Origin of the sequence: Micromonospora ferruginea (assembly GCF_013694245.2) — a bacterium.
GTDB classification, from domain to species: Bacteria; Actinomycetota; Actinomycetes; order Mycobacteriales; family Micromonosporaceae; genus Micromonospora; species Micromonospora robiginosa.
This window is the reverse complement of the sequence record NZ_CP059322.2, coordinates 1,835,694-2,062,587: the sequence shown is the minus strand read 5'-3', so window position 1 is coordinate 2,062,587 and position 226,894 is coordinate 1,835,694. Positions and strand designations below refer to the sequence as shown.

At 74.8% G+C, this 226,894-nt stretch carries 213 protein-coding genes, 5 pseudogenes and 2 riboswitches (2 of these 220 only partly in view); of the genes and pseudogenes, 93 read left to right on the top strand and 125 right to left on the bottom strand.

Translation table 11 applies throughout. The annotated features are described in order from the left end of the window. Window positions 1-179, top strand: the 3' end of a protein-coding gene (locus tag H1D33_RS09090; protein WP_181568486.1) for a nucleotidyl transferase AbiEii/AbiGii toxin family protein. Its footprint begins 472 nt before the window's first position; the window shows 179 of its 651 coding nt (coding positions 473-651); the start codon falls outside the window, past its left edge; the stop codon is at window positions 177-179. Window positions 180-293: 114 nt separating this feature from the next. After that, entirely contained in the window at window positions 294-2,084 is a 1,791-nt protein-coding gene (locus tag H1D33_RS09085; RefSeq protein WP_181568487.1) for a bifunctional metallophosphatase/5'-nucleotidase, read from the top strand. A 45-nt stretch (window positions 2,085-2,129) separates the two neighbouring features. On the opposite strand, the gene H1D33_RS09080 is transcribed toward H1D33_RS09085, so the two are convergent. Beyond that, complete coding sequence (locus tag H1D33_RS09080) at window positions 2,130-2,315, bottom strand: hypothetical protein (RefSeq protein ID WP_181568488.1); 186 nt, start codon at window positions 2,313-2,315, stop codon at window positions 2,130-2,132. 96 nt (window positions 2,316-2,411) lie between these two features. Between H1D33_RS09080 and H1D33_RS09075 the strand changes: the two genes are divergently transcribed. Further along, window positions 2,412-3,446 (top strand): NAD(P)-dependent alcohol dehydrogenase, encoded by a 1,035-nt coding sequence (locus tag H1D33_RS09075; protein ID WP_181568489.1) that lies wholly within the window; start codon window positions 2,412-2,414, stop codon window positions 3,444-3,446. On the opposite strand, the gene H1D33_RS09070 is transcribed toward H1D33_RS09075, so the two are convergent. Beyond that, window positions 3,433-4,569 carry a geranylgeranyl reductase family protein gene (locus H1D33_RS09070; RefSeq protein WP_181568490.1) on the bottom strand — a complete coding sequence of 379 codons (1,137 nt, stop codon included), beginning with the start codon at window positions 4,567-4,569 and terminating at the stop codon, window positions 3,433-3,435. The genes H1D33_RS09075 and H1D33_RS09070 overlap by 14 nt on opposite strands. A gap of 135 nt (window positions 4,570-4,704) precedes the next feature. Here H1D33_RS09070 and H1D33_RS09065 point away from each other — a divergent pair, with 135 nt between their 5' ends. Both H1D33_RS09065 and H1D33_RS09060 read left to right on the top strand, forming a co-directional pair. After that, window positions 4,705-4,941 carry a hypothetical protein gene (locus H1D33_RS09065; protein ID WP_181568491.1) on the top strand — a complete coding sequence of 79 codons (237 nt, stop codon included), beginning with the start codon at window positions 4,705-4,707 and terminating at the stop codon, window positions 4,939-4,941. 71 nt (window positions 4,942-5,012) lie between these two features. After that, window positions 5,013-6,497, top strand: coding sequence for an MFS transporter (locus H1D33_RS09060; RefSeq protein ID WP_414685493.1), 1,485 nt, complete (start codon window positions 5,013-5,015; stop codon window positions 6,495-6,497). Between the two features lie 53 nt (window positions 6,498-6,550). Here the strand turns inward: H1D33_RS09060 and H1D33_RS09055 are convergent, their stop codons facing one another. The 4 genes and pseudogenes from H1D33_RS09055 to rho all read right to left on the bottom strand — a co-directional run. Beyond that, window positions 6,551-7,099, bottom strand: a complete 549-nt coding sequence (locus H1D33_RS09055) for a hypothetical protein (RefSeq protein ID WP_181568493.1) — start codon at window positions 7,097-7,099, stop codon at window positions 6,551-6,553. Between the two features lie 524 nt (window positions 7,100-7,623). Next, window positions 7,624-8,349 carry a hypothetical protein gene (locus tag H1D33_RS09050; RefSeq protein ID WP_181568494.1) on the bottom strand — a complete coding sequence of 242 codons (726 nt, stop codon included), beginning with the start codon at window positions 8,347-8,349 and terminating at the stop codon, window positions 7,624-7,626. A gap of 188 nt (window positions 8,350-8,537) precedes the next feature. Next, window positions 8,538-9,635 (bottom strand): DUF3626 domain-containing protein, encoded by a 1,098-nt coding sequence (locus H1D33_RS09045; protein ID WP_181568495.1) that lies wholly within the window; start codon window positions 9,633-9,635, stop codon window positions 8,538-8,540. Window positions 9,636-9,674: 39 nt separating this feature from the next. Next, a pseudogene (rho, locus tag H1D33_RS09040) lies at window positions 9,675-10,778 on the bottom strand (transcription termination factor Rho); the annotation flags it as partial. A gap of 288 nt (window positions 10,779-11,066) precedes the next feature. On the opposite strand from rho, the gene H1D33_RS09035 reads away from it, so the two are divergent. Next, window positions 11,067-11,927 (top strand): MEDS domain-containing protein, encoded by an 861-nt coding sequence (locus tag H1D33_RS09035; RefSeq protein WP_181568497.1) that lies wholly within the window; start codon window positions 11,067-11,069, stop codon window positions 11,925-11,927. Window positions 11,928-12,049: 122 nt separating this feature from the next. Here H1D33_RS09035 and H1D33_RS09030 read toward each other — a convergent pair whose 3' ends face one another. The 7 genes and pseudogenes from H1D33_RS09030 to H1D33_RS09000 all read right to left on the bottom strand — a co-directional run bounded on the left by H1D33_RS09030 (window position 12,050) and on the right by H1D33_RS09000 (window position 19,474). Then, the gene (locus tag H1D33_RS09030; protein ID WP_181568498.1) at window positions 12,050-12,679 is read right to left on the bottom strand and encodes an MBL fold metallo-hydrolase; all 630 of its coding nucleotides are present in this window, start codon (window positions 12,677-12,679) and stop codon (window positions 12,050-12,052) included. Then, window positions 12,676-13,764 carry an S-(hydroxymethyl)mycothiol dehydrogenase gene (locus tag H1D33_RS09025; protein ID WP_181568499.1) on the bottom strand — a complete coding sequence of 363 codons (1,089 nt, stop codon included), beginning with the start codon at window positions 13,762-13,764 and terminating at the stop codon, window positions 12,676-12,678. Before H1D33_RS09025 ends, H1D33_RS09030 begins: the two co-directional genes overlap by 4 nt. Before the next feature lie 75 nt (window positions 13,765-13,839). Then, window positions 13,840-15,120: an MFS transporter gene (locus tag H1D33_RS09020; protein WP_181568500.1), complete on the bottom strand. Its 1,281-nt coding sequence runs from the start codon at window positions 15,118-15,120 to the stop codon at window positions 13,840-13,842. Beyond that, complete coding sequence (locus H1D33_RS09015; protein WP_181568501.1) at window positions 15,117-15,773, bottom strand: GntR family transcriptional regulator; 657 nt, start codon at window positions 15,771-15,773, stop codon at window positions 15,117-15,119. Before H1D33_RS09015 ends, H1D33_RS09020 begins: the two co-directional genes overlap by 4 nt. A gap of 146 nt (window positions 15,774-15,919) precedes the next feature. Beyond that, window positions 15,920-16,861 (bottom strand): alpha/beta fold hydrolase, encoded by a 942-nt coding sequence (locus H1D33_RS09010; protein WP_307755378.1) that lies wholly within the window; start codon window positions 16,859-16,861, stop codon window positions 15,920-15,922. Window positions 16,862-17,076: 215 nt separating this feature from the next. After that, window positions 17,077-17,982, bottom strand: a pseudogene (locus tag H1D33_RS09005) (SDR family NAD(P)-dependent oxidoreductase); the annotation flags it as partial. Next, a complete protein-coding gene (locus H1D33_RS09000; protein ID WP_181568503.1) occupies window positions 17,975-19,474 on the bottom strand; it encodes a flavin-containing monooxygenase in 1,500 nt (499 codons plus the stop codon). The pseudogene H1D33_RS09005 and the gene H1D33_RS09000, both read right to left, overlap by 8 nt. Before the next feature lie 116 nt (window positions 19,475-19,590). On the opposite strand from H1D33_RS09000, the gene H1D33_RS08995 reads away from it, so the two are divergent. Next, complete coding sequence (locus tag H1D33_RS08995; protein ID WP_181568504.1) at window positions 19,591-20,262, top strand: TetR/AcrR family transcriptional regulator; 672 nt, start codon at window positions 19,591-19,593, stop codon at window positions 20,260-20,262. Here H1D33_RS08995 and H1D33_RS08990 read toward each other — a convergent pair. Together H1D33_RS08990 and H1D33_RS08985 are read right to left on the bottom strand one after the other, a co-directional pair. Further along, complete coding sequence (locus H1D33_RS08990; protein WP_181568505.1) at window positions 20,246-20,701, bottom strand: hypothetical protein; 456 nt, start codon at window positions 20,699-20,701, stop codon at window positions 20,246-20,248. The two genes, H1D33_RS08995 and H1D33_RS08990, sit on opposite strands and share 17 nt — an antisense overlap. Continuing rightward, window positions 20,701-21,180 (bottom strand): hypothetical protein, encoded by a 480-nt coding sequence (locus H1D33_RS08985; RefSeq protein ID WP_181568506.1) that lies wholly within the window; start codon window positions 21,178-21,180, stop codon window positions 20,701-20,703. Before H1D33_RS08985 ends, H1D33_RS08990 begins: the two co-directional genes overlap by 1 nt. A gap of 44 nt (window positions 21,181-21,224) precedes the next feature. On the opposite strand from H1D33_RS08985, the gene H1D33_RS08980 reads away from it, so the two are divergent. Then, window positions 21,225-22,208: a helix-turn-helix transcriptional regulator gene (locus H1D33_RS08980; protein WP_181568507.1), complete on the top strand. Its 984-nt coding sequence runs from the start codon at window positions 21,225-21,227 to the stop codon at window positions 22,206-22,208. Window positions 22,209-22,222: 14 nt separating this feature from the next. Here the strand turns inward: H1D33_RS08980 and H1D33_RS08975 are convergent, their stop codons facing one another. The 6 genes from H1D33_RS08975 to H1D33_RS08950 all read right to left on the bottom strand — a co-directional run bounded on the left by H1D33_RS08975 (window position 22,223) and on the right by H1D33_RS08950 (window position 28,669). Beyond that, entirely contained in the window at window positions 22,223-22,483 is a 261-nt protein-coding gene (locus H1D33_RS08975; protein ID WP_246411515.1) for a hypothetical protein, read from the bottom strand. 173 nt (window positions 22,484-22,656) lie between these two features. Continuing rightward, window positions 22,657-23,715 (bottom strand): ABC transporter ATP-binding protein, encoded by a 1,059-nt coding sequence (locus tag H1D33_RS08970; RefSeq protein WP_181568508.1) that lies wholly within the window; start codon window positions 23,713-23,715, stop codon window positions 22,657-22,659. Continuing rightward, window positions 23,712-24,764, bottom strand: coding sequence for an ABC transporter ATP-binding protein (locus H1D33_RS08965; RefSeq protein WP_181568509.1), 1,053 nt, complete (start codon window positions 24,762-24,764; stop codon window positions 23,712-23,714). The genes H1D33_RS08970 and H1D33_RS08965 overlap by 4 nt, the downstream gene beginning before the upstream one ends. Before the next feature lie 15 nt (window positions 24,765-24,779). Further along, window positions 24,780-25,769 carry an ABC transporter permease gene (locus H1D33_RS08960; RefSeq protein WP_181568510.1) on the bottom strand — a complete coding sequence of 330 codons (990 nt, stop codon included), beginning with the start codon at window positions 25,767-25,769 and terminating at the stop codon, window positions 24,780-24,782. 61 nt (window positions 25,770-25,830) lie between these two features. Next, on the bottom strand, window positions 25,831-27,576 hold the full coding sequence (locus H1D33_RS08955) for an ABC transporter substrate-binding protein (RefSeq protein WP_181568511.1): 1,746 nt from the start codon (window positions 27,574-27,576) through the stop codon (window positions 25,831-25,833). Window positions 27,577-27,637: 61 nt separating this feature from the next. After that, a complete protein-coding gene (locus tag H1D33_RS08950; RefSeq protein ID WP_181568512.1) occupies window positions 27,638-28,669 on the bottom strand; it encodes an ABC transporter permease in 1,032 nt (343 codons plus the stop codon). 408 nt (window positions 28,670-29,077) lie between these two features. Here H1D33_RS08950 and H1D33_RS08945 point away from each other — a divergent pair, with 408 nt between their 5' ends. From H1D33_RS08945 to H1D33_RS08930, 4 genes are all read left to right on the top strand, one after another. Next, the gene (locus H1D33_RS08945) at window positions 29,078-29,488 is read left to right on the top strand and encodes an SSI family serine proteinase inhibitor (RefSeq protein WP_181568513.1); all 411 of its coding nucleotides are present in this window, start codon (window positions 29,078-29,080) and stop codon (window positions 29,486-29,488) included. 132 nt (window positions 29,489-29,620) lie between these two features. After that, complete coding sequence (locus tag H1D33_RS08940) at window positions 29,621-30,445, top strand: pentapeptide repeat-containing protein (protein ID WP_307755424.1); 825 nt, start codon at window positions 29,621-29,623, stop codon at window positions 30,443-30,445. A gap of 141 nt (window positions 30,446-30,586) precedes the next feature. Then, on the top strand, window positions 30,587-30,823 hold the full coding sequence (locus H1D33_RS08935) for a preprotein translocase YidC (protein ID WP_181568515.1): 237 nt from the start codon (window positions 30,587-30,589) through the stop codon (window positions 30,821-30,823). A gap of 36 nt (window positions 30,824-30,859) precedes the next feature. Next, window positions 30,860-31,120 (top strand): hypothetical protein, encoded by a 261-nt coding sequence (locus H1D33_RS08930; protein WP_091056529.1) that lies wholly within the window; start codon window positions 30,860-30,862, stop codon window positions 31,118-31,120. On the opposite strand, the gene rnhA is transcribed toward H1D33_RS08930, so the two are convergent. Continuing rightward, window positions 31,039-31,611: a ribonuclease HI gene (gene rnhA, locus H1D33_RS08925; protein ID WP_181568516.1), complete on the bottom strand. Its 573-nt coding sequence runs from the start codon at window positions 31,609-31,611 to the stop codon at window positions 31,039-31,041. The genes H1D33_RS08930 and rnhA overlap by 82 nt on opposite strands. Before the next feature lie 276 nt (window positions 31,612-31,887). Between rnhA and H1D33_RS08920 the strand changes: the two genes are divergently transcribed. Next, window positions 31,888-32,661, top strand: a complete 774-nt coding sequence (locus H1D33_RS08920; protein WP_181568517.1) for a tyrosine-protein phosphatase — start codon at window positions 31,888-31,890, stop codon at window positions 32,659-32,661. Between the two features lie 2 nt (window positions 32,662-32,663). Beyond that, a complete protein-coding gene (locus H1D33_RS08915; protein WP_246411517.1) occupies window positions 32,664-33,788 on the top strand; it encodes a serine hydrolase domain-containing protein in 1,125 nt (374 codons plus the stop codon). On the opposite strand, the gene H1D33_RS08910 is transcribed toward H1D33_RS08915, so the two are convergent. Further along, on the bottom strand, window positions 33,765-34,949 hold the full coding sequence (locus tag H1D33_RS08910) for a lycopene cyclase family protein (protein WP_181568518.1): 1,185 nt from the start codon (window positions 34,947-34,949) through the stop codon (window positions 33,765-33,767). The two genes, H1D33_RS08915 and H1D33_RS08910, sit on opposite strands and share 24 nt — an antisense overlap. A gap of 81 nt (window positions 34,950-35,030) precedes the next feature. Here H1D33_RS08910 and H1D33_RS08905 point away from each other — a divergent pair, with 81 nt between their 5' ends. Further along, the gene (locus H1D33_RS08905) at window positions 35,031-36,095 is read left to right on the top strand and encodes a Gfo/Idh/MocA family oxidoreductase (protein WP_181568519.1); all 1,065 of its coding nucleotides are present in this window, start codon (window positions 35,031-35,033) and stop codon (window positions 36,093-36,095) included. Between the two features lie 69 nt (window positions 36,096-36,164). On the opposite strand, the gene H1D33_RS08900 is transcribed toward H1D33_RS08905, so the two are convergent. From H1D33_RS08900 to H1D33_RS08880, 5 genes are all read right to left on the bottom strand, one after another. Beyond that, window positions 36,165-37,418: an MFS transporter gene (locus H1D33_RS08900; protein ID WP_181568520.1), complete on the bottom strand. Its 1,254-nt coding sequence runs from the start codon at window positions 37,416-37,418 to the stop codon at window positions 36,165-36,167. Between the two features lie 118 nt (window positions 37,419-37,536). Then, the gene (locus H1D33_RS08895) at window positions 37,537-38,082 is read right to left on the bottom strand and encodes a hypothetical protein (RefSeq protein ID WP_181568521.1); all 546 of its coding nucleotides are present in this window, start codon (window positions 38,080-38,082) and stop codon (window positions 37,537-37,539) included. A 66-nt stretch (window positions 38,083-38,148) separates the two neighbouring features. Beyond that, entirely contained in the window at window positions 38,149-39,285 is a 1,137-nt protein-coding gene (locus H1D33_RS08890; RefSeq protein WP_181568522.1) for an RNA polymerase sigma factor, read from the bottom strand. Window positions 39,286-39,294: 9 nt separating this feature from the next. Next, on the bottom strand, window positions 39,295-39,705 hold the full coding sequence (locus H1D33_RS08885) for a YciI family protein (RefSeq protein WP_181568523.1): 411 nt from the start codon (window positions 39,703-39,705) through the stop codon (window positions 39,295-39,297). Between the two features lie 514 nt (window positions 39,706-40,219). Then, complete coding sequence (locus H1D33_RS08880; RefSeq protein ID WP_246411519.1) at window positions 40,220-40,627, bottom strand: DUF6069 family protein; 408 nt, start codon at window positions 40,625-40,627, stop codon at window positions 40,220-40,222. 186 nt (window positions 40,628-40,813) lie between these two features. Here H1D33_RS08880 and H1D33_RS08875 point away from each other — a divergent pair, with 186 nt between their 5' ends. The 5 genes from H1D33_RS08875 (at window position 40,814) to H1D33_RS08855 (ending at window position 45,229) form a co-directional block, all read left to right on the top strand. Next, window positions 40,814-41,920: a sensor histidine kinase gene (locus H1D33_RS08875; RefSeq protein ID WP_181568525.1), complete on the top strand. Its 1,107-nt coding sequence runs from the start codon at window positions 40,814-40,816 to the stop codon at window positions 41,918-41,920. Between the two features lie 41 nt (window positions 41,921-41,961). Further along, on the top strand, window positions 41,962-42,633 hold the full coding sequence (locus H1D33_RS08870; RefSeq protein WP_181568526.1) for a response regulator: 672 nt from the start codon (window positions 41,962-41,964) through the stop codon (window positions 42,631-42,633). A gap of 212 nt (window positions 42,634-42,845) precedes the next feature. Beyond that, a complete protein-coding gene (locus tag H1D33_RS08865; protein WP_181568527.1) occupies window positions 42,846-43,331 on the top strand; it encodes a hypothetical protein in 486 nt (161 codons plus the stop codon). Window positions 43,332-43,408: 77 nt separating this feature from the next. Further along, on the top strand, window positions 43,409-44,059 hold the full coding sequence (locus H1D33_RS08860; protein WP_181568528.1) for a class F sortase: 651 nt from the start codon (window positions 43,409-43,411) through the stop codon (window positions 44,057-44,059). A 75-nt stretch (window positions 44,060-44,134) separates the two neighbouring features. After that, window positions 44,135-45,229, top strand: a complete 1,095-nt coding sequence (locus tag H1D33_RS08855) for a magnesium and cobalt transport protein CorA (protein ID WP_181568529.1) — start codon at window positions 44,135-44,137, stop codon at window positions 45,227-45,229. Here H1D33_RS08855 and H1D33_RS08850 read toward each other — a convergent pair. Further along, a complete protein-coding gene (locus tag H1D33_RS08850) occupies window positions 45,171-46,232 on the bottom strand; it encodes a phosphotransferase family protein (RefSeq protein ID WP_181568530.1) in 1,062 nt (353 codons plus the stop codon). The genes H1D33_RS08855 and H1D33_RS08850 overlap by 59 nt on opposite strands. Window positions 46,233-46,388: 156 nt before the next feature. Here H1D33_RS08850 and H1D33_RS08845 point away from each other — a divergent pair, with 156 nt between their 5' ends. Continuing rightward, window positions 46,389-46,778 carry a YchJ family protein gene (locus tag H1D33_RS08845; protein WP_181568531.1) on the top strand — a complete coding sequence of 130 codons (390 nt, stop codon included), beginning with the start codon at window positions 46,389-46,391 and terminating at the stop codon, window positions 46,776-46,778. A 45-nt stretch (window positions 46,779-46,823) separates the two neighbouring features. Here the strand turns inward: H1D33_RS08845 and H1D33_RS08840 are convergent, their stop codons facing one another. The 3 genes from H1D33_RS08840 to H1D33_RS08830 form a co-directional block, all read right to left on the bottom strand. After that, window positions 46,824-47,210 carry a DUF2267 domain-containing protein gene (locus H1D33_RS08840; protein WP_181568532.1) on the bottom strand — a complete coding sequence of 129 codons (387 nt, stop codon included), beginning with the start codon at window positions 47,208-47,210 and terminating at the stop codon, window positions 46,824-46,826. 61 nt (window positions 47,211-47,271) lie between these two features. Continuing rightward, a complete protein-coding gene (locus H1D33_RS08835; RefSeq protein ID WP_181568533.1) occupies window positions 47,272-49,134 on the bottom strand; it encodes a transketolase in 1,863 nt (620 codons plus the stop codon). 5 nt (window positions 49,135-49,139) lie between these two features. Beyond that, window positions 49,140-50,390, bottom strand: a complete 1,251-nt coding sequence (locus H1D33_RS08830) for an MFS transporter (RefSeq protein ID WP_181568534.1) — start codon at window positions 50,388-50,390, stop codon at window positions 49,140-49,142. A gap of 187 nt (window positions 50,391-50,577) precedes the next feature. On the opposite strand from H1D33_RS08830, the gene H1D33_RS08825 reads away from it, so the two are divergent. The 3 genes from H1D33_RS08825 to H1D33_RS08815 are packed head-to-tail and all read left to right on the top strand — an operon-like array spanning window position 50,578 to window position 53,139. Then, on the top strand, window positions 50,578-51,654 hold the full coding sequence (locus H1D33_RS08825; RefSeq protein ID WP_181568535.1) for a LacI family DNA-binding transcriptional regulator: 1,077 nt from the start codon (window positions 50,578-50,580) through the stop codon (window positions 51,652-51,654). Beyond that, window positions 51,651-52,574 carry an arylamine N-acetyltransferase family protein gene (locus H1D33_RS08820; protein ID WP_181568536.1) on the top strand — a complete coding sequence of 308 codons (924 nt, stop codon included), beginning with the start codon at window positions 51,651-51,653 and terminating at the stop codon, window positions 52,572-52,574. The genes H1D33_RS08825 and H1D33_RS08820 overlap by 4 nt, the downstream gene beginning before the upstream one ends. Further along, window positions 52,567-53,139, top strand: coding sequence for an NADPH-dependent FMN reductase (locus H1D33_RS08815; RefSeq protein ID WP_181568537.1), 573 nt, complete (start codon window positions 52,567-52,569; stop codon window positions 53,137-53,139). Before H1D33_RS08820 ends, H1D33_RS08815 begins: the two co-directional genes overlap by 8 nt. Window positions 53,140-53,192: 53 nt before the next feature. Here the strand turns inward: H1D33_RS08815 and H1D33_RS08810 are convergent, their stop codons facing one another. From H1D33_RS08810 to H1D33_RS08775, 8 genes are all read right to left on the bottom strand, one after another. Next, a complete protein-coding gene (locus tag H1D33_RS08810) occupies window positions 53,193-54,221 on the bottom strand; it encodes a mechanosensitive ion channel family protein (protein WP_181568538.1) in 1,029 nt (342 codons plus the stop codon). 70 nt (window positions 54,222-54,291) lie between these two features. Continuing rightward, window positions 54,292-55,158 carry a hypothetical protein gene (locus tag H1D33_RS08805; RefSeq protein ID WP_181568539.1) on the bottom strand — a complete coding sequence of 289 codons (867 nt, stop codon included), beginning with the start codon at window positions 55,156-55,158 and terminating at the stop codon, window positions 54,292-54,294. Between the two features lie 53 nt (window positions 55,159-55,211). Continuing rightward, window positions 55,212-55,427 carry a hypothetical protein gene (locus H1D33_RS08800; protein ID WP_307755377.1) on the bottom strand — a complete coding sequence of 72 codons (216 nt, stop codon included), beginning with the start codon at window positions 55,425-55,427 and terminating at the stop codon, window positions 55,212-55,214. Window positions 55,428-55,429: 2 nt separating this feature from the next. After that, entirely contained in the window at window positions 55,430-56,854 is a 1,425-nt protein-coding gene (locus tag H1D33_RS08795; protein ID WP_307755376.1) for a serine/threonine-protein kinase, read from the bottom strand. A 208-nt stretch (window positions 56,855-57,062) separates the two neighbouring features. Next, entirely contained in the window at window positions 57,063-58,148 is a 1,086-nt protein-coding gene (locus tag H1D33_RS08790; RefSeq protein ID WP_307755375.1) for a hypothetical protein, read from the bottom strand. Beyond that, complete coding sequence (locus H1D33_RS08785; RefSeq protein WP_181568541.1) at window positions 58,145-58,492, bottom strand: PadR family transcriptional regulator; 348 nt, start codon at window positions 58,490-58,492, stop codon at window positions 58,145-58,147. The genes H1D33_RS08790 and H1D33_RS08785 overlap by 4 nt, the downstream gene beginning before the upstream one ends. 81 nt (window positions 58,493-58,573) lie before the next feature. Further along, complete coding sequence (locus tag H1D33_RS08780; protein ID WP_181568542.1) at window positions 58,574-59,062, bottom strand: NUDIX hydrolase; 489 nt, start codon at window positions 59,060-59,062, stop codon at window positions 58,574-58,576. 32 nt (window positions 59,063-59,094) lie between these two features. After that, window positions 59,095-60,849, bottom strand: a complete 1,755-nt coding sequence (locus H1D33_RS08775; RefSeq protein ID WP_246411525.1) for a CehA/McbA family metallohydrolase domain-containing protein — start codon at window positions 60,847-60,849, stop codon at window positions 59,095-59,097. Window positions 60,850-61,314: 465 nt separating this feature from the next. Here H1D33_RS08775 and H1D33_RS08770 point away from each other — a divergent pair, with 465 nt between their 5' ends. From H1D33_RS08770 to H1D33_RS08740, 7 genes are all read left to right on the top strand, one after another. Beyond that, window positions 61,315-62,448, top strand: coding sequence for a peptidoglycan recognition protein family protein (locus tag H1D33_RS08770; protein ID WP_181568544.1), 1,134 nt, complete (start codon window positions 61,315-61,317; stop codon window positions 62,446-62,448). Between the two features lie 268 nt (window positions 62,449-62,716). Next, on the top strand, window positions 62,717-65,902 hold the full coding sequence (locus H1D33_RS08765; protein WP_181568545.1) for a penicillin acylase family protein: 3,186 nt from the start codon (window positions 62,717-62,719) through the stop codon (window positions 65,900-65,902). Window positions 65,903-65,995: 93 nt separating this feature from the next. Next, window positions 65,996-67,183, top strand: coding sequence for a DNA polymerase IV (gene dinB, locus H1D33_RS08760; RefSeq protein WP_181568546.1), 1,188 nt, complete (start codon window positions 65,996-65,998; stop codon window positions 67,181-67,183). A 101-nt stretch (window positions 67,184-67,284) separates the two neighbouring features. Then, window positions 67,285-68,217, top strand: coding sequence for a hypothetical protein (locus tag H1D33_RS08755; protein WP_181568547.1), 933 nt, complete (start codon window positions 67,285-67,287; stop codon window positions 68,215-68,217). After that, complete coding sequence (locus H1D33_RS08750; RefSeq protein WP_181568548.1) at window positions 68,214-68,693, top strand: ABA4-like family protein; 480 nt, start codon at window positions 68,214-68,216, stop codon at window positions 68,691-68,693. The genes H1D33_RS08755 and H1D33_RS08750 overlap by 4 nt, the downstream gene beginning before the upstream one ends. A gap of 10 nt (window positions 68,694-68,703) precedes the next feature. Next, window positions 68,704-69,930, top strand: coding sequence for a sensor histidine kinase (locus H1D33_RS08745; RefSeq protein ID WP_181568549.1), 1,227 nt, complete (start codon window positions 68,704-68,706; stop codon window positions 69,928-69,930). Further along, a complete protein-coding gene (locus tag H1D33_RS08740; protein ID WP_181568550.1) occupies window positions 69,927-70,553 on the top strand; it encodes a response regulator in 627 nt (208 codons plus the stop codon). Before H1D33_RS08745 ends, H1D33_RS08740 begins: the two co-directional genes overlap by 4 nt. Before the next feature lie 3 nt (window positions 70,554-70,556). Here the strand turns inward: H1D33_RS08740 and H1D33_RS08735 are convergent, their stop codons facing one another. The 3 genes from H1D33_RS08735 to H1D33_RS08725 all read right to left on the bottom strand — a co-directional run bounded on the left by H1D33_RS08735 (window position 70,557) and on the right by H1D33_RS08725 (window position 72,781). Then, window positions 70,557-71,270, bottom strand: coding sequence for an RraA family protein (locus H1D33_RS08735; RefSeq protein ID WP_181568551.1), 714 nt, complete (start codon window positions 71,268-71,270; stop codon window positions 70,557-70,559). A gap of 100 nt (window positions 71,271-71,370) precedes the next feature. Then, window positions 71,371-71,997 (bottom strand): maleylpyruvate isomerase family mycothiol-dependent enzyme, encoded by a 627-nt coding sequence (locus H1D33_RS08730; protein ID WP_220138678.1) that lies wholly within the window; start codon window positions 71,995-71,997, stop codon window positions 71,371-71,373. Window positions 71,998-72,028: 31 nt separating this feature from the next. Further along, window positions 72,029-72,781, bottom strand: coding sequence for a dienelactone hydrolase family protein (locus H1D33_RS08725; RefSeq protein ID WP_181568552.1), 753 nt, complete (start codon window positions 72,779-72,781; stop codon window positions 72,029-72,031). Between the two features lie 177 nt (window positions 72,782-72,958). Between H1D33_RS08725 and H1D33_RS08720 the strand changes: the two genes are divergently transcribed. Together H1D33_RS08720 and H1D33_RS08715 are read left to right on the top strand one after the other, a co-directional pair. Beyond that, a complete protein-coding gene (locus tag H1D33_RS08720; protein WP_181568553.1) occupies window positions 72,959-73,357 on the top strand; it encodes a DUF2267 domain-containing protein in 399 nt (132 codons plus the stop codon). Between the two features lie 10 nt (window positions 73,358-73,367). After that, window positions 73,368-73,628 carry a hypothetical protein gene (locus H1D33_RS08715; protein ID WP_181568554.1) on the top strand — a complete coding sequence of 87 codons (261 nt, stop codon included), beginning with the start codon at window positions 73,368-73,370 and terminating at the stop codon, window positions 73,626-73,628. Between the two features lie 4 nt (window positions 73,629-73,632). Here the strand turns inward: H1D33_RS08715 and H1D33_RS08710 are convergent, their stop codons facing one another. Beyond that, on the bottom strand, window positions 73,633-74,562 hold the full coding sequence (locus H1D33_RS08710; protein WP_181568555.1) for a diacylglycerol/lipid kinase family protein: 930 nt from the start codon (window positions 74,560-74,562) through the stop codon (window positions 73,633-73,635). A 95-nt stretch (window positions 74,563-74,657) separates the two neighbouring features. Further along, window positions 74,658-75,242 (bottom strand): TetR/AcrR family transcriptional regulator, encoded by a 585-nt coding sequence (locus H1D33_RS08705; RefSeq protein ID WP_181568556.1) that lies wholly within the window; start codon window positions 75,240-75,242, stop codon window positions 74,658-74,660. A 73-nt stretch (window positions 75,243-75,315) separates the two neighbouring features. On the opposite strand from H1D33_RS08705, the gene H1D33_RS08700 reads away from it, so the two are divergent. After that, complete coding sequence (locus H1D33_RS08700; protein WP_181568557.1) at window positions 75,316-75,861, top strand: hypothetical protein; 546 nt, start codon at window positions 75,316-75,318, stop codon at window positions 75,859-75,861. 3 nt (window positions 75,862-75,864) lie between these two features. Here the strand turns inward: H1D33_RS08700 and H1D33_RS08695 are convergent, their stop codons facing one another. From H1D33_RS08695 to H1D33_RS08670, 6 genes are all read right to left on the bottom strand, one after another. Further along, window positions 75,865-76,782: a carbohydrate ABC transporter permease gene (locus H1D33_RS08695; RefSeq protein WP_246411527.1), complete on the bottom strand. Its 918-nt coding sequence runs from the start codon at window positions 76,780-76,782 to the stop codon at window positions 75,865-75,867. Then, window positions 76,779-77,729 (bottom strand): carbohydrate ABC transporter permease, encoded by a 951-nt coding sequence (locus tag H1D33_RS08690; protein WP_181568558.1) that lies wholly within the window; start codon window positions 77,727-77,729, stop codon window positions 76,779-76,781. The genes H1D33_RS08695 and H1D33_RS08690 overlap by 4 nt, the downstream gene beginning before the upstream one ends. Before the next feature lie 7 nt (window positions 77,730-77,736). Next, a complete protein-coding gene (locus H1D33_RS08685; protein ID WP_181568559.1) occupies window positions 77,737-79,086 on the bottom strand; it encodes an extracellular solute-binding protein in 1,350 nt (449 codons plus the stop codon). Window positions 79,087-79,191: 105 nt separating this feature from the next. Further along, window positions 79,192-80,373: a low temperature requirement protein A gene (locus H1D33_RS08680; protein ID WP_281370374.1), complete on the bottom strand. Its 1,182-nt coding sequence runs from the start codon at window positions 80,371-80,373 to the stop codon at window positions 79,192-79,194. Window positions 80,374-80,468: 95 nt separating this feature from the next. Continuing rightward, complete coding sequence (locus H1D33_RS08675; RefSeq protein WP_181568560.1) at window positions 80,469-80,756, bottom strand: DUF1905 domain-containing protein; 288 nt, start codon at window positions 80,754-80,756, stop codon at window positions 80,469-80,471. Window positions 80,757-80,760: 4 nt separating this feature from the next. Beyond that, complete coding sequence (locus tag H1D33_RS08670; protein ID WP_181568561.1) at window positions 80,761-81,159, bottom strand: hypothetical protein; 399 nt, start codon at window positions 81,157-81,159, stop codon at window positions 80,761-80,763. A gap of 140 nt (window positions 81,160-81,299) precedes the next feature. On the opposite strand from H1D33_RS08670, the gene H1D33_RS08665 reads away from it, so the two are divergent. From H1D33_RS08665 to H1D33_RS08655, 3 genes are read left to right on the top strand one after another with little or no spacing between them, the layout of a single operon-like run. Continuing rightward, a complete protein-coding gene (locus H1D33_RS08665; RefSeq protein ID WP_181568562.1) occupies window positions 81,300-82,583 on the top strand; it encodes a sensor histidine kinase in 1,284 nt (427 codons plus the stop codon). Further along, entirely contained in the window at window positions 82,571-83,230 is a 660-nt protein-coding gene (locus H1D33_RS08660) for a response regulator transcription factor (protein ID WP_181568563.1), read from the top strand. The genes H1D33_RS08665 and H1D33_RS08660 overlap by 13 nt, the downstream gene beginning before the upstream one ends. Before the next feature lie 32 nt (window positions 83,231-83,262). After that, entirely contained in the window at window positions 83,263-84,090 is an 828-nt protein-coding gene (locus tag H1D33_RS08655) for a methyltransferase domain-containing protein (RefSeq protein WP_181568564.1), read from the top strand. A 40-nt stretch (window positions 84,091-84,130) separates the two neighbouring features. Here H1D33_RS08655 and H1D33_RS08650 read toward each other — a convergent pair whose 3' ends face one another. The 3 genes from H1D33_RS08650 to H1D33_RS08640 all read right to left on the bottom strand — a co-directional run bounded on the left by H1D33_RS08650 (window position 84,131) and on the right by H1D33_RS08640 (window position 86,727). Then, the gene (locus tag H1D33_RS08650) at window positions 84,131-84,553 is read right to left on the bottom strand and encodes an acyl-CoA thioesterase (protein WP_181568565.1); all 423 of its coding nucleotides are present in this window, start codon (window positions 84,551-84,553) and stop codon (window positions 84,131-84,133) included. 9 nt (window positions 84,554-84,562) lie between these two features. After that, window positions 84,563-86,203 (bottom strand): ABC-F family ATP-binding cassette domain-containing protein, encoded by a 1,641-nt coding sequence (locus H1D33_RS08645; RefSeq protein WP_181568566.1) that lies wholly within the window; start codon window positions 86,201-86,203, stop codon window positions 84,563-84,565. Window positions 86,204-86,421: 218 nt separating this feature from the next. Continuing rightward, complete coding sequence (locus H1D33_RS08640; RefSeq protein WP_181568567.1) at window positions 86,422-86,727, bottom strand: DUF1330 domain-containing protein; 306 nt, start codon at window positions 86,725-86,727, stop codon at window positions 86,422-86,424. Between the two features lie 22 nt (window positions 86,728-86,749). Here H1D33_RS08640 and H1D33_RS08635 point away from each other — a divergent pair, with 22 nt between their 5' ends. Continuing rightward, window positions 86,750-87,082: a putative quinol monooxygenase gene (locus H1D33_RS08635; RefSeq protein ID WP_181568568.1), complete on the top strand. Its 333-nt coding sequence runs from the start codon at window positions 86,750-86,752 to the stop codon at window positions 87,080-87,082. A 6-nt stretch (window positions 87,083-87,088) separates the two neighbouring features. On the opposite strand, the gene H1D33_RS08630 is transcribed toward H1D33_RS08635, so the two are convergent. Then, complete coding sequence (locus H1D33_RS08630; RefSeq protein ID WP_181568569.1) at window positions 87,089-87,928, bottom strand: S1 family peptidase; 840 nt, start codon at window positions 87,926-87,928, stop codon at window positions 87,089-87,091. A 346-nt stretch (window positions 87,929-88,274) separates the two neighbouring features. On the opposite strand from H1D33_RS08630, the gene H1D33_RS08625 reads away from it, so the two are divergent. After that, entirely contained in the window at window positions 88,275-89,717 is a 1,443-nt protein-coding gene (locus tag H1D33_RS08625; RefSeq protein WP_181568570.1) for a glycoside hydrolase family 10 protein, read from the top strand. 49 nt (window positions 89,718-89,766) lie between these two features. Here H1D33_RS08625 and H1D33_RS08620 read toward each other — a convergent pair whose 3' ends face one another. Continuing rightward, entirely contained in the window at window positions 89,767-91,341 is a 1,575-nt protein-coding gene (locus H1D33_RS08620; protein WP_181568571.1) for a Na+/H+ antiporter, read from the bottom strand. Between the two features lie 76 nt (window positions 91,342-91,417). Next, window positions 91,418-92,038 (bottom strand): L-threonylcarbamoyladenylate synthase, encoded by a 621-nt coding sequence (locus H1D33_RS08615; protein ID WP_181568572.1) that lies wholly within the window; start codon window positions 92,036-92,038, stop codon window positions 91,418-91,420. A 1,345-nt stretch (window positions 92,039-93,383) separates the two neighbouring features. On the opposite strand from H1D33_RS08615, the gene H1D33_RS08610 reads away from it, so the two are divergent. Further along, complete coding sequence (locus tag H1D33_RS08610; protein ID WP_307755374.1) at window positions 93,384-96,818, top strand: glycosyl hydrolase; 3,435 nt, start codon at window positions 93,384-93,386, stop codon at window positions 96,816-96,818. 74 nt (window positions 96,819-96,892) lie between these two features. On the opposite strand, the gene H1D33_RS08605 is transcribed toward H1D33_RS08610, so the two are convergent. From H1D33_RS08605 to H1D33_RS08585, 5 genes are read right to left on the bottom strand one after another with little or no spacing between them, the layout of a single operon-like run. Then, the gene (locus H1D33_RS08605) at window positions 96,893-97,273 is read right to left on the bottom strand and encodes a VOC family protein (protein WP_181568573.1); all 381 of its coding nucleotides are present in this window, start codon (window positions 97,271-97,273) and stop codon (window positions 96,893-96,895) included. A gap of 9 nt (window positions 97,274-97,282) precedes the next feature. Next, window positions 97,283-97,741: a glutaredoxin domain-containing protein gene (locus H1D33_RS08600; RefSeq protein WP_181568574.1), complete on the bottom strand. Its 459-nt coding sequence runs from the start codon at window positions 97,739-97,741 to the stop codon at window positions 97,283-97,285. Continuing rightward, complete coding sequence (locus tag H1D33_RS08595; protein ID WP_181568575.1) at window positions 97,738-100,530, bottom strand: FAD-binding and (Fe-S)-binding domain-containing protein; 2,793 nt, start codon at window positions 100,528-100,530, stop codon at window positions 97,738-97,740. The genes H1D33_RS08600 and H1D33_RS08595 overlap by 4 nt, the downstream gene beginning before the upstream one ends. Before the next feature lie 56 nt (window positions 100,531-100,586). Continuing rightward, window positions 100,587-101,030, bottom strand: a complete 444-nt coding sequence (locus H1D33_RS08590) for an ABC-2 family transporter protein (protein WP_181568576.1) — start codon at window positions 101,028-101,030, stop codon at window positions 100,587-100,589. 14 nt (window positions 101,031-101,044) lie between these two features. Further along, the gene (locus H1D33_RS08585; protein WP_181568577.1) at window positions 101,045-101,815 is read right to left on the bottom strand and encodes a nucleotidyltransferase domain-containing protein; all 771 of its coding nucleotides are present in this window, start codon (window positions 101,813-101,815) and stop codon (window positions 101,045-101,047) included. Between the two features lie 131 nt (window positions 101,816-101,946). On the opposite strand from H1D33_RS08585, the gene H1D33_RS08580 reads away from it, so the two are divergent. Next, window positions 101,947-104,250: a transglycosylase domain-containing protein gene (locus tag H1D33_RS08580; RefSeq protein ID WP_181568578.1), complete on the top strand. Its 2,304-nt coding sequence runs from the start codon at window positions 101,947-101,949 to the stop codon at window positions 104,248-104,250. Between the two features lie 359 nt (window positions 104,251-104,609). Further along, on the top strand, window positions 104,610-106,670 hold the full coding sequence (locus tag H1D33_RS08575; protein ID WP_181568579.1) for a M4 family metallopeptidase: 2,061 nt from the start codon (window positions 104,610-104,612) through the stop codon (window positions 106,668-106,670). Window positions 106,671-107,074: 404 nt separating this feature from the next. Here the strand turns inward: H1D33_RS08575 and H1D33_RS08570 are convergent, their stop codons facing one another. Together H1D33_RS08570 and H1D33_RS08565 are read right to left on the bottom strand one after the other, a co-directional pair. Beyond that, window positions 107,075-107,524: a YbaB/EbfC family nucleoid-associated protein gene (locus H1D33_RS08570; protein ID WP_181568580.1), complete on the bottom strand. Its 450-nt coding sequence runs from the start codon at window positions 107,522-107,524 to the stop codon at window positions 107,075-107,077. A gap of 298 nt (window positions 107,525-107,822) precedes the next feature. After that, window positions 107,823-108,443 carry a LysM peptidoglycan-binding domain-containing protein gene (locus H1D33_RS08565; RefSeq protein ID WP_181568581.1) on the bottom strand — a complete coding sequence of 207 codons (621 nt, stop codon included), beginning with the start codon at window positions 108,441-108,443 and terminating at the stop codon, window positions 107,823-107,825. After that, window positions 108,442-108,586: riboswitch (cyclic di-AMP (ydaO/yuaA leader) on the bottom strand. Its footprint overlaps the gene before it by 2 nt. 209 nt (window positions 108,587-108,795) lie before the next feature. On the opposite strand from H1D33_RS08565, the gene H1D33_RS08560 reads away from it, so the two are divergent. Next, window positions 108,796-110,358 carry an LLM class flavin-dependent oxidoreductase gene (locus H1D33_RS08560; RefSeq protein WP_181568582.1) on the top strand — a complete coding sequence of 521 codons (1,563 nt, stop codon included), beginning with the start codon at window positions 108,796-108,798 and terminating at the stop codon, window positions 110,356-110,358. Window positions 110,359-110,416: 58 nt separating this feature from the next. On the opposite strand, the gene htpG is transcribed toward H1D33_RS08560, so the two are convergent. Continuing rightward, on the bottom strand, window positions 110,417-112,309 hold the full coding sequence (htpG, locus tag H1D33_RS08555) for a molecular chaperone HtpG (protein WP_181568583.1): 1,893 nt from the start codon (window positions 112,307-112,309) through the stop codon (window positions 110,417-110,419). A 135-nt stretch (window positions 112,310-112,444) separates the two neighbouring features. Here htpG and H1D33_RS08550 point away from each other — a divergent pair, with 135 nt between their 5' ends. From H1D33_RS08550 to H1D33_RS08510, 9 genes are all read left to right on the top strand, one after another. After that, window positions 112,445-113,173 (top strand): FadR/GntR family transcriptional regulator, encoded by a 729-nt coding sequence (locus H1D33_RS08550; RefSeq protein ID WP_307755373.1) that lies wholly within the window; start codon window positions 112,445-112,447, stop codon window positions 113,171-113,173. Then, window positions 113,170-113,997, top strand: coding sequence for a sterol desaturase family protein (locus tag H1D33_RS08545; RefSeq protein ID WP_181568584.1), 828 nt, complete (start codon window positions 113,170-113,172; stop codon window positions 113,995-113,997). Before H1D33_RS08550 ends, H1D33_RS08545 begins: the two co-directional genes overlap by 4 nt. Continuing rightward, complete coding sequence (locus tag H1D33_RS08540) at window positions 113,994-114,629, top strand: lysoplasmalogenase (protein WP_181572824.1); 636 nt, start codon at window positions 113,994-113,996, stop codon at window positions 114,627-114,629. Before H1D33_RS08545 ends, H1D33_RS08540 begins: the two co-directional genes overlap by 4 nt. 179 nt (window positions 114,630-114,808) lie before the next feature. After that, a complete protein-coding gene (locus H1D33_RS08535; RefSeq protein WP_181568585.1) occupies window positions 114,809-115,366 on the top strand; it encodes a hypothetical protein in 558 nt (185 codons plus the stop codon). A gap of 61 nt (window positions 115,367-115,427) precedes the next feature. Next, window positions 115,428-115,919, top strand: coding sequence for an SsrA-binding protein SmpB (gene smpB, locus H1D33_RS08530; protein ID WP_181568586.1), 492 nt, complete (start codon window positions 115,428-115,430; stop codon window positions 115,917-115,919). Between the two features lie 77 nt (window positions 115,920-115,996). Further along, window positions 115,997-116,434 (top strand): VOC family protein, encoded by a 438-nt coding sequence (locus tag H1D33_RS08525; protein WP_181568587.1) that lies wholly within the window; start codon window positions 115,997-115,999, stop codon window positions 116,432-116,434. A 56-nt stretch (window positions 116,435-116,490) separates the two neighbouring features. Further along, entirely contained in the window at window positions 116,491-117,066 is a 576-nt protein-coding gene (locus tag H1D33_RS08520) for an ArsR/SmtB family transcription factor (RefSeq protein WP_181568588.1), read from the top strand. After that, on the top strand, window positions 117,063-118,325 hold the full coding sequence (locus H1D33_RS08515) for an MFS transporter (protein ID WP_181568589.1): 1,263 nt from the start codon (window positions 117,063-117,065) through the stop codon (window positions 118,323-118,325). The genes H1D33_RS08520 and H1D33_RS08515 overlap by 4 nt, the downstream gene beginning before the upstream one ends. Window positions 118,326-118,438: 113 nt before the next feature. Continuing rightward, window positions 118,439-119,674: a glycoside hydrolase family 16 protein gene (locus H1D33_RS08510; protein WP_181568590.1), complete on the top strand. Its 1,236-nt coding sequence runs from the start codon at window positions 118,439-118,441 to the stop codon at window positions 119,672-119,674. A gap of 128 nt (window positions 119,675-119,802) precedes the next feature. Here H1D33_RS08510 and H1D33_RS08505 read toward each other — a convergent pair whose 3' ends face one another. Continuing rightward, a complete protein-coding gene (locus H1D33_RS08505) occupies window positions 119,803-120,150 on the bottom strand; it encodes a hypothetical protein (protein ID WP_246411531.1) in 348 nt (115 codons plus the stop codon). A 120-nt stretch (window positions 120,151-120,270) separates the two neighbouring features. On the opposite strand from H1D33_RS08505, the gene H1D33_RS08500 reads away from it, so the two are divergent. The 3 genes from H1D33_RS08500 to H1D33_RS08490 are packed head-to-tail and all read left to right on the top strand — an operon-like array spanning window position 120,271 to window position 121,822. Next, window positions 120,271-121,038, top strand: a complete 768-nt coding sequence (locus tag H1D33_RS08500) for a Scr1 family TA system antitoxin-like transcriptional regulator (RefSeq protein WP_181572826.1) — start codon at window positions 120,271-120,273, stop codon at window positions 121,036-121,038. Beyond that, entirely contained in the window at window positions 121,029-121,220 is a 192-nt protein-coding gene (locus H1D33_RS08495; RefSeq protein WP_181568591.1) for a DUF397 domain-containing protein, read from the top strand. Before H1D33_RS08500 ends, H1D33_RS08495 begins: the two co-directional genes overlap by 10 nt. Window positions 121,221-121,225: 5 nt before the next feature. Beyond that, the gene (locus H1D33_RS08490) at window positions 121,226-121,822 is read left to right on the top strand and encodes a GNAT family N-acetyltransferase (protein ID WP_181572827.1); all 597 of its coding nucleotides are present in this window, start codon (window positions 121,226-121,228) and stop codon (window positions 121,820-121,822) included. Window positions 121,823-121,944: 122 nt separating this feature from the next. Here H1D33_RS08490 and H1D33_RS08485 read toward each other — a convergent pair whose 3' ends face one another. After that, window positions 121,945-127,725 carry a WD40 domain-containing protein gene (locus H1D33_RS08485; RefSeq protein ID WP_307755372.1) on the bottom strand — a complete coding sequence of 1,927 codons (5,781 nt, stop codon included), beginning with the start codon at window positions 127,723-127,725 and terminating at the stop codon, window positions 121,945-121,947. A gap of 109 nt (window positions 127,726-127,834) precedes the next feature. Here H1D33_RS08485 and H1D33_RS08480 point away from each other — a divergent pair, with 109 nt between their 5' ends. Beyond that, window positions 127,835-129,064, top strand: a complete 1,230-nt coding sequence (locus H1D33_RS08480) for an ArsB/NhaD family transporter (protein WP_181568592.1) — start codon at window positions 127,835-127,837, stop codon at window positions 129,062-129,064. A 10-nt stretch (window positions 129,065-129,074) separates the two neighbouring features. Here the strand turns inward: H1D33_RS08480 and H1D33_RS08475 are convergent, their stop codons facing one another. Both H1D33_RS08475 and H1D33_RS08470 read right to left on the bottom strand, forming a co-directional pair. Then, on the bottom strand, window positions 129,075-129,503 hold the full coding sequence (locus H1D33_RS08475) for a hypothetical protein (RefSeq protein ID WP_181568593.1): 429 nt from the start codon (window positions 129,501-129,503) through the stop codon (window positions 129,075-129,077). Further along, on the bottom strand, window positions 129,496-130,815 hold the full coding sequence (locus H1D33_RS08470) for a molybdopterin-dependent oxidoreductase (RefSeq protein ID WP_181568594.1): 1,320 nt from the start codon (window positions 130,813-130,815) through the stop codon (window positions 129,496-129,498). The genes H1D33_RS08475 and H1D33_RS08470 overlap by 8 nt, the downstream gene beginning before the upstream one ends. Before the next feature lie 144 nt (window positions 130,816-130,959). Here H1D33_RS08470 and H1D33_RS08465 point away from each other — a divergent pair. After that, window positions 130,960-132,113, top strand: a pseudogene (locus H1D33_RS08465) (NAD-dependent epimerase/dehydratase family protein). Window positions 132,114-132,456: 343 nt separating this feature from the next. Here H1D33_RS08465 and H1D33_RS08460 read toward each other — a convergent pair. Then, on the bottom strand, window positions 132,457-133,875 hold the full coding sequence (locus H1D33_RS08460; RefSeq protein WP_181568596.1) for a hypothetical protein: 1,419 nt from the start codon (window positions 133,873-133,875) through the stop codon (window positions 132,457-132,459). Window positions 133,876-134,020: 145 nt separating this feature from the next. On the opposite strand from H1D33_RS08460, the gene H1D33_RS08455 reads away from it, so the two are divergent. The 4 genes from H1D33_RS08455 (at window position 134,021) to H1D33_RS08440 (ending at window position 137,091) form a co-directional block, all read left to right on the top strand. Further along, window positions 134,021-134,695: a glycosyltransferase family 2 protein gene (locus H1D33_RS08455; RefSeq protein WP_181568597.1), complete on the top strand. Its 675-nt coding sequence runs from the start codon at window positions 134,021-134,023 to the stop codon at window positions 134,693-134,695. After that, entirely contained in the window at window positions 134,692-135,372 is a 681-nt protein-coding gene (locus tag H1D33_RS08450; protein ID WP_181568598.1) for a TIGR04282 family arsenosugar biosynthesis glycosyltransferase, read from the top strand. The genes H1D33_RS08455 and H1D33_RS08450 overlap by 4 nt, the downstream gene beginning before the upstream one ends. A gap of 80 nt (window positions 135,373-135,452) precedes the next feature. After that, on the top strand, window positions 135,453-136,136 hold the full coding sequence (locus H1D33_RS08445) for a methyltransferase domain-containing protein (RefSeq protein WP_246411533.1): 684 nt from the start codon (window positions 135,453-135,455) through the stop codon (window positions 136,134-136,136). A 58-nt stretch (window positions 136,137-136,194) separates the two neighbouring features. Continuing rightward, a complete protein-coding gene (locus H1D33_RS08440) occupies window positions 136,195-137,091 on the top strand; it encodes a GNAT family N-acetyltransferase (RefSeq protein WP_181568599.1) in 897 nt (298 codons plus the stop codon). A gap of 13 nt (window positions 137,092-137,104) precedes the next feature. On the opposite strand, the gene sigJ is transcribed toward H1D33_RS08440, so the two are convergent. Continuing rightward, window positions 137,105-137,983 (bottom strand): RNA polymerase sigma factor SigJ, encoded by an 879-nt coding sequence (sigJ, locus tag H1D33_RS08435; protein ID WP_181568600.1) that lies wholly within the window; start codon window positions 137,981-137,983, stop codon window positions 137,105-137,107. A gap of 134 nt (window positions 137,984-138,117) precedes the next feature. Between sigJ and H1D33_RS08430 the strand changes: the two genes are divergently transcribed. Continuing rightward, window positions 138,118-138,921, top strand: coding sequence for an SDR family oxidoreductase (locus H1D33_RS08430; RefSeq protein ID WP_181568601.1), 804 nt, complete (start codon window positions 138,118-138,120; stop codon window positions 138,919-138,921). On the opposite strand, the gene H1D33_RS08425 is transcribed toward H1D33_RS08430, so the two are convergent. From H1D33_RS08425 to H1D33_RS08400, 6 genes are all read right to left on the bottom strand, one after another. Beyond that, complete coding sequence (locus H1D33_RS08425; protein WP_181568602.1) at window positions 138,896-139,798, bottom strand: inositol monophosphatase family protein; 903 nt, start codon at window positions 139,796-139,798, stop codon at window positions 138,896-138,898. The two genes, H1D33_RS08430 and H1D33_RS08425, sit on opposite strands and share 26 nt — an antisense overlap. A 15-nt stretch (window positions 139,799-139,813) precedes the next feature. Next, complete coding sequence (locus H1D33_RS08420; RefSeq protein WP_181568603.1) at window positions 139,814-140,467, bottom strand: hypothetical protein; 654 nt, start codon at window positions 140,465-140,467, stop codon at window positions 139,814-139,816. Then, complete coding sequence (locus H1D33_RS08415; RefSeq protein WP_181568604.1) at window positions 140,464-141,474, bottom strand: hypothetical protein; 1,011 nt, start codon at window positions 141,472-141,474, stop codon at window positions 140,464-140,466. Before H1D33_RS08415 ends, H1D33_RS08420 begins: the two co-directional genes overlap by 4 nt. A gap of 55 nt (window positions 141,475-141,529) precedes the next feature. Beyond that, a complete protein-coding gene (locus H1D33_RS08410) occupies window positions 141,530-142,306 on the bottom strand; it encodes a class I SAM-dependent methyltransferase (RefSeq protein ID WP_181568605.1) in 777 nt (258 codons plus the stop codon). A 143-nt stretch (window positions 142,307-142,449) separates the two neighbouring features. Next, window positions 142,450-143,376 carry a TolB family protein gene (locus H1D33_RS08405; protein ID WP_181568606.1) on the bottom strand — a complete coding sequence of 309 codons (927 nt, stop codon included), beginning with the start codon at window positions 143,374-143,376 and terminating at the stop codon, window positions 142,450-142,452. Beyond that, window positions 143,373-144,347: a TolB family protein gene (locus H1D33_RS08400; protein WP_181568607.1), complete on the bottom strand. Its 975-nt coding sequence runs from the start codon at window positions 144,345-144,347 to the stop codon at window positions 143,373-143,375. The genes H1D33_RS08405 and H1D33_RS08400 overlap by 4 nt, the downstream gene beginning before the upstream one ends. Window positions 144,348-144,486: 139 nt before the next feature. On the opposite strand from H1D33_RS08400, the gene H1D33_RS08395 reads away from it, so the two are divergent. From H1D33_RS08395 to H1D33_RS08360, 8 genes are all read left to right on the top strand, one after another. Then, entirely contained in the window at window positions 144,487-145,080 is a 594-nt protein-coding gene (locus H1D33_RS08395; RefSeq protein ID WP_181568608.1) for an HD domain-containing protein, read from the top strand. Between the two features lie 111 nt (window positions 145,081-145,191). Continuing rightward, complete coding sequence (locus H1D33_RS08390; protein WP_181568609.1) at window positions 145,192-145,746, top strand: AMIN-like domain-containing (lipo)protein; 555 nt, start codon at window positions 145,192-145,194, stop codon at window positions 145,744-145,746. A gap of 95 nt (window positions 145,747-145,841) precedes the next feature. After that, on the top strand, window positions 145,842-146,522 hold the full coding sequence (locus tag H1D33_RS08385; protein ID WP_181568610.1) for a response regulator transcription factor: 681 nt from the start codon (window positions 145,842-145,844) through the stop codon (window positions 146,520-146,522). A 7-nt stretch (window positions 146,523-146,529) separates the two neighbouring features. After that, a complete protein-coding gene (locus tag H1D33_RS08380; protein WP_181568611.1) occupies window positions 146,530-147,918 on the top strand; it encodes a sensor histidine kinase in 1,389 nt (462 codons plus the stop codon). Beyond that, a complete protein-coding gene (locus H1D33_RS08375) occupies window positions 147,906-148,814 on the top strand; it encodes a Gmad2 immunoglobulin-like domain-containing protein (protein ID WP_181568612.1) in 909 nt (302 codons plus the stop codon). Before H1D33_RS08380 ends, H1D33_RS08375 begins: the two co-directional genes overlap by 13 nt. Window positions 148,815-148,881: 67 nt before the next feature. Further along, complete coding sequence (locus tag H1D33_RS08370) at window positions 148,882-149,340, top strand: DUF2975 domain-containing protein (RefSeq protein WP_246411535.1); 459 nt, start codon at window positions 148,882-148,884, stop codon at window positions 149,338-149,340. Further along, complete coding sequence (locus tag H1D33_RS08365) at window positions 149,340-149,564, top strand: helix-turn-helix domain-containing protein (RefSeq protein ID WP_181568613.1); 225 nt, start codon at window positions 149,340-149,342, stop codon at window positions 149,562-149,564. The genes H1D33_RS08370 and H1D33_RS08365 overlap by 1 nt, the downstream gene beginning before the upstream one ends. Then, window positions 149,561-149,725 (top strand): hypothetical protein, encoded by a 165-nt coding sequence (locus H1D33_RS08360; RefSeq protein ID WP_181568614.1) that lies wholly within the window; start codon window positions 149,561-149,563, stop codon window positions 149,723-149,725. The genes H1D33_RS08365 and H1D33_RS08360 overlap by 4 nt, the downstream gene beginning before the upstream one ends. A 30-nt stretch (window positions 149,726-149,755) precedes the next feature. Here the strand turns inward: H1D33_RS08360 and H1D33_RS08355 are convergent, their stop codons facing one another. Both H1D33_RS08355 and H1D33_RS08350 read right to left on the bottom strand, forming a co-directional pair. Beyond that, the gene (locus H1D33_RS08355) at window positions 149,756-150,955 is read right to left on the bottom strand and encodes an RtcB family protein (RefSeq protein WP_181568615.1); all 1,200 of its coding nucleotides are present in this window, start codon (window positions 150,953-150,955) and stop codon (window positions 149,756-149,758) included. Between the two features lie 806 nt (window positions 150,956-151,761). Beyond that, window positions 151,762-152,154 carry a hypothetical protein gene (locus H1D33_RS08350; protein WP_181568616.1) on the bottom strand — a complete coding sequence of 131 codons (393 nt, stop codon included), beginning with the start codon at window positions 152,152-152,154 and terminating at the stop codon, window positions 151,762-151,764. 153 nt (window positions 152,155-152,307) lie between these two features. Here H1D33_RS08350 and H1D33_RS08345 point away from each other — a divergent pair, with 153 nt between their 5' ends. Beyond that, window positions 152,308-153,078, top strand: a complete 771-nt coding sequence (locus tag H1D33_RS08345) for an alpha/beta hydrolase (protein WP_181568617.1) — start codon at window positions 152,308-152,310, stop codon at window positions 153,076-153,078. 55 nt (window positions 153,079-153,133) lie between these two features. Here H1D33_RS08345 and H1D33_RS08340 read toward each other — a convergent pair whose 3' ends face one another. From H1D33_RS08340 to H1D33_RS08325, 4 genes are all read right to left on the bottom strand, one after another. Beyond that, window positions 153,134-154,171, bottom strand: a complete 1,038-nt coding sequence (locus H1D33_RS08340; RefSeq protein ID WP_181568618.1) for a zinc-dependent alcohol dehydrogenase family protein — start codon at window positions 154,169-154,171, stop codon at window positions 153,134-153,136. Window positions 154,172-154,325: 154 nt separating this feature from the next. Then, on the bottom strand, window positions 154,326-154,832 hold the full coding sequence (locus tag H1D33_RS08335; protein WP_181568619.1) for a DinB family protein: 507 nt from the start codon (window positions 154,830-154,832) through the stop codon (window positions 154,326-154,328). Between the two features lie 69 nt (window positions 154,833-154,901). Then, window positions 154,902-155,702, bottom strand: a complete 801-nt coding sequence (locus tag H1D33_RS08330; RefSeq protein WP_181568620.1) for a M15 family metallopeptidase — start codon at window positions 155,700-155,702, stop codon at window positions 154,902-154,904. Window positions 155,703-155,772: 70 nt separating this feature from the next. Then, window positions 155,773-156,735, bottom strand: a complete 963-nt coding sequence (locus H1D33_RS08325; RefSeq protein ID WP_181568621.1) for an acetylxylan esterase — start codon at window positions 156,733-156,735, stop codon at window positions 155,773-155,775. Window positions 156,736-156,936: 201 nt separating this feature from the next. On the opposite strand from H1D33_RS08325, the gene H1D33_RS08320 reads away from it, so the two are divergent. Next, a complete protein-coding gene (locus H1D33_RS08320) occupies window positions 156,937-157,962 on the top strand; it encodes a LacI family DNA-binding transcriptional regulator (protein ID WP_181568622.1) in 1,026 nt (341 codons plus the stop codon). A 71-nt stretch (window positions 157,963-158,033) separates the two neighbouring features. On the opposite strand, the pseudogene H1D33_RS08315 reads toward H1D33_RS08320, so the two are convergent. The 8 genes and pseudogenes from H1D33_RS08315 to H1D33_RS08280 form a co-directional block, all read right to left on the bottom strand. Further along, a pseudogene (locus tag H1D33_RS08315) lies at window positions 158,034-159,275 on the bottom strand (D-alanyl-D-alanine carboxypeptidase family protein); the annotation flags it as partial. A gap of 120 nt (window positions 159,276-159,395) precedes the next feature. Then, window positions 159,396-160,118, bottom strand: a complete 723-nt coding sequence (locus H1D33_RS08310; protein WP_181568623.1) for a polysaccharide deacetylase family protein — start codon at window positions 160,116-160,118, stop codon at window positions 159,396-159,398. A gap of 121 nt (window positions 160,119-160,239) precedes the next feature. Continuing rightward, window positions 160,240-161,409 carry an MGDG synthase family glycosyltransferase gene (locus H1D33_RS08305; protein ID WP_181568624.1) on the bottom strand — a complete coding sequence of 390 codons (1,170 nt, stop codon included), beginning with the start codon at window positions 161,407-161,409 and terminating at the stop codon, window positions 160,240-160,242. Window positions 161,410-161,549: 140 nt separating this feature from the next. Continuing rightward, a pseudogene (locus H1D33_RS08300) lies at window positions 161,550-162,826 on the bottom strand (D-alanyl-D-alanine carboxypeptidase family protein). A gap of 86 nt (window positions 162,827-162,912) precedes the next feature. Next, complete coding sequence (locus tag H1D33_RS08295; protein ID WP_181568626.1) at window positions 162,913-163,332, bottom strand: protein-tyrosine phosphatase family protein; 420 nt, start codon at window positions 163,330-163,332, stop codon at window positions 162,913-162,915. Window positions 163,333-163,429: 97 nt separating this feature from the next. Continuing rightward, window positions 163,430-164,062 carry a hypothetical protein gene (locus H1D33_RS08290; RefSeq protein WP_181568627.1) on the bottom strand — a complete coding sequence of 211 codons (633 nt, stop codon included), beginning with the start codon at window positions 164,060-164,062 and terminating at the stop codon, window positions 163,430-163,432. 13 nt (window positions 164,063-164,075) lie between these two features. Next, the gene (locus H1D33_RS08285) at window positions 164,076-165,788 is read right to left on the bottom strand and encodes a DUF4012 domain-containing protein (RefSeq protein ID WP_246411537.1); all 1,713 of its coding nucleotides are present in this window, start codon (window positions 165,786-165,788) and stop codon (window positions 164,076-164,078) included. A gap of 170 nt (window positions 165,789-165,958) precedes the next feature. Further along, window positions 165,959-167,188 (bottom strand): glycosyltransferase family 4 protein, encoded by a 1,230-nt coding sequence (locus H1D33_RS08280; protein WP_181568629.1) that lies wholly within the window; start codon window positions 167,186-167,188, stop codon window positions 165,959-165,961. Between the two features lie 144 nt (window positions 167,189-167,332). Between H1D33_RS08280 and H1D33_RS08275 the strand changes: the two genes are divergently transcribed. Then, a complete protein-coding gene (locus tag H1D33_RS08275; protein WP_181568630.1) occupies window positions 167,333-167,878 on the top strand; it encodes an arsenate reductase/protein-tyrosine-phosphatase family protein in 546 nt (181 codons plus the stop codon). On the opposite strand, the gene H1D33_RS08270 is transcribed toward H1D33_RS08275, so the two are convergent. Next, a complete protein-coding gene (locus H1D33_RS08270; RefSeq protein WP_181568631.1) occupies window positions 167,859-169,313 on the bottom strand; it encodes a tyrosine-protein kinase domain-containing protein in 1,455 nt (484 codons plus the stop codon). The genes H1D33_RS08275 and H1D33_RS08270 overlap by 20 nt on opposite strands. Window positions 169,314-169,500: 187 nt before the next feature. Between H1D33_RS08270 and H1D33_RS08265 the strand changes: the two genes are divergently transcribed. Together H1D33_RS08265 and nhaA are read left to right on the top strand one after the other, a co-directional pair. After that, window positions 169,501-171,357, top strand: a complete 1,857-nt coding sequence (locus tag H1D33_RS08265) for a polysaccharide biosynthesis protein (RefSeq protein ID WP_181568632.1) — start codon at window positions 169,501-169,503, stop codon at window positions 171,355-171,357. A 150-nt stretch (window positions 171,358-171,507) separates the two neighbouring features. Then, a complete protein-coding gene (nhaA, locus tag H1D33_RS08260; RefSeq protein ID WP_181568633.1) occupies window positions 171,508-172,809 on the top strand; it encodes a Na+/H+ antiporter NhaA in 1,302 nt (433 codons plus the stop codon). A 59-nt stretch (window positions 172,810-172,868) separates the two neighbouring features. Here nhaA and H1D33_RS08255 read toward each other — a convergent pair whose 3' ends face one another. The 8 genes from H1D33_RS08255 to H1D33_RS08220 all read right to left on the bottom strand — a co-directional run bounded on the left by H1D33_RS08255 (window position 172,869) and on the right by H1D33_RS08220 (window position 179,875). Next, window positions 172,869-173,060: a hypothetical protein gene (locus H1D33_RS08255; RefSeq protein WP_181568634.1), complete on the bottom strand. Its 192-nt coding sequence runs from the start codon at window positions 173,058-173,060 to the stop codon at window positions 172,869-172,871. A gap of 97 nt (window positions 173,061-173,157) precedes the next feature. Next, window positions 173,158-173,745, bottom strand: coding sequence for a TMEM165/GDT1 family protein (locus tag H1D33_RS08250; RefSeq protein WP_181568635.1), 588 nt, complete (start codon window positions 173,743-173,745; stop codon window positions 173,158-173,160). Window positions 173,746-173,971: 226 nt separating this feature from the next. Further along, on the bottom strand, window positions 173,972-174,943 hold the full coding sequence (gene egtD / locus H1D33_RS08245; RefSeq protein WP_181568636.1) for an L-histidine N(alpha)-methyltransferase: 972 nt from the start codon (window positions 174,941-174,943) through the stop codon (window positions 173,972-173,974). Window positions 174,944-174,980: 37 nt separating this feature from the next. Continuing rightward, the gene (egtC, locus tag H1D33_RS08240) at window positions 174,981-175,727 is read right to left on the bottom strand and encodes an ergothioneine biosynthesis protein EgtC (protein ID WP_181568637.1); all 747 of its coding nucleotides are present in this window, start codon (window positions 175,725-175,727) and stop codon (window positions 174,981-174,983) included. A gap of 9 nt (window positions 175,728-175,736) precedes the next feature. Continuing rightward, window positions 175,737-177,059: an ergothioneine biosynthesis protein EgtB gene (egtB, locus tag H1D33_RS08235; RefSeq protein WP_181568638.1), complete on the bottom strand. Its 1,323-nt coding sequence runs from the start codon at window positions 177,057-177,059 to the stop codon at window positions 175,737-175,739. Continuing rightward, window positions 177,056-178,291, bottom strand: a complete 1,236-nt coding sequence (egtA, locus tag H1D33_RS08230) for an ergothioneine biosynthesis glutamate--cysteine ligase EgtA (RefSeq protein WP_181568639.1) — start codon at window positions 178,289-178,291, stop codon at window positions 177,056-177,058. Before egtA ends, egtB begins: the two co-directional genes overlap by 4 nt. Window positions 178,292-178,449: 158 nt before the next feature. Next, window positions 178,450-179,190: a hypothetical protein gene (locus tag H1D33_RS08225; protein WP_246411539.1), complete on the bottom strand. Its 741-nt coding sequence runs from the start codon at window positions 179,188-179,190 to the stop codon at window positions 178,450-178,452. A gap of 16 nt (window positions 179,191-179,206) precedes the next feature. Then, complete coding sequence (locus tag H1D33_RS08220) at window positions 179,207-179,875, bottom strand: RNA polymerase sigma factor (RefSeq protein ID WP_181568640.1); 669 nt, start codon at window positions 179,873-179,875, stop codon at window positions 179,207-179,209. A gap of 526 nt (window positions 179,876-180,401) precedes the next feature. On the opposite strand from H1D33_RS08220, the gene H1D33_RS08215 reads away from it, so the two are divergent. Further along, a complete protein-coding gene (locus H1D33_RS08215; RefSeq protein WP_181568641.1) occupies window positions 180,402-181,799 on the top strand; it encodes a serine/threonine-protein kinase in 1,398 nt (465 codons plus the stop codon). A gap of 48 nt (window positions 181,800-181,847) precedes the next feature. Here H1D33_RS08215 and H1D33_RS08210 read toward each other — a convergent pair whose 3' ends face one another. The 5 genes from H1D33_RS08210 to H1D33_RS08190 all read right to left on the bottom strand — a co-directional run bounded on the left by H1D33_RS08210 (window position 181,848) and on the right by H1D33_RS08190 (window position 187,883). After that, complete coding sequence (locus H1D33_RS08210) at window positions 181,848-184,328, bottom strand: ABC transporter permease (protein WP_181568642.1); 2,481 nt, start codon at window positions 184,326-184,328, stop codon at window positions 181,848-181,850. 5 nt (window positions 184,329-184,333) lie between these two features. Further along, a complete protein-coding gene (locus H1D33_RS08205; RefSeq protein ID WP_181568643.1) occupies window positions 184,334-185,098 on the bottom strand; it encodes an ABC transporter ATP-binding protein in 765 nt (254 codons plus the stop codon). A 148-nt stretch (window positions 185,099-185,246) separates the two neighbouring features. After that, a complete protein-coding gene (locus H1D33_RS08200; protein ID WP_181568644.1) occupies window positions 185,247-185,912 on the bottom strand; it encodes a response regulator in 666 nt (221 codons plus the stop codon). After that, a complete protein-coding gene (locus H1D33_RS08195) occupies window positions 185,909-187,132 on the bottom strand; it encodes a sensor histidine kinase (RefSeq protein WP_181568645.1) in 1,224 nt (407 codons plus the stop codon). Before H1D33_RS08195 ends, H1D33_RS08200 begins: the two co-directional genes overlap by 4 nt. 37 nt (window positions 187,133-187,169) lie before the next feature. Further along, entirely contained in the window at window positions 187,170-187,883 is a 714-nt protein-coding gene (locus H1D33_RS08190; RefSeq protein ID WP_181568646.1) for a DUF305 domain-containing protein, read from the bottom strand. 153 nt (window positions 187,884-188,036) lie between these two features. Here H1D33_RS08190 and H1D33_RS08185 point away from each other — a divergent pair, with 153 nt between their 5' ends. Both H1D33_RS08185 and H1D33_RS08180 read left to right on the top strand, forming a co-directional pair. After that, the gene (locus H1D33_RS08185; protein ID WP_414685533.1) at window positions 188,037-189,473 is read left to right on the top strand and encodes an LVIVD repeat-containing protein; all 1,437 of its coding nucleotides are present in this window, start codon (window positions 188,037-188,039) and stop codon (window positions 189,471-189,473) included. 74 nt (window positions 189,474-189,547) lie between these two features. Then, window positions 189,548-190,138, top strand: a complete 591-nt coding sequence (locus H1D33_RS08180) for an HD domain-containing protein (RefSeq protein WP_181568648.1) — start codon at window positions 189,548-189,550, stop codon at window positions 190,136-190,138. Here the strand turns inward: H1D33_RS08180 and H1D33_RS08175 are convergent. The 5 genes from H1D33_RS08175 to H1D33_RS08155 all read right to left on the bottom strand — a co-directional run bounded on the left by H1D33_RS08175 (window position 190,135) and on the right by H1D33_RS08155 (window position 195,765). Continuing rightward, a complete protein-coding gene (locus H1D33_RS08175) occupies window positions 190,135-191,127 on the bottom strand; it encodes a linear amide C-N hydrolase (RefSeq protein WP_181568649.1) in 993 nt (330 codons plus the stop codon). The genes H1D33_RS08180 and H1D33_RS08175 overlap by 4 nt on opposite strands. 49 nt (window positions 191,128-191,176) lie before the next feature. Then, window positions 191,177-191,650 (bottom strand): DUF1203 domain-containing protein, encoded by a 474-nt coding sequence (locus tag H1D33_RS08170; protein ID WP_181568650.1) that lies wholly within the window; start codon window positions 191,648-191,650, stop codon window positions 191,177-191,179. Between the two features lie 80 nt (window positions 191,651-191,730). Next, a complete protein-coding gene (locus H1D33_RS08165) occupies window positions 191,731-192,687 on the bottom strand; it encodes a DUF5715 family protein (protein WP_181568651.1) in 957 nt (318 codons plus the stop codon). A 102-nt stretch (window positions 192,688-192,789) separates the two neighbouring features. Continuing rightward, window positions 192,790-193,587, bottom strand: coding sequence for an isocitrate lyase/PEP mutase family protein (locus H1D33_RS08160; protein WP_246411541.1), 798 nt, complete (start codon window positions 193,585-193,587; stop codon window positions 192,790-192,792). 1,437 nt (window positions 193,588-195,024) lie between these two features. Further along, on the bottom strand, window positions 195,025-195,765 hold the full coding sequence (locus H1D33_RS08155; RefSeq protein WP_181568652.1) for an ArsR/SmtB family transcription factor: 741 nt from the start codon (window positions 195,763-195,765) through the stop codon (window positions 195,025-195,027). 154 nt (window positions 195,766-195,919) lie between these two features. Between H1D33_RS08155 and H1D33_RS08150 the strand changes: the two genes are divergently transcribed. Continuing rightward, window positions 195,920-198,091 (top strand): glycoside hydrolase family 43 protein, encoded by a 2,172-nt coding sequence (locus H1D33_RS08150; protein ID WP_246411543.1) that lies wholly within the window; start codon window positions 195,920-195,922, stop codon window positions 198,089-198,091. A 37-nt stretch (window positions 198,092-198,128) separates the two neighbouring features. On the opposite strand, the gene H1D33_RS08145 is transcribed toward H1D33_RS08150, so the two are convergent. The 3 genes from H1D33_RS08145 to H1D33_RS08135 are packed head-to-tail and all read right to left on the bottom strand — an operon-like array spanning window position 198,129 to window position 200,453. Continuing rightward, on the bottom strand, window positions 198,129-198,662 hold the full coding sequence (locus tag H1D33_RS08145; protein WP_181568654.1) for a 2'-5' RNA ligase family protein: 534 nt from the start codon (window positions 198,660-198,662) through the stop codon (window positions 198,129-198,131). Between the two features lie 46 nt (window positions 198,663-198,708). Then, window positions 198,709-199,314, bottom strand: coding sequence for a response regulator transcription factor (locus H1D33_RS08140; RefSeq protein WP_181568655.1), 606 nt, complete (start codon window positions 199,312-199,314; stop codon window positions 198,709-198,711). Beyond that, entirely contained in the window at window positions 199,311-200,453 is a 1,143-nt protein-coding gene (locus H1D33_RS08135) for a sensor histidine kinase (protein ID WP_181568656.1), read from the bottom strand. The genes H1D33_RS08140 and H1D33_RS08135 overlap by 4 nt, the downstream gene beginning before the upstream one ends. 155 nt (window positions 200,454-200,608) lie before the next feature. On the opposite strand from H1D33_RS08135, the gene H1D33_RS08130 reads away from it, so the two are divergent. Both H1D33_RS08130 and H1D33_RS08125 read left to right on the top strand, forming a co-directional pair. After that, window positions 200,609-201,433, top strand: a complete 825-nt coding sequence (locus H1D33_RS08130) for a hypothetical protein (protein WP_181568657.1) — start codon at window positions 200,609-200,611, stop codon at window positions 201,431-201,433. Between the two features lie 116 nt (window positions 201,434-201,549). After that, complete coding sequence (locus tag H1D33_RS08125) at window positions 201,550-203,304, top strand: DEAD/DEAH box helicase (protein WP_181568658.1); 1,755 nt, start codon at window positions 201,550-201,552, stop codon at window positions 203,302-203,304. Window positions 203,305-203,370: 66 nt separating this feature from the next. On the opposite strand, the gene H1D33_RS08120 is transcribed toward H1D33_RS08125, so the two are convergent. After that, on the bottom strand, window positions 203,371-203,871 hold the full coding sequence (locus tag H1D33_RS08120) for a hypothetical protein (protein WP_220138679.1): 501 nt from the start codon (window positions 203,869-203,871) through the stop codon (window positions 203,371-203,373). Between the two features lie 230 nt (window positions 203,872-204,101). Then, window positions 204,102-206,438: an endopeptidase La gene (lon, locus tag H1D33_RS08115; RefSeq protein WP_181568659.1), complete on the bottom strand. Its 2,337-nt coding sequence runs from the start codon at window positions 206,436-206,438 to the stop codon at window positions 204,102-204,104. A gap of 242 nt (window positions 206,439-206,680) precedes the next feature. On the opposite strand from lon, the gene H1D33_RS08110 reads away from it, so the two are divergent. After that, window positions 206,681-207,028: a histone-like nucleoid-structuring protein Lsr2 gene (locus tag H1D33_RS08110; protein ID WP_181572831.1), complete on the top strand. Its 348-nt coding sequence runs from the start codon at window positions 206,681-206,683 to the stop codon at window positions 207,026-207,028. 182 nt (window positions 207,029-207,210) lie between these two features. Here the strand turns inward: H1D33_RS08110 and H1D33_RS08105 are convergent, their stop codons facing one another. Together H1D33_RS08105 and H1D33_RS08100 are read right to left on the bottom strand one after the other, a co-directional pair. Next, the gene (locus H1D33_RS08105) at window positions 207,211-208,533 is read right to left on the bottom strand and encodes a hypothetical protein (protein ID WP_181568660.1); all 1,323 of its coding nucleotides are present in this window, start codon (window positions 208,531-208,533) and stop codon (window positions 207,211-207,213) included. Between the two features lie 249 nt (window positions 208,534-208,782). Next, window positions 208,783-209,649 carry a DUF2726 domain-containing protein gene (locus H1D33_RS08100; protein WP_181568661.1) on the bottom strand — a complete coding sequence of 289 codons (867 nt, stop codon included), beginning with the start codon at window positions 209,647-209,649 and terminating at the stop codon, window positions 208,783-208,785. A gap of 136 nt (window positions 209,650-209,785) precedes the next feature. On the opposite strand from H1D33_RS08100, the gene H1D33_RS08095 reads away from it, so the two are divergent. Together H1D33_RS08095 and H1D33_RS08090 are read left to right on the top strand one after the other, a co-directional pair. Further along, on the top strand, window positions 209,786-210,874 hold the full coding sequence (locus tag H1D33_RS08095; RefSeq protein WP_181568662.1) for a DICT sensory domain-containing protein: 1,089 nt from the start codon (window positions 209,786-209,788) through the stop codon (window positions 210,872-210,874). 80 nt (window positions 210,875-210,954) lie between these two features. Then, window positions 210,955-211,671 carry a helical backbone metal receptor gene (locus tag H1D33_RS08090; RefSeq protein ID WP_181568663.1) on the top strand — a complete coding sequence of 239 codons (717 nt, stop codon included), beginning with the start codon at window positions 210,955-210,957 and terminating at the stop codon, window positions 211,669-211,671. 28 nt (window positions 211,672-211,699) lie between these two features. Here H1D33_RS08090 and H1D33_RS08085 read toward each other — a convergent pair whose 3' ends face one another. Further along, window positions 211,700-212,398, bottom strand: coding sequence for a CBS domain-containing protein (locus H1D33_RS08085; protein WP_181568664.1), 699 nt, complete (start codon window positions 212,396-212,398; stop codon window positions 211,700-211,702). Window positions 212,399-212,614: 216 nt separating this feature from the next. Between H1D33_RS08085 and H1D33_RS08080 the strand changes: the two genes are divergently transcribed. Both H1D33_RS08080 and H1D33_RS08075 read left to right on the top strand, forming a co-directional pair. Next, window positions 212,615-213,172, top strand: coding sequence for a DoxX family membrane protein (locus H1D33_RS08080; RefSeq protein WP_181568665.1), 558 nt, complete (start codon window positions 212,615-212,617; stop codon window positions 213,170-213,172). A gap of 144 nt (window positions 213,173-213,316) precedes the next feature. Further along, on the top strand, window positions 213,317-213,685 hold the full coding sequence (locus H1D33_RS08075; RefSeq protein WP_107160247.1) for an FKBP-type peptidyl-prolyl cis-trans isomerase: 369 nt from the start codon (window positions 213,317-213,319) through the stop codon (window positions 213,683-213,685). Window positions 213,686-213,737: 52 nt separating this feature from the next. Here H1D33_RS08075 and H1D33_RS08070 read toward each other — a convergent pair whose 3' ends face one another. Next, a complete protein-coding gene (locus H1D33_RS08070) occupies window positions 213,738-214,097 on the bottom strand; it encodes an anti-sigma factor antagonist (RefSeq protein WP_181568666.1) in 360 nt (119 codons plus the stop codon). A 227-nt stretch (window positions 214,098-214,324) separates the two neighbouring features. Between H1D33_RS08070 and H1D33_RS08065 the strand changes: the two genes are divergently transcribed. After that, the gene (locus tag H1D33_RS08065) at window positions 214,325-215,344 is read left to right on the top strand and encodes an SMP-30/gluconolactonase/LRE family protein (RefSeq protein ID WP_181568667.1); all 1,020 of its coding nucleotides are present in this window, start codon (window positions 214,325-214,327) and stop codon (window positions 215,342-215,344) included. A 60-nt stretch (window positions 215,345-215,404) separates the two neighbouring features. Here the strand turns inward: H1D33_RS08065 and H1D33_RS08060 are convergent, their stop codons facing one another. The 4 genes from H1D33_RS08060 to pdhA form a co-directional block, all read right to left on the bottom strand. Continuing rightward, on the bottom strand, window positions 215,405-216,676 hold the full coding sequence (locus H1D33_RS08060; RefSeq protein ID WP_181568668.1) for a L,D-transpeptidase: 1,272 nt from the start codon (window positions 216,674-216,676) through the stop codon (window positions 215,405-215,407). A 165-nt stretch (window positions 216,677-216,841) separates the two neighbouring features. Further along, window positions 216,842-218,230, bottom strand: coding sequence for a dihydrolipoamide acetyltransferase family protein (locus tag H1D33_RS08055; protein ID WP_181572832.1), 1,389 nt, complete (start codon window positions 218,228-218,230; stop codon window positions 216,842-216,844). A 53-nt stretch (window positions 218,231-218,283) separates the two neighbouring features. Beyond that, window positions 218,284-219,288, bottom strand: coding sequence for an alpha-ketoacid dehydrogenase subunit beta (locus H1D33_RS08050; protein ID WP_181568669.1), 1,005 nt, complete (start codon window positions 219,286-219,288; stop codon window positions 218,284-218,286). Further along, window positions 219,288-220,493 (bottom strand): pyruvate dehydrogenase (acetyl-transferring) E1 component subunit alpha, encoded by a 1,206-nt coding sequence (gene pdhA / locus H1D33_RS08045; protein ID WP_181572833.1) that lies wholly within the window; start codon window positions 220,491-220,493, stop codon window positions 219,288-219,290. The genes H1D33_RS08050 and pdhA overlap by 1 nt, the downstream gene beginning before the upstream one ends. A gap of 72 nt (window positions 220,494-220,565) precedes the next feature. On the opposite strand from pdhA, the gene H1D33_RS08040 reads away from it, so the two are divergent. Beyond that, complete coding sequence (locus H1D33_RS08040) at window positions 220,566-221,072, top strand: Lrp/AsnC family transcriptional regulator (RefSeq protein ID WP_181568670.1); 507 nt, start codon at window positions 220,566-220,568, stop codon at window positions 221,070-221,072. Between the two features lie 4 nt (window positions 221,073-221,076). On the opposite strand, the gene H1D33_RS08035 is transcribed toward H1D33_RS08040, so the two are convergent. Next, entirely contained in the window at window positions 221,077-222,060 is a 984-nt protein-coding gene (locus H1D33_RS08035) for a DNA polymerase domain-containing protein (protein ID WP_181568671.1), read from the bottom strand. 35 nt (window positions 222,061-222,095) lie between these two features. Further along, a complete protein-coding gene (locus H1D33_RS08030) occupies window positions 222,096-222,425 on the bottom strand; it encodes a hypothetical protein (protein WP_181568672.1) in 330 nt (109 codons plus the stop codon). A gap of 188 nt (window positions 222,426-222,613) precedes the next feature. Here H1D33_RS08030 and H1D33_RS08025 point away from each other — a divergent pair, with 188 nt between their 5' ends. From H1D33_RS08025 to H1D33_RS08005, 5 genes are all read left to right on the top strand, one after another. Further along, window positions 222,614-223,345 carry a histidine phosphatase family protein gene (locus H1D33_RS08025; protein WP_181568673.1) on the top strand — a complete coding sequence of 244 codons (732 nt, stop codon included), beginning with the start codon at window positions 222,614-222,616 and terminating at the stop codon, window positions 223,343-223,345. After that, the gene (locus H1D33_RS08020; protein ID WP_181568674.1) at window positions 223,329-224,192 is read left to right on the top strand and encodes an NAD(P)H-hydrate dehydratase; all 864 of its coding nucleotides are present in this window, start codon (window positions 223,329-223,331) and stop codon (window positions 224,190-224,192) included. The genes H1D33_RS08025 and H1D33_RS08020 overlap by 17 nt, the downstream gene beginning before the upstream one ends. A 112-nt stretch (window positions 224,193-224,304) precedes the next feature. Further along, window positions 224,305-225,780, top strand: a complete 1,476-nt coding sequence (locus tag H1D33_RS08015; protein WP_181568675.1) for a S8 family peptidase — start codon at window positions 224,305-224,307, stop codon at window positions 225,778-225,780. A 110-nt stretch (window positions 225,781-225,890) separates the two neighbouring features. Then, window positions 225,891-226,391, top strand: coding sequence for a hemerythrin domain-containing protein (locus H1D33_RS08010; protein ID WP_181568676.1), 501 nt, complete (start codon window positions 225,891-225,893; stop codon window positions 226,389-226,391). A gap of 138 nt (window positions 226,392-226,529) precedes the next feature. Continuing rightward, window positions 226,530-226,619: riboswitch (ZMP/ZTP riboswitch) on the top strand. 18 nt (window positions 226,620-226,637) lie between these two features. Next, a protein-coding gene (locus tag H1D33_RS08005; protein WP_181568677.1) for a glycine hydroxymethyltransferase crosses the window boundary here: on the top strand, window positions 226,638-226,894 show its 5' portion. 1,180 nt of this gene lie beyond the right edge of the window; the window shows 257 of its 1,437 coding nt (coding positions 1-257); its start codon is at window positions 226,638-226,640; its stop codon lies beyond the right edge, outside the window.

Here is a 226,894-nt window from a genome sequence, read left to right as displayed (position 1 = left end):
ACGCGGTGCCCGAGCTGCTGGAGCTGGCCCGCCAGGTGGACCCGGCGTTGGACGACGAGGACGTGCGCGCGGCCGGGCGCTACCTCGATGGGCTGCCCGACCGCCGGTTCACCCGCTACGGCCTGGACACGGCGCGGATCGCCGAGGTGCGCCGCCGGATGGCCGTCTGGCCCCGCTGACCGGGCGGGAACGCGCGGGGAAACATCTCGGGGTGATGTGGCGCCTGCGACACCTGGTGGTTATGGTGCGCAACGGCGCCCACGAGGCGCGTACCCCCTCCGAAAGGCACCGCATTGACCTCCTCCTCCGGCGCCTCGCGGCGCCAGGTGCTGGCCGTCGCCGCCGCCGCGGCGACCGCTCCCCTGCTCGCCGGCGCGCCCGCCGAGGCGAAGCCGAAGCAGCCGAAGACCTGGGACCTCACCGTCCTCGGCACCTCGGACACCCACGGCAACGTCTACAACTGGGACTACTACAAGGACGCCGAGTTCGACGACAGCAAGCACAACGACGTCGGCGTCGCGAAGCTGGCCACCCTGGTCAACCAGATCCGGGCCGAGCGCACGGGCAAGGCGACGCTGGTCCTCGACGCCGGCGACACCATCCAGGGCACGCCGCTGGCCACCTACTACGCCAAGCAGGAGCCGATCACCAGCACCGGTGAGACGCACCCGATGGCCAACGCGATGAACGTGCTGCGCTACGACGCCGTCACGCTGGGCAACCACGAGTTCAACTACGGCCTGCCGCTGCTGGCCACCTGGATCAAGCAGCTCGGCTTCCCGGCGCTCGCCGCGAACGCGATCAATGAGAAGACCGGCAAGCCGGCCTTCCTGCCGTACGTGATCAAGGAGGTCCGGCTCGGCGGGCACGGCGCGCCGAAGCTGCGCGTCGGCATCCTCGGCCTGACCAACCCCGGCGTGGCCATCTGGGACAAGGCCAACGTCGAGGGCCGCCTGGTCTTCGCCGACATGGTCGCCACCGCCGCGAAGTGGGTGCCGGTGATGCGCCGGCGCGGCGCCGACGTGGTCATCATCTCCGCGCACGGCGGCGACAGCGGCACCTCCAGCTACGGCCCGGAGCTGCCGAACGAGAACCCGACCGCGCTGATCGCCGAGCAGGTGCCCGGCATCGACGCGATCCTCTTCGGCCACGCCCACAACGAGGTGCCGGAGAAGTTCGTCACCAACCTGAAGACCGGCAAGGCGGTGCTCACCTCCGAGCCGTCGAAGTGGGGCCAGCGACTGACCCGGATGGACTTCACGCTGGCCCGGGAGAAGGGCTGCTGGAAGGTCGTCGACTCGTCGGCCACCACGCTGAACACCAACACCGTGGTCGAGGACCCGGCGGTCCTCGCGGCGGTCCGCGGCCAGCACGCCAAGACCGTCGACTACGTCAACAAGGTCGTCGCGCAGTCGAGCGTGGAGCTGTCCGCCGCCGAGTCGCGCTACAAGGACACCCCGATCCTGGACTTCATCAACCACGTCCAGACCGAGGTGGTCACCGCGGCGCTGGCCGGCGGCGCGTACGCGGGCCTGCCGGTGCTGTCGATCGCCGCGCCGTTCAGCCGCACCGCCGTCTTCCCGCAGGGTGACGTGCGGATCCGCGACGTGGCCGGCCTCTACGTGTACGACAACACCCTGGAGGCGGTCGTGCTGACCGGCGCCGAGGTGAAGGCGTACCTGGAGTACTCGGCGAAGTACTTCGTCACGGTGCCGGTGGGCGCGCCGGTGAACCCGGAGACGATCAGCGACCCGGCCGTGCCGGACTACAACTACGACGTGTTCTCCGGCGTCGACTACGAAATCGACATCTCCAAGCCGGTCGGCCAGCGGATCACCCGCCTGGTGCTGGCCGGCACCGACACCCCGCTCCCCGCGGACGCGCAGTTCGTGGTGGCGGTGAACAACTACCGGCGCAGCGGCGGCGGCAACTTCCCCGGCATCGTGAAGACCCAGGTCTACAACGCGCAGCAGGAGATCCGCCAGTTGCTGATCGACTGGGCGCAGGCCAAGGGCGTCATCGACCCGGCCGACTTCTTCGTGCCGAACTGGAAGCTGGTCCGCGAGGGCGTGCCGGTCTTCTGATCACCCCGACGAGGGCTCCGGCGTCGCGCCGGGGCCCTCGTCGTGTCAGCCGCCGGCTCTCAGGTGCCGTTCCGACTCGCCACCCAGCGGGTCCGGCCGGTCCGGGCGGGTGTCGGTCTCGGTGGACTCCGCCCGCTCCTCGGGGCTCACCCGGGTCGGCAGCTCGCCGAAGCGGACATGCCGCAGGAACGCGTACTCCTCGTCGGTGAACGACTCGACCGGTTCGCTCATGCTCGCATTGTGCACCCGCCACACCCCCGCCGGTATCAACCGGGACGGCACGGGTATGCCGCCGCGACGACCGGTGGCGACGAGGTGGAGGGTGACATGCGCGCGGTACGGATGACCGCTCCCGGGACGCTGGAGCTGACCGATGTGCCGACGCCGCAGCCCGGCCCCGGCGAGGTGCTGCTGCGCGTCGGCGCGGTCGGCGCCTGCCACTCGGACCTGCACATCCTCGACGCGGCGGCGGGGATGTTCCCCACCCCGATGACGCTCGGCCACGAGATCGCCGGCACCGTGGAGAGCGCCGGCGCGGGCGTGGACGGCTGGTCGCCCGGGGACCGGGCGGCGGTCTACGGGATCATCGGCTGCGGCCGGTGCCGGGCCTGCCTGCGCGGCGAGGAGAACCGCTGCCGGGTGAACCCGCTGGGCGGCATCGGGCTCAGCCGGGACGGCGGGCTGGCCGAGTACGTGGCGGTGCCGGCGTCCCGGCTGCTGCACGTCGGCGACATGGACCTCACCCAGGCCGCCCCGCTGACCGACGCCGGGCTGACCCCGTACCACGCGGTGGAGCTGGCCCGGGACCGGCTGCGGCCCGGCACCACCTGCGTGGTGATCGGCATCGGCGGGTTGGGGCACATGGCGTTGCAGATCCTGGTGGCCACCACGGCGGTGCGGATCGTCGCGGTGGACACCAGCGTCGCGGCGCTGGACCTGGCCGGCCGCCTGGGCGCGCACCACGTGGTGCCGGCCGGGCCGGACGCCGCGGCCACGATCCGCGAGCTGGTCGGCCCGCCGCCGGGCGGCGCGGACGTGGTGCTCGACTTCGTCGGCGCGCAACCCACCCTGGACACCGCCCGGCAGGTCGTCGCCACCGGCGGTCACCTGCTGCTGGTCGGCCTGGCCGGCGGCACGCTGCCGGTCCGACCGGTCGCCGACGAACCACCCCCGGTGCCGCTGGAGACGAGCGTGGTGGTGCCGTTCTGGGGCACCCGGGCCGAACTCCAAGAGGTGATCGCGCTGGGCCGCGACGGCCGGCTGCACGCCGACGTGCAGACGTTCCCGCTGGCCGAGGCGCCCGAGGCGTACGAGGCGTTGCGCCGGGGCGACATCCACGGGCGGGCGGTCATCGTCCCCTGACCGTGGGCAACCGGTCGAGCAGGGCGAGCCCGGCCCGCACCGGCCGCCGGTCCAGCACCTCGGCGAAGTCCACCCGGCCCTGGCAGAACCGGACGAACATCCGCCAGCCCGGCGGGCTGGCCAGCAACGCGTGGAACACGTCGGGCCGCCGCTCGAACACGTCCAGCAGCCGGTGCCCGGCGCGCATCTCCGGCGCCAGCCGCCGCCCGACCTCCCGGGGGTACGCGTCCAGGTCACCGTCGGCGACCGCCTCGCCGGCCAGGCGGCCGGAGCGCAGCGCGTAGCTGATGCCCTCCCGGCTCCACGGCTCCAACAGCCCGGCCGCGTCGCCGGCGACCAGCACCCGGCCGTGGCGCAGCGGCGCGTCGTCGGCGCGGCAGCGGGTCAGGTGGCCCGAGTCGTGCTCCGGGTCGATCCCGGCCAGCCCCAGCCGGGTCACGAAGTCCCGCAGGTAGGCCCGGGTCCGCTCGCCGTCGCCCCGGGCGGAGATGACGCCGACGGTGAGCCGGTCGCCCTTCGGGAAGACCCAGGCGTACGAGCCGGGTATCGGCCCCCAGTCGAGCAGCACCCGCCCGCGCCACCGCTCCCGCTCGGCGGCGGGCACCGGCAACTCCAGTTCCAGCCCCAGGTCGACCTGGCGGAAGCGCACCCCGACGTGGCGGGCGGTCACGCCGGAGGAGCCGTCCGCGCCGACCACGGTCCGGGCGCGCACCACCTCGCCGTCGGCCAGCCGCAGGCGTACCCCGTCGGGGTCCTGCTCGACGGCGCGCACCGCGACGCCCTCGCGGACCTCGGCGCCGGCGGCGACCGCGGCGGCGCGCAGCCGGTCGTCGAACTCCTCACGGCGGATCATGGTGACCAGCGGCGCGCCGTAGCGGCGGGTGAACGCGCGCCGCCCGTCCCGGGTGAAGGTGACCCGGTCGACGTGGTGGTGCGCGGGCACCTCCACCCGGCCGTCGACCTCGGCCAGGGAGGTGCCGATCAGGCCGCCGCCGCACGTCTTGTACCGGGGATGGGTGGCCCGCTCGACCACCAGCGTCCGCACGCCGGCCCGGGCCGCCGCGTGCGCGGCGGAGAGTCCGGCGGGCCCGCCACCGACCACGACGAGGTCCCAGATGATCACGGGTGCAGCCTAGGGCACCGGCGGAGCGGACCGCCCGGTACGACCCTCGAACGGGTGGGCATCATCGCCTGCCGGCGGGGTAACCGCCGGTCGCCGGCTGTCCGCGGGGCGGGCGGCCCACGCCGAGGAGGAACGATGCCTCAGGTCCAGTTGTCCGAGGTCGAGGAACGGGTCTACCAGGCGGTGACCGCGCTGGAGGTGCGCGGGCACGTGCCCTACCCGGATCTGATCGCCGAGGAGACCCAGATGACCGAGGAGGAGGTGCACGAGCCGCTGCACTCGCTCACCGAGCGGGGGCTGCTGCACCGGGAGGACTCGCCGATGTCGGGCCTGGACTTCGGGCCCCGCTGGTGCGCGCGCCAGACGACCTGACCGCGTCGTTTGCCCCACCGGGGTCCGGGTAGCGATCGGGGATGCGTGATCGACGGTCTGTGGGGGGCACGATGAGCGAGGACCGGTCGGCGTCGCCGGTGGCGGACACCGGGATCGACGACCGGCGTCGCTGGCGGGCGCTCGGCGTCGGCCTGGTCGCGGCGTTCATGACGCTGCTGGACGTCAGCATCGTCAACGTCGCCGTCCCGTCGATCGACCGGGCGCTGCACGCCGGTCCGAGCGACCTGCAGTGGGTGCTGTCCGGGTACGCGCTGACGTTCGGCCTGGTGCTGGTGCCGGCCGGGCGGTTCGGTGACGCGCGCGGGCGGCGTACCGCGTTCGTGGTCGGGGTGGGACTGTTCACGCTGACCAGCGCGCTGGCCGGGCTGGCCACCTCGGCGACCTGGCTGATCGTCGCCCGGCTCGTCCAGGGCGCCGCGGCCGGCGTGGTCAACCCGCAGGTCAGCGGCATGATCCAGCAACTGTTCCGGGGCGCCGACCGGGGTCGGGCGTTCGGGCTGCTCGGTGCCACCATCGGCATCTCCACCGCGGTCGGGCCGCTGCTCGGCGGCCTGCTCATCCAGCTCGGCGGCGCCGAGCACGGCTGGCGGTGGGTGTTCTTCGTGAACATCCCGGTCGGCATCGTGGCGATGGTCCTCGGCTGGCGGCTGATGCCGGCCCGGCCCGGTGGCCAACCGGACCGGCACCGACTCGACCCGGTGGGCGTGCTGCTGCTCGGCGCCGGCGTCACCGTGATCCTGCTGCCGCTGGTGCAACGCGAGCAGTGGCAGGGCCCGGCCAAGTGGCTGCTGATCCCGCTCGGCCTGGTGCTGCTGGCCGGCTTCGCGCTCTGGGAGCGTCGGTTCGCCCGGCACGCCACACCCCTGTTCGACCTGCGGTTGTTCGGGCTGCGCTCGTACACCCTCGGCTCGCTGATCGGGCTGGCCTACTTCGCCGGCTTCACCGCGATCTTCTTCATCTTCACGCTCTACCTCCAGATCGGGCTGGGCTACAGCGCGCTGGTGGCCGGCCTGGCGATCACCCCGTTCGCGCTCGGCTCGGCGCTCGCCTCCGCGCTCGGCGGCCGGGTGGTCACCCGGTACGGCCGGCCGCTGGTCGCGATCGGACTGCTCGCCGTGGTGGTCGGCCTGGTCGCGACCGACCTGGTGCTGACCGGCGGGCCGCACGACAACGTGCCGTGGCGGACCGCGTTGCCGCTGCTCGTCGCCGGGCTGGGCAGCGGTCTGGTGATCGCGCCCAACCAGACGCTCACGCTCTCCGAGGTGCCGGTGCCGATGGCCGGCAGCGGGGCGGGCATGCTCCAGACCGGTCAGCGGATCGGCTCGGCCGCCGGCATCGCGGCGGTGGGCGCGTTGTTCTTCTCGACGCTCGCCGACCACCGGGGCGACTGGTCGGTGGCGTTCCGGCACTCGCTGCTGCTGGCCGCCGGCATCATCGTGCTGGCGCTGGCCGCCGCCGTGGTCGACATCCTCGCCGGCCGGCGTAAGGAGGGGCCCCCCGTTAACGCCTCCGGTAGAGGAAGGGGCCCCGCTTAACACGCCGAAGCCCGGCACCCCATGCTTCGGGGGCCGGGCTTCGGCGTGTGTGCTTACTTGGTCCAGTGCTGGGCGACGAGGTCGGTAGCCTGCTTCTCCCACTGCGCGTACGCGTCCGGGTAGGCGGACACCTGCACGGTCTGCGCGGCCTCGGTCAGGGGCATGTCCTGCCAGCCGTCGACCTGCTTGAGGCCCTTCAGGAACGCGAGGGTGGAGTGCTCGGGGTCGGTGATCTCCTCCGGGGTGCCCCAACCACTGGAGGGGCGCTGCTGGAACAGACCCAGCGAGTCATGGTCGTTGCGGTCGCCGAGGTGGCCCAGGTTCTCCAGCTTCGACTCCTGCAGGCTGGTGGCGATCGAGATGACCGCGGCCCGCTCGGGCAGGCCGGCCTTCTTCGTCGCGGCGATGATCGCCTTCACGTTGGCCGTCTGCTCACCGTTGAGCGCGATGGTGGACTGCTCACCCTGCACGGTGGCCGTCACCGGCTTGCTCGCGGCGTGCGCGGGGGTGTCGGCGTGGGCGGCGATCGGGCCGGCGAACACGCCACCGGTGAAGGCCAGACCAGCGATACCCAGGATGCTCTTACGCAGGATCGTGTTCATCAGGGGGCTCCATTCGGGGGTCGACACACCCCAGGGGCGGGGGTGCGGGCACCGTCAGGCGCTCGAAGATCAGGGGTTCCGGCGTGGGCGCGGAGCGCGGGGCTCGTCGCGGGGCCGGGAGTGTGTGTAACGACCGGCCGGCCACCGTCATTCCCCGAGGGGGCGGGGGTGCGGGGCTTGCCTTCCTCGGTCGTTCACCGGGTTACAACGCCCCGCACCCCGCCCCGATTCCGCCGCCAGAGTGCCACCCACCACCGCCGAACCGGACACCCCGCTCACGAGGCCAATCCGGTCGGATGCCACCACGGCGCCTCGCGCCCGCTCTCGCAGAGGTCCAGGGCCCGCACCGACGGCGGGACGCTCTCGCCTCCCCGCCGATCTTGCAGTTTCTGCCCGTGCATACCGGGCTAATGGGACATTACAAGGGCCACAACTGCAAGATCGGCGGGGGCGGGGCGGGGCGGGGCGGGCGGGGAGAGCGGAACGGCCGGCCCCGTGGGGCCGGCCGTTCTTTGGGGTACGCGTTACCAGAGCTGCTGGACGATGTCCGCGGCCTGCTCCTCCCACTGCGCGTACGCGTACGGGTAGGCGGACACCTGGACCGTCTGCGCCGCGCTGGTCAGCGGCAGGTCCCGCCAGCCGCCGACGTTCTTCAGGGCGCCGAAGAACGCCTTGCTGGCGTACTCCGGGTCGGTGATCTGCTCGGACGAGCCCCAACCGGACGACGGGCGCTGCTGGAACAGGCCCTCCGAGTCGTGGTCGTTGTACGTGCCGAGGTGGCCCAGGTTGTAGAGCTTCGACTCCTGGAGGGAGGTGGCGACGCCGATCACCGCGCCCCGCTCCCCCACACCGGTCTCCTTGGCCGCCTCGACGATGGCCTTGGCGTTGTCGACCTGCGCGTCGTCGAGCGGGATACGCGACTGCGCGCCCTCGACGCCGTGCGGCATGAGCTTGTCCCGCGCCGGCCGGTCGGCCTTGGCCGGCACCTTGTCGCCGCCGGTGGTCAGGCCGGACTTGGCCGCCTCGGTGGCGGTCTTCTTGCCGGTGGCGAGGTCGATGGCGGCCACGGCGCCGGCGTGCGGTCCGCTGGTCACCGGGGCGGCGACGGCGGTGGGGGCGAAGGCCAGTCCGCCCAGGGCGGCCACGCCGGCGACGGTCAGCGCGGCGCGGCGGTTCTGGGCGACGGTGGTGGTCTTCGCGTAGGCGGTCTTCGCGACGGCGGGGAGCCACCGGGTGACGTGCTGCTTCACGATGGTTGCCCTTTCGATCGTTACGACGCGCTCCGGGGTGAGCGCCCCTCGGGGGTCGGCCGGCGACCCGGGTTTGGGTGCCGGCGGTACGGGGGACACAACCAGCTCGGCCTGTCGGTCATTCCGGATATGTCAGGCGCGGCGCGAGCTGCGGTCCGGGTCACGCCGGGTACCGGGTGACGGGTCGCTCAGCGGGAGGAACGGGACGGTTCGCCGAACCACACCAGGACGTGCCAGAGCTGCTTGAGGTGCTGCCGGGTGACCTCCGCCGGGCCGCGGTCGGCCCAGCGCTGCGGCTCGCGTACCAGGGAGGCGGCGGCGCGGCCGATCAGCTCGGCGTGCAGCGGCTCCCCCGCTCGCGCGAACTCGGCGTGCACACGGGCGGCCAGCGGTGGGATGTCCGGGCCGCGGAAGTCGGCGTCGACGGCGTCCACGGGCAGCTCGAAGCCGGCGTGCCAGTCCAGCGCGAAGCCGTGCCGGTCGGCCGTCGCCGCGAGGCGTCGTCCCACCTCGGTGTCGCGGAACGACGGGTCGGCCACCACCGCCTCGACGTCGCGGTCGAGGCGCACCTCGCCGTGCACCTGCGCCTCGATGTAGTCGTCCAGCGCCCGGCCGGCCCGCGCGGACGCCCGTTCCCGGCGGGACAGCAGCGTCCGCAGCAGGGCGTCGGTGTCCATTCCCGAGACGCCCAGGCTGGTGCCGGTGCCGACGGTGGCGTCCAGCAGCGCGGCGAGGACCGGTTCGAAGGCGGCGACGGTGCCGACGTCGCTCGGGCCGACGCTGCTGTCGCCGAACGTGAACGTGGCCCGGGTCAGCACCTGCGGGCGCAACCGCAGGTGGCACGCGCCGAAGCGGGGGCACGCGCCGTCGGGATGGTCGAGCAGGTTGAGGCCGCCGTACGTCGGGCGCTCCGCGGGACGAACGCCCGCACGGTGGTACGCGCCGCCGAAGAGCGACCGCTCCCAGACGTCCCGGTCGCCGCCGGGGAAGGCGGTCAGCCCGCCGTTGCCGATGCCGGTGCAGAACTGGCTGCGGTAGACGCCCTCGGCGTCGAGCGCCTCGATCACCGTGCGGCCGTCGCGCAGCAGCCGGTCGGGGTGGAAGTTGAGAGTCAACCGGCCGTGGCCGGTCACCGCCGCGATCAGGTCCGCGTACCCGATGTCGGTGCCGGACCCGGCGAGGTGGGCGGCGATGACGGCGAGCGCCGCCGGTCGGCCCCGCAGGGCGACGTCGCGCACGTGCCGCAGCGCGGCGGACTGGGCGGCGGTCAGGGTCGGTCCGGGCACCGGACGAGTATCGCCGGGCCGCGGGCGAGGGGCGAGCGGTTACCGGTGGCCGGCCGCGCCGAGGCGGGCCAGCAGGTGCGCGTTGCCGCCGGTCGCGGTGAGGTGGCGCAGCAACTGGTCCAGCGCGGCCTGCCGGTCGAGGGTGGACAGCGCGGAACGCAACGCCCGCAGGCGTTGCCGCTCGGTGTCCGACAGCAGCGCCTCCTCCCGGCGGGTGCCGGAGGCCCGCAGGTCCACCGCCGGGAAGGTACGCCGGTCGGCGAGCGCGCGGTCCAGTCTCAGCTCCGCGTTGCCGGTGCTCTTGAACTCCTCGAAGATGAGGGTGTCGGCGGCGGACCCGGTCTCCACCAGGGCCGAGGCCAGGATGGTCAGGGAACCGGCCTCCTCGGTGGCGCGGGCCGCCGCGAGCAACTGCTTCGGCGGGGTCAACGCGGCCACGTCCACGCCGCCGGAGAGGGTACGCCTGGCGGGGCGGACGGTGAGGTTGTAGGCGCGGCCGAGCCGGGTCAGCGAGTCGAGCAGCACGACCACGTCATGCCCCAGCTCGACCAGGCGCTTGGCCCGCTCGATCGCCAGCTCGGCGATCGTGGTGTGGTCCTGCGGCGGACGGTCGAACGTGGCCGCGACGACCTCGCCCTTCACCGACCGCGACATGTCGGTGACCTCCTCCGGCCGCTCGTCCACCAGCAGCACCATCAGGTGGCACTCCGGGTTGTTGCGGGTGACCGCGTTCGCGATCGCCTGCAGCACCATGGTCTTGCCGGCCTTCGGCGGCGACACGACCAGCGCACGCTGGCCCTTGCCGATCGGCATCACCAGGTCGATGACCCGGGTGGCCAGCACGTGCGGCTCGGTCTCCAGCCGCAGCCGCTGCCGGGGATACACCGGGGTGAGCTGGTAGAAGTCGGGGCGGTGCCGGGCCTGCTCCGGGGTGCGGCCGTTGACGGTGTCGAGCCAGGCCAACGACACCGGTCGACCCGGCCGGGAGTCCCCGGCGACCTCGCCGGTGACCAGGTCGCCGCGGCGCAGGCCGTACCGGCGGACCTGCCCGGCGGTGAGGTGTACGTCCGCGGTGGACGGCAGGTATCCGTCCACCCGGAGTGGGAAGTGCCCGCCGGCGGTGTCGAGGACACCGCTGACCGGGCGGGATGCGTGGGTCATGGGTTGCCTTTCTCAGGCGTCGTCGGTGGACACCACCGACGGCGGAAGGGAATGCGGCCGGGACCGCCCGACGGGCGGTCGCTGCGGCGGGGACGACGGTCGAGGACCGATCGTGTGGGAGAGAACGGAATCCGGGCGGCGCCTGGCGCCGGCATCCGGTTCCACAGGCAGGCTAACCCCTCCCCGACGGCGCCGGCAAGCGATCACGGCACGGCGTCGGTCCGGTCCTTCGCTACAGTGAGCACCTGACGCACCGGGAAGGCCCGTACCGTGACTGCTACGACCGTGGTCGACCAGGTCGATCTGGGCGACCACGTCTGTTGGATCCACGACGACGACAACGCCGCGCTCGACGCCGTCGGCCGCTTCGCCGCCGCCGGTCTGCGCCGCGGCCACAAGGTGGTCTGCTTCACCGAGACGTCCACGCCGCAGGCGGTCCGCCTCCGGGTCGACGCCGTCGGGGTTCCCACCGAGGCGGCGGTGGCGGCGGGCCAGCTACGGATCCTGCCGGCCGTGGACGCCTTCCTGGCCGACGGCCGGCCCACCCCGGCCACGCTGGCCGACGCAATCCACCACGAGATCGACCAGGCCAGGCGCGAGGGCTACCCGGGGATACGCCTCAGCGGCGACATGACGTGGATGTTGGGCACCGGCGTCACCCTGGACGAGCTGCGACGCTACGAGCTGGCGCTCAACCCGCTCTTCCCGGACGGCCGGGTCGCCGGCCTGTGCGTGTACGACCGCCGGCGCTTCCCCGCCGACCAGCTCCGGATCCTCGGCGCGACCCACCCCGGCACCGCCGGCCCGGAGGCGACCCGCTCGTGGTCGCCGCTGCTGCGGGCGTACCGGACCACCGATCCGCCGGGCCTGCGGCTGGTGGGCCAGGTGGACCGGAGCAACCGGGACGCGCTCGTGGCGATGCTGGGTGACCTGACGGACGGGCGGCAGCCGGGCCGCGTACCCCCGGCGCTGGACCTGACCGACCTCAGCTTCGCCGACGCGGGCGCCGCCACCGAGCTGGCGCACGCCATCCGCGGCGGTCGCGCCCACGTGCGGCTAGTGGGTTGCCGGCCGGCGTTGCGCCGGTTGCTGCACGTGCTGGGCGGCGTGACCGCGGGCGCCCCGGCGTGAGCGAACGCACCGAGCGGAGCGAGGGCCGTGAGGCCATGCTGGACACGCTGTCCGAGGTCCGGCGGTTCGTCGCCGGGCCGCGGTCGCCGCCGGGCTGGACCCGACCGGAGCGCTCACCCGCCTCAGTGGCCCCGGGCGATCCACTCGTCGAGGTGCGGGGCCTCCGCGCCGATGCTGGTGTCGTCGCCGTGCCCGGTGTGCGCCACCGTCTCCGTCGGCAGGGTGAGCAGCCGGGTGCGGATCGACTCCACGATGGTGCCGAAGTCGCTGTAGGAACGACCGGTCGCGCCGGGACCTCCGGCGAAGAGGGTGTCGCCGGTGAAGACCGCGTCCAACTCCGGCGCGTACAGGCTGCACGCTCCCGGGCTGTGCCCGGGCGTGTGCAGGACCCGCAGCGTGGTGCCGCCGACGGTGACGGTCTGCCCGTCGGTGAGGTCGCCGTCCGGCGGGGTGTCCGGGTGGACCTGGTCCCACAGCACCCGGTCGGCCGGGTGCAGCAGCACCGGGGCGCCGGTGGCCCGGGCCAGTTCGGGGGCGACCCGGACGTGGTCGTCGTGGGCGTGGGTGGCCAGGATGGCGAGCACGCGGCGGTCGCCGACGACCGCCCGGATGGCGGCCACGTCGTGCGGCGCGTCGACCACCACGCACTCGGTGTCGTCGCCGATCACCCAGACGTTGTTGTCGACGTCGAACGTCTGCCCGTCCAGCGAGAAGGTGCCGGACGTGACGGCGCGGTCCACCCGGGCGGTCACGGGAAGACCACCACCGAGCGCAGCACGTCGCCGTGGTGCATCCGGGTGAACGCCTCCTCGACCTGGTCCAGGGCGATCTCCTCGGTGACGAAGGCGTCCAGGTCGAGGCGGCCCTGCCGGTAGAGCTCGGTGAGCATCGGGAAGTCCCGGCTGGGCAGGCAGTCGCCGTACCAGCTCGACTTGAGCGCGCCACCGCGACCGAACACGTCGAGCAGCGGCAGGTCGACGGTCATCTCCGGGGTGGGCACGCCGACCAGCACGACCGTGCCGGCGAGGTCGCGCGCGTAGAACGCCTGCTTCCAGGTCTCCGGGCGGCCCACCGCGTCGATCACCACGTCGGCGCCGAAACCACCGGTGGCGGCGCGGATCGCCTCGACCGGGTCGGCCTCGGAGGCGTTCACCGTGTGGGTGGCGCCGAACTTCCGCGCCCAGTCGAGCTTGCGGGAGTCGGTGTCCACCGCGACGATCGTGGTCGCGCCGGCGAGGGCCGCGCCGGCCACCGCCGCGTCGCCGACCCCGCCGCAGCCGATCACCGCGACGGAGTCGCCGCGGGTCACGTTGCCGGTGTTCATGGCCGCGCCGAGACCGGCCATCACGCCGCAGCCGAGCAGGCCGACGGCGGCGGGCCGGGCCGACGGGTCGACCTTGGTGCACTGTCCGGCGTGCACGAGCGTCTTCTCGGCGAACGCGCCGATGCCGAGCGCCGGCGTCAGCTCAGTACCGTCGGTGAGCGTCATCTTCCGCACCGCGTTGTGGGTGGCGAAGCAGTACCAGGGCCGGCCGCGCCGGCAGGCCCGGCACTGCCCGCAGACGGCCCGCCAGTTGAGCACCACGAAGTCGCCCGGCGCCACGTCGGTGACGCCGTCACCCACCTGCTCGACGATCCCGGCGGCCTCGTGGCCGAGCAGGAACGGGTAGTCGTCGTTGATGCCGCCCTCGCGGTAGTGCAGGTCGGTGTGGCACACGCCGCAGGACTGGATGCGGACCACCGCCTCGCCCGGCCCCGGGTCGGGCACCACGATCGTGGTGACCTCCACCGGCGCGCCCTTGCGCCGCGACACGACTCCCCGGACTTCCTGGCTCAAGGCTCTCTCCTTCGCTCGGTCCCCCGCCGAACCTACCGCCGATCATCGCCGTCGGCCCAGCGTCGCGTACTCCCGTCAGGCCGGCACCGGCACCGCGGCGGCCCGGTCGTCGGCCCACCGGCGGCGCGCGGCGTTGCGGTAGCGCAGCACCTGCACCGCGCCGAGCGCCCAGAGCAGGTACTGCACGGCGAACGCCCAGCGGAACGCGGACAGCGGCGGGGCGTCCCGCCCGGCCGGGGTGGCCAGGTCCAGCACCACGCCGACAGCGAGGACGAGCACGATCGAGGCGACGAAGCCGCCGACGTTGACGATGCCGGTGGCGCTGCCGATGCGGTGCACCGGGTTGAACGTGCGGGCGTAGTCGAAGCCGATCACCGAGCCGGGGCCGTTGACCGCGAGCACCACCACCAGCGCCACCAGCAGCCAGTGCGGGGCACGGCCGGGCCAGGCCAGCACCACCGCCCAGACCGCCGCGGTGGCGGCGGTGATGGCGAAGACCACCACCGAGCGGTGGAACGGGTGCCGGGCGCACAGGTGCGCGACCACCGGGCCGCAGACCAGCGTCACCACGGTCATCAGGGTGAGCAGCCCGGCCGCGGCGGTGGGCGCGAAGCCCTGCCCCTGCACCAGGAAGGGGTAGCCCCAGAGCAACGCGAACACCGCGCCGGAGAACTGGGTGACGAAGTGCGTCCACAAACCCAGCCGGGTGCCGGGCTGCCCCCAGGCGTCGGCGAGCTGCCGGCGTACCGTCGCCAGGGTCGGGGTGGGCGCGCCGGCCTGCGCGGCGCGCGGGGTGTCCCGGACCGCGGCGAGGACCAAAAGCAGCACGGTGGCGCCGAGCGCCGCCGCGGTCAGGAACGCCGGGGTCCAGCCCGCGCGGTGCAGCAGCGCCACCAGGGGTACGGCGCCGAGCACCGCGCCGAGCTGCCCGACGGTGCCGGTGAGCTGCACCAGCAGCGGGTTGCGCCGGCCGGGGAACCAGTACGCCACGATCCGCAGCACGCTGATGAACGTCATCGCGTCGCCGAGGCCGACCAGCACCCGGGCGGCGACCGCGAGGCGGACGTCGACGGCGACCGCGAAGACGAGCTGCCCGGCCACCATGAGCGCGCCGCCGGCCAGCAGCAGCCGGCGCGAGCCGTAGCGGTCGAGGAGCACCCCGACCGGGATCTGCATGGCGGCGTAGACGGCGAGCTGGGCCACCGAGAAGGTGGCCAGGGCGGTGGCGTCGATGCCGAAGCGGTCCGCCGCGTCCACCCCGGTCACGCCGAGGGAGCTGCGGTGGAACACCGCGGCCACGTACGCGGTGACGGCCACCGCGTAGACCAGGGCGGCGGGCCGGCGGCCGGCGCTCACCGCAACGTCCCGAGCATGGTGGCGGCGGTGTCGATGTGCCCGGCCACCGCGTCGCGCCACACCTGCGGGTCGTCGCCGTCGAGCGCGGCGAGCTGGCCGGCGTGCTCGGCGAGGGCGACCTCCGCCCAGCCGGGTGAGAGCCGGAAGCTGGCCTCGCCCATGCGGAGCTGCCGGTCGCGCAGCCGGTGGTACAGCTCGGCGAGGATCTCGTTGCCGGCCGCCTCCACCACGGCGGCGTGGAACGCCCGGTCGGCGGCCATCAGCGCGGTGAGGTCGCCTTCGGCGTGCGCCCGGCGCATCTCGTCGAGCCGGGCGGCCAGCTCGGCGCGGAGCGCGGCCCGCCGGGGCCAGACCCGCTCGGCGGCGTGCAGCTCCACCAGGCGGCGGGCCTCGACGACGTCGGCGATCTCCCGGGCGGACACCGGCCGGATCAGCGCGCCCCGCTTCGGGTAGAGCCGCACCAGCCCCTCGGCCTCCAGCCGGAGCAGCGCCTCCCGGACCGGGGTACGCGACACGCCCGTCGCCGCCGCGATCTCCCCCTCGCTGACGAGCTGGCCACCGGGATAGACCTGTTCCAGGACGGCCTGCTTGAGGTGCCGGTAGGCGCGCTCGGCGGCCGAGGGCACAACGCCGGCCAAACTGGGATGCGTCATGTATCTATCCTGCGCCCGTACCGGAAGGCACCTGCCCGCCCCACCCCCGATCGTGGCGCACCCCACGCCCGCCTCCCCCACCCACCGGCCCGCCCGAGCGCGTGTTCACGTCACCCCAAAGATCACCTCCGACACCAACCCCTTGATCAATCACCGATCGAGAGGAGGGGTTGATCATGAAGTTGGCGGCGTTTCGGGTCCGAATTGTCGCCGCTAACCTCATGATCGACGCGTTGGGGGTGGGGGTGGGTCGGCCAGAGGGCGCGGAGCAGGGTCTCCACCTCGGGGGTGCGCTCGATCTGCGGCATGTGGCCGGTGTCGCGGAACAGGTGGGCGCGGGCGTGCGGCAGCCGGGTCCGCGCGTACGCCAGGTGCGTGGCGGGCAGGATCAGGTCGCGGTCGCCCCAGACCAGCAGCGTGGGCAGCTCCAGCGCGGCCACCGCGTCGAGCAGCTCGGCGCGCCACCGGGGGCGCACCCCGCGCCAGGTGCCCAGGTCGCGCACCAGTTCCCGCATCACCCGGGCGGCGTGCGGCTGCCGCGCCACCGCCAGCGCGGTGGCGATCCGCTCGTCGGTGACGTGGGCGGGGTCGACGAAGATGGCCCGCTCGGTGCGGCGGGCGATCGCCGGGTGCGGGCGCAGCAGCAGCCGGGCCAGCGGGGGCACCGCGAGCAGCCGCAGCGCCACGGTCACCTCCCGGCCGAAGCCGGCGCTGTTGAGCAGCGCCAGGTCGGCCACCCGGTGCGGCGCGTCGGCGGCGAGGCGCATGGCCACCGCCCCGCCGAGGGAGTTGCCGACCAGGTGGGCCGGGCCGGTCACCCCGGCGGCGTCGAGGAACCCGGCGACCGCGCCGGCCAGCGCGGGCAGCGTGTGCGGCCCGTCCAGCGGCGCGGAGCCGCCGTGGCCGGGCAGGTCCACCGCGAGCACCCGGTGGTCCCGGTCCAGCGCCGCGTGCAGCGCGGTGAAGTCGTCGAGGGTACGGCCGATGCCGTGCAGCAGCACCACGGGTGGCCCGTCGCCGCTGATCCGGCAGCGCATCCGCCGCCCGGCCACGGTGCACTCGTCGGCCGGCGGCAGCGCGACGGTCACGCCGGGCGGCCGGGGTCCGGGGCGACCGCCTCGCCACCCGGCCGCACGCCCGCCCCGGGCTCCGGCTCGCCGGGCACGCCCACGGCCGGGCCGGCGCCGACCCGCGCGGCGGACCCGGCACCCGGGCCCGTCTCGGCGGACGCGGCACGCGCAACCGGCGCGACGGCCGCCGCACCCGGGTTTGTCTCGGCGGACGCCGCACGCGCGGCGGACGCCGCACCCGGGCCCGGCGTGGCGGACGCCCCACCGGGAGCCGGCTCGGCGGACGCCGCACGGGGGGCCGGTACGCGGGCCGGGCGGGAGCGCATGCCCAGCGCCAGCACCCGGCCGTAGCCGGCGGGGGCGATCCGGGCGAGCAGGTCGGGCAGCTTCGCCGACCAGCCGATCAGCACCCGGCCGCGACGCCGCCGCGCGCCGTTCAGGATCGCCTCGGCGGCGGTCGCCGGGTCGATGGTGAGCAGCTTCTCGAACTGCCGGCGGCCGGCCTCGTACTCGGCGACCGGCACGCCGCTGCCGACCCGGGCGCTGGCCGCGATGCGGGTCCGGATGCCGCCGGGGTGCACCGACGTCACGCCGATCCCGTCGTCGACCAGCTCGTGCCGCAACGCCTCGGTGAACCCGCGCACGGCGAACTTGCTGGCCGAGTAGGCGGCCTGCCCGGCGGGGGCGATCAGGCCGAACAGGCTGGACACGTTGACCAGGTGGGCGCCGGGCTCGGCCTTGAGCGCGGGCAGCAGCGCGTGGGTCAGCCGCACCACCGCCCGGAAGTTGATCTCGATGACCCAGAGGAACTCGTCCAGGGTGACCTGGTCGAACCGGCCGCCGAGCGCGACACCGGCGTTGTTGACCAGCAGCCGGATCCGGGGGTGGGCGCGGTGGATCTCGGCGGCGACCCGGTCGGTGGCCTCGGCGTCGGCGAGGTCCACCACGTGGGTGTCGATCTCGCGCGGCAGGTGCCGGGCGCGGATCGACTCGACCACCGCGGCCAGTCCCTCGGCGTCGCGGTCGATCAGGACCAGGTCGCAGCCGCGCCGGGCCAGGCCGTCGGCCAACGCCGCGCCGATGCCGCTGGCGGCGCCGGTGAGCACCGCGACGCCGCCGGGGAACTCGAGGTCACGCATCGGAACCTCCGGAGGTGGCCGCCGCCGCGGTGGCGGGCGCGCCGGCCCGGGCGAACCGTACGCCGTCGGTGAGCGGCCCGTGCCGCATCAGGCGTACGTCCCGGGGATAGTTCTGGTGCAGCCGCCACGGCGCGTGCGGCCCCTGCTTGGGCAACTGGTCGACGGCGCGCAGCACGTAGCCGGACTTCAGGTCGATGATCGGCACCAGGTCGTCGGTGTGCGGGGCGACCGGGGTGACGATCTGCTGCCCGGTGTCGTCGAGGTGGCGCAGCAACCGGCAGACGTACGTGGCGACCAGGTCGGCCTTCAACGTCCAGGAGGCGTTGGTGTAGCCGATCGTCATGGCGAAGTTCGGCACGCCGGAGAGCATCATGCCCTTGTAGGCGATGGTGGCGGCCAGGTCGACGTCCGCGCCGTCGACGCTCAGTGTCATGCCGCCGAGCGCGAGCAGGTTGAGGCCGGTGGCGGTGACCACCACGTCGGCCGGCAGCTCGTCGCCGGAGGCGAGGCGGATGCCGTGCGCGGTGAACGTGTCGATGGTGTCGGTCACCACCGAGGCGCGTCCCTCGGCCAGCGCGGTGAACAGGTCGCCGTCCGGCACCACGCACAGCCGCTGGTCCCAGGGGTCGTAGCGGGGCGAGAAGTGCCTGTCGACGTCGTACCCGATGGGGAGCCGGCCCTTCGCGGCCCGCCGCAGGAACCGCTTCACCAGGCCGGGCGCGCGCCGGCTGAGCTGGAAGTTGGCCACGCCGAGCGCGACGTTCTTCCACCGGGCCACCGCGTAGGCGGCCTTCGGGGGCAGCCAGCGCCGAGCGGCGTCGGCGAAGGCGTCACGTGAGGGCAGCGAGATCACGTACGTCGGTGAGCGCTGGAGCATGGTGACGTGGGCGGCGGTGTGGGCCATGGCCGGGACCAGGGTGACCGCGGTGGCGCCGCTGCCGATCACCACCACCCGCCGGCCGGTGACGTCGAGCCCCTCCGGCCAGTGCTGCGGGTGCACCAGCGTGCCGGCATAGCGCTCGACGCCGGGCAGCCGGGGCGTGTAGCCCTCGTCGTAGCGGTAGTAGCCGGAGTTGGTGAACAGGAACGCGCAGGTCAGCGTCGTGTCCTCGCCGGTGTCGTCGCGGTGTGCGTGCACCGTCCAGCGGGCGGTCGCGCTGTCCCACTCGGCGCGCGTCACCCGGTGGTGGAAGCGGATGTGCTCCTGCACGCCGTATTCCCGGGCGGTCTCGCGCACGTAGCGGCGGATCGACTCGCCGTCGGCGATGGCCTTCGGGTCGGTCCACGGCTTGAACGAGTAGCCGAGCGTGTACATGTCCGAGTCGGAGCGGACGCCCGGGTAGCGGAACAGGTCCCAGGTGCCGCCGATCGCGCCCCGCGCCTCCAGCACCGCGTAGGTCTTGCCGGGACACTCGCGTCCCAGGTGGACGGCGGCGCCGACGCCGGACAGGCCGGCGCCGACGATGAGGACGTCGACGTGGTCGGAGGCCATGGCTTCTCCCGTTCTCCCCCGGCGGTGGACCGGACACTATCCACCGCCCTCGACCACAGTCAACACCCTGTCGAGTCCGATCGACAGGGTGTTGAGCGGGTGTAGCATCGGCCGACATGAGCCCCGCCCGTACGCCGACCGGCGCCGCGCCGACGCGCGGACGGCGGGCCGGCCGCTCCACCGGCGACGACCGGGAGGGGGCGATCCTGGCCACCGCCGAACGGCTGCTGCGCGAGCGCGCCTTCGGCGACATCTCCATCGACGACCTGGCCCGGGGCGCGGGCATCTCCCGGCCCACCTTCTACTTCTACTTCCCGTCCAAGGACGCGGTGCTGCTCACCCTGCTCGACCGGGTGACCGAGGAGGCCGACGCCGCCGCCGGCGACGTGCTGGACCGGCTCGCCGAGGACCCGCGCGCCCGGTGGCGGGAGCTGATCGCCCGGTTCCACGCCACCTTCGGCGGCCACCGGGACGTGGTGCTGGCCTGCGCCCAGGTGCGCGGCACCAACGCCGAGGTCCGCCGGCTCTGGGCCGAGGTGCTCGAACGCTGGGTCCGCGCGGTCCAGGCCGCGATCGAGCTGGAACGCGCCCGCGGCGCGGCCCCGGACGGGCTGCCCGCCCGGGACCTCGCCATCGCGCTGAACTCGATGAACGAGCGCGTCTGGTACGCGACGTTCGCCGGCGACGGGCCGGCGGTGGCCGAGCGGGACGTGGTCGACGTGCTGCTCGACGTCTGGCTGACCGCGATCTACCGCACCGCCACGCCCCCGGTCACGCCGCCCGGGTGAACTCCATGATCCAATTGGTCTCCCAGGTGCGCTCGCCGTCGGTGGAGAACGCCTGCTCCCAGCGGCAGGAGGTCGCGGTGATCGCCGACCAGACGAACCGGCAGCGCACCGGCCGCCCCTCGTCGGAGTCGTCGGCGTGGAACGTGCCCACGCCGTCGGCGAAGCCGCCCACCACCGGCGGCACCTCCAGCACCCCACGGCGGCTGTTCATCCAGTAGATCGACCACAGCCCGGTCGCCGGGTCGCGCAGGCGCACGGTGGAGCCGGCGAAGCCCCGGGTCGGGAAGCGGATCTCGTCGAAGCTGCCGGCGCCGTCGAAGAACGACCGGGCCTCGCTGACGCCGGGGAACTCGTCCCAGTCGTCGCTGCCCACGTGGCGCTCGCGCAGCCGCCGGTTGGTCACGTCCCAGGTGCCGACGAAGAAGTCGAAGTCGCCCATCAGCGGCCCACCGGCCCCTCGGCGCGGGTGTCGGCCAGGTAGCCTGCCAGGTCGGGCCGGTCCGGCGCGAGCAGATGCCGGACCCAGGCGGCGCGCTCGTGCTCCAGCACGCCCAGCTCCCACACGCAGCCCACGCCGGGCCGGGTCAGGTCGACGAAGTGCGCCGGGTCGTCGTCCGGGCAGTCCAGCGCCGGCTGCCCGGCGATCGCGATCCGGCACTCGACCACGTTGTCGAAGAACCAGCTGTACGCCAGCAGGTACGCCCCGGTGTCCGCGCCCCGGTGCAGCACCACCCAGCTCGCCGGCGGGGTACCGCCGCCGTCCGGGCCGGGCAGCAGCGCCGGCAGGTACGCGTACGCGGCGTCGACCACCTCCGGTTCGAGGCGGCGTTCCGGCTGGTCGATGTGGTAGCGCTTGACGTGTCGGCCGGCGACCTCGACGGTTCCCGGCACGGTCAGCTCCTTGTCGTGAAAGGCCATGCCGGGACGCTAGGACCCCTTCCCTGACAGCTAGTGTCAGCAGAATGCGGGCCAGTCGACTCCTGTCCATCCTGCTGCTCCTGCAGGCCCACGGCCGGCTCACCGCCGCCGACCTGGCCACCCGCCTCGAGGTGTCGACCCGCACCGTCTACCGGGACGTCGAGGCGCTGCACGCCGCCGGCATCCCGCTCTACGGGGAGGCCGGACACGCCGGCGGCTACCGGCTGGTCGAGGGGTGGCGTACCCGGTTGACCGGGCTCACCGGCGAGGAGGCCGACCGGCTGCTCTTCGCCGGGCTCCCCGGGCCGGCCGCCGAACTGGGCTACCAGTCGGTCGTGGCGGCCGTGCAGCTCAAGCTGCGTGCCGCGCTACCGGCCCCGCTCGCCGACCGGGCGGCCCGGCTGGAGCAGCGGTTCCACCTGGACACGCCGGGCTGGTATTCGGACGGTGACCCGTCACCGCACCTGGCCGCGGCGGCCGAGGCGGTGTGGCGGGAGCATCGGGTACGGGTCCGCTACCGCAGTTGGCGCGGCGAGGTGACCCGGATGCTGGAGCCGTACGGGCTGGTGCTCAAAGGTGGCCGCTGGTATGTGGTCGCGGCCCGCCCGGACCGGGCCGAGCCGGCCACCTACCGGGTCAACCAGATCCTCGACCTCACCGCGCTGGACGAGCCGTTCGACCGGCCGGAGTTCGACCTGCCGGCGTGGTGGCGGGCGCACGTGACGGCGTTCCGGGCCGGGCTGCACCGCGACGAGGCCACCATCCGGCTCTCCCCGCACGGGCGGGAACGGCTCCGCGAGATCGGCAGCGACGTGGTGGTCGCCGCCGTCGACGCGACCGCAGGTCCGCCCGACGCGGCCGGCTGGGTGCGGGCGGTCCTGCCGATCGAGTCGCTCACCCACGCGCACGGCGACCTGCTGCGGCTCGGCGCCGACGTGGAGGTCCTCTCCCCCGCCGCGCTCCGCGACAGGCTGGCCGGGACCGCCGCCGCGCTCGCCGCGCTCTACCACCGGCCGCCGGCCGCCTGATCGGCGGCGCGGGGTCAGGCGCGCGGCGCGGACCCGGGGCGCTCGGGCTCCTCGGCGGTCGCCTCGCGCGGCCCGGTGGCGTCGCGCGGCTCGTCGTGCAGGTCACGCAGGGCGTCGGCGAGCTGCGCGTCGGCGGCGTCGCCGGCGCCCCACCACCGCCGGGCCAGCTCGACGGTGCGGCCGAGGCTGTCCTCGCCCGGCCGCTCGACCCGCAGCTCGGCGCGCATGATGCGCAGGAAGGCCACGGTCACGGCGTCGGACTCATCGGCGATCATGCCCGTACCCTAACCACCGGGTACGACGACGCCGCGGCCCGGTGGGGCACCGGCCGGTGGGCGGCGAAATGCTGCTGACGGGCCCGCGATGCCTTCCGACGCGTGGGGCGCCGTTCAGATGCACGCGCCGCGCCACCATGTCCTCCCTGCCGCCATCAGCCGCCACCGTCGCATCATCGTGACCTGGTCCGCGTGTCGTCGTCGGATTTTCCGCCACCCGCCTGCGCGGGTTCGCCGGTCGGGAGTCCGACCGGTCCGTTCTCGGGGTGGTGACAGGCGGTGAGTTGGGTGCCGCCGTCGCGGGTGGTGAGTGCGGGTGTCTCGGTGGCGCAGTGGTCGGTGGCTTTCCAGCAGCGGGTGCGGAAGCGGCAGCCTGAGGGTGGGTCGAGGGGGGTGGGGACGTCGCCGGTGAGGCGGATGCGGCCGGCGGGTCCGAGGGTGGTGACGTCCGGGATGGCCGACAGCAGGGCTCGGGTGTAGGGGTGTTGTGGTCGGGTGTAGATGGCGTCGCGGTCACCGATCTCGACGATGGTGCCGAGGTACATGACGGCGACGCGGTGGGAGAAGTGGCGGATGACGGCGAGGTCGTGGGCGATGAACACGAAGGCCAGGTCCAGGTCGCGTTGCAGGTCGCGTAGCAGGTTGATGACCTGGGCCTGGATGGAGACGTCGAGGGCGGAGACGGGTTCGTCGGCGACGATGAGTTTGGGTTTCAACGCGAGGGCGCGGGCGATGCCGATGCGTTGGCGTTGTCCGCCGGAGAACTCGTGCGGGTAGCGGTTGTAGTGCTCGGGGTTGAGCCCGACCAGTTCCAGCAGTTCCTGCACGCGGTGTTTCACGCCGCCGGGTGGGGTGATGTTGTTGACCTGCAACGGCATGGCCACGATCCGCCCGACGGTGTGGCGGGGGTTCAGCGACGCGTAGGGGTCCTGGAAGATGATCTGCAGGTCCTGCCGCAGTGACCGCAGGTCACGGCGGCCGGCGTGGGTGATGTCGCGGCCGGCGAAGGTGATCGTCCCGCTCGTGGGTTCCAGCAGCCGCACCAGCATCCGCCCGGTGGTGGTCTTGCCGCACCCGGACTCCCCCACCAGCCCGAGGGTTTCGCCGGGGCGCACGTCGAAGTCCAGCCCGTCGACCGCCCGCACCACCGCCCTGCCCCGGAAGCCTTGGCGGACCGGGAAGTGTTTGGTCAGCCCCCGCACCGACAGCAGCGGCTCGGTCTCGACACTCATCGGGCCACTCCCGTCTGCGCGACGTCCTGCTGGTAGATCAGCTCCCGCTTGGCGACCGGCAGGTGGCAGGCCACCCGGTGCCCCGACTGCCCCGCGTCGCGCAGCTCGGGCACCTGCGTGCGGGAGCGGTCGCCGTTGACGTCGGCGTAGCGGCAACGCGGGTGAAACGCACACCCCGACGGCAGATTGATCAACGACGGCGGATTACCCGGGATCGGCACCAGGTCCGCGTCCGCGTCACCGTGCAACGACGGCACGCTCGACAACAACCCCCAGGTGTACGGATGCTGCGGCGCCCGCAACACCTGCCCGACGCTGCCCTGCTCCACCGCCCGCCCCCCGTACATGACCAGCACGTCGTCGGCCACCTGCGCCACCACACCCAGATCGTGGGTGATCAGGATGATCGCCGAGCGGAACTCCTCCTGCAGATCCGCCAACAGATCCAGGATCTGCGCCTGCACCGTCACGTCCAGAGCGGTGGTCGGCTCGTCGGCGATCAGCAGATCGGGGTCGTTGACCAGGGCCATCGCGATCATCGCCCGCTGCCGCATCCCACCGGAGAACTCGTGCGGATACTGCTCGAACCGCTTCGCCGGCTGCGGGATGCCCACCCGCTGCAGCATGTCCACCGCCCGGGTCCGGGCCTCCCGCTTCCCGGCCTTCGGATGATGCACCCGGTACGCCTCGGCGATCTGCCGCCCCACCGAGTAGTACGGATGCAACGCCGACAACGGATCCTGGAAGATCATCGCCATGTCCCGACCCCGCAACCGCCGCACCTCCTCCTCGGGCAGCCCGACGAGCTGACGACCCCCGACGCTGATCTCCCCCGACACGTCCGCCCGCCTGGAGTTGTGCAACCCGAGGATCGCCAGCGACGTCACGCTCTTGCCCGAACCGGACTCCCCCACGATCCCGAGCGTGCGGCCCCGCTCCACCGCGAACGACACCCCGTCCACGGCCCGCACCACACCGTCCTCGGTGTCGAACCGCACCCGCAGGTCGCTGACCCGCAGGTACGGATCCCGCGACGACGACTCCACCATGTCCACTCCTCCCTCTCAGCTCAGCCGGACCCGTGGGTCGATCACCGCGTACAGCACGTCGACGACGATGTTGGCGACCACGATGAACACCGCCGCCAGCAGCACGGTCGCCATCACCACCGGCAGGTTGAGGAACTGCACCGCCTCCACGGTGGCCTTGCCGAGACCCTGGAGACCGAAGATGGTCTCGGTGATGAACGTGCCGCCGAGGCTGGACCCGATGTCCAGCCCGGCGATGGTGACGATCGGGGTGATCGCCGCGCGCAACGCGTGCCGGGTGTGCACCTGCCGGGCGGAGAGGCCCTTGGCCCGGGCGGTGCGGACGAAGTCCTCCGACAGCGTCTCCAACATCTGGGCCCGGGACAGCCGGGCGTAGAGCGCCGAGTTGAGGAACCCCAACGTCATCCAGGGCAGCACCAGACCCTCCGCCCAGCGGACCGGGTCGTCGGTCAGCGGGGTGTAGCTGGGGAACGGCAGCAGCCCGGTGGAGTAGACCAGCAGGTAGAGCAGGATCAGACCGAAGAAGTAGACCTGCATGGACGCCCCGGCGAGCGTGACGCCGATGGCGGCGCGGTCGAACGCCGTACCCCGGCGCAGCGCCGACACCATGCCCAACGAGACGCCCAGGGCCAGCCAGAGCACGGCCCCGCCGAGGACGATGCTGAACGTCACCGGGGCGCGCTGCACGATGATCTCGGTGACCGGCTGGTTGTTGCGGAACGAGTAGCCCAGGCAGGGCGCCGGGCAGTCCTGGCGGAAGTCGCCGTCGCCGTAGCTGCGTCCGACGAACACCCCCTGGACGAAGTCGGCGTACTGGCGCGGCAGCGGCCGGTCGATGCCGAGCCGGCGCTCGACCTGGGCGATGTCGGCGGCGGTGCAGTTCTTGCCGCACATCACCTTCGCCGGACTGCTCGGCACCGCGAAGAACAGACCGAAGGTGACCAGGCTGATCACCACCAGGGTCAGGACGGCGACGAGCAGCCGCCGGACGACGAATCGGAGCACGGGACACACCTCCCCCGGACGGGGCGGGGGCGGCCGCTGCGACCGCCCCCGCCGGTGACGGTCACTTCTTCACGTAGATGCCGTTGAGCGAGATGATGCCGAACGCGTCGCTGAGGACCGCGTTGCCGACCTTCGAGCCGTACAGCTCGTAGGTGGCGTCGTAGTAGCAGGGCACCACCGGGGCGTACTCCTGCATGATGGTGCGGTCGAGCGCCATCCAGCCGGCGTCCTGCTCGGCGGCCGGCAGCGCGCGGACCCGGTCGATCTCCGCGCCGACCGACGGCTGGTTGAGGTACGACAGGTTCTGGTTGCCCTCGGCCACGATCTCCCGGCCGTCGTAGACCGGCGGGATGACGGTGGAGCCGGTGGGCCAGTCCGAGCCCCAGCCGCTGAGGTAGATGTCGTACGGGTTGTCCTTGCGGCCGATCTCGTCGTAGTAGCTGCTGTTGTCGATCGGCTTCATCACGATGTCGAAGCCCATGTCGGTGAGGTTCTTGCGCAGCGCCTCGGCCTGCTGGGTACGCAGCTCCAGGTTGGAGTGGGCGAGCACCAGCTTCGGGCGCTTGCCGGCGAGCAGCTCGGCGACCTTGGCCTTGTCCCCGGTGACTGGGGCGTTGAACAGGTCGTATGTGGCGAAGCCGGCGGTGGTGGGTGACATCAGCGTGGTGGCCGGCGAGCCGGCGGCCTGCCCACCGAGCACCTTGAGCAGCGCGTCCTTGTCCACGGCGTAGTTCAGCGCCCGCCGTACGGACAGGTCGGTGACCCGCTGGGTGTTGATGCTCAGCACCCAGTTGTACTGGGTGGGGCCCTTGGCGACGCGGTCGGCCACGCCGGCGCCGGTGGTGCGGGGCAGCACCGACGGCGGCACGTCGGACCAGCTCAGCGACGCCTGGTCGGCGGGACCGTCGGCGACCAGCCGTTCGGCGATCTGGGCCTGCTCCAGGCCGAAGGTCATCCGGATCGCGTCCGGGTAGGCGTTGCGGATCGGGTCGGTCGCCGGGTCCCAGTTCGGGTTGCGTTCCAGCTCCAGCGCCACGTCGCGCTGGTAGGACTTCACCTGGTACGGGCCGGACGAGAACGGCCGCAGGTCGTAGTTGGCCCGGGTGTCCTTGGCGGCCGGGACCGGCGCGCTGGTGGCCAGCGCGGCGGCGTACGGCAGGTCGCAGTGCGGTTGCGGGAACGTGAACCGGACGGTCCTGTCGTCGGGTGTGGTGACGCCGTCGGGCACCGGCTTGCCGCCGTCGTACGGCCCCTGGTAGCTCGCGTTGTACGCCCCGCCCGGGTAGAGCCACTGCTGGATGTAGTGCGGGCCCTCGTTGAGCGCCGGCGCGAACGACCGGGCGATCCCGTGGGCGACGTCCTTGCTGGTGACCGGCGAGCCGTCCTCGTACTTCACGCCGTCGCGGAGGGTGAACTCCCAGACCTTGCAGTCGCCGTCGACGTCCTTGCCGGGGTTGGTCGCCAGGTCGCCGACGAGCATCAGCTTGCCGGTGCCGTCCTCCCGGTAGCCGTTGAGCGCGCGGTAGAGCAGCCCGCCGGCCACCTGCTGGGTGTTGACGTAGTTGCGGGCCGGGTCGAGGTGCTCGAAGTCGGCCGGCTGCATGACGGTCAGCGTGCCGCCCCGGGCCGCGCCGTCGACCGGCTTCGCCGGGCCCTGGTTGTCGGCCGCGTCGTAGGAGATCGAGCCGCTCTGGGTCTTGGTCTTCTGGTCGTCGTCGCCGCCGCCGTCGGTGGTGGGGCTGCAACCGGCGGCGACCAGCGCCGCCGCGGCGAGGACACCGGTCAGTGTCCGGGTTCGGGTACGCACGGGGGTGCTCCTTCCTGCCCGGCGGCCCCCGCCGGCCGGGCACGTGATGGCCGGGTGGGGACTACCGGGCGGAGCGGGGATCCAGCGAGTCGCGCAGCGCGTCACCGAGCAGGTTGAACGCCAGGACCAGCAGGAAGATCGTCAGCCCGGGGAACAGGGTGTACCAGGGGTCGCTCGCGACGTAGCCGATGCTGTTGAAGATCATGCGGCCGAGGTCGGGCGTGGGTTCGGTGACGCCGATGTTGACGAAGGCCAGCGCCGCCTCGATGGCGATGAACTGGGGCACCATCAGCGAGACGGTGACCAGGATCGGCGCCCAGATGTTCGGCAGGAGCTGCCGCAGCAGGATGTGCCCGGTGCCGGCGCCGGCGGCGCGGGCCGCCTCGACGAACTCCCGTTCCCGCAGCGAGATCACCTGCCCGCGGACCAACCGGGCGGTGTAGGTCCAACTGAACAGGCCGAAGGTGGCGACGATCAGGGCCACCCGGAAGGCCGGGGACGGGGACTCCCGGTCGGAGTAGAAGCGGTCCTGCAGGATCGGGATCACCGCGAGCGCGAAGATGAGGAACGGAAACGCCAGAGTCAGGTCGATCAGCCAGTTGACGACGCTGTCCAGCCAGCCCCTGGCCCAGCCTGCGAGGACCCCCACCGCGACGCCGATGGACGACGCCAGCAACGCCGAGGCGAACGCGATGAACAACGAGGTACGCAGGCCGTAGACGAGTTGGAGCAGGATGTCGCGCCCACTTCCGGGCTCCAGCCCGAGCCAATGGTCGGCGTTGATTCCTCCGGCATATCCGATCGGCATTCCGAAATCGTTGAGCCGGTCGACGAACTTGTCGGTCGGGTCGATTCCGGTGACCCGGCCGAGCAGCGGCGCACCGAGCGCGACCAGGGCGGCGACGGCGAGCGTGACGGCGCTGGCCCGCGCCGTGCGGTCGCGCTTGAGCCGCAGCCAGGCGAGTTGGTTGGGGGACCGACCGACGATTTCCCGGCGCGCCGCGGCGGTGCCCGGCGGGGTGGTGACGATCGGGTCGCCGGCGGCCGGATCGCCGGGGGCGGTCAATGACGGTGGGTGGGAAAGGTCGCTCATGTCACGTCCTCGAGACGGGGACCGGAAACGCCTGCCATCCGACGGTAAAGCGAATCGGAACACCCGAATGAATCGTTACGGTAACGGCCGTTCCGGTTGTCGTCGGCGGGCAACGATATGGCCTACGCGCGGCATCGGCGCAATAACGGAACGATTCGGTTGTCAACCGTTCGGCCATTCGTTCCGCTGATGCGGAATGCGTTTTCCCGGGGCGCGAGCCCGGTTGTCAGCCGTTCGGGCATTCTCCGGTGCCGATGTCACACCTGTCGTCCGCACCGGCGCCGAGGTGTAACACTTCGTGACTCTTCGCGTTCACACGTTCCACCTAGGGTTCTCGGCGGCCCGGTTCGCACGACGTCCCGGGCCGTCCACCGGCCCCCACCCGGGGCCTCGACGGAAGGACCACCCATGCCCTTCACCCGACGTACCGCCGCCCTGGCCCTGGCCGCCGCGCTCGGCGGCCTCGCCGCGGTGGCCGCCCCCGGCGTCGCCGGCGCGGCGCCCCGCCCCGGCCCGGAGACGCCCTCGGTGCTGCTGCTCACCGTCGACGGCGGCGGCGCCGACGTGCGCGCCACGGTGCTGGTGTGCGGCCCCGCCGGCGGCCTGCACCCCGACCCGGTCGCGGCCTGCCGGCTCGTCGCCCGGGTCGACGGCGACCTCGACGCGCTCGACGTGGACGCCGACCCCTGCACCACGATCCACGCCCCGGTCGTCGCGCGCGCCGTCGGCGTCTGGCAGGACCGCCCGGTCCGTTACACCCACACGTTCGACAACCGCTGCCTGCTGACCCGCGCCACCGCCACCCTCTTCACCTTCTGACCCCACCCCGCCCGCACCCCACCCACCGGGTCGATCATGAAGTTGGCGTCTCTCCGGCCGGCGTGTCGCGACGGCAACTTCATGATCGCCGGGGTGGGTGGGGTGCGGGGCGGGGTGGGCGGAGAATGGGGGATGGTGCGGGTGGGGGACGGCGGGTGGGAGCTGCGGGCGGACTGCGGGCGTTGCGCCGGGGTCTGCTGCGTCGCGCCGGCGTTCGCCGCCTCGGCCGACTTCGCCATCGACAAGCCGGCCGGGCGGCCCTGCCCGAACCTGCGCGCCGACGCCCGCTGCGGCATCCACTCCGAGCTGCGGCAGCGCGGCTTCCCCGGCTGCACCGTGTTCGACTGCTTCGGCGCCGGCCAGCACCTCACCCAGGGCACCTTCGCCGGCCGTGACTGGCGTACCGATCCCGACGATGCGCGGCGGATGTTCGACACGTTCGCCGTGCTGCGGCCGCTGCACGAGCTGCTCTGGTATCTGACCGAGGCGGTGCGGATCACCCCGCCCGGCCCGCTGCGCGACGACCTGACCGCGATGCTGGACGAGACCGGCCGGCTCACCGACGGCACCCCGGAGGAACTGCTCACGGTGGACGTCGACGCCCACCGTGGCCGGGTCAACCGGCTGCTGTCGCACGCCGGCGAGCAGGCCCGCGCCGGCCGCGCCGGCCCCGACCGCCGGGGCGCGACCCTGATCGGGGTCGACCTGCGCCGCGCGACGCTGGCCGGGGCGAACCTGCGCGGCGCGATCCTGATCGGGGCGGACCTGCGCGGGGTACGCCTCGGCGCCGCCGACCTGACCGGCGCCGACCTGCGCGGGGCCGACGTGCGCGGCGCCGACCTCGGCGAGTGCCTGTTCCTGCACCAGTCCCAGCTCGACGCCGCCCGCGGCGACCACCGCACCGTCCTGCCGCCCGCCCGGCACCGCCCCACCCACTGGTCCCCGTCCCTCCCCTGACCCCCATCCCCCACCGCCCCAACCGCCCTCGCCGCCCCCACCGCTCACGTTGATCAAGGAGGGCGGCGGGGGTGGGTTTTGGTGGGGGTGGGGTGGGTAGGCGTCGGCACGGGTGGTCGAGGCGGACGAGGGGGCGAACCGATGGGATATCGGGCACGCGACGGCGAGGAACCGGTGGACCCGGCGCACGCCGAGGACGCCGCAGGTCAGGCGAAGCTGGTGCAGGTGCCGGCGGACACCGACGTGCCGGCGCCCGCGCCGGACGCGCCGCGACCGGACGAGGTGACCGAGGACGACGGGTCCGGGATGGCCGGCGGGGCCTCCGGCAGCAGTTCGGGCGGCTCGTCGATGCCGACGCATCCGGACGCGGCCCGGTGAACGTTTGCCGCCACCGGATGCGGGCAGGAGTGCGACATGACCAGTGAAGAGTCCTTCGGCCGCGCCCCCGGCGACGAGCCCGACGGCGCCACCGCGTACGAGGCGTCGCTGCGCCCGCCGGGTGAATCCCTGCACACCACGGACGACACCGGCGACGACTTCGCCGACCTGCCGGCCGAGGACCGGCGCTCGGCCCGGGAGACGAGCCGGGCGGGTTACGACGTGGACGCCGTCTCCGGCACCGCCGACCCGGCCGACGGGCCGGAGGAGATCGAGGAGGGCCGCCCGCTGCGCTGACCCGACGCCGCGCGCGGGGTGGCCGGTGCCCCGGCGCCCCGCGCCTCGGTCATCCCCCGGTTGGCCAGCGCGTCGGCGCGTTCGTTCTCCGGGTGCCCGCTGTGGCCCTTGACCCACAGCCAGGTCACGTCGTGGCGGGCGCACGCCGCCTCCAGCCGCTGCCACAGGTCGGCGTTCTTCACCGGCTGCTTCGCGGAGGTCAGCCAGCCGTTGCGCTTCCACCCGGTCAACCAGCCGGTGATGCCGTTGCGCACGTAGGTGCTGTCGGTGTGCAGCCGCACGGTGACCGGACGGGTCAGGCTCTCCAACGCCCGGATCGCGGCGGTCAACTCCATCCGGTTGTTGGTGGTGGCGGCCGCCTCGCCGCCGCACAGCTCCCGCTCACGATCGCCCCAGCGCAGCACCGTGCCCCAGCCGCCGGGACCGGGATTGCCGCTGCACGCGCCGTCGGTCCAGATCTCCACGACCCGGCCGCTCTCCGCCTCCACCATGCCGGGCAACCTACCCGGTACGCCGCCCGCGGCTACCCGCCGACCCGCCGGGCCGGCCGGCGCACGGGCCACCTCGGGACCACCGACACCGGCGCAGGAGGCTCGTCCCCCGGTCCCGGCCGGCGTCGACCGTCCGTCGGGCGTTCACCCCGGTCTGCGCCGCGACGGCGCGCGGCCCGACGTGCCGGGCGCCGACCGGCGGCCCGCCCGTCCACCACCTCCACCCCCGCCCCGGCGGGACCGCGGGCCGCGCGCCGTCCGGCTACGGTGCGGACCATGACCGCACCCCCGCAGTTCAGCACCCTGTGCAACTTCCGGGACCTGGGCGGCTGGCGCACGGCCGACGGCCGCACCGTCGCCCGGGGCCGGCTCTACCGCTCCGACTCGCTGGCCAAGCTGGCCGGCGACGACCTGGCCCGGTTCGCCGCGCTCGGCATCCGCACCGTGATCGACCTGCGCTACCCGTGGGAGATCGCCGACCGCGGCCGGGCACCGGAGAGCCTCGGCGTGACCTGGCACAACCTGAGCATCGAGCACCGCCCCTACGTGCAGGCCGACATCGACCCGGACGTGGACCCGTGGCGCTACCTGGCCGACCGGTACGCCGAGGTGGCCGAGGACGGCGTGGTGGAGCTGCGCCGGGCGTTGGAGGTGATCGCCGACGGGGAACACCCGCTGGTGTTCCACTGTGCCTCCGGCAAGGACCGCACCGGGCTGCTCGCCGCGCTGGTGCTGGCCCTGCTCGGGGTGGACGAGGACCGGATCGCGACGGACTTCGCGCTGACCGAGCGGGCCACCGGCCGGCTGGTCGACGAGTGGCGCGAGCGCAACGGCGGCGCGACACCGGGCTGGCCCGCGTACGGGCGGGCGCCGGCCGAGCTGATCCGGCTGGTGCTGGCCGAGCTGGTCGCGGCGCACGGCTCGGTGCGCGGCTACGTCACCGGGCGCCTCGGCGTCGGCGAGGACACGATCGCCGCGCTGCGCGACCGGCTGCTCACCGACGACGAAAAACCGCACGACGACGACGCCTCCCTCTGGCAGGCTCCCTGATCGTGGACAGCCGGTGGGACGGCCTGCGGGCCGAGGTGCGCGACGCGATCGACGACCTGGTCTCCGCCGGCCGGGAGGCCGGCGTGCAGGTGGCCGCCTACCTCGACGGCGCGCCGATCGTGCAGGAGCAGGCCGGCCTCGCCGACACCGGCGCCGGACGGCCGATGACCGCCGACACCCCGGTGCACGCGGTCTCCACCGGCAAGGGCCTCACCGCGACCGTGGTGCACGTGCTCGCCGAGCAGGGCCGCCTCGACGTCGACCTGCCGCTGGCCGAGGTGTGGCCGGAGTTCGCCCGGCACGGCAAGGACCGCATCACGCTGCGGCACGTGCTCACCCACACCGCCGGCCTGCCCGCCCTGCCCGCCGACCTCACCCGCGCCGACCTCGCGGACTGGGCGCGGATGTGCCGGCTGCTCGCCGACGCGGAACCGCTGTGGGCGCCCGGGGAACGGCTGGCGTACCACGCCTGGACGTGGGGGTGGCTGGTCGGCGAGGTGGTCCGCCGGGTCACCGGCCGGTCCGTGTCCCGGGTGCTCGCCGAGGACGTCGCCGGGCCGCTCGGCGTCGAGCGGGAGCTGTTCCTCGCCGTGCCGGAGGAGGAGCTGCCCCGGCTGGCCCGGCTGGAGGACGCCGGCCTGTCCGCGCTGATGACCTGGGCCGGGGCCAACCTGCCGCACTTCGACGTGGTGGCCCCGCCCGGGGTCCGCCCGGACGCGACGACCGGCGCCGACCCCGACGTGCTGCGCGCCGAGGTGCCGTCGGTCGGCACGATGAGCGCCCGCGCGGTGGCCCGGATGTACGCGGCGCTGCTCGGCCCGGTCGACGGGGTACGGCTCGTCTCCGCCGAACGGCTGCGGGCGATCTGCGCGCCGGCGGTCCGCGCCCAGGAGTGGGTGTTCGGGCAGGAGAGCACGTTCGGGCTCGGCTACGCGGTCGACGACGACGGGTCGTTCGGCACCGCCGGCAGCGGCGGCAGCCTCGCGTTCGCGTACCCGGAACTGGGGTTGACCGTGGCGGCGGTGCGCAACCGGCTCGGCGCGGGCGACGGCGACCCGATGGAACGGCTGCGCGTGCTGGTGCGCGACCGGGTCGCCGAGGCGCTAGCCGGGCAGCCGGGCGCGTAGCCGGCCGGCGGCGTCGCCGAGCACCGCACCGGTCATCGGCAGCAGCGGGCTGGACCGCATCACCGCCAGGTCCTCGGCCGGCGTGGTCACCCCGTCGAGGAAACGCAGCACCCGCTCCGGCGGGTTGCGGTCGAACAGCCGCTCGAAGAACCCCACCCCGTCCACGTGCCCCCGGTCCAGGGCGCGCAACGCCACCGCGTCCATCCACCGGTGCCGGCCCGGATAGGCGGGCGCGGGCACCGGCGGCCGGCCCGCCGCGACCGCCCGGGCCACCTGGTCGGCCTGGCGGAGCATGGCGGAGAAGGTGAACCCGGTGGACGGCCGGGTCGCCCCGCCGGCGGTGCCCAGCCGCACCACCCGGGGGCTCGGGCGGGCCACGAACGGGCCGTCGGTCATCGGGATCACCCCGTTCTCCACCTCCCGCACCCGCAACGCGGCCAGGTCCAACCCCAGCAGGTCGGCGTAGCCGCGCAACGCCGCGTCGTAGCCGGCGTCGTCCAGCAGCGTCGGGCCGAACTCGGTGTACTCCACCAGCGCGAAGCGGTCGTCGACCGGCAGCACGTACCCGAACGACACCCCGCGCGCCGGCTGCGGGGTGCGGAAGTCCATCAGCACCGCCCGGTCGGGGTCGAACGTCGGCTCGTCGGCCGCCAGCCACCACCCCCGGAAGTGCTGCAACCAACTGGTCCGCCCGGGCCGCGCCGGCTCGCGGGGACGTGAGTCGAGCACCCAGCCGGCCCGCACCAACGCCCGGCCCTCCGGATCGCACACGGTCACCCGGTCACCGTCGTCGCGCAACTCCCCCGCCGGCGCGCCGATCCGCACCGCGTCCAACCGCCGCTCGGCCTCGGCAGCCCGGTCGTAGACCGGGGCGGAGCGCACCATGGCGTACCGCAGCGGGTCCAGCGGCAGGACGCGGCGGCCCGCCGCCGTCACCACCTCGACCCGCGACCAGCTCGCGCTCAACAGCGGCTCCAGGTCGCCGCCGGGCGTGCCCCAGAACGCCCAGGTGCGGTCCTGGCCGCGCTTGTGCACCGGATCCACCACGGCCACCCGCACGCCGGTCACCCGGTGCCGGTCCAGGGCGGCCAGGACCAGCGAGGCGGCGCCGCCGCCACCGACCAGCGCGAGGTCGACGTCGACCGGGGAGGAGTCGGGCATCCGGCCACGCTGTCACACCGGCGGGGCGCGCCGCCGGGGACCCCACCGCCCCGCGCCGGTGCGCCCCGTAGATTCGGCGGCATGACGGGCGAGCCGCTGCGGGTGGGACTGCTGGGGTACGGGACGGCCGGGCGGTTCTTCCACGCCCCGCTGATCGCCGCCACCGACGGGCTGCGGCTGGACGCCGTGGTGACCCGTGACGCCGGGCGCCGCGCGCAGGCCACCGCCGCGCACCCCGACGCCCGGGTGGTCGACGACGCCGCGCGGCTCTGGGCCGACGCCGACGCGCTCGACCTGGTGGTGGTGGCCGCGCCCAACCGGCAGCACGTGCCGCTGGCCCGCGCGGCGGTCGCCGCCGGGCTGCCGGTGGTGGTGGACAAGCCGGTCGCGCCGGACGCCGCGCAGGGCCGGGCGCTGGTCGCCGAGGCAGCCGCCGCCGGGGTGCCGCTGACCGTGTTCCAGAACCGGCGCTGGGACGGCGACTACCGCACCGTGCGGCGGCTCGTCGAGGCCGGTGACCTGGGCCGGGTCACCCGGTTCGAGTCACGGTTCGAGCGGTGGCGCCCGGCGGTCAAACCCGGTTGGCGGGAGAGCGCCGCCCCCGGCGAGGCCGGCGGCGCGCTGTTCGACCTCGGCGCCCACCTGGTCGACCAGGCGGTGCACCTGTTCGGGCCGGTGGAACACGTCTACGCCGAGGTGGACCGGCGACGCCCCGGCGCGGAGGTGGACGACGACGCGTTCGTCGCGCTCACCCACACCTGCGGCGTGCGCTCGCACCTGTGGATGGGCGCGGTCACCGCGCAGCTCGGCCCGCGCTTCCGGGTGCTCGGCGACCGGGCCGCGTACACCAGTTGGGGCCTCGACCCGCAGGAGGCGGCGCTGCGCGCCGGCCGCCGGCCCGGCGAACCCGGCTGGGGCGAGGTCGGCCCGGACCGGTACGGGCGACTCGGCGCCGACGACGACCTGCGCGCCGTGCCCACCGAGGCGGGCTGCTACCCGGACTTCTACGCCCGGGTGGCGGCGGCGCTGCGCGACGGCACGCCGATGCCCGTCGACCCGGCCGAGGCGGTCGCCGTGGTGGAGCTGATCGAGCTGGCCCACTCATCGGCCGCGCAGGGCGTCACCCTCCCGGTGCCCCCGGTGTAAGGCGGGGCCCCCGCTTAACGCCTCCGGTATAGGAGGGGCCCCCGCCTAACACCGCCGAGCGGGAGCGGTTCAGCCGGTCACCGGCTCGCGGGTGTCCGCGGCGGTCGGCTCGGCGTACGCGGCGGCCACCGTGGCCCGGTCGAAGACCCGCCAGGTCGCGGCGATCACCCCGACCGCCACCGCGAAGCCCACCCAGTACGGGGCGGTGATGCCGAACCGGGCGGCGACCACCCCGCCGAGCAGCGCCCCGACACAGTTGCCGCCGGCCGCGACGAACAGCGTGGTGCTGCCCACCCGACCCATCATCGCCGGCGGGGTGAGCCGCTGGCGCAGCGAGTTGGCCACGATGTTCCACAGTGCGCTGTGCACCCCGAACGCGAACAGCGCGACGCCGACCACCACCGCGCTGCGCGAGGCGGCCAGCGCCAGGTGCAGGCCGGCCTCGACCAGCAGACCCACCCGGACCGTCCAGGTGGCGGTGACGGCGGCGATCAGCCGGTCGCCGAGCACCGACCCGAGCAGGCCACCCACCGCCATGCAGGTGAACAACGCCCCGTAGCCGACCGAACCGAGGCCCAGGCGCTCGGTCGCGAGCAGCACCAGCACCGCGATCGCCGCGGTCAGCGTGACGTTGAGCAGCCCGATCAGCGCCGCCATGGTGCGCAGCAGCCGCTGCGACAGCAGCCACCGGAAGCCCTCGGCGATCTCCGCCCGCGCCGAGCCCCGGCCGTCCGGCGCCGGGCCGCCCCGGTACGTGCCGGCGAGCAGGCCGACCAGCACGGCGCTGAGCGCGTACGTGCCGGCGTTGAGCGCGAACGGCGCCGCCGCCGCGAGCACGAACAGGAACCCGCCGAGCGGACCGGCGATCATGTTCTGCGTCACCTGGGTGCCGCCGCCGAGCCAGCCGTTGGCCCGTTCCAGCCGGGAGCGCGGCACCACGGCCGGCAGCACCGCCTGGGCGGCGACGCGGAACACCACCTCGCCGGTGTTGACCACGAACAGCACCACGTAGAGCAGCGCCACCCCGGCCCGCTCGGTGACCATCGCGGCGGCCAGCACGACAAGCGCCACGACCCGCACCCAGTCGATGAGCACCATCAGCCGACGCCTGTCCACCCGGTCGGCCAGCACACCGCCGGGCAACGCGAACAGCAGCCACGGCAGCCAGGAGACCGCCGCGCCGGCGGAGACGACGAGCGGATCGTCGGTACGCGACGCCACGTACAGCGGTGCGGCCACGGTGGCGGTGCCGCTGCCGAGTGCGGACAGCGTGCTCGCGCTCCACAGCAGGGCGAAGCGCCCGCCGAGCCGTTCCCCCGTCACGACGAGGCAAGCTACCAGCGACAGCGCCGCCCGCCGAGCGGTTTACCGAGGGCCCCGCCCGACGCCTCGGGGATCGACGGCACCGTCGCCGGACCAGCACCGTCGGGGGCAGGGACGTTCAGTCGGCCTCGCCGGGGAGGGGAATCGGCAACGTGAACGGGACGGTCGGACCGACCGCCGTGACCGAGTGCGCGGGTGCCGGCAGGTCCGCCGCCGGTCGCCGCGAGTACCGCCGCCCCTGGCCGGCCGGACCGTTGCGGCGGGACACCTCGAACGTCACCATCCGGATCGGCTCGGGCGGTGCGGCGAACCCGGGTACGCCCCAGCGCAGCCAGATCGGTATCCGCCCGGCGCCGGCCTCGGCCAGCAGCTTCTCCACGGTCCGTCGACGATCGGTGTGGTCGACCTCGACGACGACCGGCGGACGGTCCGGCCGGGCGCAGGCGATGTCGAGCACCGACTGCCGCCCGTCCAACGGCGGCGGCAACGGCAGCACGCTCGCCGCCCGACGGTAGACCCGCCAACCCTCGCCGGTCGCCCACTCGGCCACGGCGTCGACGAGCCGAGCGGTCACCTGGTCGGTGGCGAGACCCTCGAAGGTCAGCCGGTCGAGTCGGTGCGCGAGGGAGACGGCCACCCGCTCGCCGTCCTGCCCCAGATCCATGCCCGCAGGCTAGCGTGCGACCCGGCGCGCCACCGGAGCCCACCGCCGCCGGCCACCGGCCGGGGGTCACCGGGTGTTCAGGCGGGCGGCCTGGCGGGTCAGGTGGTCGCGTTCGGCGAGGTTGGTCGCCCGGCGGGCCGCGTCGGCGTAGAGCCGGGCCGCCGTCGACCGGTCACCGTCGCGCTCGTGCAGGTACGCCGCCACCGCCGCGTACCGGGGCAGGTCCGCGTCCAGCGGTGCGAGCGCGGCGAGCCCGGCGCGGGGACCGTCCGCCTCGCCGACCGCCACCGCGCGGTTGAGCCGCGCCACCGGGCTGGCGGTGAGGCGGACCAGTTCGTCGTACCACTCGACGATCTGCACCCAGTCGGTCGCCGCGGCGGTGGGCGCGTCGGCGTGCAGGGCCGCGACGGCGGCCTGGGCCTGGAACTCGCCCAGCCGGTCGCGCGACAGGGCGGTCTGCAGGATCTCCACCCCCTCGGCGATCAGGCCGGTGTCCCAGCGGCGGCGGTCCTGGTCGGCCAGTGGCACCAGGGCGCCGTCGGGGCCGGTCCGGCTGGCCCGGCGGGCGTGGTGCAGCAGCATGAGGGCGAGCAGCCCGGACACCTCGGGATGGTCGACGGCGACCCGGAGTTGGCGGGTGAGCCGGATCGCCTCGGCCGCGAGGTCGACGTCGCCGGAGTAGCCCTCGTTGAACACCAGGTAGAGCACCCGCAGCACGGTGGCGACGTCGCCGGGCTGGTCGAATCGTACGCCGGCCACGGTGCGCTTGGCCCGGCTGATCCGCTGCGCCATGGTCGCCTCCGGCACCAGGTAGGCGCGGGCGATCTGGCGGGTGGTGAGTCCGCCGACGGCGCGCAGGGTCAGCGCGACCGCCGACGACGGGGTCAAAGACGGGTGCGCGCACAGGAAGTAGAGCCGGAGCGTGTCGTCGGTCTCGGGCACCGGCCCGGGCGCCGGCTCCTCGTCGACGAGGTCCTCGCGCCGGCGCCGGGCGGCGTCGGCGCGGGCCACGTCGAGGAACCGGCGCCAGGCCACGGTGACCAGCCACGCCTTCGGCTCGCGCGGCGGGTCGTCCGGCCAGACGCGGAGCGCCTCGACCAGCGCGTCCTGCACGGCGTCCTCGGCCGCCGCGAAGTCGGCTCCGCGGCGGACGAGGACGCCGAGGACGCCCGGCGTGAGGCTGCGCAGCATCGCCTCGTCCATCGGTTCAGGTCACTCCGTGATCGTGGGCGGCGCGGTCAGGAACGGGCGCAGCTCCAGCCACTCGTGGATCGGCTCGCCGCCCTGCCCGGGCGCGGCCGACAGCTCGGCGGCCAGGTCGAGGGCGCGCTCGTAGCTGTCCACGTCGATCACCATCCACCCGGCGATGAGGTCCTTGGTCTCGGCGAACGGGCCGTCGGTGACCGGCGGGCGGCCCTCGCCGTCGGAGCGGACGAACGTGCCCTCCGGGGAGAGTGCCTGCGAGTCGACGAACTCACCGGTGGACTCCAGCCGGGCCGCGAAGTCGCGCATGTACTGCACGTGCGCCGAGACCTCCTCCGGCGTCCACCGGTCCAGCATCGGCATGTCGGTGACCGGGGTGGGGCCGCCGCGGTAGTGCTTCAGCAGCAGGTACTTCGCCATGGTGTTTCTCCTCGGTGCGGATGCGACCCATTCTGGCCGCGTTCGAACCGGGGACGGAGCCGGCGCACGGTTCTCGACATCCCGCTCGGAACTTTTTCCGGCGGCGATGACGAGCCGGTCGCCGACGTGTTCCGGTGAGTGATGGCACGACCGGCAGCGCGTCCTAGGAGGCTAGCCTTTATGCGGCCGAGATTGACGCGGGGACGGCGAGCATCGACCGTCACTGAGCGCAATCATGCGCGTGGCTACCGAACGTGATGACACGGCGCGGCACGGGCACCGGCCGTCCCGCGCCTTTGCTCTGCAGCCATATAGGCACCACCGCCTCGAACTGCACCGACAGCCGTCGCGCCACCGTGAACGACTGCCGGATTCGGTGACTCTGCGTACCTGCTGCGTCGATGGCTGCAGAGCAAAGGCAGGCGCGGGCGTCTCCAAAGCCGCGCACCGCAACCACACGGAGTGACGGGTCGGGACCGCACGCCCCCGTGACGGCGGTCCCGACCCCGGCCGCTCAGCGGACCGCGGTCCGCCGCAGGCCGGGCACCAGCACGGCACCGGCGAGCAGGTGCAGGGCCACAAGCGTCACCGTGGCCGCGCGTCCCACTCCCCCGGTCAGCGGGCCGAGCAGCGACAGCAGCGCCACCACCACCGCGACCACGGTCCAGACCGTCCCCGCCCGCCCGGTGAACCGCTCCAGCACGGCCAGCAGCGCCCAGCCGGCCAGCCCGGCCAACAGCGTGCTCACCGCCACCGCCACCGGGGTGACGCGCTGCTCGCCGCCACCGCCGCTGCGGGCGGTCAGCTCCACCCCGGCGAGCGGCACCGCGACGGCCCAGCCCAGCAGCGTCGCGGCGATGGCGGCGAGCACGGTGAGCAGCCGATCACGGCGGCGGGCCGGACGGACGGTGGTGGCGGGCATCGCGGTTTCCATCGGTGCGTACCTCCGGTGCGGCGGAATCGACTGCCACCACGCTAGGGCTGGCCTGACGTCGCGCGGATCACGCCGCGGACCGGTTTCCCGCTCCGTCGCGCGGACCAGGACCGGGCCGGATCTCCGTCTCGCGGCCGATGAACACGGGCGGGCCGGCGGCCTAGCATCCGGGACATGAGGTGCCCGTCCCGCTCCCGGACCGCGCTGCTGCTGATCGACGGCGGCCTCGCCACCGTCGTCCTGGTGGTGTCGCTGCTCGTGCTGCTGACCTCCGACGCCCGCCCGGCCACCGCGGGCGGGACCGCTGTCGCGGTCGGCCTCGCCGTGCTGCAGGCGAGCTGTCTGCTGTGGATCCGGCACCGACCCGGGTACGCCCTGGCGGCGGCGGCGCTGGCCGGCGTCGGCCTGGAGGCGTTCTGCCCGGCGCTCGGCTGGCTCGGCCTGGTGGCCGCGCCGCTGTCCTACGTGGCCCGGCTGCGCCCGCCCCGCTTCTCGCTGGTCGCGCTCGGCCTGCTGGCGGCGCCGACGCCGTGGAAGCTGGTCACCGGCGGCTGGCGCGACCTGCTGCTCGCGCTGTTCGCGCTCGGCTTCAGCTGGTCGGTCGGCGAGCTGATGCGCGCCCGGGAGCAGCGGCGCTGCGAGTGGGAGCGGCAGGTGCGCGCGACCGAACGGGAGCGGATCTCGCGGGAGCTGCACGACGTGGTCGCCCACCACGTGGCGGTCATCGCGGTGCAGGCCGTCGCCGCCGAGGACGTCTTCGACCAGCACCCGGAGCAGGTACGCGCCGCGCTCGGGTCGATCAACACAGCGGCCCGGTCGGCGCTGACCGAGCTACGGGCCATGCTGCACGCGCTGACCGCCGACGACGGGTCCGACCCGGACGGGCCGCAGCCGCGACTGGCGCAACTCGACGCGCTGGCCGACGCCGTCCGTGCGGTGGGGTTGCCGGTGACGCTGCGCCGGGCGGGCGACTGCGAGACGCTGCCCGGCGGGGTGCAACTGTCGGCGTACCGGATCGTGCAGGAGTCGCTGACCAACGCGCTGCGGCACGGGCACGCCACGCGCGCCGACGTCGACGTGCGGTACGGCGACGGGGTGCTGCGGCTGGAGGTGGTCAACGACGGCGCGGCGCCCACCCGCCGGCCAACTTCGACCGGCGGGCGCGGCATCGTCGGCATGCGGGAGCGGGCCCGGCTGCTCGGCGGCACGCTCGACGCCGGCCCGCTGCCGTCCGGCGGTTTCCGGGTCCGCGCCGACCTGCCGGTGGGGGCGGCCCGGTGACGGCCGGCGAGACCCACCGGTCGCGGACGGAGGAGGAACCGGTGACGGTGCGGGTGGTGGTCGCCGACGACCAGGAGCTGATCCGCACCGGGCTGCGGATGGTCCTCGACGCGCGGCCCGACCTGACCGTGGTCGGCGAGGCGGCGGACGGCGTCGAGGCGGTCGCGGTGGCGACGCGTACCCGGCCGGACGTGGTGCTGATGGACGTGCGGATGCCCCGGCGGGACGGCATCGCCGCGACCCGTGAGCTGGTGGCCGCCGGCAACCCCGCCCGGATCGTCATGCTCACCACGTTCGACGTGGACGAGCACGTCTACGCCGCGTTGCGGGCCGGGGCGAGCGCCTTCCTGCTCAAGGACACCCGCCCGGCCGACCTGGTGGAGGCGGTACGGGTGGTGGCCCGGGGCGAGGCGCTGCTCGCCCCGACCGTGACGCGGCGACTGCTGGACCGGTTCGCCGGCCGGCTGCCCGGCCCGGCGCCCACCGCCGAGCGGGCCCTGGCCGCGTTGACCGCCCGCGAGGTCGAGGTGCTCACGTTGACCGCGCGGGCGCTGTCCAACGCGGAGATCGCCGCCCGGCTGCACCTCAGCACCGCCACCGTGAAGACGCACGTCTCCGCGATCCTCACCAAGCTGGGCCTGCGCGACCGGATCCAGGCGGTGGTGCTGGCGTACGACACCGGGCTGGTCCGGCCGGAGCCGCCGGCCCGGTGACGCCGGGTTTGTCCGCTGCGGCGTCCGGCGTGCCGGCATGTCCGGCGTCCGGCGGCGAGACGGGGAACACCGGACGGCAACGAAGATTTCTCAATTACCCCCAGTGACCGTCGCAACCCTCCTAGTGTTGGCCACACCGGTGCTAGTCACGGAGTTGGCCACCCGAACGACGTCCCACGCAGACAGCGGACGAAAAGTGAGGGAAGACGCGGATGAAGGCACAGTCATTTCTCGGAACGGCGGCGGTCGGCGTGGGCCTCGGCGCACTGCTGCTCCCGGCCGCCGCGCTGGCGGACACCAGAGTCTCACCCGCCACCACTCCGGTCGGCGGCACGGTCGTGCTGACCACGACGTGCAACCCGAACGCCGGTGACGCGATCTTCCGGGTCACCGGGCCGGACCGCGACCAGAACGTCCGGTCCACCACGGCCGCCGCGGGCGGCGGGCTGAGCGCCGAACTGTTCACCGCCGGGTTCACGCTCGGCACGTACACGGTCGCCGCCACCTGCGGCGACGGCAGCGACGGCGGCAGCGCCACGTTCACCGTCACGCCGATCGGCGGCGCCCAGGCAGGCGCCGGCGGCCGCGACGGCGACACCGGGGTGCTGGTGGCGGGCGGCGCGCTCGCCGCCGGGGCGCTGGCCGGCGGGACGTACCTCCTCGTCCGTCGCCGGCGGCGGGCCGGCGCCACCGCCTGAAACGGCTCACCGAGCGGGTCGCCCGCGCCGGACCACCGGCGCGGGCGCCGCGTCCACGTCGGACGGAGGTGGAACCGGTGTCCTCGTCCAACCGCCGGGTGAGCGGGCCGGCGAGGCTGCGCACCGCGGTCGTCGTCATTGCCGTCACCCTCGCCGGCGCCCTGGGCGTCGGACTGGTCTCGGCCGGTCTCGGCAGCACCTCGGCGTCACCGCCGCAACCCGGCGCCTCCGCCGCACCGGCCACCGAGCGTCCCGGTACGGCCGGCCCGCCGCTGCCCCGCTCGACGCCGGTCCGGATCGCCATTCCGCGCATCGGCGTCGACGCCGACGTCGTGGCGGTCGCCACCGACGACAACGGCGCGCTGGAGGTGCCGCCGCTGGAGCGCCCGGAGGTCGCCGGCTGGTACCGCCCCGGTCCCGCGCCGGGCCAGGCCGGCAACGCGGTGCTGGTCGGGCACGTCGACTCGCAACGCGGCCCGGCGGTCTTCTTCGACCTGGGCCGGCTCCGCCCCGGCGACACCGTCCGGGTGGCCCGGGCCGACGGCCGGACCGCGGCGTTCACCGTGGACGGTGTCGGCGCGTACCCGAAGAACCGCTTCCCCACCGAGCGGGTGTACGGCGGCGGCGCGGCGGCCCGGCTCCGCCTGATCACCTGCGGCGGGCGCTTCGACCCGCGCACCGGCAGCTATCCCGACAACATCGTGGTCTTCGCCACCGCCGCCCGCTGACGTGGGTCGGACACCGCCGGAGCCCCGGCGCACCGTACGGTAGGCCGTCGGTTTCCCGGGCGGGCGGAGGTTGCGGTGGACCGGATCCGGTGGCGGCAGCGGCTGCCCGGCCTCGTGGGGCGGCTGCTGCGGCGCGACGAGCCGACCGTGCCGCGACAGCGCCGGGTGAACCCCGACGCGGTGGTCGACTGCGCGGTCTACGTCGCGGGGCGGCGGGAGCCGGGCCGGCCGCACTACGCCGACGCGTACGACCGGGCGCGCCGCGGCCGGCGTACCTTCGTCTGGCTCGGCCTGCACGAGCCCGGCGCGGCGGTGCTGGCCGCGGTCGGGCGGACGTTCGGGCTGGACGAGGCGGCGGTGCAGCAGGCGCTCGCCGACGGGCACCGGCCCACCGTGCGGCGCTACGGCGACGTGACGCTGCTGGTGCTGCGCAGCGCCGGCTACGTCGAGCACGCCGAGCTGACCGCCACCTCCGAGGTGGTCGACACCGGCGACGTGCTGGTGTTCCTCGGGGAACGGTTCGCGCTGACCGTCCGGCACGGCGCGACCGGCGCGCTCGCCCCGGTCCGCGAGGAGGTGCAGCGCCGGCCGGACGTGCTGGCCCAGGGCCCGTGGGCGGTCGGATACGCGGTCTGCGCCCGGATGGTCGAGCTGTACCTGGAGGTCGCCGAGCACCTGGAACGCGACCTGGACCGGGTCGAGGAGAGCGTCTTCGCCCGCGAGCGTGGCGCCGACATCCAGCATCTCTACCAGCTCAAACGGGAGGTGGTGGAGTTCAAGCGGGCGGTGCTGCCGCTGACCGCGCCGCTGCGCGACCTGCTGGACTCCCCCGACGGCGGCCCGCCGGCCGCGCTGCGGCACCGGTTCACCGCCGTGGCCGACGGGCTGAGCCGGGCGGTGGAACGGATCGGCGCCTACGACGAGCTGCTCACCTCGCTGGTGCAGTCCCGGCTGGCGCAGCTCGCCGTGGAGCAGAACGACGACATGCGTCGGATCGCGGCGTGGGCGGCGATCGCCGCCTCGCAGACCGCGGTGGCCGGGATCTACGGGATGAACTTCGCGCACATGCCGGAGCTGCACTGGCGCTACGGCTACGGCGGCGCGCTGCTGCTCATGGCGACGCTGGCGGTGACGTTGCACCGGTCGTTCCGCCGCTCCGGCTGGCTCTGACCGGCCCGGCCAGGTCGGACAGCTCCGCGTCGAGCAGGTCGGCCAGCCGCGCCACCCGCCCCGGGTCCGACTCCGCGGTGATCGCGCGGCTCGGCATCTCCACCGTCATCAGCAGATAGAGGTGCAGCCGGTAGAGGCCGAGCCGCCGCCGCACGTCGGCGTCCCACGCGAACGGCGCCGCCGCCCGGTAGGCCCGCACCAGCGCGTCGTCCGGGTCGTCCTCGGCGCGGCGGAACAGCAGCGGCGAAACCAGGTCCAGCAGCGGGTCGCCCCACAGGTGCCGCTCGCCGTCGACCAGGCCGCTGAGTCGGGGCGTTCCGTCCGGCCCGTCGACCGCCAGCACGTTGCCCGCCCAGCCGTCGAAGTGCAGCAGCGCCGGACGGCGCACCACGTCGAGGACGGCGGCGTGCCGGGCGACCAGCTCCCGAATCCGGGCCGCGGGCGCCGGCAGCGGCACCGCCCAGTCCGCCGCGTCGGCGAGCAGGTCGTCCACCATCGCGGTGTAGGCGGCCCGCCAGGTCGGGGCGGCGGCCCGGCCGCCGTCGTAGCCGTACCGGTCGCCGGTGACGGCGTGCAACACGGCCAGCGCCCGGCCGAACTCCGCCCGCAGCGGCGCGACGTCCGCGCCGGCCCGGCTCAGGTCCCACAGGGTACGGCCGGGCAGGCGCGCGGTGAGCAGCCAGTCGCCCAGCTCGGCGTGGCGGCCGTGGTGCAGCAGCGACGGCGCCGGCACCGCGGGTGCACGGGTGGCCACCAGGCGCAGGTAGCGCGCCTCCGCGCCGATCATGTCGCGCTCGTAGCGCAGCAGCGGCACGTGCGGTGGCGGCCCGACCTTGAGCACCACGTCACGGCCGTCGGCGAGGCGTACCCACCACACCGCGGCGAACCCGCCACCGGCCAGCGGGCCGCAGTCGACCACCTCGACGGCCGGCCCGAGCGAGGCGTCGAGGTAGCGGCGCACCTGTTCCGGGTCGAGGTCACGCCGGGTCGGGCTCACGCTCATCGCCCCCGAACCCTAGTGCCCCGCCCCACCGCCCGCCAGGGTGCAAGGAGGGGCCCCCGCTTAACGCATTCGGTAGAGGCGGGGGCCCCGCTTAACACTGGCGCGTCGAGCGGGGCCTCCTCGGTGCGCTCCCGGGCGGTGGGTGAGAATCGGCGGATGGGGACACGGAGCGCGGCCTGCCCGTGCGGATCGGGCCGGCCGTACGAGGACTGCTGCGCTCCGGTGCACCGGGGCACCGCGACGGCGGCGACCGCCGAGGCGTTGATGCGGTCCCGGTTCAGCGCGTTCGCCCTCGGTGACGCCGGCTACCTGCGGCACAGTTGGCACTCCCGCACCCGCCCCGACCGGCTGGACCTGGACCCCGGCACCCGCTGGATCCGGCTGGAGGTGCTGGAGACCGGCCAGGGCGGCCTGTTCGACAGCGCCGGCACGGTCCGGTTCCGGGCCCATTACCGCGAGGGCGGTCGCCCCGGCGTGCTGGCCGAGCTGAGCCACTTCACCCGCGAGGACGGCCGTTGGGTGTACGTCTCCGGGGAGAGTGGTTAAGAGGGGCCCCCTCCTCTACCGAATGCGTTAACCGGGGCCCCCGCCTTACACCCTCGGCGCGGGTTGGGCGAGTTCGCCGATCTCGCGCGGGAGCTGGGCCACGGCGCGGTCGAACTCGGCCGGCCCGACCACCCGGTGCAGCGCCTGCAGCACCGCCCGCGCGCCGCGCTCGGCGTCGGCCGGGGTGGCGCCGGCCCGCTCGGCGATCCGGCGCAGGAACTCGTCGTACCCGAAGGGCTGCGCGTCCTCGGCGCGGGCCCGGACCAGCAGCGGGCGCAGCTCGTGCGCGACGTGCGCGGACAGGTCGGTGGCCTCGCCGCCGCTGATCCGCTCGGCGAGCGTGGTCAGCGTCGCCTCGGTCAGGGCACGGGCGGTCGTCTCCGGCACCCCGGCCCGGGCGGCCACCCGGGCGTAGAACTGCGATTCGGCCATGGTCGGTCCTCCCGTCGCGGCGGCAGCGTGGCTACCCGCCGGGGCTCGTGGCAAACGCCGGTCAGGCCAGCGCGCGCGCCGCCGCGACGACCGCGTGCGGGCCGATCCCGGCGCGGTCGAGCTGCTGGGCCGGGGTGCCGGAGCCGGGCAGCCCGCGCACCGCGAGGTGCTGGACCCGGACCGGTTCGGCCAGGTCGGCCAGCGCCTCCAGCACGGCCGAGCCGAGGCCGCCCTCCGGGTAGTGGTCCTCGACCACGACGAGCCGGCCGCCGGTGTCCCGGACCGCCTCCCGCAGGCGCTCCCGGTCCACCGGCTTGATCGAGTAGAGGTCGACGACCCGGGCGTCGATCCCCTCGCGGGTCAGCTCGTCGGCGGCGGCGAGGCAGACGTGCACGGTGACGCCGGCGCCGAGCAGCACGACGTCGCCGCCCTCGCGGACCACCCGGCTGCCGCCGATCGGGAACTGCTCGCCGTCGCCGTAGAGCACCGGGTACGCCCCGCGGGTGGTGCGCAGGTAGGCCACGCCCGGGCGGTCGGGAAGCTGGGCGACCAGGGCCGCGCAGGAGACCGCGTCGGCCGGGCAGAGCACCGTGGAGCCGGGCACCGCGCGCAGCGCGGCGACGTCCTCCAGACCCATCTGGGACGGGCCGTCCGGGCCGATCTCCACCCCGGCGTGCGAGCCGACCAGGGCGATGTCGGCGCGGGAGACGCCGGCCATCCGGATGAAGTCGTAGGCGCGGGACCAGAACGCGGCGAAGGTGGCGGCGAACGGCCGCCGGCCCCGGACCGCCAGGCCCACGGCGGCGGCGACGAGCTGCTGCTCGGCGATGGACATCTGGAAGAACCGATCGGGGTACGCCTCGCCGAAGCGGTCCGCCCGGGTGGAGTCGCCCACCTCGCCGTCGAGGGCGACCACGTCCGGCCGGGCGGCGCCGAGGGCACGCAGCGCGTCGCCGTACGCGTCCCGGGTGGCGACCTTCGCGCCGCGTTCGTAGCGGGGCAGCTCCGGCCGGCGGTGCTCGACCGGTTCGGTCCGGGGCACGGCGAACGGCCGAGGTCCGGCGACCCGGATCCGCCGCGGCCCGCCGAGCGCCCGCACGGCCCGGTCGGCCAGCTCGGGGTCGAGCGCCCTGCCGTGCCAGGACGGGTCGTCCTCGATCTCGGGCACGCCTTTGCCCTTGACCGTGCGGGCCAGCACCACGGTCGGTCCGGTGGCGTGCCGGGCCTGCTCGTACGCCTCGTCGACCGCGTCGAGGTCGTGCCCGTCGACGAGGACGGCCCGGCAGCCGAACGCCTCCACCCGCCGGCGGTAGGTGTCCAGGTCCCATTCCAGCTCGGTCGGGCCGCGCTGGCCGAACCGGTTGACGTCGACGATCGCGGTGAGGTTGCGCAGCCCGTAGTGGCCGGCCTTGTCCAGCGCCTCCCAGATCGAGCCCTCGGCGGTCTCGCCGTCGCCGCAGAGCACCCAGACGTGCGCCGGCGAGCGGTCGAGGTACTGCGCGGCCAGCGCCACGCCGACGCCGACCGGCAGGCCCTGCCCGAGCGAGCCGGTGGCGACGTCGACCCAGGGCAGGACCGGGGTGGGGTGGCCCTGCAGGCGTGAGTCGGCCCGGCGGTACGTCTCCAGCAGTTCCTGCTCGCTGATCGCCCCGGTGGCCCGGAACACCGCGTACAGCAGCGGGGAGGCGTGGCCCTTGGAGAAGATCAGGTGGTCGTTGCCGGGGTTGTCCGGGTAGGACCAGTCGTAGCGCAGGTGCCGGGCGACCAGCACGGCGAGCAGGTCGGCGGCGGAGAGGCTGGAGGTGGGGTGGCCGGAGCCGGCCATCGTGCTGCACCGGATCGCGTCCACCCGTAGCTGGGCGGCCAGCTCCGCCAGCCCGGTCAGGTCCTCGTCGCGCAGCGTGCGCTCTGCTTCCAGGGTCACCGGACTCACCGTAGTGACGAGCACCCTTTTTGTTTCGCTTTCTGGTGACTCACACCCGACCCGGTGAGCAGCCAGAGCGCCACCGGCAGGTACGGCAGCACGGCCACCGCGAACGCGGCCGGGTTGCCCAGCGCGCCGGCCAGCAGCCCGTACCCGCCGTAGAAGGCGACGGTGGTCAGGTCGGTGGCCATCCCGGCCAGCGAGGTGACCGTGGCCCGGGCGTCGCCGGTGATCCGCGCCTGCAACCGCACGTCGGCGAGCACGGTGGCGAGCTGAAACGCGGCGAACGCGACCGCCAGCAGCAGGAAGCCGCCCGGGTGGCGCAGCAGCGCCCCGGTCGCCATCGCCGCGGCGGCGAGGACCAGCAGGCCGGCGTACCCCCGGTGGGACAGCCGTTCGCCCCACGGGGCGAGCAGTCCGCCCACGGTCATCCCGCCCCACACCAGCAGGAGCAGCAGCGGCACGGCCACCTCGCCCACGCCGCTGTCCCGGGCCAGCAGCCCGGTGTACTCGTCGAGTCCGCCCCAGATCGCGGCGACGGCGGCGACCAGCAGCACCGCGACGCGGACGGCGCGGTCGGCGCGGACCTCGGCGAGACCGCCGCGCAGGCTGGCCCACCAGCCGGGCTCGTCCTCGTCCGGCCGTTCCCGCGCTGCCGGGTCGGCCCCCGCCGGGGACCGGTGTTCCGGGAGGCGGGCCGCGACGGCGGCGGCGAGCAGGCAGGTCAGCACGCTGGCGGCGCCGACGGCGAGGTAGCCGCCGAGCGCGTACACCGGCCCGGCGAGCACCCCCGACCCGACCGCGCCGAGCACCTCGGCGGTGCGGGTGCGGCCGATCAGCCGGGCGTAGCGGTCGGCCGCGCCGAGGCGGTCGAGTTCGGTGAAGACCAGCGCCTCCAGCGCCCCGGAGCGCAGTGCCCCGCCGGCGCCCCAGAGCAGGAAGCCGGCGGCGAACGCCGGGTAGGACGGCGCCAGCACCCAGAGCGCGAAGCCGCCGGCCGCGAGCAGCGGCGCCAGGCAGAGCAGCAGCCGGCGCGACAGCGCGTCGGCGAGCGCACCGGAGGGGACCTCCAGCAGGATGCCGGCGGCCGACCAGAGGACGAAGAGCGAGGAGATCTGCCCGACCGACAGCCCGGTGTCGGCGAACAGCAGCACGTAGAGCGGGTAGAGCAGGACGAGGTCGGTGAGGAACGCGTAGCCGTAGAGCGTCGCCGCCAGGCGGCGGGTCGCGGGCACGGGGGCAGGAGCGAGGAGCATGAGGCCTTCCCACGGGACGTGACGGACACCGGTCGCAGTGCGTGGTGTCCGCGGTGGCCCGCGGCCTCGTCGCTCAGGCGGGGATCAACATCGCCAGGTCATGCGCACGATCCTAACCGGACCCGGGGCTTGACGGGGGCCTGCGGCCGAGGCAGTCTGTTAATCGATTAACAACGGAGGGTGCGCCATGGGTTCCCGGGTCACGTTGCGGTCCGTCGCCGAGGCGGCGGGCGTCTCCACGGCGGCGGTCTCCTACGCCTTCAACCGGCCGCAGCGGCTCTCCGCCGAGATGCGGACCCGGATCCTCGCGGTCGCCCGCGACCTCGGCTACGCCGGCCCGAACGCCGCCGCGCGATCGCTGCGGACCGGGCGGGCCAACGCCGTCGGCGTCATCCTCACCACCGAACTGGGGTACGCGTTCCGCGACCCCTACGTGCTCGACCTGCTCGGCGGCCTCGCCGAGACGCTGGCGGCGGGCCGGACCAGCCTGGTGCTCATCCCGTTCGCGCCGATCGTCGCCGGCCTCAGCGACGCCCAGGTCGCCGAGTCGCTCGACGCCGTGCACCGCGCCGTGATCGACGGTGCGGTGGCCGACGGGCTCACCGACGCGCACCCGGCCGTGCGGGCGCTCGCCGACCGTTCGCTCCCACTGGTCCTCTCCGCCGAGTCCACCGCCGCCCGCAGTGTGCTGATCGACGACCGGCAGGCCGGCCGGAGCATCGGCCGGCACCTGGTCGACCTCGGTCACCGCGACCTGGCGATGGTGGTCGCCGCGCCGCAGCCACCCGGGCGGTACGTCCCGGCGGTGGACGAGGCGGCGCTCTACCCGTACTCCCGCAACCGGCTGGCCGGGGTCCGCGACGCCCTGCCCCCCGGCGCCCGCCTGCGGGTCGTCAGCGGGGGCAGCAACGCCACCGCCTCCGGCCACGCGGCGGCCGCGGCGCTGCTCGCCGGCGGCGACCGGCCGACGGCGATCGTCGCGGACAGCGACGTGCTCGCCGCCGCCGTGGCGCGCACCGCCGAGGACCGCGGACTGCGCGTCGGACACGACCTCTCGGTGACCGGCTTCGACGACGTGCCGCTGGCCGCGGCGGCCGGGCTGACCACCGTGCGCCAACCGATCGCCGAGAAGGGCCGGCTGATGGCCCGGATGCTGCTCGACCCGGCCGGCACGCCCAACCGGATCACCCTCCCCACCCACCTCGTCGTCCGCGCCAGCACCGGACCGGCGCCGGCGCGCCGAGCAGAGAGGACCGTGCCGTGACCCGACCACCGGCTCCCCCGCCCGGACCCGCCGACCCGGCCGCGCAGTGGCCGGTCGACGCGCTCGACCTCGACGCGTACCTGCGCCGCGTCGGCCACCACGGCGCCGTCGCCCCGGACGGCGCGACGCTGCGCGCCCTGCACCGGGCGCACGTCGCCGCGATCACGTTCGAGAACCTGGACGTGATGCTCGGCCGGGGCGTCGACGTCGACCTGCCCCGGGTGCAGGACAAGCTCGTCCGGGCCGGACGCGGCGGCTACTGCTACGAGCACGGCGTCCTGTTCGGCGCGGTGCTCCAGCGCGTCGGCTTCCGGGTGGACCGGCTACTCGCCCGCACCGGCGACCCCGTCGAGAGCCCTCGCCCGCGCTCGCACCTGGTGCTGCGCGTCGACGACGGCGACCGGGTGTGGCTCGCCGACGTGGGCTTCGGCTCCGGCCTGCTCGAACCGCTGCCGCTTGCCGAGGACGCCCCGCGGCGGCAGGGCCGCTGGGAGTACCGGCTCCGGCGCGGCCCGGACGGCGCGTGGCGGCTGCGGGAACGCGGCACCGGCGACTGGGTCACCCTGCAGACCTTCACCGAGGAACCGCAGTACCCGGTGGACGTCGAGGTCGCCAACCACCACACCGCCACCAACCCGCACTCACCGTTCACCCGGCAGCGCATCGTGGTCCGCAAGGACAGCGAGTCGGTGCGCCGGCTGATCGACCGCGAGTACACGTGGGAGAGCCCCGGCCAGCCCACCCGGTCCCGCACGCTGACCGACGAGGAGTACGCCGACGCGCTGGTCGGCGAGTTCGCCCTCCCGCTGAGCCCGGCCGAGATCCGGGCGCTGGTGGACTCGCTGCCCCCGCCCGACGCGGACACCGCCGTCGCCCCGGACCTCGAACTCCGCTCCCCGGCCGGAGGACACCGTGCCTGAGCAGCCCACCCCCTACGTGCTGGCGGTCATCACCGCCAGCGTCCGGCCGGACCGGATCGGCCCCACCGTGACCGGCTGGCTCCTGCGACGCCTGGACCGCCACCCGGGCGCCGAGGTGGACCACGTCGACCTGGCCGACCTCGACCTGCCGGGCGACCTGGCCGGCGGCGGCGACGCCGAACGGTTCACCAAACGGATCGCCCGGGCCGACGCGTTCGTCGTCGTCACGCCCGAGTACAACCACGGCTATCCCGGCCCGCTGAAGACCGCGATCGACACCGCGTACGCCGAGTGGCGGGCCAAGCCGCTCGGGTTCGTCTCGTACGGCGGCGCGTCCGGGGGCCTGCGCGCGGTGGAGCAGTTGCGGGGCGTCCTGGCCGAGCTGCACGTCACCACCATGCGTACCGGCGTCATGGTCCCGGACGTGCACGCCGCGTTCGACGCGCACGGCGAGTTGCGCCGACCCGGGCCGGCGGAGGCGGGCCTCGCCGAGATGCTGGGCCAACTGGACTGGTGGGCGCACACCCTGCGGCGCGGCCGGACCGATCGCCCCTACCTCGGGTGAGACGCGAGCGGGGCGGGATCCGGTCGGATCCCGCCCCGCTCGACACGCTCGGTTCAGCGGCGGAACTTGTCCGCGTCCGCCGGCGGAATGACCATGGTCGCCTCGCTGTCCGCGGCCTGCTCGGCCGTGGGCTGGCGCGGCGGGGTCGGCGGGGTGCGGTCGGAGGCGCCGAGCGCCGGGATCACCTGGGTGGTCTCCCCGATCGCCGCCGGGTCGCCGCCGGCCTGGGTCGGCACCACCTGGGTCGGCTCGGCCGAGCCCGCGTACGCCGGCACCGGCTGGGTGCGGTCCGCCTCGCTGTCGCCGGCCACCGGCCGGGCCAGCTCGGCCTCGCGGGCCAGCTCGGCCTCGCGGTCCGCGGCGAGCCGGGCCTCCACGTCACGCCGGCCGGCCTGGTAGGCGCGGGCGTGGGTGGCGATGGTCCGGGACTCCTCCTCGGCCCGGGTCAGCCAGTTCTCCCAACGGCTCTGCATCGGCCGGACCAGCCCGCCGCCGACGCCCACCACCAGGATGCCGCCGACGGTGGCGAGCACCGCGATCAGCACCGGGGTGGTCACCGCGGTGGCGACGCCGATCTGGTTGAGCGCGGCGATCACGCCCAGGCCCAGGATGAACACCGAGGCGAGGTTCGCCAGCACCCGACCGTAGGAGAGGCCGCCCAGCGCGCTGGAGATGATGTCCTTGACCGCCCGGGCGATGGCCGCGGCCACCACCACGATGACGATCGCCACGAACGCCCGGGGCAGCCAGGCGACCACGCCGGCGATCAGGTCGGAGATCGGGTTGGGGCCCCAGATGCCGAACGCGAGCTGGAGCGTGACCAGCAGCACCGCGTAGTAGGCGAGCTTGGCGACGATGTCGCTGGCGTCGTACTTCGAGCGGGCCAGCGCGGTCTTGATCCCGCCGCGCTCGACCGCCCGGTCGAAGTGCACGCGTTCCAGGATCTTGTCCACCAGTTTCAGCACAGCCTTGGCGATCAGCCAGCCGGCGACCAGGATCGCGACGAACGCGACCGCCTTGGGCAGGAAGAGCATCACCGAACGGAACGCGTCGCCCACCGCGTCGCCGAAGTTGTCTTTCATCGAAGGGCCTCCACGCACGAAGTCAGGTAGTTCCGGGTGGGCCTACCCTGGCCGGCGCGCGGGGAAACGCTCAGCCGCCGGGGCAGCGGTAGGCGACCCGCGTACCGGCCTGCACCGGCGACGGCTCGACGAGGTTGACGGTGGCCGTCCCGGTGGTCGCGCCGACCCCGCTGAACGTCCACCTGAGGGTGAGCGTGGCGGTCCGCTGGCCGCTGCCGACGCGCTCGGTGAGCAGCGCGCCGGGCGGCGCGTCCGAACGGAACCACTGGTAGCGGATCGTGCCGGCGCGCCCGTTGGTGCGGACCGTGGCGACGACGTCGACGGTCACGTCGCAGGCCACCCCGGCCGGTCGGGGCACCGCCACCGAGACCCCCTCCACCTCCAGCGGCCGCAGCCGCTGCCACAGGTAGAGCCCGACCGTCACCAGCAGCGCGGCGGTGAGCAGGGTGGACAGCACCGAGACCACCCGACGCCAGGCCGGGCGCGGCGGGCGCACCGGCGGCGCGGCCGGCCAGGCCGGCGCCGGCGGCGGCGTCGCCGGCACGCCCGGGCCGAAGCGCAGCTCACCGCCGGGCGCGGGCGCCGACCCGCCGGTCACCGTCGGCTGCCGGTACGCCCCGGCGGTCGCCCCCGCCGTCGGGACGGCCGGTCCGGTGGCCGTCGGGCGGTACGGCGCGGTGGGCTGCCCGCCGGCCGGCCGTGGCGCGGCCAGGTGCACGGTCGGCTCCCCGCCTGCCGGGGCGCCGCCGACGGGCACGGTCGGCTCCGCCGACGTCGATCCGAGGTACACCGTCGCGTCGCCGTCGGCGGGCACGGTCGGCGCACCGAACGGGACGGTCGAGTCCCCCGCCGTCGATCCCAGGTAGACCGTCGCGTCGCCGTCGGCGGGCAGGGCGCGGGTGGGCAGCGCCTCGGTGGGCTCCTCCGGCCGGGTCACGCCGGTCGTCCCCGGTCCGGGCCGCGGTGCGGGGCAGCGGGCACGTCGTCCTCCTAGCCGGGGGTGCAGTAGTTGTAGAGCGTCACGTACGCCGGCCTGGCCGAGGTGGTCGCGTTGCCGGCGGCGTCGACGGCGGTGACCTCGATCGGGATGCGGCTGCTCTGCTTCGGCGCGGCCAGCGGGCCGAGCGTGCCGGTGAACACGCCGCGCCCGGCGGCGGCCATCCGAACCGTGCCGGTGGCCCCCTCCAGCGTGTAGCGGAACGTCACCCTCAGGGCGGCCGGGCCGCTGCGGTCGTCGGTGACGGTGACGCTGACGGTGCTGCTCTGGACCCCGAACGGGCAGCCCTTCGGCTCGAGCTGACCCGGATCGGCGCCCACGCCGCCGACGACCGGCGCGGTGACGTCCGGCGGGGGCGGCGGCGAGGTGCTGCGCGACGGGGTGGGGTCGGCGCGCCGGTGCGTACCGGCGGCCGGGTCGGCGCCCGGGTCGGATCCGGCGTGGCGGACGGCGTGTCCGTCGGCGGCGTGGACGGCGTCAGGGACGCGGTGGGGGTGGCGTCCGGGGTCGCGGCGCCCGTCGGGTCCGGTGTGGCCGGGCCGGTGGGTCCGGCCACCCCGGCCGGCGACGGGCCGCCCGGCGCCTCGGCGGCCGGGGTCTCGCGGGCGGCGTAGCTGTAGCCGGCGCCGCCGACCAGCACGGCGGTGACCAGCGCGCCGACCGCCAGCAGGGTGCGCTTGTGTCCGCGCCGGACCAGGCGGCCCCGGCCGGTGGTGGCGCCGAGCGCGGTGCTGGCCACCGCGGTGGCGCCCTCCGCCCGGTCGGGGAACGGCCACAGCGCGGCCAGCAGGGCGGCTCGCCGGGACAGCTCGCGCAGCCCACGGTCCTCCCAGCCGGGGCCGTACCCGGCCCCGGCCACCCGGTCCAGCAGCTCCAGGAAGACCTGGGCCGGTTGCGGGCGGTCCTCGGGAAGCTTGGCCATCCCGAGCCGCAGCAGCTCGTGCACCTCGGCGGGCGCCGGGTCGGTGGGAATCGGCGCGGTGGCGTGCTGCACGCGCAGGGCGAGCAGGTCCGGACCCGGGTACGGGGGCCGCCCGGTGAGGCACTCGAAAAACGTGGCGGTGGCGGCGTAGATGTCGCAGGCCGGGCCGGCCGGGGCGCCGGTCCACTGCTCCGGCGCCATGTAGCGGGGCGTGCCGGAGACCGTGGTGTCCGACCCCTGGCCGATCGGCATGGCGATGCCGAAGTCGGCGAGCTTGCTCGACCCGGCGCCGGTGACGAGCACGTTCTCCGGCTTGTAGTCGCGGTGCACGACGCCGTGGGCGTGCGCGGCGGCGAGCCCGGCGAGCGAGCCCTTCAGCACGCAGAGCGCCGCCTCGGGAGTGGTCGGACCCTGCGCGCGCAGCATCTGCCGCAGCGAGACACCGTCGACCAGCTCCATCACGATGGCCGCGCCGTGGGGCGACTCCACGTACTCGTACAGCCGGCTGACGTGCGGGTCGTCGACCTCGCCGAGCAGCCGGGCCTCGTCGCGGAAGGCGGCCCGGAACGAGGAGTCGGCACCGAGGTCGCGGACCAGGTACTTGATCGCGACCGGGGTGCCGGTGGCGTCGTGGGTGGCGAGCACGACACTGCCCGACGCTCCGGAGCCGAGCGTACGAACCGGCGTGTAGCCGGACAGCTGCCAGCCGCTCATGCGACGAACCCCACCGCGCTCCAGGGACGGCAGCCGGTTGCCGCCTCGCTGGTCATTCTGGTCGGGCCGGGGCCGGCGTCCATCGGCGCAACGGACGCTTCCGCGCGCCGGACGGCGGGTCGGAACCGGCGGTGTCCCGCCGGTGCGGGGCCGGGTGGCGGATGGTCGGTAACGGACACACCGCCACTGCAGCAGACCGGCGCAACCCTCAGCCGGCGGGGCGTTCCCGGTCGACGGCGCGCCCCAGCGCCACCATCCGCCGCGTCTCCTCGTGTCGCCGGACCAGCAACACCCCGGCCAGGAACGTGACCGGCGGGACGAGCACCAGCATCGCCCACTGGGCGCCGACGAGCGGAATGGCGTGCCCCATGTGGACCGTCGAGGTCGCCCAGCCGGCCAGCGCGGTGTCGATCACCAGGGCGAGGGCGGCCACCGGCGCCAGCAGCACCACGATCCGCCGCCGCACCGCCGGGGGCAGCCGCATCACCGGTACGCAGACCGCGAGGCCTGCCGCCGCGAGGCCGGCGAGGTACAGGTCCATCACCGGCTCGCTGCGGGCGCTCAGCCCGTAGAAGCTCTGGTAGCTGACCGCGCCCCCACCGAACAGCGGGCTGGTGACCCGGTTCAGCTCCAGCAGGCCGACCGCCGCGACCGGGCCGGCCACCAGCGCGGCGAGGCGGCGCGCGCCCAGCACGCGCACCGCCTGACGTGGTGGCGCCGCCACGGTGAGCGCGCCGGCGGCGACCACGGCCAGGGCGAACTGCGAGAGGGTGTCGACGACGTACCCGGGCTGGTCGGTCGCGCCCGGCCCGACCAGCGCCAGCCAGCCGGCGACACCGGCCCAGGCCACGATCGCGGCGACGCGGCGCAACCCGACCACGGCGGCCAGCGCGACCGCCGCCCAGCCGGCCAGCCGCAGCCAGTCGACCGGATCCGGCGCGGGCGACCGGAACTGCGGCGGCAGAGCCGGGTCGACCAGGAGCTGGTCCAGTACGTTCTTCCCGGCGGTGGCGGCCAGCACCAGCGCCACCAGCAGACCGGTGACGACGGCGGCGTCCGCCCAGGCCGGCTCGGTGAACCCCCGTGCGCCCACCCGCAGCCGGGCCCGCAGCCCCGCCCCCACCAGGTCGACCGTTTCGGCGAAACCCGGTCGGGTCTGCCCCGGCCGCGCGTCCGCCATCAGCACGGCCAGCATCTCCTCCTCGTACACCCGGCGATGGGCCCAGGGATGGACGGCGAGCAACCGGCGGTAGCGCTGCTCCAACCGCGAAGCCGGCTCACTCCCCGCGCTCACGCGGGTCCGCCTTCGGGCAGCAGGCCGGCGGCGCGCAACCGGCGGCCGGCGGTGTCGGCGTGCCGACGCAGCCGGTCCACCTCGGTGGCGAGCCGGGTCGCGCCCAGCGCGGTGAGCCGGTAGTAGCGGCGCAGCCGGGACTGCACCACCTCCTCCCGGTCGACCTCGATCAGGCCGTCGGACCGCAGCCGGTCCAGCACGGCGTAGAGGGTGCCGGCGCGCAGCCGGACTCGACCGTCGGAGATGCGGAGCACGTCCTCGATGACCGCGTAGCCGTGCCGGGGCTCCTCGGTCAACGCGGTGAGGACGAGAAATGTCGGTTCCCGCAGCGGAGATTCACTCACGACAAGACTATATACCGATTGCCGGTATATACGCTCGCCTGATCGCGCCACCGGCCCGGTGCGCGGAGTCGGGACGCGCGGTCAGGGCAGGCGGCGGGCAGGCGTCGGCACCCGGCCGTCGAGGACGTCGGCGAGCAGCGTGGACAGTCCGAGCGGGTACACGACGTCCCGGGTCGAGGCCAGCTCGTCGAGCGTCCACCAGCGATGCCCGGCGTGCGTGACGCGTTCGTGCGACTCCATCCCGCCGACGTCGACGTCGTGGCGGTCGAGACGGTGCAGGAAGAAGTCGTCCCGGAACAGCCCACTCGTCGGGCCACGGTCGTCGGCGCCGACGCGGTACGCGACGGGGCGGCCCAGCCGGTCCGGATCGACCACCAGGCCGATCTCCTCGCGTACCTCCCGGGCCGCGGCGTGGGCCAACGGCTCGTCGCCCTCGACCCCACCGCCCGGCGTGACCCAGCCGTGCCCACGTGCCGGACCGGTCGGGGCGAACCGGAACCGCAGCAGCAGGAGCCGGCCGGCCCGGTCGACCAGCAGGACCCGGGCCGAGTGACGGCGGTACGGACCCACCGGCCGAGTCTAGGCGGCCGGAAGCGCGCCGGTCAGCGACGGCGGGCCGCGGGGACGCCCCGGGGTGGCGGGCGGCGCAGCAGCCAGAGCGGGTTGCTCGCGGCCACGATCGCGCCCTCGCGGTCGCGCACCTGGGTGCGCACGTACGCGCCGCCGCCCACCCGGACCGGCAGGTCGTGCCAGCCCGGTCGCAACTGCCGCCACGGCACCTGGCCGGTGCGGACCGCCGGGGTCGGGTCCGCCGCGCCGGCCAGGTCGACCTCGCCGGTGACCACCTCCAGGGTGGCCCCGGCCGGCAGGTCGGTGGCGCGCAGCCGCACCGTGACGGTGTCGTCGGCGACGGTCGGCAACGCGCCCATCGCGCCGCGGCCGCCGAGTTCCAGGTCGAGCGTTCCCCGGTAGCCGGCCAGGTCGGCGAACCAGGCCTGCCCGGCGCGCAGCGCCGCGACCAGGTCGTCGCGGCGGGTGGAGGCGGCCCAGACCGACGTGATCCACCGGTCCCGGCCGGCCCGCCAGTCGGTGCCGTCGTGGTCGTCGGTCACCCCGACGGCGGTCAGCGGGATCGCGTTGCGGGCCGCCACGTCGTACGCCCAGAGGTGGTCCTCGACCGGCGTGCGTCCGATCTCGATCAGGTCGACGCCGAGCGCGTTCCGGGCCACCAGCAGCCGGGCCAGCGAGTCGCGGCGCTCCACGTCCAGCGGGTGGTTCCAGCAGACCACGCCGCCGTGCGCGTGCAGGAACTCCACCATCCGTTCGGTCGCGCCGGGATCGTTGTCCCGGTAGGGCGGGGACGGGAAGCGCGGCAGCGTGCCGTCGCCGCCGAACCAGTTGAGGTGCCGCACCATCGACACCTCGTACGCCCGGTGGTGGGTCACCTCCGGGTACGCCCCGTGGTAGCCGCGCAGCACCTCGGCGCGCAGGTCCTCGCCGCCCTGCCCGGCCCGGCGGGCCCGGTCGAAGACCAGCCGGTCGACCAGGTAGGCGCCGCGCGCGCCACCGGCGACGGTCACGCCGAGGCGCAGCCCGCGCAGCGAGTTGTCGCCGGCCACCAGGTCCGGCCACAGTCGCCGGACGTCGGCGAGCAGGTCGAACGTGTGCCGCCGCCAGGCGCCCGTCGGGGCGGGCACGTCGACGGTGCCGTGCCGGCCGTCGGCGGCGTGCCGGACGGTGGCCGACTCGCCGAGGCGGTATCGCAGCACCAGTTGACCGGCCGCCCGGCCCGGTCCGGCGGGGTGGTGGGACAGCGCGACCTCGACGGTGAGCGTGGCGTCCGGGCCGGCCGCTTCGGGCCGCACGTCCAGGTGCAGCGTGGTGTCGGCGATGTTCCCGGTGTGTGTCCAGTTCCAGGCCTTGCCGGCGTACCAGTGGGTGCCGGCGCCGGTGGCGGCCAGGCGCAACGCGCGGCCGGGGCCGTCGGCGGCGTCGGGCGCCGCGACGAAGTCGGCGGTGGCGTCGGTGAGCCGCCCCTCGCCGGCCGCCGTCCAGGTCCAGGCCAGCGCGCCCTCCATCTCCTCCGGGCCGTCGAAGCGCACCTCCCGGCGGTGGTCGTGCGCGGCAACCCGGAAGTCGTGGTCGGTCCACCAGAGCACGTCGACGGCGTTGCGGCGGGCCTGGTCGAGGTGCGCGGCGTAGCTGGCGACACCCTCGCTGAACGACGCGTGCAGGTGCATCGCCATGCTGACCGCCCGGCGTCCACCCGCGACCACCGGCGCCCGCTCTCGGCCGAGCGCCAGCCCGACCGGCACGCCGATCCCGGCCACCGCCAGCCCGCCCGCCGCGACAAGCACCCCCGCCGATCCACCCCCGCACCTCCCTCCCCACGCCCCAGCGTAAAGCCCCGCCCCGTAACCCGTCGATCTTGCAGTTGCGGCCCTGGATACGGGCGGAAAGCCCCTTTCGCCGGGGCACCAAGTGCAAGATCGACGGGTTCGGAGGGTCGGCGCGGGGGACGGGGGGTGTCGATCGCGGACAGGGTGCAGCTTGCCGTCGTGACGGCGGCGGCGCCAGCCGCGGGCGGTGGCTGCGGCGAGCAGGGTGGCGAGCATGGTCCGGGCTGCCGCGGGCGGTCGCCGACATGGTCTGTACCGGTCATCGGGGGTGACATCGCCTACTGATCCGGTAGGAGTCGCGCGGCTCGGGTGGCATTTGTCCTCTGGCGTGCGGCGCGGTGTTGGCAATATTCTCCGGATCGCGCGACGCATTTGGAGTTCCTTTACATCACCCGGCGTCGGTCGGGTCACCGAGGAGATGCCATGCACTTCGACCATCCCGAGCTGGACCGCCGTACGCTGCTGCGGGCCGGCCTCGGCGCCGCCACGGTCGCGGTCGTCGGGACCGAACTCGCGCTCCCGGCCGCCGCGCACGCCGCGCCGGGCGCGGACCTCGACTGGATCATCAGCTGCGACGAGTGGGCCGCCCGGCCGCCGTCCGGCGCGCTGTCGGTCAGCGCGATCCCCACCAACAAGATCATCCTGCACCACATGGCGTTCCCGAACGTCACCGACTACTCCGAGGAACACGCCAAGCAGCTCGCCCGCGACTGCCAGGACCTGCACATGGACAGCAACGGCTGGTCGGACACCGGGCAGCACTTCACGGTGAGCCGGGGCGGTCACGTCCTGGAGGGACGGCGCGGCAGCCTGGAGCGGCTGGAGGCCGGCGACCGGCAGATGATCGCCGCGCACTGCCCGGGCGAGAACGGCCGGGCCATCGGCATCGAGAACGAGGGCACGTACGTCACCGAGGCGCCGCCGGAGGACCTGCTCGACGGGCTGGTGCGGCTCTGCACCACGATCTGCCGGCAGTACGGGCTGTTCGCGCACGACATCTTCGGCCACTGGGACTTCCGGGAGACCCAGTGCCCGGGCGCGACGTTCTACCGGGAGTTCCCGGCGGTGCGGCGCCGGGTGTTCCGGGAGCTGGGCACCGACCTCGGCGACGTGCCGGCGCGCCGCTGGCCGGACATCTGGCGCTTCGTCGGCGGTCCGGTGGTCCGCCTCGCGCAGCAGCTTCTCACCCTCCGCGGCTACCCGGTGCCGGTGACCGGCGTGTTCGACGCGGCCACCGTCGCGGCGGTGCAGGACTGGCAGGCCCGCAACGGCATCCCGGTCGACGTCGACGCCACCCTGACCGCGGCCACCTGGGAGACGCTCGCCCCGGAGCTGGACCAGCGCGACAGCGGCGTCGGGGTGCTCGCGGCGCAGACCATGCTCGTGTCCAAGGGTTACGCGGGGGTCACCGCGACCGGCGAGTACGACCACCCGACCCGGGCCGCGGTGCAGGACCTGCAGCGCCTGCACGGGCTGCCGCCCACCGGCAAGCTCAGCACCACCACCTGGTGCGCCCTGGTGGGAGGCGTGGTGCGCCAGTCGTTCCGCAAGCACTGACGGCGCGCCGGTTCAGGCGGGCGGTGGGGGGTGGCAACGGCGCCACCCCCCACCGTCGCGTCCGGAGCGCCGGCGTCGGGGCGAAACGTCGGCATTCGCGGCTGGTGAACGACGGCTATCCCGAGCGACGGTTCGACGCCGATCATTGCCCGGAGATAGATGTGAGTCATTCTCACCTCCGGGTGGAGCGCCCGGGCGCGGAGGGCGAGACGTCGGCACCGCCGCCGGGCGTACCGAAGGCCCGACTCCGCGTCCCCGGAGGATCGCCATGCCCCGTCGTCCCCTACGCGCCCGGCTCGCGGCGCTCACCGCCGCCGCCCTGACCGCGAGCGTGCTGACCGTCACCCCGCCGACCCCGGCGCTCGCGGCCACCACGTTCGCCCCCAACGACTACTGCCTCGGCCAGTGCTCCGACATCCTGCCGCCGGGCCAGAACGGCAACGCCACGCTGGTCGCGATCCTGGCCCACCAGACGCTCGGCACCCGCCCGGCGCACTCCAGCGACCAGCTCGACGAGTACGCGAACCTGGTCTACAACTACGCCGGGCTCACCGACGAGCAGATCGCCCAGTTCTACAACGACTCCTCGTTCGGCGTCCCCGCCGCGCAGGTCGAGAGCACCGTCTCGCCACGCTCGGACGTCACCATCGTGCGGGACAAGGCCACCGGCGTCCCGCACGTCACCGGCACCACCCGCGGCGGCACCATGTTCGGCGCCGGCTACGCCGGGGCCCAGGACCGGCTCTGGGTGATGGACCTGCTGCGGCACGTCGGCCGCGGCAACGTCACCTCGTTCGCCGGCGGCGCCCCCGGCAACCGCGAGCTGGAGCAGAGCGTCTGGGCCAACTCGCCGTACACCGAGGCGGACCTCCAGGCCCAGGTGGACGCGCTGCGCACCAAGGGCGCCCGGGGCCAGCAGCTCTACACCGACGTGGTCGACTACATCGCCGGCATCAACGCCTACATCGACAAGTCGATCGCCGACGACAACTACCCGGGTGAGTACGTGCTCGCCGGCGCCGGCAAGCCGAAGCACTTCACCATGACCGACCTGATCGCCACCGCCGGCGTGATCGGCGGCCTGTTCGGCGGCGGCGGGGGCAGCGAGATCCAGTCCGCGCTGGTCCGGGTCGCCGCCCGGGCCAAGTACGGCACCGCCGAGGGCGACCGGGTGTGGGCGGCGTTCCGCTCGCAGAACGACCCGGAGACCGTGCTCACGCTGCACGACGGGCAGAGCTTCCCCTACGGCGCGACGCCGCCCGGCGCGACCAGCGCGGTGCTGCCCGACGCCGGTTCCGTGGTCGCCGAGCCGCTCGCCTACGACGCCACCGGCGGCGCCGCCGCCCGCACCGGCGCCAGCACCGCCACCAAGGAACTGCTCGGCGGGCTGTCCAACCTGCGCGCGCACGGCATGTCCAACGCGGTGGTCGTCTCCGGCCGGCACACCACCACCGGCAACCCGGTGGCCGTGTTCGGGCCGCAGACCGGCTACTTCGCCCCGCAACTGCTGATGCTCCAGGAGTTGCAGGGCCCCGGGATCAGCGCCCGCGGCGCCGCGTTCGCCGGGCTCAACCTCTACGTGCTGCTCGGCCGCGGCCAGGACTACGCGTGGAGCGCCACCTCCGCCTCGCAGGACCTGACCGACACGTACGCGGTGCCGCTGTGCACCACCGACGGCAGCACGCCGACGCTGCGCACCAACCGCTACCTCTACCACGGGCAGTGCCTCGCCATGGAGGCGCTGGAGCAGCGCAACTCCTGGTCGCCGACGCTCGCCGACTCCACCCCGGCCGGCTCCTACACGCTGCGCGCGCTGCGCACGAAGTACGGGCTGGTCGCGTACCGGGGGCTGGTGAACGGGCAGCCGACCGCGTTCACCAAGCTGCGCTCCACCTACCGGCACGAGGCGGACTCGGCGATCGGCTTCCAGGCGTTCAACGACCCGTCGGCGATGGGCAGCGCGGCCGCGTTCCAGGCGTCCGCGGGCAGCGTCGGCTACGCGTTCAACTGGTTCTACGTCAACTCGACCGAGGCGGCGTACTACAACTCCGGCTCGAACCCGGTCCGGTCGTCGGTCACCGACCCGAACCTGCCGACGAAGGCCGAGCCGGCGTACGAGTGGGCCGGCTGGAACCCGGACACCAACGACGCCACCTACGCCCCGGCGTCGGCCCACCCGCAGTCGGTCAACCAGGACTACTACGTGAGCTGGAACAACAAGCAGGCGCGGGACTTCGGGGCGGCGGACGGCAACTTCAGCTTCGGCTCCGTACACCGTGGTCAGTTGCTCGACGGCCCGGTGCGCGCCGCGATCGCCCAGCGCAAGCTCGGCCGCGCCGACGTCGTCAAGATCATGGCGGACGCGGCGGTGACCGACCTGCGCGGCCAGCAGGTCCTCGGTGACCTGCTGCGGGTGCTGGACAGCGCGCCGGTCACCGACCCGGCCCTGGCCGACGCGGTGACCAAGCTGCGGGCCTGGCAGCAGGCCGGCACCCGGCGGGTGGAGACGTCCCCCGGCTCCAAGGTGTACCAGCACGCCGACGCGATCCGGATCTTCGACGCCTGGTGGCCGCTGCTCGCCTCGGCGGAGTTCCGCCCCGGTCTCGGGCCGGACCTCTACGCCGCGCTCGTCGACGCGATCGAGGTCAACGAGGCGCCCTCGGGCGGGCAGAACGGCGGGCGCGACGGCGCGGCGAGCTGGGCGTTGCAGGGTCAGGCGCACAAGGGCTCGTCCTTCCAGTACGGCTGGTGGGGCTACGTCGACAAGGACGTGCGCACCGTGCTCGGCGACCCGGTGGCGGGCGGGCTGGGGCGCGCGTACTGCGGCAACGGCGACCTCGGCGCGTGCCGGACGGCGCTGCTCGGCGCGCTCGGGCAGGCCGCCGCGGTGCCGGCGACCACGGTCTACCCGGGTGACAAGTCGTGCGGCGCCGGCGACCAGTGGTGTGCCGACTCGATCGCCCAGTCCGGGCTGGGCGGCATCACCCACCCGCTGATCGCCTGGCAGAACCGGCCCACCTACCAGCAGGTGGTGTCGTTCCCGGCGCGCCGGGGCGACGACGTCACCAACCTGGCGCAGGGTCGCCCGGCGAGCGCGTCGAGCACCCAGTTCCTGACCAGCTACACCCCGGACAAGGCGGTCGACGGCAGCCTGGGCAGCCGCTGGGCGAGCAGCTACAACGACAACCAGTGGCTGCGGGTCGACCTCGGCGCGGCCCGCACCGTCAGCCGGGCGGTGCTGCGCTGGGAGTCGGCGTACGCGACGTCGTACCGGATCGAGGTCTCCGGCGACGGCAGCTCCTGGACGCCGGTGTTCGCCACCACCACCGGCAACGGCGGCGTCGACAACGCCACCTTCGCCCCGGTCAGCGCCCGCTACGTGCGGGTGTACGGGGTCAAGCGGGCCACCTCGTACGGCTTCTCGCTCTACGAGTTCGAGGTCTACGGGCGGTGAGTCACGTGGCCGGCCGGCGGGGTCCTCCCGCCGGCCGGTCGCGTCCGGGCAGGTCAGCCCGCGTGATTCGAACAGGTGTGCGAGAATGGTCGGGTGTCGGGCGAGGCCACCATCCTGCATGCCGACCTGGACGCGTTCTACGCCTCGGTCGAGCAACGCGACGACCCCCGGCTGCGCGGCCGTCCGGTGATCGTCGGCGGCGGCGTGGTGCTCGCCTGCAGCTACGAGGCGAAGGCCCGGGGCGTGCGCAGCGCGATGGGCGGCCGGCAGGCGCGGCGGCTCTGCCCGGACGCGATCGTGGTGCCGCCGCGGATGGCCGCCTACACGGCCGCCAGCCGGGCGGTGTTCGACATCTTCCGGCACACCACCCCGCTGGTCGAGGGGCTCAGCATCGACGAGGCGTTCCTGGACGTGGGCGGGCTGCGGCGGCTGGTCGGGCCGCCGGCCGGCATCGCGGCGACGCTGCGCGACCGGGTCCGCCGGGAGGTCGGCCTGCCGATCACGGTGGGCGTGGCGCGCACGAAGTTCCTCGCCAAGGTCGCCAGCGGGGTGGCCAAGCCGGACGGGCTGCTCGTCGTCGACCCGGAGCGGGAGCTGGCCTTCCTGCACCCGCTGCCGGTGGAGCGGCTGTGGGGCGTCGGCCCGGTCACCGCCGGCCGGCTGCGCGAGCGTGGCCTGCGCACGGTCGGGCAGGTGGCGCGGCTCGACGAGCCCGCCCTGGTGTCGCTGCTCGGCGCCGGCGCCGGGCGGCACCTGCACGCGCTCGCGCACAACCGGGACCCCCGTGCGGTGCAGGTGGGCCGGCGCCGCTCCTCGATGGGCGCGCAGCACGCGCTGGGCCGCGAGCCGCACTCCCCCGCCGAGCTGGACGCGGTGCTGGCCGGCCTGGTCGACCGGGTGGCCGGGCGGATGCGCGACGCCCGGCGCACCGGCCGCACCGTGACGCTGCGGCTGCGCTTCGCCGACTACACCCGGGCGACCCGCTCGCACACGCTGGACAAGCCGACCGCGCAGACCGCACCGCTGCGGGCCGCCGCCCGGGCGCTGCTGCGCGCCGCGCTGCCCCAGATCGAGCGGCGCGGCGTCACCCTGCTCGGCGTGTCGGTGGGCAACCTGGACGACGGGCACACCCAGCTCACGCTGCCGTTCACCACCGACCCGGGGCCGGCGCTGGACGCCGCGCTCGACGCCGTGCGGGACCGGTTCGGGTCGCGGGCGCTGACCCGGGGCGTGCTGCTCGGCCGCGACCCCGGCGTGGAGATGCCCCGGTTGCCCGACTGAGCGTCTCCTCCCCCGGTAGGAGACGCGGCTCGGACCCCCGGCCGCGACTACGGCTTCCGGTCGGGCGCGACCGGCCCCGACGGCCACGAGCATCTACAGGCATGACTACCGTGTGCAACCGGGCGGCCGGATGGCACCGCCCCCTGATGCTCCTCGTGTCCGCGATGGCGGTGCTCACCGTCGTCGCCGCGGTCGGCGTGGTGGCCGACCCCCGGGTGCTCACCGGCGCGCCCGCCTGGCTCAAGCCGTTGAAGTTCGCGATCTCGTTCACGCTCTACGGCGTGACGCTGGCCTGGATGCTGTCCCTGCTGCCGACGCGCAGCCGGGCGGCGGAACGGGCGGCCACCGTGATCGTGGCCGTCTCGGTGATCGAGATGGTCGTCATCGTCGGCCAGGTGGTCCGGGGCACCACCAGCCACTTCAACGGCACCACGCCGCTGAACGCGGCGCTGTTCGACGTGATGGGCGCGGCGATCACGGTGCTCTTCCTGGCCCAGGTCGTGCTCGCGGTGGTGCTGCTGCGCCGGCGCACGCCGGACCGCGCCGACGGCCACGCGGTGCGGCTCGGGCTCGGGGTGTCGCTGCTGGGCATGCTGGTGGCGTTCCCGATGGTGGCGCAGCGGCCGGCCGGCGCGCCGGCCGGGATCACCGGGGCGCACAGCGTCGGCGTGCCGGACGGCGGGCCAGGGCTGCCGCTGGTCGGCTGGAGCACCGCCGGCGGTGACCTGCGCGTCGGGCACTTCGTCGGGCTGCACGCGCTGCAGGCGCTACCGCTGCTGGCGATCCTGCTCGACCGGTTCCTCGGCGCCCGGCTGGACGAGGCGACCCGGGCCCGGCTGGTGCTGGTCGGCGGCGCCGCGTACGCCGGGGTGACACTGCTGCTCACCTGGCAGGCGTTGCGCGGGCAGCCGCTGGCGCGCCCGGACGGGCTCACCGTGGCGGTGGCGGGGGCGCTGCTGCTCGCCACCGCCACGGCTGCCGGTCTGGTGCTGGCCCGCCGGTCCCGCCGCGCCGGCGTGGCGCTGGCCCGATGACCGGCGCGCTGTTCGGGCTGACGTTCGCGCTCGCCGCCCCGTTCTGGGCGCTGATGATCCTGGCGCCGCGCTGGTCCCGGACCGCACGGATCGTCGGCTCCCCGCTGATCGTGGCGCCGGTCCTGCTGGTGTACGCGCTGCTGGTGCTGCCGGCGCTCGGCACCGTGCTGCCGGCGGTCGCCGCGCCGACGCTGGACGGCCTGCGGGACCTGCTCGGCACCGCCGACGGCGCGGCGGCGGCCTGGGCCCACATGATCGGCTTCGACCTGTTCGTCGGGCGCTGGATCTTCCTCGACGCGCGGGAGCGGGGCATGCCGGCCCTGCTCACCGCCCCGGTGCTGGTGCTCACCATCCTGCTCGGCCCGCTCGGCCTGGCCGTCCACCTCGGACTGCGGACCCGATGGCGGCCGGCCGGCGCGACGTCGGCCGCCGACGGCGGGACCGGCGCGGTGGCCCCCGCCGCGCCGGTTGCCTAGGCTGGCGGCCGTGGGCTGGGTGGGGCGGCTGTTCGACGCGCGGGACACGCTCGCGCGGATGCTGCTGCTGGATCTGAGCGGCGTCGGCTACCTGCTCGTCGGCGCGCACGGCCGGCCCGGGCCGACGACGACGCAGTGGCTGCTCGCGCTCGCCGCGTTCGCCGTGGCGCTGCTCTGCCACCGCCGGCCGCTGCTCAACCTGCTGCTCCAGGCGGGCCTGCTGGCGGCGGCGTTCCCCCTGGTCGACGACGTGATGATCAATCAGGTCGGGGCGAGCTGGGCGCTGCTGGAGCTGACCATGCGGGCCACCCGGCCGCGCACCTTCTGGCTGGCCGCCGGCCTGCTCGTCGCCGTCGACCTGACCGACCTGGTCGGCGACCCGCTCCGGCAGGCGCTCACCGGCCTGTTCGGGCTGGCCGTCACCGTCGGCCTGCCGCTGCTGCTCGGGCTGGTCGTGCGGACCACCCGGGAGCTGGGCCGGCAGGCCGAGGAGCGGGCCGCGGCGGAGCAACGCCGGCGTGAGTCGGAGAGCCGGGCCGCCCGCGCCGACGAGCGCAGCGCCATCGCCCGCGAGCTGCACGACGTGCTCGCCCACCACGTGGCGTCGATGGTGCTGCGGGTCGGCGTGGCCCGGCACGTGCTGCCGGACCTGGACCCGCGCGTCGGCGAGGTCTTCGACGACGTGCACGGCACCGGCACGGCGGCGCTGACCGACCTGCGCCGGCTGGTCGCGGTGCTGCGCGACCCGGACGGCGTACGCGGCGACGCCGCGCTGACCGTGATCGAGCCGGCGGCGCTGCCGGCGGCGCTGGGCGCGGCGGTCGACCGGGCCCGGCAGGCCGGTGTCGTGGTGGAGGCCGACGTGGACGCGGCCGTGGGCACGCTCGACGCGGTCCGCGGCCAGGCGGTGCTGCGGCTGACCCAGGAGGCGTTGACGAACGTGGCGAAGCACGCGGGGGCGGCGGCCCGGGCCCGGCTGACCGTGTCGGTGACGGACGGCGCCGTGCACTGGGCGGTGTCCGACGACGGGCACGGCGCCACGCCGGCCGGGGTGCCGTCCGGCGGCGGCCACGGGCTCGTCGGGATGCGGGAGCGGGTGGAGGTGCTCGGCGGGCGGCTGGAGGCCGGGCCGACCGGGTCCGGCTGGCGGGTGCGCACCGTGTTGCCGGCGGCCGGCCCGGAGCGGCCCGCCGCCGGGGCGCCCCTGCCCCGGCCGGCCACGCCGGAACCGGCGTGATCCGGGTGCTGCTGGTCGACGACCAGCACCTCATCCGGGCCGGCCTGCGCATGCTCTGCGACGCCCAGCCCGACCTGGAGGTGGTCGGCGAGGCCGACAACGGTCGCGACGCGGTCGCCCTCGCCGCCCGGCTGCGACCGGACGTCGTGGTGATGGACCTGCGGATGCCCGGCGTCGACGGGATCAGCGCGACCAGCCGGATCCTCGCCGACCGGCCCGCCACCCGGATCATGGTGCTCACCACGTTCGGCGACGACGACCACCTCTACCCGGCGCTGACCGCGGGCGCGTGCGGCTTCCTGCTCAAGGACGCGCCGCCGGCCGATTTGCTCGACGGCGTGCGCCGGGCCGCCGCCGGGGACAGCCCGTTCAGCCCGGAGGTGCTGCGCCGGCTGGTCCAGCGCGCGGTGCACGCCCGGGTCGACGCGCCGCCGCGCGCCGCCGCGCTGACCGCCCGCGAGCGGGACGTGCTCGCCCTGGTGGCGGAGGGACTGTCCAACACCGAGATCGCGGAACGGTTGCACATCGGCGTGACCACGGTGAAGACCCACATCACCAGCCTGATGACGAAGACCGCCAGCCCCAACCGGGTACGCCTGGCGCTGTGGGCGCGCGGCGGCTGAGCCTCACTCCTCGATCGCGCCGCCCACCGCGCGCAGGTGCGCCCGGAACGTCAGCGTCGGGTCCGCCGCCCGGGCGGCCAGGTAGTCGGCGAACCCGAGCTGCGCGCGCAGCGACTCGCCGGCGGCGATCCGGTCGGCCTGCCGGCGCTCGGTGTCCCGGATGGACGCCGCCAGGTCGGCCAGCTCGCCGGCCCGCTCGGCGGGCACGAACAGCACGCCGTCGTCGTCGGCCAGCACCAGGTCGCCCGCGTCGACCGTCCACCCGCCGACCCGCGCCGAGTCCAGCGCGCCGGCCGGCGTCGGGTCCAGCTCCAGCGGACCGGTCGGGGTGACGCCGGCGCTGAACACCGGCAACCCGACCGCCGCCAGGTCGGCGCTGTCGCGGTGCGCGCCCCACACCACCAGACCGGCCAGGCCGGCCGCCCGCGCCTCCCGCACGACCAGGTCACCGACGCAGGCCCGGTCGGTGCGCCCGCCGTCGTCGACCACCAGCACGTCCCCCGGCGACGCCCGGTCGATCGCCTCCAGGAACACGTCGACGCTGCCGGCGTGCCGGGCCGGCCGGACCCGACCGGCGAGCCGCCGCCCGGCCAGCACCGGGCGTACGGCGGCCGGGGCGCACCGGACGGTCACGCCGGCTCGCAGGCAGGCGTCGGCGACGTGGGCGGTGGTCAGCGCGGCGAACCGCGCCGCCCGAGCACGGTGATCGGTGTCCATGGACCGACGTTAAGCGGCCGCACCGGCCGGGGCAGCGGCCAGTCCCCACCCGGTGGCTCGGTGTGCGCTCGCCGACCACCTGCCCGCCAGCGGCGCCGGGTCAGCGGGCGGCCAGCGTCGCCACCCCCTCGCCGCTGAGGTCGGCCAGCGCCGCCCGGCGGCCGGTCAGCGCGAGCAGCAGCGCGGCGCCCGGGCCGCGCACCACCGGCCCGTCCCCGGCCGACCAGCCCAGGTCGGTGGCCTCGAACCGCAGCCCGGCGACGCGTCGGCGGTCGACGAACCCGACCGCCCGGCCGCCGGTGAGGAAGTCCAGCGAGATGCGCAGCCGGTCCGGGTCCAGGTCGGCGGGGAGGCCGAGCGGGTGGCGGATGTCCTGCCCGTGCACCTGCAGGTCGGTGAGCTGGCCGTACCAGCCGACCACGGGCGGGCGGAACCGGTGCCCGGCGTGCTCGCGCAGCGCGGCGGCCAGCTCGCCCGCGGGACGCCGGGCGACCCGCCGGGCCAGCCGGGCGTTCGCCACGTGCGGCCGGAAGCCGGCGCCCACCAGCAGCGGCAGCAGCCGCCACGGCGGCTCGACCAGCGGCGACACCAGGTGCCCGGCGACCTCGCGCACGGTCCACGCGCCGCAGAGGCTGGGCGTGTCGAGCTGGGCCGGGGTGAGCGAGTCGATCAGGTCGGCCGTGCGGCGCCGCTCGGCGGCGATCATCGGCAGCAGGTCCGCGTCCACCGCACCATTCTGACCGGCCGGGCCGTCCGGGTCAGCCCCGGAACGTGCGCTCCAGCAGATCGAACAACGCCACCCAGTGCCGCTCGGTGGCCCCCGCGTCGTACATCGGGGTGTCCGCCTGGGTGTAGCCGTGGTGGGCGCCCGGATAGACCTCCGAACGGTAGGTGACGCCGGCCGCGTCCAGCGCCTTCTCCAACTCGGCGATCTGCTCGGCGGTCATCGACGCGTCCTGGTCGGCGTGACCGAAGTACAGCTCGCCGATGACCGAGCCGACGCCGAGGTGCGGGCTGTCCGGCGCGTCGGTGACCACCCGACCGGCGTGGAAGGCCGCCACCGCGGCGATCCGGTCCGGGTAGGCCTCGATCGCCCGCAGCGCGTTCGTGCCGCCCATGCAGTAGCCGGTGATCGCGGCCGGGCCGGGCGCGACGTCCGGCTGGGCGGCGAGGAAGTCCAGGTAGGCGGCGCTGTCGCGGCCGACCGTCTCCGGCGTGAGCGCGGCGATCATCGGCCCGACCCGGCCGAACAGCTCGGCCCGCCGGCCGTCGTCGGCCAGCGCGGACATGTCGACCGGCGGGGTGCGGCCGGCGCGGTAGAAGAGGTTGGGCACCAGCACGACGTATCCGCGGGCGGCGATCGTCGTGGCCATCTCGGCCAGCCGGGGCCGCAGCCCGAACGCGTCCATGAACAGCAGGACGCCGGGGAACGGCCCGCCGGAGTCCGGCCGGGCCAGGAGGGCGTCGGCCGTCCCGTCGGGGGTGGGCACGTCCACGATCGTCGGCTGCACTGTCCTGACCTCCTCGCCGGGTGTTCCGCGACGCACGCTACTCCCGGCCGGCGCGCCCGGCACCTCGGGCCTTCCCGCCCGCCCGCGTCTGGTCCGGGTCGCCTGAGCCACGCCGCCGGGCCGTTTGCGCCGGGCGAGCGCGGGAATCCCGCTGTCCCGGCAGAGGGAGGCGGCGAGATGGACCAGGACCAGTTCATCGGCGCGGTGGCCAGGCGCTGTGGCGCGTCCGCGGAGCAGGCCACCGCGGTCACCCGGGCCACGTTGACCACGCTGGCCGAGCGGATCGACGGTGGGGAGGCCCGCGACCTGGCCGACCGGCTGCCGGAGGCGCTGCGGGCGTACGCGTTCGGCCCGGCCGAGGCGGCCGAGACGTTCGGGCTCGACGAGTTCGTGGCGCGGGTCGGCGGTCGCGCGGACGTCGACGCCGTCGCGGCCCGCGACGGGGTGGTCGCGGTCTTCGACGTGCTGCGCGACGCCGTCGACCCGGCCGCCTACGCGCAGGTCGTCGCCCAACTCCCGGCCGAGTACGGCGACGTGGTCGACCAGAGCGCGCCGTTCGTGCGGCGCCCGGCGTGAGGGCGCGACGATGAGCGAGGACGCGCTGCGCCGCCCGCCGGAGGCCGACGCGCAGGAGCAGCGGCAGGACGTGACCGTCGTCGGCCCGCCCGATCCGGTGCCGGACGCGGTGCCCGAGGCGGCCGAGGCCGACCTGGCCGAGCAGGGTGTGCTGCGCCCGCCGAGCGGTCGCGCCGGCCTGGGCGAGTCGGTGCGCGACGACCTGGACCCGGCCGACGCGGTGGAGCAGAACCAGGAGATCCCGCTGCCCGACGAGGACCGGCCGGTGTGACCGGTCAGTGGTCCGGGCTGTGCGCCGGGGCCATCAGCCGCAGCGCGTTCGGGTCCAGGCCGACGCGCACCGGCGTCTGACCGTACGGCTCGCCGTCGACCTCGATGCGGGCCGGCCGGTCGGTCTCCAGCCAGAGCTGGCGCACGGCCAGGAACGGCTCGTCGCCGAGGGTGCGGCGGCGGCCCGCGGCGGCGTTGCGCGCCGTCTCGCGCAGCAGCCCGCGCCGGCTGGCCCCACCCACCGGGTACGCGACCAGCAGCCGGTCGTCGGCGTTGGCGTCGGCGGTGATCGGCCGGCCGGCGTGGAACCCGCCGTTGGCCACGTAGACCTGGTGGGTGGTGAACGCGTGCTCCCGCCCCTCGGCCCGGACGGTGACGCGCAGCGGCCGGTGCCGGGCGAGCAGCCCGAGCGCGGTCAGCGGGTAGGCCAGCCGGCCCACGGCCCGCTTGAGCCGGGGCGGCGCGGCCAGCATGATGTCGGCGGACAGTCCGATCCCGACGTGGTTGGTGAACCGGGTGTCGCCGATCAGGCCGAGGTCGACGTCGATCACCTTGCCGTCGGTGAGCACCGCGACCGCCGCGTCGAGGTCGAGCGGGACGTCGACGGTGCGGGCGAAGTTGTTGGTGGTGCCCAGCGGCAGCAGGCCCAGGGCGACGTCGCGGTGGGCGAGCAGCCGGGCCGCCGCCCCGATGGTGCCGTCGCCGCCGCCGACGACCAGCAGGTCCGGGCCGAGCCCGACCGCCTCGGCGAGCGCCCGGTCCAGGTCGCCCGGCCGGTCCGCCGGATAGGCGCCGAGCAGCGTGAACCCGGCCGCGCGCAGGCGTGCGTGGACGGTGTCGTAGAGCCGGCGTCCCCGGCGGGAGTGGGCGTTGACCACCAGCGCCGCCCGCCGTCGTTCCCGGATCGCCGCCGACAGCTCCTGCTTGGTCCGCACGGATGCGACCCTATCCGGTGCAAGGAAGGGGCCCCGGTTAACGCCTTTTGTCGTACCGGGGGCCCCTCTTAACAGGTCCGGCCGGCAGGCGCCGGTCAGGTGGAGCCGGCCGCGAGCTGGTCGAGGTGCGCGGCGAGCAGGCCCCGGATGCGGTGCGGGGGCAGCCGGTCGGGGTGCAGCAGCGCGTGCAGGGTGAGGCCGTCCAGCAGGGCGTGCAGGCGGGCGACCGCCGCGTCGTCGACCGGTCGGTCCCCGGTGAGCTGCGCGACGGCGAGTTCGGCGGCGCGGCGTACGCCGTCGTCGGCCTGGGTCATCCGCTCCCGGGCGGCGGGGTCGACCTGGGTCCGGGCGGCGAGCAGCAGCCACACCTCGGCCTCGCGGGCGCGCTGGCGGTCCAGCGGCAGCAGTTCCTCGAGCATGCCCTGGACGACGTCGCGGGCGGTGCCGGTGCGGTGTTCGGCGGTGAACCGCTCGGTGGCCTTGGCCATCACGTGGTCCATGGCGAAGACCAGCAGCTCGGTCTGGGTGGCGAAGTAGTGCCGCAGGGCGCTGGGCGACCAGCCGGCCTCGGCGGCGATGCTGCGGACGGTGGCCGCGCCGACGCCGTCGCGGTAGACCACCCGCCACATCGCCTCGGCCAGCTCCGCACGGCGGGCGTCATGGTCGACGATCTTGGGCACAGGCCCCTCCGGCGGTGGTGGACGGCGGTGGTTAGGCTTGTTGTCGCACAGCGTACTAAAACCTGGAGGTCGGATGCTGATCGGAGTCATCGTCGCGTGCGAGGTGGCGTTCTGGCTGTTCCTGGTCGCCGGGTTGATCGCCCGCTACCCGCTGCGCCGGCCCCGCCTCGGCGCCGCGCTGCTGCTCGCCGTGCCCGCCGTCGACCTCGTCCTGCTGGCCGCCACGATCGTGGACCTGCGCGGCGGCGGCACCGCCACGTTCGCCCACGGCCTCGCCGCCGCGTACCTCGGCTTCTCGGTCGCGTTCGGGCACAGCATGGTGCGCTGGGCCGACGAGCGGTTCGCGCACCGCTTCGCCGGCGGCCCGCCGCCGCGCCGCGCGCCCCGCTACGGGTGGGCCCGGGCCCGGCACGAGTGGCGCGAGTGGGGCAAGGGCATGATCGGCTGGGCGGTCGCCTGCGCGGTGCTGCTCGGCGGCGTCGCCCTGGTCGGCGACGCCGAGCGCACCGAGGAGCTGTGGGCGTGGGCCGGCCGGCTCACCCTGGCCATGGCGGCCTGGCTGGTGTTCTGGCCGGTGGCCTACACCGTCTTCCCGAAGCGGGCTCCACGCGGCGCCTGAGGCTCATCCCTTGCGGCCGGTGGTCGCGATGCCCTCCACGAAGTGCCGTTGGGCCAGGAAGAACAGCACGATCATCGGTACGGTGGCGATCACGCTGCCGGCGAGGACGATCTCCCACTGCTGCTCGCCGCCGTAGCCGAACCGGTCGAGGATCACCTTGAGCCCGCGCGGCAGCGTGTAGAGCTGCTCGTTGCGCAGGTAGATCAGCGGTTTCACCAGGTCGGTCCAGCTCGCCTTGAACTCGAACACGAACGCCACCAGCAGGGCCGGACGGACCAGCGGGAACGCCATCCGCCAGAACAACTGCGGATAGCTCGCCCCGTCCACCCGCGCCGCCTCGAAGTACTCCCGGGGCAGCGAGAGGAAGAACTGGCGCAGCAGGAAGATGTAGAACGCCGAGCCGAACAGGTTGCCCGCCCAGAGCGGCACCTGGGTGTCCACCAGGCCGAGCCGGTTCCAGATCAGGTACGTCGGGATCATGGTGACCGCGAACGGCAGCATCATGGTGGCGAGCACCAGACCGAAGAGCAGGTTGCGGCCGGGGAACCGGAAGTACGCGAAGCCGAACGCGACCCAGGCGCTGGACAGCGTCGCGGTGGCGGCCGCCGCCACGCCGACCACCAGGCTGTTGAACAGCCAGGTGAGCAGCGGCATGGCGTGCCACGCCTCGGTGTAGTTGTCCGGCGCGAACGGCACCGGCAGGAAGCCGGGCGCGAAGACGTACTCCCGGGGTCGCAGTGAGGCGCTGACCAGCCAGACGAACGGCAGCAGGAAGGCCACGGCGGTGGCCAGCAGGGCGAGCACGAACAGCACCCGCTGCCAGCGTGGCCGCCGGCCGTCGTCCGGCTGCCGCGCCGGGCGGGACGGCGCCACCGGCGCCACCACCGTGCCGACGCCGACCGGTCGGGTCGTCGTGGTCACCCGTCCTCCCCCTCGTAGTAGACGAACCGGTTGCCGAGCTTCACCTGCACCAGCGTGATGGCCAGGATGACCAGGAAGAGCAGCCAGGCCATCGCCGAGGCGAAGCCCATGTGCAGGAACTGGAACGCCTCCCGGAACAGGTGGATCACGTAGAACGACGCGGCGTCACTGTTGAACGAGCCGGCGGTCTGCCGGTTGCCGAAGTACATGGTGTAGACCTCGGTGAACATCTGCAGCGACGCGATGGTGTTGACGATCAGCGTGAAGAACAGCGCCCCGGAGATCATCGGCAGCGTGACGTGCCGGAACCGGGTCCACGGGCCGGCACCGTCCAGGTCGGCCGCCTCGTACAGGTCACGGGGCACGTTCTGCAACGCCGCCAGATAGATGATCACGGTGGAGCCGAGGCTCCACAGGCTCATCAGCACGATGCCCGGCAGCACCCAGTCCGGGTCGGTGGTCCAGCTCGGACCGTCGATCCCGACCAGGGCCAATCCCCGGTTGACCAGGCCGTCCTGCGTGTTGAGCAGCAGCAGGAACAGGATGCCGACCGCCACCGCCGGGGTCATCACCGGCAGGTAGAACACGGTGCGGAAGAAGCCCTGGAGCCGGCCGACCCGCTTGAGCAGCAGCGCCAGCGCCAACGAGATCACCATCACCAGCGGCACGTGCAGCGCGGTGTAGTAGACGGTGTTGCCGAGGCTGCGCGCCACCTGCGGGTCCGACACGAGCTGCCGGTAGTTGTCCAGGCCGGAGAAGCGCGGTGCGTTGATCACGTCGTACTCGGTGAAGCTCAGCCACAGGCTGGCGACCATCGGCCCGGCGGTGAACGCCAGGAAACCGACGATCCACGGCGCCAGGAACAGGTACGCCCAGCGGGCCTCCCGCCGGGCCAGCGGCGTGCGACGCCGCCGGCCCGGTACGGCGGGGGTGACGGTGGTGGCCATCGGCGACTCAGCCCGCGGCCTTGTCCAGCGCGGCGGTCGCCTCCTGCTGCGCCCGGGCGAGCGCCTGGGCGGGCTGCTGCTGGCCGGCGAGCACCCGGTTGACCGCGTCGGTCCACGCCTTGTCGAACTCGGCCCCGGCGGGCGAGGCGGGCATGGCGAACGCGACGTCCTGTGCCTGGCGGACCGCGGCGACCGCGTCGTCGAAGCGCTTGTTGCCGGTGGGCCGGTACACCTCGTCGAAGATCTTCTTGTCGGCGGCGGTGTTGCCGGTCCAGAGGCCGGTGAAGGGCAGGTTCTGGGCCTTGCGGGCGTCGGCCCGCGCCCGGGCGGCGGCGAGCCAGGTGTCGGTGGCGGTCATCTGCTTGACGAACGCGCAGGCCGCGTCCGGGTTCTTCGCGCCCTTGGTGATCACCCAGGCCTGCCCGGAGGACATGCTCAGCGGCTTGCCCTGCCGGTCCACGAACGGCTTCACCACCAGCTCGGCCCGGGGGCTGTTCTTCGCGGCCTGGTTGAGGAACCACTCCTCCATCGGCCAGGCCACCATCTGGTTCTTGGCCAGCGGGTTCTGTGCGCCGAAGAAGTCGAACGTGTCGCGGAACGACTTGAACCTGCCCCAGCCGCCCTGGTCCTGGACGAGCCGGAGGCCGGTGGTGAGCGCCTCGACCACCTTCGGGTCGGTGAGGTTCGGCTTCGTGCCGTCCGCGGAGATCATCTCGGCGCCGTTGGCCTTGGCCCACATGGGCAGGAACTCGGGGATCTTCGGGTCGATGCCGATGCGGCTGAGCCGGCCGCCGGAGACGGTGGCGAGCCTGGCGTTCAGCGCCGGCAGCCCGGCCCAGTCGGCCAGGTTCACGTCGTCCGGGGTCAGGCCGGCCTCACGGAGCAGCGCCTCGTTCAGGTAGACCACGCGCACCTGGGAGAACTCGGGGATGCCGTACACCGTGCCGTCCAGCGTCACCTGGTCCCTCGCGGCCTGCCGGTACTGTCCCATGTCGATCTTCTGCTCGTCGACACAGTCGGTGAGCGGCTGGACCGAGCCGCGCTTGGCGTAGGTGCCGATCAGCTTGCGGTCCAGGTAGACCAGGTCCGGCGGGTTGCCCGAGGCAACCGCCGACAGGAACTGCTGCTCGTCGAAGGCGCCCTCGGTGACCTGCAGCCGGACGTCGGGGTGGTCCCGCTTGAACGCGTCCACCCGGGTGGTGGCGATCTCGTCGGACAGGCTGAGGCCCATGGTGCTGAGCGCACCGCTGCCCTTCTCGCCGCCGCCGGAGTCACCTCCCCCGCCCACGCCGCCGCAGCCGCTCACCGCCAGGGCGAGCACCCCGACCAACGCGGTCGCCCGCAGTTTCCGTGACATCGCCACCTCCCCTGGTCGCGCGGGCCGCTCTGCCCGTGCGAGAGGCACTTCTCCCGAGAGACGGCACTCAAACCGGTTGATGCACATCGTTTACCGAACACCGGCTCACGCCGCCGGTTGCCCGTGTCGGTCCGCCGCGACGGCGACCAGCAGCAGCCCGGCCAACAGGCCGAGCGCCACCGCCGGAGGCAGCGCCACGCCGACCGACGCCAGCGGGACGACCGCCCCGGTGACCGCCAGCCGGGCCGGGCCGACCGGCTGCTCGGTGAGCCGACGGAACAGCAGGCACCCGGTCAGGTAGACCGCCGCGCCGCCGAACAGCGCCACGGCCGCCGACCGGCTCAGCCTGGCCGCCGGGTCCGCGCCGGAGACGTGCGCCAGCACCTGCTCGACGCCGATCGCCAGGTAGATGACGCCGACGATGAGCATCAGATGGGTCTGGCTGTAGGCGTCCGCAGCGATCCGGTCGCGCCGGGCCGGCGCCGCCGCGCCGAGCGCGTGGGCCGCCGCGGGCGCGGTGCGGCGGAAGTAGAGCCACCACAGGCAGACCGTCACCGTGAAACCGACCAGCGCCACGCCCAGGACCGGCGGCGACGTCACCGCCGAGCCGGCGCCCACCCCGGCGGCGACCACCGACTCCCCCAACGCGATGATCAGCACCAGGGTGTGCCGCTCGGCGAAGTGCGGCGGGCTGCGCAACGGCCAACTCCCCCGCCGCGCGTAGGACAGGCGCTGCCCGACCACCTCCACCAGGAACGCCAGCACCCACAGCGCGGCTTGCCCGGCGCCCGCCAGCACCGCGCCGAGCAGCAACGCCGCCCAACCGACCACGCTGACCAGCGCGAAGAAGCGGATCCGGGCCCGCAGCGGCGCGTCGTCGCCGGCCACCAGGTGGAACAGCGCCAGGTGCACCACGCGCAGCAGCACGTAGGCGAACGCGACGAGCAACGGCCCGTCCAGCCCCGGACCGGGCGTCCAGGCCCGCGGCATGACCAGCGCGGCCACGAACAACGCCGCCATCGCGACCAGGAACCCGCCGCGCGCCACCCCCACGTCGGCCCGCGTGTGGTTGCCCAACCAGGTGTACGACGACCAGGCGAACCAGAGCAGCACGAGCAGCAGCAGGCCCCGGCCCATCCCGGCCGGGGTGGGATGCGGTCCGACCAGTGCCATGATCCGGGTGAGCGCGAAGACGAAGACCAGGTCGAAGAAGATCTCGAACGGCGTGACCCGGCGGTCCACCGGCACCGGCCCCGGCGGACGCCACCACCTCCGGTCGTGTCGCACGCTCCGCCCTCCGCCGCACCGCCCCCCGCCGACGGTAGGCCGCCGGGCCGGGGCGCTCGGGTGATTCGCCCGATCACGCCGGGGGGCGTCGGCGCTCAGACGTCCACCGTCAGCCGGACGTCCACCCGGTCGCCCAGCTCGATGCCCTCCGCCCGGCGCGCCGCGACCCGCAGCGGCACCAGGTAGCGCCCGTCCTTCGGCCACAGCGACGTGCGCCAGTCGGTGCCACCGATCCGGACACCCACCGGGATCATGCCCCAGCCGTAGGTGACCGACGCCGCGACGGCCTCCAGCGCCGCGCACTGCTCGTCGGGCACGGTGACGAAGTGGTGGGGCGCCGGCCCTCGCCAGAACCAGACCTCGCCGCTGAACGCCAGCTCCATCCGGTCAGGATAGGCGCGCCGGCCGACAGTCCCGGAGCACGCGCAGGCCCGCCCAGGAGACCCAGCAGAACAGCGGCACCACGGCGACCCGTTCCATGCCGCCCACCCCGATGCCCACGTCGACCCGGGCCAGGAACAACGCGGTGCCCGCCAGCCCGGCCGCGCCGAGGAGCAGGCCGGCGCGTCGCAGGTCGTCCAGCTCGGCCGGGCGGGCGGCCCGCGCCCCGGCGAGCAGACCCACGTTGCCCACCACGAGGACCAGCACCGCGCCCAGCACGTGCCGGTTCTCGTCCACGTCCGCCGGATGGACGCCGGCCAGCACGTACCCGCCGGCCGCGGCGAGCGTGCACGCCCGCGCCACGGTCGCGGCCCACCCCCGGCCGAACGCGGCCCGGCCGGCCACGAGTCATCCGCCGAGTCCACCGCCTCGCACCGGCCACGCGCACGGGCCCTGGCGGGCCGGTCCGGGGTAGGGCCAGACCCACCCCGCAACCGGGGCCTGGACGGCTGGGCCGGCCCCCGCCGGCTGGCTAGCGTCGGGCCATGACTCAGCCGTCGCACCTGGCCGGGGCGTTGCGCCGCCGCCGTTACCCGCTCTCCGCCTGGCCCTGGCGCGCCCTGGCGTACGCCGCGACCACCCTGCCGGTCGCCGGCGTCCTGGCGGTCGCCTGGTCCGTGGTCGCCGCGCCGCTGCTGCTGGTGGTGAGCGCGCTGCGGCGGGACCGGCCGGTCGACGTGCCGGTGCTGGCCGTGCTCGCCGTGCTGGCGCTGATCGCGCTCGCCGTCGCGCCGCTGGCGAGCGCACCGGTGGCGGCGGTCGAGCGGTGGCGACTCGGCCTGGTCGACTCCCGACCGCTGCCCGGCCCGCTCCGGCGCGGCCCGGTCGCCCGCCTCACCGGCGCCGCCGCCTGGCGGGAGGTCGCGTACACCGCCTGGCTGGCCACCGTGGTGCCGCTGGCGTACGGGACGTTCGGCCTGCTCGTGCTGCTCGACGTCGCGCTGGTCGCCGGCCCGTGGCTGGCCGGCGACGGGGAGCGGATCGTGCTGGTCTGGGACACGGTCGAGTCCCCGGCCGGGGCGGTCCCGTACGCCGTCGCCGGCGTGCTCGCCGCGCCGGTGCTGCTGTACCTGGCCGGTCTGCTGGTCGCCGGGCAGGCGGCGGTGGCCCGGTGGCTGCTCGACGGCGCGCCCGACGCCACCGCGCTGCGCGAGGTGACCCGGTCCCGGGCCCGGCTGATGGGCGCCTACGAGGCGGAACGCCGCCGCATCGAACGCGACGTGCACGACGCGGCGCAGCCGCGCCTGACCAGCCTCACCCTCCAGCTCGGGCTGGCCCGCCTCGACGTGCCGGACGACTCCCCGGCCGCGCGGCCGCTCGACGCGGCGCACGAGCAGGCCAAGGAGCTGATGGTGACGCTGCGCGGCATCGTCCAGGGCATCCGCCCCCGGCAGCTCAGCGAGCTGGGGCTGGCCGGCGCGGTCGGCGACCTGGCCGCCCGGTCGGTGGTCCCGGTGACCGTGCGGGCGGACCTGTCCCGCCCCGTGCCGGAGCTGGTCGAGACCACCGCCTGGTACGTGGTCTCCGAGGCGCTGGGCAACGTGGCCCGGCACGCCGGCGCGACCCGGGCGGAGGTGCGGTTGACCCACGCCGACCGGCGGCTGGTGGTGGAGGTCGAGGACGACGGCCGGGGCGGGGCCGACCCGGCCCACGGCACCGGCCTGACCGGGCTCGCCGACCGGGTGGCCGCGGTGGACGGCAGGTTGCTGCTGGCCAGCCCGCCCGGCGGGCCTACTCTCGTGCGGGTGGAGCTGCCGTGCCGTCCGTGACGCGGGTCGTCCTCGCCGAGGACGAGGTCCTCCTCCGCGAGGGCCTGGTGGGCCTGCTGACCCGCTTCGACTTCGCGGTGGTAGCGGCCGTCGGTTCCGCCCCGGAGCTGGTGGACGCGGTCCGTACCCACCGGCCGGAGCTGGTGGTGACCGACATCCGGATGCCGCCGGAGCACCGCGACGACGGCCTGCGGGCGGCGGTCGCGCTGCGCGGGGAGCGCCCGGACCTCGCCGTGGTGGTGCTGAGCCAGCACGTGCAGAGCGGGTACGCGGCGGCGCTGCTGGACAGCGGCGACGGCCGGCGGGTCGGCTACCTGCTCAAGGACCGGGTCGCCGACGTCGCCGAGTTCGCCGACACGCTGCGCCGGGTGGCCGCCGGCGGCACGGCGGTCGACCCGGACGTGGTGCGGCACCTGCTGCGCCGCCCGCGCGACCCGCTCGACGCGCTCTCCCGGCGGGAGCGGGAGGTGCTGGGGCTGGTCGCCGAGGGCCACTCCAACGGCGCGATCGCGGCCCGGCTGCACGTCACCGAGGCCGCGGTCGGCAAGCACGTCGGCAACATCCTGGCCAAGCTGGACCTGCCGCCGGACGACGACACCAACCGCCGGGTGCTGGCCGTGCTCGCCTACCTGCGCGCCGGCGGCTGACAACACACCGGTCGGGGCGTGAGGATGGGCCCATGAACGCATCGCGGGACGCCGTCGGTCCCCCGCCCGAGCCGGATCACCGTTACCTGCTCGACAACGCCCGGGCGGAGGCGGGCGAGCGGTTCACCTGGCTGGCCGCGCTGTTCGACGGTGTCACGCGCGGGCACGTGGACCGGCTCGGGGTGCGGGCGGCGTGGCGGTGCTGGGAGGTCGGCGCCGGCGGCCCCGGCGTTCCCGAGGCGCTCGCCGCGGCCGTCGGACCGACCGGTCACGTGCTCGCCACGGACATCGACCCGTCCTGGCTGGACCCCCACGCCGGGTACGAGGTGCGCCGGCACGACGTCGTCCGGGACCCGCCGCCGCAGCCGGGCACGTTCGACCTGGTGCACGCGCGGCTGGTGCTCGTCCACGTGCCCGACCGGGCCCGCGCGCTGGCCACGATGGTGGCGGCGCTGCGGCCCGGCGGGTGGCTGCTGGTGGAGGACGCCGACACCGAGTTGCAGCCGCTGGCCTGCCTCGACGAGGTCGGCCCGGCGCAGCGGCGGGCCAACAGGCTGCGGCGCGCCGTGCGGGAGCTGATGACCCGCCGTGGCGCCGACATGCGCTTCGGCCGGACGCTGCCCCGGGCGCTGCGGGCGGCGGGCCTGGTGGACGTGGCGGCGGCCGGCTGCTTCCCGGTCGGCGGGGTGGCCTGCGACCGGCTGGAGGCCGCCACGGTGCGGATGGTCCGCGCCGAGCTGCTCGCCGCCGGGCTGACCGACGACGCCGAGATCGACGCGCACCTGGCCGCCGTCGACGCCGGCGACCTCGACCTCACCCTCGCGCCGCTGGTCTCGGCGTGGGGCCGCCGTCCCACCTGACCCCGCGTCGGCCCGGACGTGGCGACGGGGCCGGGACGGGTCACAGGCTCATCGGCACCGGGTCGGCGGCCAGCGCCCGGAATCGCTCCCGCGGCTCGGGCACCAGCCGCCGGGCGGCCAGGTCCAGCAGCCCGCCGACCCCGGTCACCGCGGCGACCGGGGTGCCGTCCGGGCGGGTGAAGTCCTGCACGATGCCGAACGTCTTCCCCTCGCCCCACCGGAACTCGCAGGTGACGTCGACCTCGTCGCCGCCGCGCAGCTCCCGTAGGTAGCGCACGGTCACCTCCAGGGCGACCGGCCCGACGCCGGCGGCGAGCAACCGGTCCTGGGCGATCCCGGCGGCGCGCAGGCACTCCCAGCGGGCGTGCTCGGCGTACTGGAGGTAGACCGCCTGGTTGAGGTGCCCCTGGGTGTCGAGCTCGTAGCCGCGCACGGTGACGCGCACCCGGAATGGATCTGCCATGCCGGCAGACTAGCCAGCGTCCTCCGGCGCGCGGGTCTCGACCAGCGCGCCGTCGGCCAGCCGCAGCCACCGGTCCACGCCGATCGCGGCCAGGAACCGCGGGTCGTGGCTGACCACGATCAACGCTCCCCGGTAGCCGCCGAGCGCGCTCTCGAGTTGCGCGACGCTGTCCAGGTCGAGGTTGTTGGTGGGCTCGTCGAGCAGCAGGAGCTGCGGTGCCGGCGAGGCGTTCAGCACGCAGGCCAGGGTGGCCCGCAGCAGTTCGCCGCCGGAGAGCACCCGCACCGGCAGGTGTACCCGGTCACCGCGGAACAGGAAGCGGGCGAGCAGGTTCATCCGCTCGGCGTCGGCGAGCCCGGGCGCGAACGCGGTGAGGTTCTCGGCGACCGTGCGCGCCGGGTCGAGCAGGTCCAGCCGTTGCGACAGGTACGCCACCCGGCCCTCGACCCGGGTGGCGGTGCCGGCGACCGGCGCCTGGTCGCCGCTGACCAGGCGCAGCAGCGTGGACTTGCCGGCGCCGTTGCCGCCGGTGAGCGCGATCCGTTCCGGCCCCCGGACGGTCAGGTCGACGCCGGCGCCGGCGAACACCGACCGGCCGTCGTACCCGGCGCGCAGCTTCTCGCCGTGGAAGACGGTCCGGCCGGCCGGCACGGCGGTGTCGGGCAGGTCGATCACGATCCGGTCGTCCTGGCGGGCGGCCCGACTGGCGTGGTCCAGCCGGGTCTGCGCGTCGCCGACGCGCGCGGCGTGCGTCTCGGCGGCGCGGCCGGCCGAGACCTGGGCGTCGCGCTTCAGGCCACCGGCGACGATCCGGGCCAGCCCGGCGTCGGGCAGGTTGCGCGCGGCGGTGGAGGCGCGGCGGGCGGCGCGTTCGCGGGCCTGCTGCAACTCGCGCTTCTGCCGCCTCAGGTCCTGCTCGGCGCTGCGGACCTGGCGGTCGGCGACCTCGCGCTCGGCGTGCACGGCCTGTTCGTAGGCGGTGAAGGTGCCGCCGTACCAGCGGATCTCGTCGTCCTCCAGGGACGCGATGCGGTCCATCTCGTCGAGCAGCGCCCGGTCGTGGCTGACCACCAGCAGGCAGCCGGTCCACCCGCGCAGCACCGCGGTGAGCCGTTCCCGGGCCGCCTCGTCGAGGTTGTTCGTCGGCTCGTCGAGCAGCAGCACGTCCGGGCGGCGCAGCAGTTGCCCGGCCAGGCCCAGGGAGATCACCTGGCCGCCGCTGAGGGTGCCGAGGCGGCGGTCCAGCGCCAGTTCGCCCAGGCCCAGCCGGTCCAACTCGGCCCGGGTGCGTTCCTCGACGTCCCAGTCGTCGCCGACGGCGGTGAAGTGCTCCTCCCGGGCGTCACCGGCCTCGATGGCGTGCAGCGCGGCGATGGCCCGGTCGACGCCGAGCACCTGCGCGACGGTCTGCTCGACGGCGAACGGCAGGTGCTGGGGCAGGTAGCCGAGGACACCGTGGACGGTGACCGTGCCGGCCGCCGGCCGCAGCTCGCCGGCGATCAGCCGCAGCAGCGTGGTCTTGCCGGTGCCGTTGGGAGCCACCAGGCCGGTCCGGCCACCGGGCACGGAGAAGGACAGGTCGGTGAAGACCGGAGTGTCGTCCGGCCAGGAGAAGGTGAGAGCGGAGCTGACGACGTAGGCGTCGGACATGATCGACCTCGGAGGAGAAGCGCCGGCGCGCGGCGTGGCGCCCGGCGGTGACAGGGGACGACGAAGGGGGCCGCGGCGACGGCGCGGGGTGCGCGCGTCGGCGGCCGTCCGGGGCTCTCACCCGGAGATGTCGTCGTCACCTGCCATGATCACTCCGATGCTCGGGGACCGTTCCACCCTAGCTCACCGCCGGCGAACCGGCGCGCGGCTCTGAGCGGTCAGGCCGGCCAGGCGTGACCGATCCCGTCGAGCAGCAGGAGCACCCCGTCGGTGGCCGCCTCCCGGTCGCGGGCGATCGCCACGTACTCCGGCGAGGTGGACCACCGCTCGAAGTCCTCCCGGCTGTCGAAGGACAGCAGGACCACCTTGTCGTGCGGCCACTCCCCGGACACCACCCGGGGTGCGGTGTCGGCGGCGAGCAGCCGGCCGCCGTGCCGGGCCAGCACCGGCAGGAAGGCGGCGACGTACCGGTCGTAGCGCGTCCGGTCGTGGACGGTGAGCTGCGCGAGGGCGTAGACGGTCACCGCGCCAGGCTAGCCTCTACCCATGATCTTCATCACCGCCAAGTTCCGGGTCCGGGCCGCCGACGCCGACCGTTGGCCCCGGATCGCCGCCGACTTCACCGCCGCGACCCGGGCGGAGCCCGGCTGCCTGTGGTTCGACTGGTCCCGCAGCCTGGACGACCCGACCGAGTACGTGCTGGTCGAGGCGTTCCGCGACGACGAGGCGGGCGCGGCGCACGTGCAGTCGGCGCACTTCCGCGAGGCGCAGCGCACGCTGCCGCCGCACCTCGCGGAGACGCCGAGGATCGTCAACGCGACCGTGCCGCAGGACGACTGGTCGCTCCTGGGTGAGATGGCCGTGCCCGGCGACGCCTGACGCCGGTCACGGGATGCTCAGCCCGTACGCGGCGAGGATCTCCAGGATCGGCTGGTAGTAGCTCGTGCCACCGCTGGTGCAGTTGCCGCTGCCGCCGGAGAGGATGCCGAGGACGGTGCCGGTCGCGGCCACGTAGAGCGGGCCGCCGCTGTCCCCCGGTTCGGCGCAGATGTTGGTGCGGATCAGCCCGGTGACGCTGCCCTCGGCGTAGTTGACGGTCTGGTTGAGACCGGTGACCAGGCCGCACCGCACACCGGTGGTGGCGCCGCTGCGGCAGACGGCCTGCCCGACGTACGCGTTGCCGGCGCCGGAGATGGTCACCTGGCCCGGGTAGGTGTAAACCGCGCTGGGGTGGGCGACCGTGCCGGTGTAGCGGACCACCCCGTAGTCGTTGCCGGGGAAGCTGCTGCCGGTGCGGGAGCCGAGCACGCTGGTGCGGGCGCTGTCGGCGTACCAGGTGGCGCCCAGGTTCGTGCAATGTCCGGCGGTGACGAAGTACCAGGTGCTGCCGCTGCGCGCGTTCGCGCCGAGCGAGCAGCGCCCGCCGCCGCCGTAGACCGCCTGACCGCCGGCGATGAGTGTGCGCAGCCGGCCCGGCTCGTGCCGCAGCACCGCGCCGGCGCGGGTGGCGCTGCGGCGCAGCGCGGCCAGCTCCGCCCCGCGTACCGTGTCGTCGACGGTGACGGTCAGGCGGCCGGTGGCCGGGTCGGGGCCCCAGGCGATGCCGGCGGTGCGCACCTCGGCGAGCGCGGCCGGCGCGGGTTGCGGCGCGCCGGCCCGGGCCACGCCCGGGGTGCCGGCGAGCAGGGCGGCGAGGGTGAGGAAGACGAGCGACGGTCGGCGCATCGGGAAACCTCCTGCATCGGCAATAATCGATGTCCTGCCAGCATCGACCCTGGGCCGCCCGGGTTCAACCGCCGACCGTCGTCGGACGCCGGGCAGCGGGCCGAAAGTTTCGGAGCCCGGCGACCGGCCCGACCCGCGCGCCCCGGGGTGAATAGAGACATCGAGAGCGTTAAGTTTTCGGAACGCTTCCGGTAGGCTCCCGGCAGAGATTCGCTTCGATCACTCCACGGTGACGGGGAGTCACTCCCCACCCACGCGGCCTCCGGGCGGCCGCGGCCGAGCCGACACCGTGGTGGGCGGTGGTCGAGGTGGACCATCCCATTGGTCAGGCTAGGAGAGGCTTCAGATGGACAAGGTGTTCGCCCGCACCAGTCATAGCACGGCAGCCCGGCCGCGCACCCGAGCCGCGGTGGTGTCGATGCTGGCCGGGGCCGCGGCGGTCGCGGCGACGGTCGCGGTCGCGACCAGCGCCAGCGCCGGCACGACCCTCGGCGCGTCGGCGGCGGAGCAGGGCCGCTACTTCGGCACCGCGGTGGCCGCGAACAAGCTGTCGGACGCCACGTACGTCGGCATCCTGAACCGCGAGTTCAACATGGTCACGCCCGAGAACGAGATGAAGTGGGACGCCACCGAGCCGTCCCAGAACCAGTTCACCTACAGCAGCTCCGACCGGATCGTCGCGCACGCCCAGGCGAACGGCATGCGGGTGCGCGGGCACGCGCTGGCCTGGCACTCCCAGCAGCCGGGCTGGGCGCAGAGCCTGTCCGGCACCGCGCTGCGCAACGCCATGGTCAACCACATCACCCAGGTCGCCACCCACTTCAAGGGCAAGATCTACGCCTGGGACGTGGTCAACGAGGCGTTCGACGACGGCAACGGCGGCCGCCGCGACTCGAACCTCCAGCGCACCGGCAACGACTGGATCGAGGTCGCCTTCCGCACCGCGCGCGCCGCCGACCCCGGCGCCAAGCTCTGCTACAACGACTACAACACCGACAACTGGACCTGGGCCAAGACGCAGGGCGTCTACAACATGGTCAAGGACTTCAAGGCCCGGGGCGTGCCGATCGACTGCGTCGGCTTCCAGTCGCACTTCAACAGCGGCTCGCCCTACCCGGGCAACTACCGCACCACGCTGCAGAACTTCGCCGACCTGGGCGTGGACGTGCAGATCACCGAGCTCGACATCGAAGGCTCGGGCAGCGCGCAGGCCACCACCTACGGCAACGTGGTCAAGGACTGCCTGGCCGTGGCGCGGTGCAACGGCATCACCGTCTGGGGCATCCGGGACAGCGACTCCTGGCGGGCCAGCGGCACGCCGCTGCTCTTCGACGGCAGCGGCAACAAGAAGGCGGCGTACACCTCGACGCTCAACGCGCTGAACGCCGGCGGCACCACGCCGCCGACCAGCACGCCGCCCACCAGCACGCCGCCGACCAGCACCCCGCCCACGACCCCGCCGCCCACCACCACGCCGCCGACGACCCCGCCGCCGGCCGGCGCCTGCACCGCGTCGCTGACGACCAACCAGTGGCAGGGCGGCTTCGTCACCACCGTGCGGGTCACCGCCGGCGGCAGCGCGCTCAACGGATGGTCCGTGTCGCTGACCCTGCCGTCCGGCTCGTCGGTCACCAACACGTGGAGCGCCCAGGCCAGCGGCGCCGGCGGCGCGGTGACGTTCCGCAACGTCGACTACAACCGTCAGGTCGGCGCCGGCGGCAGCACCGAGTTCGGTTTCCAGGGCACCGGCACCGCGCCCTCCGGCACGGTGAGCTGCACGGCCGGCTGAGCACCGCCCGTGGTCCGGCGCGGCATCCCGTCGCGCCGGGCCACGGCGCTCAGTCCTCCAACTCCGGGCCGAGCAGCCGGATCTCCTCGATGTCGGTGGCCGCCTGGAGTTCCCGCAGCACCGCGTCGTCGATCTGGTTGGTGTTGCGCAGCCGGGTGACCGCCTGCCGCTTGCGGTCCAGCATCTCCAACTGCAACCGGCGGACCATCTCCCGCTCGCGGTCCGCCTCCTCGCTGCGCGGGTTGCGGACGTCCGCCAGGTGGTCCTGGTAGCCGGCACGCAGCCGGTCCACGGCGTCCGGCGCGACGCCCAGGTCGGCGGCGACCGACGGCAACGCCTCCAGCGCCGCCTCGGTAGCCCGGATCCGCGCCCGGCGCACCTCGTCCTCACGTTCCCGGTCGCCGGTCAGGCCGGCCCAGCTCACCACCGCCGGCAGCGTGGTGCCCTGCACCACCATGATCAGCACGATCACCACCACGGTGACGAAGATGATCAGATCGCGCTCGTGCACACGGCTGCCGTCGTGCATGGTGACCGGCACCGCCAGCGCCGCGGCGAGCGAGACCGCGCCCCGGAAACCGGCCCAGCCCGCGGCGGTACGCATCCGGGCGTCGAAGTGCGCCGACCGACGCGACTCCCGCCGGTCGACGCCCTGCAGGGCGGACACGGACAGGTGCACCCAGCCCAGCCGGGTCACCACCACGACCAGCGCGACGAGCACCGCGATGCCGAACGAGGCGGCCGGCGAGTGACTGGTGATGCTGCGCAGCGAGCCCGGCACCTGCATGCCGAGCAGCACGAACAGGCTACCGTTGATCATGAAGGTGGACAGGTCCCAGAACGCGTAGGCGGTGACCCGGGAGCGGGCCCGGATCACCCGGGGCCCCGCGTACGACAGCAGCAGGCCGGACACCACCACCGCGAGCACCCCACTGGCGTGCGCCGCGTCGGCGAGCAGGAACGCCACGAAGGGGGTCAGGATGCTCAGCCCGCCCTCGCGCATCGGGTCGTCGACGTGCTTACGGATCAGCACCACCAGCCCGCCGACGAGCAACCCGGCGGCGACCCCGCCCAGCGACTTGCCGACGAACTGGCCGGTGAGCGAGAACGCCCCGGGCACCCGCCCGCCCGCGATCACGCCCGCCGCCACCGCGAACAGCACCAACGCCGTACCGTCGTTGACCAGGCTCTCCGCGCGCAGCGTGGTGAGGATGCCGCGCGGCATCCGCTTGGCCAGGCCGGCGACCGCGGCGGCGTCGGTGGGCGCCAGGACCGCGCCCAGCACCCACGCCGCGGCCGGTTCCACACCGAGAGCCTGCGCGACGTACGCGACCGCCACCATCGTGATGATCACCAGCGCGACGGCCAGCAACACGATCACCGCGAGGTTGGCGCGGATCTCCCGCAGGCTGATCACCAGGCTCTCCCGGTAGAGGATCGCCGGGAGGAACAGCACCAGCACCACCTCGGGTTCGAGGACCACGTTCTCGAACGGCGGCAGCAGGCCGAGCAGCGCGCCCATCGAGATGAGCAGCACCGGCGGCGCGACGCTGTACCGGCCGCCGATGGTGGTGCCGACGAGCACGGTGACCCCGAGCACCGTGATCAGCACGAGTGCGCTCACGCCCGTACCCCCGTCGCCGTCCGCCGGGTCCACCGTGCCGCACGGCACGACCGGGTGGGCCGGAACGGCCCGATCACTACTCGAAGCGGGACGGGTCGCCGACGCCCCGGCGCAGGATCTCCGGCTCGTCCCCGGAGAGGTCCACCACGGTGGTGGGCTCCAGCCCGCAGTCGCCGGCGTCCACCACGGCGTCGACCTGGTGGTCGAGGCGTTCCTTGATCTCCCAGCCCTGGGTCATCGGCTCCGCCTCACCGGGGAGCAGCAGCGTGCTGGAGAGCAGCGGCTCACCCAGCTCGGCGAGCAGCGCCTGGGTGACGGTGTGCTTCGGCACGCGCGCGCCGACCACCCGCCGCCGCGGGTCCTGAAGCCGGCGGGGCACCTCCGAGGTGGCCGGGAGCAGGAACGTGTAGCTGCCCGGGATCACGGCCTTGACCTGCCGGAAGACCGCGTTGCTGAGCTTGACGAACTGGCCGAGCTGGGCGAAGTCGGCGCACACCAGCGTGAACGGGTGCCGCTCGTCCAGCCGCCGGATCTCGCGGATCCGCTCCACGCCGGCCCTGTTGTCCAGCCGGCAGCCGAGGGCGTAGCACGAGTCGGTCGGGTAGACGATCACCCCGTCGGCGCGCAGCAGATCCACCACCTGCCGGATCACCCGAGGCTGCGGATTGTCCGGATGCAGGTCGTAGTACCTCGCCACGCCGGCCAGCCTATGCCCGTTCCCGATCATCCGCAGGTTTGGCGGCGGCCGGTTCCGGAAACAGGTCAGGGCCGTTCACCACAGGGGGGATCGAACATGTCCGGATCGCTGACCGACCGTGTCGCCGACCGTCCGGCGGAGGTGACCGACCCACTGCTGTGGGACCTGTCCGCCGCGGTCGCCGACGCGCACCAGCCCGACGCGCAGCGGGCGTGCGCCAGCCCGAGCTGCGCCGGGGCCGCCTGGCCGTGCCCCGCGTGGAACGCCGCCCAGGCCGGCCTGACCGCCGCCCGACCCGGTTCACCCGCCGCCCGACCCGGTTCACCCGGCTCCACGGCCGTCCGACCTTCGCCCGGCTTCACCGCCGCCCGACCCGGTGTGCCCGCCGCCCAGCCCGGTGTGCTCGCCACCCGACCCGGTTCACCGGCCTCCACCGCTGCCCGACCCGGTTCAGCCGACTCCACCGCTGCTCGGCCCGGGTCCACCGCGACCGGCACGACTCATCCCGGCGACACCCTCACCGCCGCAGCCGGCGACCCCGTCGACGCCGACCGGCCGGCCGGCGAGAACCCCTCGTCGCCTCCGCCGCCTGACCTCACCCCCACCCCGCCCGCGCCGCCACCCCACCCCTTCGATCTTGGACTTGTGGTCGTTGACAAAAGACCTGATCCCGGCAATCCGGGCGCCACAACTCCAAGATCGGCGAGTGTGGGCGGGTCACCCCGGACGGGAGGGTCGAGCAAGGGGTTTGTGTCGCCGGGTGAGCCCGGGGCTGACACGAACTCCTTGATCGACGCTCGGCTCGGGTGGACGCCATGACGGTGGTACGGAGCCCAGACACCCATGGCGTTCCACTCGCGCGGTGACTGGGACGCTATGGGTGCCGGCGGGGCGCGCAGACACAGACCACGTTCCACTCGCGCGGCCAATGCACGGTGACCGGGACGCCATGGGTGCCAGCGGGGCGCCCGGACAGCCACGCGGCCGCGAGGGTCGGCACCTGCGGCGTTTCCACGTACCCGGGCCTGCGGACGAGGGGCGACGGAGGTGGGTGGGGGCCGCGTCGGGTGAGGCGTCCACGGTGGATCGGCGGGACGTGGCGGGCGGTTCCCGTGGGAGCCGTCCCATGGCTCTGAGAGCGCTCTCTTTGGTAACGAGACATTGACGGACGCGTAACCGGAACCTAATCTCGCTTCTCAAGAGAGCGCTCTCTCGACGATCGGACCACACTCCGAACACCACCTTCTCCTCTGAAGGGGACCTCCATGACACTCCCCCTGCGGGACGTCTCCCCCGTACCCCCGCCGGCTCCCGTACCGTCCCCGCCCGCCGGCGTCGTCGGCGGGTGACCGCCCTCGCCGCCGTCTCCGTGCTCGCGGCCGGCCTCCTCGGCGTCGTGGTCGGCGGTGGCGGCACGGCCGCCGCCGGCACCGTCGGCGCGGGCAGCTACACCGAGACGCTGCCGCCCGGCGCCGTACTGCCCAAGGGCTGCGGCACGGTCAGCACCAACCCCCGGATCTTCGCCACCGCGGACGCCCCGGCCGGCGCGATCCCCACCAACGACTGGTGGTCGTCGCTGATCTGGAAGCGCAACACCTGCGGAGGCAGCGAGAACCTCCAGGCCCACCCGCTGGCGTTCAAGGCCGAGAACAACGGGCTGGGGCTGTCCTACACCACCACGCCGGCGATCAGCGGCACCGCCACCGGCGTCGGTGAGTACCACTACCCGTACACCGAGGACGTCCGGGTCGGGGTGGCCGGGCTGGCCGCGCCGGTGGTCAAGGCCGCCGACTGGACGGACTGGACGGTCACCGCGGACTGGAGCGACGGCAGCCGGAGCATGCGGGCCACCATCGGCCACGGCCTGCCGTTCAGCTACTACACCGTCACCGGCGGCGGCGCCGCGCAGCTCACCGCCACCGCGACGCCCACCGTGTGGCGCAACTCCGACGCCACCATCGGCTTCACGGTCAACGGCCACGACTACGTCGCGTACGGGCCGACCGGCTCGACGTGGACCGTCAACGGCGCCGGGATCAGCTCCACGCTGGCCGGCAAGGGCTACTTCTCGGTCGCGGTACTGCCCGGCGGCGCGGACAAGGCCGCCCTGGCCGACACCTACGGCCGGTACGCGCACGCGCACGTCACCGGCACCCGGATGAGCTACGCGTACGACCCGGCGACCGGTTCGGTGCGCACCACCTACGCGTTCACCACCACGCCCCGCGAGGGCACCGAGACGAAGACCGTGGTGGCGCTCTACCCGCACCAGTGGCGCAGCCTCACCGGCGCCACCCCGATCACCCCGACGTACGTCTCGCCGCGCGGCGCCATGCGGGTGCTCGCCGGCGTGCCGTCGTTCACCACCTCGATGCGCTTCACCGGCGTGCTGCCCGAGGTGCCGGCGGTGGGCGACTCCACCGGCGCGGACCTGAGCACGGTCACCAACTACCTCAACGCCGAGCTGGCCAACCCGGAGGGGATCAGCGGCCAGGACACCTACTGGGCCGGCAAGGGCCTCGGCCGGGCCGCCCGGATCGCCGAGATCGCCGACCAGCTCGGGCTGGCCCCGGTGCGGGACAAGGCCGTCGCGGCCATGAAGGCCCGGCTCACCAACTGGCTCACCGCCTCCTCCGGCGAGACCAGCCAGCTCTTCTACTACGACCGCAACTGGGGCACGCTGATCGGCTACCCCGCCTCGTACGGCTCCGACGAGGACCTCAACGACCACCACTTCCACTACGGCTACTTCATCGCCGCGGCGGCCACGCTGGCCAAGTTCGACCCCGGCTGGGCCGACGACACCCGCTACGGCGGCATGGTCGACCTGCTGATCCGCGACGCCAACAACTACGACCGCGCCGACAACCGCTTCCCCTACCTGCGGGACTTCGACATCTACGCGGGCCACGACTGGGCCTCCGGGCTGGCGCCGTTCTTCGCCGGCAACAACCAGGAGTCCTCGTCCGAGGGGATGAACTTCGCCAACGCGCTGATCCAGTGGGGCCAGGCCACCGGCAACACCGCCGTTCGTGACGCCGGCGTCTACCTGTGGACCACCCAGTCCGCGGCCATCTCGGAATACTGGTTCGACGTGCACGACGAGAACTTCCCGACCGGTTTCCTGCACAAGACCGTCGGCATGGTGTGGGGCGACGGCGGCGCGTACGCCACCTGGTTCTCGTCCGCGCCGGAGATGATCCAGGGCATCAACATGCTGCCCATCACCGGCGGCCACCTCTACCTCGGCGAGTACCCGGAGTACGTCAAGGCCAACTACGCGGAGCTGCTCGCCAACAAGGGCGGCCCACCGACGGTGTGGCAGGACATCATCTGGGAGTTCCTCGCCCTCGGCGACGGCGACCAGGCGCTGCGCAACTTCCGGGCCAACAGCACCTTCGCCAGCGAGGAGGGCGAGAGCAAGGCGCACACGTTCCACTGGATCCGCAACCTGGCCGCGCTCGGCACGGTGGACTCCTCGGTCACCGCGAACCACCCGCTGGCGAAGGTGTTCAAGAAGGGCACCGAGCGCACCTACGTGGCGTCGAACATCACCGCGTCGCCGCTGACCGTCACGTTCTCCGACGGCACCACGCTGGCCGTGCCGGCCGGCAAGACCGTCACCTCCGGGGCGTACACCTGGAGCGGCGGCAGCGCCACCGGTGGGGTGACGGTGCCGACCGGTCCCCCGCCGACCGGGACGCCCACGCCCACCCCGACCACGCCGACCCCGACGCCGACCACGCCGAGCCCGACGCCGACCAGCGCCAGCCCGACGCCGACGCCGACCGGCCCGAGCCCGAGCCCGAGCACCCCGACGCCGCTGGAGCCGACCCGCTACCTGCGCTCCGGCGGGGAGCTGGGCGGCACGGCCGGCCCGGCGGGCACCGTGACGGTGGCCGCGGCCAACGGCAACCACGACGGGTCGCCGGCCAACCCGCAGGTGTTCACCGCCACCGGGCTGACCGGCACGTACACCGGCGGGAACACCGCTTTCGACCTGGCCGTCGACGCGGGCACCGCGGTCGGCAACGGCGTCCAGACCCGGGTCTCGTACGACCTGACCGGCGACGGCACCTTCGACCGGGTGGAGACCTACCGGTACTACGCCACCGACCCGGTCACCGGCGTGGAGCACTACCGGCAGACGCAGGGCCTGGCCTCGGCCACCGGCACGCTGGGCGACCTGTCCGGCGGCACGGTCCGGATCGAGGTGTGGAACGCGATCGGCGCCGGCGGCACCTCGCTCGGCATCGGTGACGCGTCCCGCCTGGTCCTGCCGTACGCCGGCGGCACCACCGCCACCACCACGCCACCGGCGGCGGGCGGGTTCACCGCCGAGCGGCACCTGGTCTCCCCGGCCGGGCTGGCCGGCACGGCCGGGGCCTCCGGCGCCGCGACCGTGCCGGCGGCCGGCGGCGACCACCTGGTGTTCACCGCCACCGGTCTGACCGCCCGCTACACCGGCGGGGCGACCCGGTTCGACCTGCTCCTGGACGCCGGCACGGCGGTGGGCAACGGCACCCACGTCCGGGTCTCCTACGACCTGACCGGCGACGGCAGCGCCGACCGGGTGGAGACCTACCAGTACTGGGCCACCGACCCGGTGCCGGGTTGGGAGCACTACACCCAGGACCGGGGTCTCCAGTCGGGCGTCGGGACGCTCGGTGACCTGGCCGGCGGCACGGTGACCGTGGAGGTGTGGAACGCCATCGGCGGCGCCCCGACCAGCCTCGGTGTCGGCGACCGCTCGACCGTCACCCTGCCCTTCGGCGCGTGACACCGACCGGAGCCCCGGCCGTCCGACGGCCGGGGCTCCGGTCCGTCCGCCTCACCCCGGCCCGCGCCGGCGGCTCAGGGCCAGCGGGTGGCGGTGGACTCGAACAGCTCCCGGTCACTGGCCACCGGGATCACGCAGACCAGGTGGCCGCCGGGCGCGCGCAGCACGTGGCAGTCCTGCCAGCGGGAGACCGGCGTGGCGCCCAGCCCGCGCAGCCGCTCCACCTCGGCGGGCACGTCGTCGGTCTCGATGTCGAGGTGGTGCCGGGGCGCGTCGTCGACCGCCTGCACGGCGGTGACCAAGCCGGGCACCACGTCGGCCAGTCCGGTGAACTCGGGTTCGCCCGGGTCGGTGCGGACCGGGGCGCCGAGCGCGGCGGACCAGAACGCGGTGACCTCCCCGGCCGACTCCTGGGGCGCGTCGATGATCAGTGCGTAGAGCCGGGACCGGTGCATGGGTCGACCCTAGTCAGCTCGGCCGCCGCCGGCAGCCCCGGTGGAAGCCGTGAGCCGCGCGCGCAACCAGGCCGGGTCGGGGTTCACCACCGCCCCGTCCGGCAGCGCCACGGTCGGCACGGTCTCGTCGCCGCCGGTCACCTCCCGGACCGCCGCCGCTCCCGCCGGGTCGCGCCAGATGTCCACCCAGTACGCCCGCCGCGCGCGCCGGCCCAGCCGCAGGCGCAACCGCAGGCAGTAGGTGCAGCCGGGTCGCCAGTAGACCACCGGCCGGCCGTCACGCGCGCTGCGGGCGCGTGCATCCGCCGCGCTCAGCGACCGGGGGAAGGCCAGCGGCGAGAACAGCACCGCCAGCACGACGAAGCCCACGACGCCGAGCGTGGCCGGCACCACCCCGTCCTGGGTGACGCCCACCAGCACGCCGGTGACCAGCATCAGCCCGGCTAACCACCAACTGCGCAGCCTCATGCGGTCGCCTCCGCGAGCAGTTCCAGCAGGTGCCGGTACGGCTGCCCGGTGGCCCGCGCCAGCCCTATCTCGCAGGTGCGGTTCACCGAGGCGTACCCGTCGAAGGACCGCGCGGTGACGGCGGCGGCCTCGGCCCGGGTGGCCGACGCGGTCAGCTCCGGGTGCAGCAGGCCCCGGTCGCCGGCGAAGCCGCAGCACTGCCAGCCGTCCGGGACCACCACCTCGTCGGCGACCGCCCGGGCCACCGCGAGCAGCGCGTCGTCCAGGCCGAGCCGGGTCGACGAGCAGGTCGGGTGCAACGCCAGCGACGCCAGCCGGCGGCGCACGGTCAGCCGGGGCAGCAGCGTGGTGGCCGCGAACTCCACCGCGTCGACCACCCGCAGGTCGCCGGCGTCGGCGAGCAGCCGGTCGAAGCCCTCGGTGCAGGAGGCGGCGTCGCTGACCACCGGCAGCGCGCCGTCGCGGCTCGCCGCCCGCAGCGCCGGCGGCACCCGGTCGCGGACCGACCGGTAGCCGTCGGTCAGGCCCTTCGACGACCAGGGGGTGCCGCAGCACAGGTCGCCGACCCCGTCCGGCACGAGCAGGCGTACGCCGGCCCGGTCGGCGAGGGTGAGCAGCGCGGCGGTCACGCCGGTGCCACCCTCGGCGGGGGCGAACAGCGTGCCCAGGCAGGACGGTACGAAGACAGCGTCCGGGTCGTCGACCGGACGCGGCCGGCGGGGTGAGCCGCCGGCGGGCAGGTCGCGTCGCCACTGCGGGACCCGATCGGCGCCGAGGACCGCGCGGGCCGCCCGGGTGGCCGCCTCGGGCAGCGCCGGTGGCAGCGCGCCGGCCAGGTCCAGCCCGCGGGCCATGCCCCGGGTGGTGACGCCCCACCGCCGGGCCGCGGCCCGCCAGCCGGTCGACACCGCCCGGCCGTGGTCCTCGGCGCGCAGCCGCTTGACCAGGTCACCGGTGTTGATCAGGACCGGGCAGGCGGTGGCGCACATGCCGTCCACCGCGCAGGTCTGCACCGCGTCGTAGTCGTAGGCGTCGGTCAGCTCCGCCGCCAGCGCGGTGTCGCCGGCGGCCTCGGCGGCGGCGATCTCGCGGCGCAGCACGATCCGCTGGCGGGGCGTGGTGGTGAGGTCCCGGCTGGGGCAGACCGGCTCGCAGTAGCCGCACTCCACGCAGCGGTCCACCTCCTCCTCCACGGTCGGCACGGTCTTGAGGTGCCGCAGGTGGACCTCCGGGTCGTCGCCGAGCAGCACGCCCGGGTTGAGCACGCCGTCCGGGTCGCAGAGCGCGCGCAGCTCGCGCATCACGTCGTACAGCTCGTCGCCGAACTGGCGGCGCACGTACGGGGCCATCACCCGGCCGGTGCCGTGCTCGGCCTTGAGCGTGCCGCCGTGGCCGAGCACCAGGTCGACCATCTCCTCGGTGAAGTCGGCGTAGCGCGCCGGGGCCTCTCCGCCGGCGAACCGCTCGTTGAGCATGAAGTGCAGGTTGCCGTCCTTGGCGTGGCCGAAGATGACGCTGTCGGCGTACCGGTGGCGGTCGAACAGGTCGGCCAGCGCGGCGCAGGTGTCGGCCAGCGCGGCCACCGGCACGGCGACGTCCTCCAGCAGCGCGGTGGTGCCGGAGGGGCGGGCGCCGGCCACGGCCGCGTACAGGCCCTTGCGGATGTGCCAGAGCGCGGCCCGGGCGGCCGGTTCGCCGCTGAGCCGGGCCGGGGTGGTCAGCGGCAGGTCGGCCAGCACCGGCTGAGCGGCGGCGACCCGGTCGGCCAGCGCGTCCGGGTCGGACTCCTGCCACTCCACCAGCAGCGCCGCGTGCCCGCGCACGGCCAGGCCGCGCAGCGCCGCGTCCGCCTTCGGGTCGCGCTGCGCCACCCGCAGGGCGGCGGCGTCGAGCAGCTCCACCGCCGCCGGCCCGGCGGCCACCAACGCCGGCATGGCCGCCATCGCCGCGCCGAGGGAGTCGAAGACCAGCAGGCCGGTCGCGGCGTGCCGGAGCACCGGTACGGTGCGGAACGTCGCCGACGCGACGAACGCGAGCGTGCCCTCGCTGCCCACCACCAGCCGGGTGAGCAGGTCGGCCGGGTCGTCGTGGTCGAGGAACGCGTTCACGCCGTACCCCATGGTGTTCTTCATGGCGAACTGGGCACGGACCCGGCGCACCGAGTCGGGGTTGCCGCGCACCCGGTCGCGCAGCCGCAGCAGGCCGGCGTGCAGCGCCGGCTCGGTGGCGCGCAGCCGGGCGTCGGCGTCCGGCGCGCCGGTGTCCAGCACGGTGCCGCTGGGCAGCACCAGCACCAGCGACTCCAGCGTGCGGTAGGTGTTGAACTCGGTGCCGCAGGTCATCCCGCTGGAGTTGTTGGCGACCACCCCGCCGACGGTGCACGCGGACTCGCTCGCCGGGTCCGGTCCGAGCTTGCGGCCGTGCGCCGCGAGGCGCGCGTTGACCTGCCGCAGCACCACCCCCGGCTGGACCCGCACCCGCCGGCCGCCGTCGAGCACGGTCAGGTCGCGGAAGTGCCGGCGGACGTCGACCAGCAGCCGGTCGGTGACCGCCTGGCCGCTGAGGCTGGTGCCGCCGGAGCGGAACGTCAGCGGTACGCCGGCGCGGCGGCTGTGTGCCAGCAGCGCGGCGACCTGCCCGGCGTCGGCCGGGGTGACCACCGCGCCGGGGTGCAGCAGGTAGTGCGACGCGTCGTGGGCCAGCTTGAGCCGGTCCACCGCCCGGGTGCTCACGCCGCCGGGCACCGCCGCCTCCAGCCCGGCCCGCACCGACGCGCTCAACTCCGCCATGATCACCGCACCTCCCCGCCCACCCTAGTTCCCGCCCAGGTGGGGCCGGTGGAGTGTCAGCCGCCGGCGCCCGCGTACCCGCGCAGCGCCCGCCGCCACGCGACGGTGGTCAGCGCCACCGCGCCGGCCGCCACCAGCACCGCGACCGGCAGCAGGCGCAGGTCGAGCCGGCCCAGCAGGGCCGCGCCCGGCCAGGTGGTGAGGAACGCGACCGGCACCACGGTGAGCAGCGTGCGGGCCGGGTCGCGGTAGAGGTCGACCGGGAAACGGGACAGCTCGACGAAGGCGAACGAGACCCGGTCCAGGTCCTCCGCGGCCACCAGCACCACGGTCGCCGCCATCAGCAGCACGGTCAGCGCGTAGAGCAGCACCGCCGCGCAACCCAGCAGCAGCAGGAACGCGGCCAGCCGGCCGGCGGACACGCCCCGGCCGGCGAGCACCGCGCCGACGGTGGTGAGCACCAGGCCCAGCGCCGGGTCGAGCAGGTTGGTGACCCGCACCCGGCCGAATTTCGTCAGTCCGCCTCGATCCGCGCCAGCACCCGGCGCTGGAACGCGCGGGCGGCCGGCCCGGACGGCGGCGGCCCGCCGGCGCGGGCGGCGACCGCCCGGTGGATGAGCGCCGCGTCGGGGTCGTCGGCGGCCACCCGGCGTCCGGCGTCGACCTTGCCCAGCCAGACGCCGTCGCGGCAGCGCACCAGCGCGCGGCAGGCCCCCAGCACCGCGTCCTCGGCGCCCGGGGCGGGCGCGTCGCCGGGCGGCGTGGGCAACGCCAGCCACCACCGCAGCGCGTCGACCAGCAGCGACCGCAGCGTCGCCGGGTCCGGGTCGGCGAACGCGTCGGCCGCGGGCGGGCCGAGCAGGGTCAGGCCGGACTGGCGCAGGATGCTGCGGTCCAGCGCGTACCAGAACCGCCCGTCCGCGGCCGGCCGGTCGACCGGGTCGTACGTGGCGCGGAACGGCATCGTGGCGCCGGTGTTCAGCTCCAGCTCGAAGCCCGGCTCGGGGGTGCCGGAGGCGGCCACGTCCCGCCGGTAGACGACCAGCTCCAGGCCGCGCGCCGGGCAGGGCAGCGACTCGTGTCGCAGCCGGTCCACGAGCGTCCGCTTCGCGGCGACCGTCGGCGGCGCGGCGACCAGCAACGCGACGTCCACGTCGCTGCGCCCGGGCTGGTAGGCGCCCAGCCCGAGCGACCCGGCCGCGTACGCGCCGGCCAGCTCGTCGCCGAGCACGTCCCGGGCGCGCCGGAGCAGGTCGGCGAGGTATCCGGGTACGTCGTCGCGCATGCGGGCATCCTGCCCGGCCGGTTCCCGGCGCCGTCGGCCGGGTCGGGGCCGTCGGCCGGTGCCGTCGGCGCAGGTCGGTTAGCCTGCGAGCCGGGCATGGACACGATCGACCGAGCAGTCGGAGGCATCGCGTGCGGCACAGCGGAGAGAACGGCGAGGGTCCGACCCGACCGCGCCGCCGGGGGCGGCGGCTGCTGGTCGTGCTGGCGGTGTGCACGCTGCTCGCCGGGGGCGGGCTGGTCGCCGGCGGCTACTACTTCGACTCCGTGCCGACGCCCACCGACCTGAAGCTGCCCGAGTCGACCACGGTCCTCTACGCCGACGGCCGCACGCCGATGGCGAAGCTGGGCGCGCAGAACCGCACGATCGTGCCGTACGAGGCGATGAACGATTCGGCGAAGCAGGCCATCGTGGCGGCCGAGGACCGCACGTTCTGGACCAACCGCGGCATCGACGTCAAGGGCGTGCTGCGGGCGGCGTGGGCGAACGTCAGCGGCGGCCAGCGGCAGGGCGCGTCCACGCTGACCCAGCAGTACGCGCGGGTCGCCGCCGACCTGCGCGGCGTCACCTACTCCCGCAAGCTGCGCGAGGCGGTCATCGCCTGGAAGCTCGACGACAAGTACAGCAAGAAGGAGATCCTCGGGTTCTACCTGAACACGGTCCCGTTCGGCCGGGGCGCGTACGGGATCGAGGCGGCCGCGCAGACGTTCTTCGGCAAGACCGTCCGGCGCGACGCGCCGGCGGCGCAGCAGCTCACCCCGGCCGAGGCGATGGTGCTCTGCGCCATGGTGAAGCAGCCCGAGGCAGACCCGGCCGACCCGCAGGGCTCACCCGGCTACGACCCGCGCCGCAACGCCCTCGCGAAGCGGAACTCGATCGACCGCTGGAACTACATCCGCGACGGCATGGTCAAGCTCGGCTACCTGAGCCCGCAGCAGGCGGCGGACCTGGCGTACCCGGACACGGTGCGGCCGATCGACCGCGACGCGGGCGGCTCCGACCTGGACCGGCCGACCGGGCTGGTGGTCAACCACGTGCTGGCGGAGCTGCGGCAGACCGAGCCGTTCCGCGGCAAGCCGGACGAGGTGATCCGCGACGGCGGCTACCGGATCGTCACCACGATCGACAAGCGGGTGCAGGACGCGGCCGAGGCGGCGGCGGACATCCGCCGGGACACCGCGCCGGAGGCGGTCCGCGGGCAGCCGAAGAACTGGCAGGCGGCGCTGGTCGCGGTGGAGCCGGGCACCGGCCGGGTGCTCGGCTACTACGGCGGTGACCGCGGCTCCGGCGCCGACTACGCCGGTTGGTACACCGACGAGCAGGGCCAGGCGCGCGGCTTCGGCCAGCACCCGCCGGGGTCGTCGTTCAAGGTGTACGACCTGGCCGCCGCGGTGCGGAACGGCATGTCGGTGAAGGAGCGGTTCGACTCGCCGGACACGAAGGAGTTCCCGGCGTCCGGCCGGACCCGGGCCAGCGCGGCCGGGCCGATCCGCAACGCCGAGCACGCGCCCTGCCAGCCGGACTGCGCGCTCTGGGAGGCCACGGTCGCCTCGTTGAACGTCACCTACTACGAGCTGACCGAGAAGCTGGGCACCGCCAAGGTGATCGAGACGGCCCGGCAGGCCGGCGTGAACTCGATGTGGGAGACGGTGCGGGGCAACCCGCGGCCGCAGCGGGTCGACCTGCGCGACGACCCGGCCGGCGAGCTGGCGGAGCACTTCTCCACCGAGGTCGGCATCGGCCAGTACGGCATCACCGTGCAGGACCACGCGAACGGGATGGCCACGTTCGCGGCCGGCGGCAAGCGCGCCGACGCGCACTTCGTCCGGTCGGTGACCAAGGGCGACGACAAGGTGTGGACCGAGCAGTTGCGGCAGACCGACCTCGACCTGAACGCCGAGGCGGTCGACCAGCTCGACTGGACGTTGCGCCGCGTGCGGGCGGCCAAGCTGGACAACGGGTGGGACTCCGCCGGCAAGACCGGCACCTGGCAGGCCGGGCAGAGCACCACCAAGAACGTGCACACCTGGATGGTCGGGTGGACCGGCGCGCTCGCCTCGGCGGTCTGGCTGGGCACCACCGACGGCAAGCCGCTGCGGACCACCGGCGGCAGCTACGAGGTGTACGGCTCGACCGGGGCCGCGCCGATCTGGCGGCAGTTCATGACCCGGGCCACCGAGGCGATGAAGCTCGACCCGGACCGGTACCGCTTCTCCGAGCCGGCCTTCCCCGGCGACACGCCGAAGCCGACCCCGCCCGCGCCGACGCCGAGCAGCGCCGCGCCGAGCCCGTCCGTGTCGCCGACGCCGAGCCCGACGCCGTCGAGTGCGAGCCCCAGCCCGAGCCGGCGGCCCGGACCGCGGCCGACGCTGTCGCCCTCGCCGACGACGACGCCGCCCGGCGGGCCGCCGACGAAGACCCGGGGACCACGCTGAAACTCTGTGCACCATGTGGGGACTGCGGCAATACGCGCAGATCGGGCACGTAATCCTCCACTGCCGACAATGTTCGCCCTGATCAGGGGCTATTGAAGATCATGGCTTCCTGAATTCGGGGCGACGGCGGGGTGTCCGGCGGAAGTCGGTTGCCCAGGTCACCCATTGCTCACGGATCCGACGGCGTGTGATCGTGCACCAGCGAGTCGTCGACCCCCGGCGACTCACGACGGTCGATCTGTCGACCCGGAGCCACGCCGGCAGCTCCGGTGACCGGCCGTCACCCTGCCTCGCACCATCGCGCCGCCCGACCCCACCGGGCTCCGTGCGGCGCGCCTCAGGAACAGGAGCGAACCCTCGTGAAGCTCTCCCCCCGCCTCGCCGCGCTCACCGGCGCGGCCGCCGCCGGCGTGATCGCCGCCGGCACGGCCGCCGCCGTGCAGGCCGCGCCACCCGGGCCCGCCGCCCCCAACCCCGCCCAGGCCCGTGCAGCAGCCGCCGACTCGGCCCGCGCGCTGGTCGCGAACCGTCCCGCCTACCTCCAGGCCGGTTCCGACGACGCGTTCGTGCAGAAGCCGGTCATCTCCTCCGAGGGCACCCAGTACGTGCCCTACGAGCGCACCTACAAGGGCCTGCCGGTGGTCGGCGGTGACTTCGTGCTCGCCACCGACTCCGGCGGCAACCTGAAGTACGCCTCCGTCGCGCAGCAGCGGCCCATCGGCACCCTCGCCACCAGCCCCAAGCTGACCTCGGCCGCCGCCGCGAAGACGGCGCGCGCCCAGCTCAAGACCGTCAGCTCGGTCGAGGGCACCACGCTCGTCGTCTACACGCTCGGCGCCAGCCCGGCGCTGGCCTGGGAGACCACGGTGCGCGGCACCGACGCCGACGGCCCCAGCCGACTCACCGTCGACGTGGACGCCCGCACCGGGGCGGTCCTGCGCAAGCAGGAGCACATCGTCAACGGCACCGGCACCGGCGCCTGGAACGGCCCGGCCCCGCTCACGCTGAACACCACCCAGTCGGGCAGCACCTTCACCATGAAGGACCCGACCGTCACCAACCTGAGCTGCCAGGACGCCGCGAACAACACCACGTTCAGCGGCACCGACGACGTCTGGGGCAACGGCACCGCCACCAACAAGGAGACCGGTTGCGTCGACGCGCTGTTCAGCGCGCAGACCGAGCACAAGATGCTCAACCAGTGGCTGGGCCGCAACGGCGCCGACGGCAACGGCGGCTACTGGCCGATCCGGGTGGGCCTGAACGACCAGAACGCCTACTACGACGGCACCCAGGTGCAGATCGGCAAGAACACCGCCGGCCAGTGGATCGGCTCGCTCGACGTGGTGGCCCACGAGATCGGCCACGGCATCGACGACCACACCCCCGGCGGCATCTCCGGCGGCGGCACCCAGGAGTTCGTGGCGGACACGTTCGGCGCGGCCACCGAGTGGTTCGCCAACGAGCCGTCCAGCTACGACGCGCCGGACTTCCTGGTCGGCGAGAAGATCAACCTGGTCGGCTCCGGCCCGATCCGCAACATGTACAACCCGGGCGCGCTCGGCGACCCGAACTGCTACTCCAGCAGCGTCCCGGGCGGCGAGGTGCACGCCTCCGCCGGACCGGGCAACCACTGGTTCTACCTGCTGGCCAACGGCAGCAGCCCGACCAACGGGCAGCCGGCCAGCTCCACCTGCAACAGCAGCAGCGTGACCGGTCTCGGCATCCAGAAGGCCATCAAGATCATGTACAACGCGATGCTGCTGAAGACCTCGTCCTCGTCGTACCTGAAGTACCGCACCTGGACGCTGCAGGCGGCGAAGAACCTCTACCCGACCGGCTGCACCGAGTTCAACACGGTGAAGGCGGCCTGGGACGCGGTCAGCGTGCCCGCGCAGTCCGGTGACCCGACCTGCTCCGGCGGCACCACGCCCACGCCGACCGCCACCACCACCCCGCCCTCGGGCGGCTGCTCCGGCAACAAGCTGGCCAACCCCGGCTTCGAGTCCGGCAACGTGAACTGGACCGCCTCGTCCGGCGTCATCACCACCGACAGCGGCCAGGCGGCGCACGGCGGCTCGTACAAGGCGTGGCTCGACGGCTACGGCTCCTCGCACACCGACTCGCTCAGCCAGTCGGTCAGCATCCCGGCCGGGTGCAAGGCGACCCTGACGTTCTGGCTGCACATCGACAGCGCGGAGTCGACCACGACCACCGCCTACGACAAGTTGACCGTCAAGGCCGGCAGCACCACGCTGGCCACCTACTCCAACCTGAACAAGGCCACCGGTTACGTGCAGCGATCCTTCAACATCTCGTCGCTGGCCGGCACCACGGCGACCATCTCGTTCAGCGGCGTGGAGGACGCCTCCCTGCAGACGTCCTTCGTCGTCGACGACACGGCGGTCACGCTGAGCTGACCGCGACCCGAACGGCCGGCCGTCGCCCTCCCGGCGGCCGGCCGTTCCGCGTCCCCGGCTCCGGCTCCGGCTCCGGCTCCGGCTCCGGCTCCGGCTCCGGCTCCGGCTCCGGCTCCGGCTCCGGCTCCGGCTCCGAGATCTTGGTACGAACGGGCCCCTGGAGGGGCCATTCCGTACCAAGATCTCCGTCGTTCCCGCCCTTCGGAAGGTCGATCCCGAATGGCGGTTACTGAGGGCTCGCCGGCGAATTCGGTCGCGCCGACGACGGCGGGCTGACCGACGCGGCGCCGTCGCAGGAGAGCGGGCCGTCACGCGGAGGGGCGTCCACCAGGGCGAGCCGTCACGCGGACGGGCGGCGACCAGGGCAGGCGGTCACCCGGACGGGCGTCCACCAGATCGAGTCATCACGCCAGGTGCGCGGCTCGGGACGCGGCGTCGCGGTCGCGGCGGATGCGCGCGGCCACCTCGTGCATCGTCCGGCTGAACAGCTCCGCCTGGTCGGGCAGGCCGCCGAGGCGGGCGGCGAGCGCGTCGGTGTCCGCCCGGGCGGAGTCGCTGACCTGGGCATCCAGCTCGCTCAGCGCGTCGTTGACGGCGTCGACCAGGTGTGCACAGAGGACCTCGAGCGGCACGTCGGCCAGCTCCGGATCGACGACGACGGAGTGCAACCGGCCACCCTGGACGGCGACCGCCCGGACCCGGCCGCCGGCGGCGACGCCCTCGGCCCGGAGCAGTTCGCCGGGTTCGCCGTCGGCGAGCACACAGGACCGGGACCGCATCGCGGCCAGCGCCTGCTGCGTGCGGGTCAGCAGCTCGTCGAGGCTCGCGGCGGCCGAGAACGCATCGTTGGTCATATCCGCGCTTTCTTCACGTCTTAGCCGAGCCTCGTGACCATAGCAACCGGCGGCGGCGGAACCTCGTCACCCGCCGCGTCGATCCGGTCGCCGGGGCCGGGAGCAGGACGGACGCCCAGCACCCCCGGCGTGTCGCGCGACGCCGAGCGCCCAGCCGGATGGTCCCGGCGACCTGGTTCGGCACCCGCCACGCCCGGACGCCACATGGCCGGGCGTTCGGCGTCGTCCGTCGGCCGGCACGGCTCCGGGAACCGCGGGACGCCGTCCGGACCATCGGGACGGCGTCCCGCAGCGGGGATCAGCGCAGGCGCAGCCGCTGGCCCGGGAAGATCAGGCCGGCGTCCGCGCCGACGACGGCCCGGTTGAGCGTGTGCAGGGCGCGCCAACCGCCGGCGACGTGCTTCGCGGCGGCGATCTCGGACAGCGTGTCGCCGGGCCGCACCAGGTAGGCGCCGGTGGCCGGCGCGCTGCGCCGCTCGCCGCCCGACGGGCGCGGGGAGGTGGCCTTCTTCGTGGACGCGGTCGAGTCCGATCCCGCGCCGACGTGGGTTCGGCTCGATCCGGCCTTCCTGCCGGTCGACCCGCCCTTCCTGCCGCAGACGGGCCAGGCGCCGATGCCCTGTCCGTCGAGCACCCGCTCCGCGACGGCGATCTGCTCGGCGCGGCTGGCCAGGTCGGCCCGGGCGGCGTACCTCTGGCCACCGTGGCCGTTCCAGGTGCCGCGGGAGAACTGGAGCCCGCCGTAGTAGCCGTTCCCGGTGTTGATGTGCCAGTTGCCACCGGACTCGCAGCGGGCGACGGCGTCCCAGTTGACGCCCGCGGCGGCGGCCGGCGCGGCCGGCCCGAACAGGGTCGCGGCACCGGCGACGAGCGCGCCGACGACGGTACGGCGACGCCGGGCTGAGTATGCAGTTGACATGTGGATTCCTCCACGCCGACGAGGTGAGCTGTCGGGTTCGGGCCGAGGAGCCCGGCCGCCGGTGGCGGCTTCACCCCGAGGTGACGTGCACCGTGGAACGTGTGGGTCCCCCGCTCCCGCCCGAGGTTCGGTTACCACCGGGCCGGTGGCGGGATTAGGCGTTACCGGCCCGCGGTGTCCGCGAATGCGAACGGACTTGACGCTAGGGACGAATTACGCCAACAACCCACTTCTTGGAACGTTCTTCACCCGGCGGGGTGACCGCGTCCATGGTGGCGGGTCCGCCGCCCACCGGCCGGCGGTGCGGCTACCGTGGGCGGGACCGGGCAAGATCGCGCGAGGAGCGGGGCGGATGACCGACCACGGACACGAGCTGGCATTCGGCGGCTTCCTCACCCCCGCCGCCGGTCGCCCCGACCAGGTGGTGGCGCTGGCCACGCTCTGCGAGCAGGCCGGGCTCGACCTGGTCACCTTCCAGGACCACCCCTACCAGCCGGGTTTCCTGGACACCTGGACGCTGATGTCGTACGTGGCCGCCGCCACCGACCGGATCGGACTGGCCGGCAACGTGCTCAACCTGCCGCTGCGCCAACCGGTGGTGCTGGCCCGCAGTGTGGCCAGCCTGGACCTGCTCACCGGCGGCCGGGTCGAGCTGGGGTTGGGCGCGGGCGCGTTCTGGGACGCGATCGAGGCGGCCGGCGGGCGGCGGCTCTCCCCCGGCGCGGCCGTCGACGCGCTCGACGAGGCGATCCAGGTCGTCCGCGAGGTGTGGGACACCGGGCGGCGCGGCATGATCCGGGTGGACGGGGAGCACTACCGGGTGGTCGGGGCGAAGCGTGGGCCGGCGCCGGCGCACCCGGTGGGCATCTGGGTCGGCGCGTACAAGCCCCGGATGCTGCGGCTGGTCGGGCGGGCCGCGGACGGCTGGCTGCCGTCGCTGGCGTACCTGTCGAAGGGGCCGGACGACCTGCCGGCGCTGAACGCGCTCGTCAACGAGGGAGCGGAAGCCGCCGGGCGCGATCCGGGCGCGGTCCGCCGGATGCTCAACGTCACCGGCACGTTCGCCCGCTCGTCCACCGGCTTCCTGGCCGGGCCGCCGGAGCAGTGGGTCGAGGAGTTGGCCGGCCTCACCCTGGAGCACGGCGTCACCACGTTCGTCCTCGGCAGTGACGAGCCGCGCGCCATCCAGCTCTTCGCCCAGGAGGTGGCGCCGGCGGTCCGGGAGCTGGTCGCCGCCGAGCGCACCACGCCCGGCAGCGGGGCCCGCGCCGTGGTCGAGGAGCAGGCCGCCGCCGGCGGTCCGAGCACGCTCGCGGTCACCCCCACCCCCGATCCCGGGGTACGGCTGAGCGCCCGCCGCCTCTGGGACGAGACGACCCGTCCGACCGCCCCGCCGCCACCGGCCGGGCACGTCTACCCCGCCCGCGCGCAGGCCGCCGGGCAGCACCTGGTGGACGTGCACGACCACCTGCGGCAGGAGCTGGCCCAGGTGCGCGACCTGCTGGAGCAGGTCAGGCGCGGGGCGGTGTCACCGGGTGGCGCGCGGGCCGCGCTGAACGCGATGACCATGCGGCAGAACGACTGGACGCTTGGCGCCTACTGCGCCGCGTACTGCACGGTGGTGACGCAGCACCACGGCCTGGAGGGCGCCTCGGTCTTCCCGCACCTGCGCCGCGCCGACGCCTCGCTGGCCCCGGTGCTGGACCGCCTGGAGCAGGAGCACGTGGTGATCCACGGCGTGGTGGAGAGCGTCGACCGGGCGTTGGTGGAGCTGGTCGCCTCCCCCGGCGACTTCACCGGTCTCCAGGAGGCGGTGGACCTGCTCACCGACACGCTGCTGTCGCACCTGTCCTACGAGGAGCACCAGATCGTCGAGCCGCTGGCCCGGCACGGCTTCTTCCCCGACCAGCTCTGAGTTGGGCGGGGGCCCTTCCTATCGCGTACGCGATAGGAAGGGCCCCCGCCTTTCACCGCTAGAGGTTGCGGGCGAGACGGTCGGCGAGGATGCGGGTGAAGCGGGCCGGGTCGGCCAGCTCGCCGCCCTCGGCCAGCAGCGCCATGCCGTACAGCAGCTCGGCGGTCTCGGTCAGCGCGGCGGGGTCGCCGCCCTCGCCGTGCGCCTTGCGCAGGCCGGTGACCAGCGGGTGGGTCGGGTTCAGCTCCAGGATCCGCTTGACCCGGGGCACCTCCTGGCCCATCGCCCGGTACATCTTCTCCAGCGTCGGCGTCATGTCCTGCGCGTCACCCACCACGCAGGCCGGCGACGTGGTGAGCCGGGTGGACAGGCGCACCTCCTTGACGCTGTCGGTGAGCGCGCCGCCGAGGAAGGTGAGCAGGTCGGCGTACTCCTGCCGCTCGGCCTCGGCCTTCTCCTTCTCCTCCTCGGTCTCCAGGTCGACCTGACCCTTGGCCACCGAGCGCAGCGTCTTGGAGTCGTACGCGCCGACCCGCTCGACCCACACCTCGTCCACCGGGTCGGTGAGGATCAGCACCTCGTAGCCCTTGGCCCGGAACGCCTCCAGGTGCGGGGAGTTCTCGATGGTGGCCCGGTTCTCGCCGGTGGCGTAGTAGATCTCGGTCTGCCCGTCCTTCATCCGCTCCACGTAGGCGCGCAGCGTGGTCGGCTCGGCCGGGTCGTGGGTGGACCCGGCACGGACCAGGTCGAGCAGCGCCTCGGTGTTGTCCGGGTCCTCCAGCAGGCCCTCCTTGACCACCGGCCCGAACTCGGTCCAGAACGTGCGGTACGACTCGGCGGACATGTCCTTGAGCGTGCCGAGCACCTTCTTGACCAGCCGCCGGCGCACCGCCCGGATCTGCCGGTCCTGCTGGAGGATCTCCCGGGAGATGTTCAGCGACAGGTCGTGCGCGTCCACCACGCCCTTCACGAAGCGCAGGTAGTTGGGGATCAGCGCCTCGCAGTCGTCCATGATGAAGACGCGCTTGACGTAGAGCTGCACGCCGCGGCGGCCCTGCGGGGAGAACAGGTCGAGCGGGGCGTGCGAGGGCAGGAAGAGCAGCGCCTCGTACTCGAAGGTGCCCTCGCCGCGCATGTGGATGGTTTCGAGGGGGTCGGCCCAGTCGTGCGCGACGTGCCGGTAGAACTCCTTGTACTCGGCCTCGTCCACCTCGTCCCGCGAGCGCGCCCAGAGCGCCTTCATCGAGTTGAGCGTCTGCTCCTCGCGGGCGGTGGCGCCGTCCTCGCCGGGCTTGTCGACGGTCATCCGGATCGGCCAGGCGATGAAGTCGGAGTATCGCTTGACGATCTCCCGGACGGTCCACTCGGCGGTGTAGTCGTGCAGGTTGTCGTCGGCGTCGGCGGGCTTGAGGTGCAGGGTGACCGAGGTGCCCTGCGGCGCGTCCTCGACCTCCCGCACGGAGTAGGTGCCCTCGCCGTCGGACTCCCACCGGGTGCCGCCGGTCTGCCCGGCGCGGCGGGTCAGCAGGGTCACCCGGTCGGCGACCATGAAGGTGGCGTAGAAGCCGACGCCGAACTGGCCGATCAACTCCTGCGAGGCGGCGGCGTCCTTCGTCTCGCGCAGCTTGCGCAGCAGTTCGGCGGTGCCGGACTTGGCGATGGTGCCGATCAGCGCGACCACCTCGTCGCGGGACATGCCGATGCCGTTGTCCCGGACGGTGAGCGTGCGGGCGTCGCGGTCGACCTCCAGCTCGATGTGCAGGTCGGACGTGTCGACCGGCAGGTCCTTGTCGACCAGCGACTCCAGCCGCAGCTTGTCCAGCGCGTCGGACGCGTTGGAGATCAGTTCACGCAGGAAGACGTCCTTGTTCGAGTAGATCGAGTGCACCATCAGCTGCAGTAGCTGACGCGCCTCGGCCTGGAACTCCAACGTCTCGACCCGGTCGCTCACACCGACTCCCTTCACCGTGGCGGGGCCTACGGCGGAAAGGATACGAGGGGTGACCGGGGCGGCACGCACCGGCCGCCCGGGAAGACTGGTCCAACCAGTTGACGGGTTGATGTGTCGGGGGCCACACTGCTGCCCATGGCCTTCGTCCCCGTCCCCCGCGCCTCGGTCTCCGACCACGTCTTCGGCCAGCTCCGCGACGCGATCGTGTCCGGCCGCCACCGGCCGGACGAGAACCTGCCCGGCGAGCGGGAGCTGGCCGCCGCGTTCGCGGTGAACCGGCACGCGGTCCGGGAGGCGTTGCGCCGGCTGCAACAGCTCGGCCTGGTCCGCGTGAGCCAGGGCGGCGCGACCCGGGTGCTCGACTGGCGGGTGCACGCCGGCCTGGACCTGGCGTTGTCGCTGGCCCGCTCCGGCGACGTACTCCCGGTCGAGACGCTGGTGCGCGACATGCTGGAGATGCGGGCCTGCGTCGGGGTCGACGCGGCCCGGCTCTGCGCGGAGCGCGCCGACGCCGCCGCCGTCGCCGCGCTGGTCCGGGCCGCCGAGGAGTACGGCACGCTCGCGCCCGACCTGGACCGGATGGCCGAGGCGAACATCCGCATCTGGCGACTGGTGGTGCGCGGCAGCGGCAACACCGCCTACCAGCTCGCCTTCAACAGCCTGGTGGCCGGCACGTTCGCGGTCGGCGACGTCCCCCCGGACGCCCGCGCCGCCGAGCTGCTCGACGTGGCCGGGCACCGCCGGCTCGCCGCCGCGATCGCGTCCGGCCAGGGCGCGGCGGCCGCCCGGCACGCCCGGGCGCTGCTGACCGCCCCGGTCACCACCCCCACCCCCACCACCACCGGAAGGGAAGCGCGCGCATGATCCCCGCCGTGCTGTACGCCGTCCCGGCGTTCCTGCTGCTGATCGTCATCGAGGCGGTCTCCTATCGCTTCCTGCCCGACGACGACGAGCGTGGCTACGAGCTGCGCGACACCACCACCAGCCTGTCCATGGGGCTGGGCAGCCAGGTCATCGGCTTCCCGTGGAAGCTGCTGACGGTCGGGCTCTACGCGGCGCTGTGGACGGTCGCGCCGGTGCACCTCTCCCCCGGCGACTGGTGGACCTGGGCGATCGTCTTCTTCGCCGACGACCTGGCCTACTACTGGTTCCACCGGTCGCACCACGAGGTGCGTGTGCTGTGGGCGAGCCACGTGGTGCACCACTCCAGCGTCCACTACAACCTCTCCACCGCGCTGCGGCAGAGCTGGACGCCGATGACCTCGCTGCCGTTCTGGCTGCCGCTGGCGCTGCTCGGCATCCCGCCGTGGATGATCTTCCTCCAGCAGTCGATCAGCCTGCTCTACCAGTTCTTCCTGCACACCGAGCGGGTCGGCAAGCTGCCCCGGCCGATCGAGTGGGTCTTCAACACGCCGTCGCACCACCGGGTGCACCACGGCTCCAACACCGAATACCTGGACCGCAACTACGGCGGCATCCTCATCGTGTGGGACCGGCTGTTCGGCAGCTTCGCGCCCGAGGGGGCCGCCGTGCGCTACGGGCTGACGAAGAACATCCAGACGTACAACCCGCTGCGGGTGGCCACCCACGAGTTCGCCGCAATCCTCTCCGACGTGCGCCGGGCCACCTGCTGGCGGCACCGGCTCGGCTACCTGCTCGGCCGTCCCGGCTGGCAGCCGGCCCGGTGAGGCGCCTCTGGCTCGCCCTGTTCGGGCTCGTCGCGGCCGTCGAGCTGGTCGCGGTGGCGGTCGACTCGACGGTGCTCCAGTGGCTGGCCAAGCCGCTGCTGGCGCCGGTGCTGCTGGCGTACCTCCTGACGCACCGACGCCGGGCGGACGCGGTGGCCGCCGGCCTGGTCGCGGCCACCGCCGGCGACGTGGCCCTGCTCGTGCCGGGCCGGACCGCGTTCCTGGTCGGCATGGGGTTCTTCCTCCTCGCGCAGCTCGCCTTCCTGACCGGCTTCCTCCGTCGGGGTCGCCCGCCGGCGCCCGCGTGGGCCGGCTACCTGCTCGCCTGGGCGGCCGGCAACGCGCTGCTGTGGGGCGCGCTGGGACCGTTGCGGCTGCCGGTGCTCGGCTACAGCCTGGCGCTGTGCCTGATGGCCGCCGCCGCGGCCGGGGTGTCGGCGCGGGTCGCGGCCGGCGGCGCGTTCTTCCTCGTCTCCGACCTGCTCATCGGCGTGGGCGCGGCCGGCACCGCGCTGCCCGGCGCGGGCCTGCTGGTGATGGGCACCTACTGCGCCGCACTGCTGCTGATCACCACCGGCTGGGTGGCCGCCCACGCCGGCGCCGCCCGCGAGCCGGAGGTGGTGCACGCCTGAGCGGCGCGGGTGGCGGTGTGCGGGAGTCGCACACCGCCACCCGTTCACTTTCGCAAGAAGTCGGAAATTCTTTCTTATCAAGACTGCCCACTTGCAACTCTTGAAAGGACTTCCACGTCTGTCTAGCGTGGTCCGCGCCACCGCCGCCCCCTGGAGCATCCGCTACCGGAAGGACGACCATGCGACGCACCCTGCGCGCCCTGCTCACCACGTTCGCCCTGCTCGCCGCCGCGCTCGCCGCGCCGGCCGCGGCGCACGCCTCGCCGCCGCCCCCGCAGGAGCTGGGCGGGCTCGACCTCGGCGCCTACTGCCGGTCGCTCGGGGCGGCCGACGCGGCGCTGACCGGCGCGACCGCGTACGACTGGCACTGCCGGGGCGGCGACGGGCGCCTCGGCGATCTCGCCCTCGACGCGGCGTGTCGGTGGACCTACCGGACCGACGCGGCGGTGGACCGCATCGGCGACTTCTACGACCCGACCTCGGTGCGCTGCTGGCGGGTCCGCCCCGAGGTGGTGACGCCGGACTTCACGCTCTGGTGCCAGCTCACCGGCAACTCGACCGCCGAACTGCGCGGCGACACCGTCTACGGCTGGCGCTGCGTGCGCTACAGCCGCGCCGGGGTCACCTACTCCGACATCGACGTGCTCGCCGCCTGCCGGGAGACCACCTTCGGGTACGCGACGGTGGAGCGCTTCGTCCGCTTCGGCGACCCGTACTCCTGGCAGTGCCGCCTCTGACCCTCCCCACCACGCCCGCCGGCGCCGGCAGCCAGCCGGCGCCGGCGGGTATTCTGCCGGCGTGGCCAGGGAGAACGGGCGCAAGGCGATCGCCTCGAACAAGAAGGCGCGGCACGACTACGACGTCCTCAAGACCTACGAGGCCGGCATCGTGCTGGCCGGCACCGAGGTGAAGTCGCTGCGTGAGGGGCGGGTGTCGCTGGTCGACGCGTTCGCCCAGGAGCGCGACGGCGAGATCTGGCTCTACGGGCTGCACATCGCCGAGTACGGCTTCGGCACCTGGACCAACCACGCGCCCCGGCGCACCCGCAAGCTGCTGCTGCACCGGGTGGAGATCGCCCGGATCCTGGAGAAGCTGCGCGACGGCGGGGTCACGCTGGTGCCGCTGTCGATGTACTTCGCCGACGGCTGGGCCAAGGTCGAGCTGGGCCTGGCCCGGGGCCGGCGTTCCTACGACAAGCGCCAGGCGCTCGCCGAGCGGGACGCCAAGCGGGAGATCGCCCGGGAGATGGGCCGTCGGCTCAAGGGCCGGGCGGCGACCCGCCGCTCCTGACGCCCCGGCGGGTCGCGGTCAGCTCCTGACCGCTACCTCCGGCAGGCTGGCCGGGAACCGACAGAGGGAGGGCCGCGATGGGCCTCGACGTGCAATTCACCTTCGACTGCGCCGACCCGGCGAAGCTGGCCGCGTTCTGGGCCGAGGCGCTCGACTACCGGGTGCAGGGGCCGCCGGACGGCTTCGACTCGTGGGAGCAGGCGCTGACCGCGTTCGGCGTGCCGCCGGAGCGGCACAACGACGCCTCGGCCGTGGTCGACCCCGAGGGTGCCGGGCCACGGCTGTTCTTCCAGCGGGTGCCGGAGCCCAAGCGGGTCAAGAACCGGGTGCATCTCGACGTGCGGGCCGCGCCGGGGCTGACCGGGGACGCCCGGATGGCGGCGCTGGAGGAGGCAGCCGACCGCCTCGTCGCGCGCGGCGCGAGCCGCGTGGCCCGCCACGAGCCCGCTCCCCCGCTCGGCGCCGGGCACCTGATCATGACCGACCCGGAGGGCAACGAGTTCTGCCTGGACTGACCCCGACAACAACAAGACTCCTTGTACTTCACTTCTTGTCCGTCTAGCCTCACCCCATGGCGGACGAGTCGAACCACGTGCACCTGACCGACCCCCGCGCCATGCGCGCACTGGCCCATCCCACCCGGCTGCGGCTGCTCGGCGAGCTGCGCCTGCGCGGCCCGCAGACGGTGGGGATGCTCAGCGAACGCACCGGCGAGGCGGTCGGCTCGGTGAGCTGGCACATCGGCAAGCTGGCCGAGCACGGCTTCGTGGCCGAGGCGCCCGACCTGGCCCGCGACCGCCGCGAACGGTGGTGGCGGGCGGCGCACGCCACCACCGACTGGGACCCGGTCGAGCTGCTCGACGACCCGGAGCGGCGGCTCGCCGGCGACCTGCTGCGACGCGCCGCGATGGAGCGCTACGTGGCCCGCTACCAGGCCTACCTGGAGTCCGAGGCGAGCCTCGACCTGGCCTGGGTGCGCGGCACCACCAGCAGCGACACGGTGCTGCACCTGACCCCCGACGAGTTGGGCGAGCTGCGCGACGAGCTGTCCGAGCTGGGCCGGCGGTGGCAGGCGCGCGGCGCGCCCGGGCGGCCCGGCGCGGAGATGGTGACGCTGATCTGGCAGGCCTACCGGGGGCCGCAGTGACCCGCGACCGCCGGCCCCTGGCCGGGCTGCTGATCGGGCACGCCGTCTCGCTGACCGGCAACGTGCTGACCCTCATCGCGCTGCCGCTCTACGTGCTGGCCGAGACCGGCTCGCCGGCGGCCACCGGGCTGGCCGGCGCGTTCGCCACCGCGCCGGTGGTGCTGGGCGGCGCGTTCGGCGGCGTGCTCGTCGACCGGATCGGCTACCGCCGCTCCAGCGTGCTGGCCGACGTGGTCTCCGGCGTGACCGTCGCCGCCGTACCCCTGTTGCACGCCACGGTCGGCCTGCCGTTCCCGGCGCTGCTGGCGCTGGTCTTCGTCAGCGGGCTGCTGGACACGCCCGGTCAGACCGCCCGCACCGCGCTGCTGCCGGAGGCGGCGGCCGCGGCCGGGGTGCCGATCGAGCGGGCGGTCGGCTGGGCGGAGGCCACCTCGCGGGGCGCCCGCATGATCGGCGCGCCGGTGGCCGGCCTGCTGGTCGGCGTGCTGGGCGCGCTGCCGGTGCTGGCCGTGGACGCGGCGACGTTCGTCGTCTCGGCGGTGGTGGTGGCGCTGCTGGTGCCGCGCGGCCTGCGCCCGTCCACCGAGGACGACGAGGTGGAGACCGGCGGCTACTGGCGGCAGTTCGCCGCCGGGCTGCGCTTCCTGGTCCGGGAGCCGCTGCTGCGCGCCATGGTGCTGCTGGTGCTGGTCACCAACCTGTTCGACGCGGCCAAGAGCAACGTGCTGCTGCCGGTCGTCGCCGACCGCGAACTCGGCGGACCGGCCGCGTTCGGCCTGCTGGTCGGCGTGATGGGCGGCGGCGCGCTGATCGGCTCGCTGGTGTTCAGCGCGATCGGGCACCGGCTGCCGCGCCGGGCCACGTTCGTCACCGCGTTCGCGATCTGCGGCGCGCCACCGCTGTGGACACTCGCCGCCGCGCCGCCGCTGCCGGTGGTGGTCGCGGTCGTCGCGGTGGCCGGGCTGGCCGCCGGCGCGCTCAACCCGCTGATGGGCGCGGTGGAGCTGGAGCGGGTGCCGGCATCCATGCGGGCCCGGGTGTACGGCGTGATCGGCGCCGGCGCCTGGGCGGCGATGCCACTCGGGGCGCTCGGCGCCGGGCTGGCCGCCGACCGGTTCGGCCCCGCGTCCACGTTGGTCGTCATGGGCGCCTGCTACCTGCTGGTGGTGCTCACGCCGCTGCTGGGCGGGCCGTGGCGCACGATGGGCCGCCCGGTTCCGGCGACGCGCCGGCCGGAGCCGGAGGAAGCGCTCTCTTGACAGCGGGGTGGCTTCGTTCATACCTTCATCGAAGCCTATCTTTATAGTTTGTTTACCGTTCGGTGGGGCCGGCCGCCCGACGGTGGACGGACCCACCACCGCAGGAGGCACCCGTGCGCAGCATCCGAACCGTCGCCGCCCTGGCGACGGCGGCGGTCGGCCTCACCGCCGCCCTCACCACCGTCCCGAGCACCCCAGCGGTGGCCGCCCCCGGCGCGGTCACCTGGTCCGACGACTTCAACGGCCCGGCCGGCGCCGCCCCCGACGCGAGCAAGTGGCGCTACGACATCGGCGGCGGCGGTTGGGGCAACAACGAGCTGCAGTACTACACCAACAGCACCCGCAACGCCGCGCTCGACGGCAACGGCAACCTCGTCATCACCGCCCGCAAGGAGAACCCGGCCGGCTACGGCTGCTGGTACGGAAGCTGCCAGTACACCTCGGCCCGGCTGCTCACCAACGGCACGTTCGCCCAGGCGTACGGCCGGTTCGAGGCCCGCATCAAGATCCCGCGCGGGCAGGGGCTGTGGCCGGCGTTCTGGATGCTCGGCAACGACATCGGCAGCAACCCGTGGCCCAACAGCGGCGAGATCGACATCATGGAGAACGTCGGCTACGCGCCGTCCACCGTGTGGGGCACCCTGCACGGTCCGGGCTACTCCGGTGCCAACGGCATCGGCGCGTCCACGTCGCTGCCCGGCGGGCAGGCCCTCGCCGACGCGTTCCACACGTTCGCCGTGGACTGGGCGCCGGACTCGATCACCTGGTACCTCGACGGCGTGGCGTACTCCCGCAAGACGCCGGCCGACGCGGGCGGCAACCGCTGGGTCTTCGACCACCCGTTCTTCATGATCATGAACGTGGCTGTCGGCGGCAACTGGCCCGGCTCGCCGGACGGGAGCACCACGTTCCCGCAGACCATGACCGTCGACTACGTCCGGGTGCAGGCCTGGGACACCGGCGGCGGGGGCACCGGCGGGCCGATCGTCGGATACGGCAACAAGTGCGTCGACGTGGCCAGCGCGAACACCGCCAACGGCACCCCCGTGCAGCTCTGGACCTGCAACGGCACCGCCGCGCAGCGCTGGACGTGGAACGCCGACGGCTCGGTACGCGCGCTCGGCAAGTGCCTCGACGTGGCGTCCGGATCGACCGCCAACGGCGCCAAGGTGCAGCTCTACGACTGCAACGGCACCGGCGCGCAGAAGTGGGTCTTCAGCGCCGCCGGCGACATCGTGAACCCGCAGGCCAACAAGTGCCTGGACGCCACCGGGAACAGCTCGGCCGACGGCACCCGGCTGCAGATCTGGGAGTGCGGCGGCACCGCCAACCAGAAGTGGCGCCGCTGACCGTCAGGTGAGCCGGGGCGGGCGGCACTCACCGCCCGCCCCGGCCCCTCGCCCAGCCGACGAACCGCCGGTAGCGATCCCGCAGGCCCGGCACCGCCAGGTCGGCCGGGACGGGACGTGCTCCCGGCTCACCGCAGCCTCAGCGCGACCGCGCGCGCCTCCTCGTCGCTCAACGGCAGGAACCACAGGAACCGCCGTACGATCTCCGGCGGCTGCGGCCCGCCGGGACGCCCGCGCAGGTCACGGATCGCCCGCCGGGTCAACCGGACGAACTCCGGCAACAGCTCCGCCCGTCGCGCCGCGTCCGTCGGCGCGGACGTCCACGCCGGACACGGCCAGTCCGCGCCGCAGCCGTCGCAGACCCAGGCCGGACCGGCCGTCGAGTGCAGGGCGGTCGTCGCCGGCACCGTCCGCGACCCGGCCGGCTCCCCGGTGGGTACGTCCGGCCGCTCGACGCGCGTCTGGTCCTCCGCCATCGGACACCCCTCCGTCGCTCGGCGCACCGTCCACCAGAACCCTGCCGACCGTTGCGGACCCATCACACTGCGTTGCAGGATGGCGTCGGGATGATCGGGACGTTCGAGGGGGACTTCGGGATGAACCGTGCCGTGGCGGCGGCGATGTCCGAGGCCGGGCACACCGCCGAGAGCCTGGCCGAGCGGGTCGGTGTCGACCCGAAGACCGCGGCCCGCTGGGCGAGCCAGGGCCGGATCCCGCAGACCCGGCACCGCGCCCAGGTCGCCGAACTGCTCGGCCGGGACGCCGCCGAGTTGTGGCCGGACGCGCTCAAGCGCCGCGAACCCGCGTGGTTCCGCCCCTGGGCCGACATCGAACGCGAGGCACTGTCGCTCCGGACCTTCCAACTGGCCTGGATCCCCGGCCTGCTGCAGACGGAGGCCTACGCCCGGGCGACACTGGCGGGAGAGGCGTTGTCGGAGGCCGAGATCGCCGGCCTGGCCTCTGCCCGCATCGCCCGCCACGCCATCCTGCGTCGAGACCGCCCTCCGCTCCTGATCGCGGTCATCGACGAGTCCGTCCTCGGGCGAACCGCCGGCGATGACCGGGAGTTGATGGCCGAGCAGCTCGGCTACCTGGTGGAGTGCGCGACGCTGTCCGCGGTCCAGGTCTACGTCGTGCCGAGGTCGGCCGGCATGTATCCCGGGCTCGGCGGACCGTTCACCCTGGCCGAGTTGCCGGACGGCGGACGGGTCGCGCACGTGGACAGTCAGGCCCAGGCTCAGATCATCGAGAAAGCTGAGGACATTGCTACCCTGGAGCGGCGCTGGGAGCGGCTGCGCGGCGAGGCGCTGTCCAGGGCACACTCCCTCGACGTCATCAGAGAAGCGGCGCGTTCATGGGCATGACCGGTGCGCGGTGGCGCAAGAGCACGAAGAGCGGCAACAACGGCGGCGACTGCGTCGAGGTGGCCGACAACCTGACCTCGGTGGTCGGCGTGCGTGACTCGAAGGATCCGCGCGGGCCGGTCCTCGTGTTCGGGGCACCGGCCTGGCGGGCGTTCGTCGCGCACCTCGCGCGCCGGCGCTGACGCCGATGAGCGGGTACGCGCCGGAGCCCATCGACACCGCGCGGCTGGTCCTGCTGCCGCTGGCCGTCGCGCACGCCGACGAGATGGCCGTCGTGCTCGCCGACCCGGCGTTGCACACCTTCATCGGCGGCGAGCCGGCCGCGACGGCCGCGTTGCGCGCCCGCTACGAGCGGCTGGTGGCCGGCTCGCCCGACCCCGCCGAGTCGTGGTGCAACTGGGTGATCCGGCTCCGCGACGACGGCCGGCTGGCCGGCTTCGTCCAGGCCACTGTGACCGCAGCCGAAGGCCCGGCACGACACGCCGACACGGCGGGCGCCCGCGCGGTCGGGCACCGGCACCTCGACGACGCGACGCCGGTCGAAGCCGGGCCGGTCGCGGAGATCGCCTGGGTGGTGGGCACACCGTGGCAGGGGCGCGGAATCGCCACCGAGGCCGCCCGGGGCATGACCGGCTGGTTGGGACGGCGCGGTGTGCGTACCCTCGTGGCCCACGTCCATCCCGACCACCGCGCGTCGGCGGCGGTGGCCACCGCCTGCGGCCTCTCCCCCACCGACACCTGGCACGACGGCGAAGTGCGCTGGACCGGCCCGGCCACTCCCTGAGCCCGCGTCGATCTTGGAGTTGTGGCACCTCCGATAACTGTCTGAAGACGACATCTCCGGCGCCACAACTCCAAGATCGGCGACGGAAAGGGCGGGCGGGGCGAGGCGGGGCGGGGGCGGGGTCAGAAGGGGGCGTCTACCGCCAGGCGGCGGACCTGGGTGAGGTAGGGGTCGAGTTCGCCGACCTCGAAGCGGCAGGTGCCGATGACGTGCCAGAACTGGCCGCCCGGGTCGCCGTCGAGCTTGTAGCGGCCGTCGGGGCTCACCGCCGCCCAACCGTCCGGCAGGCCGATCAGGGTCGTGCGCAACTGCGCGTGCTCCGGGTCCGCCACGTCCCACAGCCGGACCGTGCCGTCGTCGCCGGCGCTGGCCAGCAGGCTGCTGTCCGGACTGAAGTGCACCGACCACACCCGCCGGGTGTGCGCGGCGAGCGTGCCGTGCCGGCGCCCGGTGACCGGGTCCCAGAGCCGGATCACCAGGTCGTCGCCAGCGGTGGCGAGCAGGTTGCCGTCCGGGCTGAACGCGCACGACCAGAGCCGCCCGACGTGCTCGGTGAGCACGGCGCGCCGCTCGCCGGTGGCCACGTCCCAGATCGCCGCCGTGCCGTCGTTGCCGGCGCTGGCCAGCAGCGTCCCCTCGCTGTTGAACCCGACCGAGTAGACCCGGTCGGTGTGGTGCTCCAGGGTCAGCCGGCAGGTGGCCGTGGCCGCGTCCCAGAGCCGGACCATCTGGTCGTCGCAGCCGGTGGCGATGGTCTCGCCGTCCGGGCTGAACGCCACCGTGCGCACCCGACCCCGGTGCGGGGTGAGCGTGGCGAAGTGCCGGCCGGTGCGGCGGTACCACAGGCGGACCGTGTCGTCGTCGTTCGCGGTCGCCAGGGCGTCGCCGTCCGGGCTGAACGCGACCGCCCAGACGTGGTCGGTGTCCACGTTGAGTTCCCGCTCGTCGGCGCCGGTGTCGGTGTTCCACAGGTGCACGCCGCCGTCGCCGCTGGGCGCGGCCACCAGCGGCTCGTCCGGGCAGAACACCACCGAGAGCAGGCGGTCGGCCGGGCTGGCGAGCTGCCGCAGCAGGCGGCCGGTACGCGGCTCCCAGAGCCGGATCACGCCGTCGTTGCCGCAGGCCGCCAACACCTCCCCGTCGTCGCGGAAGGAGAGCGCGGTGACCCGCCGGCCGTGCCCGCGCAGCGTCTGCTGGAGCTGCCCGGTGCGCACGTCCCACAGTCGGGTGGTGCCGTCGTTGCTGCTGGTCGCCACCTGGTTCTGGTCCGGCCGCCAGACCACCGGCCAGACCGAGCCGCGGTGCCGGGTCAGCTCGTGCCGCAGTTGACCGTCGTCGGTGTCCCAGAGCTGGATCGCGCCGTCGCTGGCGGCGGTGGCGAGCAGGCTGCCGTCGCCGTTGAACCGGACGCTGTAGATCGCGCCGCGCTGCCGGCCCAGCACCCGCACCGGGCGGCCGGTCTCCGTCTCCCACAACCGCAGCGCCCCGTGCGTGTCACCGGTGGCCATCAGCGTGCCGTCCGGGTGGATGTCGAGGGCGTACACGTCGGCCTCGTGACCGCGCGGCTGGCGCAGCAGCTCGCCGTCGGTGGCCCGGCGGATCCACACCCGGCCGTGCTGCCCGACGGCGGCCAGCAGCCGCCCGTCCGGCGAGTGCACCACCCGGTAGACCACCTCCGGCTCGCGCACCTCGAACGCGAGCCGGCCGGTGTGGATGTCCCAGCCGCGCACCGTGCCGGCGCTGTCCGCCACCACCACCCGCCGGCCGTCCGGGCTGAACGAGGTGCCCCAAATCGGCGCGTCGTGCCCGGGCCACTCGTGGCGCAGCCGGGCGGTGCGGGTGTCGAAGAGCCGCACCACGCCGGCCGCGTCGCCGACCACCAGCCGACCCCGGCGCCCGTCGGTGAGCAGCGGCCACACCCAGCCCGCGAAGACGTCCTCGATGACGTGCCGCACGTCGCCGTGGTCGGCGTCCCACAGCCGTACGGTCAGGTCGGCCGCGCCGGTGACGAGCTGGTGCGAGGCGTCGTCGTAGCGGACCGCGTAGACCCGGGACCGGTGGCCCTGGAGGGTCCGCACCGGCAGCCCGGTGGCCGTGTCGCAGAGCAGCACACCGCCGTCGTCGCTGCCCACCGCCAGCACCGCGCCGTCCGGGCTGTAGGCGACCGGCACCGGCAGCCGGCCCACCTCGAAGCCGTAGCCCACGCCCACCGCGGGCGGGGCCAGGCCCGGCGCCACCGGCCGGCCCGGCGCGACGACGGCGCCGCGCAGCTCCGGGGCACGCAGCAACGTCGGGTCGGCGCTCACGTCAATCAGGGCGGTGCGGTGCCAACTGCTGCCGGTGATCCGCGCCCCGCGCAGGTCGGCCCGGAACAGCCGGGCGCCGGCCAGCTCCGCGTCGCGCAGGTCCGCGCCGGCGAGGCGGGCCTGGTCCAGGCGGGCCCCCCGCAGCCGGGCGTGCTCCAGCCGCGCCTCGGTCAGGTTCGTGGCCACCAGCCGGGTGTCGGTCAGGTCCGCGCCGGTCAGGTCGGCGCCGGCCAGCTCCCGGTGCGACAGGTCCTCGCCGCGCAGCACCGCGCCGCGCAGATCGGCCCGGTCGGGCAGGCGCAGCCGGGCGCTGAGCCGCAGCGCGTTGGCGCGCAGCGTCTCGCCCGCCGACTCGTCGCCGAGCACCCGCGCCGTCCACGCCGTGCACCGGGCCGGGTCGGCGAGGTCGCCGAGAAACTCCACGGCCAGCGCGGACAGCGACCGCACCGCCAGCGCCGCCGGCTCCTCGCCCCGGTTGAGCTGGTCGGCGACCCCCTCCGCGACCAGCCACTCCATCACCGAGGTGTGGATGAAGCCGAACAGCCCGTCGTCGGTGCGGACCAGCAGGCTGCCGGCGCCGACCGCGTGGGTGGCCTGCGGCCCGGACAGCCGCGAGTCGGCCCGCCCGGCGAGCTGGCCGGTGGACTCGGCCAACTCGGCCAACCGGAGGTAGGACTCGCCGCTCTCCCAGAGCTGGAACGCCAGCCGGCTCACCGCCTGCCACATCTCCGGCCGGCGCAGGCTGACCGGGGCGCCCGGGATGCCCTGGGTGCGCCGCTCCTCGAAGTCCAGCCAGGACTCCAGGATCTCCCGGTAGAGCGCGGCGGCGCTGAACGTGCCGCCGGCCCCGGCCACCGCCGCCAACCGCCCCTCGTCCAGGTTGGCGATGAAGCCGAGCATGCGCGGGTTGCGGGAGAGGCCGAGCAGGTCCTTGACCCCGCCGAGCAGGCTCATCCGCTCCCGCGCGGCCTGCTCGTCGCCGCCGTAGCGGTTGCGCAGGAACGTCTCGATCTGGCCGGGGGTGAAGTCCTCCACCGCCAGCACCCGCCGGTGCGGCAGCAGGCCGACGCGCTCGCCCAGCGCGGTCAGCACCTGCGAGTTGGTCTTGAAGTGCTGGGTCCGGCTGCTCACCACGATCTTCGCCGCGCCCTCGGCGGCCTGGAGCAGCGTCTCCAGGTGGTCGGCCGCCCGGTCGTAGGTCACCCGGGCCACCAGCTCGTCGAACCCGTCGAAGAGCAGCACGATGCGACCCTGCCGCAGCATGTAGCGGAACGCCTTGAGGTCGATCACCTGCTCGCCGTGGTTGGCCAGGTGCGCGGCGACCAGACCGTCGACGGAGTGCGCCTTGTCCAACGCGCGCAGCTCCACCAGGATCGGGATCAGGTCGGGCGCGGCGGTGGGCAGCCGGCGGGCCACCTCGCGCAACGCGAACGTCTTGCCCCGGCCGAAGTCGCCGAGCACCAGCACGAACCGGCCGTCCGGAGCCGAGACGGTCTCCAGCAGCTCGTCCACCACGTCCTCGCGGACCCGCTGGTCGGCGCCGACCAGGTGCCGGTAGCGCTGCGGCACGTACTGCCCGGGTGGGTAGAGCCGGTCGGCCTGCAGCCGGGCGGTCTGCGCGGCGACGTAGTCGCGCAGGTCGAGCAGGCCCTGGAACTCGGTCAGGTGCAGCACCCGCACGCCGCGCCGCTGCGCCTCCTCGGCCAGCCCGCGCGGCACCCGGTCGCCGTCGTAGACCAGCTCGGAGGCGATGTCCGGGTCGGTGGCGTGCACCCGGCGGGCGAACCGGTCCACGTCGTCCGGACCGGGCGTGCCCACGTGCGCGCCGACCCGCTGCTGCCGGACCACCCCGTCGGAGCGGTAGCTGACGTAGAGGTGCGGCGGGTCGGCCTCCACCCGGCGCACCACCACCCGGTCGTAGCGGGCCTCGCACACCTCGGCGAGCCGGTCGAGCAGCCGCTCCACCGGCGCCACCGGCGTGCCGGCGGCGACCGCGGCCTCGCCCTGGGTGGCGCCCTCGACCACGGCGGGACGGCGCGGGTCGGGCACCTGCGCCGGGCCGGACGCGCCGAACGTCGCGTCGGCGCGGGGCCACGCCACCGCGGTCGACTCGCCGACGTCGAGGCGGTCGTCGCGGCCGAGCACCCAGCGGGTCATCCCGTCCCCGCCGAGGCGCAGCACCTGGGCCCGGCCGTCGCGCGGGGCGGCGGCCAGCGGCACCACCGGGTCGGCCCGGCCGGCCGGCGCGGCGTCGGAGAGCAGCAGGTTGAGCATCGGGCCGACCAGCCGGTTGACCGAGCCGCGGTCGCGCAGCGACACCCGGTCCGGCGGGGCCTCGTCGGCGTACGGGCTGCGCGGGCCGGGCGCGTGCGCCATCGCGCCCAGCCGCAGCCAGCCGGACTGCTGGTAGTGGCGCAGCCGCTGGGCGAACCAGCTCGACTGCGCCTCGCCGAGGAAGCCGTAGCGGTCCTCCTCGCGGTGGGTGATGGCGATGGTGGAGTTCAGCCCGGCCACCACCACCCGCAGGTCGGGCACGCCGAACAGGGTCCACGGCTGCTCGCTGTCGAAGATCCGGTCCTCCAGGCCCTGGAACAGGTCGTCGAAGAGGCGCGCGTAGTGCCGCCACTTCGGCCAGTAGGGCGGCTGCGGGTCCACGTCGTCGGCCTCGCAGGTGGCGAAGTAGGCCCGGCAGGCGGCCATCGTCACGTCGCGCGGGCCGGGCACCACGACCAGGCGGTGCGGCTCCAGGCCGAGCAGCACCCGCAGCCCGGTGAGGAAGCTCAGCGCGTCGGAGAACTCGCGCGGGCTGCCCGACTCGGTCAGGTTGCCGGCCACCACCAGCAGGTCCGGCCGGGGCACCCCGTCGTTCATCAGCAGCGTCAGGTCACCCATCAGGTGCTCCTGCAGCTCGCCGGGGGTGACCGGGGCGCCGGGCTCGATCACGCCCCGACCGAAGCGGGGCCCGCCGACCTGGAGCACGGTGACCGTGTCGCGGGCCGTCGGCGGCGCGGTCGCGGCGGGCGGGAACGGCGGCGGGTTGATCGGGGTACGCCGGGGGCGGCGCTGCGCGGGCGCGCCGGCGACGGGCGCGCCCAGCACGTCGGCGGGGTCGTCGAGGTGCAGCGGGAACACCGGCTGGCGCATCGGCTTGGCCCGGCCGTCGAGGGTCTCCCGGATCCGGTTGAGCACCCGGGCGCGCGCCTGGGCGGGATCGTCCACACCGACCAGGTCGACGTAGGTGATGGTGGCGAGCAGGCCGTCGATCGGGCAGTCCTCCACCCGCACGGTGACCAGCTTGTTGCCGGTGCCGTCGGGGTCGGCGCGCAGCGCCGCCTGCCACTCCAGCTTGCCGTACGTCGAGTGCAGGTAGCGTTCGGACAGCACCGCCACCACCACCTCGGCCTCGCGGACCCCGCGGTCCATGAAGTCGATGAAGTTGGTGCCGGCGACGAAGTCCCACGCCTGCAGCAGGGTGCGGTAGCCGGCGGCCTCGAACTCCCACGCCAGCCACGTCGCCCACCGTTCGTCGGCGGGCGAGTAGCTGATGAAGAAGTCGATGGGGCGGTCGGACCGGGTGGGGTGCGCGCCTACAGCCACCTGGTCATTATGACCACCGACGGTCAACAGATCGACACCCTCGGCAGCTCGGAACGTCGAGAGCGTCGGGCCGGACCGGGCCGGGCCGGGTGTGCGAGGATCAGCGTTCGTGGAGACCGTCGGCGACCCGCCGTCCGCCGCGCCGCACCGGCCCCGCCGGCGGCTGCACGTGCTCGACTGGATCGCGATCGCGCTGGCCGTCGTGGGCGTGCTCTGCGTGCTCACCGGCCTGCTCCCGCGCGCCGACGCCGAGGCCACCGTACGCCGGATCGCGCCCATCCTGATCTTCCTCGGCACGGTGGTGGTGCTGGCGGAGCTGACCGCGGTGGCCGGCGTGTTCGACGCGCTCGCCGCCCGGGTGGCGATCACCGCCCGGGGCAGTTTCCGGGCGCTGTTCTGGCTCTGCGTCGGCTTCGCGTCGGTGACCACGATCGCGCTCAACCTGGACACCACGGCGGTGCTGCTGACGCCGGTGATGATCGCCCTGGCCCGGACGTTGAACGTGCCGCCGACGCCGCTGGCCATGACCACGGTCTGGCTGGCCAACACCGCGAGCCTGCTGCTGCCGGTGTCCAACCTGACCAACATCCTGGCCAGCGACCGGATCGGGCTGGACCCGGTGCCGTGGTCGGCCCGGATGTGGTGGCCGCAGCTCGTCGCCATCGCGATCACCATGCTGCTGCTGTGGTGGTGGTACTGGCGACCGGCCCGCGCCGGGGCCGATCCGTTCGTCCCGCCGTCGCCGTACGTGCCGCCGGACCGCCTGCTCTACCGGACCGCGCTGCTGGCCTGCCTGCTCTTCGTCGCCGGGGTGCTGGCCGGGGTGGAGATCGGCATCGCCTCCGGGGTGGCCGCCGCGATCCTGGTGGCCGGCTTCGCGGTGCGGGCCCGGCACCGGCTGCGCGCGGCGCTGGTGCCGTGGCGGCTGCTGGTGTTCGTCACCGGGCTGTTCCTGGTGGTGCAGACCATCGGCCGGCACGGCCTGGACACGGTGATGGGCGCGCTGATCGGCACCGACCCGGGCGCGGAGGGCGCGCTGCGGGCGGGCGCGGTCGGCGCGCTGTTCAGCAACGCGGTCAACAACCTGCCGGCGTACGTGGCCGGCGAGGCGGTCATCGCCGCCGACCGGCACACCCAACTGCTGGCGCTGCTCATCGGCACGAACGTCGGCCCGCTGGCCACGCCGTGGGCGTCGCTGGCCACGCTGATCTGGTACGAACGCTGCCGGGCGGCCGGGTTGACGGTGCCGCTGGGCCGGTTCGTGGCGACCAGCGCCGCGCTGGCCGCGCTCGCCACCGCGTTCACCGTGGCCGCGCTGCTGGTCGGGCCGGGCGCCTGACGTCGGCCGGTCACCGCCGCCACGGCCGGCGGGCCGCGTAGAGCAGCGCGCTCCCGGCGAAGAACCCGGCGCTGAGCGCCAGCCAACGACCGAGCAGCGGCTCCGGGGCCAGGCCGGTGGCCGCCGCGTAGGTGCCGTCGCCGAGCCCGAGCACGCCGGGCAGGTAGACCAGGAACAGCAGCGCCGACCCGAGCGCCGGGACCCGGACGTGGTTGCGCAGCGACCGGCCGGCGCGTCCCAGCAGCCGGTCCGCCGCCGCGTACGCCGGGAACAGCACCAGGTCGTGGGCGACCGCCGCGCCGACGAACCAGAGCAGCATCCGGCCAGCGGTCGGCTCGCCGGCCAGCCGCAGCGCGACCCAGCCGGTCACCGTGAAGCAGCCGAGCAGGAGCAGCAGGTGACCTGGCCCCGCGCCGTACGCCCGCCGGAGGTCAGCCATCGAACACGATCTCCGCCACCCACTTGGTGCAGTGCACGCCGGGCAGCGCGGGCACCACGACCCGGGCCGGGAAGCCGTGGTCGGGGCTCAGGTCGACGCCGTTGACCCGCAGCGCCAGCAGCGCGTCCGGGTCGGTCACCTGGCCACCGTGCAGGGTGGCCCGGCTGAACAGGCCGCCGCGCTCCAGCGAACCGACCCGCGCGGCGGTCAGACCGGTCGCGCCGACCAGCGCGGCGAGGTCACGCAGGCGTACCCCGGTCCAGGTCTGCGACGTGGACCAGCCCTCCACGCAGGCGATCGGCAGCGTGGCGGTGTGCTGCGGCAGCGCGAGCAACCCGACCCGGTCCAGCGTGACGACGCGATCCCCGGCCCGCAGCGACAGCCGCCAGCCCGCGCCGGCGCGCTCGGCCGTGACACCGGCCGCCGCCGCGGTGCGGTTCACCGGGAAACCGGTCGGCCCGTCGCCCACCCGCCGGCCCCGGGGCAGCAGCAGCGCGGTGCGCCGCAGCGCGTCCACGCTCTGCCCCACGGTCAGCGCGGCCAGCAGCAGCGCGCCGCCGCCGGTCAGCGCCAGCACCCCGCGGCGGCTCGTCGTCGCCGGGCCGGGCCGGCGGGCCACCAGGCCGTCCGGATCCGACGGCTCTGGCGCGGTCCGCTCCACCGGGGTACGCGCGAAGCCCGGCCCGCGCAGCGCGGTCACCATCCGGGGCAGCTTGATCGCCACGTGCGCCACCAGCGCCACCGTGAAGATCCACGCGCCGTACCAGTGCGCGGTGTAGAAGTCGAAGCCGAACAGGTACGCGTACTGGACGTTGAGCAGGCCGGTGACGCTCTGGAACAGGATGCCGCCGACCAGCAGCAGCAACGACAGCCGCTCCAGCACCTGCGCGACCGAACGGGCCGGCGGCCAGGCGAACAGCTTCGGCACCACCGACCAGAGCTTCGCCAGCACCACCGGCACCAGCACGATGCCGAGCGTCACGTGCAGCCCCTGGGTGACGCGGAACAGCCACGCCGGCCGGGTCGGCCAGTCGAACACCGGCGGGTGCAGCCATCCCACGTCGCGGGGGAACGCCTGGTCGAAGCGGGGCCCGTAGGCGATCCAGTCGAGCAGCCCGGTGACCACCACCAGCGGCAGCGCGGCCAGCAGCACCGCGCCGAGCACCGAGGTCAGCCACGGCCCGCGTACCGGGCTGCGCCAGGCCCGCTCGACGGCGTCCACGCCGGGCGGCCGGTGCCGGTCCAGGGCGCGCCAGAGCCGGGCCGGCACGGCGTACCTCGGCTCGTGCGGCGGTGGGGCGTCGGTGGTCACGGGATGGGACGCTAGACCGCGCCGGCGGCCGGCGACGGCGTTTGCCGCATTACCGAAGCCTTACCGCCGCGGTCCCTTACGGACCGCTGACGTCCGGCGCGAACCGACCACCCACCCGGGCCGGGTGCCCTAGCGTCAGCGGGTATGCGGGTACTGGTCACCGGCGCGGCCGGGTTCATCGGATCGCAGATCGCCGACCTGCTCGCGGCCGAGGGCCACCAGCCGGTCTGCCTGGACGCCCTGCTGCCGCAGGCGCACGGCGGGGAGCTGCCGGAGTGGTCCCGCCGGCACGACCCGGTGGTCGGCGACGTGCGCGACGGCGAGCTGCTGGACCGGCTGCTGTCCGGCGTGGACGCGGTCTGCCACCAGGCGGCCATGGTCGGGCACGGCCTCGACCCGTCCGACGCGCCCGACTACGCGGCGCACAACGACCTCGGCACGGCCGCGCTGCTGGCCGCCATGCACCGCGCCGGGGTACGCCGGCTGGTGCTGGCCAGCTCGATGGTGGTCTACGGCGAGGGGCGCTACACCTGCGACCGGCACGGCGTGGTCCGTCCCGCCCCGCGACGCGCCGCCGACCTGGCCGCCGGCCGGTACGACCCGACCTGCCCCGACTGCGGCGCCACGCTCACCCCGGCGCTGGTGCCCGAGGACGCGCCGCTGGAGCCGCGCAGCACGTACGCGGCCAGCAAGCTCGCCCAGGAGCACTACGCCGCCGCGTGGGCCCGGCAGACCGGCGGCGGGGTGTGGGCGTTGCGCTACCACAACGTGTACGGCCCCCGAATGCCCCGCGACACCCCGTACGCCGGGGTGGCCTCGCTGTTCCGCTCCGCGCTGGCCGGCGGGCGCGCGCCCGTCGTGTTGGAGGACGGCCGCCAGCGGCGGGACTTCGTGCACGTCACCGACGTGGCGAGGGCGAACCTGCTGGCGCTGGCCGCGCCGCCGCCCGACGGCCTGGTGCCGGTGAACGTCTGCTCCGGTGAGCCGCACACGGTGGGCGACCTGGCCGCCGCGCTGGCGGCGGCCATGGCCGGCCCCGCGCCGGTGGTGGCCGGCGGCGCCCGGGCCGCCGACGTCCGGCACGTGGTCGCCGACCCCACCCGCGCCCGCGAGTTGCTGGGCTACACCGCGAGGGTCACCTTCACCGACGGCGTGACCGCCTTCGCCACCGACCCCAACGCGCCCCCGCCACCCACCTGACCCCCACCCCACCTGACCCCGCCCCGACCCCACCCCGCCCCGCCCCGCCCCACCGCATCGTCGATCTTGGAGTTATGGCACCTCCGATATGGGTCTAACACGACATCCTGGGCGCCACAACTCCAAGATCGGCGAGTCACGCACGATCAGTCCGGTGAGCGCCGCGTGCAGAGCGCTCGCGGGCCGGAGAGCGCCCCGCGATATTCCCGCGGCGCTCGGGTGGAACGCGATGGGTGCCTGCGATGGGGCTCGGACATCCATGGCGTTCCAGTCACACCTCGGCGGCTTGGTTGGTGGAACGCGATGGGTGTCTGGGAGGGCTTGCAACACCCATCGCGTTCCAGTCACGCCCCGGCGACGTGTCGGGTGGAACGCGACGGGTGTCTGGTGGACGGAGGGCAGGGCTGGGTGTTCGGCTGGGTGGGTGGGTGGGTGGGTGGGTCAGGAGACGGTGAGGAGGAGGTGGTTGACGAGGAGGGCGGTCAACGCCTGGGCGGCCAGCCAGCGGCGCCGCGTCGACGGGGGCAGGTGGGCCACGGCGACGAGCAGCCAGACCACGAACGGCAGCCAGATCCGCTCCACCTCGGCCTTGCTCATCCCGGACAGGTCGGCAACGGTCACCACCAGCGCGGCGGCGGCCGGCAGCAGCACCGTCGGGCCGAGCCGGACCACCCGCCGTGCCCGGACGACCCACGTCGCCGACCCGTCGACGGATGGCGACGCGTCCACGGCGGACCAGGCGACGCGGGCCGCGACGGCGGTCCGGCGCAGCGCGGGGCCGAGCACCGGCCCGGTGGCGAGCAGCAGCGCGGCCAGGTTCGCCCAGACCCAGTACGCGTACGGGCGGTCCGCCGCCCAGCCCTGGTAGTAGCGCTCGACGACCCGGTCGTACCCCTCCCACCAGTGGAACCCGGCCAGCACGAACAGCGCCGTGACGGCGGCGACACCGGCGGCCGCCGCGAGCAGGGTCGCCCGGTGACGGTCGCGCCGCAGTGCCAGCACGGTCACCGCCAGCGCCCCGACCAGCACGAACCCGTACGACAGGTGCAGCGCGAAGCCGAGCAGCAGGCCACCGGCCAGCGCGGCGCGCGGCCCGCGTACCGCCAGCAGCGCCAGTCCGGCGGCGACCACGCCGGTGAACACCGCGTCGGCGGAGGCGCCCAGCCACACCGCGCCGGGCAGCAGCACCAGGAACGGCAGCACCGCGCGGGCCGCGTCGGCGGCGCCCAGCGCGCGCAGGGTGACCGGCACGGTGACGACGACGGTGGCCCCGACCAGCACGCAGCACAGCGCGGCGGCGGTGCCACCGCCGAGCCCGATCCGGTCCAGCCAGACGAACACCAGCAGCGCGCCCGGCGGGTGCCCGGCGGTGTGGGTGGACCAGGAGTCGGGCTGGAAGTCCAGGATGCGGGCGGTGAAGCCGGCCAGCATGGCCGGGATGTCGGTCACCCCGGGCACCTCGTGCAGGTACTCCGCCTGCGGGGTGAGTCGCCGGGTCAGCCCGGCGGACCAGCCGTCCACCAGGGCCAGTGCCAGCGTCCAGGCCACCGCGGCCAGCCAGCCGGCGGCCAGCAGCGGCCCCCACCGCGCGGTGCGCGACCAGCGCAGCCCCGGCCCGAGCACGACCAGCGCGACCACCACCGCGAGCGGCGTACCCCAGCCGACGTGCGGTCGCCAGGTGGCGTACAGCGGGGCGGCGTCGGCGTGCAGGCCGACGCCGCGCCGGTTGAGCACCAGGCCGACCACGACGGCGGCGGCGAGCAGCACCGCCTCGACGGCGACCGCGACCAGGTCGCCCCGGCGTGGGGGCCCGGCGCGGTTCGCGGTGGGGGCGCGGCGCAGGGTGGGTGCGGTTCTCATGACGACCGCACGGTACGGCCCGCCGGCGTCGCCCGGGACGCCAACCGCCGACGTGTCACGGGACGGTAAGAAGTGCCTGCTCGGTAAGGGTTCCGTAAGCACGATCGGGGCTCCTGCGGGCCGCTGCCGGCCTAGCGTCGGCGGCATGCGGACACAGATCGACGTGGTGCTGCCGTGCCTGGACGAGGCCGCCGCCCTGCCCGGGGTGCTGGGCGCGCTGCCGCCCGGCTACCGGGCGATCGTGGTGGACAACGGCTCCCGGGACGGCTCGCCCGAGGTGGCGGCCCGGCTCGGCGCCCGGGTGGTACGCGAACCCCGCCGCGGTTACGGCGCGGCCGTGCACACCGGCCTGGAGGCCGCCGAGACCGACCTGGTCTGCGTGCTGGACGCGGACGGCTCGTTCGATCCCGGCGAGCTGCCGGCGCTCGTCGCCCCGGTGGCGGCCGGCACGGCCGACCTGGCGGTGGGCCGTCGCCGCCCGGTGTCCACCGGCGTCTGGCCGTGGCACGCGCGGGCCGGAACCGCGCTGGTCGCCGCGTTGCTGCGGCAGCGCGGGGTGCCGTTGCGCGACCTCAGCCCGATCCGGGTCGCCCGACGCGCGGACCTGCTCGCGCTCGGGGTCACCGACCGGGCGTTCGGCTACCCGCTGGAGTTGATGATCCGCGCGGCGGCGGCCGGCTGGCGGATCCACGAGCGCGACGTCCGCTACGCCCCGCGCGCCGCCGGCACGAAGTCCAAGGTGTCCGGCTCGGTACGCGGCACGGTCCGGGCCACCCGCGACTTCCTCACCGTGCTGCGCACCGTGGACGGCCGGCGGTGACCGTCCTGCTGGTGGTGGCGAAGGCCCCGGCGCCGGGCGCGGTGAAGACCCGGCTCTGCCCGCCGGCCACCCCGGAGCAGGCGGCCCGGATCGCCGCCGCCGCGCTGCGCGACACCCTGGACGCGGTGGCCGCCACCCGGGGCGTACTGCCGGTGCTGGCGCTGGCCGGGCGCCTGACCGACGCCGAGGACGGCACGGACCTGGCCGCCGCGGTCGCCGGGTGGCCGGTGCTGCCGCAGCGCGGTGACGGCCTGGCCGATCGGCTCGCCCACGCGCACGCAGACGTGGCCGACGCGTACCCGGGGCGGCCGGTGCTGCAGATCGGCATGGACACCCCGCAGCTCACCCCGGGGCGGCTGGCCGCCGCCGTACACCGGTTGTCCGCGCCCGGCACCGACGCGGTGCTCGGGCCGGCCACGGACGGCGGCTGGTGGGGGCTGGGCCTGCGCGACCCCCGGTCGGCGGCGGCGCTGCGCGGCGTGCCGATGTCCACCGCCGACACCGGCCGTTTCACCCACGCCGCGCTGGTCGGGCGCGGCCTGCGGGTCGGCGCGTTGCCGACGCTGCGCGACGTGGACGACTGGTCCGACGCGCTGGTGGTGGCCCGGGCCGCACCCGGCGGCCGCTTCGCCCGCGAGGTCGCCGCGCTGCGGCCGACGCTGGTAGGTCGCCCGTGAGCGCGAGGAGTGAGCCGGGGTTGCGAGCCCCGCAGTCGCGAACCGACGCCGGCACCGTGAGCGCGAGGAGTGAGCCGGGGTTGCGAGCCCCGCAGTCGCGAACCGACGCCGACACCCTCAGCGCGGGGACCGAGCGGGTACGGGTGGACGGGTTCGGCGGCGCGCTGCGGCGGCGGGCGGGCGCCCACTGGCTGGTACGGGCCGACGGGGTTCGCCGCCGGCTGCCGGTGGACCGGTGGCACGGTCCGGCGGAGGCGGCGACCGCCGCGTTGGTGGCCCGGTGCCAGGGGCCGACGCTGGACCTGGGTTGTGGGCCGGGGCGGGTGGCCGCGGCGCTGACCCGGGCCGGCGTCACCACCGTCGGGGTGGACGCCTGCCCACGCGCGGTCGCGTTGACCCGGTCGCGGGGCGCCGTCGCGGTGCGGGCGGACCTGTTCGCGCCGCTGCCCGCCGAGGGCCGGTGGCGGCACGTGGTGTTGCTGGACGGCAACATCGGCATCGGCGGCGACCCGGAGCGGCTGCTGCTGCGGTGTCGGGAGCTGCTGCGCCCGGACGGCACCGTGCTCGTCGAACTGGACCCGCCCGGCAGCGGCGCCTGGCGGGGCCAGGCCCACGTCGTCTCCGGCCGGCGGCGGGGGCCCAGTTTCGGCTGGGCGTGGCTGGACACCCGGGCGGTGCACGCGCCGGCCGCCGCGGCCGGGCTGGTGGTGCGGGACCTGCGCCCGGACGGTGGTCGCTGGTTCGCGGAGCTGGCCGTCGCCTGAACCGGCCGGGCGGAAATCTGCTACGGCCTAGCTCCGCGCAGCCGCTAGCGTGCCCCGCATGACCCCGACCCTGCACTTCTTCGCCGACCCGGGCGAGTTCCTCACCGTCGCCGGCGACCATCTGGCCGCCGACCCGGTGGTCAACACCGTGGTCGCCTCCGTCGCGCACCGGATGGCCGCCCGCCGGGCCGAGGGGGTCGAGCTGCCGGCGGACGACTGGTGGCTGGTGGTCCGGGACGGCTCCGGGGCGGTGGTCGGGGCGGGCATGCGGGCGGCGCCGTTCCCGCCGCGCCCGCCGTTCCTGCTGCCGATGCCGGCGGAGGCGGCGGTCGCGTTGGCCCGCACCTGGCACGAACGCGGCGAGCAGGTGTCGGCGGTCAACGGGGCACTGCCCGCGGCCCGCGAATGCGCCGCCGAGCTCGCGCGCCTGGGCGGCGGCCTGGTGGAGGTCGCCCAGCACACGCGGCTGCACGAGCTGGACACGGCGGTGCCGCCCGCGCCGGCGCCGGGCGCGCTGCGGGTGGCCGGCGAGGGCGACGTCGACCTGGTCGCCGCGTGGTTCGACGCGTTCATGGCCGACGCCGACGAGCAGGCGGGCCGCCCGCGCGGCGCCAGCGCCCACGAGACACCCGACCGGGACGACCTGCTGCGGCGGATCCGGAGCGGCCGGGTCTGGTTCTGGACCGACCCGGCGGGCCGGCCGGTGCACCTCACCGCCGCGAACCCGACGGCGTTCGGCGTCGCCCGGGTGGGACCGGTCTACACGCCGCCGCAGGAGCGCGGCCGGGGGTGGGCCGGCAACGCGGTCGCCGAGGTGAGCCGGCTGCTGCGGGCCGAGGGCGCGCGGGTGTGCCTCTTCACCGACCAGGCGAACCCGACGTCGAACCGGCTCTACGCCCGGCTCGGCTTCCGGCCGGTGGTGGACATGGCCAACCTCGTGGTCGTCCCCTCCTGAGTGTCGGCCGGGCTCAGTCGTCGAGGCCGAGCGCGGCGAGCCGGCGCGGGTCGGCGACCACGTCCACGGCGACGATCCGCCCGCCTGCGACGGTGAACGCCATCACCGACAGTGTCCGGCCGCCGGCGCGGACCAGCACCCCGGCGGCGCCGTTGACCAGCACCGGCCGGGCGTACGGGAAGAGGCGGCCGAACGTGGTGGCCTGCGCGGCGACCTCCCGCGCGCCGGTGAGCACGGTCGTGTGCCGGGCGCGGGCGGTCCCGCCGTCGGAGCGCAGCACCACGTCCGGGTGGAGCACCGCGATCAGCGCGTCGAAGTCGCCCTCGCGGGCGGCGGCCAGGAACGCGTCCACCACCGCCCGCTGGCGGGCCAGGTCCTTCTCCGGCGCGGGGGCCTGCCCGCGTACCCGGCGGCGGGCCCGGCTGGCGAGCTGCCGGGCCGCCGCGGGCGAGCGGTCGACCAGGGGGCCGATCTCGTCGAACGGCACGCCGAACATGTCGTGCAGCACGAACGCGAGCCGCTCGGTCGGGTTGAGCGTGTCCAGCACCACCAGCAGCGCCAGGCCCACCGAGTCGGCGAGCACCGCGGCGTGCGCCGGGTCCGCGTCCGGCTGCGGCGTCTCGACCACCGGGTCGGGCAGGCGTACGTCCAGCGGGTCCTCCCGGCGGGCGGTGCGCGAGCGCAGGATGTTCAGGCCGACCCGGGCCACCACGGTGGTCAGCCACGCGTCCAGGTTGTCGATCTCGTCGGTGTCGGTGCGGGCCAGCCGCAGCCAGGTCTCCTGCACGGCGTCCTCGGCCTCGGTCAGCGAGCCGAGCAGCCGGTACGCCACCGCGCGCAGGCGCGGCCGCTCCCGTTCGAACCGCTCCGCCAGCCGGGTGTCGCCGTCCATCGCCGCCTCCCTCTCCTCACCCTCCCGACCCGGGACGCGCCGCCGACGTGACGGTGTATGTCGCCGGTCACATCGGTCACATCGGGGCCACCGCCCGGGTCGACCGGTCAGGCAACCGATCCCGGGAGGACGACATGCACACCCCCATCCTGGTCACCGGCGGCACCGGCACGCTCGGCCGGCACGTCGTACCGCTGCTGCGCGCGGCCGGGCACCCGGTCCGCGTGCTCAGCCGGCGCGGCGGCCCGCCCGGCGACGGCGTCACCCACGTCACCGCCGACCTGCTCACCGGCGCCGGCCTGGAACCGGCGCTGCGCGGCGTGACCACCGTGCTGCACCTGGCCGGCGGCGCCAAGGGCGACGACCGGGTCGCCGCCAACCTGGTCCACGCCGCCCGGCGGGCCGGGGTGACTCATCTGGCGCACGTCTCGGTGACCGGCGCCGACCGGGTGCCGCTGGCCTGGCTGCGGTCCAAGCGCGACGCCGAGCGGGCGGTGGCCGACTCCGGCCTGCCGTGGACGGTGCTGCGGGCCGCGCAGTTCCACGACCTGGTGCTGACCATGCTGGCGGCGATGACGAAGCTGCCGGTGGTGCCGGTCCCCGGCGGCCTGCGGCTGCAACCCGTCGACGCCGCCGAGGTGGCCGCGCGGCTGGTGGAGCTGACCCTCGGCACGCCGGCCGGCCTGGTGCCCGACCTGGCCGGGCCGGGCACGCACGGCCTGGACGAGCTGCTGGCCGGCTACCTGGCGGCGACCGGGCGGCGGCGGTTGCGGCTGCCGGTGCGTCTTCCCGGCCGGGCCGGGCGCGCCTACCGCGACGGGGCGAACCTGGCCCGGCCGGGCGCGACGCGGGGCGTCCGCACCTGGGACGACTTCCTGGCCGAGCGGCTCGGGCGCGGTGTCGGTGGCGTGCCTACCAGCCCACCGAGTCGAGGCTGACCGGGGTGAGCCGGCGCACCTGCGGCTCGATCCACTGTGCCGCGGTGACCAGCTTGACCAGCCGGTCGATCGTCTCCGGCGGGCCGGCCACGAAGCTGCGCTGGTCCGCCGGGGCGCCGTACCGGTCGTCGAACGTGCCGCCGTCCAGCGCGCGCACGGCCATGCCGGCCTCGGCGGCCAGCAGCATCCCGGCCGGCAGGTCGACCGCCTCGGGGCGGTAGCCGACGATCCCGTCGATGTCGCCGCGGGCCAGCATCACCCAGGCCAGCAGCGGCGCCCACAGTTGCAGCACGCGGCGGGCGGTGGTGTCCAGGACGACCTTCAACGCGCGGGCGGTGCTGTCGTCGCGGCGGACCCCGTGGCCCTGGGTCCAGGCCAGCACCGGCGCGGCCGGCACCGGCCGGTGGGCGGCGCGCAGCGGGCGTCCCGCCGGGTCGGAGCCGTGCACGAAGGCACCCTGGCCGCGCACCGCGGACCAGGTCCGGCCGGCGATCGGGTCGTGCACCACCCCGAGCACCGGGGAGCCGTGCTCGCACAGCGCGATGCCGACCACGTACGCGGGGAGGCCGATCGCCACGTTGTTGGTGCCGTCGAGCGGGTCGACCAGCCACGCCCAGGTGGTGTCCGGCGCGTACTCGCCGCCCTCCTCGGCGATCACCCCGTGCTCCGGCCAGCGGGCCCGGATCCGGTCCACGATCAGCCGCTCGGCGGCCAGGTCGAGGTCGGTGACCAGGTCGCCGGAGTCGTCCTTGGCCCGGGCGTGCACCTCCCCCCGGATGCCCCGCCGCAGCAGTTGCCCGGCCGCCCGGGCCGCCTGCACCGCGAACCGGTGCGCGTCGCGCAGGTCGGGCCCGCCTCTGTTCGGCTCCACGTCCATGGCTCCTCCAGCCAGTCAGCCCCGTGCCACCAGTCGCGCGATCTGTCGCGCCATCCGCGCGGTCTCCGCCGCGTCGCAGCGGTCCCGGCGTACCCGGTGGCTGCGCCCGTCCACCGCGCCGAGGCTCAGGTCGCACGCGCCGGGTGTGGTCCGGCCGAGCGCCACGGTCACCGCCGGTTCGCCGGTGCTGACCTCCGAGGTGTGGAAACCGCCGGCGCGCAGCGCGTACGAGTCGCCGGCGGAGTGCGTCTCCACGGTCGCGGTCGTGGCGGTGACCAGCCGGTCGGTGGCCGCCACCTCGTCGACCTCGCCGAGGCTGTGCACCTCGTAGACCCGCCAGGACGGGTCGGCGGGCGTGTCGGTGACGTCGATCAGCTCGTTGCGGACCGTGCCGTGCAGCACGTGGCTGAGCAGGTCCCAGCTGTGCGAGTGCATCGCCGAGGTGCTCGGGCGCACCGCCGGTGGCTCGGCCGGCCAGGCGTGCACGCAGATCCCGTCCGGGCCGTCGCGCTCCACCGGCAGGCAGGTGAAGCCGAGCGGGTGCCGGACCGCCCGCAGCGCTCGCCGCCCGTCGGCGACGTCGCCGAGCACGCCCAGCACCCAGTCGCGCAGCAGCTCCGGCCGGGTGCCCCGGTCGATCTCCCGTTCCAGGTCGGCGTAGCTGGTCATGTGTAGGGGTTCCTCGCCTGGAGGGCCTTGCGCACGATGTCGGCGACCTCCCGGTCGCCGAAGGACCGGGGCAGCGCCAGGCCGAGCGCGGTGAACAACCGGCGGACCTGCTCGACCGACGGCTCGTCGTCGAGCCGGACCTGGCCGGCCGACTCGACCGGCACCCGTCGGCTCTGCCGGCGGCTGTAGTCCAGCTCGATGTTGAACCGGTTGTAGTAGACCTCGCCCCGGTCGATGCGCAGCGCCGGGGTGCGTGGGTTCTCCTGGGTGATGACCACGCAGGAGGACGAGAGGTCGTAGCGGAACGTGGTCATCTGCGCGGAGAGCCGCAGGTCGACGGTGAGCAGGCCGGAGCGTTGCATGTACCAGCACGCGGCGAGCACGGTCGCGTACGACTCCTTGCGGGTGCGGTCGACCGTCCACGGCTCGGTCTGCGCGGTCGGCTCGTCCGACTCCAGGCTGCGCCGGAAGCGCGCGTACCGCTCGCAGACCTCCTCGTCGGTCGGGTCGATGATCTCGACGGCGACGGTGAGCGTGGCGTTGCGGCGGCGGGCCGCCTTCAGGCACTCGGGCAGCGTGACCGCGCGCAGGTAGGTGCCGGTGCCGCCCTTGAAGTCCCACCGGTCGGTGTGCTGGCGCGCCTCGGCGAGCGCCTGGCCGACCTCGCTGCCGTGCAGCACCCGCACCATCGAGGAACTGTGGATCGCCTCGCGGGCCCGGCTCAGCGCGCCCTCCGGGCCGGTCAGCTCGCGGATCGGCGGCACCAGGTCGGTGAGCCGCTCGCGGGTGTCCACGATGACCTGGCGGACCTCCTGCTCGGCGGTGCGGCGGCGCAGCCGGTCGCGCAGCACGGCCTGCGCGAGCAGGCCGAGGACCAGCAGGATGGCGCTGTTGACCACGTCCTGGCTGACCGTGTTGGTCAGGCCGAGGACGGCCACCGTGACGGCCAGCACCAGGCCGATGAAGGCGTCGAGATTGCTGACGACCCAGCCGATCAGGCGCGCCATGACATCCCCCGGTCGACGACGGAGCCTCCATGATAGCCCTTTGTCAATATCGCGATCACGCACTGTTCCGGGGCGGTGGCGCAGTGGCGCGCCTGCGGGCGGCGCAGATCAGCGACCCGCCGAGCCCCGGCGCGGCCCGGGCCAGCCACCGCGAGGTGACCCACCGTCCGCCGGGCAGCCGCCAGCCCACCTCGTTGGAGCGGATCGCCGTCGGGGTGAACCCGGCCCGGCGCAGCGTGCGCCGCAGCAGCGACGCGGTGAACGGCCGGATGTGCAGCCACAGGTAGGGGTGCAGCGGGTCGACCTGGCGCGGCGCCCGCCCGGCGAGGAACGCCAGCCGGTCCTGCACCGGCGCCAGGTTGGGCGTGGTGAGCACCAGCAGGCCGTCCGGCGCCAGCACACGGTGGCACTCGCGCAGCAGCGCCAGCGGGTCGTAGACGTGCTCGATCAGCTCGCCGGCGAGCAGCCCGGCGAAGCTGCCCGCCCGGAACGGCAGCCCCCGGGTGGCGTCCAGGCAGACCGGCAGTGCCCGGCCGCCGGCCGCCCGCCGGGCGGTGCCCAGCGCGGTCTCGGCCATGTCCGCCAGCACGAGCGGGCCGGGCAGCGTGGCCGGGTCGAGCATGCCGCGCGACCCGCACCCCAGTTCCAGCACCGGCCCGCCGCCGGTCACCCCCTCGGCCACCAGCCGGGCCGCGACGGCGCGGCGCACCCGGTGGTACGGGTCGTCGACGTACCCGTCGACCTGCGCGCCGTCGTGGTAGCGGTGGTGGTTGGCGTGCCGGCCGTGCGCCTGCGCGCGGTGTGCCGAGGTGCCGGTCGGCGGCTCGGGCATCACACCTCCCCCCGCGGTCGCCGGCCCCGTCGGCGGCGTCCACCCCCAGCCTCGCACCGCTCGCGCCCGACGGCGTGGACATCCACTCCGGATACGCCGACGCGGCGGCCGTCGCCCGGCCGCCGCGTCGGTGTGCGGGCGTCTCAGATCGCCCGCGCCCAGTCCAGCCGGGACGAGTCGTCGTACTCGTCGCCGGGGATCCACCACTCGGCGTCGAAGCCCCGGGTGGCGACGAGGATGTTGCCGCCGTCCGGTTCCGGGTTGGTGGGTGGCACGGACAGCGCCGCGCAGTAGCGTCCGTCCGGGGAGAACACCGGTGACAGGTAGACCCGTGGCTCGGCGGTGAGCCGCTTGAGGCCGGTGCCGTCGACCCGGACCGAGCCGAGGGCGCCGCCGAGGATGTCGACGTCACGGGTCCAGCGGTTGGTGGAGAACACCACCCGGCCGGTCTCCGGCGTGAACACCGGCCACCCGAAGTGCTCGCCCGGATCGGGCTGGTGGATCCGCCGCACCTTCCCGGTGGCCAGTTCCAGGGTTCGCAGTTGGTGTCCCTCGGAGCGGCTGATCCACTCCATCACGATCATCGAGCCGTCGCGGGACCAGTTGGGTCGCACCATGCGGTGGCCCTCGACGAGGACCCGCCGGGCGCCGGTGGCCACGTTCACCGCGACCAGACGGCTCTCGCCGATCACCAGGGCGACCTCGGTGCCGTCCGGTGACCAGGTCGGCCACTCGTAGTAGACCCCGAACCGGTCGGTGATCAACGTGCGGCTCAGGCCGGTGACCCGGTCGTACACCTCGAGGGTGACGTCGAACGCGGGCCCGGGCGTCTGGCCGCGCACGGCCAGGTACCGCCCGTCGGGGGAGGCGGCCACGTCGCCGCCGGAGGACAGCAGCACCCGCGGGGTGGTCCGGCCCGGGTCGATCTGGAGCACGCCGGGACCGGTGACGATCCACGACCCGTTGACCGCCTCGGCGGCGGCGGCCGGCGCGGTGACGAGCCCGGTGGCGGCGGCCGCGCCGGTGAGCGCGGCGGCGCGCAGCAGCGTACGGCGGCTCATCGTGGTCATGCGGAGGCTCCCGTCGTGGCGACGGGCCGGGCCCAGTCCAGCCGGGTGCTGTCGTCGTACTCGTCGCCGGGCACCCACCACTGCGCGCCGAAGCCGCTGGTGGAGACGATGATGTTGCCCCCGTCGGGGTACTCGTTCTCCGGCGGGATCGACAGCGCCGCGCAGTAGCGCCCGTCCGGCGAGAACACCGGCGACAGGTAGAACCGCGGTTCGTCGGTGAGCTTCTTCAGCCCGGCGCCGCCGATCCGCACCGAGGCGAGCGACTGGTTGAGCGTCGCCAGGTCGGGATACCAGCGGGTGGTGCAGAAGACCACGCGCTCGGAGTCGGGTGTGAACACCGGCCCGCTGACCCGCTCCCCCGCCTGCGGGGCGTAGAGCCGCCGCACCGTGCCGGTCGCCAGTTCCAGGACGCGCAGTTGCGGGCCCTCGGAGCGGCTGCGCCAGTGCATGACGATCATCGAGCCGTCCCGGGACCAGTCCGGCGAGCTCATGGCGTGACCCTGGACCAGCACGCGGGTGCCACCGGTCGCCACGTCGACCGCGATCAGCCGGTCCTGCTGGCTCCCCGTCACCAGGGCGATCTCCCGGCCGTCCGGCGACCAGGTCGGCGCGCCGTAGAGCACGCCGGGCGGGTCGGCCAGCAGCGTGCGCTTCCGTCCGGTGACGCGGTCGTGCACCGCCACGTACGGCAGCAGCGTGCCGTCGCCCGACCAGGCGGTGTTCACCCAGGCCACGTACCGACCGTCCGGTGAGGCCTTGGCGTGGTCGCCGTCCGGCAGCAGCGATCGCGGCGTGGTGCGGCCCGGGTCGATCTGGAGCACGCCCCAGCCGACGCTGACCAGCCACGGTCCGTTGCCGGCCTCGGCGGCCGACGCCGGCGCGGCGGCGAGCCCGCCGGCCAGGCCGGTCGCGGCGGCCGCGCCGGTCAGCGCGGCGGCGCGCAGCAGGGTACGACGATTCAGTGCGGTCATGCGGTCTCCCCGTGATAGACGTCCGCCTCACCCTCCTGATCGGACGTTCGCCGAGGGATCGGGCGAGCGGACCGTTCACCGTCGGCCACTCGGCCAGGACGCGGGGTGACCGGCCGGGACAGCCGGTACCCTCGCCCCGGTGACCTCCGACGCGCTGCGCCGTGCCCTGACCGACCCGGGTGACCCGCCGGTGCTCCCGCTGCCCGGGGTGGCGGTCGAGTTGCTGGACGCGCTCGCCGCGCCGCCCCGGCTCGGCGCGCACCTGCGGCTGGTGCACGACGTGGCCTGGCGCCTGACCGCCGCGTTCGCCGACCGCTTCGGCGCGGTCCCGTTCGACCGGCAGGCGGTGCTGTTCGGCGCCGCGGTGCACGACCTCGGCAAGGTCGAGCACCCGGCCGAGCTGACCGGGCCCGGTTCGGCGCACGAGGAGGCCGGCTACCAGTTGCTGCTGCGCTTCGGCGTGCCCGAGGAACGGGCCCGCTTCGCCGTCACCCACGCCGCCTGGCGCTCCCCCGGCGTGCAGTTGGAGGACCTGCTGGTCAGCCTCGCCGACAAGGTGTGGAAGGGCCGCCGGGTCGCCGACCTGGAGCAGCTCGTGGTGGACCGGCTCGCCGGCATCACCGGGCAGGAGCCGTGGCAGACGTTCCTGGACCTCGACGACGTGCTCGCCGAGCTGGCCGCCGGCGCGGACCACCGGCTGGCCTTCCAGGCCGAGCATCCGGTGTACGACTGACCCGCCCGGCTGTTACCCGGCGGTTACGCCACGGCGAAACCGCTGTTGCCCAGCGGGTCGACCGTCGGGCCAGGGACACCGGACGGGGTCCCCGGCACACGGGAGGTCATGATGAGGATCGGACGGACACTGCTGGCGCTCGTCGTCCTGCTCGGCGGCCTGGTCGCCGGCGTGAGCGGCGCGAGCGCGGCGGCGCCCTACTGCGGGATCACCTGGGGCAGCACGGCCAAGGCGGCCGGGGCGCTGAGCACCGCGCCGCTCGTCGACGTGCGCACCGAGCGGCAGGACTGCTGGGACCGGGTGGTCTTCGAGTTCGCCGGGCCGGTGAGCGGCTACTCCGTCGCCTACGGCGAGACGTACACGGAGGGGCAGGGCCTGGCGCTGAGCCCGTACACCGCCGGCGGCGCGCTGCTGTCGGTGTCGTTGCGGGCGCCCGCGTACGACGGTGGGCACGTGGCGACCGTGCCCTACCGCGTGGGCGAGCACGCCGCGGTCGTGCTGGGCGCCCGGACGGCGCGTGACGTGGTCTTCGGCGGCAGCTTCGAGGGCTACACCACGTTCGCGACGGGCGTGCGCGCCCAACTGCCGTTCCGCGTCCTCGTGCTCAGCGGCCCCGGCACGCACAGCCGGATCGTGCTCGACGTGGCCCACCAGTGGCAGGCGTGACACGTCGCCGGAGGTGACGAGGGGCCGACCGGCCCCTCGTCACCGTCCGATCCGCCCACGCCGTCCGGGGACCCACCGGATTACGCTGGGTGATCGTGGAGGGCCGCGTGCTGGTCGTCGAGGACGACGCCTCCATCCGGGAGGTGTCGGCTCTCGGCCTGCGCCGTGCCGGGTTCCGGGTGACCACCGCCGCCGACGGTCCGGCCGCCCTCGCCGTCTGGCGGGCGGGCCCGGTCGACCTCGTCGTGCTCGACGTGATGCTGCCCGGGCTGGACGGCTTCGAGGTGTGCCGGGAGATCAGGCGCACCAGCCGGGTGCCGATCCTCATGGTCACCGCCCGCACCGACACCATCGACGTGGTGGTCGGTCTGGAGTGCGGCGCCGACGACTACCTCCGCAAGCCGTTCGACCTGCCGGAACTGGTCGCCCGGGTGCGCGCCGTGCTCCGTCGCGCCGTCCCGCCGGCGGCCGAGGCCACCGTGACCGTCGGGCCGCTGGAGATCGACCCGGCGCGTTTCGTGGCCCGCCGGGACGGCCGCGAGCTGCCCCTCACCGCCACCGAGTTCCGGCTGCTGCTGGAGCTGGCCCGGCGCCCCGGCCAGGTGTTCACCCGCGAACTGCTGCTGCACCGGGTCTGGGGGTACGACCACCTCGGCGACTCCCGGCTGGTCGACGTGGCCGTGCAGCGCCTGCGCGCCAAGGTGGAGGCCGACCCGCACGCGCCGGCGCTGATCCGCACGGTTCGCGGCGCCGGCTACAAGCTGGCGACGGGGTGAGCGGGCCGTGGCGGCCGGCGGCGTCGCACCCGGACGGCTCCGGCGCCGGCTGGTCGTCGCGTTCGTGCTGGTCGCCGGCCTGTCCGCGGGGGCGCTGGCCGGTGGCTCCTACCTCATGCTGCGGCAGGCCCGGTTCGACGGTTCACTGCAACGCGCCGCCGCCGACGCCCGCTACCAACTCCTGGTCGCCGCGCAGTTCCTGCCGCTGACCGAGACCCGCCGCACCGACCTGCTGGCCGGCTTCGAGGAGTCGGGCCGGCACGTGCTGCTGGTCGCCGGCGGCTCCTGGGCGTCCGACCCCCGGTACGCGCCCGTGCCCGGCCGGGACCTGCGCGCCGCCGTCGCCGCCGGGCAGCTCGGCTTCCAGCGCACCTCCGGCCGGCCGCGGCTGCTGGTCGTCGGGGGCCGGATCCCCGGCTCCACCGCCGAGCTGTACGTGGTGACCGTCGAGGACGACGTGGTCGACGCCCTGGCCCCGCTGCGTACCGCCTCGGTGGTGGGGTGGGTGGTGGTGGTGCTGGTCGCCGCCGCGGTGGGCAACGCGCTGGCGCGCCGCACCCTGGAACCCGTCGGCCGGGCCAGCCGGGCCGCCCGGGCGGTGGCCGAGGGGCTGCTGGGCACCCGGCTGCCGGTGCGTGGCCGCGACGAGTTCAGCGCCTGGGCGGTGTCCTTCAACGAGATGGCCGAGGCGCTGGAGGCCAAGATCGAGGCGCTGTCGCGGGCGCAGGCCCGGGAGCGGCGGTTCACCGCCGACGTGGCGCACGAGCTGCGTACCCCGGTCACCGCCCTGGTGGCGGCGGCCTCGCTGCTCGCCGACGGGATCGACGCCCTCCCCGCCGACGCGCGGCGGGCGGCCGAGCTGCTCGTGGCCGACGTGGTCCGGCTGCGCCGGCTGGTCGAGGATCTGATGGAGATCTCCCGCCTAGACGCCGGGCGCGAGGCGCTCGCCACCCGGCCGGTGGACGTCGCGGCGCTGGTGCGGCGGATCACCGCCGACGCGCCGGGCGCCCGCGTCACGGTGGCCGACGACGTGTCGCCGGTGGTGACGGATCCGCGCCGGCTGGAGCGGATCCTGACGAACCTGGTGACCAACGGGGTCGAGCACGGTGGCGGCCGGCTCGTCGTCGCGGTCCGGCGCACCGACACCGCGCTGGTGGTCGACGTCGCCGACCGCGGTCCGGGCATCCCCGCCGCGCACCTGGCCCACGTCTTCGACCGGTTCCACAAGGTCGACCCGGCGCGCACCGGGCCGGGCAGCGGGCTCGGGCTGGCCATCGCCCGGGAGAACGCCGGACTGCTCGGCGGTCACCTCGACGTGACCAGCGAGGTGGGGCGGGGCACCCGCTTCCGGTTGACTCTGCCGCTCGACGCCGGGGGCGACCGATGCGACGCCTGATCCCGCCGCTCGCCGCGCTGCTGCTGGTCGCCGGCGGGTGCGCCCCGCCGCGTACCGGCTCGCTCGGGCCGGCGCCGGTCGCACCGTCCACCAGCGCCACCGTGCCGGCCGGCGCCGGCCCGTCGACGGGGGCGCCCGTGCCGGCGTCGCCGTCGAGCCGCGCCGCGACCGCCGGGACGCCGACCGGCTCGGGTACGCCGGCCGCCGCGTCGCGCGAGCCGGTCGGCACGGTGAGCGTGCAGCTCTGGTTCGTCCGGGCCGGCCGGCTGGCACCGACCCGGCGCGCGCTTCCCGCCACCGTGGCCACGTCCCACCTGGCGCTCGACGCGCTGGCCGCCGGCCCGTCGGCGGCGGAGAGCGCGACCGGCCTGACCACCCTGGTCCCGGCCGGCACGCGGGTGACCCGGATCGCCGACGGCGTCGCGACCCTGGTCCCGCCGGCCGGGTTCGACGCCGGCGGGACCGTCGCCGCCCGGACGCGCCGCGCCCAGGTGGTCTGGACGCTCACCCAGTTCCCCACCGTCCGGCGGGTGGCCTTCGCCCCGGCCGGCGCGGCGACCGGGCGGGACGACTACGCCGACCTGCTGCCCGCGATCGTGGTGACGGCCCCGGTGATCGGCGAGCACGTCGGCAGCCCGGTCACCGTCACCGGCACCGCCGACGTGTACGAGGCGACGGTGAGCGCGCGGGTGCTGGACGCGGCGGGCCGGCAGGTCGGCGCCGCGTTCACCACCGCCTCCTGCGGCTCCGGCTGCCGGGGCGCCTACCGGCTGACCGTCCGCTACCGGGGCGTGGCGCCCGGCGGCGGCGTCGTGGAGGTGTTCCAGGTGTCGGCGCGTGACGGCTCCCGGATGGACGTGGTGCGCGTCCCGGTCACGCTGACGTCAACCGGGTGACCGTGAAACGATTGACTTTCGATAGGTTGAGAGCGATAGTCGATATATGTTGACTACCGAGCGCGCCGTGACGGCACTCCGCGCCTTCCTCGTCCTGCTGTTCGGGATCCTGGTGCTGTTCCAGACGATGTCGCTGCCCGGGCAGTTCGCGCACATGGCCCGGGAGAACCCGGACGACGCGTACCTGCGGTGGCCGGCCACCGCGGTCACAGTGTTCTGGGTGCTCTGCGTACAGGTGGTGATCGTGTGCACCTGGCAACTCCTCACTCTGGTCAAACATGATCGGATCTTCACCGAGGCGTCCCTGGCCTGGGTCGACGGCATCGTCTGGGCGATCGCCGCCGGCTGGGCGAGCCTGGTGGGCGTCTTCCTCTGGGTCGGGTTCCACGCCGACGACCCCGGCCTGCCGCTGCTGCTCTTCCTGCTCAGCACCGGGGTCAGCGTGCTGGGGCTGCTGATGGTCGTGATGCGCGCCCTGCTGCGGCAGGCCACCACGCTGCGCACCGACATGGAAGCGGTGATCTGATGCCCATCGTCGTGCGCATCGACGTCGAACTGGCCAAGCGCAAGATGAGCGTCGGCGAGTTCGCCGAACGCGTCGGGCTCACCCCGGCCAACGTCGCCGTGCTGAAGAACGGCCGCGCCAAGGCCGTCCGGTTCAGCACCCTGGAGGCGATGTGCCGGGTCCTCGACTGCCAACCCGGCGACCTGCTCGAGTGGGTCGCCGACGAGAACGAGGAGAACCGATGAGACACCTGCCCGCCGCCGTCGTCGTCCTCGCCGTCGCGCTCGGCGTCGCCGGATTCGTGTACGGGGAAACCGACGACTCCCCCGGCCTCCAACTCCTTTCCGCCCTGTTCGTCATCGGCGCGGTCGCCGTCGCCGTGCGCCTCTCCCGTCGTACCCGGTAGGGCCGGCGCCCCCTCGACGCCGGCCCCGCCTCAGCCCTTCACGCAGACGACCTGCTTGAGGTGCGCGACCACCTCGACCAGGTCGTCCTGCTGGGCCATCACCTCGGTGATGTCCTTGTAGGCGCCGGGGATCTCGTCGACCACCCCGGCGTCCTTGCGGCACTCCACCCCGGCCGTCTGCGCGGCCAGGTCGGCCGTGCTGAACGTCCGCTTCGCCTGCCCCCGCGACATCCGCCGCCCCGCCCCGTGCGACGCGGAGCAGTACGCATCCGGGTTGCCCCTGCCGCGCACGACGTACGAGCCGGTCCCCATCGAGCCGGGGATCACGCCCAGGTCGCCCGCGCCGGCCCGGATCGCACCCTTGCGGGTCACCAGCACCTCCACCCCGTCGTAGGTCTCCTCGGCCACGTAGTTGTGGTGACACGAGATCGCCTCGTCGTAGCGCACCTGCGGGAACGCGTCCCGGACCACCTGGCCGAGCAGGGCCAGCATGACCGCCCGGTTGCGTCGCGCGTACTCCTGCGCCCACCACAGGTCCCGCCGGTAGGCGTCCATCTCCGGCGTGCCGGCGAGGAACACCGCGAGATCCCGGTCCGGCAGGTCGGTGTTGTGCGGCAGCCCGCGCGCCACCGCCATGTGCCGCTCGGCCAACTCCTTGCCGATGTTGCGGGAACCGGAGTGCAGCATCAGCCACACCCGCCCGTCGTCCGGGCCGCCCTGCTCCAGGCAGACCTCGATGAAGTGGTTACCGCCGCCGAGCGTGCCGAGCTGGCGCCGGGCCCGCGTCTCGAGCTGCGCCACCCTCCGGTCGAGCGTGCCGAACCGCCGCCAGAAGTCGTCCCAGCCGGCCTGCTCCAGCCCGCGTACCCGACGCGGGTCGACCGCGTCGTCGCGCATCGCGAAGCCGACCGGGATGGCCGCCTCGATCGCCGAGCGCAGCAGGGCGAGGTCGTCGGGCAGGTCGGCGGCGGTGAGCGAGGTACGCACCGCCGACATGCCGCAGCCGATGTCCACGCCGACCGCGGCCGGCGACACCGCCTGCCGCATGGCGATCACCGAACCGACGGTCGCGCCCTTGCCGAAGTGCACGTCCGGCATCACCGCGACACCCTGCACCCAGGGCAGCGCGCCGATGTTGCGCAGCTGCCGGGCCGCCTGCGCCTCGATCGCGTACGGGTCGGTCCAGACCCGGACCGGCGCCCGGGTACCGGCCAGCGGGGTGAAACCCATCGTGGTCTCCTCGTGTCGTGGGGGGTGGCCGTACGGGACTCGAGCCCTGCCCGTTGTCTCGACGGCCTGGGACGGGCGGACGAAAGAACCGCCCGGCTCCGGTCTGGGGGCGGGCGGTTCGCGCGAGATCGTCGCGTCGGCGCTAGACGCGCCACCACCCTGATTGCGAACACGCCTTGCGGCCCGGTTCGGGCAGCAGGGCGCCGACGCGCGGCAAGGGCCGCTCGGCTCGGCTGCGATTCTGCTGCGACACGGTGGACTCCCCAGTGGATCAGTTCGGCGTTGCCCCTAAACGGTAAGACCGCCCCCCGCACGACAGCAACGCGATTTCACCGCCCGCTCCCACCCCCGACGCCTCGTCGATCGCGGACCTGCGGCACCCCCGCCCCGACGCCAGGTGATCAAGGAGTTCGCGTCGCAGTCGATCTCCCCGGCGACGCCAACTCCTTGATCACTCGGCGGCACGGGGAGGCGGCGGTCATTCGTGGGAGGGTGGTGGGGATGGGCGCCGGGGTGGCGGGGCGCGGTGTCGGGAGCGCCGCTCGGGCGGGTCGCCAGACCGTCGGGTGGAACGCCATGGGCGCATGCCGGGCCGCGACAGACCGATACCGTTCCAGTCACGGCCGGTCGGGGTGGAGCGCGGGTGGTGGCGAGTGACGGCGGATCACCGGACGGCGGTCGGCCTCACCCGTCAGCCGTGAGCGGGTCGGACCGCCGGTTCGAGCAGCGACAACGTGCCGGAAGCGGTCACCGGCGCAGCATCGCGGCATCCCGCGACGAGCGCCACCGCTAGACCCGGAGCCGGCCTAACCGGCCTGGGTCACCGGGTGGCGCCTCATCTGCTCCATGAACGGGAAACGCGCGGTGAGGTCGGCGAGCGTGGTGCCGGCGCGCCAGGCGGCGGCCACCTGCGCGACCTGGAGCAGGTCGGTGGCGTCGCCGCGGGCCTCGACCTCGCCGTCGACCCGCAGGTCGATCATGAAGTAGCGGGCCTGGGAACCGAGGTGGACGCAGACCACGCCCCGCGGCGAGGTCAGCTCGGCGGAGGTGAACCGGCTGCGGCCCTGCTCGGGAGCGGACACCTGGCCGATGTCGAGCTGGTGGGCGGCGGCGGTCTGCGCGAGCGCGGGGGCCAGACCGCCGGGCTCGACCAGGTCCGGGTAGAGGCGCACACCCAGTGCCGCCGAGACGTCGCTCATGCCTGACTCCCACTTCCTTGTGACAGAGACCAGCAGCGCGCAGGTTACGAACACGTTTCCGGCACGCACGCCCATCCTGTCCCGCCCGGGTGGCCCGGGGCAATAGGAACGGTCAATCCACCCCCGATCGGGCCGCGGGTACGCTGCCGGTTCATGGCTCGGATCCGCTGTGACTTCTTCTCCGAGGCGCTCGGCATGGGCACCTCGATGACGGTGCTGCTGCCCGACCGCGGCGCGGCCGGCATCGGCATGGCCGGCGCCGCCGGCGACGGCGACCCGCCGGTGCTCTACCTGCTGCACGGCCTCACCGACGACGACACGGCGTGGACCCGGCGGTCGTCGATCGAGCGCTACGTCGCCCCGCTGGGGCTGGCCGTGGTGATGCCGCAGGTGCAGCGCAGCTTCTACCGGGACGAGGAGCACGGCAACCGGTACTGGACGTTCCTCAGCGAGGAACTGCCCGAGGTGTGCCGATCGTTCTTCCGCCTCTCCACCCGGCGGGAGGACACGTTCGTCGCCGGCCTGTCGATGGGCGGCTACGGCGCGGTGAAGTGGGCGCTGCGCCACCCCGACCGGTTCGCCGCGGCGGCCAGCCTCTCCGGGGCGCTCGACGTGGCGCGGCGACGCCACCACCCGTCCAGCCCGGTCGACCCGGCGGTGTGGCACACGGTCTGGGGCGAGCGGCCGCCGCCGGACGACGACGACACCGTGGCGCTGCTGGAGCGGGCCGGCGACGACCTGCCGGCGCTCTACGTGGCCTGCGGCACCGAGGACTTCCTGTACGAGGACAGCGTGCGCTTCGTCGACACGGCGCGCCGCCTCGGCCGGCCGCTCACCGTCGACTTCGGCCCCGGCGACCACGACTGGGCGTACTGGGACGCCCAGATCGCCGCCGTCCTCACCTGGCTCCCCCTGCGGGGGTAAGGCGGGGCCCCCGCTTAACACATTCGGTATAGGCGGGGGCCCCGCTTAACACCCCTCAGCGGGTGAGCACGACCTTGAGCGCGCCGGTCTCGGCCGGGCGGGCGAACACGTCGTACGCCTCGACGATCTCCTCCATCGGGTATCGGTGGGTCACCATGTGGGCGGTGTCGAGCTGGCCGGCGACCAGCATGTCCAGCAGCTTCGGCGTGGTGCGGGTGTCGACCAGGCCGGTGGTGATGGTGACGTCGCGGATCCAGAGCCGTTCCAGGTGCAGCGTGGCCGGCGCGCCGTGCACGCCGATGTTGGCGACCCGGCCGCCGGCCCGGACCAGCGTGGTGCACAGCTCGAAGCTGGCCGGCACGCCGACCGCCTCGATCGCCACGTCCGCGCCGAGCCCGCCGGTGACCGAGCGGACCGCGTCGAGCGGGTCGTCGTCGGCGAGCACGGTCAGGTCGGCGCCGAACCGCTTGGCCGCGTCGAGCCGGCTCTGCGCCTTGTCGACGGCGACCACGTGGGTCGGCGAGAAGAGCCGGGCGGTCTGGATCGCGGCGAGACCGATCGGGCCGGCGCCGACCACCACGACGGTGTCGCCGGGCCGCACCCCGCCGTTGAGCACGCCGACCTCGTACGAGGTGGGCAGGATGTCGGCCAGCAGCACGGCCGCCTCGTCGGAGACGCCCTCCGGCAGGCGGTACGTGGACAGGTCGGCGAACGGGACGCGGGCGTACTCGGCCTGCACGCCGTCGACGGTGTGCCCGAGGATCCACCCGCCGCCGCCGAGGCACTGCCCGTAGACGCCGTCGCGGCAGTAGCGGCAAACGCCGCACGCGGAGATGCAGGAGGCGAGGACCCGGTCGCCCGGAGTCAGGTTGGCGACGCCCTCGCCGACCGCCACGACCGTGCCGACCGCCTCGTGGCCGAGCACCCGGCCCGGCTCGACCTCGGGCACGTCGCCGCCGAGGATGTGCAGGTCGGTGCCGCAGATGGTGACCGCGTCGACCCGGACGATCGCGTCACGCGGACCGGCGATCGTGGGGTCCGGGATCTCGGACCAGGACTTCTCGCCCGGCCCGCCGTACACGAGTGCCTTCATGGCTCCTCCTCACGCCGTTGTCACCCCCCACGCTTCTCCCGCGGGCGGACGGGTGGCAGGGCCGGAGGACCCGGTACGCGGGGCCGAGGTCCCGATGATCGACGTGTTAAGAGGGGCCCCTCCTCTACCGGAAGCGTTAACCGGGGCCCCCGCCTTACACGCCGACGGTGCCGTCGATCGCCTCGCGGAGGAGGTCGGCGTGGCCGTTGTGCCGGGCGTACTCGTGCAGCATGTGCACCATCACCAGGCGCAGCGAGACGTCCTCACCCCAGCGGGCCTGGTGGCCGGTCACGTCGAGCGACTCGGCCTCCCGCTCGATCCGGCGGGCGTGCTCGACCTCGCGCCGCCACGCCTCGAACGCCTCGGCGACGTCGGCCCCGGCCGCGTCGTACGCGACCTGGAAGTCGCCGCTGTCCGACCAGACCAGCGGCACGTCCTCGGCGGCGATGACCCGGCGGAACCAGGTGCGTTCCACCTCGGCCATGTGCCGGACCAGGCCGAGCAGGGACAGCGTCGACGGCGGGGACGACCGCCGGCGCAGTTGCTCGTCGGTCAGCCCTTCGCACTTGAGGGCCAGGGTGGCCCGGTGGAAGTCGAGGAACGCGCGCAGCGTCTCCCGCTCGCCGGCCAGCAGCGGCGGGCCGATCCGTTCGGTCTCCACGGGACGTCCTTCCGGGCGGGGGTTCGGTCAGCGGGCAGCCTAACCGCTGTGGATCATGGCGCAAGCGCGTTACCGCAGCGACGAGCGGGCCACCGGGAAGTCGAACCAGGTGTCCGGGTACGGCTCGTCCACGTACCGGTAGTGCCACCACTCGCGCGGGTAGTTCTCGAACCCCTGCGCGGTCATCAGCCGCTTCAACAGCTCACGGTTCGCCCGGGCCTGGTCGGTGACCCGCGCGTCGGCGGTGTGGGCGCGCGGGTCGAAGCAGTCGAAGCCGGTGCCCATGTCGACGGAGTCGTCGGCGAATCGGCGGCCGGCCGGGGCGGTGCAGGGCCGCAGCGGCTCGCCGGGCGTGTAGCCGGGCTGCGCCGGGGTGGGCACCGGGACCAGCGTCAGGTCGAGCGTGCTGGCCCGGCTGTGGGCGGTGGGCGCGCCGATGTAGCCGTCGGCGAAGAGCCGGTCCTTCGGCAGGTCCGGGTAGAACTCCGCCTTCATCTCCTGCTCCCGCGGGAGCTTCGCCCAGGCGACGAACTCGTTCACCGCCCGCTGCGGGCGGTAGCAGTCGTACACCTTCAGGCTGCGGCCCCGGGCCAGCGCGGCGGTCTGCACCCGGTGCAACGCGTCGGCCGCCCGCCGGGTGAGCAGGCAGAGCGGCTCGGGGTAGCCGTCGATCGGGCGGCCGACGAAGTTGTGCGCCGAGGCGTACCGGATGTCGGTGCGGACGCTTCCGTCGACGGCGGCCAGGTCGACGACGTCGGCCGGGGCGCGCGGCCCGGTGGGGGTGGGCGACGGCGCCGGGTGCGGCGGTGGCCGCTGGCAGGCGGTCGCGACCACCACCACGACCAGAACCACCGCGGTACGTCTGCGCACCCTGCCGGTTCTACCACGCGGTAAGGAGGGGCCCCTTGTTAACGGACGTCTGTTAACAAGGGGCCCCTCCTTACCGCAGGGCGGTGTGGAGGAAGTCGAGCGCGGCGGCGTCGTCGTCGATGGCGCCCGCCTCGTGGCCGTTGTAGCGCCACACCGTCAGCTCCTTGTCGCCCCGGTAGTCGTGGTAGGCGGCGTACACGGTCGACGGCGGGACGATCTCGTCCATCAACGCGACGGAGAAGCGGGCGGGCACGGTGGCGCGCCGGGCGAACGCCACGCCGTCGACGTAGGAGAGCGTGCGCAGCACCCGCTCCTCCGCGTCCCGGTGCACGGCCAGGTAGTCCCGGATCTCCCGGTACGGCGCCGAGTCGGTGAGCGTGACGGCGCGCGCGACGTCGCAGAGGAACGGCACGTGCGCCACCACGGCCCGGACCCGGGGCGTCAGCGCGCCGGCGGCCAGCGCCGCGGCCCCGCCCTGGCTGTGGCCGAGCACGGCGACCCGGTCCGGGTCGACGGCCGGCAGGTCGCCGAGCGCGTCGACGGCGCGGACCGCGTCGGTGAGGAAACGCCGGTAGTAGTAGCGGCGCGGCTCCTCCACGCCCCGGGTCGCCATTCCGGGCGCCTGCGGCCCGGCGGCCGCCACGTCCGGCGTGTCGCCGCGGCTCCACCCGGAGCCCTGCCCGCGGGTGTCCATCTGGAGGTGGGCGAGGCCGGCGGCGGACCAGAGCAGGTTCTCCAGCGGATGGCCCCGCCCGCCGCCGTAGCCGACGTACTGCACGACGGTCGGCAGCGGCCCGGCCGCGCCGCGCGGCACCCGCAGCCAGGCCCGCACCGGCTGCCCGGCGAAGCCGGGGAACGTCACGTCGAAGACGTCCACTGCGGTCAGTGGGGTCGGCACCGGGGTCGCCACCACCGGATCGCCGCAGGAGCGCGCCTCGGTCAGCGTGTCGGCCCAGAAGGAGTCGAAGTCGGACGGCTCGCACAGGTCGCTGCGGTGCTGGCGGAGTTCCGCCTCGGGCAGGTCGGTGAACACGCCTCGGCTTCCTGGTCAGTCCGTGGGCCGGCGACGGCGCGTCGCCGCGCCCGGAATCCGGCGCGTTTCCGGAAGGTTTCCGTAACTTGATCGAACGCTAGGACCGTACCGATCTGTCGTCAAGCCCTCGGCGTACGGCAAGATGTGCGTGGGGCGGAACGGTTTTCCGGTCGGTTCCGGCAACCGGCGAAGGGAACACGGGTGAGCGGGGACGACGAGCGCAGGGTGACCATCACCGCGATCGCACGGGAGGCCGGCGTCTCCGTGCCCACCGTGTCGCGGGTGCTCAACGGGCGCTCCGACGTCGCCCCGGACACCCGGGAGCGGGTCGAGAAGCTGCTGCGCCACCACGGCTACCGGCGTCGCGGCAGCCGCACGGTGCGCCGGGCGGACCTGGTCGACCTGGTCTTCAACGACCTGGACAGCCCCTGGGCCGTGGAGATCATCCGCGGGGTGGAGGACGTCGGTCACGCGGCCGGGGTCGGCGTGGTGATCTCGGCCGTCCACCGGGAGTCCAGCTCCACCCGGCAGTGGCTGCACAACCTGCGCGCCCGCGCCTCGGACGGGGTGATCGTGGTGACCTCGCACCTGAGCCCCGCGGTGCAGGCGCAACTGCGCCGGCTCAACGTGCCGGTGGTCGTCGTCGACCCGGACGCCGGGGTGGCCGGCACGGACGTGCCGGCGATCGGCGCCACCAACTGGACCGGCGGCCTGTCCGCCACCGAGCACCTGCTCACGCTGGGCCACCGGCGGATCGGCTTCGTCGCCGGCCCGCCGCACCTGCTGTGCAGCCGCGCCCGGCTGGACGGCTACCGGGCCGCGCTGGCCGCGGCCGGCGTCCCGGCCGACGACCGGCTGGTGCACCCGGGCGACTTCTACCACGCCTCCGGCTACACGGCCGGTGGCGCGCTGCTCGACCTGGACGACCCGCCGACGGCGATCTTCGCGGCCAGCGACCAGATGGCCTTCGGGGTCTACGAGGCGGTGCGCCGGCGCGGCCTGCGGGTCGCCGACGACGTGTCCGTGGTGGGCTTCGACGACCTGCCGGAGGCCCGCTGGGCCTCACCGCCGCTGACCACCGTGCGCCAGCCCCTGGTGGAGATGGGGCGGCTCGCCGCCCGCACCGTGCTGCGGCTGGCCCAGGGCGAGGAGATCGAGTCTCCCCGGATCGAGCTCGCCACCGAGCTGGTGGTGCGGGACAGCACCGCGGGCCCCGCCGGCCGGTAACCGGACCGGTCGTTTCTCAGCCGTCTTCCGGAAAGTTCGGGCTTCCGCAGCGCGGGGCCGGTCGACATGGCCGCCGCCACCGCGTGCCGACGCCGTCGGGCCAGCAGCACCGCTCCCCCGGCCACCAGCACCGCGCCCACCGCGACCGGCAACCCGACGCCGCGCCGCGTGCCCGGGGCCGCCGCACCGGCACCCAGGTCGGCGTGCCCGGCCAGCGCCGACGCCGCGCCGGTCGGGGGCGCCGACCGGTCCAGTTCGCCCGGTTCCACCAGCCGGCCGACCGCCGCGTCCCGGGGCAGCCCGAAGCCCCAGTCCAGCAGCGCCGCGCCCTGCTGCCAGCCCCGCTGGGTGGGGATCTCCGCGCCGAGCAGGGTCACCACCAGCCGACGCCCACCCCGCTCGGCCGCGCCGACGTACGTGTGCCGGGCGAGATCGGTGAAGCCGGTCTTGCCGCCGATCGCGCCCGGGTAGTGGTCGAGCAGCATGTTGTCGTTCTGAATCTGGAAGGACTTCTCGTGCAGCGCCGGCTGGGCCGGCACCTGGGCGGTCCGGGTGGCGGTGTAGCGGCGGAAGGCCGGTTCGTGGAAGCACGCCCGGGCGATCAACGCGAGGTCGTACGCGCTGGTGAACTGGCCCGGGCCGTCCAGACCGGACGGGGTGACCGCGTGTGTCTGCCGGGCGCCGAGGTGCTGCGCCTCGGCGTTCATCGCCCGCACACCACCGGCCAGCCCGTCCGGGCCGCCACCGAGGCGGGCCAGCGTGTTGGCGGCCTCGTTGCCCGACTTCAGCAGCAGGCCCAGCCAGATCGTCTCGATCCGGTAGTGCCCGCCCTCGGCCAGCCCCACCGCCGAGCTGCCCGGCTCGATCGCCACGTCCCCGGCGGTCACGGTGACCTCGCGGTTCGGGTCCAGCCGGGGCAGCATCGTCGCGGTCAGCAGCAGCTTCTGCACGCTGGCCGGCACGCCGTACTCGTGCGGGCCGCAGCCCCCGAGCACCGCGCCGGTGTCCAGGTCCGCGACCAGCCACGAGGTCGCGGTCACCGGCGGCGGCGCGCCCGCCACGGGCGGAGCGACGAGTCCGGTGGTGTCCAGCGCGGCGCCGCCGACCGAGCGGGCGGCCGGGTCGGCCGGTGGCGGCGCCTGCGGTGGCCGGGTCGCCGGGGCCGGCACGTTCGGGCAGGGTGACGCCCCGCCGGGCAGCCGGCGGGCCGGCGCGACGCCGGTCCGGCCGCCGGCCACGGCGGGCGTGGCCGCCGCCGACAGCGGCAGGATCAGGGCGGCGGCCAGCGCCACGGATGGTCCCCAGGTCCTCATGCCCCGCACGCTAGCCACGCCGACCCGAACGGGTCGCCGGCTCCGGGATTCGCGTCCCGGGACCATCGGCGCGGGGTACGGTGGCGCGCTCCCCGGTCGGCGCGGGGACGGCCGGGCACCTCAGCGCGCGGCGAGGCCGTGGGTGGCCAGCGGGCCGACGTGCCACCCGCGCCGGCGGCACTCCGCGAGCAGCCCGGGCAGCGCGCCGAGCGCGGCCCGCCAGGCGCCCGGTTCGGCGGCGCAGGAGGAGTCGTGCAGCAGGACGGTGCCGCCGCCGTGCAGGCCGGCCAGCACCCGCCGCCGGACGGTGTCCCCAGTCGCCGACGCGGTCCAGTCCCGCCCCCAGCAACTCCACAGCACCGGGCGCAGGCGCAGCCGCCGGGCGGCCAGCAGGGTCGCGCCGGTCAGCACCCCGTACGGCGGGCGCAGGAACCTCGGCGGCCGGCCGGTCACGTCCGTGACCAGGTCGTACCCGCGGGTCAGGTCGCGCACGGTGGCGGCCGGCCCGCGCAGCAGGAGATTGTCGTGCGCCCAGCCGTGCAGGGCCACCTCGTGCCCGTCGGCGACCAGCCGGCGGCCCAGATCCGGGCACCGGCGCAGCATCGCGCCGAGCACGAAGAACGTGGCCCGGACCCGGTGCGCGGCGAGCACGTCCAGGAAGTGGGGTGTGGACTCCGGGTCCGGGCCGTCGTCGAAGGTCAGCGCGACCCGGTCGGGCGCACCGAGGCCGTGCAGGCCGGGCAGCAGCCGCCGCCGCAGCGCCGGCAGCGCGGTCGCCACCGGCGCCACCTGGACCGCCGGCAGTGCCACCGCCGCGACCCGGGCCAGCGCGGCGACCCTCACCGCGGCCCGACGGCCGGACGCGGCCCGACGACCGGCCACATCACACGCCGCCGGACGCCGGACAGGCCGACGGCCGGACTCACCGCGGGCCGCCGGACGCCGGACAGGCCGACGGCCGGACTCACCGCAGGCCGCCGGTCGACTGGAGCAGCGCGGCGACGACGGCGACCGCGTCGCCGACCGGGTCCAGCAACGAGCGGCGCTCCGGTTCGGCCGGGCCGGCGGGGGCGGCCCGGCGGGCGGCCTCGGCGACCAGCCCGGCCGGGTCCGCGGGCGGCGGGCCGTCCCGCGTCGCCGCCGGCGGGGCGGCCCCGACCACCGCCGCGAGCAGCGGTCCGAGCTGTTCGGGCGTGCCGGCCCACCGGGTGAGGCCGGACCGGGCGAGGATGGTGGCGTTCGCCCGGCCGTGCCCGGGCAGCGGGCGGTAGGTGACCACCGGAACGCCGGCGACGAGCGCCTCCTGGCAGGTCAGTCCGCCGGCGTTCTCCACCACCACGTCGACGGCCCGCATCAGCGCCGGCATGTCGTCCACCCAGCCCAGCACGTGCCACCCGGCACCGCGAAGCCGCCGGTACAGCGCCCGGTTGCGGCCGCACACCACCACCGGCCGCACGCCTGTCGACCCCACCTCGGCGGTGGTGGCGGCCACCTCGCCGGCACCCCAGGAACCGGCCACGATCAGGGCGAGCGCACCGTCCGGTGGCAGGCCGAAGCGCTGCCTCGCCCGCCGCCGGTCGACCGCGACCCCGTCGGCGAACGCCCGCGCCACCAGCGGCTGGACCACCGCCACGTCGACGTCGCCGGGCCGGCGCAGCTCGGCGTGCCGGACCGTGCAGTACACGTCCACGCCCGGTGCCAGCCAGGTCGGATGCACCACCAGGTCGGTCACGTAGGTGAGCACCGGGACGCGGAGGCGCCCGCGCCGTCGCAGCGGCCCGAGGAGCTGGTTGGCGAACGGGTAGGTGGTCACCACCGCCCGGGTGTCCGGTGGGATGCGGCGGCGGATGCGGGCACGGAACGGGCGCATCAGCGCCCGGATGGCGCGCACCGACGTCCGCGACCGGCTGGTGAGCCGGAACAGCAGGTGGTAGCCCCAGGGCAGCCGTTCCAGCACCCCCCGGTACGTCTCCCGCACGACCTGGTGCAGCGGGCCGGGCAGCAGGTGCAGGAGGTTCAGCCGGTCCACCTCGAAACCCCGCCCGCGCAGCCGTGCCGCCAGCTCGTCGGCGGCCCGGTCGTGCCCGGCGCCGATGTCCGCGGAGATCACCACGATGCGTCCCGGGTGCTCCATGGGCGGCGCATACCCACGCAGTCGCCGTCCACGCGGCCGGCCCGGGGGCCGGTTCCGGTCACGCTCCCAGCTCAGCCGAGGGCCGGAACGGGCCGGACTGCCCGGCGACGCTCCCCCGGCCGCCGGGGGACGGACGGCGGTCAGGCGCGGCGACGTCCCCGCCGGCGGGACCGGCTCCGGGCGGCGAGCACCGCCGCCACGCCCCCGACGGTGAGCGCCAGGAGCCCGGCGGCCGGCACGATGACCTGCCAGTCTCCGTCCGCCATCCGGCGCAGCGCGGTCCCGGCCGGCCCGCGCCACGGTCCCGCGTCGGGTCGGGCGGGCGCGGCAGCGGCCGGGGCCCGCCGCGCCGGCTCGGCCTTGGCGGCATCCAGCTCGCCCGGTTCGACCAGGTCACCCACGGAGGCATCCCGGGGCAGGGAGAAACCCCAGTCGAGCAGTTGCGCGCCCTGCTGCCAGCCGCGGACCGGCCGGGCCTCCGCGCCGAGCAGCGTGACCACGAGCCGGCGCCCGCCGCGCTCAGCGGCGCCGACGTAGCTGTGCCGGGCCAGCTCGGTGAAGCCGGTCTTGCCGCCGAGCGCCCCGGGATAGCGGTAGATCAGCTGGTTCTCGTTCTGGATCTGGAACCCGCCCTTCTTCAGGGCGGGCTGAGCCGGGATCTGGGCCCGCTCGGTCAGCGCGTACCGGCCGAAGCGGGGGTCGGCGAAGCAGGACCGGGCGATCAGCGCCAGGTCGTACGCGCTGGTGAACTGCCCCGGGCCGTCCAGGCCGGACGGCGTGACGGCGTGGGTCTGCAACGCGCCGAGCCGGCGGGCCTCGGCGTTCATCTCGGCGACCCCGGCCCGGGCACTGCCGGCGCCCAGCCGGGCCAGCATGTTCGCCGCGTCGTTGCCGGACTGCAGCAGCAGCCCCAGCCAGAGCGTCTCGACCGCGTAGCGCCCGCCCACCAGCAGGCCCACGGCCGAGCTGCCCGGTTCGATGTCCAGGTCCTCGCGGGTCGCGGCGGCCACCTGCTTCGGGTCGAGGCGCTTCAGCATGGTGGCGGCGAGCAGCAGCTTCTGGGTGCTCGCGGGCGTGCCGTACACGTGCGGCCCGCAGGCCCCCAGCACGGCGCCGCTGTCCAGGTCGGCGACCAGCCAGGTGGTGGCGGTGAGCGCCGGCGGCGCGGGCGTGCCGGGCGGGGTGACCAGGCCCGGCGCGGCCAGCGCCTCGCCGCCCACCACCTGCTGTTCGGGCACCGACGCCGGGGGGACGGGGCGTGGCGGCCGGGTGACCTTCACCGCCGGCAGGCGGGGCAGGGCACGGCGACGCCGGGGGCGGCGGGGGCGGCGGCCGGCGGCGCGCCGGCGGCCGGGGTGGGGGTCCCGGTGACGAGCAGCGTGACGGCGGTGGTGGCGGCCAGGACCCGGGCTCTCATGAAGAGGCACCCTACCCAGCGCGGGGTCCGGGCCGGCGCGGCTCACCGGCCCGGTGACGCTGTGCCGATCCGGCGGCCCCGCGCCGTCACCGCACGCCGCGCAGCCACCACCGCTGCCACGGTGTCTCCACCGCGCGCCGGTGGTAGCGCGCACGCACCCAGGCCACCGCCCGGCCGGGGTCCAGCCCGTCCAGCACGGCCAGGGCGGCCAGCGCGGTGCCGGTCCGGCCGACGCCGCCGTGGCAGGCGGCCTCGACCCGCTCGCCCGCGTAGGCGCGTCGCCGCGCCTCGCGCAGCGCGTCGAGCGCGTCCGCGCGGTCCAGCGGGAGCCAGAAGTCGGGCCAGCGGATCCGGCGGGCCGGCCACTGCGGCTCGGGACCGGGCGCCAGCACCAGGGCGAAGTCGGCGGGTGAGGCCGGGGCGGCGACCCGCCGCCCGCGCACGGTGGCGCCGCCGGGCAGGGTGAGCAGGCCGGCCGGGTCCGTCCACGGCGTCGTCGGGTCCATCAGGCCATTGTGCGGCGCGGTGCGGACGCGCGGGTGCCCGCCGGACCAGGTCCGGCGGGCACTCACGACGTGCCGGGTCGTCCCGGCGTGCCTCGGGTCAGCCGAGGCGGCGGCGGCGCCAGGCCAGGGAGGCCAGGAGCAGCACCGCGCCGGCGCCGGCCAGGCCGCCACCGAGCTTCAGCGGCGTGCCGATGCTGCCGCCGGTGACGGGCAGGTGACCGCCGTGGTGCGGCGGGCGCGGCGAATGGGTCGGGCGCACCGGGAGTACGGTGCCGGTCGTGCTCGCGGTCCGGCCGGTGGTCTCACCGGTGGCGGTGAACGTGTAGCGGCCGGGGCGGGTCGGGCGGTAGGTGACGGTGAAGTTGCCGCTCGCGTCCGCCTGCACCGTGAAGTGGGTCGGCGCCGGCTGCGGCGCGGCCCGGTTCGGCGTGTACGCCACGGCCGCCATCGCCACCGTGCTGCCGTCGCTGCGCCGCGCGGTCCCCTCCGCCGGAGCGGCGGCGGGAAGTCCGGAGATGGTGACGTCGATCGACACGGTCTCGTTGGGCCCGAAGCCCCGGCCCCGCAGGGTGAAGGTCTCACCGAGGACGATGGTCGGGTCGTCCAGCGTCAGCGAGACGACGGGCGGCGGGTAGACCGGTGGCTGCGGCTGTGCCGCCCCGGCCGCGGTCGGCGCGGCCGCGACGGCCAGGCCCACCGTGAGCGCCATGATGATGCGGGATAGCCGCATGATGGTTTCCCTCCTACTGTTCACATCTGGGTGCGGTGACTATCTGGGTGGTCCACGGGGTGACGGTGGGTGTGAGCACCAGGTCGGCCGTGCCCGCGCCGTTCTGGCCGGTGAGCAGCGTGACGTCGAGCGTCCGGGTCTGCCCCGGGCCGACCTCGACGTTCGCCACCGCCACCTGGCGGCGGCGGTCGGTGCCGCCGCCCATCGCGGTGTCCCGCCCGTCCAGCCGGCCGGTGAGGACAGCGCCTCCGCTCGGTGTGTGCACCGAGACGAAGGTGCGCGCGGTGTACTTGTCGCCGGACAGGGCCAGGCCCGTGACCGACTCGCTGAGACCCGACCGCGGGGCGGTGGAGCGCACCGTGACCCGCAGCCGCAGTTCCCGGCGCCCGTCCGGCTGGCACGCGCCGACCGTCAGGGTGGCTGAGAACCTGAGGTAGTAGCCGAGCTTCGCGCCGCTGCCGTCGTTGAGGAACACGCCGACCGTGGGCACGGTGTCCTTCTCCGGGAGTTGCCCGGCGAGCCGGGTGCCGGCCAGCGCGCGCTGCTCATCAGATCGGACACTCCAGAACAATATCCGACGTTCCTGGATTGAGCGCCTGATAACGGTCAGAAGCGCCTTCGGATCCACCGTTTTCGTGAACAGCGCGTTGAACACCCCCACCGCGGCCCGGGCGAAGAAGGTGTCCTGGGCGTACGTGTCCAGGTCCCGGTAGGAGTCGCTGAGCAGCGTGCGGACCGCGGTGCTGCCGGCCAGCGTGGGCCCGTCCGGCACGGTGACCGGACCGATCACGCCGAGCAGGTAGGACAGCACCACCGGGTCCACCGCCAGCACGCCGTCCACGGTCGTGCCGGTGCGACGGCGCACCATCTCCCGGTAGAGCGCGGCCGCGGCCGGGAAGTCGGGGCTCAGATTGACGTCCGCCGGGTACCTCCCCGGCAGGTCGGACCAGAGCCGGCGCGCCTCCGGGCCGACCTTCAGCGGCGGATCGAAGAACCTCAGCCGACTGGAGTCACCCTGCCCGGCCAGCCGGACCCGCCCGCTGTCCGCGCGCAGCACCGCGTACGCGCCGAACATGCCGCCGGTGGCGCGCAACTCGGCCGGGTTCTGCGAGACGAGCAGGAAGCTGCGCGGGCCGTCGGCCCCGAGCAGCGGCGGCAGCAGCCGGGCGCCCCGATCGGCGGCCGAGGTGAGGTCGCCGAGCTGGTCCAGCTCCGCCCGCAGGGCGGTGACCGCGTCGCGCACCTGGGCGACCAGACCGCCGGTCGCCACCGCCCGCAACCGCTCGGAGCTGCTTCGGACCGCCTGGTCGGCGCGGGACACCTCGGCCGAGACCTCGCGCAGGCGGTTCACGTCGAGCCGCCCCTGCTTCGGCACCAGGGAGGCGAGATCGACCCGGAGCAGGGTGGGAAAGGCCTGCCGGGCCAGGTCGTCAACCGCCACCGAGATCTGGCGGACCGCGGTCAGGTCGTCCCCGGCGTACGGGGTCCGCTGGCCGAGCCACCAGACCGGGTCACCGGTCGCCCCGCGGGCGGCGGTCGCCTGCTGCTGCAACGCGGAGAGCGTCCGCTGGGCCCGGTCCACGTCGCCGGCGAGCACCTGGGCACTCAGGTCTTTGGCCAGCCCGGCGGCGTTGACCAGATGGGAGCGGGCCTGCCAGCCCCGCAGCGTGACCCAACCACCCGCGGTCAGCAGCACCGAGACGACGACCAGTCCGACGAGCAGCACCCGGCGGACGCGGGCCCGACGGCGCCGCCGCGAGCGTCGGTGCCGACGATGCGGAGCATCGCGTTGCGTCACGCCATTCTCCCTATGCGTTAATCGGACAGAAGACTAGTTTGTACCACAATCCGCCATTCGTTTTTCGGCTAACATCATGGATGCATCGATCGAGGTTTTCAGGCGCTTTTCGGGTTTTTCACCCTATCTGCCGTCACCCGGCGCAGACAGTCCTCGATCCGGTCGACACCGGCGCGCAGCGACATCCGGCCCAGGTAGGCGTCCCGACCCCGGCGGCCCATGTCACGCCGGGCGTCCCGGGGGATCGCCGCGGCCAGCCAGAACCGGTCGGCCAGCGCCGCCCAGTCCTCGGGCGGGCACGACAACCCGGCGCGGGCCTGCTCCACCAGCTCGGCGGTGTCCCCGCCGGCCGAGGCGACCACCGGCGCGGCGCAGGAGAGCGCGGCCTGCAGCTTGCCGGGCACCGCGCCCCGCAGCTCCGGCAGGTCACGCTGCATGACCAGCTGGTAGTCGGCCGCCGCGTAGAGCTGCGGCATGTCCGCCGGCGAGCGCCGCTCGACGAACCGGACGTTGTCCGCGCCCAGCTCGGCGGCCAGCCCGCGCACCCGCCGCTCCTCGGCACCCGAGCCGACCAGGACCAGGTCCATCCGGTCGCCCAGCGCGGCCGCCGCCCGGACCGCGGTCTCCAGACCCTGCCGTACGCCGATCGTGCCGGCGTGCATCACCACGCAGCGGTCGTCCCGGCGGACCAGTCGACGCGCGGCGGGACCGGGTTCGGCGGGCCGGAACAGGCGCTCGTCGGTCCAGTTGAGCACCGTGCGCACCCGGTCCGGCGCGGCGCCACCGGCCAGCACCAGCTCGCGCATGGAGGGCGCGCCCACCACGATCACGCCCGCCTCCCGGTACAACCGGCGCAGGCCGGACTCCAGCCGTCCCGTCCAGCGGCGTGACTCCGCCGGCCGGGCCGGGTCCGCCTCGGTCCAGACGTCCTGCACGTGCAGCACCGTCGGCACCGGACCGAGCAGCCGGAGCAGGCCGGTGGCGGCCGGCGTCACCGCGGGACGTTGGAAGACGTAGAGCGCGTCGAGGTCGCGGAGATAGCGTCGGCCTGACAGCGCGGCGCTGCCGGCGAAGGAGAGCCAGGAGGCGGCCCGGGCCGAGCCGTCACCGCCGGTGTACCGGGGCACCCGTCGCACGGTCAGCCGGTCGCTGTGCGTCTGGTGTCGCCACCGCTGCCGCCAGCCCGGATAGACCTGCCCACCGGGATAGTCCGGAAAACCGGTCAGCACGCGCACCTCGTGACCCCGGGCGGCCAACTCCTCGGCCAGGCTCCCCGGGATGAACGCCGGCTCCGGCGGGAAGTGGTACGACAGGATGCCGATCCTCATCGCCGGCCTCCCGGCGTGGCCGGCCGGGCCGAGTGGGCCGCTGCCGCGTACGATGCCGGCATCCCCTCTGCGACCGGCCGCGACCGGCGGTGGTACGCCGTCGCGGTGCCACCCGGCGCCACCGCGCCGACCAGAGGGGTGCCGATGCTCGACAGGGTCCTTTTCGTCTGCCAGGCCAACATGTGCCGGTCGCCGATGGCCGAGTTCCTCGCCCGCCGGATGCTGGCCGACATGCCGGTGGTGGCGGCCAGCGCCGGCACGGACGCGGTGGACGGCGCGCCCATGCACCCGTACGCGGTCGAGGTGGCCGGCGCGGACGCCGCGGCCTTCCGCACCCGCCGGCTGCGACCGGAGCACCTGAGGGCGGCCACCCTCGTGCTGACCGCGACCCGGCGGCAGCGCTCCGCCTGCACCGCGCTGGCGCCGGCGGCGCTGGGCCGCACGTTCACGCTGCACCAGTTCGCCCGGCTCGCCGCCGCGGCCACGCCCACCGCCGCGGACGGCGGAACGCCGCTGCGTGCGGCGGTGGCCGCGGCCGTCCGCGCCCGGGGGCGGATGCAACCCGCCGCCCCCGGCGCGGACGACCTGTGGGACCCGATCGGTGGCTCCCCGGCCGACTTCCGCCGGTGTGCCGAGGAGATCGAGCGGTCCATCCGATCCGTGCTCACGCTCATCGCGACAGCCGCGTGAGTTCCTGCGTCCGGTCCCCGGTGGGAGCCTTGGCGTCACGCCGGGCCGCCTCGGCCCGGTCCGCGGGCACCCCGGTCGGGGCCTGCGGCACCACCACCTTGTACGTCTCGTACTGGTAGGAGTCCGCCTTGCCGACCTTGGCCATGTTGAGCACGCAGCCGAGCAGGCGCACCGACACCGAGCTGAGCGCCCGCGCCGCCGCGGCCACCTGACCGCGCGAGGTCCGCCCCTGCTGGGTCACCAGGAGCGCGCCGTCGGCCTGCACGGCCACCACCACGCCGTCGGTGACCGCCAGCAGCGGCGCGGTGTCGATGATCACGATGTCCGCCGACTCGCGCAGCGCCACCAGCAGGTCCGCCATCGCCTTCGAACCGAGCAGTTCGCTCGGGTTCGGCGGGGTGGCGCCGCTGGGCAGCACGAGCAGCGACTTCTCGCCCCAGCGCTGCACCACGTCACCGACCTGGACGTCGCCCACGAGCACGTCGGTGAGCCCGACGCCGCCGTCGAGGCCGAGGTAGTCCGCCGCCTTGGGACGGCGCAGGTCGGCGTCGATGAGCAGCACCCGCCAGCCCGCCTCGGCCAGTGCGATGGCGGTGTTGCAGGCCATGGTGGTCTTGCCCTCGCCCTGCAGGGCGCTGGTGACCGCGATGACCCGGGCCGGCTCGTGCACGTCCACGAAGCGCAGGTTGGTGCGCAGCTTGCGGACCGCCTCGGCGCGGGCCGAGGTGGCCGCGTCGCCGACGATCAGCGGGGCCGCCTTCGCCCCGGACTCGAACGGGATCTCCCCGAGCAGCGGGCTGCCGGTGACCCGTTGCAGCGCCACCGCGTCGCGCATCCGCACGTCGGCCAGCCCGCGCAGCACGGCCAGACCGATGCCGCCCAGCAGGCCGAGCAGGCCGCCGAGAACCAGGTTGCGCACCGGCTGCGGCGAGACCGGATTCGAGGTCACCCGGGGCCCGCTCACCACTTCGATCTTGATCGGTGGCGCCTCTCCGCTGGGCGGTGTCTCCACCTTGCGGACCAGCTCGATGAACTTGGCCGCCAGCACCTCGGTGGTCTTCAGCGCCCGGGTCTGGTCGGTGTCGGTGAGGGTGGCCCTGAGCAGCACCGTGCCGGTGGTGGCGGACGTGGCGATCCGGCCGCGCACCTGGTCGGCGGTGAGACCGAGCGGCGCGTCCGCGACCACGCTCTGCGCCAGTCGGTCGCTGGTGAGCAGGTCGCCGTACGACTTCACCCGCTGCTGGAGGAACAGGCTGCCCTGGTAGGCGTCCGTGACCCCCTGGCTCGGCGTGGTGACGAAGAAGGTCACCGTGGCCTGGTACCGGGGCGGCGTCCGGACCGTCACCAGGGCGGCGGCGCCCACGGCGAACATCACCGTGATCAGCACGATCCACCAGTGGCGTCGGACCAGGCGCAGGTAGCCGAGAACATCCATCACGCTCCCCCTCGCGACACGCCGGTCTGCCGATGCAACTGCACGAAAGCCCCCTAAAACCACCAGTCGTCGTGCCAGGATCTAACCGCCCATTCAACACGTTAGGCGGTCAGACGAATCTAAACGACACAACCTTCTCGCATGACATGAATCTGCTTATTCCGGATAGGACACACGAGGGCAACCCATGGATCATGAAGCCATCGCCGCCGAAGACGTCGTGCGATCCCGCAGCCGGATCACCCACCGCGCCGCCACCCTCTCCCTGTTAACGCTGGACACGGCCGCGTGGTGCGGAGGATTTCTCGGTGCCGCCTGGACCCGGTACGAGTTCGAGCTGACCGCCGCCCGCAGCGCCCGCACACTCGGCGTCGCACTCGCCTGCGCCGCGCTGTACGGGACCCTCACCCTGCTGCGGTCCCGCCTCTACGGTCGCTATCCGATCGGGAGCGCCGGAGACGCCCGCGGGTTGGCCGGCCGGGTCGCGATCGCCGTCGCCGTCACGCTCGCCGCCGTGCTGCCCTGGAGCGAGCGACCGGTTCCGGCGACCACCCCGGTGGTCGGCGGCGCCGTCGCGCTGGTGCTGATGGCCGCCGGCCGCGGTGTGTGGCGCGCCCACGCCGACCGCCACCAACCGGCCGCGCGGCACGCCGAGCGGTGCCTGGTCTACGGCGTGGACGCGGCCAGCGAACGGCTGGTGCGGGTGCTCCTGCACGACCCGGAGAGCAACTACCGGCCGGTCGGCCTGCTCGACGACGCCCCGGACAGCCGGGGGCTCCGGCTGGAGGGGCTGCGCGTGCTCGGCGGGCGGGAGCAGGTCGGCCCCGTCATCCGCGCCACCCAGGCCCGCACCGTCATCTTCTCGATGAGCTGCTCCGACCCGGGACTGCTGCGCGACGTACGCACCCGCACGCTGGAGGCCGGCGCCGCGTTCAAGGTCCTGCCCCCGGTCCGGGAACTGCTCGACCGGCCGGTCGCCGCCACCGACGTCCGCGACCTCCAGCTCACCGACCTGCTCGGCCGCGCCCATCGGGTGGCCGAACTGACCGTCGAGCGCGGCGGGCTGGCCGGCCGCCGGGTGCTGGTCACCGGCGCGGGCGGCTCGATCGGCTCCGAGCTGTGCCGGCAGATCGCCCGGTGCGAACCGGACGAGCTGATGATGCTCGACCGGGACGAGTCCGCGCTGCACGCGCTGCAGATGTCCCTGCACGGCCGGGCGCTGCTGGACGGCCCCGAACTGATCCTGGCCGACATCCGCGACGCCGAGCGCATCGCCCGGGTGGTCGCCGACCGGCAGCCCGACGTGGTCTTCCACGCCGCCGCGCTGAAGCACCTGACCATGCTCCAGCGGCACCCCGGCGAGGCGATCATGACGAACATCCGGGGCACGCTGAACGTGCTGGAGGCGTGCCGGGACGTCGCCCAGTTCGTGAACATCTCCACCGACAAGGCGGCCAACCCGACAAGCGTCCTCGGCTACTCCAAGCGGATCACCGAGCGGCTCACCGCCCACCAGGCCCAGCAGTTGGACGGCGCCTACCTCAGCGTCCGGTTCGGCAACGTGCTCAGCAGCCGGGGTTCGGTGCTGACCGCGTTCCAGGCGCAGATCCGCGCCGGCCTGCCGATCACCGTCACCCACCCGGACGTGACCCGCTACTTCATGACCGTGCAGGAGGCGGTGCACCTGGTCCTGCAGGCCGCCACGATCGGTCGCGGCGGCGAGGCGCTGGTGCTCGACATGGGCGAGCCGGTCCGCATCGCCGACGTGGCGCGCCGGCTGGCGGCCGAGGCGGACCACCCGGTCGACATCGTCTACACCGGGCTGCGGGCCGGCGAGAAGCTGCACGAGCACCTCTTCGGCGCCGACGAGTCGGACACCCGTCCGCTGCACCCGCTCATCTCCCACGTGCCGGTGCCCCCGCTCGACCCGGACGAGGTGCGCGTGCTGGACCCGTACGCCGACCCGGACGAACTCGTCAAGCGGCTGGCGGCGTTCTGCGAGCCGGTCGGCGCGGTCGTCCCGGCGCTGCCCGGCCAGCGCTGAGCCGCGCACCGGTGCGGGCGCGACGCGGACGCGGCGCCCGCACCGGTCCGACTCGCCGTCGGGCCCCGGCGACGATAGGGTTGACCCCGGTGTGCCGGGAAGCCTGGTCGGCGATGTGATCAGCCGACCCCTCTTCCGAACGGACACCCCGTGCCCCACCATCCTCCCCGCCCCTCCCGCCTGCTGGCCCGCCGGTCCTGGCCGGAGGCCCGCTTCCTGGCCGACGTGCTGCGCACCGAGACGGTCGGCGGCGGACTGCTGCTGCTCGGCGCGGTCCTCGCTCTCGTCTGGGCCAACTCGCCGTGGCGCTCGGCGTACGCGGAGCTGGGCGACTGGGTGCCGTGGCCCGGCGGCACCGCGCTGCACCTCGACCTCAGCCTCGCCACCTGGGCCGCCGACGGGCTGCTGGCGATCTTCTTCTTCGTGGTCGGGCTGGAACTCAAGCGCGAGTTCGTCGCCGGTGACCTGCGCGACCCCCGGCGGGCCGCGTTGCCGGTGGTCGCCGCGGTCGGCGGCATGGTGGTGCCGGCGCTGATCTACCTGGCGGTGACCGCGAGCGCCGGCGGCGCCGGCATGCGCGGCTGGGCGATCCCCACCGCCACCGACATCGCCTTCGCCCTCGCCGTGCTGGCCGTGATCGGCTCGCACCTGCCGCAGGGGCTACGCGCGTTCCTGCTCACCCTCGCGGTGGTCGACGACCTGCTGGCGATCACCGTCATCGCGGTGTTCTACACCGCCGACTTCCACCCGTTGCCGCTGCTCGGCGCGCTGCTGCCGATCGCCGGGTTCGCGTTCCTGGTGCAGCGGCGGCGCACCTGGTGGTGGGCGCTGATCCCGCTCGCGGCGGCCGCCTGGGTGCTGGTGCACGCCTCCGGCGTACACGCCACCGTGGCCGGGGTGCTGCTCGGCTTCACCGTGCCGGTGCTGACCGGCCGCGCCGGCGAGCCCGGGCTGGCCGAGCGGCTGGAGCACCGCTGGCGGCCGATCTCCGCCGGCCTCGCCGTCCCGGTCTTCGCGTTCTTCGCCGCCGGGGTCTCGCTGGTCGACGTCGACCTGGGCGCGGTGGTCCGCGACCCGGTGGTGCTCGGGGTGGCCGGCGGCCTGGTGCTCGGGAAGGTGGTCGGGGTGTTCGGCTCGACGTTCCTGCTCGCCCGGTTCACCCGCGCCGAACTGGACGAGGAGATCACCTGGGCGGACCTGCTCGGCCTGGCGCTGCTGGCCGGCATCGGCTTCACGGTGTCCCTGCTCATCGGCGAGCTGGCGTTCGGTCCGGGCAGCCCGGAGGACGAGCGGGTCAAGGCGGCGGTGCTGGCCGGCTCGCTGATCTCCGCCGGCCTGGCCGCCGTGGTGCTGCTGCGCCGCAACCGGGTCCACCGGCGGATCAGCGAACGGGAGAGCCGCGACGACGACGGCGACGGCATCCCGGACGTCTACCAGGAGCGGCCCGCCTGAGACGGACGAGCGCCGGCCACGGCCCCCCGGCTTCGGGGGCGGCGGCCGGCGCTCGGCGGTCAGCGGCGGCGCTCGGCGCGCTCGTCCTCGGTCTCCTCCAGCGCGTCGGCGTACGGCTCGGTGAGGTCGTCACCCGGCACCGCGACCTGCTCGGCGCGGTCCTGCTCGTCCGCGCGACCGCCGGCCGGCGGCTCCGGGGCCGTGGCGCCCCCGGCGAAGCCGTATTCGTTGGGCTCGTCGTGCCTGCTCATGCGCGGAACCTCCCGGTCGTCCGATTCCTGGTGGCGGGGCCGCAACCCCGCCACCAGGACCCTTACCCATCGGGAGCGCGCCCGATCATCGGGGCGCTCAGGTGAGTTCGGCGATCGCCTCGAAGATCAGCCAGAGGCCGCAGATGGCGAACAGCACGGCCGCGCCGTAGCGGATGGTCCGCTCCGGCAGGCGCCGGCCCAGCATCCGGCCCACCAGGATCGCCAGCGCGTCCGCCGCGACCATGCCCAGCGTCGAGCCGAGCCAGGTGCCGAACCAGCCGTACTTGGTGGCCAGCGTGATGGTCGCGAGCATGGTCTTGTCGCCCAGCTCGGCCAGGAAGAACGCGACGCCGACCGCGACGATCGCCGACTTGGTGCTGCGCTCGGCCTTGCGCTTCTCCTCCTCGGTCAGCTTGTCGCCCCGCAACGTCCAGGCGCCGAAGCCGAGGAACGCCAGACCGGCGACCAGCGAGATCCAGCCCGTGGGCAGGGCCGCGTTGAGGCCGACGCCGATGGCCACCGAGGCCAGGTGGACGATCGCGGTGGCGATGGTGATGCCGATGAGCACCGGCAGCGGGCGGAAACGCGTGGCGAACGTCAGGGCCATGAGCTGGGACTTGTCTCCCAGCTCGGCGACGAAGATGACGCCGAAGCTGATCACCAGCGCGACGAGGAAACCCTCCATGTGAACCTTCCCGATCAAGCCGGGAGGAGAGACAGGGGCGCCCTCGACCCGGCTGCGACAGCCTGAGTCGAAGGTCTCGCCCGCCCCGGGGACCGGGGCCGCGTGGCCGGATGCGGAACGCACCAGTGTGTCGACCACGACATTGGGGGCTACTCCCCTTCGCGCCGACCAGCCTAGCCGATCACCGCCGGACCCGCCCGCCGGGTGTGGCCGGGGCCACCCCGCCTCAGTCGGCGCGGGCCAGGCTCACCCCGAACCGGCCGTCCGGGTCGGTCCAGAACGCCCGGCGGGAGAACCCGGCCCCGGCCAGCTCGGCGGCGATCCCGGCCGGCCGGAACTTGGCCGAGACCTCGGTCCGCAGCTCCTCACCGGCCGCGAACGCGACGTCGAGGTCCAGCGCCGCCACCCGCACCCGGGCCGGACGCGCGGCGCGCAGCCGCATCTCGATCCACTCCCGTTCCGCGTCCCAGACCGCCACGTGGCGGAACGCGTCGACGTCGAAGTCCGCGCCCAGCTCCCGGTTGACCACCCGCAACACGTTGCGGTTGAACTCGGCGGTCACCCCGGCCGCGTCGTCGTAGGCGGGGACGATCACGCCCGGGTCCTTCACCAGGTCGGTGCCGACCAGCAGCCAGTCGCCGGCCTCCAGCGCCGCGCGGGTGGCGGCGAGGAACCCGGCCCGCTCCGCCGGCAGCAGGTTGCCGATCGTGCCGCCGAGGAACGCCACCAGCCGCCGGCCGCCGGTGGGCAGCCGGTCCAGGTGGCGGGTGAAGTCACCCACGATGCCCCGCACCCGCAGCCCCGGGTACGCGGCGGCGATCTGCGCGGTCGAGGCGCGCAGCGCGCTGATCGAGACGTCCAGCGGCACGAAGGTGCCGAGGTCGCCGTGGCGGGTGAACGCGTCCAGCAGCAGCCGGGTCTTCTCCGACGAGCCCGAACCCAGCTCGATCAGCGTCTTCGCCCCGGTCAGCGCCGCGACGTCGTCGGCGTGCGCGGCGAGCACCGCCCGCTCGGCCCGGGTCGGGTAGTACTCCGGCAGGCGGGTGATCTCCTCGAACAGCTCGCTGCCCCGGGCGTCGTAGAACCACTTCGGCGGCAACCACTTCGGCGACGCGGTCAACCCGACCCGTACGTCCTCCCGCAGCGCCCGGTCCAGGTCCTGCTCCTCCAGGTGGATCTCCAGCGGCTCCGCGCTCATCGACTGTCCTCTCTGCTGTGCGGGTGGATCGGATGGGTCAGGCGGTGGTCAGCTCGCGGACGTCCAGCCCGGCGGCGGTGGCCAGCACCAGCCGCCCGTCCGGCACCGGCTGCCAGGCGGGATCGTCGTCGGACGGCTCGGAGGCCAGCAGCACCGAACCGGGACCGCGCCGCACCGACAGCGCGTGCCCGGCCACGCTCGCCGCCACCGTCGTGCCGTCGGTGAGCAGCAGGTTCAGCCGCGAACCGGGCGCGGCGGCGGCGACCCGCGCGACCGTGTCGGCCACCGCCTCCCCGGGCGGCGCGCCGGCGCGCAACCGGTGCCGGACCAGCGCCCAGAGCACCGCCGAGTCGGTCGGCACCTCCAGGGTGAGCAGGTCGCGGACCGGCAGCCCGGCGGCGAGCGGGACCAGGCTGTCCGGCCAGCCGCGGACCACGCCGTTGTGGCTGAACAGCCAGCGCCCCTCGACGAACGGCGCGGCGGCGGTCTCGTGCAGCGGCATGCCCACCGTCGCCGAACGCACGGCGGCCAGCACCGCCGGGGCGGACGTGACCGCGGCCAGCTCGGGCAGCGTGGTGTCGCTCCACATCGGCTGGGCCCGCCGGTAGCGGACCGGGTCCCCGCCGTCGGGATACCAGCCGACCCCGAAGCCGTCGGCGTTGATGGTGCCGCCGCCACGCATGTCGCGCGGCGCCCAGGACTGCCGCAGCAGCCCGTACGGCGGGTCGTGCAGCAGGCTCCGCAGGGTGACCGGTGGACCGAGATAGGCGAGGTGACGGCACATCGGGCCGGTTCACTCCCCGACGTCGCGGGCGCAGCGGAAGCCGCTGAAGATCTGCCGGCGGATCGGGTAGTCCCAGTTGCGGAACGTGCCCCGGCACGCCGACCGGTCGGTGCCGAACGAGCCGCCGCGCAGCACCCGGTGGTCGTCGCCGAAGAAGACCTCCGAGTATTCCCGGTAGGGGAACGCGGTGAAGCCCGGATGCCCGCGGAACGTGTCGGCGGTCCACTCCCACACGTCGCCGATCAACTGGTGCACACCCAGCGGCGAGGCGCCGGCCGGGTACGCGCCCACCGGCGCCGGCCACAAGTGGCGCTGCCCCAGGTTGGCGTGCGCGTCGGTCGGGTCCTCGTCGCCCCACGGGTAGCGGCGGGACCGGCCGGTCGCCGGGTCCCAACGGGCCGCCTTCTCCCACTCCGCCTCGGTGGGCAGCCGCTTGCCGGCCCACGCCGCGTACGCCTGCGCCTCGTACCAGCAGACGTGCACCACCGGCTCGTCGTCGCGCACCGGCGACCAGCGGCCGAACCGCCGGTACGCCCAGCCGTCACCGTCGCGCCGCCAGTGCAGCGGCGCGCTCAGCCCGGCCTCGACCCGGTGCCGCCAACCGGCCTCGCTCCACAGCCGGGACCGCTCGTAGCCGCCGTCGGCGATGAAGGCCCGGTAGTCGCCGTTGGTCACCGGGGCGGCGTCGATCAGATAGGCGGGCAGGTCCACGGTGTGCGCCGGGCGTTCGTTGTCCAGCGCCCACGGGTCGGTGGAGGTGCCCATGGTGAACGGCCCGGCGGGCACCCGCACCTCGCCGGCGACCGCGGCGGCGGGCTCGGGCGGCGGCGGGGCGGCCAGCACCGGCTCACCGGCGCGCAACTGGTGAGTGGCGAGCATGGTCTCGTCGTGCTGCTGCTCGTGCTGCACGATCATGCCGAACGCGAAGCCGTCGTGCACCAGCCGACGCTCGGTGAAGCGGATGCCGTCCAGCAGGTCGTACACCTTGTCCCGCACGGTGTGCACGTACGCGCGGGCCTCGGCCGGCGGCAGCAGCGGCAGCGACGGCCGGTCCCTGCGGGGCTGCTTGAACGCGTCGTAGAGGTCGTCGATGTCGCGGCGGACCGGCTCCCGCCCGCCGACGTCGCGCACCAGCCACAACTCCTCCTGGTTGCCGACGTGCGCCAGGTCCCAGACCAGCGGCGACATCAGGGTGGAGTGCTGCCGGACCAGGTCGGTGTCGTCGACCGCGTCGGTCAGTGACGCGGTGCGGGCGCGGGTGCGCTCCAGCTCCGCCGCGATCCGGGCGCGTAGCCGCTCGGCGTCCGTACCCGGCTGCTCGGTGGTGGTCACCGGTGTCCCCTCTCCGCGGCGGCGCGGCGCCGCCGGATCGATCGGTGGATCTCGTCGTGGGTGCCGGCCGGCAGGTCCAGCGCGGGCAGGGCGGCCAGCGCCAGGTCGAACAGGGCCGCCGCGGCGGTCGCCAGCGGACGCTCGGCCAGCCCGCGCCGGGCCGCCGCGTGCCAGCGGTCGGCGACCGGAGCGGCGGCGTCAAGCGCGTCGCGGGTGGTCGACGGGTCGGCGAAGAGCGCGGCCAGCACCGCCACCGGCACGGTCCACTCCCCGCCCGGCTGGGCGTCCAGGTAGCGCAGTTCCAGGTAGCCGCGCGGGCGGACCGGTGGGAAGAGCGTACTGACGTGGTAGTCCAGGTCGTCGCTGGTGGGCGGGCGGGGCAGAGCCCCGGCCAGCCAGTCGGCGAACGTCACGCCCTCCGGCGGCGTCCAGTCGGGGCCGTCGCCGCGTACGCAGAGCAGCGGCGCGGCGAGCGCGTAGCCGGTCCAGGCGGTCACCGGGTCGTGGTCGGCGCCGGCCGGCGACCACACCGGGCGGGTGCGGGCCGGGTCGATCGCCAGCCAGGCGGCCATCCGGGCGGACGCCCAACCGGTGGGCCGGCCGGCGTGCCGGTCGGCGGTGGCGAACGCGGCGAGCAGCGGTGGCCCGACGGCGTGCGCGGCGGCCCACCGGTGCGCCAGCCGGTCCGGCTCGCCGGCGTCCAGGCAGACCTGGAGCCCGGCGGTGCTGTACATCATGGCCCGTCCGGCCGGGCCCCGCCGGTCGAAGACGCGGCGCATGGCCCGGTAGCGCGGGGTGTCGACGACCGGCCGCGGCGCGCGCCACGGGTCCATCCCGGTGCCGCCCAGGGCGAGGCCGGCGGCGTCCAGCAGGGTCCGCAGCTCGTCGACGTCGGCCTCGGTGGCCAGGACGAGCGCGCCGACCGACGGTCGCGGTGGGGCGGAGATCTCCACCTGCCCGCCGGGCTCCACGGTCACGGCGCCGCCGTGCCGGAGCTCGTCGGCCGGGCTGGTGGGGTCGAGGGTGACCGGGCTGTGCCGGCCCAACGCCTCGCGCAGTCGCTCGCGGTCGACCGGTCGGGTCGGGTCCGCGGCGTCGTGCAGGGTCCATTCCAGTTCGACGCCGGTGAGCCTCGGTGGGCCGGTCTTGAAGCAGATGCGGGCCAGGTGCCCGCGGGCGGCGGCCTCGTCCCCCAGGACGGTGGCCCGGTCCAGCTCCGGCGACATCACCACGTGACGGCTCCTCTCGCCCAGACGGGCGACCACGGCGTCGCCCACGACCCGGCCGGGACGGCCCGGGTCCGCGCGTCCCACCATCCTCTGTCTAGCAGACGGAATTCGCGCGCCCGGAGAGATGAATTTTTGTCCGGAATCTGGTGGCGCCGGACGGCTCAGTCGTCGGTCTCGTCGCCGGGTCCGGGCTTGCGCGCCTCGTCGCCCGGCGACTTCTTCGGCTTCGGGTCGTGCGGGGTCGGCGCCGCCGGCGTCGGATCCGTCCCCCGGCAGTAGTCCTCCACCTTCTCGGCGCCCCCGGCGGCGGCCACCAGGTCGGCGAAGCCCGGCGTGGTCAGGGCCTTGGCCCGTTGCCGTTCCGGCTTGGCCAGGTAGGCGCGGCACTGGCCGGCGAGCTTGCCGTCGACCGGCGGCGGGGCCGGACGCCCCCCGGGCGGCGGGGCGGACGTCGGCGGGGAGGTCGACGGCGGGGTCGGCGACGGCGCCGCGCCGGACGCCTGGCCGCCCGGGCCGCTGGGCGCCGGGCGCGACGGTCCGGCGCCGGTCGGGCCGGTGCCGGCGGTGGTGGACACCGGTGGGACCACCGGCTCCGGGTTCCGGTCCAGCCGCACGGCGGCGAACGCCACCCCGGCGACCGCGGTGGCGGCGAGGCCGGAGAACGCGGCGGCGAGTCGCAGGCGGCGGCGCGGGACGCGGGCGGGTGCCGGCGCGGGAGCCGCGCGGGCGGCCCGGAAGGCGGCCAGCGCCCGCTCCTCACCGTCGAGATCGTGCCCGGTGGGCGGCGCCGCCGCGGCGGCGAGCAGCCGGGTCAGCGCGTCGGCGCCGGCCGGCGGGGCGGCGCGCGCGGCGTCCAGGCGCCGGTCGGACTCGGCCCGGTCGGCGGGCCCGGGAGAGTTCATGCCGTTTCCCCTCACGTCAGCCCTCCGCCGGCTCGGCCTCGGGCGCGTGCGGCGCCGGGCGGTCGGTGCGGGGCCGGGGCGGCACGCCGTCGCGGGTCTCCGGCCCGACCGCGCCCGGCGCGTGCTCGGTGGCGGCGCCCGGCGCACCCTCCGCGGCGCGTTCCAGCATCGCCGCCAGCCGGCGCAGCCCGCGGTGCGCCGCGGTGCGCACCGCGCCGGCTCGCCGGCCCAGCACCCGCCCGGCGGTCTCCGCGTCGAGGCCGATGACGGCCCGCAGCATCACCGCCTCGGCCTCGGCCGGTGGCAGCGTGCGGATCAGCGCCAGCGCGCTCTCGGTGCCGATGGCCTCACCGGCGCGGTCGGCGGTGTCGGTGTCCGCCGCCAGGTCGGTGAGAGCCTGCACGGGCACCGGGACCACCGGCCGCCGCCGTTGCCGGCGGAGGTGGTCCATGGCCCGGTTCCGGGCGATGGTGACCGACCAGGCGCGGAACTCGCCGCCGGTGAACGAGGGCAGGTCCCGGGATATCTGCAGCCAGGTCTCCGAGGCCACGTCCTCGGCGTCGCCGCCCACCAGCGCGGTCAGGTAGCGCAACAGGGCCGGTTGCAGGCTGCGGTAGAGGAACCGGAACGCCTCCTCGTCACCGGCCTGCGCCGCGGCGACCGCCTCGTTCAGATCCCCGGTCACGGTCGCCGCCCGCGGCGGGCCGAGGTCTCGGGCCGTCGGTCCGCCGACGCGGGAGACCACACCGCCATCCGCATCCCGGCCCCCCGCTGAGCTGATCGGCGCCGGCCCGACGGGACCGGCGCGCCAATGGACATCGCCGCCGGCACGGCCGGGGCGGGACATACCGTACCGGCGTGGTGGGACGACCGGGAGCCCGGCCGACCGGCGAGGGGTGAACAGACGGTCGACAGGGCACGGACCGGCGGAAAAGCGAGAGAAATATCTACCCGCGCTCTCGGCGTGTCGGTGTAACGAAGGACACCACGCGGGCGCTTCAACCCGTCACAAGCGGGGTGGATCTCCGCCGACGAAGCGGACATCCGCCGGGACGCCGGCATTATCTGGCCCATCGTACCCGGCCGGTTACGGTCAGCCCACCGGCCGCCCGGCCCTCGGCCGTTCGGCCGAGCGGCCCGCAACCGCTCGCCGGTCGCGACCGGAGAGATCGCCGGAAATACTTCCGGACCGCTGTGGGTACGGTATGGGGATGCTCACCTCCGACGTCGTACTCAGCGGTCGGTACCGCCTGGAAGACCGTGTCGCCACCGGCGGCATGGGCGACGTCTGGCGTGCCAAGGACCTGGTGCTCGGCCGTCAGGTGGCGGTGAAGGTGCTCCTGCCCGCGCTGGTCTCCGACCCCGACTTCATCGCCCGGTTCCGCTCCGAGGCACGGATCATGGCCTCGCTGCGCCACCCCGGCGTGGTCCAGGTCTTCGACTGCGGCGAGGACGACCTGCCCGACGGCAGCCACGCCGACTACCTGGTCATGGAGTTCGTCGACGGGGAACCGCTGTCCCGGCGGATCGAGGAGGCCGGGCAGCTCGAGGTCGCCGAGACCATGTCGATCGTGGCCCAGACCGCGCAGGCGCTGCACGGGGCGCACGGCCGGGGCATCGTCCACCGCGACGTGAAGCCGAGCAACCTGCTCGTGCAGGACGACGGCACCGTGGTCCTGGTCGACTTCGGGGTCGCCCGCTCGACCAACGTCACCAGCATCACCAGCACGAACGCGGTGCCCGGCACCGCCCTCTACATGGCACCCGAGCAGGCCGCCGGCCGGCCGGTCTCGGGCGCCACCGACGTGTACGCGCTCGGCGCGGTCGCCTACTGCTGCCTCACCGGCAGCCCGCCGTTCACCGGCGACAACCCGCTCCAGGTCGCCGTGCGTCATCTCGACGACGAGCCGCCGGAGCTGCCGGCGGAGATCCCCGCCCCGGTCCGTGAGCTGGTGGCCCGGGCCCTGGCCAAGGACCCGGCCGACCGCTACCCGAGCGCCGCGGCGATGGCCGACGCCGCCCGGGCGGCGCGCTCCGTGTCGCCCACCGCCACGGTGCCCGCGGCGCTGCGCGGCGCGGCCGCTCCGGCGCCGACCCGCGGCGACCAGCCGGTGGTGCGGTCGGCGGCCGCCGCCCCGGCCCCCCGTCGTCGGGGTCGACGCGGCGCGCTGGTCGGCGCGCTGGGCGCGGTGCTGGTGGCGATGACCGCGCTGGGCGCGATGCTGGCCGCGGCCAAGGACGCCGAGGCGCCCGCCACCCAGATCGACTCCACCAAGCCGGCGGTGGCGCCGAGCAACTCGGTCGCCGACACCGCGGTCACCGGCGAGCCGCCGACCAGCGTCGACGACAACAACTGGCGTCCGGCCGGGTCGAGCGGCCGGCCCTCGGCCTCGACCTCGGTGTCGCCGAGCACCTCGCCGAGCGGATCGGTGCAGCCGAGCCCGTCCCGCACCCCGTCCACCGCGCCGAGCGCGCCGAGCAGCGCGCCGACGACCACCTCGGCCCCGGCCCAGACCACCGCGCCGACCGAGACCACCACGACCACGACGCCCCCGGCCGGCGGCGACGGTGGCGGCGACACCGGAGGCCAGCCGGTCTCCCGGCCCTGATCGCGCCCGGCCCGGTCCCGCTTCGCGCGGGACCGGGCCGGACCCGGGTCAGTCCGCGCCGAGCGACGCCACCACCGGCCGGGCCAGCGCGCGCCGCGCCGGCAGGATCGAGGCGAGCAGCGCGGCGAGCACCGTCACCCCGACGATCAGACCGAGCCGCCCCCAGGGCAGCACCAGCGTGAACTCGCCGCCGACGCGGGCGACCACCGCCATCGCGCCGGCCGCGACCCCGATGCCCAGGGCGACGCCGATCAGCGTGCCGACCAGCGCGGTGAGCACCGCCTCGACCGCGAGCACCGCCCGCATCCCGGCCCGGCTCAGGCCGACCGCGCGCAGCACCGCGTTCTCCCGGGTGCGTTCCACCACCGACAGGCTGAGCGTGTTGGCGACCCCCACCAGCGAGATGACCACGGCCAGGCCGAGCAGCGCCGTGACGAAGCCCAGCACCAGGTCGACGGTGCCGGTGAGCATCCTCTTGTAGGCGGCCTGGTCCAGCAGGTTGACCGTGGGATAGCGGACGATCACCGACTCGACCGCGACCCGGGCGGCGTCCGCGCTCACCCCGTCGGCCGGGTCCACCTCGGCCAGGTGGCCGCGCTCGGCGGGAAAGAGCCGGCCGAAGTCGGCGTCCGCCATCTCCACCACGAACCCCGGCGGCACCCGGCCGCCGCCCAGGGCAGGCCGGTCGTCGGCCACCACGGCCGCGACCCGGAACGGCCGGCCGGCGACGGTCACCGCGTCGCCCACGGTCCAGCCCCGGGCGGCGGCCAGCTCACGGTGCACCAGCACCCCGCCCGACCCCAGCGCTCCCGGGTCGCCGGCGTCCACCCCGGACAGCGTGCGCCCGACCAGCGCCGGATGCGCGGCGCGCACCTCGACGCCGCCGGTCACCCGGCTGCGCTGCTCGTGCACCACGCCCAGCTCGGGACGGGCGGCCAGCTCCGCGGCGAGCGGCGCGGGCAGGTCCCCGCCGATGCCGGTGACCAGGAAGTCCACCCCCACCTTCGCGTCCACCGTGCGCTCGATGCCGGCCTTGACGCTGCCCGCGCCGACCACGAACGACGAGACCAGCCCGATCCCGATCACCATGGCCGTGGCGGTGGCCGCGACGCGGCGCGGATTGCGTACCGCGTTCGCCACCGCCAGCGCGGCCGGGGCGCCGAACAGCGCACGGGCCGGCGCGCCGAGCACCCGGACCAGCGCCGGCACCAGCACCGGACCGAACGCCACCACCCCGCCGAAGGCGAGCAGCCCGCCGGCCGCCACCAGCGGCACCTGGCCGGTGGCGCCGGCCCCCCACAACGACGCCGCCCCGGCGGCGAGGGCCAGCGCGCCGACGGCGAGCCGGACCCGTCCGGCCGGGCGGACGGGACGCGTCGCCGCGTCGGTCAACGCGGCCACCGGCGCGATCCGGGTGCCCTGCCAGGCCGGCAGCGCGGCGGCGCCCACGGTGAGCACCGTGCCCAACGCGAGCGAGAGCAGCACGGTCCGGACGGTCACCGTCACCCCGCCCGCGGCCGGCGCCCCGACGCCACCCAGCAGCGCGCCGAGCGCGGCGGCCAGCGCCGTCCCCACCAGCACGCCGACCGCGGAGGCGGCCAGGCCGGTCAGCGCCGCCTCGACCAGGGTGGCCCGATGGATCTGGCCGCGGGTCGCCCCGACCAGCCGCAGCAGCGCGGTGCGCCGGGACCGCTGGGCCAGCACGATGGCGAAGGTGTTGGCGATGACGAAGCCGGCCACCACCACCGCCACCGCGGCGAACGTGCCCAGCATCAGCTCGAACTGCCGCAGGTCACGCACCGCGTCGGCGACCGCCGCGTCGAGGATGGCGGCCCGGTCGCGCACCGTGACGCCCGGCCCCACGACGGCCCGTACCCGCTCGGCGAGCGCCGCGCCGTCCACGCCTGGCCGCGCCGCCACCATGATCCGCCCGTACCCGCGCTCGCCGCTGACGGCGAGGGCGTCCGCGCCGGCCAGGCCGATGAACGGCCCGCCGACGTCGCGGGCGGTGCCGGCCACGTCGACGGCGCCCACCAGCGTGTACGACCGGGCCGCGTCGGCGGCGCCTCCGACCGACACCGGGCGCCCGACGGCGAAGCGCTGCTCGGCGACGGTCCGCTCGTCCAGCACCACCTCGCCCGGGCGCTGCGGGAGCCGTCCGGCGACCACGTCGTAGGACTGCAGGGCCTCGTCGGTGGGGATCGCGGCGAGGACCGCGTACCCGAGCACGGGCCGGCCGTCAGCGCCGACCACGCCGGCGGAGCCGGTCAGCTCCCCGGCGGCGGCGGCCACCCCGTCGGTCGCGCGCACCCGGTCGACCAGCGTCGGCGACAGGGGCGTGGCACCGGCGTACGCGGCCAGGTCGGTGTGCCTGTCGAACGTGCCGGCCCGCTCGTACGCGCCGGCCCGCATGCCGTCGGTGAACATCAGGGTGCCGGCGACGAACGCGACGCCGAGCACGATCGCCAGCGAGGAGAGCAGCAGGCGCAGGCCGTCGGCGCGGATCTGGCGCAGGGTCAGGCGCAGCATCCCGGTCACCGCCGCGTTCCGGCCGCGGCCGGGTCGAGCCGGCCGAGCACGTCGCGGACCTGGCCGGTGGTCGGCCGGTGCACCTCGTCGACCAGCCGGCCGTCGGCCAGGAAGACCACCCGGTCGGCGTACGCGGCGGCCACCGGATCGTGGGTGACCATGACGACGGTCCGGCCGAGGGTGTCCACCGCCTCGCGCAGCAGCCGCAGCACCTCCGCGCCGGCGTGGGAGTCGAGGTTGCCGGTCGGCTCGTCGGCGAAGACCACCCAGGGGCGGGTGACCAGCGCGCGGGCCACCGCGACCCGCTGCTGCTGGCCGCCGCTCAGCTCGGCCGGCCGGTGACCGAGGCGGTCGGTCAGCCCGACGCCGGCCACCACCTGCCGCAGCCAGGCCGGGTCGGGCCGCCGGCCGGCGATGGCCAGCGGGAGGACGATGTTCTCCTCGGCGGTCAGGGTGGGCAGCAGGTTGAACTTCTGGAAGACGAAGCCGATCCGGTCCCGGCGCAGCCGGGTGAGCCGGCGGTCGTCCAGCCCGGCCAGGTCCGCCTCGCCGATGCGCACCGCGCCGGCCGACGGCCGGTCGAGACCGGCGAGGCAGTGCAGCAGGGTGGACTTGCCGGAGCCGGACGGGCCCATGACGGCGGTGAACCGGGCGGCGGCCAGGTCGAGGTCGACGCCGTCGAGGGCGACGACGCGCGACTGCCCGACGCCGTACTCCCGGCGCAGGTCGCGGGCGGCGAGGGCGACGCCGGTGGTCGGGGTGGCGGACACTGTGGAGCTCCCGTCGGAGGTGGTCTGGTGACCCTTCCGACGCTATGGCCGGCACCCGGCCGCGGGTCTCCACCTGCGCGCTCGACGTGGGTACTCCCCCGGTCGTCCCCCACCGGGCGGACCCGTACGACCTGCGGCGTACGCGGGCTCAGCCGCCGGGGGTGACCAGTCCGCTCTCGTACGCCAGCACCACGGCCTGGACGCGGTCGCGGAGCTGGAGCTTGGCCAGGATCCGCCCGACGTGGGTCTTCACGGTCGCCTCCGCCACGTGCACCCGGGCGGCGATCTCGGCGTTGGACAGCCCCTGCGCCACCAGCAGCAGCACCTCCCGCTCCCGCTCGGTGAGCTGGGCCAGCCGGGGGTCCTCGGCCGGCGTCGGGCCGAGCTGCCCGGCGAACCGGTCGAGCAGTCGTCGGGTGATCGACGGGGCCACCACCGAGTCGCCCTCGGCGACCACCCGGATCGCGGCGAGCAACTCCTCCGGTGGCACGTTCTTGAGCAGGAAGCCGCTCGCCCCGGCGCGCAGCGCGGCGAACGCGTCGGCCTCGGTGTCGAACGTGGTCAGCACCAGCACCCGTGGTCGCGCGCCGGCCGTGCGGGCGCAGATCCGCCGGGTCGCCTCCACCCCGTCCATGGTGGGCATGCGCAGGTCCATCACCACCACGTCGGCCTCGACCCGGTCCAGCACCCGCAGCGCGTCCGCGCCGTCGATCGCCTCGCCGACCACGGCGAGGTCGGGTTGCGAGTCGAGCACCATCCGGAAGCCGGCGCGCACCAGCGCCTGGTCGTCGACGATCATCACCCGTACGGTCACGCGGCCACGCTCCCTTCCTCGGCGCCGGCCGCCGTGGGCAGCGGCAGGCGCGCCTCGACCCGCCAGCCGCCGGCCAGCGTGGGCCCGGCGGTCAGCTCGCCGTCGTACACCCCGACCCGCTCCCGCATGCCGACGAGGCCGTGCCCGCCGGACGGCGCCGGGCGCACCAGCGGTCGGCCGCGACCGTCGTCGACGACCCGGATCGCGACGGCGTCGGCGCCCCAGTCGAGCGTCACCTCGACCGCCGCGCCCACCCCGGCGTGCTTGAGCGCGTTGGTCAGGCTCTCCTGCGCCACCCGGTAGACGGTCAGCTCCAGACCGGGCGGCAGCGCCACCGGGTCGCCGGCGCCGCCGCGGTCGACGCGCAGCCCGGCGGCCCGGAACCGGTCGAGCAACGCGGGCAGCTCCACCAGCGCGGGCCGCCGGTGCGCCGGCTCACCGGCGGGCTCGTCGGCCACCGCGACCGGGTCCGGCCGGCTGGGCTCCCGGAGCACGCCGACCAGCCGCCGCATCTCCTCCAGCGCCTGCCGGCCGGTGTCGGCCACCACCTTGGCCGCCTCCCGCGCGGTGGCGGGGTCGCGGTCGAGCGTGAACCGCACGCCGTCGGCCTGCACGATCATCACGGCCAGGCTGTGCGCGACCACGTCGTGCAGCTCGCGGGCGATGCGGGTGCGTTCCTCGGCGACCGCCGCGCGGGACTCCGCCTCCCGCTCCCGGTCCGCCGTCGCGGCGCGTTCCTCCAGGCTGAGCACGTAGAGGCGGCGGGTGCGCACGTTCAGCCCGACCAGCCACACCGCGCCGGTGACCAGGCCGTAGTAGAGCGCGCCGGCCCACCAGGGCGACGGCCCGGGCCAGGAGAGCGCGGAGAGCAGCACGCCGATCGCGGCGCCGACGCCGGCCAGGATGCCGTCGCGCGACCGGGCGGCGTACTTGACCACGCTGTAGAGCGCGATCAGCACGCCGATGTCGTAGCCGAGCGGACCCCAGCCGACGATCACCTGGACCAGCGCCAGCGCGGCCACCGCGACGGCGACCGCGGACGGGTGGGTGCGCCGGAAGAACAGCGCCGCCGCCATCGCCACGCCGACCGCGAACGCCGGCAGGCCGCCCTGCTCGGCCAGCAGGCCGAGCACGGCGAAGACGGCGACCAGCCCGGAGACGGCGGCGTCGAACGCGACGCCGCGCAACGGGCGGCCGAGGATCAGGCGGTCCACGGTCACCCAGCGTACGGGGGTGACCGGTGTCTCCTGGGCCCGGTCAGGGGGTGACGAGGGCGCGCATCCGGGTGATCTCGGCGGACTGCTCGACGGCCACGCCGGTGGCGAACTCCTGCAGGGTCTGGTCGACGCCGACCTTGAGCAGGTCGCTGGACATCACCACGGCGCCCTCGTGGTGGGCGGTCATCATCCGCACGAAGAGCTGGTCGAACGCCGCGCCGCGCGCGTCGGAGAGTTGTCGCATCGCCTCGGCGGACTGCATCCCGCGCATGGTGGCGTGGTCGTGCCCGGCGACCTCGGCGGGCAGGTCGCGGGTGCCGAGCCAGGCACGCAGCACGCCGACCTCCGGCCCCTGGGCGGCCCGGATGCGGTCGGCGACGGCGCGTACCCGGGGGTCGGCGGCCCGGTCCGGGGCGAGCGTCGCCATCTCCAGGGCCTGCTCGTGGTGCGGGATCATCATCCGGACGTACCAGACGTCGAGGCCGTTGTAGCGGGGCTTCGCCGCGTCGCGGACCTGCCCGCCGGCGCGGGTGGCCGCCGGCTCACCGGGGCGGCCGGGGACGAGCACCGGCGGCGCCGAGACGGCGCCGGTGGGGCTCGGGACGGCCGGGGCGGCCGGGGCGGCGGTCGGACCGGGCTCGTCACCCGCCGGGCGGCGATCGTCGTCGCAGCCGGCCAGCGCCGGGCCGCCGATCGCCAGGAGCGCGGCCAGGGCTGTGACGCGAAGCCACGCACGTGCCGGTCGACCGGTCATACGGCCCTCCCTCCGGTCGAGGTGACAGCGATCCTATCCATAGACGAAAGTTCCCGGATGTGACCGGGGTCACATTGATGACGGTCACCAATCGGTAAGGTGTGCCGAATCATCATCCCCTTTCGAAGGGTGTTGCCGATGATCAACATCCGCATGTCCCGTGTCCGGACCGTCAGCCTCGCCGCCACCGGCCTGCTGCTCGCCGGCGTGATCGCCGCGCCGCCGAGCAGCGCCCAGGAGATCCCCCGCGCCCAGGCCGGGCCGGCCACCGTGGACAGCGCCGTCCCCGGAGTCGACGAGATCTCCAGCAGCCCCAACCTGCGCCAGGTGGCCAACCTGCCGAAGCAGGCCCCGTTCGACACCACGACCGCCCTCGGCACCGACATGGCCTTCCAGGGCCGGTACGCGTTCGTCGGCAACTACGAGGGCTTCGTCATCTACGACGTGTCGCGCCCGAGCCGGCCGACGATCGTGTCGCAGGTGCTCTGCCCCGGCTCGCAGAACGACATCTCGATCAGCGGGAACCTGCTGTTCCTGTCCACCGACTCCTCCCGCAGCGACGACTCCTGCGCCAGCACCGCCCAGCCGGCGTCGGTGAAGGAGTCCTGGGAGGGCATCAAGATCTTCGACATCCGCGACAAGCGCAACCCGCGCTACATCAAGTCGGTGGAGACGGCGTGCGGCTCGCACACCCACACGCTGGTGCCGGGCAAGGACAAGCGCAACGTCTACCTGTACGTCTCCTCGTACAGCCCGCGCGCCGAGTTCCCGGACTGCCAGCCGCCGCACGACTCGATCTCCATCGTCAAGGTGCCGGTGAAGGACCCCACCACCGCCTCGGTGGTCGCCACCCCGAACCTGTTCCCGGACGGCGGCTACCCGGGCATCCCGGGCCAGACGTCCGCCACCACCGGCTGCCACGACATCACCGCGTACCCGTCGAAGGACCTGGCCGCCGGCGCGTGCATGGGCGACGGCATCCTGTTGGACATCAAGGACCGGGAAGCGCCGCGGGTCATCGAACGGGTCACCGACTCGGTGAACTTCGCGTTCTGGCACTCGGCCACGTTCAACAACGCCGGCACCAAGGTCGTCTTCACCGACGAGCTGGGCGGCGGCGGCGCGGCGACCTGCAACGAGGTGGTCGGGCCGGACCGTGGCGCTGACGCCATCTACGACGTCACCGGCCGCGGCGACGCCCGCAAGCTGGCGTTCCGCAGCTACTACAAGATCCCGCGGGTCAACGCGGACACCGAGAACTGCGTGGCGCACAACGGCTCGCTGATCCCGGTGCCGGGCCGCGACATCATGGTCCAGGCGTGGTACCAGGGTGGCATCTCGGTGTGGGACTTCACCGACTCGGCCAAGCCCAAGGAGATCGCCTACTGGGAACGCGGTCCGCTGGACGCCGCCCAACTGCGCACCGGCGGCTCCTGGTCGGCCTACTGGTACAACGGCCACATCTACTCCAGCGACATCCAGAAGGGACTGGACGTGCTGGAACTGCGTGACCCGCGCACCTGGCTGGCCCAGCTCATCCGGGTGCCCGAGCTGAACGTGCAGACCCAGGCGGGTTACCTGAGCTGGTGACCCCCGAAGGTGGCCCGGCCGGGCCCGGCACCCCCGTGGGGGCGCCGGGCCCGGCCCGTGGAGAGGGCGCGGCGGTGCCGACCGACGAGCGGATCCGGTCGCTGCACGAGCGGTACGCGCCGACGGCGGAGGCGTTCGCGCTCGTCTGGACGCACTGCCGGATCGTCTGCGAGATCGCGGAGCACCTGCTCGACCGGCACGACGCCGGCCTCGACCGCGCGCTGGTGCGGGCCGGCTGCCTCCTGCACGACATCGGCGTCTACCGCCTGTACGACGCCGACGGGCGGCTGGACCAGCGCAACTACGTCCGGCACGGAGTGCTCGGGCACGCGCTGCTGCGCGACGCCGGCCTGCCCGAGACGCTCGGCCGGTTCTGCTCCCGGCACACCGGGGTGGGGATCACCCGCGAGGACGTGCTCCGGCAGCGCCTGCCGCTCCCGGTCGCCGACCACACGCCGCGCACCGGCGAGGAACACCTGGTCATGTACGCCGACAAGTTCCACAGCAAGACCACCCCGCCCACCTTCGTCTCGGTGGCCGGCTACACCGCCACGGTGGGGCGTTTCGGAGCGGACAAGGTCACCCGGTTCGCGGCGCTGGTCGAGCGGTTCGGCGAGCCCGACCTCGCCGCGCTCGCCCGCCGGCACGGGCACCCCGTCGCCTAGGCCATCGGCAGCCGGTAGTCCCGGGCGCCGCCACCCGCGGTGACCACCCGCACCTCGCCGGTCCGCAGCCCGTACGTCACCGACCAGCGGGTGTGCGGTTGGCGCACCGCGTCGAGCAGCCGCAGCGCACCGGCCGCGTCGACCTTGCCGCCGGTGCGGTCCAGCTCCTTCGCCAGCACCCCGTACCGGTGATCGCGGCGCAGGTCCCGCTCGGGCACCCCGACCGCGGGCACGTTCGTCAACGCCTGCCACGGACCCTTCCGGCGGTCCACCTTCAACGTCCCGTCGACGAACTCGACCACCGCGGAGGCGCCGGTCGCGTCCGCGAGCAGGTAGTGCAGCGGCGGCCCGCCGTCGAAGTCCAGGTTGTACCGGCCGAACACGGCGACCGCCTCGTCCACCGTCGCCGCCGAGTCGAGCACCAGGCGCAGGATCCGCACCGAGCCGACGGTCGGCCGCCCCGGCACCGGCTCGGCCCGCGCGCCGTCGTCGGCGGCCAGCCCCACCGCGAGGCCCCGCTCGTTCATCCCGTCGAACGGCAGCAACGGCGCGTCGAGCAGCCGCCGGTCACCGGTCGGGTCCGCGGTGACCCCCAGGTAGGAGATGTCCACCAGGGAGATCGACGCGTGCCCGTCCGGCGGGTCGGTGCGCAGCACCAGCGCCGGGTTCCGGTCCCAGTCGAAGTTTCGGGCGAACAGTGGACGGTCGCGGTCGGCCACGGCGGCGAAGAGCGAACACCCGAACGGGCTCGGCGGGGTGCTCCCGGCCACCCCCGCGGTCGGGTCGTAGTCGCCGACGTAGGTCATCTCGTACAGCGGCAGGTCGTCGACCTTGCGCAGGCTGGCCAGCGTCCGGTCGACCTGGCCCGGGTCCTGCCGGGACGCGCTCGGCGTGCCGGCGGACGTCGGGGCGGCCGGCGTGCGGCCCTCCCCGCAGGCGGTGCCGAGCAGGAGCAGTGCCAACCCGGTGGCGACGAGGGTCCTCCGCATACCGGCGACGCTAGAAGAGACGAGGCGCGGTGTCCATCGAGGAAACGGATCAGCTCCGGACGACGGCGAACATCCAGCAGCCGTAGACCACGTTGCGGCTGTGCAGCACCCGCACCGCCGGGTCGGCGAACAGGTCCGCGATCACCCCCTCCGGGTCGTCGCCGTCGTGGCGTCGACCGCCGACGATGCGACCACGCCCGTCGTACGCCCGCAACACCTGGGCCCGCCCCCGCCAGCCGGCCGGGTACGTCGCGACGTCGGCCGGGCCAGGGCAGTCCCGCTCGTGCGCGAAGACCGGACCCACCTCCCGGTACGGGCCGGGCGGCAGCGGCGGGGCGTACCCGAAGAGCAGCAGCGACTCCCCCGGCTCGGCGTCACGCAGGCAGCAGCGCAACGGCTCGCCGCCGCCGGCACGGTGCCGCTCCGGCGGCTGCCCGCCGGCGTCGCGGTCGGTGCGGCGCAACTCGGCCAGCGTCTCGGCGGGCAGCGGACGGATCAGGAAGGCGGTGGTCGTCGTGGTCACGATCCCAGCCTGACGCGGCGCGCGGCGAACCGCTGGCGGTCATCGGACCTGGCGTTGCGTCGGCCGTCCCGCGCGCCGGGTCACACACCCATCTCGGCCTCGTACGCCCGGCGGAACCGGCGGCGGGCGGCCGGCGCGAGGCAGAGATGCCAGGCCGGCCCCTCGTCCACCACGTTGATCTCACCGGCGTCCTGCCGGGCGAGCAGCAGTCCGGCGAGGGCGGCGCGGGCGCCGAACCGCTCGTACCAGTCCAGCTCCACGTCGACCGCCCAGCCCAGGCTGTGCCCGCTGGGCACCGCGGCGGCCCGGCCCAGCCGGCGCAGCCGGTGCTGGTGCTCGGCGCTGCGGACCAGGCTGGTCACCCAGAGCGGCGGGGTGCCGGGCCGGGTGACCGCGACGAACTCCCGGGCCACGTCGTTGAGGAACGCGATCATCTCGCGCCGGGCCCGGGGAATCAGCAGGCCCGCGGTGTCCGGGGCGGCAGCCGGGCGGACCCGTCGCCGGACCGCCCGCAGGCCACGCCCGACCGCGGTGGCCGGCAACTCCCGGTAGCGGAACTCCAGCAGCCCCCGGCGCCGCAACCACTCCAGGTCGACCAGGTCGATGCTGGCGCGCACCTGGTCGTCGGTGAGCAGGGCCGGGCTGTCCCGCCACCACAGCACGTCGATCCGGGAGAGGAGATAGGTGCGGACCAGGGCGGTCAGGTCCGGCGCCGAGGCGGCGGGCTGGTGACGGGCCATCTCCAGCAGCAGCGTCTCGCGGGCACCGACCAGGCCCTGCGGGGTCGCCTCGAGCACCGCGGCGATGGCCGGCTCGCGCAACCGCTGGTCGAGCAGCACCTGCCGGGCGGTGGTCGACGGCGCGTCCGCCAGCGCGCCCACCTCGACCAGCAGCTCCGCCACGGCGGCGCGGTAGGCGCCCAGCCCGCGTGCGGCGTCGCCGGCGGGCCGGCCGGCGGAGGGCAGCCGGCGGGCGGGAGTGGTGGACGCGACGGCGGGACCGGGCTGGCGACCGGGGCTGCGGTTGGGCACTCGCATGGTCTCCGCCCCCTCTCGGCAGGACACGGCGTAGTCGGGTCTGCGCACACCGTAAGGGGACGGAAGGGGGTCGTCGGGACCAATCGGCCCGAAGGCGCCCGATCAGGTAGCCGGCCCACCCGCCAACGCCTGCACCTCTGCATAACCGGGCGCCGGCGGCAGCCCCGCCTCCCGCCCGGCGGCGACCGCGTCGACCAGGTGCAGCGCCGCGCCCAGCGCCGCCCGGAACGGCAACGAACCGGTACTCACCCGGGCCACGCCGAGCCGGCCCAGCGCGGCCAGGTCCGGCCCGCCCGGGCGGTACAGCACGTTCAGCGGCAGGCCCACCTCCGCCGCCAGCGCGCCGATCTCCTCGTCCGGCGCGCCGGGGACGAAGAAGCCGTGCGCGCCGGCCGCCCGGCACACCGCCGCCCGCCGACGGGCCTCCGCCGACGGCGACCGCACACCGCACCACCACGCGTCGGTGCGCGCGTTCACGAAGACACCCGGGGCGGCCGCCCGTACCGCCGCGACCTTCGCGGCGAGCAGCGACGCCGGGGCCAGCGTGCCGTCCGGACGGCCGTCCTCCAGGTTCACCCCGACCACGCCGAGCGCGGCGAGCTCGCCGACGTACCGGGCCACCGCCGCCGGGTCGTCGTCGAAGCCGCCCTCCACGTCGACGGTGAGCAGCACCGGCACGCCCCGCAGGCGGCGGGCCAACTCCAGGGTCTCCACCCGGGTCGCGCCGACGCCGTCCGGCCGGCCCGCCGCCGCCGCGACGCCGAGGCTCGTCGTACCGATCGCCGCGTGACCCCGGGCGGCGAGCGCGGCGGCGGAGGCGTGGTCCCAGGCGTTGGGCAACAGCAGAGGACGGCCCGGCCGGTGCAGCGCACGGAAGGCGGCGAAGCGTTCAATCGTCACAGATCCCCCCAACGTCTCGGACCACGCAGCGTCGCGCCCCCGGGTGTAAGGCGGGGCCCCTTCTTAACGCCTGGGGTATAGGCGGGGCCCCCTGTTAACAGGCCGGCGGCGAGAAACCCGCCGGCCGGGCGAGCGGCGGCGCGGGACGGGTCGCGCGGGCCGAGGCTGACGGGCGCGGTGACGCCGATCATCCGGCGGGCGGGATGCGATGTGGGCGGGCTGAACCGGCGCGCCGAGGCGCGCAGCGAGCCCAGGGTGCACGCCGGAGCGGCGGGCCCAGCTCGGCGGCACCAGGCAGGGGGGCGGTCAGTGCGGCGACGACGTCCGCGAGTCGGGTGACCCCGTCGCCGTCGCGCACCGGCGGCCCGCAGCCCCGGCTCACCGGGGACGGCCGCGATCGTCGACTCCACCGGACGACCGTAAGTCGCCGACCGTTCGGTCCGGACCGAACGATGGGTCAGGACAGCCCCGGCGTCGGGCTCGACCGGGGCGGCCATCCCAGACGTCAGGTCCGGGAAGGTGCCGGCACACGGCACACGGCACACAGCTCCGGCTCCGGCACGCGCCTCCGGCACGCGCCTCCGGCTCCGGCTCCGGCTCCGGCTCCGGCTCCGGCTCCGGCTCCGGCTCCGGCTCCGGCTCCGGCTCCGGCTCCGGCTCCGGCTCCGGCTCCGGCTGATCTTGGTACGAAACGGCCCCCATAGGGGCGCTTTCCTACCAAGATCTCCCCGTTTCCCACTCCACGGAACATCAATCCCGGATCCAGATGGCCGCCCCCACCCTGCCCGCCCCACTGCGCGGCAATCGGACACAATCCGCCAATCCCACCGCGATCTTGGAGTTGTGGCACCTCCGATAGGGGTAAAAAGCCGGCATACCGTGGCACCACAACTCCAAGATCGACGAAGTCGAGGCGGGAGCGACTCTTAGCAGCGCTCAACCGGGGGGCCGAGCAGGCGGGGCCGGGGCGGAGCGCAGAGCTCGGGCCGAAGACGAGGTGGGAACTGGGGCGGAAGACGGCGTGGGGCAGAACGGACCCGCCTCCGCCCTCGGTCGAGGTGGAGTGGGCGAGCCGAGTGGCAGCAGCGAGAGAACGCCCTCTGGGCGACGGGTAACGCCGCACCCAGGGCGAGTGGCGGGTCGAGGTCGGCGCGGTCGGGCACCGATCGAATGCGGCTCAGGCGCGGGCTAGACACGAGTCAGGCACGAGCGGACGTGGGCAAGGCACGAGCGGACGTGGGCAAGGCACGAGCGGCCGCGCGCCAGGCACGAGCGGCCGCGGCCAGGCACGAGGGGACGGTATGAGCGGACGCACGCCAGGCATGAGGGGACGCGGACGCGGACCAGGCGCGAGTGGGGACGGTCGGACGCGGGCCAGGCGCGAGTGGGGACGGTCGGATGCGGGCCGGGCGCGGGCGGACGTGGGTCAGGCGGGGGTCAGGCGCGGGCGGGTCCGCCGTCGCGGGACGGCGGGGCGAGCGTGGCCGGGTCGAGCGCGAGCGCCTCGGCCAGTTCGTGGCGACCGGTCGGGCTGAGGCGCACCGACCGGCCGGTTCCCGGCACCGTCCAGCCGAGGTGGTGCAGGCGTACGCACAGCGCGGCCCCGAGCGCGCCGGCCAGGTGTGGGCGCCGTTCGGTCCAGTCGAGACAGTCGCGTACCAGCGGTCGCCGGGTGGCGCGCAGCGGTTCGACGGGCACGCCGAGGTCGTCGAGCCAGGAGGTGCCGGTGGGGGTGAGCGTCAGGCCGGCGCTCCGGTCCAGCACGCCGCGGGCGAGCAGCGCGTCGTACAGCAGCACGCCGAGTCGTCCGGCGAGGTGGTCGTAGCAGGTCCGGGCGTACGCCAGGGCGGCGCCGGCGGATGCGGCGCGCAACGTGCGCGGCGGGGTGGCCGGCGCGGGCGCCCGGGCGGCCAGGTCCTCGACGAGGTGGGCGACCGTCGGGTCGGCGAGGCGGACGTAGCGGTGTCGCCCCTGCCGTTCCTCGACCAGCAGTCCGCCGCGTACCAGTCGGGTGAGGTGGTCGCTCGCGGTGGAGGCGGCCACGCCGGCGGAACGGGCGAGTTCCCCGGCGGTCCAGGCGCGCCCGTCGAGCAGGGCGAGGCAGAAGCCGGCCCGGGTGGGGTCGGCCAGCAGCGCGGCGAAGCCGGCCAGTCCTCGGCCGTCGGCACGGATGGTCATCGGGCCATGCTGGCACGGGCACGGTTCGGCCGGTGCCGAACGGTCCGGCAGCCGCTCTTTACATCGTTGTATCCAACGTTGTAGAAACGTGTGCACCGCAGTGACCTCCGTCGACTCCGAGGCAGGCCCGATGCGACACCTTAATCGTGGCGGCGTGCTCGCCGCCGTACTCACGCTCCTGCTCGCCGGCGCGGCGCCCGCGCCCGCCGCCGGAGCCGACCGCTACCGCAACCCGGTCTCCGCCGGGTTCGCCGACACCTTCGCCGACCCGGTCGTGGTCCGCGGCGACGACGGGATCTGGTACGCCTTCGGCACCTCCGACCCGCTGCGCGAGGGCGAGGGGCGGGCGCACCGGGTGCCCGTCGCCCGCTCCGCCGACCTGGTCGACTGGACCTACGTGGGCGACGCGTTCGGCGCCGACCAGCGCCCGGCCTACGCCACGCCCGGCTCGGCGTTCTGGGCGCCCGACGTGCGCCGGGTCGCCGGCCGCTGGGTCATGTACATGACCGTCACCGACACCACCGTCTCCGACGACACGTTCGACACCGCGGTCGGCGTGGCCACCGCGCCGAGCCCGGCCGGGCCGTGGACGTTCGCCGACGCCCCGGTGGTCGCGCCGCGCCCCGGTCCCGGCGGCGGCTACCTGTGGACCATCGACCCGAGCCAGCTCACCGGCGCGGACGGTCGGTCCTACCTGTACTACGGCAGCTACTACGGCGGCATCTCGGTCACCGAACTCTCCCCCGACGGCCTGCGAGCGGTCGGCGACCCGACCCCGGTCGCGGTGGACAACAAGTTCGAGGGCGCGTACGCGCTGCGCCGCGACGGCTGGTACTACCTGTTCGCCTCCACCGCGAACTGCTGCGCCGGCCCGGCCACCGGCTACTCGGTGCAGGTCGGCCGGTCCCGCGACCCGCGGGGACCGTTCGTCGACCGCGACGGCCGACGCCTCGACGTCTCCCGGGCCGGCGGCACGCCGGTGCTCACCCAGAACGGCAACCGCTGGATCGGCACCGGCCACAACGCGGTGCTCACCGACCTGTCCGGGCAGGACTGGATCGCCTACCACGCGATCGACCGCGCCGACCCCTACCTGGACGAGCCGTTCGGCATCAACGAGCGGCCGATGCTGCTGGACCGTCTCGACTGGATCGACGGGTGGCCCACCGTCAACGCCGGCGCCGGCCCCTCCGACGGCGCCCGCCCGGCGCCGGTCACCACCGGCCGCGTCGACGCCCGCTTCGCCACCTCCGACCTGCGCGGCTGGCGCACCGAGTCCGGCGCCTGGCGGGCGGCCGGCGGGGTGCTGACCGGCACCGGCACGCTGGCCTCGCGTACCGCACTCGGCGGCGACCTGCGGGTGGAGACCGACCTGCGGCTCACCGGCGCGCAGACCGCCGGGCTACGGCTCGGCACGGTGGACGTCCGGGTCGGCCGGGGCCGGCTGACCGCCGGCTCGGCGAGCGTCCCGCTGCCCGCCGGCACCGACCTGCGCGACCGGCACAATCTCGCGATCGAGGTACGCGGGCGGCAGCTCGTCGCCACGATCGGCCCGTCCCGCCTCGGCGACCCGGTCGCCCGGGTGTCGCTGCGGCTCCCCCGCCCGGCCGACGGGGCGCTCGCGGTCCGCGCCGAGGGCGGCCCGGCGGAGTTCGACAACGTCAGCGCCGCGCGCCTCTACCGCCCGGCCCGCCACCCGGTCGCCCCGCCCCGGGTCGGCCCGGTGCTGCGCGACTGGTCCGACGAGTTCACCGACGGGCTCGACCCGGCCTGGCGGTGGATCCGCCAGGATCCGGCCGCCACGGTGTCCGGCGGCGCGCTGCGCTGGCCGGTGCAGGACGCCGACCTGACCGGCACCGGCAACACCGCCGGGGTGCTGCTGCGCGACGCGCCGGCCGGGAACTACGTCGCCGAGACCAAGGTGACGCTGGACCTGGGCGAGGAGACGGTCCGCAACTACCAGCAGGCCGGCCTGGTCGCGTACGTCGACGACGACCGCTTCGCCCGGCTGAGCACGGTGGCGATCTGGAACACCCGGCAGGTCGAGTTCGGCTACGAGCTGCCCTTCGCCGGCCAGCCGGTGTACGGCGGCAGCATCGTCGGCACCCCCGGCGCCACCACCTGGCTGCGGCTGGCCCACCGGGTGGACCCGGTGAACGGCGAGCACGAGTTCCGGGCCGGCTCCAGCCCGGACGGCAGGCGCTGGACGTGGGGCGCGGTGTGGACGTTCCCGGCGGACACCACGCCGCGGATCGGCCTGGTCGCGCACGGCGGCGCCACGCCGGCGGTGACGGCGCAGTTCGACTACCTGCGCTTCCACCGCTGACCGGCACCGGGGCCGTCCCCGCTCGGGGCGGCCCCGGTCAACCGCCGAGGTGCGGGTCGGCCGTGGTCAGCCCGCTCACCGTGCGGGTGTCGCCGTCGTAGCTGCGGGCCGCCACGAACTCCCCGGCCGGCCGCTGCGCCCCGGCGACCGCCCGGGCCCGGCGCCGGTCCGCGCCCCGGAAGCGCAACGCCAGGCTCAGGTGCGGGACCCACCGGTCGGGCAGGTGCCACGGGTGCGGGCCGGTCGCCTCGGCGAGCACGTCCCACACCGCGCCGTGCAGCGCGACCAGTTGCGGCGTCGGGCGGACCAGCCAGACCAGCGGGGCGCTGCCGTCGAGGACCTCCAACCGGCCCAGCCGCACCGGCAGCGGCAGCGCGGCGTCGAAGAGGTCGCCCAGCCGCCGCTCGGCGCCGGGCGGGAACTCGTCGACCGAGGCGAGCGTCAGGTGGGGCCGGTTCGTCGGGTGCGTGTTGGCGGCCAGGCTGGGCAACCCGGCGGCGGCGAGCCGGCTCCACGCCGCGCGCACGCCCGCGTCCAGCTCCTCCGAGCAGATCAGTTCCACCGTCCGCACCGGATCAGGCTAGTCCCCGGCGGCGGGCCGCGACGCCCCGGCGTGGTCAGAGCCAGCCGGCCTCGCGGGCGCGCCGGACCGCCTCGGCCCGGTCGGTGGCGCCGAGCTTCTGCACCGCGGCGCTCAGGTGGTTGCGGACGGTGCCGGCGGCCAGGTGGGTCCGCCGGGCGATCACCGCGACCGGGGTGCCCAGCTCGGCCAGCCGCAGGGTCTCCAGCTCGCGCGGGGTCAACGGGCACTCGGGCAGCGTCAGCGCGTCGGCGGCCAGCGCGGGGTCGACGTAGCGGGCGCCGGAGTGCACCCGCCGGATCACGTCGGCCAGCGCCCCGCCGGGCGCGCCCTTGGCGAGGAACCCGCGCGCCCCGGCGGTCAGCGCCGGCCGGAGGTGGGCGGGCCGGGCGTGACCGGTGAGGATCACCGGCGCGCAGCCGGGCAGCAGCCGGGTCAGCTCGGCGGCGACCTCGACCCCGCCGGGCGGCGGCATCTCCAGGTCCAGCACCGCCACGTCCGGGCGGTGGGCCAGCGCCGCGGCCAGGGCGGCGCGGCCGTCCGCGGCGTGCGCCACCACCTCGATGTCCGGCTCCAGGTCGAGCAGGGCGGCCAGCGCGAGCCGGATCAGCTCCTCGTCGTCGGCGAGCAGCACCCGGATCACGACGGCACCGGCACGGTCGCGACGAGGCTGAACACGCCGTCGTCGGCGGAGGCCCGGACCCGACCACCGGCGGGGGCGAGCCGGTCGGCGAGTCCGCGCAGGCCGCCGCTGAACGCGTCCGGGCCGGGGCCACCGGCGCCGTCGTTGCGTACGGTCAGCGTCACCAGGGCATCGTCGCGGCTGAACTCGATCCGGCACCAGCCGGCCCGGCTGTGCCGCAGCACGTTCGTGCCGGCCTCCCGCAGGACGGCGGCCAGGTCGGCGGCGACCGGGGCGGGCAGCTCGCCCACCGGCGGCCCGACGGTGCAGCGCACCCCGCTGGAGCGCAGCACCTCCCCCAGCGCGGCCGCCTGCTCGGCCAGGTCGACGGCGCGGTAGCCGTGCACGGCCGCGCGGACCCGGGTCAGCGCCGACGCGGCGAGCCGCCGTGCCTCGGCGGCCTCCCGGCCGGCCCGGGCGCCGTCCACCGGCGCCAGCCGCTCGGCCAGCTCGGCCTTCAGCGCGATCACGGTGAGATCGTGCCCGAGCAGGTCGTGCACGTCCCGGGCGAAGCGCAGCCGCTCCTCGGCCGCGGCGAGCCGCACCTGGGCCGCCTGCCCCTGTCGGGCCTCGACCAGCAGGTCCCAGAACCACACCTGGACCCAGGTGAGTGCCGCGATCCCGGCGCCCACCCCGCCGGTGACCAGCAGCGCCGTGGGCAGCGGGCCGCCGGTCGCCAGGGTGACCCCGGCGGCGGTGGCGAGCACCCCGAGCGCCGTGGCCGCCGCCACCGCCGGCCGGAACAGCAGCGGCGTCATCCCGACCAGCGACGCGCCCAGCCAGGCCCAGGTGGGCCAGGCGCCGGCCGCCACCGGGCCGAGCAGCGGCAGGCTGAGCAGCGCGGCCACCGCCAGCGCAAGGTGCCGGCGACGTCGGGCCGGCGCGGCGAGCCACGGGGTGACCGCCGCGTGCAGCACCGCCACCTGGGTCACCGTGAATGCGGCCAGCGCGACCGCGCCGAACGCCACCCGCACCGGGTCCGGCTCCCGGGCCAGGCCGACGGCCGGCAGCAGCACCGTGGTCCACACGTTCGTGCCCAGCGACAGCAGGGTGACGCGCCGGGCCCGGCGCAACCGGTGGTCCACCGCCTCGACCGTCATGCCCGCCGATCCTAGGTCGTGGCACGCCGATCTCCCGCCCGGCGGGGCGCCGCCGGCACCCGGGAGAGATGTCACGGCCGAACCGTGCGTTCCGCACGGTTCTCCGATGACGAACGCGCCTGGTCCGGTGCGTGCCGCGCCGGCAGGGTCGGTGCATGACGGAGATGACGGCAGGCGTACCCCGGCGGTGGGCCGGATGGGTCCGGACCCGGCACCTGGCCGGGATGATGGTGGCGATGGTGGCCGGCATGGTGCTGCTCGGCCCGCTGTGGCGGGCCGTCGGGCAGGCGGTCGGCGGCGCGGGCGTGCTGGCCCGGGCGGACGTCGCCGCGCTGGTGATGGCGACGAACATGTCCCTGGGGATGGTCGCCTGGATGTGGCACCGCGGCGACGGGTGGGCGGCCACGGCGCAGATGACGGCGGCCATGTTCGTGCCCTTCCTGCTCCTGCTCCCGCCCTGGTGGGCCGGTCTGGTCGGCGACCACGCGCTGATGCTCGGCGGCCACCTGCTGATGGTGCCGGCGATGGTGCTGGTGGCGCTGCGGCACCACCACGCGCCCGGCGTCACGCCACCGCGCCGCCCGGCGGCGGCGGTGGCGCGCCGCTGGCCGGCCGCCCTGGCGCTGCTGATGACCGCCGACATGTGGTTCGCGCCGACCGTGGTCCCGCCCTGGACGTTGCTGGTGCTCCCGGGCGGTTACCTGCTCCTCGGCACCTGGCGGCGGCAGTGGGGCGACCGGCGTCGGCTCGGGGTCCAGCTCGCCGGGCTGGCCGGGTGGGGCGGTCTCGCCGCGGTGGCGGTGGCCGTGCCGGACCGCGTCGCCGGGGTGCTGGTCGGCCTGGGGTGGCTCGGCCACACCGGCTGGGACCTCTGGCACCACCGCACCGGCGGGGTGGTGCCCCGGGGGTACGCGCAGTGGTGCGCCGTGCTGGACGTGGCGGTCGGGATCACCACGCTGCTGGCCGTCCTGTCCCGGTGACCCGGACCGGGCACGGGGCCGGTCCGGGTCACCCGGAGGGGCCGGTCCGGGTGGCGCGGCGAACGTTTGCGCCGGTCGCCGCGACCCGCGTCCGGCGGTGATGAAAGGCTTGTCGGATGAGCGCCGCACCGACCCCGACCGACCCCACCGCCCCCGCCGACGCCGAGGACGCCCCCGCCTTCGCGGATCTCGGGCTGCGCGCCGAGCTGCTGGGGGCGCTGTCCGCCCTCGGCTACGAGGAGCCCACCCCGATCCAGAGCGAGGCCATCCCGCCGCTGCTGGCCGGTCGGGACCTGCTCGGGCAGGCGGCGACCGGCACCGGCAAGACCGCCGCGTTCGCGCTGCCGCTGCTGCAGCGGATGCCGGTGGCGCGCCCGGACGGCGACCCGGTGTCGTTGGTGCTGGTGCCGACGCGGGAGCTGGCGGTGCAGGTCTCCGAGGCGTTCCACCGCTACGGCAAGGACCTGGGCGCCCGGGTGCTGCCGATCTACGGCGGCCAGCCGATCGGCCGGCAGTTGCGCGCCCTGGACCACGGGGTGGACGTGGTGGTGGCGACGCCCGGGCGGGCGCTCGACCACATCGCCCGGGGCACGCTGCGGCTGGGCTCGCTGGCCACCGTGGTGCTGGACGAGGCGGACGAGATGCTCGACATGGGCTTCGCGGAGGACATCGAGGCGATCCTGGAGCACGCCCCCGAGGGCCGGCAGACGGTGCTCTTCTCGGCCACCATGCCGGCCCGGATCGACGGGCTGGCCCGGCAGCACCTGACCGACCCGGTCCGCATCCGGATCGAGCGCGAGCGCCCGGTGGCCGGGGCGGCGCCGAAGGTGCGGCAGAGCGCCTACCTGGTGGCGCGGGCGCACAAGCCGGCCGCGCTGGGCCGGGTGCTGGACGTCGAGTCGCCCACCGCGGCGATCGTGTTCTGCCGCAGCCGGGAGGAGGTGGACCGGCTCACCGAAACGATGAACGGCCGGGGCTACCGGGCCGAGGCGCTGCACGGCGGGATGAGCCAGGAGCAGCGGGACCGGGTGATGGGCCGGCTGCGGGGCGGCACCGCGGACCTGCTGGTCGCCACCGACGTGGCGGCCCGGGGGCTGGACGTCGAGCAGCTCACCCACGTGGTGAACTACGACGTGCCGTCCGCGCCGGAGGCGTACGTGCACCGGATCGGGCGGGTCGGCCGGGCCGGGCGGGAGGGGGTGGCGATCACCCTCGCCGAGCCGCGCGAGCACCGGATGCTCAAGACGATCGAGCGGGTCACCGGCCAGCGGATCACCATCGACAAGATCCCGACGGTCGCCGACCTGCGGACCCGGCGGTTCGAGCTGACCCAGGCCGCGGTGCGGGAGGCCCTGCTCGAGGACGACCTGGAGCCGTTCCGGGCGGTCGTCGAGTCGCTGACCGACGAGTTCGACCTGATGGAGGTGGCGCTCGCCGCGGTGCGGCTGGCGCACGAGGCCACCCTGCCCGGCACCGCGGACGAGGAGGAGATCCCGCAGGTCGCCGTCCGCGCGAACCGGGACGGGCGGCCGGGGACCGAGGGCCGGGACCGGCGGGCCGGGGTACGCTCCCGCGCCGCCGGCACCGCCCAGGTCTTCATCGGCCTGGGCCGGCGGGCCGGGGTGCGGCCGCAGGATCTGGTGGGCGCGATCACCGGCGAGACCCGGGCCAGCGGCCGGGACATCGGCTCGATCGAGATCGCCGACCGGTTCTCGCTGGTCGAGGTGCCGCAGGAGCTGGCCGACGAGGTGATCGCGGGGTTGCGCGGCAGCACCATCAAGGGCCGCAAGGCGACCGTCCGGCGCGACCGGGACGGCCAGGGCGACCCGGGTGGCGAGCGCCGCTACGAGGGCCGGCGCGACCGGCGGTAGGTGGCCCGGACCGCCGCGACCGGACCGGCCCCGACGAGGTCGATCCGGCGCGGCGCCGGGTGGCGCTCAGGTGCAGTTGCGGATGGACCAGACCGGGTCCCAGTTCTGCGAGCCGGTGCCGGTGCCGGTGAAGGAGTTCAGGACGTTGCCGCTCTGGCCGTAGAAGGTGACGGTCGGGCCGCCGGTCTGGGCGTTGACGTAGAAGCCGGCGCCCTGCCAGTTGGCCAGCGCGTAGCGGGCGCAGGCGAAGAGGTCGAAGATCTTCCAGCTCGACGTGGTCGGGTCCCAGACGAACGTGCAGAGGTTGCCGCTGGCGCAGGTGGCCGGCTTCCCGGCCGCCACGTGCCGCACCTGGCGGGCGGCCGGCGACACGGTCGGCGTCACCGCCTGGACGCTCACCGGCCGGCCGGCCGCCGACGCGGCGGGCAGGGTGAACACGTGGTCCCGACCAACCGGCCCACCCGGTCTGGCGGACGCCGGGGCGGCGAGGACGAGGACGCCGGCGAGGACCACGCCGACGAGCAGCGCGACCCTGCGGAGCGGGCTCAGGGAGGTGGTGGTGGACATGGGACGCCCCTTTCCGAAAACTGTTTCCGAATTCGGTCCGGAACGGGCCACATTCACCGTCGGGGCCGAATAACCGCAGCTTAGGACGCCTCCACCGAGGCCACCAGGGCGACATGTCGACAGTTTCAGAAACTGCACGACGGCGTTGTCGCCTCGAATTCCTCTCGCATTTCGTACGCGCGGACCCCCGCCGCCGGGAGGGCGACGGGGGTCCGACGGCAGCGGTCGGGTCAGGCTGTGGCGAGCGGCTGGCCGCCGATGCTCCGCGCGTCCACCTCGGCCGGCCGCAGCGCCAACGCGAGCACGTCGGCGACGTCGGCGAGGGTGTGCACGGTCAGCGCCTCCCGGACCTCGGCGGGCAGGTCGTCCAGGTCCGGCTCGTTGCGCTTCGGGATGATCACCTCGGTCAGGCCGGCCCGGTGCGCGGCGAGCAGCTTCTGCTTCACCCCACCGATCGGCAGCACCCGCCCGGAGAGGGTCACCTCGCCGGTCATCCCGAACTCGGGCCGGACCGGCCGGCCGGTCACCAGGGACGCCAGCGCGGTCACCATGGTGATGCCGGCGCTCGGGCCGTCCTTGGGCACCGCGCCCGCCGGGAAGTGCACGTGGATCCGCCGCCCGGCGAGGGCGTTCGGGTCGATGCCGAGCCGTCGCCCGTTGGAGCGCAGGTACGACAGCGCGATCTGCGCCGACTCCTTCATCACGTCGCCGAGCTGGCCGGTGAGGGTCAGCCCCGGCTCGCCCTCCATGCCGGTGGCCTCGATGAACAGCACGTCGCCGCCCGCGCCGGTGACGGCCAGGCCGGTCGCCACGCCGGGCACGGCGGTCCGCTCGGCCGACTCCGGCGTGAACTTCGGCCGACCCAGGTAGCGGGCCAGGTTCGCGGTGTCGACGCGGACCGGCGCCGGGTCGGTGGCCAGCGCGACGGTCACCTTCCGCAGGATCTTGGCCAGGGCCCGTTCGAGCTGCCGGACGCCGGCCTCCCGGGTGTACTCCCCGGCGATCAGCGCCAGCGCCTCGTCGGCGACGGTCACGTCCTCGGCGGTCAGGCCGGCCCGCTCCCGCTGCCGGGGCAGCAGGTGGTCGCGGGCGATGGACACCTTCTCGTCCTCGGTGTAGCCGTCCAGCGTCACCAGCTCCATCCGGTCCAGCAGCGGGCCGGGGATCGCCTCCACCACGTTGGCGGTGGCCAGGAACAGCACGTCGGACAGGTCGAGGTCGACCTCCAGGTAGTGGTCGCGGAAGGTGTGGTTCTGCGCCGGGTCGAGCACCTCCAGCAGGGCCGCGGCCGGGTCGCCGGCGTAGCCGGCGGCCAGCTTGTCGACCTCGTCGAGGAGCACGACCGGGTTCATCGAGCCGGCCTCGCGCAGCGCCCGTACGATCCGGCCGGGCAGCGCGCCGACGTAGGTGCGCCGGTGCCCCCGGATCTCCGCCTCGTCGCGCACGCCGCCGAGCGAGACCCGGACGAAGTTGCGGCCGAGCGCCCGGGCGACGGACTCGCCGAGGCTGGTCTTGCCGACACCGGGCGGGCCGGCCAGGGCGAGCACCGCGCCGGAGCCGCGTCCGCCGACCACACCCAGGTTGCGCTCCGCGCGGCGGTTGCGCACCGCGAGGTACTCCAGGATGCGGTCCTTCACGTCGGCCAGGCCGGCGTGGTCGGCGTCCAGCACGGCCCGCGCCGCGGTCAGGTCGGTGTGGTCCTCGGTACGCGTGCCCCACGGCATCTCGAGCACCGTGTCCAGCCAGGTGCGGATCCACCCCGCCTCGGGTGAGGCGTCGCTGGCCCGCTCCAGCTTGCCGACCTCGCGCAGGGCCGCCGCGCGGACGTCGTCCGGCAGCTCGGCGGACTCGACGCGGGCGCGGTAGTCGGCGGAGCCGTCCGGCTCGTCCTCGCCCAGCTCCTTGCGGATCGCGGCGAGCTGCTGCCGGAGCAGGAACTCGCGCTGGGACTTCTCGAGTCCCTCGCGGACGTCGCTGTTGATCTGCTCGGTGACCTCCTGCTCGGCCAGGTGCTCCTTCACCCAGCCGACCAGCAGCTCCAGCCGGGCGGTGACGTCCGGCGCGGCCAGCAGTTCGGTCTTCTGCGCCAGGCTGAGCCAGGGCGCGTAGCCGGCCGAGTCGGCCAGCTCGGAGAGGTCGGTCATCCGCTCCATCGCGTCGATGACCTGCCAGGCGCCGCGCTGCTGGAGCACCGAGGTGGTCAGTGCCCGGTACTCGCGGGCGAGTTCCCGGGCGCGGCCGGCCGGGGCAGGCTCGTCGAGGGCGGTCGCCTCGACCCAGAGCGCGGCGCCGGGGCCGGGCACGCCGGAGCCGATGCGGGCCCGGGTGAGACCGCGGACCACGGCGGCCGGCTCGCCGCTGGGCAGCCGGCCCACCTTCTCGATGGTGGCGACCACGCCGACCGGGCCGTACTCGCCGTCGATGCGGGGCACCGCCAGCAGCGTCTTGTCACCGGTCGCGCGGGCCGCGTCGACCGCGGCCTGGGTGGTCGGGTCGAGGGTCACCGGGATGACCATCCCGGGCAGCAGGACGGCGTCGGTCAGGGGAAGTACCGGAAGAGTTGCCATCGAAACACCTGCCATCGTCGGTTGAGCGTGTCTGACTCAAGTAACAAACCGTTCCCCTTGTTCCGGTGTGTGACCCAGGACACGTTCCCGGCGTGACCGACCCGCCCGCGACCCCGTCGACCTTTTTGCCGACCACCGATTCCGCGACCCGCCGATTGAAACGGGTGGGGTATTGTTGCGAAATTACCGCTTGGTAGGTCAAACTCTTAGCCACACCCCGCCCGACACAGGGAGTAATGGCGATGGCAAGGAAAGTAATCACCGTTCTGACCGACGACCTCGACGGCGGAAAGGCCGATCGGACCGTCGAGTTCAGCCTGGACGGCGTGGCATACACGATCGACGTCTCCGACGAGAACGCGGGCGTCCTGCGCAAGGCCCTGGACCCCTACATCAGCGCTGGCCGGCGCATCGGCCGCGGACCCGTCGACGCCGGCCGCACCGCCCGGCGCGCCACCCGGCCGAGCACCTCGGGAATGGACCGCGAGCAGAACCGCGCCATCCGCGAATGGGCGGCCAAGAACGGCCACGAGATTTCCGAGCGCGGGCGCATCCCGGTCTCCGTGGTGGAGGCGTACAAGAACCGCTGAGCCTTCCGGTTCACCGTCGGGCGCCCGGGGTCGGACCGAGAAATCGGTGTGACCCCGGTCGAGTTCTGTCCGGTCGACAATTTTCGCGTCACCCGGTCGGGGCGGCACCAATTTTCCACAGGCACGAACGGCCGGAGCCGCCCGAGGTAGTCCCCGGGCGGCTCCGGCCGTTCGTCGTACGGTCAGTTGACCTGGATGCGCACCACGTCGATGGCCGGGGTCTGGTTGGCCCGCTCCATCATCGGGATCCGGTGCGAGCCGTCACCCGCCCAGACCGAGCACTGGGCCAGGCCCGAGTCCGGCAGGCCCGGGATCTGGATCAGCACGTCGTCCGGCTGGTTGCCGCCCTTGCCGTCCTCGGTGGCGACGAAGAAGGCCGGCACGTCCTGCGGGTTCGGGGGCTGCCGGGTGCTGCCGAGCATCCGGCACGCGGTGTGGAAGTGGCCGCGCACCAGACCCTGGTCGTTGAGCAGGGAGCTCTCGATGTAGTAGCCGCCCTGCCCGGCGGCGAGGAAGCGGTCGCGCACCAGGTTCCTGGTGGTCACCCGGAGGGTGAACGGCTGGTTGCGCTGCACCTGGTTCGGGAACTGCGTGATGAGCAGCGACGGGTTGTTCGCCGCGGCGCCGACCTCACCGAAGGCGGTGCTCACGCAACGGTTGCCGTTCTGGAAGCCGTTGTGCGCCTCCAGTTGGCTCTGGCCGCAGTCCTTGGCCAGCGGCTGAAGGCCGCCACCGTTGTTCTGGCCGCCACCGTTCTGGCCACCATTGTTGTTGCCGCCGTTCTGGCCGCCGCCGTTCTGGCCACCGTTCTGACCGCCGTTGTTGTTCCCGCCGGTCTGGCCGCCGTTCTGGCCCCCGCCGTTGTTCGCGCCACCGTTGTTGCCGCCGTTCTGCGCGTTGTCGGCGAGCGCGCACTGGGCGAGCTTGTCCAGGCCCTGCGGGCGCTGGCCGCCACGACCGATGGCAGTGGCGATCCGGTTGAGCGTGGCGGTCCGCTTGTCCGCGAGCGGACGGAGGATCGCGTTGTTGATGAAGTTGCCACCGTTGCGGCCCTCCGCCGCGAGCCGGCGGTTCGCCTCGGCGATCTGGCTGTCCAGCAGGGCCAGGTTGCGGTCCACCTCGGCGCGGGCCCGGTCGGGCACCTGCGGCAGCTTGCTCTTGACGTCGGGGCAGGTCACGGTCGGGGTGCCGGCGCCGGCGCCACCGGCGTTGGTCTGCTGGCACTCGGCCGCGGACATCTGGCCGTCACCCCAGTGGTTACGCACCCAGCGGCCGTTCTGCCAGGTCCGGGTGGTGCTGCCCTGACCGCCCGGAGCGGTCGCTCCCGGACTCGAGGGCACGCAGGACGCCGAGGCGACTCGGGTGGTCCTGCGCTGGTCCTGGGCGGACGAGATCTGGGTGACGGCGACGATGCCGCCGAAGACGGCGAGCGTGCCGACCACGGCCAGCACCCGCTTGCTCCGCGCGTTACCGGATGACCGGCGCGCCCGTGTGGACCTGCGCATCGAATTGCTCTCCTTCTCGATCCGGTAGTTGACTGGTGATCCCGGGGCGTCATTCCTCGGGGTGGGATCACTGCGACAGGTGGTCGCGCGTCAATGGCCGACGGTGCCCTCTCCGCACCGTCTCCGCGCCGTCCGGGCGCGGCGGAAGATCTGCGTCCATTCCCGCTTAGGTACGGAGCGCCGTCGGCGAAGGTTCAACCGGAGATCAGAAAAAAATCGAGGGCCCGACCGGTGGTGCGGAACGGCGGATCAGTCGGCGCAGAGATGGTCGAACGCGAAGCCGCCGTCGAAGGAATCCCGCCGAGCGGCGAGGCGGCGCACCTGCTCGCGCAACTCGTCCCGGTCCACCAGGGACGCCGCGTCGGCGTCGAGGTCACGCAGCCGCTCCCCCAGCGCCGCCGCGGCCAGGTCCTCGGCGAGCCGACCCGGGTCCACCCCGCAGGAGAAACCCCGGCAGGACAGCCGCACCCGCTCGACCCGGCACCGACCGGCGCGCACCTCGACCCAGCTCCAGCCCTCCGCCGGGCCGTCCGTCCACCGCACGTGCAGGCCGCGCACGATCGGGTCGGCCAGCCGGCCCGCCACGTACGCGTCGACCGCGTCGACCCGGGCCAGCGCCCCGAGGTCGTTGACCGGACCCCGCCGGCCGTCCGGCAGCCGACCCACGATGTCGCGGAACCCCACCGCGTCCCCACCGTCCGGGTCCGTGCCCTCGGCGTACGCGCGGGCGTCGAGCACGTACTCGACGAACCGGCGAACCTGCTCGCCGCCCACCAGCGTCGCCGACTCTACCCGCAGCAGCGGCAGGCCCACGGCGGCGCACACCGCGTCGGTCAACCGGTCGGCGCGGCGGGCGGGCGCGCCGTCGGGCGCGGGCGCGCCCAACCCCACGGCGAACCGCGGCAGGCCGGTGTCGGCGGCGCAGACGACCAGGTCGAGGCGGGTGCGGCCGGCGGCGCTCCACTGGCTGCCGGTGACCCCCGGCGGGCGGCCCTGCGCCAGCTCGCCGAGCCGCCGGTCGGCGTACCCGACGTGACCGGCGCGCACCAGGCGCGGGGTGGCGCCGGACGGGATCGGCCGCAGCCAGGAGGCGGCCACGCTGCCGGTGCTCGTCATCTCGCCACAACCCGTCCGTCGCTCGCTCGACGTCCGAGTGTAGGACGTCGATCATGGTGGCCGCCTCGGCGGTGCGGCCGAATCCGGACGCCCGACGGGCGGTGCGCGGCCGGTTCCCGCGATCTAGGCTCGGCGGGTGCACAGCGGACGGACCCCGGAGCGATTCACCAAACGCAGCCTCGTCGCCGTATCCCACGCCATCGAGCGGGCCGCGCTGACCGAGGCCGAGGACGGCCCACTGGTCGTCCTCGCGCTCTTCCAGCGGCTGCCGTACTTCGAGCGGGAACGCGCGGTCTACCGGCGCCTCGCCGAGCGGGCGGCCGTCACCGTGGTCGGCATGGTCGGCGGTCCCCCGCCGGACCTCCCCGACGGCGTGTACCCGGTGACGCTGGACGAGACGGAGGACCTGGCCCGGGAGTGGAGCGTGGTGGCGCTGACCCCCCGCTTCGGCGCCACCCTGGTGGCGTACGACCGGGGTGAGGTCACGCCGGCCGCGACGCTGGAGTCCGGCCGGCTCTTCGAGGGACGGTGGGGGTTCCGCCGGGACGCGGCGCTGCACGAGGTGATCCGGCTGCGGGAGCGCCTCGCCGAGCGGCTGCCCGGTGCGGCCCGGTCGGCGCTGGACGACGCGGTCGCCCGGGTCCGGGACATCCCGGCCGGGCCGGGCGAGGCCCGGGCCGAGTCGGCGCTGAAGCTGCTCGCCCAGCGCGGCGACCGCGGCGCGCCACCGGTCGAGACGACGGACGGGATGCTCGACGAACCCGGCCTGCGCCGGTGGAGCGGGGCGGACGGGGTGACCGCCTCCGGCACGCTGCCGGTGGCGCTGGTCGGCCTGCGGGTGGACGAGCCGGCCGGCTCGCCGGAGCGCTTCGGCCGGCGCAGCGCCGCCCGGGAGGGCCAGGCCCTGCTCGCCGCCGTCACCGGCGTGCTGCGCCCGGTCGACCGGGCGGTACGGGTCGCCGACAACGAGTTCCACCTGGTCCTGCCGGCGCTCGGGGAACCGGAGGCGCTGGCCGTGGTGGGCCGGCTGCACGACGCGATCGGGGCGCTGGCCCGGTCGTTCCCGTTCGTCGCCTACTCGGTGCACGCGGCGGTCGCGGTGACCGCCCGCCGGCCGCTGCCCACGGCCGACCTGCGGGCCGCCGTGCAGTGGGCGGTACGCGAAGGGGTGCCGGTGGCGGGCCTGCCGCCGGAGACCGCCGCCGCCCCCGCCGGCGTCGGCTGACCGGTCGACGCCGGACGAGCCGCGCCGCCGGACGGCGGCGGTGATACGCGAGGACGGACCGCTACGAGGGGAGGCCGGACGTGCGGGTGGTGTCGCTGGTGCCGTCGCTGACCGAGGCGGTCGCGGCGACCCGGCCGGAGGTGCTGGTCGGCGCGACCGACTGGTGCACGCACCCGGCCGGGCTGGACGTCGCCCGGGTCGGCGGGACGAAGTACCCCGACCTGGACCGGGTGCTCGCCCTGTCGCCCGACCTCGTGCTGCTCAACGAGGAGGAGAACCGGCTGGCCGACGCGGAGGCGCTGCGTGCGGCCGGGGTGGCGGTGCGGGTCACCTTCCCGCGTACCGTGCCGGAGGCGCTCGACCAGCTCGGCGCGCTGGTCGCCGCGATCGGCGCGCCCGACGAGCCGGCCTGGCTGCGCGCGGCCCGCCGGGCATGGGCCGCGCCGCCGGTGCCGGAGCGGGTCCGCACCGCGGTGGTGCCGGTGTGGCGGCGCCCCTGGGTGGTGCTGGGCCGGGACACGTTCGCCGGGGACGTGCTGCGCCGGCTCGGCGTGGTCAACGCCTGGGCCACCGACCCGGAGCGCTATCCCCGCCCGACGCTCGACCGGCTGCGGGCCCGGGCGCCGGAGCTGGTGGTGCTGCCGGACGAGCCGTACCGGTTCGCCGCCGACGACGGGCCGGAGGCGTTCCCGGGGGTGCCCTCGGCGCTGGTCTCCGGCCGGCACCTCACCTGGTACGGCCCATCGCTGGCCGAGGCGCCGGCGCTGCTCGCCGCCCAGCTCGCCACCGCCGTCTGATCGGTCGCCCGGGACGGGGACGCGACGGTCAGGCGATCGGGGTGGCGTGCACCGGGTCCAGCTCCATCAGCGTGGTGTCGTCCACGTCGTAGGCGATGGCGTTGTGCACCGCGACCACGCCGGCGACCTGACCGGCCAGGCGGCCGGCGAGGTCGACGGCGCTGCGGCGGTCCAGCCGGCCGTCCATGGTGACCTCGCCGCCGCGGACCTGCACCGTGACCAGGCCGTCCCGGACGGAGAGCACCCGGCGCAGCACCTCCCGGACCACGTCCTCGCGGATCTCCGCGTCGGTGCGCAGGTGCACCCGCAGCAGGTCGCCACGGGTCACGATGCCGGCCAGCCGGCCGAGGTCGTCGAGGACCGGCAGCCGCTTGACCGCCTCGCGGTCCATCAGCCGGGCGGTGGCCGCCAGCGTCGCCCGCTCGTGGGTGGTGACCGCCGGCGCGGTCATCAGGTCCCGGGCCACCAGCGCGCCCGCCTTCTCCCGGGCGGCGCGCCGGCGACGCCCGGCGAACACCCGCCGCTCGTCGGGGTGGCCGGCCCGCTCCACCTTGTGCAGCAGGTCCGCCTCGGAGATCACCCCGAGGACCCGGCGGAACGAGTCCACCACCGGCACCCCGCTGACCCGTTCCCGCACCAGCACGTCGACGACGTCGCGGTACGGCGTCTCCTCGCCCACCGTGGCGACGTCCCTGGTCATCACGTCGGCCACCTGCCATGTCCTCATCGCGACCTCCTCGCCACGTGGCTCCACCAGCGACGCTAGGCCGCCGGTGGGGATCCGGGCAGGGGCGGCGGGCCGGTCCCGGGCGGGCCCTCCGGACCGGGTCGGGACGGGACCAAGGACCCGTACGCGAGGCACCCTCGGCCCTGCTCCCGACCACCGCCGGGGAGTGGAATGAAGGTGCCACCGGAAAGCGCGGTGCGAGGCACAGGAAGGGACGTGGAGACCATGACCGCGACAATCGAGCGGACCCCCGCCGCCACCACCGCCCCGGCGGCCGAGACCCCCCGCCAGAAGGCCACCCGGTTCGTCTGGGCCGGGCTGCGGATCGCCCTGGGCTGGACCTTCCTCTGGGCGTTCCTGGACAAGATGTTCGGCCTGGGACACGAGACCCCGGCGAAGAACGCCTGGATCAACGGCGGCAGCCCGACCAAGGGCTTCCTGAGCTTCGGCGCGGCCGGCCCGTTCCAGGGCTTCTACCACGACATCGCGGGCGCGGCCTGGGCGGACTGGCTGTTCATGCTCGGCCTGCTCGGCATCGGCGTGGCGCTGCTGCTCGGCATCGGCACCCGGATCGCCGCCGCCGCCGGTGGGCTGCTGCTGGTCATGATGTGGACCGCGGTCCTGCCTCCGGAGAACAACCCCTTCATGGACGACCACCTCATCTACGCGGGCCTGCTCGCCGGCCTGGCCCTGGTCGGTGCCGGCAACACCCTCGGCCTCGGCCGGGCCTGGGCGAAGCTTCCCCTGGTCCAGCGCCTGCCCTGGCTGAGGTGAGCGCAGGTCGCCCTGGGGCGGGCGTCGCCGGCAGGCGGCGCCCGCCCCGTCGTACGCGCCGGGGCGGGTACCGGCGCGTATCGGCCGGTCACGATCCGGCAGGATCGACGGTGACCACACCGTCAGCACCGAGGAGACCCGCTCATGGAGAAGCCCGAGGTTGGCCCGATCGAGGGCGCGCCGCCCGCCGATCTCGTCGTCGAGGACATCACGGTCGGCGACGGCCCGGAGGCCCACGCCGGCCAGCTCGCCAGCGTGCACTACGTGGGCGTGGCCCACTCCACCGGCCGCGAGTTCGACGCCTCGTGGAACCGGGGTGAGACGTTCGAGTTCCCGCTCGGCGGCGGCCAGGTCATCGCCGGCTGGGACCAGGGCGTGATCGGCATGAAGGTGGGCGGCCGACGCCGGCTCACCATCCCGCCGCACCTGGGCTACGGCGCCCGGGGCGCCGGTGGCGTCATCAAGCCGAACGAGACGCTGGTCTTCGTGGTGGACCTGCTCGGCGTGCGCTGAGCGCTTCGGAAGTCACCGGGCCGTCGGCGTTCCGCCGGCGGCCCGGTCGCGCTCAGGCGGCGGCGCAGGTCAGCAGCTCGCTGGCGGGGCCCGACTGGTGCACCGGCACGACCCGGTGCAGGCCGGTCACCCGCAGCACCCGGGCCACCACCGGCGCCGGGTCGACCAGCACCAGCTCACCGCCGCGGGCCCGGATCCGCAGGTGGGCGGCGGCCAGCGCGCGCACCCCGGCGGCGGAGAGCAGCGGCACGCCGGACAGGTCGACGCGCACCACCGGCCGCGCCGGCGCCGCCCAGAGCGCGGCCCGGAACGCCGACACGGTGGCGATGTCGATCTCGCCGACCGGGCGCAGCTCGACCACGTGGTCGAGCACCTCCGTCACCACCGCGAAGCGGTCGCCGCTGTCCCTCATACCCGCAAACCTACCCCCGACCACCGACAGTTCCGGCAGCTCGAAGGCGGGGTTCCGGGTAGCGCCGGGGTGCCGACCCCGACCCGTCTCAGGGTCTTCCCGCAGCCTCCGGCCACCGCGGCGACCCGCCCTGCGCCGGCCGGGCCACCCGGGCCGGGCGGAGGTGGCGGCGCGGACACGCCGGGCGGGACTCCCCGCCGGAGCGCCGGCGGGCCCACAATGACCCGATGGCCGTCCCCCGCCCGCGCGTGCCCCTGCTGATCCGCCCGGTCCGCGAGCCGGCGACCGTGCCGCCGCCGCTGACCGGGGTCTGGGCCCCCGGCGACACCCGGCTGGACCGGGCCGACCTGCTGCCGCTGCCCGACGGCGGGCTCGGGCCGGAGGACGTGGTGGTCGACGCCGAGGGCCGGGCGATCAGCGGCGACGAGGACGGCCGGCTCTGGTGGTGGCCGGTGGACGCCCCGGCCGGCACCCGGCCCACGCTGCTCGCCGTGACCGGCGGTCGCCCGCTCGGCATCGAACTGGACCCGGTCGACGGCGGGCTGCTGGTCTGCGACGCCTACCGGGGGTTGCTGCGGGTCGACCCGGCCGGCGCGGTGCACGAGCTGACCGGCACCGCGCCGCCGGTGCACCTGGCCGACAACGCGGCGGTGGCCCACGACGGCACGGTCTACTTCACCGACTCGTCCGACCGGTTCCCGCTGTCGCACTGGAAGCGGGACCTGCTGGAGCACCGCCCCAACGGCCGGGTGCTGGCCTACGACCGGCGGACCGGGCGCACCGACGTGGTGGCCGGCGGGCTCTACTTCCCGAACGGGCTGGCGCTCACCCCGGACGAGTCGGCGCTCATGCTGGTGGAGACCGCCACCCACCGGCTGCTGCGGGTGGACCTGCCGGGCGGCCGGGCCACCGTGCTGGCCGACCTGCCGGCCTACCCGGACAACGTCTCCGCGGTGGGCGACGGGACGTACTGGATCGCGCTGCCCAGTCCCCGGCTGCCGGCCATGGAGCGGTTGCTGCCCCATCCCCGGCTGCGGCAGCTCGTCGCGCTGCTGCCCGGGGCGGTGCAGCCGCAGCCGCGTCGCTACGGGCTGGTCGCGCTGGTCGACGGCGCGGGGCGGGTGCTGCGGACGCTGCACGGCCCGAGCGGCGCGTACCCGATGGTGACGGGCGTGCGGCAGCACGGCCGCCAGCTCTGGCTGGGCAGCCTGACCGCGACCGGGGTGGCCCGCGTCGACCTGGACTGAGACCGGCGCCGGGCCGGCCCGCGCGGACGCGGGCCGGCCCGTGGCCGTTCCTCCCCGGATTCAGCCGCCGCTGTTGCTCCTGGTCGGGGTGGGGGCGGGCGCGGACCCGCCGGCCACCGCGCCCGGGTGCGGCGTCGGGCTCTGCGTGGGCTTCAACCCCGCCGGTACGGGCAGCGCGCTGCCCTTGGCGAACTCGTTCCAGCCGACGTTCCAGGCGGTGAAGCCGTTGCCCGGCTGGAGCTGCACCTCGGTGCCCTTGACGGTCACCAGGTCACCGACCTGGGTGACGCCCATCAGCCAGTCGGCGCCGGCGGCCGAGACGTTCGTGCAGCCGTGCGAGGTGTTGTTGTAGCCCTGCTCCCCCTCCGACCACGGCGCCGAGTGGATGAACTCGCCGCCCCAGGTCAGCCGCTGCGCGTCGTCCACGTCGACCACGTAGCCGCCGTCCGGCTCGCCCCGCGTGTCGAACGTGGTGTGCTCGTGCTTCTCCATGATCACCATGGTGCCGCTGGAACTCGGCGTGCTCGGCTTGCCGAGGCTGACCGGGAGCTTTCGGAGCACCTTGCCGTCCTGGTAGACCGTCATCTGCTTGGTGGTGTTGTCGATGTCCAGCGACACCTGCCGGCCCACCTTGGCGGTCGCCACCCGGTCGGAGTCGCCGACCGCCTCCTTGCCGATGGGCAGCCCCTCCAGCGCGCTGCGGACGCTGATCGTCGTGCCGGGTTTCCAGCGGTCCGGCGCCCGGTACTCGGCCTGCTTGCCGTCGGACATCCAGGACCAGGTGCCGGGCTGCGACGGACTGGTCCTGACGAAGAGCCGACGTTGCACGTCCGCCCGGGCCTCCGGCGGGATCGGCGGGTCGAAACCGAGCACCACCGGCATCGCCGTCCCGTACGTCTGCTTGTCCTGGAAATACAATTCGCTGGTGACGGCCGGTTTGGTGGATCTGGCCATCGTCGTGAACGTCGTCTTCCGCGTCGCGGTCTTCCCGGAATCGCCGCTCACGGTCACCTCGGCCGTGTACGTCCGGGAATTGGCCAGCGGCGCGTCCGGCACCCAGCCGGATCCGTCCTCGCGGGCCTGCGCCGGCACCGGGCGGCCCTTGTCGTCGGTGAGCTTCACGCCGGTCACCCTGCCGTTGCTGACCTTCGTGCCCACCTCCGCGCTGATCGGCACGTCGCGGGCCCGGTCGGCCGGCGTCACCGTGACCGACGGCGGCGCCGCCTCGGCCTGCTTCACCGCCGACCTCGGGCCGGCGGTGCACGCGCCGACCGCCAGCGGCGCGGCCGCGACGGTCATCGCGAAAAGCGTCAGTCGCCGCCTCACAAACATATTTCGCCCCCCATTTCCGGAACCCCCTCGCCCACATTCTGTAGGCCCGGCGTCACGGTGTGGCACCTTCGGCGGAATTGCTCGGAAACGGCTGCGCGGGAAAAGACCTTGGTACGAGTTCGCCCTTTCAGGGGCGATTTCGTACCAAGGTCTCCCGGCGTCGGATCAGGTGTTGGCGATCAGCAGGGCGGGGCGTTCGACGCAGTCGGCCACGTGGCGGAGGAAACCGCCCGCCACGCCACCGTCGCAGACCCGGTGGTCGAAGGTGAGGCTGAGCTGGGTCACCTTGCGGACGGCGAGCTGACCGTCGACCACCCAGGGCTTGTCCACGATCCGCCCGACGCCGAGCAGCGCCGCCTCCGGGTGGTTGATGATCGGCGTGGAGCCGTCCACCCCGAACACCCCGTAGTTGTTGAGCGTGAACGTGCCGCCGGTCAGCCGGCCGGGCGGCAGGGTCCCGGCCCGGGCCGCCGCCGTGGTCTCGGCCAGCGCCGCGGCCAGCTCGGCGGTGGTGAGCCGCTGGGCGTCGCGCAGCACCGGCACGACCAGGCCCCGGTCGGTCTGCGCGGCGATGCCCAGGTGCACCCCGGCGGACTGCACGATCCGCTGCCCCTCGGTGTCGACCCGCGCGTTGAGCTGCGGATACCTCCGCAGCCCGCTGAGGCAGACGCGGGCCAGCAGGGCCAGGATGCTCACCGGCGCGTCCGGGGTGGCGGCGTTGATCGCGGCCCGGGTCTCCAGCAGCCCGGTGGCGTCCACGTCCACCCAGATGGTCACCTCGGGGATCTCCCGGCGGCTGCGGGAGAGCTTGTCCGCGATGACCTTGCGGATGCCGGTGAGCGGGACGACCACGTCGCCCTCGCCGGTCGGGGCGAGCCCGACGTGCGCGTCCGGCGCGTCCGGCACCGCCGCCAGCCGTGCGGCCGGGGCGGTCCGGGCCGTCTCCACGTCCGCCCGGCGGATCACGCCACCGGGACCGGTGCCGCGCAGCGACGCCAGGTCGACCCCGTGCTCGCGGGCCAGCCGCCGCACGATCGGGGAGATGACCAGCGGCGCCGACACCGGGCCACCGTCCCCCGCCGGGTCCGGCGTCCGCTCGGCCGCCGCCCGCGCGGGGCCGGAGCCGACGTCCGCCGAGGCCGGGGTGCCGGGCTCCGGGGCGACCGCCAGGCGGGGCCGGCGACGCCGCCGGGCCGGACCGCCGTGCCCGGTGCCGTACCCGATGAGGACGTTGCCGGACCCGGCCCGCTCCTCCTCGCGGTAGGTGGCGTGCGGGTCGGCGGCGCCGTCGCCGTCGAGCGGGGCGATGGTGATCAGCGGCTGGCCGACCGGGCGGACCTCACCGGCCGCGCCGTGCAGCGCCACGACCCGACCCGGGTACGGGCAGGGCACGTCGACCACGGCCTTGGCGGTCTCCACCTCGACCACGATCTGGTCCACGGTGACCACGTCGCCCACCGCGACCCGCCACTCGACGATCTCCGCCTCGCTCAACCCCTCGCCCAGGTCCGGCAGGAGGAAGTCACGGGTCCCCACAGCGGTGCTTTCACTCATGCCGTGCCGGCCGGGCATGCCCTCACGGCCCTCGCTGCGCTCGGTGCGTTCGGTCATGCCGCGACCCACCGGGAGTCGGGCTGGTCGTCCCACTGGAGCCGGGCCACGGTGTCCAGCACCCGGTCGACCGAGGGCAGGTGGGTGTGCTCCAGCATCGGCGCGGGATAGGGAATGTCCAGGCCGGACACCCGCAGCACCGGGGCGTGCAGGGCGTGGAAGCAGCGTTCCTGCACCCGGGCGGCGATCTCGGCGCCGACCCCGGCGAAGCCCTGCGCCTCCTGGATCACCACGCACCGGCCGGTGCGGCGCACCGACGCGGTGACGGTGGCGTCGTCGAACGGCACGATGCTGCGCACGTCGACCACCTCCAGGTCCCAGCCCTCCTCGCGGGCCGCCTCGGCGGCGGCCAACGCCACCGGCACCGCCGGGCCGTACGCGACGAGCGTCGCGTCGGTGCCCGGCCGGCGGACCACGGCGGTGCCGATCGGGTCGGTGCGCGCCGGCAGCTCCGCCTCCGCGCTGGCGAAGTAGAGCTTCTTCGGCTCCAGGAACACCACCGGGTCCGGGTCGTCGATCGCCGCGCGCAGCAGCGAGTACGCGTCCTCGACGGTGGCCGGCGTGACCACCTTCAGGCCGGGGGTGTGCGCGTAGTAGGCCTCGGACGAGTCGCAGTGGTGCTCCACCCCGCCGATGCCGCCGGCGTAGGGCACCCGGATCACGATCGGCACGCTGAGCGCGCCCCGGGTCCGGTTGCGCAGCTTCGCCACGTGCGAGGCGATCTGCTCGAACGCCGGGTACGCGAACGCGTCGAACTGCATCTCCACCACCGGCCGCAGCCCGGACATGGCCAGGCCGACCGCGAAGCCGACGATGCCGGCCTCGGCGAGCGGGGTGTCGAAGCACCGCTTGTCGCCGAAGCGGGCCTGCAACCCGTCGGTGATCCGGAAGACGCCGCCGAGCTGGCCGACGTCCTCACCGAAGACGACCACCCGCTCGTCGTCGAGCAGCGCGTCGGCGAGCGCGGCGTTGAGCGCCTTCGCCATCGTCACGGCGGCCATCAGGCGTCCCCGTCCTCGTCGCGGGCCGCGGCCAGCTCGGCCCGGACCAGTTCCCGCTGCTCGATGAGTTGCGGCGTGGGCTCGGCGTACACGTGGTCGAAGAGGCTGAGCGGGTCCACGGTGGGCTGCTCGTCCATCCGCCGGCGCAGCCCGGCGGCGTACGCCTCGGCCTCCTCGGCGACCGCGGCGACCGCGGCGTCGTCCAGCGCGCCCCGCGACCGCAGGTACGCCTCCAGCCGGGCGATCGGGTCGCGGTCGCGCCACGCCTCGACCTCCTCGGCGTCGCGGTAGCGGGTCTGGTCGTCGGCGTTGGTGTGCGGCTCCATCCGGTAGGTGTGCGCCTCGATCAGGTACGGGCCCCTGCCGGCGCGGGCGTGCGCCACGGCGCGGTTCAGCACCGCCAGCACGGCCACCGGGTCGTTGCCGTCGACCTGCTCGCTGGGCACGCCGTAGCCGACGCCCTTGTAGGCCAGGCTCGGCGCGGCGGTCTGCCGGGACAGCGGCACGCTGATCGCGTACTTGTTGTTCTGCACCAGGAACACGACCGGGGCCTTGAACACGGCGGCGAAGTTGACGCCCTCGTGGAAGTCGCCCTCACTGGTCGCGCCGTCGCCGATGAACGCGAGCGCGACGGTGTCCCGCCCCTGGTAGGACTCGCCGTAGGCCAGGCCGGCGGCGTGCACGGTCTGGGTGGCGAGCGGGGTGCACTGCGGCGCGGTGCGGGTGACCGCCGGGTCGTACCCGCAGTGCCAGTCGCCGCGCAGGAGGGTGAGCACCTCGACCGGGTCGAGGCCGCGGGCGGTCAGCGCCATCGACTCGCGGTAGGTGGGGAAGACCCAGTCCGAGTCGCGCAGCGCGAGCACGCCGCCGACCTGGCAGGCCTCCTGGCCGCGCGCGGACGGGTAGACGGCCAGCCGGCCCTGCTTGGTCAGCGCGGTGGCCTGGGTGTCGAAGCGGCGCCCGACCACCATCCGGCGGTACATCTCGCGCAGCGCCTCCAGCGGCGGCTCCGGGTAGTCGTCGCGGGGCGGCAGTGCGGTGCCGTCCGGGTTCAGCAGCCGGACCGGCTCGGACTGCGGCAGCAGGCCGGCGGACGGGTCGGCGGCGGCCGGGGTGGCCGGCCGGCGGGTCCGCGGGGATGCCCTGCGGACCGCCTGGGGTGTGGTCGTCACGGCGGGGACCTCCTGGACGTGTGGTGGCCCTATGCTCCTGCCCGGGGATGATTGACTCAACATCCGCGATGAACGCGGGACGAATGGCACAGGGAGGTGAGCGCGGTGAGCCAGGAGACCGGCGCCACACCGGGCGCGGCGGGCGGAACGGGACGTTCGGCCGGGCCGCTCGACGACGTCGACCGGCGGATCCTGCGGGAACTGGTCGCCGACGCCCGGATCTCCATCCGCACGCTCGCCGAACGGGTGCACGTCTCGCGCACCAACGCGTACGCCCGGGTGGAACGGCTGCTGCGCGACGGCGTGCTCACCGGCTTCACCGCGCGGGTGGCGCCCGAGCCGGCCGGGCTGGGCACCTCGGCGTACATCGCGCTGACCATCGAGCAGAACACCTGGCGGGAGGTCTCCGCCGAGCTGGCCCAGGTGCGCTACATCGAGCACGCGGCGCTGCTCAGCGGCGAGCACGACGTGCTCGCGCTGGTCCGCGCGCCGGACAACGCCACCCTGCGGGACGTGGTGCTGGACCGGGTGCAGAGCATCGCCGGGGTGCTCTCCACCCGCACCTGGCTGGTCTTCGAGGAGTTCGACGGCACGCTGAGCCCGTGGGCCTGACCGCTCAGCGCTCCGGCGGCGACTCCAGCCCCTCGCGGTCGGCCAGCTCCAGCAGCGGTTCCAGCGAGTACCGCCGCCCGTCCAGTCCGGCGTGCGGGTCGCCGCGCCCGGCGAACCGGGCCGGCATGCTGACCACGTCGAAGTCCTCCGGTCGGGCGTCGTCCAGCTCGGACCAGTCGAGCGGCGCGGAGACCAGCGCCGCCGGCGTGGGCCGGATCGAGTACGCCGACGTCATGGTGTGGTCGCGCGCCATCTGGTTGTAGTCGACGAAGACCGGCCTGTCCCGCTGGTCGCGCCACCAGGTCGTGGTGACCAGGTCGGGTCGGCGTCGCCGCATCTCCAGGCCCAGCGCCAGCACCGCCCGCCGGCACTCGCCGAAACTCCACCGCGGCTCGATCGACAGGTAGACGTGGATGCCGCGCCCGCCGGTGGTCTTCGGGAAGCCCTCCATGCCCAGCTCGGCCAGGAACGCCCGCACCTCGTGGGCCACCGGTACCACCTGCGCGAACGGCACCCCGGGCATCGGGTCGAGGTCGATGCGCAACTGGTCGGGGCGCTCCACGTCGGCCTTCGACACCGGCCACGGGTGGAAGCGCAGCGTGCCCAGGTTGGCCGCCCAGGCGACCACCGCCAGCTCGCTCGGGGCCACCTCGTCGGCGGTCCGGCCGCTGGGGAACGTGATGTGCGCGGTGCGTACCCAGTCGGGCGCGCCGGCCGGCAGCCGCTTCTGGTAGAACGCGTCGCCCCTGTTGGTCTGCCGGGTGGCCACCGTCGCGCCCTCGAACACCCCGCGCGGCCAGCGTTCCAGCATGGTCGGCCGGTCGCGCAGCGCGCGCAGGATGCCGTCCCCGACGGAGAGGAAGTAGCGCACCACGTCCCGCTTGGTCAGCCCGCGTTCCGGGAAGTAGGGCTTGTCGGGGCTGGAGACGCGGACCAGCCGCTCGCCCACCCGGATCTCCTCGGCCGCCGCGGTCGCCACGCAGAACACCGTAGGGCACCGGCGGCCGTCGCGCGGGCATCTCCTCAGGTGATCAGCAGGACCCCGACCACGATCAGCGGCACCGAGACGAAGAGGAAGATGCCGACGCCGGTCAGCACCCGGCCGCCGCCGCCGTCCGCCCGCTCCGGCGCGAGGCCGAACGTGGACCGGGCCGGCAGCATGCCGATCCGGCTCAGGGTGAGGTCGCCGGTCATCCCGATCACGGCGCCGACCAGCAGGAACGCCACACCCAACCGGTGCACGAAGTCACCGCCGCTGATCGCCACCCAGGTGCCGACCGCCGCCGCGATCACCACCACCGCGATCACGAAGAGCACCAGCGCCTCGCGCAGCCCTCGGACCACCGTCGACATGCCCACCCCCCTCCGCACGGGCCACCGGGGACCCGGCGGACATTCTGCCGGGTCGATGCAACCCCGCGCTGTCCCACCGATGGCACCCGGGTGGCCAGGGCAGCGGGCGGGTGCGCCCACAGCCCGCCGGGCCGAACCGACCGGGCCGGCGCGGTTACCCGGCGCGGGGCCCGGGTACCGGGAGCCGCATGGCGGAGTTGGCAGCGCTCTGGATCGTCCGGCACGGCGAGAGCACCGCGAACGTCGCGGCCGGCGCGGCCGAGACGTCCGGCGCCGAGCTGATCGACCTCACCCACCGGGACGCGGACGTGCCGCTGTCACCGACCGGCGAGGAGCAGGCCCGGGCGACCGGGCGGTGGCTGGCCGGCCTGCCCGAGGAGCAGCGGCCCGAGGTGGCCGTGATGTCGCCGTACCTGCGCGCCGTGCGCACCGCCGAGCTGGCGCTGGCCGGCACCGGCGTCCCGGCGAGCCGCGACGAGCGGCTGCGCGACCGGGAGCTGGGCATCCTCGACGGGCTCACCGGTCACGGGGTGCGCCGGCGCCACCCGGAGGAGGCGCGGCGGCGCGACCGGCTCGGCAAGTTCTACTACCGCCCGCCCGGCGGCGAGTCGTGGACCGACGTGGCGCTGCGGCTGCGCGCGCTCCTCGGTGACCTGCGCCGCGACCACGACGGCGGGCGGGTGCTGCTGTTCGGCCACGACGCGCTGGTCTTCCTGCTCCGCTACCTGGTGGAGGGGCTCACCGAGGCGGAGTTGATGGCGCTCACCCACGAGCACGTCATCGCCAACTGCTCGGTGACCGGGTGGCGCGCCGACGGGGCCGGGCGGCTCCGCCCGGAGACGTTCAACGACGTCGCCCACCTGCACCGCGAGGGGGCGCGGCCCACCAGGGAGGACGAGGTCCATGCCGAACCGGTCTGACGTGATCACCCCCGCGCTGCTGCGCGACTGGGCGCTGCCCGTGCCCACCGGCGGCAAGGAGGCGCGCGGCACGGTGCTGGTGGTCGGCGGCTCCCGGTTCACCCCCGGGGCGGTGCTGCTGGCCGGCGTCGCCGCGCTGCGCGCCGGGGCCGGCGTGCTCCAGTTGGCCGCCGCCGAGTCCACCGCCCCGTCGCTGAGCATCCAGGTCCCCGAGGCGCTGGTGGTCGGCCTGCCGGAGACCGACGAGGGCGCGGTCCGGGGCGACCCGGGAGATGTGCTCGGCGGCCTGGTCGCCGAGGCGGACGTGGTGACGGTCGGCCCGGGCCTGCGGGACATCGACGCCACCGGGGAACTGCTGCGCCTGGTGCTCGACGCGGCCGGCCGGGAGACCGCGCTGGTGCTCGACGCGTACGCGCTCGGTGCGCTCAGCCACGAGCCGGACCTGCTGGTCGGCTCCGGGCGCAAGGTGGTGCTCACGCCGAACCTCACCGAGGCCCGGCACCTGCTCGACCGCGACCCCGGCGACGACCTGGACGCGGAGGCGGTCGAGCTGGCCCGGCGGTACGAGGCGGTGGTGTCGCTGTACGGCCACATCGCCACCCCGGACGGCCGGGCCTGGCGGGAGGAGAGCGGCGACGCCGGGCTGGGCACCTCGGGCAGCGGGGACGTGCGGGCCGGGCTGCTCGCCGGGCTGCTGTCCCGCGGCGCCGACCCGGCGCAGGCGGCCTGCTGGGCGGCGTTCGCGCACGCGGTGAGCGGGCAGCGGCTGGTGCCCCGGTACGGCCGGATCGGCTTCCTCGCCCGGGAGCTGCTCGACGAGATCCCGTACACGCTGGCGACGGTCTGACGGTCGACGGCAGCCGGTCTGTGGTGTGTGTAACACCACAGACCGGCCGGGCGCTGAACCGGCAACGGCGAGCAGCCTGCTCGTCGGACCGGATCGGCCCCTGGGAGTACGTGTGAACAACCTTCGTCGCAAGACACTGGCCGGCGCGTCCGCCGCCGCGCTCGGCGCCGGGCTCGCCCTGACCGGCGTGCCCGCCCCGGCGCTGGCCGCCGGACCGGACACCTCCTACCTGGTCCTCGCCCCGCAGGGCGCCACCACCGACCGGGCCGCCGCCCGGGTGGCCGCCGCCGACGGCACGGTCGTGGCCCGCTACGACCAGATCGGCGTGCTCGTCGTCCGCTCGACCAACCCGGCCTTCACCACGCAGGTGGCCGGCGCGGGCGTCCAGTCGGTCGCCTCCACCGCCGGCCTGGGCACCGCCCTCGACGAGGGCGAGACGGTGGAGGTGGCCGCGGCCGACGCCACCGCCGACCCGACCCGCGAGCCGCTCTACGGCCAGCAGTGGGACATGGACATGATCCACCTCCCGCAGGCCCACGCGGTGACCACCGGCCGCCCGGACGTCGTCGTCGGCGTGCTGGACAGCGGCATCTCCAGCACCCACCCGGACCTGGCGACCCAGATCGCCAAGGACAAGAGCACGTCCTGCGTCGGCGGCGTCACCGACACCACCGAGGCGGCCTGGAACCCGACCACCAGCGACCACGGCACCCACGTGGCCGGCACCATCGCCGCCGCGGTGAACGGCGTCGGCGTCACCGGCATCGCGCCGGGGGTCAAGGTCGCCGCGGTCAAGGTGGTCAACGACGACGGCTACATCTTCCCGGAGGCCGCGGTCTGCGGGTTCCTCTGGGCCGCCGACCACGGCATGAAGCTGACCAACAACAGCTACTACATCGACCCGTGGGAGCTGAACTGCCGCAACGACGCGCGGCAGCGCCCGGTGTGGCAGGCCGTGCAGCGGGCGATCCGCTACTCGCAGTCCAAGGGCGTGCTGAGCGTGGCGTCCGCCGGCAACTCCAACTACGACCTCGCGCACAAGATCACCGACACCGGCAGCCCGAACAACGGCACCCCGGAGGAGCGCGAGAACCTGACCAACGCCTGCCTCGACCTGCCGGCCGAGGCGCCCGGCGTGGTGACCGTCGCCGCGGTCGGCCCGACCGGACAGAAGAGCTACTACTCCTCGTACGGCCAGGGCGTCATCGACGTGACGGCGCCGGGTGGCGACACCCGCTTCCGCACCCAGGGCGCGCGCTCGACGTCCACCGACGGCATCCTGTCCACCACCTTCAACACCGTCACCCGCACCAACGGGTGGGGCTACAAGCAGGGCACCTCGATGTCCGGCCCGCACGCCACCGGCGTCGCGGCGCTGGCGCTGTCGGCCCACCCGGGCATGACCGCGGGCCAGCTCTCGTCGTTCCTGGAGCGCACGGCGGTGGCGCAGTCCTGCCCGGCCGGCGTCTACAACCCGGTGCCGCTGATCCCGACGGGTCCGAACGCCTACGACGCGACCTGCTCCGGCGGCAACCGCAACGGCTTCTACGGCGCCGGCCTGGTCGACGCGTACAACGCGGTGCGGTAACCCTCCCCACCGACCGACCGGGCCCGGCGACGAATCGCCGGGCCCGGTCTGTTTGTCCTGGTCGGACGCCGGGTAGGGGGCCCTCATCAGCCGACCGAGGAGGTAACCCGGTGTCCACCGACGCGATCGTCCTGCTCAAGGAGGACCACAAGGAGATGCGCCGACTGTTCAAGGCCTTCCAGGAGGCCGAGGACGGTCCGGCGAGCCGGCGCGGGAAGATCGTCACGCAGATCATCGAGGCGCTGACGGTGCACACCTACCTGGAGAACGAGGTGATGTACCCGGAGGTCCGCAAGCTGGTGCCGGACGTCGAGGACGACATCCTCGAGTCGTACGAGGAGCACCACGTGGCGGACGTGCTCTGCCTCGAACTGCACGCGATGGACGCCGACGACGAGCGGTTCGTCGCCAAGACGACGGTGCTCATCGAGAACGTGCTGCACCACGTCGAGGAGGAGGAGCAGGAGTGGTTCCCCAAGGTGCGCGAGGCGCTCGGCCGTAACCAGCTCCAGGAGATCGGCCAGCGCATGCTCGACGTACGGCCGACGGCGCCGAAGACGCCGACCGCCCCGAAGGCGCTGAAGAAGGCCCGCGACGCCGTGGTCGCCTGAGCCCGGGTGCAAGGCGGGGCCCCCGCTTAACAGGTGGATGTTAAGCGGGGGCCCCGCCTATGCAGAATGCGTTAAGAAGGGGCCCCTCCTTACAGGCGGGCCGCTGGGGGTCCGGCCTGGCGGGGACCGCTAGGATTTCCCTCGGGCCGTGACTGGCGCGTGGAGATGGAGCACCATCGGGGAGCGGCCTCGTCATGAGGACGCATGCCGAGCGCCTGGGCCTTCCGCACGTCACCAGGAGGTCGCATGTCGCACAACGTCGAGTCCACCGCCTTCCGCACCGCGCTGGAGGTGATCCGCGGCGTCGAGCCGCGGGTGGCGGACGCCATCGGGGCAGAGCTGGCCGACCAGCGTGAGTCGCTGAAGTTGATCGCCAGTGAGAACTACGCCTCCCCCGCGACGCTGCTGGCCATGGGCAACTGGTTCAGCGACAAGTACGCCGAGGGCACCATCGGGCGGCGTTTCTACGCCGGCTGCCAGAACGTGGACACCGTCGAGGCGCT

Bases quoted from the DNA above. Each gene is read 5' to 3' on its own strand.
- H1D33_RS08735 (WP_181568551.1), bottom strand. From the start codon at position 71,270: ATGGACACCGATCACCGTGCTCGGGCGGCGCGGTTCGCCGCGCTGACC.
- H1D33_RS08425 (WP_181568602.1), bottom strand. From the start codon at position 139,798: ATGGACGTGGAGCCGAACAGAGGCGGGCCCGACCTGCGCGACGCGCAC.
- H1D33_RS08185 (WP_414685533.1), top strand. From the start codon at position 188,037: ATGTCCCGTGTCCGGACCGTCAGCCTCGCCGCCACCGGCCTGCTGCTC.
- H1D33_RS08265 (WP_181568632.1), top strand. From the start codon at position 169,501: ATGGATCATGAAGCCATCGCCGCCGAAGACGTCGTGCGATCCCGCAGC.
- H1D33_RS08075 (WP_107160247.1), top strand. From the start codon at position 213,317: ATGGAGAAGCCCGAGGTTGGCCCGATCGAGGGCGCGCCGCCCGCCGAT.
- H1D33_RS08750 (WP_181568548.1), top strand. From the start codon at position 68,214: ATGACCGGCGCGCTGTTCGGGCTGACGTTCGCGCTCGCCGCCCCGTTC.
- H1D33_RS08340 (WP_181568618.1), bottom strand. From the start codon at position 154,171: ATGAAGGCACTCGTGTACGGCGGGCCGGGCGAGAAGTCCTGGTCCGAG.
- H1D33_RS08020 (WP_181568674.1), top strand. From the start codon at position 223,329: ATGCCGAACCGGTCTGACGTGATCACCCCCGCGCTGCTGCGCGACTGG.
- H1D33_RS09065 (WP_181568491.1), top strand. From the start codon at position 4,705: ATGCCTCAGGTCCAGTTGTCCGAGGTCGAGGAACGGGTCTACCAGGCG.
- H1D33_RS08600 (WP_181568574.1), bottom strand. From the start codon at position 97,741: ATGAGGCTGCGCAGTTGGTGGTTAGCCGGGCTGATGCTGGTCACCGGC.
- H1D33_RS08295 (WP_181568626.1), bottom strand. From the start codon at position 163,332: ATGGACCCGACGACGCCGTGGACGGACCCGGCCGGCCTGCTCACCCTG.
- H1D33_RS08675 (WP_181568560.1), bottom strand. From the start codon at position 80,756: ATGGAGCTGGCGTTCAGCGGCGAGGTCTGGTTCTGGCGAGGGCCGGCG.
- H1D33_RS08850 (WP_181568530.1), bottom strand. From the start codon at position 46,232: ATGAGCGTGAGCCCGACCCGGCGTGACCTCGACCCGGAACAGGTGCGC.
- H1D33_RS08535 (WP_181568585.1), top strand. From the start codon at position 114,809: ATGCGACGCACCCTGCGCGCCCTGCTCACCACGTTCGCCCTGCTCGCC.
- H1D33_RS08365 (WP_181568613.1), top strand. From the start codon at position 149,340: ATGCCCATCGTCGTGCGCATCGACGTCGAACTGGCCAAGCGCAAGATG.
- H1D33_RS08545 (WP_181568584.1), top strand. From the start codon at position 113,170: ATGATCCCCGCCGTGCTGTACGCCGTCCCGGCGTTCCTGCTGCTGATC.
- H1D33_RS08455 (WP_181568597.1), top strand. From the start codon at position 134,021: ATGCGGACACAGATCGACGTGGTGCTGCCGTGCCTGGACGAGGCCGCC.
- H1D33_RS09015 (WP_181568501.1), bottom strand. From the start codon at position 15,773: ATGACGCATCCCAGTTTGGCCGGCGTTGTGCCCTCGGCCGCCGAGCGC.
- H1D33_RS08700 (WP_181568557.1), top strand. From the start codon at position 75,316: ATGCTGATCGGAGTCATCGTCGCGTGCGAGGTGGCGTTCTGGCTGTTC.
- H1D33_RS08110 (WP_181572831.1), top strand. From the start codon at position 206,681: ATGGCAAGGAAAGTAATCACCGTTCTGACCGACGACCTCGACGGCGGA.
- lon (WP_181568659.1), bottom strand. From the start codon at position 206,438: ATGGCAACTCTTCCGGTACTTCCCCTGACCGACGCCGTCCTGCTGCCC.
- H1D33_RS08635 (WP_181568568.1), top strand. From the start codon at position 86,750: ATGATCTTCATCACCGCCAAGTTCCGGGTCCGGGCCGCCGACGCCGAC.
- H1D33_RS08505 (WP_246411531.1), bottom strand. From the start codon at position 120,150: ATGGCGGAGGACCAGACGCGCGTCGAGCGGCCGGACGTACCCACCGGG.
- H1D33_RS08375 (WP_181568612.1), top strand. From the start codon at position 147,906: ATGCGACGCCTGATCCCGCCGCTCGCCGCGCTGCTGCTGGTCGCCGGC.
- H1D33_RS08595 (WP_181568575.1), bottom strand. From the start codon at position 100,530: ATGGCGGAGTTGAGCGCGTCGGTGCGGGCCGGGCTGGAGGCGGCGGTG.
- H1D33_RS08360 (WP_181568614.1), top strand. From the start codon at position 149,561: ATGAGACACCTGCCCGCCGCCGTCGTCGTCCTCGCCGTCGCGCTCGGC.
- H1D33_RS08995 (WP_181568504.1), top strand. From the start codon at position 19,591: ATGAGCCCCGCCCGTACGCCGACCGGCGCCGCGCCGACGCGCGGACGG.
- sigJ (WP_181568600.1), bottom strand. From the start codon at position 137,983: ATGGACGGCGACACCCGGCTGGCGGAGCGGTTCGAACGGGAGCGGCCG.
- H1D33_RS08665 (WP_181568562.1), top strand. From the start codon at position 81,300: ATGACTCAGCCGTCGCACCTGGCCGGGGCGTTGCGCCGCCGCCGTTAC.
- H1D33_RS08865 (WP_181568527.1), top strand. From the start codon at position 42,846: ATGAAGGCACAGTCATTTCTCGGAACGGCGGCGGTCGGCGTGGGCCTC.
- H1D33_RS08570 (WP_181568580.1), bottom strand. From the start codon at position 107,524: ATGACCAACGATGCGTTCTCGGCCGCCGCGAGCCTCGACGAGCTGCTG.
- H1D33_RS08105 (WP_181568660.1), bottom strand. From the start codon at position 208,533: ATGCGCAGGTCCACACGGGCGCGCCGGTCATCCGGTAACGCGCGGAGC.
- egtC (WP_181568637.1), bottom strand. From the start codon at position 175,727: ATGTGCCGTCACCTCGCCTATCTCGGTCCACCGGTCACCCTGCGGAGC.
- H1D33_RS08225 (WP_246411539.1), bottom strand. From the start codon at position 179,190: ATGAACTCTCCCGGGCCCGCCGACCGGGCCGAGTCCGACCGGCGCCTG.
- H1D33_RS08290 (WP_181568627.1), bottom strand. From the start codon at position 164,062: ATGCGGCTATCCCGCATCATCATGGCGCTCACGGTGGGCCTGGCCGTC.
- H1D33_RS08550 (WP_307755373.1), top strand. From the start codon at position 112,445: ATGGCCTTCGTCCCCGTCCCCCGCGCCTCGGTCTCCGACCACGTCTTC.
- H1D33_RS08175 (WP_181568649.1), bottom strand. From the start codon at position 191,127: ATGCGGAGGACCCTCGTCGCCACCGGGTTGGCACTGCTCCTGCTCGGC.
- H1D33_RS08945 (WP_181568513.1), top strand. From the start codon at position 29,078: ATGCCCTTCACCCGACGTACCGCCGCCCTGGCCCTGGCCGCCGCGCTC.
- H1D33_RS08770 (WP_181568544.1), top strand. From the start codon at position 61,315: ATGCACTTCGACCATCCCGAGCTGGACCGCCGTACGCTGCTGCGGGCC.
- H1D33_RS08060 (WP_181568668.1), bottom strand. From the start codon at position 216,676: ATGTTTGTGAGGCGGCGACTGACGCTTTTCGCGATGACCGTCGCGGCC.
- H1D33_RS08690 (WP_181568558.1), bottom strand. From the start codon at position 77,729: ATGGCCACCACCGTCACCCCCGCCGTACCGGGCCGGCGGCGTCGCACG.
- H1D33_RS08990 (WP_181568505.1), bottom strand. From the start codon at position 20,701: ATGGGCGACTTCGACTTCTTCGTCGGCACCTGGGACGTGACCAACCGG.
- H1D33_RS08795 (WP_307755376.1), bottom strand. From the start codon at position 56,854: ATGAGCGGCTGGCAGCTGTCCGGCTACACGCCGGTTCGTACGCTCGGC.
- H1D33_RS08755 (WP_181568547.1), top strand. From the start codon at position 67,285: ATGACTACCGTGTGCAACCGGGCGGCCGGATGGCACCGCCCCCTGATG.
- H1D33_RS08490 (WP_181572827.1), top strand. From the start codon at position 121,226: ATGAGCGGGTACGCGCCGGAGCCCATCGACACCGCGCGGCTGGTCCTG.
- H1D33_RS08685 (WP_181568559.1), bottom strand. From the start codon at position 79,086: ATGTCACGGAAACTGCGGGCGACCGCGTTGGTCGGGGTGCTCGCCCTG.
- H1D33_RS08825 (WP_181568535.1), top strand. From the start codon at position 50,578: ATGGGTTCCCGGGTCACGTTGCGGTCCGTCGCCGAGGCGGCGGGCGTC.
- H1D33_RS08270 (WP_181568631.1), bottom strand. From the start codon at position 169,313: ATGGATGTTCTCGGCTACCTGCGCCTGGTCCGACGCCACTGGTGGATC.
- H1D33_RS08255 (WP_181568634.1), bottom strand. From the start codon at position 173,060: ATGAGCAGGCACGACGAGCCCAACGAATACGGCTTCGCCGGGGGCGCC.
- H1D33_RS08845 (WP_181568531.1), top strand. From the start codon at position 46,389: ATGGGGACACGGAGCGCGGCCTGCCCGTGCGGATCGGGCCGGCCGTAC.
- H1D33_RS08650 (WP_181568565.1), bottom strand. From the start codon at position 84,553: ATGGCAGATCCATTCCGGGTGCGCGTCACCGTGCGCGGCTACGAGCTC.
- H1D33_RS08460 (WP_181568596.1), bottom strand. From the start codon at position 133,875: ATGAGAACCGCACCCACCCTGCGCCGCGCCCCCACCGCGAACCGCGCC.
- H1D33_RS08050 (WP_181568669.1), bottom strand. From the start codon at position 219,288: ATGGCCGCCGTGACGATGGCGAAGGCGCTCAACGCCGCGCTCGCCGAC.
- H1D33_RS08355 (WP_181568615.1), bottom strand. From the start codon at position 150,955: ATGGGTTTCACCCCGCTGGCCGGTACCCGGGCGCCGGTCCGGGTCTGG.
- H1D33_RS08410 (WP_181568605.1), bottom strand. From the start codon at position 142,306: ATGCCCGAGCCGCCGACCGGCACCTCGGCACACCGCGCGCAGGCGCAC.
- egtD (WP_181568636.1), bottom strand. From the start codon at position 174,943: ATGAGCGCGGAGCCGCTGGAGATCCACCTGGAGGAGCAGGACCTGGAC.
- H1D33_RS08495 (WP_181568591.1), top strand. From the start codon at position 121,029: ATGGGCATGACCGGTGCGCGGTGGCGCAAGAGCACGAAGAGCGGCAAC.
- H1D33_RS08880 (WP_246411519.1), bottom strand. From the start codon at position 40,627: ATGCCCGCCACCACCGTCCGTCCGGCCCGCCGCCGTGATCGGCTGCTC.
- H1D33_RS08030 (WP_181568672.1), bottom strand. From the start codon at position 222,425: ATGTCGACGGTGGTCCGAGGGCTGCGCGAGGCGCTGGTGCTCTTCGTG.
- H1D33_RS08420 (WP_181568603.1), bottom strand. From the start codon at position 140,467: ATGACCAGCTACGCCGACCTGGAACGGGAGATCGACCGGGGCACCCGG.
- H1D33_RS08720 (WP_181568553.1), top strand. From the start codon at position 72,959: ATGGACCAGGACCAGTTCATCGGCGCGGTGGCCAGGCGCTGTGGCGCG.
- H1D33_RS08210 (WP_181568642.1), bottom strand. From the start codon at position 184,328: ATGCTGCGCCTGACCCTGCGCCAGATCCGCGCCGACGGCCTGCGCCTG.
- H1D33_RS08120 (WP_220138679.1), bottom strand. From the start codon at position 203,871: ATGTCCACCACCACCTCCCTGAGCCCGCTCCGCAGGGTCGCGCTGCTC.
- H1D33_RS08130 (WP_181568657.1), top strand. From the start codon at position 200,609: ATGACGGAGATGACGGCAGGCGTACCCCGGCGGTGGGCCGGATGGGTC.
- H1D33_RS08125 (WP_181568658.1), top strand. From the start codon at position 201,550: ATGAGCGCCGCACCGACCCCGACCGACCCCACCGCCCCCGCCGACGCC.
- H1D33_RS08565 (WP_181568581.1), bottom strand. From the start codon at position 108,443: ATGTCAACTGCATACTCAGCCCGGCGTCGCCGTACCGTCGTCGGCGCG.
- H1D33_RS08625 (WP_181568570.1), top strand. From the start codon at position 88,275: ATGGACAAGGTGTTCGCCCGCACCAGTCATAGCACGGCAGCCCGGCCG.
- H1D33_RS09060 (WP_414685493.1), top strand. From the start codon at position 5,013: ATGAGCGAGGACCGGTCGGCGTCGCCGGTGGCGGACACCGGGATCGAC.
- H1D33_RS08910 (WP_181568518.1), bottom strand. From the start codon at position 34,949: ATGCCCGACTCCTCCCCGGTCGACGTCGACCTCGCGCTGGTCGGTGGC.
- H1D33_RS08135 (WP_181568656.1), bottom strand. From the start codon at position 200,453: ATGACGGTCGAGGCGGTGGACCACCGGTTGCGCCGGGCCCGGCGCGTC.
- H1D33_RS08025 (WP_181568673.1), top strand. From the start codon at position 222,614: ATGGCGGAGTTGGCAGCGCTCTGGATCGTCCGGCACGGCGAGAGCACC.
- H1D33_RS08100 (WP_181568661.1), bottom strand. From the start codon at position 209,649: ATGACGAGCACCGGCAGCGTGGCCGCCTCCTGGCTGCGGCCGATCCCG.
- H1D33_RS08190 (WP_181568646.1), bottom strand. From the start codon at position 187,883: ATGACCGGTCGACCGGCACGTGCGTGGCTTCGCGTCACAGCCCTGGCC.
- H1D33_RS08415 (WP_181568604.1), bottom strand. From the start codon at position 141,474: ATGGCGCGCCTGATCGGCTGGGTCGTCAGCAATCTCGACGCCTTCATC.
- H1D33_RS08065 (WP_181568667.1), top strand. From the start codon at position 214,325: ATGGCCGTCCCCCGCCCGCGCGTGCCCCTGCTGATCCGCCCGGTCCGC.
- H1D33_RS08280 (WP_181568629.1), bottom strand. From the start codon at position 167,188: ATGAGGATCGGCATCCTGTCGTACCACTTCCCGCCGGAGCCGGCGTTC.
- H1D33_RS08440 (WP_181568599.1), top strand. From the start codon at position 136,195: ATGACCCCGACCCTGCACTTCTTCGCCGACCCGGGCGAGTTCCTCACC.
- H1D33_RS08885 (WP_181568523.1), bottom strand. From the start codon at position 39,705: ATGGCGAAGTACCTGCTGCTGAAGCACTACCGCGGCGGCCCCACCCCG.
- H1D33_RS08250 (WP_181568635.1), bottom strand. From the start codon at position 173,745: ATGGAGGGTTTCCTCGTCGCGCTGGTGATCAGCTTCGGCGTCATCTTC.
- H1D33_RS08830 (WP_181568534.1), bottom strand. From the start codon at position 50,390: ATGCTCCTCGCTCCTGCCCCCGTGCCCGCGACCCGCCGCCTGGCGGCG.
- H1D33_RS08070 (WP_181568666.1), bottom strand. From the start codon at position 214,097: ATGAGGGACAGCGGCGACCGCTTCGCGGTGGTGACGGAGGTGCTCGAC.
- H1D33_RS08405 (WP_181568606.1), bottom strand. From the start codon at position 143,376: ATGACCACGATGAGCCGCCGTACGCTGCTGCGCGCCGCCGCGCTCACC.
- H1D33_RS08605 (WP_181568573.1), bottom strand. From the start codon at position 97,273: ATGCACCGGTCCCGGCTCTACGCACTGATCATCGACGCGCCCCAGGAG.
- H1D33_RS08965 (WP_181568509.1), bottom strand. From the start codon at position 24,764: ATGGTGGAGTCGTCGTCGCGGGATCCGTACCTGCGGGTCAGCGACCTG.
- H1D33_RS08715 (WP_181568554.1), top strand. From the start codon at position 73,368: ATGAGCGAGGACGCGCTGCGCCGCCCGCCGGAGGCCGACGCGCAGGAG.
- H1D33_RS08655 (WP_181568564.1), top strand. From the start codon at position 83,263: ATGAACGCATCGCGGGACGCCGTCGGTCCCCCGCCCGAGCCGGATCAC.
- H1D33_RS08165 (WP_181568651.1), bottom strand. From the start codon at position 192,687: ATGCGAGTGCCCAACCGCAGCCCCGGTCGCCAGCCCGGTCCCGCCGTC.
- H1D33_RS08810 (WP_181568538.1), bottom strand. From the start codon at position 54,221: ATGAAAGACAACTTCGGCGACGCGGTGGGCGACGCGTTCCGTTCGGTG.
- H1D33_RS08215 (WP_181568641.1), top strand. From the start codon at position 180,402: ATGCTCACCTCCGACGTCGTACTCAGCGGTCGGTACCGCCTGGAAGAC.
- H1D33_RS08875 (WP_181568525.1), top strand. From the start codon at position 40,814: ATGAGGTGCCCGTCCCGCTCCCGGACCGCGCTGCTGCTGATCGACGGC.
- H1D33_RS08430 (WP_181568601.1), top strand. From the start codon at position 138,118: ATGCACACCCCCATCCTGGTCACCGGCGGCACCGGCACGCTCGGCCGG.
- H1D33_RS08950 (WP_181568512.1), bottom strand. From the start codon at position 28,669: ATGAGCGACCTTTCCCACCCACCGTCATTGACCGCCCCCGGCGATCCG.
- H1D33_RS09000 (WP_181568503.1), bottom strand. From the start codon at position 19,474: ATGGCCTCCGACCACGTCGACGTCCTCATCGTCGGCGCCGGCCTGTCC.
- H1D33_RS08475 (WP_181568593.1), bottom strand. From the start codon at position 129,503: ATGGCTGACCTCCGGCGGGCGTACGGCGCGGGGCCAGGTCACCTGCTG.
- H1D33_RS09080 (WP_181568488.1), bottom strand. From the start codon at position 2,315: ATGAGCGAACCGGTCGAGTCGTTCACCGACGAGGAGTACGCGTTCCTG.
- H1D33_RS08630 (WP_181568569.1), bottom strand. From the start codon at position 87,928: ATGCGCCGACCGTCGCTCGTCTTCCTCACCCTCGCCGCCCTGCTCGCC.
- H1D33_RS08840 (WP_181568532.1), bottom strand. From the start codon at position 47,210: ATGGCCGAATCGCAGTTCTACGCCCGGGTGGCCGCCCGGGCCGGGGTG.
- H1D33_RS08890 (WP_181568522.1), bottom strand. From the start codon at position 39,285: ATGGACGAGGCGATGCTGCGCAGCCTCACGCCGGGCGTCCTCGGCGTC.
- H1D33_RS08350 (WP_181568616.1), bottom strand. From the start codon at position 152,154: ATGAGCGACGTCTCGGCGGCACTGGGTGTGCGCCTCTACCCGGACCTG.
- H1D33_RS08980 (WP_181568507.1), top strand. From the start codon at position 21,225: ATGCGGGCCAGTCGACTCCTGTCCATCCTGCTGCTCCTGCAGGCCCAC.
- H1D33_RS08390 (WP_181568609.1), top strand. From the start codon at position 145,192: ATGAGGATCGGACGGACACTGCTGGCGCTCGTCGTCCTGCTCGGCGGC.
- H1D33_RS08970 (WP_181568508.1), bottom strand. From the start codon at position 23,715: ATGAGTGTCGAGACCGAGCCGCTGCTGTCGGTGCGGGGGCTGACCAAA.
- rnhA (WP_181568516.1), bottom strand. From the start codon at position 31,611: ATGGTGGAGGCGGAGAGCGGCCGGGTCGTGGAGATCTGGACCGACGGC.
- H1D33_RS08500 (WP_181572826.1), top strand. From the start codon at position 120,271: ATGAACCGTGCCGTGGCGGCGGCGATGTCCGAGGCCGGGCACACCGCC.
- H1D33_RS08155 (WP_181568652.1), bottom strand. From the start codon at position 195,765: ATGACCATCCGTGCCGACGGCCGAGGACTGGCCGGCTTCGCCGCGCTG.
- H1D33_RS08905 (WP_181568519.1), top strand. From the start codon at position 35,031: ATGACGGGCGAGCCGCTGCGGGTGGGACTGCTGGGGTACGGGACGGCC.
- H1D33_RS08275 (WP_181568630.1), top strand. From the start codon at position 167,333: ATGCTCGACAGGGTCCTTTTCGTCTGCCAGGCCAACATGTGCCGGTCG.
- H1D33_RS08305 (WP_181568624.1), bottom strand. From the start codon at position 161,409: ATGGAGCACCCGGGACGCATCGTGGTGATCTCCGCGGACATCGGCGCC.
- H1D33_RS08920 (WP_181568517.1), top strand. From the start codon at position 31,888: ATGACCGCACCCCCGCAGTTCAGCACCCTGTGCAACTTCCGGGACCTG.
- H1D33_RS09075 (WP_181568489.1), top strand. From the start codon at position 2,412: ATGCGCGCGGTACGGATGACCGCTCCCGGGACGCTGGAGCTGACCGAT.
- H1D33_RS08055 (WP_181572832.1), bottom strand. From the start codon at position 218,230: ATGAGTGAAAGCACCGCTGTGGGGACCCGTGACTTCCTCCTGCCGGAC.
- H1D33_RS08345 (WP_181568617.1), top strand. From the start codon at position 152,308: ATGGCTCGGATCCGCTGTGACTTCTTCTCCGAGGCGCTCGGCATGGGC.
- H1D33_RS08930 (WP_091056529.1), top strand. From the start codon at position 30,860: ATGACCAGTGAAGAGTCCTTCGGCCGCGCCCCCGGCGACGAGCCCGAC.
- H1D33_RS08585 (WP_181568577.1), bottom strand. From the start codon at position 101,815: ATGCGCGACGACGTACCCGGATACCTCGCCGACCTGCTCCGGCGCGCC.
- H1D33_RS08560 (WP_181568582.1), top strand. From the start codon at position 108,796: ATGACCGACCACGGACACGAGCTGGCATTCGGCGGCTTCCTCACCCCC.
- H1D33_RS08400 (WP_181568607.1), bottom strand. From the start codon at position 144,347: ATGACCGCACTGAATCGTCGTACCCTGCTGCGCGCCGCCGCGCTGACC.
- H1D33_RS08975 (WP_246411515.1), bottom strand. From the start codon at position 22,483: ATGATCGCCGATGAGTCCGACGCCGTGACCGTGGCCTTCCTGCGCATC.
- H1D33_RS08765 (WP_181568545.1), top strand. From the start codon at position 62,717: ATGCCCCGTCGTCCCCTACGCGCCCGGCTCGCGGCGCTCACCGCCGCC.
- H1D33_RS08940 (WP_307755424.1), top strand. From the start codon at position 29,621: ATGGTGCGGGTGGGGGACGGCGGGTGGGAGCTGCGGGCGGACTGCGGG.
- H1D33_RS08985 (WP_181568506.1), bottom strand. From the start codon at position 21,180: ATGGCCTTTCACGACAAGGAGCTGACCGTGCCGGGAACCGTCGAGGTC.
- H1D33_RS09055 (WP_181568493.1), bottom strand. From the start codon at position 7,099: ATGAACACGATCCTGCGTAAGAGCATCCTGGGTATCGCTGGTCTGGCC.
- H1D33_RS08645 (WP_181568566.1), bottom strand. From the start codon at position 86,203: ATGTCCGACGCCTACGTCGTCAGCTCCGCTCTCACCTTCTCCTGGCCG.
- H1D33_RS08935 (WP_181568515.1), top strand. From the start codon at position 30,587: ATGGGATATCGGGCACGCGACGGCGAGGAACCGGTGGACCCGGCGCAC.
- H1D33_RS08520 (WP_181568588.1), top strand. From the start codon at position 116,491: ATGGCGGACGAGTCGAACCACGTGCACCTGACCGACCCCCGCGCCATG.
- H1D33_RS08525 (WP_181568587.1), top strand. From the start codon at position 115,997: ATGGGCCTCGACGTGCAATTCACCTTCGACTGCGCCGACCCGGCGAAG.
- H1D33_RS08895 (WP_181568521.1), bottom strand. From the start codon at position 38,082: ATGGATCTGGGGCAGGACGGCGAGCGGGTGGCCGTCTCCCTCGCGCAC.
- H1D33_RS08085 (WP_181568664.1), bottom strand. From the start codon at position 212,398: ATGAGGACATGGCAGGTGGCCGACGTGATGACCAGGGACGTCGCCACG.